This window comes from Dermacoccus sp. GAS27A, from assembly GCF_044909235.1.
In the GTDB taxonomy this organism is placed as follows: Bacteria; Actinomycetota; Actinomycetes; order Actinomycetales; family Dermatophilaceae; genus Dermacoccus; species Dermacoccus nishinomiyaensis.
In genome coordinates, this window is sequence record NZ_JBIYDW010000003.1 from 1 (window position 1) to 230,686 (window position 230,686).

General features: G+C 69.5%; 196 protein-coding genes, 2 tRNA genes, 1 other RNA gene and 2 pseudogenes (1 of these 201 cut by a window edge). 61 read left to right on the forward strand and 140 right to left on the reverse strand.

Features of this window, described 5'->3' with window-relative positions:
• Positions 1 to 204 precede the first annotated feature (204 nt).
• The 11 genes from ABH936_RS03685 to ABH936_RS03735 form a co-directional block, all read right to left on the reverse strand.
• Positions 205 to 1,128, reverse strand: a complete 924-nt coding sequence (locus ABH936_RS03685) for a GNAT family N-acetyltransferase (RefSeq protein WP_051805995.1) — start codon at positions 1,126 to 1,128, stop codon at positions 205 to 207.
• A gap of 10 nt (positions 1,129 to 1,138) precedes the next feature.
• Positions 1,139 to 2,230: an amidohydrolase family protein gene (locus ABH936_RS03690; protein WP_038568829.1), complete on the reverse strand. Its 1,092-nt coding sequence runs from the start codon at positions 2,228 to 2,230 to the stop codon at positions 1,139 to 1,141.
• Positions 2,231 to 2,344: 114 nt separating this feature from the next.
• Complete coding sequence (gene ffh / locus ABH936_RS03695) at positions 2,345 to 3,961, reverse strand: signal recognition particle protein (protein ID WP_006944856.1); 1,617 nt, start codon at positions 3,959 to 3,961, stop codon at positions 2,345 to 2,347.
• A 295-nt stretch (positions 3,962 to 4,256) separates the two neighbouring features.
• Positions 4,257 to 6,860, reverse strand: coding sequence for a [protein-PII] uridylyltransferase (locus ABH936_RS03700; RefSeq protein WP_207623306.1), 2,604 nt, complete (start codon positions 6,858 to 6,860; stop codon positions 4,257 to 4,259).
• 288 nt (positions 6,861 to 7,148) lie between these two features.
• Positions 7,149 to 7,487, reverse strand: coding sequence for a P-II family nitrogen regulator (locus ABH936_RS03705; RefSeq protein WP_006943278.1), 339 nt, complete (start codon positions 7,485 to 7,487; stop codon positions 7,149 to 7,151).
• The gene (locus ABH936_RS03710) at positions 7,484 to 8,905 is read right to left on the reverse strand and encodes an ammonium transporter (RefSeq protein WP_165584038.1); all 1,422 of its coding nucleotides are present in this window, start codon (positions 8,903 to 8,905) and stop codon (positions 7,484 to 7,486) included. Before ABH936_RS03710 ends, ABH936_RS03705 begins: the two co-directional genes overlap by 4 nt.
• A 203-nt stretch (positions 8,906 to 9,108) precedes the next feature.
• Positions 9,109 to 10,377 (reverse strand): signal recognition particle-docking protein FtsY, encoded by a 1,269-nt coding sequence (gene ftsY, locus ABH936_RS03715; protein ID WP_165584039.1) that lies wholly within the window; start codon positions 10,375 to 10,377, stop codon positions 9,109 to 9,111.
• 68 nt (positions 10,378 to 10,445) lie between these two features.
• On the reverse strand, positions 10,446 to 10,664 hold the full coding sequence (locus ABH936_RS03720) for a hypothetical protein (protein ID WP_074041201.1): 219 nt from the start codon (positions 10,662 to 10,664) through the stop codon (positions 10,446 to 10,448).
• Between the two features lie 156 nt (positions 10,665 to 10,820).
• On the reverse strand, positions 10,821 to 14,492 hold the full coding sequence (gene smc, locus ABH936_RS03725; RefSeq protein ID WP_404602645.1) for a chromosome segregation protein SMC: 3,672 nt from the start codon (positions 14,490 to 14,492) through the stop codon (positions 10,821 to 10,823).
• A gap of 10 nt (positions 14,493 to 14,502) precedes the next feature.
• Positions 14,503 to 15,303 carry a type I methionyl aminopeptidase gene (map, locus tag ABH936_RS03730; RefSeq protein ID WP_259878182.1) on the reverse strand — a complete coding sequence of 267 codons (801 nt, stop codon included), beginning with the start codon at positions 15,301 to 15,303 and terminating at the stop codon, positions 14,503 to 14,505.
• Between the two features lie 462 nt (positions 15,304 to 15,765).
• Positions 15,766 to 16,137: a hypothetical protein gene (locus ABH936_RS03735; protein ID WP_404602646.1), complete on the reverse strand. Its 372-nt coding sequence runs from the start codon at positions 16,135 to 16,137 to the stop codon at positions 15,766 to 15,768.
• Here ABH936_RS03735 and ABH936_RS03740 point away from each other — a divergent pair.
• Entirely contained in the window at positions 16,115 to 16,444 is a 330-nt protein-coding gene (locus tag ABH936_RS03740) for a hypothetical protein (RefSeq protein ID WP_404602647.1), read from the forward strand. The two genes, ABH936_RS03735 and ABH936_RS03740, sit on opposite strands and share 23 nt — an antisense overlap.
• A gap of 265 nt (positions 16,445 to 16,709) precedes the next feature.
• On the opposite strand, the gene ABH936_RS03745 is transcribed toward ABH936_RS03740, so the two are convergent.
• From ABH936_RS03745 to ABH936_RS03780, 8 genes are all read right to left on the reverse strand, one after another.
• Complete coding sequence (locus ABH936_RS03745) at positions 16,710 to 17,756, reverse strand: Fpg/Nei family DNA glycosylase (protein WP_404602648.1); 1,047 nt, start codon at positions 17,754 to 17,756, stop codon at positions 16,710 to 16,712.
• On the reverse strand, positions 17,749 to 18,531 hold the full coding sequence (gene rnc, locus ABH936_RS03750) for a ribonuclease III (protein ID WP_241724738.1): 783 nt from the start codon (positions 18,529 to 18,531) through the stop codon (positions 17,749 to 17,751). The genes ABH936_RS03745 and rnc overlap by 8 nt, the downstream gene beginning before the upstream one ends.
• Before the next feature lie 53 nt (positions 18,532 to 18,584).
• A complete protein-coding gene (gene rpmF, locus ABH936_RS03755) occupies positions 18,585 to 18,779 on the reverse strand; it encodes a 50S ribosomal protein L32 (RefSeq protein WP_006943268.1) in 195 nt (64 codons plus the stop codon).
• A gap of 1 nt (position 18,780) precedes the next feature.
• The gene (locus tag ABH936_RS03760; RefSeq protein WP_006943286.1) at positions 18,781 to 19,362 is read right to left on the reverse strand and encodes a DUF177 domain-containing protein; all 582 of its coding nucleotides are present in this window, start codon (positions 19,360 to 19,362) and stop codon (positions 18,781 to 18,783) included.
• 129 nt (positions 19,363 to 19,491) lie between these two features.
• Complete coding sequence (gene coaD, locus ABH936_RS03765) at positions 19,492 to 19,977, reverse strand: pantetheine-phosphate adenylyltransferase (protein WP_404602649.1); 486 nt, start codon at positions 19,975 to 19,977, stop codon at positions 19,492 to 19,494.
• The gene (gene rsmD / locus ABH936_RS03770; protein ID WP_038568854.1) at positions 19,974 to 20,645 is read right to left on the reverse strand and encodes a 16S rRNA (guanine(966)-N(2))-methyltransferase RsmD; all 672 of its coding nucleotides are present in this window, start codon (positions 20,643 to 20,645) and stop codon (positions 19,974 to 19,976) included. The genes coaD and rsmD overlap by 4 nt, the downstream gene beginning before the upstream one ends.
• Positions 20,645 to 22,834 carry an ATP-dependent DNA helicase RecG gene (locus ABH936_RS03775; RefSeq protein WP_404602650.1) on the reverse strand — a complete coding sequence of 730 codons (2,190 nt, stop codon included), beginning with the start codon at positions 22,832 to 22,834 and terminating at the stop codon, positions 20,645 to 20,647. The genes rsmD and ABH936_RS03775 overlap by 1 nt, the downstream gene beginning before the upstream one ends.
• On the reverse strand, positions 22,827 to 24,293 hold the full coding sequence (locus tag ABH936_RS03780) for a DAK2 domain-containing protein (protein WP_404602651.1): 1,467 nt from the start codon (positions 24,291 to 24,293) through the stop codon (positions 22,827 to 22,829). Before ABH936_RS03780 ends, ABH936_RS03775 begins: the two co-directional genes overlap by 8 nt.
• Positions 24,294 to 24,702: 409 nt before the next feature.
• Between ABH936_RS03780 and rpmB the strand changes: the two genes are divergently transcribed.
• The gene (rpmB, locus tag ABH936_RS03785) at positions 24,703 to 24,897 is read left to right on the forward strand and encodes a 50S ribosomal protein L28 (protein ID WP_006943284.1); all 195 of its coding nucleotides are present in this window, start codon (positions 24,703 to 24,705) and stop codon (positions 24,895 to 24,897) included.
• A gap of 149 nt (positions 24,898 to 25,046) precedes the next feature.
• Here the strand turns inward: rpmB and ABH936_RS03790 are convergent, their stop codons facing one another.
• The 3 genes from ABH936_RS03790 to ABH936_RS03800 form a co-directional block, all read right to left on the reverse strand.
• Positions 25,047 to 25,436, reverse strand: coding sequence for a hypothetical protein (locus ABH936_RS03790; protein ID WP_404602652.1), 390 nt, complete (start codon positions 25,434 to 25,436; stop codon positions 25,047 to 25,049).
• A 12-nt stretch (positions 25,437 to 25,448) separates the two neighbouring features.
• Entirely contained in the window at positions 25,449 to 27,128 is a 1,680-nt protein-coding gene (locus tag ABH936_RS03795) for a sodium:solute symporter family protein (protein WP_404602653.1), read from the reverse strand.
• A gap of 252 nt (positions 27,129 to 27,380) precedes the next feature.
• The gene (locus tag ABH936_RS03800; protein WP_404602654.1) at positions 27,381 to 28,631 is read right to left on the reverse strand and encodes a thiamine-monophosphate kinase; all 1,251 of its coding nucleotides are present in this window, start codon (positions 28,629 to 28,631) and stop codon (positions 27,381 to 27,383) included.
• A 364-nt stretch (positions 28,632 to 28,995) separates the two neighbouring features.
• Between ABH936_RS03800 and ABH936_RS03805 the strand changes: the two genes are divergently transcribed.
• A complete protein-coding gene (locus ABH936_RS03805; protein ID WP_051806003.1) occupies positions 28,996 to 29,454 on the forward strand; it encodes a DUF3515 family protein in 459 nt (152 codons plus the stop codon).
• 115 nt (positions 29,455 to 29,569) lie between these two features.
• Here ABH936_RS03805 and ABH936_RS03810 read toward each other — a convergent pair whose 3' ends face one another.
• Positions 29,570 to 30,691 (reverse strand): D-alanine--D-alanine ligase family protein, encoded by a 1,122-nt coding sequence (locus ABH936_RS03810; RefSeq protein ID WP_062257671.1) that lies wholly within the window; start codon positions 30,689 to 30,691, stop codon positions 29,570 to 29,572.
• 81 nt (positions 30,692 to 30,772) lie between these two features.
• Here ABH936_RS03810 and ABH936_RS03815 point away from each other — a divergent pair, with 81 nt between their 5' ends.
• A complete protein-coding gene (locus tag ABH936_RS03815) occupies positions 30,773 to 31,885 on the forward strand; it encodes a trans-sulfuration enzyme family protein (RefSeq protein WP_404602655.1) in 1,113 nt (370 codons plus the stop codon).
• 71 nt (positions 31,886 to 31,956) lie between these two features.
• On the opposite strand, the gene ABH936_RS03820 is transcribed toward ABH936_RS03815, so the two are convergent.
• Together ABH936_RS03820 and ABH936_RS03825 are read right to left on the reverse strand one after the other, a co-directional pair.
• Positions 31,957 to 32,958, reverse strand: a complete 1,002-nt coding sequence (locus ABH936_RS03820) for an NAD(P)H-dependent glycerol-3-phosphate dehydrogenase (RefSeq protein WP_006947509.1) — start codon at positions 32,956 to 32,958, stop codon at positions 31,957 to 31,959.
• A 91-nt stretch (positions 32,959 to 33,049) separates the two neighbouring features.
• Complete coding sequence (locus ABH936_RS03825; protein ID WP_404602656.1) at positions 33,050 to 33,820, reverse strand: lysophospholipid acyltransferase family protein; 771 nt, start codon at positions 33,818 to 33,820, stop codon at positions 33,050 to 33,052.
• A gap of 171 nt (positions 33,821 to 33,991) precedes the next feature.
• On the opposite strand from ABH936_RS03825, the gene ABH936_RS03830 reads away from it, so the two are divergent.
• On the forward strand, positions 33,992 to 34,216 hold the full coding sequence (locus ABH936_RS03830; RefSeq protein WP_006947507.1) for a hypothetical protein: 225 nt from the start codon (positions 33,992 to 33,994) through the stop codon (positions 34,214 to 34,216).
• Positions 34,217 to 34,237: 21 nt separating this feature from the next.
• Here ABH936_RS03830 and ABH936_RS03835 read toward each other — a convergent pair whose 3' ends face one another.
• From ABH936_RS03835 to leuC, 3 genes are all read right to left on the reverse strand, one after another.
• On the reverse strand, positions 34,238 to 34,564 hold the full coding sequence (locus tag ABH936_RS03835; protein ID WP_038568864.1) for an HU family DNA-binding protein: 327 nt from the start codon (positions 34,562 to 34,564) through the stop codon (positions 34,238 to 34,240).
• Between the two features lie 293 nt (positions 34,565 to 34,857).
• Entirely contained in the window at positions 34,858 to 35,451 is a 594-nt protein-coding gene (leuD, locus tag ABH936_RS03840) for a 3-isopropylmalate dehydratase small subunit (RefSeq protein WP_038568866.1), read from the reverse strand.
• A 25-nt stretch (positions 35,452 to 35,476) separates the two neighbouring features.
• Positions 35,477 to 36,868 carry a 3-isopropylmalate dehydratase large subunit gene (gene leuC, locus ABH936_RS03845; protein ID WP_006947513.1) on the reverse strand — a complete coding sequence of 464 codons (1,392 nt, stop codon included), beginning with the start codon at positions 36,866 to 36,868 and terminating at the stop codon, positions 35,477 to 35,479.
• 119 nt (positions 36,869 to 36,987) lie between these two features.
• Here leuC and ABH936_RS03850 point away from each other — a divergent pair, with 119 nt between their 5' ends.
• Positions 36,988 to 37,740, forward strand: a complete 753-nt coding sequence (locus tag ABH936_RS03850; protein WP_038568870.1) for an IclR family transcriptional regulator — start codon at positions 36,988 to 36,990, stop codon at positions 37,738 to 37,740.
• Positions 37,741 to 37,973: 233 nt separating this feature from the next.
• On the opposite strand, the gene ABH936_RS03855 is transcribed toward ABH936_RS03850, so the two are convergent.
• The 5 genes from ABH936_RS03855 to clpS all read right to left on the reverse strand — a co-directional run bounded on the left by ABH936_RS03855 (position 37,974) and on the right by clpS (position 40,972).
• Positions 37,974 to 38,046, reverse strand: a tRNA-Glu gene (locus tag ABH936_RS03855).
• A 126-nt stretch (positions 38,047 to 38,172) separates the two neighbouring features.
• Positions 38,173 to 38,244, reverse strand: a tRNA-Gln gene (locus tag ABH936_RS03860).
• Between the two features lie 168 nt (positions 38,245 to 38,412).
• Positions 38,413 to 39,975 (reverse strand): glutamate--tRNA ligase, encoded by a 1,563-nt coding sequence (gene gltX, locus ABH936_RS03865; RefSeq protein ID WP_062257662.1) that lies wholly within the window; start codon positions 39,973 to 39,975, stop codon positions 38,413 to 38,415.
• Positions 39,976 to 40,010: 35 nt separating this feature from the next.
• Positions 40,011 to 40,652, reverse strand: coding sequence for a DUF2017 domain-containing protein (locus ABH936_RS03870; RefSeq protein WP_074041187.1), 642 nt, complete (start codon positions 40,650 to 40,652; stop codon positions 40,011 to 40,013).
• Complete coding sequence (gene clpS, locus ABH936_RS03875) at positions 40,652 to 40,972, reverse strand: ATP-dependent Clp protease adapter ClpS (protein ID WP_006947542.1); 321 nt, start codon at positions 40,970 to 40,972, stop codon at positions 40,652 to 40,654. Before clpS ends, ABH936_RS03870 begins: the two co-directional genes overlap by 1 nt.
• 15 nt (positions 40,973 to 40,987) lie before the next feature.
• Between clpS and ABH936_RS03880 the strand changes: the two genes are divergently transcribed.
• The gene (locus tag ABH936_RS03880) at positions 40,988 to 42,319 is read left to right on the forward strand and encodes a nicotinate phosphoribosyltransferase (RefSeq protein WP_313489987.1); all 1,332 of its coding nucleotides are present in this window, start codon (positions 40,988 to 40,990) and stop codon (positions 42,317 to 42,319) included.
• Positions 42,316 to 42,921 (forward strand): isochorismatase family protein, encoded by a 606-nt coding sequence (locus ABH936_RS03885; RefSeq protein WP_281712522.1) that lies wholly within the window; start codon positions 42,316 to 42,318, stop codon positions 42,919 to 42,921. Before ABH936_RS03880 ends, ABH936_RS03885 begins: the two co-directional genes overlap by 4 nt.
• A gap of 94 nt (positions 42,922 to 43,015) precedes the next feature.
• On the opposite strand, the gene ABH936_RS03890 is transcribed toward ABH936_RS03885, so the two are convergent.
• Positions 43,016 to 43,858, reverse strand: coding sequence for an RDD family protein (locus ABH936_RS03890; RefSeq protein ID WP_239303596.1), 843 nt, complete (start codon positions 43,856 to 43,858; stop codon positions 43,016 to 43,018).
• Positions 43,859 to 43,984: 126 nt separating this feature from the next.
• A complete protein-coding gene (locus ABH936_RS03895; RefSeq protein ID WP_404602657.1) occupies positions 43,985 to 45,757 on the reverse strand; it encodes a DEAD/DEAH box helicase in 1,773 nt (590 codons plus the stop codon).
• Between the two features lie 218 nt (positions 45,758 to 45,975).
• Between ABH936_RS03895 and ABH936_RS03900 the strand changes: the two genes are divergently transcribed.
• A complete protein-coding gene (locus tag ABH936_RS03900; RefSeq protein WP_404602658.1) occupies positions 45,976 to 46,203 on the forward strand; it encodes a hypothetical protein in 228 nt (75 codons plus the stop codon).
• A 16-nt stretch (positions 46,204 to 46,219) separates the two neighbouring features.
• Here the strand turns inward: ABH936_RS03900 and ABH936_RS03905 are convergent, their stop codons facing one another.
• Entirely contained in the window at positions 46,220 to 46,744 is a 525-nt protein-coding gene (locus ABH936_RS03905) for a hypothetical protein (protein ID WP_404602659.1), read from the reverse strand.
• 350 nt (positions 46,745 to 47,094) lie between these two features.
• Here ABH936_RS03905 and ABH936_RS03910 point away from each other — a divergent pair, with 350 nt between their 5' ends.
• A complete protein-coding gene (locus tag ABH936_RS03910) occupies positions 47,095 to 47,460 on the forward strand; it encodes a hypothetical protein (RefSeq protein WP_136788081.1) in 366 nt (121 codons plus the stop codon).
• Positions 47,461 to 47,472: 12 nt separating this feature from the next.
• Here ABH936_RS03910 and ABH936_RS03915 read toward each other — a convergent pair whose 3' ends face one another.
• From ABH936_RS03915 to ABH936_RS03930, 4 genes are all read right to left on the reverse strand, one after another.
• A complete protein-coding gene (locus ABH936_RS03915) occupies positions 47,473 to 47,808 on the reverse strand; it encodes a DUF3039 domain-containing protein (protein WP_050786634.1) in 336 nt (111 codons plus the stop codon).
• Positions 47,809 to 47,876: 68 nt separating this feature from the next.
• On the reverse strand, positions 47,877 to 48,440 hold the full coding sequence (locus ABH936_RS03920; RefSeq protein WP_404602660.1) for a YqgE/AlgH family protein: 564 nt from the start codon (positions 48,438 to 48,440) through the stop codon (positions 47,877 to 47,879).
• 101 nt (positions 48,441 to 48,541) lie between these two features.
• Positions 48,542 to 51,433 carry a DEAD/DEAH box helicase gene (locus tag ABH936_RS03925; protein WP_241724749.1) on the reverse strand — a complete coding sequence of 964 codons (2,892 nt, stop codon included), beginning with the start codon at positions 51,431 to 51,433 and terminating at the stop codon, positions 48,542 to 48,544.
• A gap of 264 nt (positions 51,434 to 51,697) precedes the next feature.
• Positions 51,698 to 52,051, reverse strand: coding sequence for a hypothetical protein (locus ABH936_RS03930; protein WP_074041183.1), 354 nt, complete (start codon positions 52,049 to 52,051; stop codon positions 51,698 to 51,700).
• 110 nt (positions 52,052 to 52,161) lie between these two features.
• On the opposite strand from ABH936_RS03930, the gene ABH936_RS03935 reads away from it, so the two are divergent.
• Complete coding sequence (locus tag ABH936_RS03935) at positions 52,162 to 52,812, forward strand: hypothetical protein (protein ID WP_404602661.1); 651 nt, start codon at positions 52,162 to 52,164, stop codon at positions 52,810 to 52,812.
• A gap of 60 nt (positions 52,813 to 52,872) precedes the next feature.
• On the opposite strand, the gene ABH936_RS03940 is transcribed toward ABH936_RS03935, so the two are convergent.
• Both ABH936_RS03940 and ABH936_RS03945 read right to left on the reverse strand, forming a co-directional pair.
• Complete coding sequence (locus tag ABH936_RS03940; protein WP_404602662.1) at positions 52,873 to 53,001, reverse strand: DUF6011 domain-containing protein; 129 nt, start codon at positions 52,999 to 53,001, stop codon at positions 52,873 to 52,875.
• A gap of 89 nt (positions 53,002 to 53,090) precedes the next feature.
• A pseudogene (locus ABH936_RS03945) lies at positions 53,091 to 53,381 on the reverse strand (HipA domain-containing protein); the annotation flags it as partial.
• A gap of 568 nt (positions 53,382 to 53,949) precedes the next feature.
• Between ABH936_RS03945 and ABH936_RS03950 the strand changes: the two are divergent.
• Positions 53,950 to 54,114 (forward strand): hypothetical protein, encoded by a 165-nt coding sequence (locus tag ABH936_RS03950; RefSeq protein ID WP_241724751.1) that lies wholly within the window; start codon positions 53,950 to 53,952, stop codon positions 54,112 to 54,114.
• A gap of 99 nt (positions 54,115 to 54,213) precedes the next feature.
• Here the strand turns inward: ABH936_RS03950 and ssrA are convergent.
• Positions 54,214 to 54,580, reverse strand: a transfer-messenger RNA (tmRNA) gene (ssrA, locus tag ABH936_RS03955).
• 404 nt (positions 54,581 to 54,984) lie between these two features.
• On the opposite strand from ssrA, the gene ABH936_RS03960 reads away from it, so the two are divergent.
• Complete coding sequence (locus tag ABH936_RS03960; protein ID WP_136788088.1) at positions 54,985 to 56,565, forward strand: MFS transporter; 1,581 nt, start codon at positions 54,985 to 54,987, stop codon at positions 56,563 to 56,565.
• Positions 56,566 to 56,793: 228 nt separating this feature from the next.
• Positions 56,794 to 60,174: a pyruvate carboxylase gene (locus ABH936_RS03965; protein ID WP_136788089.1), complete on the forward strand. Its 3,381-nt coding sequence runs from the start codon at positions 56,794 to 56,796 to the stop codon at positions 60,172 to 60,174.
• 129 nt (positions 60,175 to 60,303) lie between these two features.
• Here ABH936_RS03965 and ABH936_RS03970 read toward each other — a convergent pair whose 3' ends face one another.
• The 13 genes from ABH936_RS03970 to ABH936_RS04030 all read right to left on the reverse strand — a co-directional run bounded on the left by ABH936_RS03970 (position 60,304) and on the right by ABH936_RS04030 (position 71,787).
• Positions 60,304 to 62,178 (reverse strand): DUF2207 domain-containing protein, encoded by a 1,875-nt coding sequence (locus ABH936_RS03970; protein WP_241724752.1) that lies wholly within the window; start codon positions 62,176 to 62,178, stop codon positions 60,304 to 60,306.
• Between the two features lie 68 nt (positions 62,179 to 62,246).
• A complete protein-coding gene (gene smpB / locus ABH936_RS03975) occupies positions 62,247 to 62,723 on the reverse strand; it encodes an SsrA-binding protein SmpB (protein ID WP_404602663.1) in 477 nt (158 codons plus the stop codon).
• A 94-nt stretch (positions 62,724 to 62,817) separates the two neighbouring features.
• Positions 62,818 to 64,050: a M23 family metallopeptidase gene (locus tag ABH936_RS03980; RefSeq protein ID WP_404602664.1), complete on the reverse strand. Its 1,233-nt coding sequence runs from the start codon at positions 64,048 to 64,050 to the stop codon at positions 62,818 to 62,820.
• Positions 64,051 to 64,052: 2 nt separating this feature from the next.
• The gene (gene ftsX, locus ABH936_RS03985) at positions 64,053 to 64,964 is read right to left on the reverse strand and encodes a permease-like cell division protein FtsX (RefSeq protein ID WP_404602665.1); all 912 of its coding nucleotides are present in this window, start codon (positions 64,962 to 64,964) and stop codon (positions 64,053 to 64,055) included.
• Entirely contained in the window at positions 64,961 to 65,812 is an 852-nt protein-coding gene (gene ftsE, locus ABH936_RS03990) for a cell division ATP-binding protein FtsE (RefSeq protein ID WP_241724755.1), read from the reverse strand. Before ftsE ends, ftsX begins: the two co-directional genes overlap by 4 nt.
• Positions 65,813 to 65,868: 56 nt before the next feature.
• Positions 65,869 to 66,981 carry a peptide chain release factor 2 gene (gene prfB / locus ABH936_RS03995; protein ID WP_006943864.1) on the reverse strand — a complete coding sequence of 371 codons (1,113 nt, stop codon included), beginning with the start codon at positions 66,979 to 66,981 and terminating at the stop codon, positions 65,869 to 65,871.
• Between the two features lie 53 nt (positions 66,982 to 67,034).
• Complete coding sequence (locus tag ABH936_RS04000; RefSeq protein WP_156445003.1) at positions 67,035 to 67,478, reverse strand: hypothetical protein; 444 nt, start codon at positions 67,476 to 67,478, stop codon at positions 67,035 to 67,037.
• 95 nt (positions 67,479 to 67,573) lie between these two features.
• On the reverse strand, positions 67,574 to 68,116 hold the full coding sequence (locus ABH936_RS04005) for a pilus assembly protein (RefSeq protein WP_241724756.1): 543 nt from the start codon (positions 68,114 to 68,116) through the stop codon (positions 67,574 to 67,576).
• Positions 68,113 to 68,505 carry a TadE/TadG family type IV pilus assembly protein gene (locus ABH936_RS04010; RefSeq protein WP_038568899.1) on the reverse strand — a complete coding sequence of 131 codons (393 nt, stop codon included), beginning with the start codon at positions 68,503 to 68,505 and terminating at the stop codon, positions 68,113 to 68,115. The genes ABH936_RS04005 and ABH936_RS04010 overlap by 4 nt, the downstream gene beginning before the upstream one ends.
• 17 nt (positions 68,506 to 68,522) lie before the next feature.
• Entirely contained in the window at positions 68,523 to 68,744 is a 222-nt protein-coding gene (locus tag ABH936_RS04015) for a hypothetical protein (protein WP_006943854.1), read from the reverse strand.
• Positions 68,745 to 68,804: 60 nt separating this feature from the next.
• On the reverse strand, positions 68,805 to 69,692 hold the full coding sequence (locus ABH936_RS04020; protein ID WP_006943844.1) for a type II secretion system F family protein: 888 nt from the start codon (positions 69,690 to 69,692) through the stop codon (positions 68,805 to 68,807).
• Positions 69,689 to 70,561, reverse strand: coding sequence for a type II secretion system F family protein (locus ABH936_RS04025; RefSeq protein WP_006943852.1), 873 nt, complete (start codon positions 70,559 to 70,561; stop codon positions 69,689 to 69,691). Before ABH936_RS04025 ends, ABH936_RS04020 begins: the two co-directional genes overlap by 4 nt.
• Positions 70,558 to 71,787: a CpaF family protein gene (locus ABH936_RS04030; protein ID WP_038568903.1), complete on the reverse strand. Its 1,230-nt coding sequence runs from the start codon at positions 71,785 to 71,787 to the stop codon at positions 70,558 to 70,560. The genes ABH936_RS04025 and ABH936_RS04030 overlap by 4 nt, the downstream gene beginning before the upstream one ends.
• 183 nt (positions 71,788 to 71,970) lie before the next feature.
• On the opposite strand from ABH936_RS04030, the gene ABH936_RS04035 reads away from it, so the two are divergent.
• Together ABH936_RS04035 and ABH936_RS04040 are read left to right on the forward strand one after the other, a co-directional pair.
• Entirely contained in the window at positions 71,971 to 75,498 is a 3,528-nt protein-coding gene (locus ABH936_RS04035; RefSeq protein ID WP_404602666.1) for an FtsK/SpoIIIE domain-containing protein, read from the forward strand.
• Positions 75,499 to 75,510: 12 nt separating this feature from the next.
• Positions 75,511 to 76,368 carry a hypothetical protein gene (locus ABH936_RS04040; protein ID WP_241724773.1) on the forward strand — a complete coding sequence of 286 codons (858 nt, stop codon included), beginning with the start codon at positions 75,511 to 75,513 and terminating at the stop codon, positions 76,366 to 76,368.
• On the opposite strand, the gene ABH936_RS04045 is transcribed toward ABH936_RS04040, so the two are convergent.
• The gene (locus tag ABH936_RS04045; protein WP_241724774.1) at positions 76,332 to 76,763 is read right to left on the reverse strand and encodes a hypothetical protein; all 432 of its coding nucleotides are present in this window, start codon (positions 76,761 to 76,763) and stop codon (positions 76,332 to 76,334) included. The two genes, ABH936_RS04040 and ABH936_RS04045, sit on opposite strands and share 37 nt — an antisense overlap.
• Positions 76,764 to 76,988: 225 nt before the next feature.
• Between ABH936_RS04045 and ABH936_RS04050 the strand changes: the two genes are divergently transcribed.
• Positions 76,989 to 77,237 carry a WhiB family transcriptional regulator gene (locus ABH936_RS04050; protein WP_006943843.1) on the forward strand — a complete coding sequence of 83 codons (249 nt, stop codon included), beginning with the start codon at positions 76,989 to 76,991 and terminating at the stop codon, positions 77,235 to 77,237.
• 265 nt (positions 77,238 to 77,502) lie between these two features.
• On the opposite strand, the gene ABH936_RS04055 is transcribed toward ABH936_RS04050, so the two are convergent.
• Both ABH936_RS04055 and ABH936_RS04060 read right to left on the reverse strand, forming a co-directional pair.
• Entirely contained in the window at positions 77,503 to 79,182 is a 1,680-nt protein-coding gene (locus tag ABH936_RS04055) for a sensor histidine kinase (RefSeq protein ID WP_281711353.1), read from the reverse strand.
• 5 nt (positions 79,183 to 79,187) lie between these two features.
• The gene (locus ABH936_RS04060; protein WP_404602667.1) at positions 79,188 to 84,098 is read right to left on the reverse strand and encodes an NAD-glutamate dehydrogenase; all 4,911 of its coding nucleotides are present in this window, start codon (positions 84,096 to 84,098) and stop codon (positions 79,188 to 79,190) included.
• 190 nt (positions 84,099 to 84,288) lie between these two features.
• On the opposite strand from ABH936_RS04060, the gene ABH936_RS04065 reads away from it, so the two are divergent.
• Positions 84,289 to 84,870: a hypothetical protein gene (locus tag ABH936_RS04065; protein ID WP_144694592.1), complete on the forward strand. Its 582-nt coding sequence runs from the start codon at positions 84,289 to 84,291 to the stop codon at positions 84,868 to 84,870.
• Positions 84,871 to 84,897: 27 nt separating this feature from the next.
• On the opposite strand, the gene ABH936_RS04070 is transcribed toward ABH936_RS04065, so the two are convergent.
• From ABH936_RS04070 to ABH936_RS04080, 3 genes are read right to left on the reverse strand one after another with little or no spacing between them, the layout of a single operon-like run.
• A complete protein-coding gene (locus ABH936_RS04070) occupies positions 84,898 to 85,305 on the reverse strand; it encodes a DUF6912 family protein (protein WP_006945782.1) in 408 nt (135 codons plus the stop codon).
• A 37-nt stretch (positions 85,306 to 85,342) separates the two neighbouring features.
• Positions 85,343 to 86,629: a ParA family protein gene (locus tag ABH936_RS04075; RefSeq protein WP_062258536.1), complete on the reverse strand. Its 1,287-nt coding sequence runs from the start codon at positions 86,627 to 86,629 to the stop codon at positions 85,343 to 85,345.
• On the reverse strand, positions 86,626 to 87,306 hold the full coding sequence (locus ABH936_RS04080) for an SAF domain-containing protein (RefSeq protein WP_313489976.1): 681 nt from the start codon (positions 87,304 to 87,306) through the stop codon (positions 86,626 to 86,628). Before ABH936_RS04080 ends, ABH936_RS04075 begins: the two co-directional genes overlap by 4 nt.
• Before the next feature lie 118 nt (positions 87,307 to 87,424).
• On the opposite strand from ABH936_RS04080, the gene ABH936_RS04085 reads away from it, so the two are divergent.
• Positions 87,425 to 87,640 (forward strand): helix-turn-helix domain-containing protein, encoded by a 216-nt coding sequence (locus ABH936_RS04085; protein WP_006945776.1) that lies wholly within the window; start codon positions 87,425 to 87,427, stop codon positions 87,638 to 87,640.
• Between the two features lie 81 nt (positions 87,641 to 87,721).
• Here ABH936_RS04085 and ABH936_RS04090 read toward each other — a convergent pair whose 3' ends face one another.
• Positions 87,722 to 88,285, reverse strand: coding sequence for a hypothetical protein (locus ABH936_RS04090; RefSeq protein WP_144694594.1), 564 nt, complete (start codon positions 88,283 to 88,285; stop codon positions 87,722 to 87,724).
• Positions 88,286 to 88,485: 200 nt separating this feature from the next.
• Between ABH936_RS04090 and ABH936_RS04095 the strand changes: the two genes are divergently transcribed.
• Positions 88,486 to 89,583: a LysM peptidoglycan-binding domain-containing protein gene (locus tag ABH936_RS04095; protein WP_404602668.1), complete on the forward strand. Its 1,098-nt coding sequence runs from the start codon at positions 88,486 to 88,488 to the stop codon at positions 89,581 to 89,583.
• Entirely contained in the window at positions 89,580 to 90,131 is a 552-nt protein-coding gene (locus ABH936_RS04100; protein WP_038568921.1) for an Rv3235 family protein, read from the forward strand. Before ABH936_RS04095 ends, ABH936_RS04100 begins: the two co-directional genes overlap by 4 nt.
• Positions 90,132 to 90,144: 13 nt before the next feature.
• Here the strand turns inward: ABH936_RS04100 and secA are convergent, their stop codons facing one another.
• From secA to ABH936_RS04150, 10 genes are all read right to left on the reverse strand, one after another.
• A complete protein-coding gene (secA, locus tag ABH936_RS04105) occupies positions 90,145 to 92,868 on the reverse strand; it encodes a preprotein translocase subunit SecA (RefSeq protein WP_038568923.1) in 2,724 nt (907 codons plus the stop codon).
• Positions 92,869 to 92,965: 97 nt separating this feature from the next.
• Positions 92,966 to 93,580, reverse strand: coding sequence for a response regulator transcription factor (locus tag ABH936_RS04110; protein ID WP_074040677.1), 615 nt, complete (start codon positions 93,578 to 93,580; stop codon positions 92,966 to 92,968).
• 127 nt (positions 93,581 to 93,707) lie between these two features.
• A complete protein-coding gene (gene hpf / locus ABH936_RS04115; RefSeq protein WP_038568925.1) occupies positions 93,708 to 94,349 on the reverse strand; it encodes a ribosome hibernation-promoting factor, HPF/YfiA family in 642 nt (213 codons plus the stop codon).
• A gap of 223 nt (positions 94,350 to 94,572) precedes the next feature.
• Positions 94,573 to 95,358 (reverse strand): ComF family protein, encoded by a 786-nt coding sequence (locus ABH936_RS04120; protein WP_051806019.1) that lies wholly within the window; start codon positions 95,356 to 95,358, stop codon positions 94,573 to 94,575.
• A gap of 219 nt (positions 95,359 to 95,577) precedes the next feature.
• Positions 95,578 to 97,404 (reverse strand): LpqB family beta-propeller domain-containing protein, encoded by a 1,827-nt coding sequence (locus ABH936_RS04125; RefSeq protein WP_404602669.1) that lies wholly within the window; start codon positions 97,402 to 97,404, stop codon positions 95,578 to 95,580.
• A complete protein-coding gene (mtrB, locus tag ABH936_RS04130; protein WP_115297233.1) occupies positions 97,401 to 99,182 on the reverse strand; it encodes an MtrAB system histidine kinase MtrB in 1,782 nt (593 codons plus the stop codon). Before mtrB ends, ABH936_RS04125 begins: the two co-directional genes overlap by 4 nt.
• Entirely contained in the window at positions 99,160 to 99,846 is a 687-nt protein-coding gene (gene mtrA, locus ABH936_RS04135) for an MtrAB system response regulator MtrA (protein ID WP_115297234.1), read from the reverse strand. The genes mtrB and mtrA overlap by 23 nt, the downstream gene beginning before the upstream one ends.
• A 726-nt stretch (positions 99,847 to 100,572) precedes the next feature.
• The gene (ahcY, locus tag ABH936_RS04140) at positions 100,573 to 102,033 is read right to left on the reverse strand and encodes an adenosylhomocysteinase (RefSeq protein ID WP_404602670.1); all 1,461 of its coding nucleotides are present in this window, start codon (positions 102,031 to 102,033) and stop codon (positions 100,573 to 100,575) included.
• Between the two features lie 158 nt (positions 102,034 to 102,191).
• Complete coding sequence (locus ABH936_RS04145; protein ID WP_404602671.1) at positions 102,192 to 103,160, reverse strand: DUF808 domain-containing protein; 969 nt, start codon at positions 103,158 to 103,160, stop codon at positions 102,192 to 102,194.
• A 137-nt stretch (positions 103,161 to 103,297) separates the two neighbouring features.
• Positions 103,298 to 104,377, reverse strand: coding sequence for a cation diffusion facilitator family transporter (locus ABH936_RS04150; protein ID WP_404602672.1), 1,080 nt, complete (start codon positions 104,375 to 104,377; stop codon positions 103,298 to 103,300).
• Between ABH936_RS04150 and ABH936_RS04155 the strand changes: the two genes are divergently transcribed.
• Positions 104,376 to 105,620: a hypothetical protein gene (locus ABH936_RS04155; protein WP_404602673.1), complete on the forward strand. Its 1,245-nt coding sequence runs from the start codon at positions 104,376 to 104,378 to the stop codon at positions 105,618 to 105,620. The two genes, ABH936_RS04150 and ABH936_RS04155, sit on opposite strands and share 2 nt — an antisense overlap.
• Before the next feature lie 111 nt (positions 105,621 to 105,731).
• On the opposite strand, the gene mtr is transcribed toward ABH936_RS04155, so the two are convergent.
• A complete protein-coding gene (mtr, locus tag ABH936_RS04160; protein WP_006944436.1) occupies positions 105,732 to 107,105 on the reverse strand; it encodes a mycothione reductase in 1,374 nt (457 codons plus the stop codon).
• A gap of 111 nt (positions 107,106 to 107,216) precedes the next feature.
• Positions 107,217 to 107,858, reverse strand: a complete 642-nt coding sequence (locus ABH936_RS04165) for a response regulator transcription factor (protein WP_040014450.1) — start codon at positions 107,856 to 107,858, stop codon at positions 107,217 to 107,219.
• 57 nt (positions 107,859 to 107,915) lie between these two features.
• On the opposite strand from ABH936_RS04165, the gene ABH936_RS04170 reads away from it, so the two are divergent.
• From ABH936_RS04170 to ABH936_RS04180, 3 genes are read left to right on the forward strand one after another with little or no spacing between them, the layout of a single operon-like run.
• Positions 107,916 to 108,227 carry a hypothetical protein gene (locus tag ABH936_RS04170; RefSeq protein ID WP_131941318.1) on the forward strand — a complete coding sequence of 104 codons (312 nt, stop codon included), beginning with the start codon at positions 107,916 to 107,918 and terminating at the stop codon, positions 108,225 to 108,227.
• 20 nt (positions 108,228 to 108,247) lie between these two features.
• On the forward strand, positions 108,248 to 108,652 hold the full coding sequence (locus ABH936_RS04175) for a hypothetical protein (RefSeq protein ID WP_038568943.1): 405 nt from the start codon (positions 108,248 to 108,250) through the stop codon (positions 108,650 to 108,652).
• A complete protein-coding gene (locus ABH936_RS04180; RefSeq protein WP_006944434.1) occupies positions 108,636 to 110,177 on the forward strand; it encodes a GAF domain-containing sensor histidine kinase in 1,542 nt (513 codons plus the stop codon). The genes ABH936_RS04175 and ABH936_RS04180 overlap by 17 nt, the downstream gene beginning before the upstream one ends.
• Positions 110,178 to 110,281: 104 nt before the next feature.
• Here ABH936_RS04180 and deoC read toward each other — a convergent pair whose 3' ends face one another.
• The 5 genes and pseudogenes from deoC to ABH936_RS04205 all read right to left on the reverse strand — a co-directional run.
• The gene (gene deoC / locus ABH936_RS04185) at positions 110,282 to 111,004 is read right to left on the reverse strand and encodes a deoxyribose-phosphate aldolase (RefSeq protein ID WP_006944421.1); all 723 of its coding nucleotides are present in this window, start codon (positions 111,002 to 111,004) and stop codon (positions 110,282 to 110,284) included.
• A 116-nt stretch (positions 111,005 to 111,120) separates the two neighbouring features.
• Entirely contained in the window at positions 111,121 to 112,374 is a 1,254-nt protein-coding gene (locus ABH936_RS04190) for an SIS domain-containing protein (RefSeq protein ID WP_404602674.1), read from the reverse strand.
• Between the two features lie 116 nt (positions 112,375 to 112,490).
• Positions 112,491 to 112,718 carry a Trm112 family protein gene (locus ABH936_RS04195; protein ID WP_006944432.1) on the reverse strand — a complete coding sequence of 76 codons (228 nt, stop codon included), beginning with the start codon at positions 112,716 to 112,718 and terminating at the stop codon, positions 112,491 to 112,493.
• Positions 112,715 to 114,166: a phosphomannomutase/phosphoglucomutase gene (locus ABH936_RS04200; protein WP_404602675.1), complete on the reverse strand. Its 1,452-nt coding sequence runs from the start codon at positions 114,164 to 114,166 to the stop codon at positions 112,715 to 112,717. The genes ABH936_RS04195 and ABH936_RS04200 overlap by 4 nt, the downstream gene beginning before the upstream one ends.
• Before the next feature lie 121 nt (positions 114,167 to 114,287).
• A pseudogene (locus ABH936_RS04205) lies at positions 114,288 to 114,668 on the reverse strand (DUF3499 domain-containing protein); the annotation flags it as partial.
• A gap of 46 nt (positions 114,669 to 114,714) precedes the next feature.
• Here ABH936_RS04205 and ABH936_RS04210 point away from each other — a divergent pair.
• Together ABH936_RS04210 and ABH936_RS04215 are read left to right on the forward strand one after the other, a co-directional pair.
• Positions 114,715 to 115,146 (forward strand): metallopeptidase family protein, encoded by a 432-nt coding sequence (locus ABH936_RS04210; RefSeq protein WP_006944419.1) that lies wholly within the window; start codon positions 114,715 to 114,717, stop codon positions 115,144 to 115,146.
• Positions 115,143 to 116,000, forward strand: a complete 858-nt coding sequence (locus ABH936_RS04215) for an SDR family oxidoreductase (protein ID WP_404602676.1) — start codon at positions 115,143 to 115,145, stop codon at positions 115,998 to 116,000. Before ABH936_RS04210 ends, ABH936_RS04215 begins: the two co-directional genes overlap by 4 nt.
• 95 nt (positions 116,001 to 116,095) lie before the next feature.
• Here ABH936_RS04215 and ABH936_RS04220 read toward each other — a convergent pair whose 3' ends face one another.
• Genes ABH936_RS04220 through ABH936_RS04230 form a run of 3 tightly spaced genes read right to left on the reverse strand, consistent with a single transcriptional unit; the run spans position 116,096 to position 121,040 of the window.
• Entirely contained in the window at positions 116,096 to 117,520 is a 1,425-nt protein-coding gene (locus ABH936_RS04220; RefSeq protein WP_404602677.1) for a DUF5719 family protein, read from the reverse strand.
• Positions 117,517 to 120,774 (reverse strand): glycosyltransferase, encoded by a 3,258-nt coding sequence (locus ABH936_RS04225; RefSeq protein ID WP_404602678.1) that lies wholly within the window; start codon positions 120,772 to 120,774, stop codon positions 117,517 to 117,519. The genes ABH936_RS04220 and ABH936_RS04225 overlap by 4 nt, the downstream gene beginning before the upstream one ends.
• Positions 120,775 to 120,779: 5 nt before the next feature.
• A complete protein-coding gene (locus tag ABH936_RS04230; protein WP_167539850.1) occupies positions 120,780 to 121,040 on the reverse strand; it encodes a WhiB family transcriptional regulator in 261 nt (86 codons plus the stop codon).
• A gap of 487 nt (positions 121,041 to 121,527) precedes the next feature.
• Between ABH936_RS04230 and ABH936_RS04235 the strand changes: the two genes are divergently transcribed.
• Complete coding sequence (locus ABH936_RS04235; RefSeq protein WP_050786421.1) at positions 121,528 to 122,391, forward strand: 2-phospho-L-lactate transferase CofD family protein; 864 nt, start codon at positions 121,528 to 121,530, stop codon at positions 122,389 to 122,391.
• Between the two features lie 25 nt (positions 122,392 to 122,416).
• Here ABH936_RS04235 and ABH936_RS04240 read toward each other — a convergent pair whose 3' ends face one another.
• From ABH936_RS04240 to ABH936_RS04270, 7 genes are all read right to left on the reverse strand, one after another.
• Complete coding sequence (locus ABH936_RS04240) at positions 122,417 to 123,586, reverse strand: DNA-3-methyladenine glycosylase (protein ID WP_051806028.1); 1,170 nt, start codon at positions 123,584 to 123,586, stop codon at positions 122,417 to 122,419.
• Positions 123,573 to 124,676 carry a hypothetical protein gene (locus ABH936_RS04245; RefSeq protein WP_131941325.1) on the reverse strand — a complete coding sequence of 368 codons (1,104 nt, stop codon included), beginning with the start codon at positions 124,674 to 124,676 and terminating at the stop codon, positions 123,573 to 123,575. Before ABH936_RS04245 ends, ABH936_RS04240 begins: the two co-directional genes overlap by 14 nt.
• Positions 124,676 to 125,596 (reverse strand): glycosyltransferase family 2 protein, encoded by a 921-nt coding sequence (locus ABH936_RS04250; protein ID WP_240742464.1) that lies wholly within the window; start codon positions 125,594 to 125,596, stop codon positions 124,676 to 124,678. The genes ABH936_RS04245 and ABH936_RS04250 overlap by 1 nt, the downstream gene beginning before the upstream one ends.
• Positions 125,597 to 125,657: 61 nt before the next feature.
• A complete protein-coding gene (locus ABH936_RS04255) occupies positions 125,658 to 126,113 on the reverse strand; it encodes a hypothetical protein (protein ID WP_131941329.1) in 456 nt (151 codons plus the stop codon).
• 50 nt (positions 126,114 to 126,163) lie between these two features.
• Positions 126,164 to 126,922 (reverse strand): SDR family NAD(P)-dependent oxidoreductase, encoded by a 759-nt coding sequence (locus tag ABH936_RS04260; protein WP_006943602.1) that lies wholly within the window; start codon positions 126,920 to 126,922, stop codon positions 126,164 to 126,166.
• Complete coding sequence (locus ABH936_RS04265; protein WP_131941331.1) at positions 126,915 to 128,201, reverse strand: AMP-binding protein; 1,287 nt, start codon at positions 128,199 to 128,201, stop codon at positions 126,915 to 126,917. The genes ABH936_RS04260 and ABH936_RS04265 overlap by 8 nt, the downstream gene beginning before the upstream one ends.
• Positions 128,198 to 128,452 (reverse strand): phosphopantetheine-binding protein, encoded by a 255-nt coding sequence (locus tag ABH936_RS04270; RefSeq protein ID WP_062258256.1) that lies wholly within the window; start codon positions 128,450 to 128,452, stop codon positions 128,198 to 128,200. Before ABH936_RS04270 ends, ABH936_RS04265 begins: the two co-directional genes overlap by 4 nt.
• A 173-nt stretch (positions 128,453 to 128,625) precedes the next feature.
• On the opposite strand from ABH936_RS04270, the gene ABH936_RS04275 reads away from it, so the two are divergent.
• The 5 genes from ABH936_RS04275 to ABH936_RS04295 all read left to right on the forward strand — a co-directional run bounded on the left by ABH936_RS04275 (position 128,626) and on the right by ABH936_RS04295 (position 134,818).
• On the forward strand, positions 128,626 to 129,144 hold the full coding sequence (locus tag ABH936_RS04275; protein WP_131941334.1) for a GNAT family N-acetyltransferase: 519 nt from the start codon (positions 128,626 to 128,628) through the stop codon (positions 129,142 to 129,144).
• Positions 129,141 to 130,205 (forward strand): pseudaminic acid synthase, encoded by a 1,065-nt coding sequence (pseI, locus tag ABH936_RS04280; RefSeq protein ID WP_131941336.1) that lies wholly within the window; start codon positions 129,141 to 129,143, stop codon positions 130,203 to 130,205. The genes ABH936_RS04275 and pseI overlap by 4 nt, the downstream gene beginning before the upstream one ends.
• Positions 130,206 to 130,234: 29 nt before the next feature.
• Positions 130,235 to 132,541, forward strand: coding sequence for a glycosyltransferase (locus tag ABH936_RS04285; protein WP_160126221.1), 2,307 nt, complete (start codon positions 130,235 to 130,237; stop codon positions 132,539 to 132,541).
• Positions 132,541 to 133,293, forward strand: coding sequence for a hypothetical protein (locus tag ABH936_RS04290; RefSeq protein ID WP_131941340.1), 753 nt, complete (start codon positions 132,541 to 132,543; stop codon positions 133,291 to 133,293). The genes ABH936_RS04285 and ABH936_RS04290 overlap by 1 nt, the downstream gene beginning before the upstream one ends.
• Positions 133,294 to 133,414: 121 nt before the next feature.
• The gene (locus ABH936_RS04295; RefSeq protein WP_404602679.1) at positions 133,415 to 134,818 is read left to right on the forward strand and encodes a hypothetical protein; all 1,404 of its coding nucleotides are present in this window, start codon (positions 133,415 to 133,417) and stop codon (positions 134,816 to 134,818) included.
• 79 nt (positions 134,819 to 134,897) lie between these two features.
• Here ABH936_RS04295 and ABH936_RS04300 read toward each other — a convergent pair whose 3' ends face one another.
• Both ABH936_RS04300 and ABH936_RS04305 read right to left on the reverse strand, forming a co-directional pair.
• The gene (locus tag ABH936_RS04300; RefSeq protein WP_160126222.1) at positions 134,898 to 136,553 is read right to left on the reverse strand and encodes a hypothetical protein; all 1,656 of its coding nucleotides are present in this window, start codon (positions 136,551 to 136,553) and stop codon (positions 134,898 to 134,900) included.
• Positions 136,550 to 137,395: a hypothetical protein gene (locus tag ABH936_RS04305; protein ID WP_038568978.1), complete on the reverse strand. Its 846-nt coding sequence runs from the start codon at positions 137,393 to 137,395 to the stop codon at positions 136,550 to 136,552. Before ABH936_RS04305 ends, ABH936_RS04300 begins: the two co-directional genes overlap by 4 nt.
• Positions 137,396 to 137,599: 204 nt before the next feature.
• Here ABH936_RS04305 and ABH936_RS04310 point away from each other — a divergent pair, with 204 nt between their 5' ends.
• Positions 137,600 to 139,579 carry a glycosyltransferase gene (locus ABH936_RS04310; RefSeq protein ID WP_038568980.1) on the forward strand — a complete coding sequence of 660 codons (1,980 nt, stop codon included), beginning with the start codon at positions 137,600 to 137,602 and terminating at the stop codon, positions 139,577 to 139,579.
• 123 nt (positions 139,580 to 139,702) lie between these two features.
• Here ABH936_RS04310 and ABH936_RS04315 read toward each other — a convergent pair whose 3' ends face one another.
• Together ABH936_RS04315 and pseB are read right to left on the reverse strand one after the other, a co-directional pair.
• Complete coding sequence (locus ABH936_RS04315; RefSeq protein ID WP_131941344.1) at positions 139,703 to 140,833, reverse strand: DegT/DnrJ/EryC1/StrS aminotransferase family protein; 1,131 nt, start codon at positions 140,831 to 140,833, stop codon at positions 139,703 to 139,705.
• A 10-nt stretch (positions 140,834 to 140,843) separates the two neighbouring features.
• Positions 140,844 to 141,833 (reverse strand): UDP-N-acetylglucosamine 4,6-dehydratase (inverting), encoded by a 990-nt coding sequence (gene pseB, locus ABH936_RS04320; RefSeq protein WP_062258232.1) that lies wholly within the window; start codon positions 141,831 to 141,833, stop codon positions 140,844 to 140,846.
• A 150-nt stretch (positions 141,834 to 141,983) separates the two neighbouring features.
• On the opposite strand from pseB, the gene ABH936_RS04325 reads away from it, so the two are divergent.
• The 3 genes from ABH936_RS04325 to ABH936_RS04335 all read left to right on the forward strand — a co-directional run bounded on the left by ABH936_RS04325 (position 141,984) and on the right by ABH936_RS04335 (position 145,456).
• Entirely contained in the window at positions 141,984 to 143,105 is a 1,122-nt protein-coding gene (locus ABH936_RS04325) for a PseG/SpsG family protein (protein ID WP_143181489.1), read from the forward strand.
• Positions 143,106 to 143,177: 72 nt separating this feature from the next.
• Positions 143,178 to 144,710, forward strand: coding sequence for an aldo/keto reductase (locus tag ABH936_RS04330; protein ID WP_404602680.1), 1,533 nt, complete (start codon positions 143,178 to 143,180; stop codon positions 144,708 to 144,710).
• The gene (locus tag ABH936_RS04335; protein WP_404602681.1) at positions 144,710 to 145,456 is read left to right on the forward strand and encodes a TIGR03089 family protein; all 747 of its coding nucleotides are present in this window, start codon (positions 144,710 to 144,712) and stop codon (positions 145,454 to 145,456) included. Before ABH936_RS04330 ends, ABH936_RS04335 begins: the two co-directional genes overlap by 1 nt.
• 124 nt (positions 145,457 to 145,580) lie before the next feature.
• Here the strand turns inward: ABH936_RS04335 and ABH936_RS04340 are convergent, their stop codons facing one another.
• The 3 genes from ABH936_RS04340 to ABH936_RS04350 all read right to left on the reverse strand — a co-directional run bounded on the left by ABH936_RS04340 (position 145,581) and on the right by ABH936_RS04350 (position 148,373).
• A complete protein-coding gene (locus tag ABH936_RS04340; RefSeq protein WP_404602682.1) occupies positions 145,581 to 146,357 on the reverse strand; it encodes an ABC transporter ATP-binding protein in 777 nt (258 codons plus the stop codon).
• 1 nt (position 146,358) lies between these two features.
• Positions 146,359 to 147,222: an ABC transporter permease gene (locus tag ABH936_RS04345; protein WP_404602683.1), complete on the reverse strand. Its 864-nt coding sequence runs from the start codon at positions 147,220 to 147,222 to the stop codon at positions 146,359 to 146,361.
• Positions 147,223 to 147,332: 110 nt separating this feature from the next.
• Complete coding sequence (locus ABH936_RS04350) at positions 147,333 to 148,373, reverse strand: glycosyltransferase family 2 protein (protein ID WP_404602684.1); 1,041 nt, start codon at positions 148,371 to 148,373, stop codon at positions 147,333 to 147,335.
• Positions 148,374 to 148,932: 559 nt separating this feature from the next.
• Between ABH936_RS04350 and ABH936_RS04355 the strand changes: the two genes are divergently transcribed.
• Both ABH936_RS04355 and ABH936_RS04360 read left to right on the forward strand, forming a co-directional pair.
• Positions 148,933 to 150,630: an LCP family protein gene (locus ABH936_RS04355; RefSeq protein ID WP_404602685.1), complete on the forward strand. Its 1,698-nt coding sequence runs from the start codon at positions 148,933 to 148,935 to the stop codon at positions 150,628 to 150,630.
• 162 nt (positions 150,631 to 150,792) lie between these two features.
• Positions 150,793 to 151,386 (forward strand): NAD(P)-dependent oxidoreductase, encoded by a 594-nt coding sequence (locus ABH936_RS04360; RefSeq protein ID WP_404602686.1) that lies wholly within the window; start codon positions 150,793 to 150,795, stop codon positions 151,384 to 151,386.
• A 149-nt stretch (positions 151,387 to 151,535) separates the two neighbouring features.
• On the opposite strand, the gene ABH936_RS04365 is transcribed toward ABH936_RS04360, so the two are convergent.
• The 6 genes from ABH936_RS04365 to ABH936_RS04390 all read right to left on the reverse strand — a co-directional run bounded on the left by ABH936_RS04365 (position 151,536) and on the right by ABH936_RS04390 (position 157,685).
• Positions 151,536 to 152,705 carry an acyl-CoA dehydrogenase family protein gene (locus ABH936_RS04365; RefSeq protein WP_038568989.1) on the reverse strand — a complete coding sequence of 390 codons (1,170 nt, stop codon included), beginning with the start codon at positions 152,703 to 152,705 and terminating at the stop codon, positions 151,536 to 151,538.
• A gap of 105 nt (positions 152,706 to 152,810) precedes the next feature.
• A complete protein-coding gene (purE, locus tag ABH936_RS04370) occupies positions 152,811 to 153,428 on the reverse strand; it encodes a 5-(carboxyamino)imidazole ribonucleotide mutase (protein ID WP_376745305.1) in 618 nt (205 codons plus the stop codon).
• A complete protein-coding gene (locus ABH936_RS04375; protein ID WP_404602687.1) occupies positions 153,425 to 154,660 on the reverse strand; it encodes a 5-(carboxyamino)imidazole ribonucleotide synthase in 1,236 nt (411 codons plus the stop codon). Before ABH936_RS04375 ends, purE begins: the two co-directional genes overlap by 4 nt.
• Before the next feature lie 45 nt (positions 154,661 to 154,705).
• Positions 154,706 to 155,533, reverse strand: a complete 828-nt coding sequence (locus ABH936_RS04380) for a winged helix-turn-helix domain-containing protein (protein ID WP_144694623.1) — start codon at positions 155,531 to 155,533, stop codon at positions 154,706 to 154,708.
• A 202-nt stretch (positions 155,534 to 155,735) separates the two neighbouring features.
• A complete protein-coding gene (locus ABH936_RS04385) occupies positions 155,736 to 156,737 on the reverse strand; it encodes an adenylate/guanylate cyclase domain-containing protein (protein WP_241724813.1) in 1,002 nt (333 codons plus the stop codon).
• Positions 156,738 to 156,764: 27 nt separating this feature from the next.
• On the reverse strand, positions 156,765 to 157,685 hold the full coding sequence (locus ABH936_RS04390) for a biotin--[acetyl-CoA-carboxylase] ligase (RefSeq protein ID WP_404602688.1): 921 nt from the start codon (positions 157,683 to 157,685) through the stop codon (positions 156,765 to 156,767).
• 23 nt (positions 157,686 to 157,708) lie between these two features.
• Between ABH936_RS04390 and ABH936_RS04395 the strand changes: the two genes are divergently transcribed.
• Positions 157,709 to 159,352 carry an acyl-CoA carboxylase subunit beta gene (locus tag ABH936_RS04395; RefSeq protein ID WP_241724815.1) on the forward strand — a complete coding sequence of 548 codons (1,644 nt, stop codon included), beginning with the start codon at positions 157,709 to 157,711 and terminating at the stop codon, positions 159,350 to 159,352.
• Positions 159,349 to 159,567 (forward strand): acyl-CoA carboxylase epsilon subunit, encoded by a 219-nt coding sequence (locus ABH936_RS04400; RefSeq protein WP_241724816.1) that lies wholly within the window; start codon positions 159,349 to 159,351, stop codon positions 159,565 to 159,567. The genes ABH936_RS04395 and ABH936_RS04400 overlap by 4 nt, the downstream gene beginning before the upstream one ends.
• A 69-nt stretch (positions 159,568 to 159,636) precedes the next feature.
• On the opposite strand, the gene ABH936_RS04405 is transcribed toward ABH936_RS04400, so the two are convergent.
• Positions 159,637 to 160,536 carry an MOSC domain-containing protein gene (locus ABH936_RS04405; protein ID WP_404602689.1) on the reverse strand — a complete coding sequence of 300 codons (900 nt, stop codon included), beginning with the start codon at positions 160,534 to 160,536 and terminating at the stop codon, positions 159,637 to 159,639.
• A gap of 65 nt (positions 160,537 to 160,601) precedes the next feature.
• Here ABH936_RS04405 and ABH936_RS04410 point away from each other — a divergent pair, with 65 nt between their 5' ends.
• The 6 genes from ABH936_RS04410 (at position 160,602) to ABH936_RS04435 (ending at position 170,984) form a co-directional block, all read left to right on the forward strand.
• A complete protein-coding gene (locus ABH936_RS04410) occupies positions 160,602 to 162,290 on the forward strand; it encodes a DUF885 domain-containing protein (RefSeq protein ID WP_241724818.1) in 1,689 nt (562 codons plus the stop codon).
• Between the two features lie 213 nt (positions 162,291 to 162,503).
• Positions 162,504 to 164,915 (forward strand): GNAT family N-acetyltransferase, encoded by a 2,412-nt coding sequence (locus tag ABH936_RS04415; protein WP_404602690.1) that lies wholly within the window; start codon positions 162,504 to 162,506, stop codon positions 164,913 to 164,915.
• 228 nt (positions 164,916 to 165,143) lie between these two features.
• Positions 165,144 to 166,808 carry an L-lactate permease gene (locus ABH936_RS04420; RefSeq protein WP_404602691.1) on the forward strand — a complete coding sequence of 555 codons (1,665 nt, stop codon included), beginning with the start codon at positions 165,144 to 165,146 and terminating at the stop codon, positions 166,806 to 166,808.
• A 77-nt stretch (positions 166,809 to 166,885) separates the two neighbouring features.
• The gene (locus ABH936_RS04425; protein ID WP_404602692.1) at positions 166,886 to 168,766 is read left to right on the forward strand and encodes a Na+/H+ antiporter; all 1,881 of its coding nucleotides are present in this window, start codon (positions 166,886 to 166,888) and stop codon (positions 168,764 to 168,766) included.
• Positions 168,767 to 168,808: 42 nt separating this feature from the next.
• Positions 168,809 to 169,492, forward strand: a complete 684-nt coding sequence (locus ABH936_RS04430) for a nucleoside triphosphate pyrophosphatase (RefSeq protein WP_038569007.1) — start codon at positions 168,809 to 168,811, stop codon at positions 169,490 to 169,492.
• Between the two features lie 196 nt (positions 169,493 to 169,688).
• Positions 169,689 to 170,984: a hypothetical protein gene (locus tag ABH936_RS04435; RefSeq protein ID WP_404602693.1), complete on the forward strand. Its 1,296-nt coding sequence runs from the start codon at positions 169,689 to 169,691 to the stop codon at positions 170,982 to 170,984.
• 69 nt (positions 170,985 to 171,053) lie between these two features.
• On the opposite strand, the gene ABH936_RS04440 is transcribed toward ABH936_RS04435, so the two are convergent.
• Positions 171,054 to 172,229: a serine/threonine-protein kinase gene (locus tag ABH936_RS04440; RefSeq protein WP_404602694.1), complete on the reverse strand. Its 1,176-nt coding sequence runs from the start codon at positions 172,227 to 172,229 to the stop codon at positions 171,054 to 171,056.
• A gap of 191 nt (positions 172,230 to 172,420) precedes the next feature.
• Positions 172,421 to 173,278 carry an aldo/keto reductase gene (locus ABH936_RS04445; protein WP_404602695.1) on the reverse strand — a complete coding sequence of 286 codons (858 nt, stop codon included), beginning with the start codon at positions 173,276 to 173,278 and terminating at the stop codon, positions 172,421 to 172,423.
• A gap of 131 nt (positions 173,279 to 173,409) precedes the next feature.
• On the opposite strand from ABH936_RS04445, the gene ABH936_RS04450 reads away from it, so the two are divergent.
• Complete coding sequence (locus ABH936_RS04450) at positions 173,410 to 175,200, forward strand: acetyl/propionyl/methylcrotonyl-CoA carboxylase subunit alpha (protein WP_404602696.1); 1,791 nt, start codon at positions 173,410 to 173,412, stop codon at positions 175,198 to 175,200.
• A 131-nt stretch (positions 175,201 to 175,331) separates the two neighbouring features.
• Here ABH936_RS04450 and ABH936_RS04455 read toward each other — a convergent pair whose 3' ends face one another.
• Complete coding sequence (locus ABH936_RS04455; protein ID WP_239303682.1) at positions 175,332 to 175,973, reverse strand: TetR/AcrR family transcriptional regulator; 642 nt, start codon at positions 175,971 to 175,973, stop codon at positions 175,332 to 175,334.
• Positions 175,974 to 175,989: 16 nt separating this feature from the next.
• Positions 175,990 to 177,396 (reverse strand): NAD(P)H-quinone dehydrogenase, encoded by a 1,407-nt coding sequence (locus ABH936_RS04460; RefSeq protein ID WP_006947339.1) that lies wholly within the window; start codon positions 177,394 to 177,396, stop codon positions 175,990 to 175,992.
• 175 nt (positions 177,397 to 177,571) lie between these two features.
• Here ABH936_RS04460 and ABH936_RS04465 point away from each other — a divergent pair, with 175 nt between their 5' ends.
• From ABH936_RS04465 to ABH936_RS04475, 3 genes are all read left to right on the forward strand, one after another.
• Positions 177,572 to 178,408 (forward strand): purine-nucleoside phosphorylase, encoded by an 837-nt coding sequence (locus ABH936_RS04465; protein ID WP_006947398.1) that lies wholly within the window; start codon positions 177,572 to 177,574, stop codon positions 178,406 to 178,408.
• 46 nt (positions 178,409 to 178,454) lie between these two features.
• Positions 178,455 to 180,188: a phospho-sugar mutase gene (locus tag ABH936_RS04470; protein WP_074045505.1), complete on the forward strand. Its 1,734-nt coding sequence runs from the start codon at positions 178,455 to 178,457 to the stop codon at positions 180,186 to 180,188.
• 107 nt (positions 180,189 to 180,295) lie between these two features.
• On the forward strand, positions 180,296 to 180,916 hold the full coding sequence (locus ABH936_RS04475; protein WP_404602697.1) for a uridine kinase: 621 nt from the start codon (positions 180,296 to 180,298) through the stop codon (positions 180,914 to 180,916).
• An 82-nt stretch (positions 180,917 to 180,998) separates the two neighbouring features.
• On the opposite strand, the gene ABH936_RS04480 is transcribed toward ABH936_RS04475, so the two are convergent.
• From ABH936_RS04480 to ABH936_RS04535, 12 genes are all read right to left on the reverse strand, one after another.
• Positions 180,999 to 182,192 (reverse strand): adenosine deaminase, encoded by a 1,194-nt coding sequence (locus tag ABH936_RS04480; protein WP_404602698.1) that lies wholly within the window; start codon positions 182,190 to 182,192, stop codon positions 180,999 to 181,001.
• Between the two features lie 261 nt (positions 182,193 to 182,453).
• Entirely contained in the window at positions 182,454 to 183,773 is a 1,320-nt protein-coding gene (locus ABH936_RS04485) for a thymidine phosphorylase (protein WP_404602699.1), read from the reverse strand.
• Positions 183,770 to 184,360: a cytidine deaminase gene (locus ABH936_RS04490; RefSeq protein WP_404602764.1), complete on the reverse strand. Its 591-nt coding sequence runs from the start codon at positions 184,358 to 184,360 to the stop codon at positions 183,770 to 183,772. The genes ABH936_RS04485 and ABH936_RS04490 overlap by 4 nt, the downstream gene beginning before the upstream one ends.
• A 14-nt stretch (positions 184,361 to 184,374) precedes the next feature.
• Positions 184,375 to 185,619 (reverse strand): ABC transporter permease, encoded by a 1,245-nt coding sequence (locus tag ABH936_RS04495; RefSeq protein ID WP_404602700.1) that lies wholly within the window; start codon positions 185,617 to 185,619, stop codon positions 184,375 to 184,377.
• On the reverse strand, positions 185,616 to 186,710 hold the full coding sequence (locus ABH936_RS04500) for an ABC transporter permease (protein ID WP_038569022.1): 1,095 nt from the start codon (positions 186,708 to 186,710) through the stop codon (positions 185,616 to 185,618). Before ABH936_RS04500 ends, ABH936_RS04495 begins: the two co-directional genes overlap by 4 nt.
• Positions 186,707 to 188,377 carry an ABC transporter ATP-binding protein gene (locus ABH936_RS04505; protein WP_051806040.1) on the reverse strand — a complete coding sequence of 557 codons (1,671 nt, stop codon included), beginning with the start codon at positions 188,375 to 188,377 and terminating at the stop codon, positions 186,707 to 186,709. The genes ABH936_RS04500 and ABH936_RS04505 overlap by 4 nt, the downstream gene beginning before the upstream one ends.
• Before the next feature lie 67 nt (positions 188,378 to 188,444).
• Entirely contained in the window at positions 188,445 to 189,488 is a 1,044-nt protein-coding gene (locus ABH936_RS04510; RefSeq protein WP_038569024.1) for a BMP family protein, read from the reverse strand.
• Positions 189,489 to 189,773: 285 nt separating this feature from the next.
• Entirely contained in the window at positions 189,774 to 190,190 is a 417-nt protein-coding gene (locus ABH936_RS04515; protein WP_241724831.1) for a barstar family protein, read from the reverse strand.
• Positions 190,187 to 190,738 (reverse strand): ribonuclease domain-containing protein, encoded by a 552-nt coding sequence (locus tag ABH936_RS04520; protein WP_404602701.1) that lies wholly within the window; start codon positions 190,736 to 190,738, stop codon positions 190,187 to 190,189. Before ABH936_RS04520 ends, ABH936_RS04515 begins: the two co-directional genes overlap by 4 nt.
• A 123-nt stretch (positions 190,739 to 190,861) precedes the next feature.
• Positions 190,862 to 192,460 (reverse strand): methylmalonyl-CoA mutase, encoded by a 1,599-nt coding sequence (locus ABH936_RS04525; RefSeq protein ID WP_404602702.1) that lies wholly within the window; start codon positions 192,458 to 192,460, stop codon positions 190,862 to 190,864.
• Positions 192,461 to 192,543: 83 nt separating this feature from the next.
• Complete coding sequence (locus ABH936_RS04530; protein WP_404602703.1) at positions 192,544 to 193,656, reverse strand: quinone-dependent dihydroorotate dehydrogenase; 1,113 nt, start codon at positions 193,654 to 193,656, stop codon at positions 192,544 to 192,546.
• Between the two features lie 100 nt (positions 193,657 to 193,756).
• Positions 193,757 to 194,863, reverse strand: coding sequence for a mannose-1-phosphate guanylyltransferase (locus ABH936_RS04535; RefSeq protein ID WP_404602704.1), 1,107 nt, complete (start codon positions 194,861 to 194,863; stop codon positions 193,757 to 193,759).
• A 141-nt stretch (positions 194,864 to 195,004) separates the two neighbouring features.
• On the opposite strand from ABH936_RS04535, the gene ABH936_RS04540 reads away from it, so the two are divergent.
• Positions 195,005 to 196,147 (forward strand): glycosyltransferase family 4 protein, encoded by a 1,143-nt coding sequence (locus tag ABH936_RS04540; RefSeq protein WP_404602705.1) that lies wholly within the window; start codon positions 195,005 to 195,007, stop codon positions 196,145 to 196,147.
• Positions 196,148 to 196,281: 134 nt separating this feature from the next.
• Positions 196,282 to 197,277 (forward strand): glycosyltransferase family 1 protein, encoded by a 996-nt coding sequence (locus ABH936_RS04545; RefSeq protein WP_136788724.1) that lies wholly within the window; start codon positions 196,282 to 196,284, stop codon positions 197,275 to 197,277.
• Positions 197,278 to 197,298: 21 nt separating this feature from the next.
• On the opposite strand, the gene ABH936_RS04550 is transcribed toward ABH936_RS04545, so the two are convergent.
• The 7 genes from ABH936_RS04550 to trpS all read right to left on the reverse strand — a co-directional run bounded on the left by ABH936_RS04550 (position 197,299) and on the right by trpS (position 204,480).
• Positions 197,299 to 198,093, reverse strand: coding sequence for a hypothetical protein (locus tag ABH936_RS04550; protein ID WP_404602706.1), 795 nt, complete (start codon positions 198,091 to 198,093; stop codon positions 197,299 to 197,301).
• 77 nt (positions 198,094 to 198,170) lie between these two features.
• Positions 198,171 to 199,049 (reverse strand): FkbM family methyltransferase, encoded by an 879-nt coding sequence (locus ABH936_RS04555; RefSeq protein ID WP_404602707.1) that lies wholly within the window; start codon positions 199,047 to 199,049, stop codon positions 198,171 to 198,173.
• Positions 199,050 to 199,230: 181 nt separating this feature from the next.
• A complete protein-coding gene (locus ABH936_RS04560) occupies positions 199,231 to 199,971 on the reverse strand; it encodes a succinate dehydrogenase/fumarate reductase iron-sulfur subunit (RefSeq protein WP_038569034.1) in 741 nt (246 codons plus the stop codon).
• Positions 199,968 to 201,902: a fumarate reductase/succinate dehydrogenase flavoprotein subunit gene (locus ABH936_RS04565; protein WP_231729529.1), complete on the reverse strand. Its 1,935-nt coding sequence runs from the start codon at positions 201,900 to 201,902 to the stop codon at positions 199,968 to 199,970. The genes ABH936_RS04560 and ABH936_RS04565 overlap by 4 nt, the downstream gene beginning before the upstream one ends.
• A 169-nt stretch (positions 201,903 to 202,071) precedes the next feature.
• On the reverse strand, positions 202,072 to 202,785 hold the full coding sequence (locus ABH936_RS04570; protein ID WP_404602708.1) for a succinate dehydrogenase cytochrome b subunit: 714 nt from the start codon (positions 202,783 to 202,785) through the stop codon (positions 202,072 to 202,074).
• A gap of 125 nt (positions 202,786 to 202,910) precedes the next feature.
• The gene (locus ABH936_RS04575) at positions 202,911 to 203,423 is read right to left on the reverse strand and encodes a 2'-5' RNA ligase family protein (protein ID WP_404602765.1); all 513 of its coding nucleotides are present in this window, start codon (positions 203,421 to 203,423) and stop codon (positions 202,911 to 202,913) included.
• 13 nt (positions 203,424 to 203,436) lie between these two features.
• Positions 203,437 to 204,480: a tryptophan--tRNA ligase gene (gene trpS, locus ABH936_RS04580; RefSeq protein WP_404602709.1), complete on the reverse strand. Its 1,044-nt coding sequence runs from the start codon at positions 204,478 to 204,480 to the stop codon at positions 203,437 to 203,439.
• A gap of 243 nt (positions 204,481 to 204,723) precedes the next feature.
• Between trpS and ABH936_RS04585 the strand changes: the two genes are divergently transcribed.
• Positions 204,724 to 205,527 (forward strand): DeoR/GlpR family DNA-binding transcription regulator, encoded by an 804-nt coding sequence (locus tag ABH936_RS04585; protein WP_136788730.1) that lies wholly within the window; start codon positions 204,724 to 204,726, stop codon positions 205,525 to 205,527.
• Positions 205,528 to 205,673: 146 nt separating this feature from the next.
• Positions 205,674 to 207,350 (forward strand): polysaccharide biosynthesis tyrosine autokinase, encoded by a 1,677-nt coding sequence (locus ABH936_RS04590; protein ID WP_404602710.1) that lies wholly within the window; start codon positions 205,674 to 205,676, stop codon positions 207,348 to 207,350.
• A gap of 6 nt (positions 207,351 to 207,356) precedes the next feature.
• Here the strand turns inward: ABH936_RS04590 and ABH936_RS04595 are convergent, their stop codons facing one another.
• Entirely contained in the window at positions 207,357 to 208,544 is a 1,188-nt protein-coding gene (locus tag ABH936_RS04595; RefSeq protein ID WP_404602711.1) for a glycosyltransferase, read from the reverse strand.
• A gap of 2 nt (positions 208,545 to 208,546) precedes the next feature.
• Positions 208,547 to 209,587 carry a prephenate dehydrogenase gene (locus ABH936_RS04600; protein WP_115297277.1) on the reverse strand — a complete coding sequence of 347 codons (1,041 nt, stop codon included), beginning with the start codon at positions 209,585 to 209,587 and terminating at the stop codon, positions 208,547 to 208,549.
• Positions 209,588 to 209,706: 119 nt separating this feature from the next.
• Between ABH936_RS04600 and ABH936_RS04605 the strand changes: the two genes are divergently transcribed.
• Positions 209,707 to 210,732 carry a hypothetical protein gene (locus ABH936_RS04605; RefSeq protein ID WP_147286946.1) on the forward strand — a complete coding sequence of 342 codons (1,026 nt, stop codon included), beginning with the start codon at positions 209,707 to 209,709 and terminating at the stop codon, positions 210,730 to 210,732.
• Positions 210,733 to 210,745: 13 nt separating this feature from the next.
• Here the strand turns inward: ABH936_RS04605 and ABH936_RS04610 are convergent, their stop codons facing one another.
• Positions 210,746 to 211,690, reverse strand: a complete 945-nt coding sequence (locus ABH936_RS04610; RefSeq protein WP_074046107.1) for a glycosyltransferase family 2 protein — start codon at positions 211,688 to 211,690, stop codon at positions 210,746 to 210,748.
• 82 nt (positions 211,691 to 211,772) lie between these two features.
• Here ABH936_RS04610 and ABH936_RS04615 point away from each other — a divergent pair, with 82 nt between their 5' ends.
• From ABH936_RS04615 to ABH936_RS04635, 5 genes are all read left to right on the forward strand, one after another.
• A complete protein-coding gene (locus tag ABH936_RS04615) occupies positions 211,773 to 212,465 on the forward strand; it encodes a cytidylyltransferase domain-containing protein (protein ID WP_404602712.1) in 693 nt (230 codons plus the stop codon).
• A 190-nt stretch (positions 212,466 to 212,655) separates the two neighbouring features.
• Positions 212,656 to 214,941 carry an N-acetylneuraminate synthase family protein gene (locus ABH936_RS04620; protein WP_404602713.1) on the forward strand — a complete coding sequence of 762 codons (2,286 nt, stop codon included), beginning with the start codon at positions 212,656 to 212,658 and terminating at the stop codon, positions 214,939 to 214,941.
• Positions 214,938 to 216,965 carry a glycosyltransferase gene (locus ABH936_RS04625; protein ID WP_404602714.1) on the forward strand — a complete coding sequence of 676 codons (2,028 nt, stop codon included), beginning with the start codon at positions 214,938 to 214,940 and terminating at the stop codon, positions 216,963 to 216,965. Before ABH936_RS04620 ends, ABH936_RS04625 begins: the two co-directional genes overlap by 4 nt.
• Positions 216,966 to 217,215: 250 nt before the next feature.
• A complete protein-coding gene (locus tag ABH936_RS04630) occupies positions 217,216 to 218,145 on the forward strand; it encodes a glycosyltransferase family 2 protein (protein ID WP_404602715.1) in 930 nt (309 codons plus the stop codon).
• Entirely contained in the window at positions 218,138 to 219,406 is a 1,269-nt protein-coding gene (locus ABH936_RS04635) for a glycosyltransferase (protein ID WP_404602716.1), read from the forward strand. Before ABH936_RS04630 ends, ABH936_RS04635 begins: the two co-directional genes overlap by 8 nt.
• 83 nt (positions 219,407 to 219,489) lie before the next feature.
• On the opposite strand, the gene ABH936_RS04640 is transcribed toward ABH936_RS04635, so the two are convergent.
• The 10 genes from ABH936_RS04640 to ABH936_RS04685 form a co-directional block, all read right to left on the reverse strand.
• Positions 219,490 to 221,676, reverse strand: a complete 2,187-nt coding sequence (locus tag ABH936_RS04640; protein WP_051806055.1) for a glycosyltransferase — start codon at positions 221,674 to 221,676, stop codon at positions 219,490 to 219,492.
• A gap of 5 nt (positions 221,677 to 221,681) precedes the next feature.
• Positions 221,682 to 223,541, reverse strand: a complete 1,860-nt coding sequence (locus ABH936_RS04645; protein ID WP_404602717.1) for an ABC transporter ATP-binding protein — start codon at positions 223,539 to 223,541, stop codon at positions 221,682 to 221,684.
• On the reverse strand, positions 223,538 to 224,728 hold the full coding sequence (locus ABH936_RS04650; protein ID WP_404602718.1) for a glycosyltransferase: 1,191 nt from the start codon (positions 224,726 to 224,728) through the stop codon (positions 223,538 to 223,540). The genes ABH936_RS04645 and ABH936_RS04650 overlap by 4 nt, the downstream gene beginning before the upstream one ends.
• A complete protein-coding gene (locus tag ABH936_RS04655) occupies positions 224,725 to 225,741 on the reverse strand; it encodes a glycosyltransferase (RefSeq protein WP_404602719.1) in 1,017 nt (338 codons plus the stop codon). Before ABH936_RS04655 ends, ABH936_RS04650 begins: the two co-directional genes overlap by 4 nt.
• Positions 225,738 to 226,286 (reverse strand): DapH/DapD/GlmU-related protein, encoded by a 549-nt coding sequence (locus tag ABH936_RS04660; protein ID WP_186316829.1) that lies wholly within the window; start codon positions 226,284 to 226,286, stop codon positions 225,738 to 225,740. Before ABH936_RS04660 ends, ABH936_RS04655 begins: the two co-directional genes overlap by 4 nt.
• Positions 226,283 to 227,626: an O-antigen ligase family protein gene (locus ABH936_RS04665; protein ID WP_404602720.1), complete on the reverse strand. Its 1,344-nt coding sequence runs from the start codon at positions 227,624 to 227,626 to the stop codon at positions 226,283 to 226,285. The genes ABH936_RS04660 and ABH936_RS04665 overlap by 4 nt, the downstream gene beginning before the upstream one ends.
• Entirely contained in the window at positions 227,613 to 227,924 is a 312-nt protein-coding gene (locus ABH936_RS04670; protein ID WP_038569058.1) for a PqqD family protein, read from the reverse strand. Before ABH936_RS04670 ends, ABH936_RS04665 begins: the two co-directional genes overlap by 14 nt.
• Entirely contained in the window at positions 227,921 to 228,808 is an 888-nt protein-coding gene (locus ABH936_RS04675; RefSeq protein ID WP_051806060.1) for a nucleotidyltransferase family protein, read from the reverse strand. Before ABH936_RS04675 ends, ABH936_RS04670 begins: the two co-directional genes overlap by 4 nt.
• Before the next feature lie 78 nt (positions 228,809 to 228,886).
• A complete protein-coding gene (locus tag ABH936_RS04680; RefSeq protein WP_038569060.1) occupies positions 228,887 to 229,942 on the reverse strand; it encodes an NAD(P)-dependent oxidoreductase in 1,056 nt (351 codons plus the stop codon).
• Between the two features lie 131 nt (positions 229,943 to 230,073).
• On the reverse strand, positions 230,074 to 230,686 hold the 3' portion of the coding sequence (locus ABH936_RS04685) for an NADP-dependent isocitrate dehydrogenase (RefSeq protein ID WP_165584408.1). The gene runs 608 nt beyond the window's last position; only the last 613 of its 1,221 coding nucleotides appear in the window; its start codon lies beyond the right edge, outside the window; the stop codon is at positions 230,074 to 230,076.

Sequence of the window (230,686 nt, forward strand, 5' to 3'; positions counted from 1 at the left end):
CACCAACTCCATCTTGTCCCTCCAGACGGGCTCGCTTTTCGGTGCGGCCGGGGTCACCCACCCCCTCACGCGCGGCGCTCCCCGCCCCGGGGGCCGGCCCCCCCCCCCCGGGGGGGGGCGGCCCCGGCAGCATGCTCGGTGTGGCGCGACCTCAGCGTGGCTCGACGTCCGGTGTGGTTCGGCGGGGAACGCTGGAAGCGGTGGTCAGCTGAGACGCGGACGCAAGTTCAGCGCCTGCTGGACGAAGGCTCGCGCATCGTGGGGACTGTCGTTGAGTTTCCGCAGTTGCGCGGCAGTGACGTCATCGGGCCGCGCGGCGCGCACGCCGCGAGCCGTCAGATCGACGAGGGCGCGCTCAGCTGAGGAACCCGCGCACCACACGATCGGCGCACCGGCGTACGCAGCGACGTCGAGGGCCGCCGCGTAAGGCAGTCCGAACAGGGCCACCGCCGTCAGCTCACGCGCCAGCGCAACGGCGACCAGTTCACTGATCGCGTGGTCGAGGACGATGACGCCGGCCGGAGAGTCATGCTCGGCGTAGGCGCGTGCCGGCCATTCTTCGCGGGTGATCGCGTAGGAGTCGTGATCGCGCCAGGCGTTGGCGCCCGACGGGCCGTCGGCGAGCCACAACATGCGGCGGACGGTGCGTTCGCGTCTGAAACCGAGCGACCGCAGGACGCCCGCCGACGTCGCGTTGGCCGTGCGCACGTTCGCCTCGACGCGGTGCAGGCCCATGCCCGACGGGGTGGGGCGCAGAGCGATGTCGACGACGAGCGCGAGACCTTCGCGGAACAGCCCCTGCCCGACGTACGGGTCGAATGCGTTGTACCCCATCGTCGCGCTCATGAACCGCCCCTGCACGACGTTCGACACGTTGACGCAGCCGACGAGACCGGCCGTGTCGTGCGGGGCGCGCACGTCGTCATGGGCGCGGATGAGGAAGGTGCGGTGCTTCTCGGATTGCGCCGCGAGGTGGTGGACGAGATCGCCCGGATTGACGGGGTTCCACGAGCCGATGCGTGCCGCGGAGCGCGTCATCGCGCGTCGGTAGGGCTCGATGTCGGCTCGCCGGGCAACGCTGACGCTGACACGTTCGCCGTTGGCGTGGAGGAATTCGGCGCTGCTCATGCGTTCGGCCTCATTCGACGATGCGTCCGCGCAGGACGACGTGGCGCGGCGCGGCGAGGACGCGCACGTCGTCGCGCGGGTCAGCGTCGAGCATCACGATGTCGGCCGGCGCACCCTCCGTCAGGCGTTCGTGGCCGAGCCATTCGCGCGCGCCCCACGTCGCCGTCGCGAGTGCTTCGCTGTTGCTCATCCCGGCGTTCGTCATCTCGGCGACCTCGCTCGCGATGAGGCCGTGCGGCAGTTGACCGCCCGCGTCGGTGCCGGCGTAGATGCGGATGCCAGCGTCGCGGGCCGCGCCGATCGTGGTGTACCGGCGGGCGTGCAGGTCGCGCATGTGCGCAGCGTAGGCGGGAAACTTGGCCTCGCCGGCAGCGGCGAACGTCGGGAAGTTGTCGAGGTTGACGAGGGTCGGGACGATCGCGATGTCGCGCTCGGCGAACAGTGCGATGGATTCCTCGGTGAGGCCGCTCGCGTGCTCGATGCAGTCGACGCCGGCGTCCGCGAAGTCGAACAATGACTGCTCGCCGAAGCAGTGCGCGGTGACGCGCGCGCCCTCGGCGTGGGCGGCGTCGATGGCGGGTTTCAGTGCCTCTGCGGGCCAGCACGGGGTGAGGTCGCCGGCGTCGCGATCGATCCAGTCGCCGACGAGCTTGACCCAGCCGTCACCGCGGCGCGCCTCCTGGCGCACGTACGCGACGAGATCTTCGGGCTCGATCTCGTGGGCGTAGTTGCGGATGTAGCGCTTGGTGCGGGCGATGTGGCGGCCGGCGCGGACGATGCGGGGCAGGTCGTCACGTTCGTCGATCCAGTGCGTGTCGACGGGTGAGCCGCAGTCGCGCAGCAGGAGCGCGCCGGCCGCGCGGTCGGCGAGGGCATGCTCTTCGGCGCGTTCGGGCGGCACTCCCCCATGCGACTCGAGCCCGACGTGGCAGTGCGCGTCGACGAGCCCCGGCAGGAACCAGCCGTCGAGCTCGACGGCGTCGTCGAGGTTCGTCTCGGGACGCGCGTAGGTGATGCGTCCGTCGACGACCCAGGCCTCCCCTACCTCATCGTCAGGCCCGGCCAGGATGCAGCCGGTGAGGTGGAGCACATCGCCATTCATGAACCGACACTATCGCGCGACGTCGGCGCTGATCGCCCGAGAGGTCGTGCATGTTCGCGATACCGGTCGCACGAACCTGCACAACTCCTCCGGGCCGAAGGACGACCGACGCGGTTAGTCCTTGTCCGCCCCCGGGCCGAGGAACTTCTCGAAGCCCTTCGGCAGCTTCATGTTCGAGTAGTCGGGCTCGTCGTTCATCTGGCCGAAGGCGTTCTCCATCGCGGCCGCACGCGCCGCTTCGGCCTTGGCCGCTGCGGCCGCCTCTTCCTGCGCACGCTTGGCGGGGTTGCCGCTCTTGCCCTTCTTCTTCGGCTGGCTCTTCGCCTTCTTGCCACCGCCGCCACCAGGCATCGCACCCATGCCCGGCATGCCCGGCATGCCGCCGCCACGCTTCAGCTGACGCATCATCTTCTGCGCCTCGCCGAAACGCTGCAGCAGCTGGTTGACCTCGGAGACCGAGACGCCCGAACCTCGCGCGATGCGCGCGCGTCGCGAACCGTTGATCTGCTTCGGGTGCGTGCGTTCGAACGGCGTCATCGAGCGGACGATGGCCTCGACACGGTCGAACTCGCGCTCGTCGAGCGAGTTGAGCTGGTCACGCATCTGACCCATGCCCGGCATCATGCCGAGCAGGCCCTTGATGTTGCCCATCTTCTTGATGGCCGACATCTGCTGGAGGAAGTCGTCGAACGTGAAATCCTCCTCGTCCATGAACTTGCGCGCCATCTCGGCGGCCTGGCGCTTGTCGAACGCGCGCTCCGCCTGCTCGATGAGCGTCAGCACGTCACCCATGTCGAGGATGCGGCTCGCCATGCGATCGGGGTGGAAGACCTCGATGTCCTTCACGCCCTCGCCCGTCGAGGCGAACATGATCGGGCGACCCGTCACCGAGGCCACCGAGAGGGCGGCACCACCGCGGGCGTCACCGTCGAGCTTCGACAGGACGACACCCGTGAAGTCGACGCCGTCCTGGAACGCGATCGCCGTCTCGATGGCGGCCTGACCGATCATCGCGTCGATGACGAAGAGCACCTCGTTCGGCTGGATCGCCTCACGGATGTCGGCGGCCTGCTGCATGAGGTTCTCGTCGACAGCGAGACGACCCGCGGTGTCGACGATGACGACGTCGTACTGGCGTACCTTCGCCTGTGCGACACCGGCCTGGGCAACCCAGACGGGGTCGCCGTGGCTGCGTGTGCCCTCGCCCGTCTCCGAGACCGCGTCGTGGCCACCCTCGTTGCCACGCTCGGGCGCAAACACCGGCACGCCCGCACGCTCACCGACGACCTCGAGCTGACGCACGGCGTTCGGACGCTGCAGGTCGGCGGCGACGAGCACCGGGAAGTGACCCTCGTCGCGCAGCCGACGCGCGAGCTTGCCCGCGAACGTCGTCTTACCGGAACCCTGCAGACCGGCGAGCATGATGACGGTCGGGCCCGTCTTCGCGTACTGGATCGACCGCGTCTGGCCGCCGAGGATCGCGACGAGCTCCTCGTTGACGATCTTGACGACCTGCTGGCCGGGGTTCAGCGCCTGGCTGACCTCCGCACCGAGCGCACGCTCACGCACCCCCCGCGTGAACTGCTTGACGACGGGCAGCGCGACGTCGGCATCGAGCAACGCCATCCGGATGTCACGGATGGTCGCGTTGATGTCTGACTCAGTGAGACGCCCCTTGCCCTTGAGGTTGGCGAAGGTCGCTGTCAGGCGGTCTGAGAGGCTATTGAACACCGGCCCAGATTACCCGCTCCCATGCGGCCCCGTCAGATCGACCGTGCAGTGGAGCCGATGCCGAGCCCGTCGCGTCGGCGTTCGTCGATGTCGACGCTCGGTCTCGGCGGGAATGCCCTCGAGGAACGACGCATCGTGGCGACTGTCCCCATCTGCGATGCTCGTCCACATGGGCGTAGATGCAGATGTGGACGAAAATCGCAGAGGGGGACGGGATTCGCGGATGGGGATGCGGATCGTCGATGGGGACGGGTGCCGGAGTTCCTCGAGGTAGCGGTTCGAGCGAAGAGATGCGTCAGCCGGCGGTGCCGACGGCGTCGAGCACGGCGCCGATGACGCGCGCCGCGTGCGGTGGCGCCAGCGGCGAGCCCTGCTCGTCCGTGACGTAGAAGGTGTCGGCGCTGCGTCCCGCATATGTCGCGATGTGCGCGGAGCGCACGGAGACCCGCTCGACGGCGAATGCCGACCCCACGTCGAACAACAATCCGAGACGGTCGGCGGCGCGCACTTCGATGACGGTCGCGTGCTGCGATGCACCCGGGACGACGAACGCGGACGCCCGCGGCATCGTCGCGCGTGACGGCCCCGCGGCGGCGCGACGGCGCGCGTCCGCCTCGAGGGCACGCAGCGGCAGGCGCTCGCCCTCGCGCAACGTTCGCAGCGACCGCGCCAGGTCGCTCGTGCGCGGCACGTCGCCGTGCGGCACCTCGACGACCCACGTGTCGACGGCGAGGCCGTCGATCGTCCGCAGGTTCGCCGACCGCACGGACGTGCGTCGCAGCCCGAGCACGCCCGCCATGTCGGCGAAGAGGCCGAGCCGGTCGACGTCGATGATGCGGACGGTCACGACGCCGCTCACGCCCTCCAGCGGCTCGATCTCGACGACCACCTCCCCCGCCGCGACGCGTCCCCGCTCGTCCGCGCTCACGATGCCCGACGGGCTGCCAGCGTCGACCTGCGCCTGCACCCCGTCGCCTTCCGCGACCGAATCGGTCTCGCCCAGGGCCTGGGCTGACGCCGCGGGGGCGCGACTTGAGGGTCGAGAGACCGCAGGAAGAGAAACGGCGCGTCCGGTCGCCACGTCCTCGGACGGCCGCTGCTCGGCCGTCGCCCCGGGCGATGACCTGCCGGGGGACGAGGCACCCTCGAAGGTCGCGGCAGGTGCGGGCACGCCTGCGACCGTCTCCCCCGACGCGAACCGCCTGCGTGCTCGCGCGGCGAGGTCGCGCACGAGGCCGGCGCGCCACGTCGTCCATGCCTGTGGTCCGGCTGCTCGCGCGTCAGCCTCCGTCAGCGCGTCGAGCAGGTCGAGGCCTTCGGCGCTGCCGGCCGCCTCGCAGAGCATCCTGACGGTCGCAGGGTCGTCGGGGTCGCGTTTCGTCGCCAGATCGACGAGCGTGAGGTGTTCGCGCACGAGACGTTCGACGAGGTCGCAGTCGGCGCGATCGAAGCCCATGCGCTGGCAGATGGCGCGCGCGACGGGTGCGCCCTCCGCGCTGTGGTCACGCGCGCCTGCGACCTTGCCGATGTCGTGCAGCAGCGCGGCGACGAGGAGCAGGTCGGGCCGTGCCACGTGCTCGCGCAGGCCCGCCGCGATGACGACGGCCTCGATGCTGTGTCGGTCGACGGTGAACTGGTGGATCGCGTTTCGTTGCGGGCGCGAACGCACCGTCGACCACTCGGGCAGCCAGACGTCGACGATGCCGCTCAGATCGAGGCCCTCCCACACGTCGACGATGCCGGGCCCGCTCGCGAGGAACCCCACGAAACCCTCCCGGATCTCTCGCGGCCACGGGGCGGGCAGCGGCCCGCAGCTCGCGACGAGGTTCGCGAGGGTCGTCGGCCCGATGAGCGCACCCCGCGAGGCCGCCGCAGCGGCGGCGCGCAGCAACGTCAGGTGCCCGCCGTCGCGGCGCCCCGCGCCGAGGACGACCTCGCCGTCGTGCAGGTGCAACCCGTGCCCGAGCGGCGTCAGCGACGGTCGGCGCGGCCCGACGCGCAACGCCCGGGCTCGCTGCGACTGGCCGGCCGCGCGCACGGCCGCGTCCGTCACGTACGTGATCGTGCGCGCCGCGTCGACGACGCGCGTCAGCAACTCGTCGCTGTCGGAGCACCCGAGCAGCGCCGCGACGGCGTCCTGATCCTGCAGGCTGAGCCGCTCCCGACCCCGCCCGGTGACGACGTGCAACGCGTCGCGCACGTCGAGCAATTGCGCTCGGGCGCGTTCTGCGCTGGCGCGGTGAGGGTCGGCGAGCCACGCCGTCGTCAGCGCGCCGACGAGGCTGAGGTCGCGCAGGCCTCCCCCGGATTCCTTGAGGTCCGGATCAAGCGTCGTCGCGATGTCACCGAAACGCGCGTGCCGCGCCCGCAACGACTCGACGACCTCCGGCAGCCGCTTGCGCGCGGCACCGCGCCAGTCGGCGGCGATCGCCTGGCGTACCCCGGCGACGAGGACGTCGTCACCGGCCACGGATGCGATGTCGAGCATGCCGACCGCAGCGGCGAGGTCTGACGACGCGGCCTGGCGGCACTGCGCCAGCGTGCGCACGGAGTGGTCGAAGCGCACCCCTGCATCCCACAACGGGTACCACAGGGCGTCCGCGAGCTCGGTGATGCGTTTCGAGCCGACGCTGCGCCCGTCGTGCAGGAGGACGAGGTCGTAATCGCTCAACGGCCCCGCATCGCCCCGGGCCTGCGAGCCGACGACGGCGAGCGCCACACCGCTCTGACGCTCGGGCAGCCCCGTCGCCGCGCACGCATCGTGCCAGGCCTGCGCCATGAAGGCATGGGCCGACGCCGCGAGCCGCTCCCGACGTGCGGGGCCCGCGCCGGGTTGCTCGAACTCGCGCGTGCGCGCGAGGTCGAGACGTGCGGCGTAGTGGGCGGACACGGCGCTCATGGCTGCATCGTCCTCTCTCGGAGGGCTGGGCGGGGGTTCTGCGCCGTCGATGGCTGGGGTTTGTGCGTCTACGGCGACTACGACGGCGTGGCGCGCGGCGCGGTGCGCCTCACGAAGCGGGACGGACGCCGACGAACGCCGGGCCGGCGATCCTCGCGCGGCGACGGCGTTCGTCAGGGTCTCGACCCAACCGGGGCGGTCGACCGTCACCGTCGGCACTCGGGCCACGAGGACTCGTGCGCCACGTCGGCCTGGCTCACGTCGGCGAGGCTCACGTCCCGGGGGCGCTCAGACCGCGGCAGCGCCGGTCTCGCCGGTGCGCACGCGCACGATGTCGTCGACGGGAACGGTCCACACCTTGCCGTCGCCGATGCGTCCCGTCTGCGCGGCACGCACGACGGCGTCGACGACGGCGGGCGCGTCGGCGTCGTCGATGACGACCTCGATGCGCAGCTTCGGCACGAAGTCGACGCTGTACTCGGCGCCGCGGTAAACCTCGCTGTGGCCGCGCTGGCGGCCGTAGCCGCTGACCTCGCTCACCGTCATCCCGGCGATGCCAAAGGCCTCGAGGGCTTCCTTGACGTCGTCGAGCTTGAACGGCTTGATGATGGCGGTGACGAGTTTCATGCCTGCACTCCTCGCGGGTCGTTGTGTTCTGCGCCGGTGGTGCTGCCACCGAGGGGGCCGTGGCCGGACGGCAGCAGGCCGTGGCCGACGCGGGTACCGGAGGCGAACCCACCGAAATCGTAGGCGGATTCGGCGTGCTCGGCGGAGTCGATGCCCGCGAGCTCGTCGTCGTGGTCGATGCGCCAGCCCATCGTCGCCTTGAGGGCGAGACCGATGACGGCGGTGAGCACGCCCGTGAACGCGAGGCAACCGAGCGCGATGACGATCTGCACGACCGTCTGCTCGTAGCCCTTGCCGTAGAGCAGGCCGTTCGTCGTCGACAGCAGGCCGGCGCCGATCGTGCCCCACAGGCCGGAGACGAGGTGGACGCCGACGACGTCGAGCGAGTCGTCCAGGTTGAACTTGAACTTCAGGCTGACGGCCAGGGCGCTGAGGATGCCGGCGACCGCGCCGAGGATGAGCGAGCCGACGGGGCTGAGCGCACCACAGGCGGGGGTGATCGCGACGAGACCGGCGACGACGCCGGAGGCGGCACCGATGGACGTCGCCTCGCCGTCCTTGATCTTCTCGACGGCGAGCCAACCGATCATCGCCGCACACGTCGCGGCGGCCGTGTTGACCCACACGAGGGCCGCCGAACCGTCTGCGGCGAGCTCGGAACCCGCGTTGAACCCGAACCAGCCGAACCAGAGCAGACCGGCGCCGAGCATGGTCAGCGGCACGTTGTGGGGGCGCATGGGCACGCGGCCGAAACCGGCGCGGCGCCCGACGATGAGAGCGAGGACGAGGCCCGCCATGCCCGCGTTGATGTGCACGACGGTGCCGCCCGCGAAGTCGATCGGTGCGAACGTGGCCTTGCCGTCGGTCGAACCGAACATCGTCGCGGCGACGCCCTGGTCGGTGCCGCCGAGGAACCCGCCGCCCCACACCATGTGCGCGATCGGGAAGTACACGATCGTCGCCCAGATCGCGGAGAAGACGAGCCACGTCGAGAACTTCACACGGTCGGCGATGGCGCCGGAGATGAGCGCGACCGTCAGGCCCGCGAAGGTGAGCTGGAAGCCCACGAACGCGAGCTCGGGGATGTTTCCGTAGCCCTCGTACCCGAACGAGTTGAACACGTCGGCGACGTTGTGCAGACCGAACTTGTCACCCGGGTTCGCGATCAGCCCGGCGATGTCGTGGGTGCCGAACGACATCGAGTAGCCGTAGAGCACATAGATGATGCCGACGACGCCGAGGGCGCCGAACGACATCATCATCATGTTGAGCACTGACTTGGAGCGCGTCATCCCGCCGTAGAACAACGCCAGCGCGGGCGTCATCATGAGCACGAGCGATGCGCACACGAGGACGAATGCGGTGGCCGCATAGTCGAGTTGCGGGGCGGCCTCTGCCGCCAGAAGGTGTGCGTTCATGCTCAGTGATCCTGCCCTCGCCACGTTTCAGCATGCGGCTCGCGATGTTTCGCCCATGTTTCGGATGCGGCGCTGACGTGAAATCGCGGTCACATCCTGAGGGTATGCACGCCAGGTGAGACGTTTCGTGTCGAAGCGTGGACGTACGAGCGCCCACCGGCCGTGACGGCGGGTGGGCGCTGCGGGGCTCGAGACCGGCCTGCTCAGTCGAGCACGGCGTTGACGTAGGCCTCCGGGTCGAACGGCGCGAGGTCGTCGGGGCCCTCGCCGAGCCCGACGAGCTTGACGGGCACGCCGAGCTCACGCTGGACGTTGACGACGATGCCGCCCTTGGCGGTGCCGTCGAGCTTCGTCAGTACGACACCCGTGACGTCGACCGCCTGGCCGAACACCTCGGCCTGACGCATGCCGTTCTGGCCGGTCGTCGCATCGAGGACGAGCAGCACCTCGTCGATTGGGCTGCGCTTCTCGATGACGCGCTTCATCTTGGCGAGCTCGTCCATGAGACCGACCTTGTTGTGCAGGCGCCCCGCGGTGTCGAGCAGCACGACGTCGCACTCGTTCTCCTGACCGGCCTTGACAGCGTCGAACGCGACGGCGGCCGGGTCGGCGCCCTCCTTCTCGGAGCGAACGGTGGGCACGCCGACGCGGGCGCCCCACGTCTCGAGCTGGTCGGCTGCGGCGGCACGGAACGTGTCGGCCGCGCCGAGGATGACGTCCTTGTCCTCGGCGACGAGAACGCGCGCGAGCTTGCCGACGGTCGTCGTCTTGCCCGTGCCGTTGACGCCGACGACGAGGACGACGGCGGGCCGATCGCCCACGCGGCTCGCCGCGATGCGGCGATCCATGTCGGGCCCGACCTGCGCGAGCAGCTCCTCGTGCAACCAGCCGGAGACGGTTTCCTCGTCCGTGGCACCGTGCACGGCGATGCGGCGTTTGAGGTTGTCGACGATCTGCGTCGTCGCCTCGACACCCAGATCGGCCTGCAGCAACGTGTCCTCGACGTCCTCCCACGCCTCGTCGTCGAGGCTGCCGCCGGACAGCATGGCGAGCAGGCCCTTGCCGAGCGCAGTGTTCGAGCGCGACAGTCGCTCACGCAGGCGAACCATGCGCCCACGGGCCGACTCGGGGCGCTCGAGCGCAGCCGGTTCGGGCGCGGGCGTCTCGTCGACGACGCCAGCGGGCTCGACGACCTCGGGGGCGGGCGCTTCATCGCGCGGTGCGTCGACGACGTCGGTCTGCGCGGGCTTCGCCGGGGCGGGCGCCGCCGACTTCGACGTGTCGATGCGCACACCCGAACTCGGCGTGTACTGCGTCTTCTTCGGTGGCGTGCGTGGAATCTCGACGGATTCCTCGCGCGCCGGAACCTTCGGAGCCTTGCGCGAACGGCCGCGGACGAAGGCCACGAGGCCCATGACGGCGGCGACGAGCGCTACGGCGACGACACCAAGAATTTCCCAGAGCTGATCCACGCCGCCATCATTGCAAACGGCACCGACAACCGCCCAACGAGGCGGCGACGGCACGCGTCAGCTGGGGATCAGGAGCGGCGGATCCGACCTCCGCGCTCGGGCGCGCGCTCGCCGTCCTTGGCCGTCGCGGCGCGCGGGGCGGCTGGCGCGTGACCGACACGGAAGAGCTTCTCGCCACGCGTGGTGAGCACCGGACGGCCCGCCCGTCGCGCCGGCAGCGCGACGATGCCGACGACGAACGCCGCCAGAACGACGGTCAGCGTCATACCGAGCACGATCCAGAACACGAATCCTCCGAGGGGTGGGTGTGACGCGCGGATGGCACGTCGGGTGGGAGCGAGCGCATGAGGCCTGCTCCGCCACGATTGTCGCCGAACCGTCCTGACGGCGCCAGTCGACGCGCCTCAGGCGGCCCTCGCGTCGCACAACGACTAGCGGCGCCGTCAGGACGCCTCGGCCGGCTCGGGTGCGACCCGCACGTCGGCGAGACGCTGTGAGACCACCGTCGTCACGCCGTCACCGCGCATCGTCACGCCGTAGAGGGCGTCGGCGACCTCCATCGTCCGCTTCTGGTGCGTGATGACGATGAGCTGGCTCGAGTCACGAAGCTCCTCGAACAGCGTGATGAGGCGACCGAGGTTCGCGTCGTCGAGGGCCGCCTCGACCTCGTCCATGATGTAGAACGGGCTCGGGCGCGCCTTGAAGATCGACACGAGCAGCGCAACGGCGACAAGGGAACGCTCGCCGCCGGACAGCAGCGACAACCGCTTGATGCGTTTGCCCGGCGGGCGCGCTTCGACGTCGAGGCCCGTCGTCAGCATGTTCTCGGGGTCGGTCAGCACGAGCCGCCCTTCACCGCCGGGGAACAGGCGGGAGAAGACACCTTCGAACTCGCGCGCCACGTCGTGGAACGCCTCGGTGAAGACCTGCTCGACGCGCGCGTCGACCTCGCTGACGATGGACAGCAGGTCCTTCTTCGAGCCGCGCAGGTCGGCGAGCTGCTCGCTGAGGAACGTGTGCCGTTCCTCCAGGGCCGCGTACTCCTCGAGGGCCAGCGGATTGACCTTGCCGAGCTGCTTGAGGTCGCGTTCGGCCGTGCGCAGCCGCTTCTCCTCCAGGGCCCGCTCGAACGGGCGGCTCGCGACGGGCTCAGTACCGCTCGGGGGGCCGCCGTCTGCGTCGTCGCCCTCGCTCCCCTGCCCTGACGGAGCGCGTCCCGACGATGCCTGGGTGTCGGCTTTCTCGCCGGCCGTCATACCGGCGCCGGCCTCGAACAGCGGCACCGGCAGATGCGGCCCGAATTCTTCGACGAGGACGTCAGGGTCGATGCCGAGTTCCTCGACCGCCCTCGTCTCCAGCGCCTCGATGCGCAGCCGCTGCTGAGCGCGCGCCATCTCGTCGCGGTGGACGGAGTCGGTGACCTCGCGCAGTTGGTCGCTGCATTCCTGCAGGCGGACGCGGGCGGTGCGCAACGCCTCGTCCCGAGTCGCCTTGCTTGCCTGCTCGGCGTCACGCGCCCGGGTCACCTCATCGCGCGCGCGACGCACCTGCTCGCGTGCCAGTTCGGCGGCCCGTTCGACGGCCTGCGCCAGGGCTGCGGCCTCCCGACGTCGGACGCGGCGCGCCTGCGCCCGTTCGCGCGCGGCGACCTCCGAGCGTGCGGCGGCCTCGAGGGATTCAGCGCGCCCAGCGATCGCGCGGACTCTTTCCTGAAGCGTGCGAAGCGTCAGACGTTGCTCGGTCTCCTGCTCGCGCGCCGTCGCGGCGAGCGTCGCCAGACGGTCTCGTTCGGCGACGGACGGTTCGCTCTCACCCGGTTCGGCCTGCGCCTCGTCGAGACGCATCTCGAGTTCCATGAGCTCTTCACGGTTCGCATCGAGCGCGACGCTCGCCTGCTCGATCGAGTCGTTGATGCGGTCACGCTCGTGGGAGGCCGCGGCGATCGCCTGATGGTGACGCGCGAGCGCCGCCATGAGTTCCTCGATGCGCGCGTCGTTCTCGGCGAGCGCCGCCGCAGCATCGTCCGCCGCGTCCTGCGCGGCCGCGAGTGGCTGCGTCAGGGCTTCCAGGGCGTTTTCCGCGTTCTGCTCGGCGTCGGCTGCGATCTCCGCGTCCCGGACGGCCTGCTCGTGCGCCGCGCGCACCTCGAGGCGGGAGCGCCCAGGGCGGCCCCCACCACGCACCGCGGTGGGTTCGTAGACGTCCCCGTCGAGGGTGACGGCCCGCGCGCCGGCGTGGACGAGCGTGAGCGCGCTGCCGGCGTCGGGAACGATCGCGAGTCGGTCGACGAGGACGTCGAACGCGCTCTGCATCGTCGCCGGTACGCTCGCGACGTCGCGCACCCAGACGGCACCCTCGGGAAGGGGCGGCCAGTCGTGGGTCGTGACGTCGTGCGGCGCGTCTCTCGCGACGAGGAGAGCGACGCGGCCGCCGTCCTGCGCTCGCAGGGCGGCCAACAGAGCTGCGGCGTCGGTGTGGGAGTCGACGAGCAGGGCCTCGGCAGCCCACCCCAGAGCGAGCGAGACGCCGGCTTCGTGACCTGGCTCCACCTCGAGGCGGCTGACGACGTCGCCGAGCACGCCCGGCGCTTCGGCGGGGAGGTTCTCGAGCCCCGCCGTGTCGGAACCGAGCGTCTCATCGAGCGCCTGCGCGCGTGCGGCTGAGGCGCTGCGGCGTTGGGCTGAAGTATTGCGTTCGTCGCGCAGCACGCGACGACGTTCGAGCAGGGCAGCGTGATCAGCCCTCAGCTTCTCCGCAGCATCATTGAGCGCCGCTTCGGCGGCTTCCGCGTCGCGCAGCGCCTCCTCGAGAGGCGCCAGCTCCTCCTGGGCCTGGGCCACTCGCGTCGCGGACTCCCCGATGCTGGCGCGCAACCGCGCGAGTTCGGCCTCGCCTGCTTCCACGCGTGAACGCCGAACCTCGACTTGACCGTGAAGCTTGGCCAGACCCTCGCGTCGATCTGCGGCTGCCCGCGCGATCCGCACGAGTCGCTGCTGTTCGACCTGATGTTCACGTTCAGCCTTCTCGCGCACCTCGACGGCGGCGTCGAGCGCCTCCTGGGCTCGCTCGACCTCGGCCTGCAGCTCCAGCTCTTCCCCCCGGACCCGTTCGGCCTGACGCCGCAGCTGCTCGGGATCCCGGCCCGAACCGGGCGTCTCGTCCTGCGCCGCCGTCAACGAGGTGGCTCGTTCCGCGGCGAGTCGGCGCGTCGAATCGAGTTTCTCCTCCAGTGACAACAGCGCATACCACTGCGACTGCAGCCGTTCGAGCACCGGAGCGCGGGCTGCGATCTCGGCCTCGATCTCCTCGACGCCGGCCTTCGCGGCGCGCACCGCGTCGTCGAGTTCGGCGCGACGCCGCACCATCGCCTGTTCGTCCGCGACGTCGGCCTCGAGCCGCGCGCGCTGCTGGACGAGGTCGTCGGCGAGCAGCCGCAGCCGTGCGTCACGCACCGTCATCTGGATGGCTTGCGCCCGACGCGCCGTCTCGGCCTGGCGTCCCAGCGGCCCGAGTTGGCGGCGAACCTCGGCCGTCAGGTCGGCGACGCGCGTGAGGTTGGCCTCCATGCCGTCGAGCTTGCGCAGCGCCTTCTCCTTGCGACGGCGGTGCTTGAGCACGCCGGCCGCTTCTTCGATGAACCCGCGACGTTCCTCGGGCGTCGCGCGCAGCACCGCGTCGAGCTGGCCCTGGCCGACGATGACGTGCATCTCCTTGCCGATGCCCGAGTCGCTCAGCAGCTCCTGGATGTCGAGCAGTCGGCACGGCGTGCGGTTGATCGCGTATTCGGAGCCGCCGCCGCGGAACATGGTGCGGCTGATCGTCACCTCGGTGTAGTCGATCGGCAGTGCGCCGTCGGAGTTGTCGATCGTCATCGTCACCTCGGCGCGCCCGAGCGGCTGGCGCCCGGAGGTGCCGGCGAAGATGACGTCGTCCATCTTGCCGCCGCGCAGGCTGCGAGCACTGCCCTCGCCCATGACCCAGGCGAGCGCGTCGACGACGTTGCTCTTGCCGGAACCGTTCGGACCGACGATGCAGGTGATGCCCGGTTCGAGGACGAGGTTCGTCGCCGACGCGAACGACTTGAACCCCTTGAGGGTCAGCGACTTGACGTACACGGCGCGCGGTTCAGGCGGTCGGCTGCGGCGCGCCGGCGGCGGCCGTGTCGCGCGCCGTGAGGACGAGCGGGCCCTCGGCGGTGATCGCGACGGTGTGCTCGGAGTGCGCGCCACGGGAACCGTCGACGCTGCGCAGCGTCCACCCGTCCCGGTCCTGGATGATCTGGTCGGTGCCCGCCATGAGCCAGGGCTCGATCGCGATGACGAGGCCAGGCTTGAGCTTGAGGCCGCGGCCTGCACGACCGTCGTTGGGCACGTGCGGTTCGCCGTGCATCGTGCGGCCGACGCCGTGGCCGCCGAACTGCGTGTTGACGCGGTATCCGGCGCCTGCGCAGACGTCGGCGATGGCGGCCGAGATATCGCCGAGCTTGTTGCCGGGCTGCGCGGCCGCAATCCCTGCGGCGAGGGCTCGCTCGGTCGTGTCGATGAGGCGCAGGTCAGCCTCGCGCGGCGTGCCGACGACGAAGGAGATCGCCGAGTCGCTCACCCAGCCGTCGAGTGATGCGGCGAAGTCGACGCTGAGCAGGTCACCGTCCTTCAGGGCGTAGTCGTGCGGCAGGCCGTGCAGGACGGCGTCGTTGACGCTCGTGCACAGCACCTTGCCGAACGCGCTCGCGCCGAAGCTCGGGTGGTAGTCGATGTAGCACGACTCCGCACCGGCGTCGGTGATCATGCGGTGCGCCAGGGCGTCGAGTTCGAGCAGGTTGACGCCGACGTCGGCGGCCTCGCGCAGGGCTGTCAGGACGGATGCGACGAACGCCCCGGCGGGCTTCATCTCGTCGATCTCTCGGGGCGTACGCAGTTCGATCACCCGACTACGGTAGTGCAGCCCGCGCCCGGACGCCGTCGAGCCTCGCGAAGCGTCAGCGGTCGACCGTGTCGCGACGGCCTGTCGCGACGACCAAGATGACGACTGCATTCGTCACGGTTGCCGCCTTGTCGGTCGAGGTGGCCGGATGAACGTGGGGATCGGCCATTCGGGATCGATTCCTCGCGCGGCACGAACCGCCTTGGCCCAGTCGTCCGGGTCGCACATCTGTCATGCCACTTCGTTCGTCGCGATCTTGGCAAGCAGGCGGCGAACGACCGATCTCATGGATCTCGACAGGGCGACCTCCTGCCGATCGAGGCAGACGAACAACGTCACTGCGTCCTGCAGATGACGCTCGCGGCTCGCTCCGGGAAGGAAGTAAGCCCAGCTCTCGAGTGCCAGAGCGGCGGGAAGATCCGGCAGACGAACCCGCGTGCCGGTGGGGAGGGTGTGATCAGTGGTTCACTTCATGGCCGAAGCTGAAACCGGAACGTCCACCACTCGCCTCCCCCGGTAGACCGGTGGGCGACTCTCACGGTCGGCAACCATGAGGTCGATCACCGCACCGTCAGCGCGAACGAACCGATGGACAGGTGCGCGAACGTTCAGGGACTCCTGGAGATCGAAGCCGATGCTCTGAACGGCCGGCGCGGCTGCGCCGTACCAAGAAACCCTGATCTCCACCACGAGGTCCGCGTCGTGCGTGGGCCGGGCGTGTGCAACCCCGGCCTCTCTGGCATGGCAGTGCACCGTGGGACCGCCGATCAGCACCCACCGCTCCCGGGGCATCGCTGCAGCCACGGCTTCGAGCGTGTCGAAGGAGTCACCGAGCACGAGCACGCTCCTCGATCGCCTGGTCGGCGGCGGCGCTCACGCGAGCGTCCCCGAGCAAATACGTGTCGATGAGTGTGCGTGCGATGCGATCATCGCGCACGGGTCGTTCGACCACCCCGACATTCCCGTTCGCGTCCACGCACACATCTGCGACGTACTCGACTTCATCGAGATCGACGACGCGACCGAAGCGCAGCCAGCTCCCCTTTCCGACGATACCGAGCTGATGCAGGTCAGCACGAGTCGGGCCGAGCCTTCAATCGTGACCTCTCGGATCCGCCGAGCTCAGCGGTCGCGCCCGACGTGAGAAGGTCGAGCGCCGCATTTCGACCCGCCTCGTTCCACATGCGTCCCTATGCGGCGACGTCGTCCTGCGCGATCCCGTCGCGTGGGACGACGACATCATCGCCGGCTTCCGCAACGACCCCGCAGTCAAACGATGGTTGATCGTGACCGACGAAAGCCCGCAGGACTGCGACGCCGCTGGATGGGGGTCGCGGCGAGCGAGTCGGACTTCTCGCGCATCGCAGAGGTCGCCGGCATCGGAGCGCGTGCGGTGATCGACCCGTTGTTCAGGAACCGTCCATCGTCCGGGGCGGCTTCTGGCACGTCGGGCAGAAGTGCGACGAGCGGTTCATGAACTGCTCCCTGACGATCAGCGTGCCGCAGCGGCGGCACGGCTTGCCCTGCTGGCCGTAGGCGTCGAGAGAGCGATCGAAGTAGCCGCTCGCACCGTTGACGTTGACGTAGAGCGCGTCGAAGCTGGTGCCGCCATGATCGAGCGCAGAACGCATGACGTCCTGCGCCGCCGTGAGCACGCCGATGAGCTGCGTCTTCGTCAGCATGCGTCCCGGGCGTCGACCGTGCACCTTCGCGCGCCACAGCGCCTCGTCGGCGTAGATGTTGCCGATACCGCTGACGATGCCCTGATCGAGCAGCATCCGCTTGATCGCGACATCCTTGCTGCGCATGAGCCGCGCGACGGCGCCCGCGTCGAACGCCTCCTCGAGCGGGTCAGGCGCGATGTGCGCGATCGACGCGGGCACCTCGCGCCCGTGCGCCACCGTCAGGTCGTCGAGGAACAACCCGCCGAACGTCCGTTGGTCGACGAAGCGCATCTGCTGGGCCGATGGTTCCGAGCCCGGCCTCTCCGATGCGTCAGTCACCCCCGGCGCATCCACCACATCCCCCGATCCGGCACGCTCACCCGACCGCTCGGGCGACGCGAGCTTCACAGGCGCCGACAGGTCGAACACCGCATGCGCATGCTTTTCCAGCGGCGAGTCGGCGCTCTCGACGAGCACCTGTCCACTCATGCCGAGGTGGATGACGAGGGCGTCGTCGGCCACCGCACCCTCGCGCCGGCCCAGCGGCACCGTCGCGTCCGCCGAGCCATCAGAACCAGGCGCGGCGTCTTCGAACGTCACCCACAGGTACTTGCCGCGCCGTTGGGCCGACGCGACCCGTCGTCCGAGCAATGCGTCGGCCAGATGCTGCGGCCCCGGCAGGTGACGGCGTGCGACGCGCGAGCCCGTCACCCGGGACGTGACGAAGGCCCGGCCGACCACGTGGTCGTCCAGGCCTCGTCGTACGACTTCCACCTCGGGAAGCTCAGGCATGCGCACCGTCCGTGACGGCGACCGCGTCCGCCTCGTCGCGTACGACGTCACCGCCGGCCGAACCGGCGTTCTTCGCCGCTTCGTCGCGCAGGCTCACCCACGCGTTCTCGGCGGCGATCATCTCGGCCGACTTCTTGTTGCGCCCCGTACCGACACCGAGGGTGCGCCCGTCGACGACGACGGTCGCGGTGAAGACCTTGTCGTGATCCGGCCCTTCACCCTCGACGACGTACGTCGGCGCACCGAGGCCGGCCGCAGCGGTGGCCTCCTGCAGCGACGTCTTCCAGTCGAGCGCCGCACCCATCGTCGACGATCGGTTCATCAACGGATCGATGAGGTGGTGGACGATGCGACGCCCCGCCTCGATGCCGCCCGAGAGGAACACCGTGCCGATGACGGCCTCCGTCGTGTCGGCGAGGATCGAATCCTTGTCGCGCCCACCCGTGGCGAGCTCGCCACGCCCGAGCAGCAGGTACTCCCCCAGCTCGAGACCGCGCGCGACCTCAGCGAGGGCCCGCGAGTTGACGACCGCCGCCCGCTGCTTCGCGAGGTGCCCCTCCGGCGCGTCGGGCTGATCCGTGTACAGCGTCTCGGTGACGACGAGGCCCAGCACGGCGTCGCCGAGGAACTCCTGGCGCTCGTTGTGCGGAATACCGCCGTTCTCGTACGCGAACGAACGGTGGGTCAGGGCACGACGAAGCAGCGACTCGTCGACGTCCACACCCGAAACCTCAGAGAGGATCCGGACGAGGTCGCCGACGGGCCGCTGCGACACGTCTGCAGCTGACCGCTTCGAAGACTTCTTGCCCACGGTCTGCGATCGGCCGATCAGGCCTGGTGCTCGGTGCGCTCCGCTGCACCGTAGTGGCGGCCGTTGTACGTACCGCACGCCGGGCACGCCATGTGCGACTGCTTGTTGGCACCACACGCGGGGCACGCCTGCACGGCGACGGGCGTCGCCTTCCAGTTGGCTCGGCGCGAGCGGGTGTTGGCGCGGGACATCTTCCGCTTCGGGACAGCCACGTCAGTTCCTCTTCTCGTCTTCTGCCGATCCAGCCTCGGTCAGGTTGACCAGGGCCGACCAGCGGGGGTCGATAGCTTCGTGATGGTGATCGGGGTCGTCGTCGAGTCGTGCACCGCATTCGGAGCACAACCCGAGGCAGTCCTCGTGACACACAGGTTGGAACGGCAGGGTGGGCACCACAGCGTCCCGCAGCACGGGCTCGAGGTCGGCGTCGTCGCCGTCGAGCTCATGCAGTTCGTCCTCATCATCGCCGCCTGCCACCTCGCGGTGGTGCGCAGCACGATCGGCGTAGACGAACAGCTCCTGAAAGTGGACGTCGACCGGGTAGGTCACGTCCTCCAGGCACCGCACGCACGCGCCGGTTGCCGTCGCCTCGACCTCACCGGTGATGAGGACTCCTTCCATCACCGATTCGAGACGCAGGTCGAGCCCGACGGGCTGACCCTCCTCGATGCCGATGACGTCGGTACCGAAATCTGCCGGAGCCTCGACGTCGCGGTGGAGGCGCAGCGAGTTTCCGGGTCGACGACCGAGCTCCCTGGTGTCGAGCACCAGCGGGCGGCGGGAATCAGCCTGGGTCATTACCTTGCACTCTTCGTCGGTCGAGAACTTCGAACATCTTTCGGCCACAGCGATGGCGTAGGCCGACGTGCAAGTCTACGCCGCGGGCGCGCACTCTCCCAAATCCCAGAATGTGCGGGCCTGCGCACGTCAACGCGACGCGCCGACACGTTCGAGCAGCGGGCCGAGGACGGGCTCCGGAACCATGCCCGTGACGTCGCCGCCGAGGCCCGCGACCTGCTTGATGAGCGAGCTCGACAGGTGATCCAGGCCCGGGTTTCCGGGGATGAACACCGTCTCTAGACCCGATAGCGCGCGGTTCATCGTCGCCATCGGCGTCTCGTAGCTGAAGTCGGTCTCCCCGCGGAGCCCCTTGACGACGAGCGGCGCGCCCAGCTCACGGCACACGTCGACGAGCAGCGTGTTGGCGTAGGCCGCGGCACGGACGTTGTTGAGATGCGCGACCGAGCGCTCGATGAGGTCGACGCGCTCGTCGGCGCTGAATGTCCCCTGCTTGTCGGGGTTGTGCAGCACCGTGACGACGACGTCGTCGAACAGCGCCGCGCACCGCTCGATGACGTCGAGGTGCCCCAGCGTCAGCGGGTCGAACGAGCCGGGGCAGACGCACGTCGTCATGATGTGACCTTTGCGATGTCCTCGGGCGTACCGGTGACGACGATCTCGGGCACGACCTGATCGAGCGTCGCGACAACGGCCTGGACGTCGTCGGGCTCGGGCGCGTCGTCCTGGGCGAGCTCGGCGAACCACATCGTCGTCTCCCCGTAGACGCGCGGCTCCCAGGCCTCCAGGCGCGGGTGCCACGTCGGCTGCGGCGAACGCGACGAGCGTTCGACGACGACGAGAGCGCGCTCGGCGAGCCACTCCCGCTCGACGAGCAGGTCGATGGCCTGCCGCAGCTGCTCCTCGCTCACGCTGTACGGCGGGTCCATGAGCACGAGCGCGGCCTTGACGCTCGGCGGGCCCTCGAGGAACTTCTCGACGGCCTGCGTCACGACACGCACCGGCGAGAACCCGAGGTTGCGCACGTTCGTGCGGATGACGGTCGCGACGCGGCGGTCGACCTCGACGAACGTCGCGGACGCGGCGCCGCGGCTGAACGCCTCCAGCCCGAGCGCGCCGGAGCCCGCGTACAGGTCGAGCACGTCCGCGCCGAGCATCGCACCGAGATGCTCCAGCCGGGAGAACAGCGCCTCACGGACGCGGTCGGACGTCGGGCGGGTGCCCGCTCCGGGGGGCGTGTCGAGCCTGCGGCCACCGGCGGAGCCGGCAATGATGCGCGTCATCAGCTTCTTTCCAGAAATTCGGCCTGCGACGCGTCCACGCGGGCATGCGCGGCCTGCGCCAGCAGGGGATGCTCGGTCAGAGACGGATCCGCTTCGACGATGGCGGCGGCCTCGGTGCGCGCGGCCTCGATGACGGCGAGATCGGACGCCTTCGTCAGCTCCAACCAGTCGAGAGACGATCGCCGTCCGCTCTGCGCGGCGCCGAGCACGTCTCCTTCCCGTCTCAAGTCTAGATCCAGATCGGCGATGGCGAATCCGTCGTTGGTCTCCGCGACGCGCCGCAGACGCTCGAGCGTGTCGGGGTTCTCGTTGCGTGTCACGAGCAGGCACAGCCCGCCGTGCTCACCTCGCCCGACGCGTCCGCGCAGCTGGTGCAGCTGCGACAGGCCGAACCGGTCCGCGTCGACGATGACGATCATCGACGCGTTCGGCACGTCGACGCCCACCTCGATGACGGTCGTCGCGACGAGAACGTCGACCTCGCCGGCGCCGAAGCGGCGCATGACGTCGTCCTTCTCCTCGGCGGGCAGCCGGCCGTGCATGAGATCGATCCGCAGCCCAGCGAGCGCAGGCAGGCGGCGCATCTCGTCGATGAGGTCGACGACGCCGATGGGGCGCGCCGCGGCATCGCCCTCCCCGGCGCCATGAGCGTCGGGCCCGTCGACGAGGCCCGGCGCGACGGGCTCGCTGCCGTCACCGATGCGTCCGGCGACGACGTAGACCTGACGCCCGGCGGCGCACTCCTCCGCGATGCGCTCCCACACCCGGTTCATCCACGACGCGACGTGCGTCGGCACGACGTGCGAGACGATCGGCGCACGCCCACGCGGCAGCTGACGCAGCGTCGAGACGTCGAGGTCGCCGAACGCCGTCATCGCGACGGTGCGCGGGATCGGCGTGGCCGTCATGACGAGCACGTGCGGCGGGCGGTGCGCCTTCGAGCTGAGCGCCGCGCGCTGCTCGACGCCGAAGCGGTGCTGCTCGTCGACGACGACGAGACCGAGGTCGGCGAACTCGACGTGCTTCTGCAGCAGCGCGTGCGTGCCGATGACGATGCCCGCCTCGCCCGAGACGATGTCGAGCAGCGCCTGCGTGCGCGCCGAGGCCGACATCGAGCCGGTGAGCAGCGTGACGCGGGTGCCGTCGTCCGCGCCGCCGAGGCGTCCGCGTTCGGCGAGCGGGCCGAGCATCGCGCGCATCGAGGCGGCGTGCTGGGCAGCGAGCACCTCCGTCGGCGCGAGCAGTGCGGCCTGCGCGCCCGAGTCGACGACGGCGAGCATGGCGCGCAACGCGACGAGCGTCTTGCCCGAACCGACCTCACCCTGCAGCAGGCGGTGCATCGCGACAGGCTCGGCGAGATCGCGCGCGATCTGCTCCCCCACCTCGCGCTGGCCCTCGGTGAGCTCGAACGGCAACGTCGCATCGAAGCGTTCGAGCAGACCGCCGGGCTTCGCAACGCGCGGTGTCGACGGCTCGGAGCGCGCCTCGTGGCGCCGCTGGGCCAGCACGATCTGGGTGGTGAACGCCTCGTCGAACCGCAGCCGCTCACGCCCCGCCTGGACGTCGGCCATGCTCGCCGGCAGGTGCAGACCGCGGTAGGCGCGGGTCGTCGTGACGAGACCGTGACGCGCGCGCAGCGGCTCGTCGAGGGGGTCGGGGATCTCGCCGAGCGCGTCAAGGACGGTGCTGATCGACAGGGTGAGGTTGAGGTTGGTGATCTTCTCGACCTGCTTGTAGACCGGCACGAGGCTGCCCGGATACACGCTCATGTCGGCGTCGTCCATCAGCGTGTACTGCGGGTGCGACAGCTGAAGCTGCTTGTTGAACAGGCCGAGCTGGCCGCTGAAAAGCGCGCGTTTGCCCGGGCGCAGGACGTTGTAGTGAGGCTGCGCACTGAAGAACGTGACGGCGGCGCGGCGGCCCTCGTCGTCGACGATGACGGCGTTCGCCATCGAACCCTTGCGCGTCTGCATGCGTCGTTGCGTCATCGTCTCGACGCGGGCGGTGAGCACGACGTGCTCGCCGAGTTCGAACTCGCCGAACGTGCTGCCGGCGTGCGCGTCGATGTAGCGGCGCGGGAAGTAGTCGAGCAGGTCGCGCACCGTCACGAGGTCACGCGCCTTCGCGAGCTTCTTCGCGCCGGATCCGAGGACGGCGAGCAGTGGCGACTCGAGCGTCACCTCACCCATGGGTCACCTCCATGAGGACGAGCGAACCGGCATCGAGACGCATGACGTCGATGCTGCCGCCGTCACCGACGCGCGTGCGAGCGAGCGACAGGAACTTCTGCGCGGCACTTTCGTCGGCGCCGGGCGCGAGGCACACGAGCACCGACTCGGCGCCGGGGAGATGCAGACGGGCCAGGTCGCGCGCGGCCCGCCACGAGTCGGCCCGCAGGAATTCGACGTCGTCACCGGGGTCGTCGTCCTCCCAGACGGCCGGTTGCTCGCCCTCCCAGTCACCGAACGGCGAGGCTGCATCGTCGAGTCGTTCGAGCAGCGCGAGGAGGTTGCTCGAGCGCGCGCCGTCACCGGCGTCGACGTCGGCGAGAACGTCACCGGCTGCGTGGCCCCACGGCGTTCCCGGCTCCCGCGAATCGCGCGTCTGCGCACCGAGGGCGAGCGCGTAGGCGCGCACCGCCTCGTCGCGCGCGGCGACGAGCAGGGGTTTACACCCCGGCAGCGGGCCGTCGAAATGCGTCATCGTGACGGCGCTGATCGTCGCGCGCTCACGCATGACGGAAACGGCCGTCAGGGGCTCGTCCGTGTGCAGGTGGACGCGATGCAGCCGTTCCTCGCCCGCGACGACAACCGAGTCGCCCCACCGCGCAAGCACGTCACGCAGCGCCGAGGCGCCCTCGTCGTCGAGGCCCTCGGCGACGCACACGACCTCGAAGGCCGGGCCACCCGCGGCGACGTGGCAGCCCGCGTCTTCCTCCAACGACGTCGTCCGACGCGCGTCGAGCCACGAGCGGGTGTTCGTCCGGGGCAGGCCCCCCGAACCCGAGGCGACGCGGTCGAGGGCATCGAGGACAAGCAGCAGACCCGCACCCCCGGCGTCGACGACGCGCGAACGCACGAGCGCCTCCAACTGTGCGGGCGTCGCGTCCAACGCCTCCTGCGCAGCCTGGTGTGCCGCCCGCGCCACCTCGGCGGCATCGGCCTCGCGTCCTGCGCCCGCGGCCTCGTCGACGCATCGACGGGCGGCGAGGGCCGCGGCCTGCGCGACCGACAGGATCGTGCCCTCCACCGGTTCGCCCACCGCGCCGCGGGCGCAGGCCGAGGCGGACCCGAGCGCCTCCGCGAGGCCCGAACCGTCGAGGCCGACCTCGAGGACGGCGGGATCGGCCAGCAGCACGCGGACGAAACCGCGCACGTATTCGGAGAGGATGACGCCGGAGTTGCCCTGCGCCGCCCGCGTCATGCCGGTGACGAACGCCTTGGTGCGCCCACGCGGCGCGTCGTCCGAACCGGTCTGTGAGAGTGCGACGAAGCCCGCTTCGAGGCTGGCGCGCATGTTGGTGCCGGTGTCGCCGTCGGGCACGGGAAAGACGTTGAGCGCGTTGAGCGTCGACTCCGCCGACGACAGTTCGACGCGTGCGGAGACGAGGGCGCGGGCAAGGTCACGCGCACTCAGGCGTTGCATCATGTACCCTCCTGCCTCTCGCTCCGGCGACAGCCGCGGGCGTCTCCCGCGAGACGTGAATCGTCATCGCGGCATGTCACGAGTACCTTGGCACATGGGTCTGACAACCTCGGCAGGACGGGGTGAGAAGCCGTCCGCGCCACTCCGGGCGGACGCCCCACGCACGGCGAACCGGCGACGCTCGGGCGGCTCCGCATGCGGCGCGCCGCCCTCGACAGGCCGGCCTCCATGCACCCGACCGCGGCGCCGTTTTGATCCCACCCGCTGCCTCCGGCTATGCTGTCCAGGTTGCCCCCATGACATCACGCGCATCATCTCGACGCTGCGGATCGATGGGGGCGAGCGAGACCGTCAGGTCTTGCGCGAAGCAACCGAGGGCATCCGCCCGAACACATCGACTTCAGGAGAAACCGTGGCTGCCACCTGCGACGTCTGCGGCAAGGGACCGGGCTTCGGTCACAACATCTCGCACTCCAACCGCCGCACGAAGCGTCGTTGGAACCCGAACATCCAGCGCGTTCGCGCCCTGGTCGGCGAGGCTGGCGTGACCCCGAAGCGTCTCAACGTCTGCACCTCCTGCCTCAAGGCAGGTAAGGTCAAGCGCTGATCTCGGCACTTGTTCGAAAAACCCGGCTTCGGCCGGGTTTTTTGTTGCCTGCTCGGCGCCCGCGAACCGACGAATCCCCGGCCTCCTCGAAGGAGACCGGGGATTCGTCGAACCAGGACACGCGGAAGCGCTCAGACCCCCGCGCGCGTTCAGTGTGCGGCGGGCTTGCCCTGACGCTCGGCGGCGGCCTTGTCGGCCTCCAGCTCGCGCTCGTCGACGACGATGGGGCGCGTCACGGCCCACGCGATGAGCGCAGCGCCGATGACGATGAGGCCGATGCCCGTCCACAGGTTGAGGTTGACGCCGTCGGCCTTCGCCTTGTCGGCGGTGCTCGTCGTGAAGCTCATGACGAGCAGGATGAGGCCGTAGAGCGCCATCAGCAGCCCAATGATGTTGCGGATGTCGAAAAGGCCGGCGCCGTGACGGGCCGAGTTGCCGGCCTTGGTCGTCGTCACCTCGTCCGCGCCGTCACGCCCGGTGTGCACGGCCTCGTCACGCCCGCGCGGGGCGTCGTGCGCGTCGTTGATCGGTGTACTCATGATCGATGCCCCTTAGTGGAAGACGACGTTGAGAAGGATGACGAGCACCAGCGACAGGCCCGCGAGCTTCGTCGGCGACTTGAAGAACGACGTGTTCGTGTCTTCCTCGAAGTCCTCCTTCGGCGTCTCGCTGTAGACGAGACCGCGCAGGCTCTCCGTCGGTTTCGGCTGCGTCATGAGACTGACGATGACGCTCACGACGATGTCGACGACGAACGCCGTACCGGCCGCGACGAACGACGCGCCCTGACCACCGATGTGGATGACGTCCTGCGACAGATCGCCGAGCGCGTTCTCCGACAGGACGGCGACGACGAGCGCGCCGACCGTACCGGAGACGAGGCCCGCCCAACCGGCCGTCGGCGTCATGCGCTTCCAGAACATGCCGAGAATGAACGTCGCGAACAGCGGCGCGTTGAAGAAGCCGAACAGCGTCTGCAGGTAGTCCATCGCGTTCGAGTAGCTTCGCGCCAGCAGGGACGTGCCGATCGCGATGATCGTCGCGACGACTGTCATGATGCGGCCGATCTTGATGTAGTACGCGTCGTCACGATCCTTGACGACGTACTCCTGCCAGATGTCGTAGCTGAACACCGTGTTGAACGCCGAGATGTTCGCGGCCATGCCGGCCATGAACGCGGCGAGCATGCCCGCGATGGCCACACCGAGAAGACCGTTCGGCAGCAAGTCGCTCATGAGGTACAGCAGGGAGTTGTTGTAGTCCGGGTTGCCGCCGCTGGCCTTCGCCTTCGCGATCTCCGGCACGAGCGCGCCGGCGATGATGCCCGGGATGATGATGATGAACGGGATGAACATCTTCGGGAACGTGCCGATGATCGGCGCGCGACGCGCGGAGTTCATGTCCTTCGAGGCCATGACGCGCTGCACCTCGACGAAGTTCGTCGTCCAGTAACCGAACGACAGCACGAAGCCGAGACCGAAGACGATGCCGATGACGGACCACACCGAATCGGTGAAGCCGGTCAGCGAGTTGCCCGGCCATGACGACAGCTCGCCGTCCGTACCCGCGGCCTTCATCTTGGCCTGCAGCCCGTCCCAACCGCCGACCTTGTGCAGGGCGGCGAGCGTCAACGGCAGCAGCGCCGCCACGATGACGAAGAACTGCAGCACCTCGTTGTAGATCGCGGCCGAGAGGCCACCGAGGGTGATGTAGCTGAGGACGATGACAGCGGCGACGATCGTCGAGACCGTCATGTCCCAGCCAAGCAGCATGTTGACGATCTTGGCGAGCAGGAACAGGTTGACGCCGGCGATGAGCACCTGCGCGAGCGCGAACGAGATCGCGTTGACGAGGTGGGCGCCCGTGCCGAAGCGACGCTTCATGAACTCAGGCACCGAGCGCACGCCCGAGCCGTAGTAGAACGGCATCATGACGATGGCGAGGAACAACATCGCCGGGATCGCGCCGATCCAGTAGTAGTGGAACGTCGGCATGCCCATCTTGGCGCCCGACGCGGACATGCCCATGATCTCCACCGCACCGAGGTTCGCGGAGATGAAGGCGAGGCCGGTGACCCAGGCGGGCAGGGATCGGCCGGACATGAAGAAGTCGATGCTGGAGCTCACCTGTCGGCGGGCCAACAGGCCGATGCCGAGCACGAACACGAAGTACAACGCGATGAGCACGTAGTCGACCGGCCCTGCGTCGAGGCGCAGAGCTGAGGAATCCATAGGCAGCAAGGCTGGCTCCCGGACAGTCGTGGAGGAAAGTGACCCCCGACGCTAACGCCAGACTCGCACCGCGCGCCATGGTGAAGGGGCTCACAGTCGGAATCGAGACCTGTTTGCAATGTTCGGCGCTTCACCCGTGTGGCGTCTCGCGGCTACGGCACCCGCGCTGCGCCGGCGCTGAGGTGCTGGAGCGGCATGGGGCCCTCGACCCAGACGGCCGGCGCACGGCGCCCGCGTGACGAGCGAACGCCGTCAGTCGGACGACGAGGGGCGCGCCCGTTCGTAGTGCGACCAGCCGCGTTCGACGACGTCGACGCCGTCGAGCGTCACCGCGGCCCGCCGGCCGGACGTGCTTGCTGCGGGTGCGACGACGCGACCGATGACGTGCCAGCCCGGCGGCACCGCGTCGGCGTCGCAGGTGCCGAGCAGCGCGTGCTCCTCGCCGCTCGCGAGGACGCAGTCGAGCGCCCGATCCCCCAGCAACGGCCGCAGCGGCGCCGCCATGCGTTCCAGCGCGGCGCGATCGAGTTCGATGCCGACGCCGGACGCCGCGGCCAGACGCGCCGCGTCCCGCCCCAGCCCGTCGGAGACATCCATCGCGACGCCCATCCCCGCGCTCACGGCCTCGCCGCCTGCATAGCGCGGCCGGGGTGCGCGATGGAACGTCACACACTCACGTGCGACGGCTTCGGCCGCCCCGTTCGCGGCTGCGGTGGGCCCAGCACCCGCGGCTGCGCGGGACGCGGCCTCGCCGTCTGTGGGGGGCGCCTTGCGATCGTCTGAGCCTGTGCGGAGCGCTTGGTTCGTGTCTGCATCTGCGTGCGGAGGTTCGTCAGCGACGGACGGGCCGGGATCACGACGGGCCGTCGCCCCCGCATCTCGTGGCGACCAGGCCACCTCGCCGCTGAGAACGAGCAGACCGGCTTGCGAGCGTCCCAGCCGGTCGGAGACGACGACCACCTGGCCGGGCCGGGCGGCGGAGCGCGTCAGCGCCGGCGCGCCGGGGGCGAGTTCGCCGAGCGCGGTGACGGTGATGACGACGGTGCCTGCGGGCGCGCCCGACAGGTCGCCGCCGAGGGATCCGCAACCCGCGCGACGCAGTTCGTCAGCCATGCCGTCGGTGAGCTCGACGAGCCAGTCGACGCGCGTGCGCTCCTCCGTGGCGAGCGCCACGACGACGCCGGTGGGCCGCGCGCCCATCGCGACGACGTCGGCGAGGTTCTGGGCGATCACCTTGACCCCGACGTCGTGGGCGCTCGACCAGTCGTCGCGCCAGTCGAGATCGAGCACCATCGAGTCGGTCGTGACGACGGCACGGCCCGTCGCGAGGGGCAGGACGGCTGCGTCGTCACCGGGCCCGATCTCGGCGTCGGCCGCCGCGAGGTGGGGGGTGATCGCCGCAAGGACGCCGGCCTCCCCGACGTCGGCGACGGTCGCCGCGTCGCCGCCGACCCGCGGTGTCCAGGTCTGTCTGAGCCACGGGGGGGTCGCGAGGTCGGTCACCACGCCATTCAATCAGCCGCTGCATCCTGACGACGGCGCGAGCGCCCGCGCAGCACATGGAGATCTTCGGAGCTGAAACCCCCATCAGGCAGGATCGCAGCTCGCAAGCACGCTCCCGGGAGCTGAAACACCGCCATGCGGAATCGTGGCCCCTCCGCGAGATCCCGATCGTCAGAGCCGAAACACCGCCACGCAGAATCGCAGCTCTCGAGGACGTTCCCGGGAGCTGAAACTCTGTTAGGCGGGATCGCAGCTCCCAAGCATCTCGGGTCCCCCGATCAGCCCCGGGCGCCGGTGCGGGTTGGATGGTTGCGGGCCGGGCAGGCGCGGGGTGGGCAGACGAGGGTTGGATAGCCTATGGGTCATGTCAGCACGCGTCGCTCTCACTCTCGCCGGTGCCGCAACGCTGGCGCTCACCGCATGTGGTGACTCGCCCGTCGCTGCGAAGCCTGCTGCGCAGGCGTCGTCGTCCGAGTGCGCGGCTGTCGCGAAGTCGTGGCCCAAGACCGTCGCCGGGCTCGATTCTTACCCGAACTCAGCCGACTCTACGACCGTCCACGCCTGGGGCAAGAACGCTGACGACGCCCTCATCGCGCGCTGCGGCGTCACCTCACCCGGCCCGACGAGCGACGCCTGCTTCTCCGCGAACGACGTCGACTGGGTGCAGATCCCGGTCTCGGGCGGCACGCGGTACGTCACCTACGGTCGTGAGCCGGCGATCGAGGTGCTCGTCCCGTCGTCGGCGAACCTCGACGGCACGCTGCTCGCCGCGTTCGCCCCCGCGGCGAAGAAGATCGCTCAGGGTCCACACCGCTGTTCCTGACGGGCGGCGCCGATTCGGTTCGGCTCCGGTTCCCCCCGACCCGGCCATCGTCGCCGCGTCACGACCCAAAAGACCCCCGGACTCCCCCACGGGACCCGCGGACGCGGAGCTGCCGTCAGCGCAGACCGGTCTTGCGCTCGCGCGCCAATTCGATGAGATCGGTGATGAGGTCGGTGTAGTCGAGGCCGCTCTCGCGCCACACGGCCGGGAACATCGACACGGGCGTGAAGCCGGGCAGGGTGTTGATCTCGTTGAGGAAGAGCGTGCCGTCGGCGGTGTAGAACCAGTCGACGCGCGCGAGGCCCTCGCAGCCGGCGGCGTCGAACGCCTTGATCGACAGCTCCTTGATGCGCGCGGTGTCCTCGGCGCTGACATCGGCGGGGCACGCGAGGCGCAGCCCGTCGTCGTTGAGATACTTGGCCTCGAAGTCGTAGAAGGCGTGCTCGCCGATCTCCTCGATCTCACCGAGTTCGGACGCGCGCGGCAGGTCGCTGCCGTGGCCTTCGAGCACACCGCATTCGACCTCGCGGCCCACGATGCCGGCCTCGATGACAACCTTCGGGTCGCTCTCGCGCGCCAGTTCGATGGCGGCCTCGAGCTGGTCGCGCGAATCGACCTTCGAGATGCCGACCGACGAACCCGCGCGTGCCGGTTTGACGAAGACGGGGTAGCGCAGCGGTGCGACGCTCGCCATCGCGGCTTCCTTGTCGCGGCGCCACTGCTTGTCGGTGATGACGACGTAGGGCCCGACGGGCAGCCCGGCGGCCTCGAACACGATCTTCATCATGTGCTTGTCCATCATGACGGCCGACGCCGTGACGCCCGAGCCGACGTAGCGCAGGTCGGCGAGTTCGAGCAGGCCCTGCAGGGTGCCGTCCTCACCGAACGGCCCGTGCAGCAGCGGCAGGACGACGTCGACGGACGTCAGTGCCTGCGGGGTCTGCCCCGCATCGAGCACGAGGATGTCGTGCTGGTCGGGCGACGGCGCGATGACGACCTCGCGGCCGGCGTCGTTCGTCACCTCCGGCAGCTTCTTGCCCTGGATCGCGAGCGCCGACGGGTCGTCGGGCATGAGCACCCACTGGCCGGCCTTGCTGATGCCGATCGGCACGACGTCGTAGCGCTCACGGTCGATCGCGGCGAGAACGCCGGCGGCGGTGGCGCACGAGATGGCGTGCTCGGAGGAGCGCCCACCGAAGACGACGGCGACGCGGGTGCGGGGCTGCGAAGTGCTCATCGCGGCCAACAATAGCGCCCGCGCGCGGTCAGTCGCCGGACGCCACGGCGCGCGGTGGCGCCGCCGTGCCAGGGTGTTCGCATGGTTGCGCACGCCGATCGCCCCGCCCGCCCGCTCGCTGCCGCGACACGCCTCGTCGGCGGTGGACGCCCTGCCCGCGCGCCGGGCGCGAGCGTCAGCCCGGAGCTCACGCTCACCTCGACCTACGTGGCCGGCGCGGACCTCAACTACGCGCGGGTCGGCAACCCGACGTGGAGCGCGTTCGAGACGACCCTCGCCTCCCTCGAAGGTGACGCCTCGACGACCGCGCTCGCCTTCGCCAGCGGCATGGGCGCCATCTCGGCCGCGCTGTCCCTCCTGCCGCACGGCGGCCGTGTCATCGCGCCGCGACACTTCTACAACGGCACCTCCGCCCTCCTCGACACCTGGCACGAGGCCGGCCGCGCGCACCTCACGCGCGTCGACCTCGCCGACGACGGCGCCCTCGACGCCGCCCTAGCTGCCGGGTGCGATCTCGTCTGGGTCGAGTCACCGAGCAACCCGATGCTCGAGACGTGCGACGTCGCCGCCGTGACGCGCCGCGCCCACGCGGCGGGCGCGCTCGTCGTCGAGGACAACACGTTCAACACGCCGCTCGGGCGCCGTCCCCTCGATGACGGCGTCGACGTCGTCGTGCATTCGGTGACGAAGTACCTCGCGGGCCACAGCGACGTCCTGCTCGGCGCGGCGGTGACGAACGACGCCGACCTCGCCGCGCGGCTGCTCACAGCACGCACGCTGGGCGGCGCTATCCCCGGCCCGCAAGAGACGTGGCTCGCGCTGCGAGGCATGCGGACGCTGCACCTGCGCTGGGAGCGCGCCTGCGCGAACGCGGCGACGCTCGCTGCGAGATTGCGCGAGCACGACGACGTCGCGCGCGTGCGCCACCCGGGAACGGGCGCGATGATCGCGCTCGAACTGCGCGGTGGCGCAGACGCCGCACGCGCCGTCGAACAGCTCGTCGAGGTGTGGTTGCCCGCCACGAGCCTCGGTGGCGTCGAGTCGATGCTGGAGCGCCGCCGTCGACATGCGCTCGAACCGGCCAGCGTTCCGGAGAACCTGCTGCGCCTGTCGGTCGGGGTCGAGGACGTCGAGGATCTGTGGGCGGACCTCGACGACGCCCTGCGCCGGGGGCACGCCGCGTCAGCCGACTGACCCGGTCACGCGACTGCCCCGCCAGACTGCCCCGGCCGACGCCCGAAACAACGGGCGCGCCCGGCCGGTCGTCAGACGCGTTCGCTCTTGCGCGAACGCGACATGAGGGCGCGCACCATCTCCTGCGGGCCCCACCCTTCGTAGAGGATGGCGTGCACGCCGTCGCAGATCGGCATGTCGACGTCGACGCTGCGTGCGAGTTCGACGATGGAGCGGCACGACTTGACGCCCTCGGCCGTCTGGCTGGCCTGTGCGGTCACCTCTTCGAGCGTCTGCCCCTCGCCGAGGGCCAGCCCGAAGGCATGGTTGCGCGACAGGCGCGAACTGCACGTCGCGGCCATGTCGCCCACACCGGCGAGACCGAGGAACGTCTGCGGGTCGGCGCCGAGCGCCGCACCGAGGCGGGCCGTCTCCGCGAGACCGCGCGTCAGGAGCGTCGCCGTCGTGTTCTCACCGAGGCCCAGGCCGTGGGCCATGCCGACGGCGAGCGCGATGACGTTCTTCACCGCGCCCGCGATCTCCGTGCCGACGACGTCCGCGTTCGTGTAGGGGCGGAAGTACGGGGCGGCGCAGGCCTCTGCCACCTTGGCGCGCAGCCCGTGATGCGGCGCTGCGACGACGGCGGCGGCCGGCTGCTTCTGCGCGATCTCCTTCGCGAGGTTCGGCCCGGAGACGACGGCGACCTGCGCGAGCGGCACGCCCGCGACCTCCGCGATGACCTCGCTCATCCGCAGGTGCGTGCCGAGTTCGATGCCCTTCATGAGCGACACGAGCGGCGCGCCCTGCGGCAGCACGTCGCGCCACTGCTCGAGGTTGCCGCGCAGCGACTGCGAAGGGACTGCGAGGACGACGAGGTCGGCGCCCTCGAGCGCCTGCGCCGCGTCCGCCGTCGCGCTGATGCGCTCGTCGAGCTGCAGCTCGGGCAGGTAGGCGACGTTGCGGCGCTCGGTGTTGATCGCGTCAGCAGCCTCCGCACGGCGCGCCCACAGCGTGACGTCGGTGCCTGCGTCGGCCATGACGGCGGCGAACGCCGTGCCCCAGCTTCCCGCCCCCATGATTGCGGCGCGTGTCATCGTCTCGTCCTTTCGTGGAGTTCGGTGCGGCCGGACAGTTCGGCGCTGTGAGGCAGGTCGGCGCGGGGGCCAATGGGACAGGTCGACGCGTTCATCGCGTGCCTCGCGCGTCGGTCGGGCGCGAGCCGCTGCGCGGGTTGTCGAGCGGCGGCGCGCCGGGTCGCTCGCCGCGGATCTCGCACAGCAGCTCGAGGATGGCGGCCATCAGGCGCCTGGTGGCCTCCGTCAGCACCTCGGTGTCGAGGTCGCGCCCGCGCAGATCGTCGAGGTCGACCGGCTCGCCCGCGACGACGGTGACGTCATGACGGCGCGTCAGCAGGTGCGGCACGACGTGGCGGGCGCGACTGGTCGGCGGGATGATTCGTTCGGGCCCCCACATCGCGACGGGGACGAGCGGGACGCCCGTCGTCAGCGCGATGCGCGCGGCGCCGGACTTGCCCGTCATCGGCCAGAACGCGCGATCCCGCGTCAGTGTGCCCTCCGGCAGCAGGCAGACGAGGCGGCCGGCCGCGACGGCGCCGACGGCTTCGACGAAGCTGTCCTTGGCCCGTGCGGTGCCGCGGTGGACGGGGATCTGCCCGGCGCGGCGCAGCAGCGGCCCGAGGACGGGGACGGCGAAGACCTCGGCCTTCCCGAGGAAGTGCGGCAGGCGACCCGCGCCGTAGAGGAGGAAGCGGCCGATGACGAACGGGTCGGAGTAGCTTAGGTGGTTCGCGGCGATGACGGCGCCGCCGGTGGCGGGAACGTGCTCGGCGCCTCGCCACGTCTCACGCAGCCACGGCGCCACCGCCGGGCCGACGGCGTTCGTGATGACGGAGACGACGGCGTTGCGCTCTCCCGCATCGAGCGAGATCTTCGCCATGGGCACCTCCTGTTCGTCTCGCACTCTAGTGGCACGACACGTCCAGGGCATTCGTCGCAGCGTTGCGATCCATCAGGCCGGGGCATCTGGCAGCATGGGAGGGATCGCTGTGAGAGGGTACGAGAACCGCGCACCTCGCCGTCACCGGTCCGAGCCGCCGAAGGAGCCGCCATGACCCATCACACGCAGGCCAGCGTCCACCGCTTCGACGAGGCGACGTTCACGGGTGAGCTCATCACCGACGCCGGCCGGGTGCTGCCGTTCGACGCCGACGCCTTCGCGCGCAGCGGCCTGCGCACGCTGCGCGTGGGGCAGCGTCTCAACGTCGATCACGGGCCAGACGGAATCCGCCGGTTGTGGATCGAGGGCATCGGGACGGGCCAGCAGATCCGCTGACGCCGCCCGACGCGGTGCGTCTCAGCGCTCGACGCGCGCGCGACCACCGGCGTTGCCGGAGCGGGGCAGCTTCGACGGGTCGGCCGTGACGGCCTTGAAGTTCGTACCAGGGGTGAACTTGGGCACGGAGGTCGCACCGATGCGCACCGCTTCGCCCGTGCGCGGGTTGCGGCCCGTGCGGGCGGCGCGGTCGACGCGCTCGAACGTGCCGAATCCGGTGATCCCTACCTTGTTGCCGGCAGCGACCTCTCGGATGATCACGTCGACGACGGCCTCCACGGCCTCCAGTGCGGCCTTCTTGCTGCCGAGGCGCACCTCGAGGCGATCGACCAGGTCTGCCTTGTTCATCTTTCGTCCTACCCCTTCTCGTCCGTCCGTCACGGCTCGATCCCGTCCTGCGTCTCGACGTGGGCCAACGGTACCGAGTGGTTGCATCCCCGTCCATTGGGTGAAGTCTTCGTCGTCCGCCGTGCGGCGCCCACGCATCGAACACGCGTAGGCCGATCGTCATAGATCAACATGGCGGTCGCCCGACCATGTTGCGGCCGTAAGCGATTCGCAGACACCTCCCCGGGCGTCGAACCTCACACACGCGCGCCACGAGCGCGAGGCCTCCCGCGCGGCGGTCAGCGCGATATCACCTATCGGACGAGCGTCGACGGCTTCCAACTCGGACGAGCGTCTTCGAACGCTTCGATGTCGTCCTCGTGACGCAGCGTCAGCGAGATGTCGTCGAGGCCCTCCATGAGGCGCCAGCGGATGTAGTCGTCGACAGCGAACGGCACGACGAGCTCCCCCGCGTGGATCGTGCGCGAGCCCAGGTCGACCGTGATCTGCGCGCCCGGTTCGTTGTCGAGGTACTTCCACAGCAGTTCGACGTCGCCCTGCTCGACCTGCGCGGTGAGCAGGCCGGCCTTGCCCGAGTTGCCGCGGAAGATGTCGGCGAAGCGCGAGCTGATGACGACGCGGAAGCCGTAGTCCATGAGCGCCCAGACGGCATGCTCGCGTGAGGAGCCCGTCCCGAAGTCGGGGCCTGCGACCAGGACCGAACCGTCGCGGTAGGCCTCGGTGTTGAGCACGAACGACGGGTCCTTGCGCCATGCGGAGAACAGCCCGTCCTCGAAGCCCGTGCGGGTGACGCGCTTGAGGTAGACGGCTGGAATGATCTGGTCGGTGTCGACGTTGCTGCGGCGCAGCGGCACCCCGACGCCGGTGTGGGTGGTGAACTTGTCCATCGATGTCTCCTGACGGCTCAGCGGGTCACAGATCGGCGGGCGAGGCAAGCGTGCCGGTGACGGCGGTCGCGGCGGCGACCTGTGGGCTGACGAGGTGCGTGCGTCCGCCCTTGCCCTGGCGCCCTTCGAAGTTGCGGTTCGAGGTCGACGCGCTGCGCTCCCCCGGCTCGAGCTGATCGGGGTTCATGCCGAGGCACATCGAGCAGCCGGGCAGGCGCCACTCGGCGCCGGCGTCGGTGAAGACGGCGTCGAGCCCCTCCGCCTCGGCGTCGAGACGCACCTTCGCCGAACCGGGCACGACGAGCATGCGCACGCTGTCGGCGACCTTGCGCCCGCGCAGCACGTCCGCCGCGGCGCGCAGATCCTCGAGCCGCCCATTGGTGCAGGAACCGAGGAAGACGGTGTCGATCGCGATCTCCTTGAGCGGCTGACCGACGCTCAGCCCCATGTACTCGATGGCGCTCGCGGCGGCGTCCTTCTCCGAGTCGTCGCCCATCTGCTCGGGGTCGGGCACGGCCGCCGTCAGCGGCAGGCCCTGGCCCGGGTTGGTGCCCCAGGTGACGAACGGCGCGAGCTTCGTCGCGTCGATGACGACCTCGGCGTCGAACACCGCGTCGTCGTCGGTGCGCAGCTGCTTCCACGCCTCGACCGCGTCATCCCACTCGGCGCCCTGCGGCGCATGGGGCCGGCCTTCCAGGTAGTCGAACGTCGTCTGGTCGGGCGCCACCATGCCGGCGCGGGCGCCCGCCTCGATCGACATGTTGCAGATCGTCATGCGCGCTTCCATCGACAGCGCTTCGATCGCCTTGCCGCGGTACTCGAGGACGTAGCCCTGGCCGCCGCCGGTGCCGATCTCGGCGATGACGGCGAGGATGATGTCCTTAGCGCTGACGCCGTCGGGCAGGTCGCCCTCCAGGGTGATCGCCATCGTCTTGAACGGCTTGAGCGGCAGCGTCTGCGTCGCGAGGACGTGCTCGACCTCGCTCGTGCCGATGCCAAACGCGAGCGCGCCGAACGCACCGTGCGTCGAGGTGTGGCTGTCGCCGCAGACGATCGTCGCGCCGGGCTGGGTGAGGCCCAGCTGCGGGCCGATGATGTGGACGATGCCCTGCTCGGCGTCGCCCATCGGGAACAGGCGGATGCCGAACTCCTCGCAGTTGCGGCGCAGCGTCTCGACCTGGGTGCGGCTGACGAGGTCGGTGATCGGGCCCGGCGTCGTCGGGACGTTGTGGTCCTCGGTGGCGAGCGTGAGGTCGGTGCGACGCACGGTGCGCCCCGCGAGCCGCAGCCCGTCGAACGCCTGCGGGCTCGTGACCTCGTGGAGCAGGTGAAGGTCGATGTAGAGCAGGTCGGGCTCGCCCTCCGCGCTTCGCACGACGTGCTGCTGCCACACCTTCTCGGCCAACGTGGAACCCACGTCATCCTCCTTCGATCGACGGGTCGTCCGACCCACGAGACACCGTTCTGCGACAAGCGTTACCCTTTTAACGGCAGACCGGACTTGCGTCTCGGTTCATGAGACTGCAATATCAGTACATGGACAATTCAAGTGGCGTCGGAGTCCTCGACAAGGCTGCAGTCGTGCTCTCCGCCCTCGAGGCAGGGCCCTCCACCCTCGCCCAGCTCGTCGCAGCCACCGGCCTCGCTCGCCCGACCGCCCACCGCCTCGCGGTCGCGCTGGAGCATCACCGCCTCGTGGCCCGTGACATGCAGGGACGCTTCGTCCTCGGCCCCCGACTCGTCGAACTCGCCTCCGCCGCCGGTGAGGACCGCCTGCTCGCCGCCGCCGGGCCCGTCCTCGGCGCGCTGCGCGACCACACGAACGAGAGCGCCCAGCTCTTCCGCCGCCAGGGCGACCAGCGCATCTGCGTGGCGGCCGCCGATCGCCCGATGGGTCTGCGCGATTCCATCCCCGTCGGCGCGACGCTGTCGATGCAGGCCGGCTCCGCGGCCCAGGTGCTGCTCGCCTGGGAGGAACCCGACCGTCTGCACCGTGGCCTGCAGGGCTCCAAGTTCACCGCGACGATGCTCTCCGGCGTGCGCCGCCGCGGATGGGCTCAGTCGGTGAGCGAGCGCGAGCAGGGCGTCGCGTCCGTCTCCGCGCCGGTGCGCTCGCCCAGCGGCCGCGTCATCGCCGCCGTGTCGATCTCCGGCCCCGTCGAGCGCGTCTCCCGTCAGCCCGGGCGGCTGCACGCCGCAACGGTCGTCGCCGGCGCCAACAAGCTGACGGAGGTGCTCGCGCGCGCCGCCGCACAGCAGAAGAGCGTCGCACCACCCACGACGCGCTGATCCACCTGTGACGACGATGCCCTGGCGCCCCTGACGGGGCGGCAGGGCATCGTCGCGCTTGGGCAGGTGCACGTGACCTGCGGCCGTCCGGTGGCGATTCCTGGATCGCGCATTCGAGCGCACGAATGGTCAGGACCCGAAAAAGGTCGGTCTGAGCCGAGACGGCGACAAAAAGAGAAGGCAAACAAGAAATCCCCACCGCATTTCTGCGGTGAGGATTTCTTGTCTCGATGTAGCCCCGACGGGATTCGAACCCGCGCTACCGCCTTGAGAGGGCGGCGTGCTAGGCCACTACACAACGGGGCCATGGCCTGCTTCGTCAACCTTTCGGCCGTTCGGCAGCGAGGAAAACTCTAACTCATGTCATCGTTTTCCCGAAATCACTCTGCGAGCGCGTGACGCGGGCGTCACCTTCTGCACAAGCGATCTGCGCTGGGGTACCAGGACTCGAACCTAGAACAAATGAACCAGAATCATCCGTGTTGCCAATTACACCATACCCCAATGGGGGTTGCAGTGATCGAACAGCGCGCCTCGTGAGGCCTTCCATTCGTTCCCCGAACCGAGTGAAAACTCTACCGGAGGTTTTCCGGGACGACAAATCGACCGGCGCCCTGCCGCGGCGGCCCTGACGCATCCGTCAGGGCCGACAGGCAGGCGTGCCCCGGTCGATCACAGGCTCGCGCGCAGGTTCTTCAAGCGTTCCATCGTCGAGTGCTTGCCGAGGATCTCCATCGACTCGAACAGCGGCGGTGAGATGCGCTGACCGGACACGGCGGTGCGCAGCGGGCCGAAGGCGAACTTCGGCTTGATGCCCAGGCCGTCGACGACGGCCTCGCGCAACGCGGCCTCGATGCGCTCGTGCACCCACTCGATGCCCGTGCCGTCAGGCTTGCCGAGCGAACCCGAGATGGGCTCCAGGGCCGCGATGGCGGCGTCTAGCACCTGCGGGGCCGTCTCCTTGAGCTGCGCACGGGCGTCGTCCGCGATGGGCAGCTCGGCGTCGTCGGTGAAGAACGGTGCGACGAGCGGCGTCGCCTCCGACAGCAGGTTGATGCGAGTCTGGATCAGCTCGGCGACGAGGTTGAGGCGACCCAGCTGCGGCAGCGACGGCTGCTCCGGCAGCACGCCGTCCGCGACGAGGAACGGCAGGATACGCGCGGCGAAGTCGCGAGGCTCGAGCTCGCGGATGTAGTGACCGTTGAGCCAGTTCAGCTTGTCGAGGTTGAAGATCGGGCCGACGGTGTTGACCTTGCTCCACTCGAAGTTCTCGCTGAACTCCTCGAAGGTGAACACCTCGCGCTCGGTGCCGTCCGCCTCGATGATCGGCGGGTAGCCGAGCAGCGCGAGGAAGTTGAGCAGCGCCTCCGGCAGGTAACCCTGCTCCTTGAACCACGTGAGGCGCGCCCACGGGCTCTTGCGCTTGGAGATCTTCGCCTTCTTCTCATCGCGCAGCAGCGGCATGTGCGCGAACTTCGGCGGCTCGAGGCCGAGGCCCTGGTAGAGCAGGATGTGCTTCGGCGTCGAGCTGATCCACTCCTCACCGCGCACGACGTGCGTGATGCCCATCTCGTGGTCGTCGACGACGACGGCGAGGTGGTACGTCGGGAAACCGTCGGCCTTCATGATGACCTGATCGTCCGGGCGGGGCGCCTTGACCTCGCCTCGGATGAGGTCGTCGAACACGAGCGGCGCGTCGTCGGGGATGAACATGCGCACGACGGGGTTCTCGCTGAAGCCGGGCTCGGCGGCGCGCTCCTCACGCGACTTGCCGTAGCACATGCGGTCGTAGCCGGTCGGCAGCTTCTGCTTCTGCTGGAGCTCGCGCATCTCGGCGAGCCGCTCGCTCGTGCAGTAGCAGTAGTAGGCCTTGCCCTCATCGATGAGCTTGTCGACGTACGGCTTGTACGTGTCGAGCCGCTCACTCTGACGGTACGGCGCGTACGGGCCACCGACGTCGGGGCCCTCGTCCCAGTTCAGGTCGAGCCAGTGCAGCGTGTCGAAGATCTGCTGCTCGGAATCGGCCTGGAAGCGCGCCCGGTCGGTGTCCTCGATGCGCAGGACGAACTTTCCGCCCTGCTGACGCGCGAACGCAAGGTCGAACATCGCCATGTAGGCGGTGCCGACGTGCGGGTCACCCGTCGGCGACGGCGCGACGCGCAGACGGACGGCGCCGGGGCTCGTCTCGCCGGGCGTCGAGGGGGTGGGGGCTGAGGTGGCAGTCGAGTCGCTCATGATGTCTCCATCGTAGACGGCCGTTGCGCTGCGCCTCAGGCCTCGCGCATCACCGCGAGCGTCACCGATTCGGCGAGCCAGGTGAGGAAGTCGTAGTAGGCGGCCATGAGCTGTTCCTCGTCGCTCGGCACCTGCCCACGCTCGACCTGTTCGACGAGTGCGTCGGCATCCGCATCGGTGCGCACGCCGAGGCGCTCGGCGAGCACGAGCCGCACGTCCGTCAGCGCCATCATCGTCGCGCGCGCCTCGGCCTCGTCGAGGACGACGTCGCGGGGTTCGCCGGCGCTCATCGTCTGCGCGAGGTCGACGTTCGCACCCGCGCGCTCGAACGCCGTCATCGCCGTAGCGAGGTTACGCAGCTTGCGATCGCGCAAGGAGGCCTCGGTGAGGCGGCGGAACTCGGCGGCCGCGCCGTCATCGTCCTTGACACCGTCGGGCAGCAGCCGACGAAGCGCCGGGTCGCGTGGAGCCTCCCGGGCGCTCATAGAGCGTCCGAGCGCCGCGAACAGCTCGTCCTCATCGGTGCCGCGCGGCGCGTCGGGTGCGTCGTCACTACCGTCGGAGAGCAGGACGCTCGTCTGGTGCATGAGATCGACGACGACGGCGCGTTCGACGTCGTCGAGACGTCCGACGATGCGCCGCTCGTCGGACGGGTCACGCCGGAATGCCTCGGCCATCAGCCCTCCTGCTCGTAGGTCGCCCACAAGCTGTAGCCATGCATGGCGATCGTGTCGGCCTCGGCCTTCTCGCGGCTGCCCTTGCTGACGACGGCGCGGCCCTCGGTGTGCACCTGCATCATGAGCCGCTCGGCCTCCTCGCGGGAGTAGCCGAAGTAGTCCTGGAACACGAAGCTGACGTAGCTCATGAGGTTGACGGGGTCGTTCCACACGAGCGTCACCCACGCCCGCTCCCCCACGTCCTGGGGGTCGGGGTCGGCGAGCTGCTTGGCCAGTTGCTCGAAATCGATGTCTGGAGGCGCGATCGACACGTCAACCACCTTAGAGTTCGATACGTGACTTCCACCATCTCGGCCTCGACGGCCCTGCTCACCGACCACTACGAGCTCACGATGCTCCAGGCGGCGCTGCGCTCCGGTGCGGCCCACCGCAAGAGCGTCTTCGAGGTCTTCGCCCGCCGCCTGCCCGACGGCCGCCGCTTCGGCGTCGTCGCGGGCACGGGTCGTTTTCTCGAGGCGTTGAAAGAGTTCCGGTTCACCGAGGCCGAGATCGACGACCTGCGTCGACGCGCCGTCGTCGATGAGCCGACGCTCGAGTGGCTCGCCAACTACCACTTCTCCGGTGACATCCACGGCTACGCCGAGGGTGAGTGCTACTTCCCGGGCTCGCCGCTCGTCGTCGTCGAGTCGACGTTCGCCGAGGGCGTCATCCTCGAGACGTTGATCCTGTCGATCCTCAACCACGACTCAGCCGTCGCCGCCGCTGCGTCGCGCATGGTGCTCGCCGCAGACGGCCGTCCGTGCATCGAGATGGGCTCGCGTCGCACGCACGAGGAGGCAGCGGTCGCAGCCGCGCGCGCCGCGTACATCACGGGGTTCGCGGCCTCCTCCAACCTCGAGGCGGGACGTCGCTACGACGTGCCGACGACGGGCACGTCGGCGCACGCGTTCACGCTGCTGCACGACGACGAGCGCGCCGCGTTCACCGCGCAGGTCGACTCGCTCGGCAAGGACACGACGCTGCTCGTCGACACCTACGACGTGAAGAACGCCGTCAAGATCGCCGTCGAGGTCGCGGGCACCGAACTCGGTGGGGTGCGTCTGGATTCCGGCGACCTGCTCGTGCAGGCCCGCGAGGTGCGCGAGCAGCTCGACTCACTCGGTGCCACAAGCACGAAGATCGTCGTGACGAGCGACCTCGACGAGTACGCCATCGCCGCCCTCGCAGCCGGGCCGGTCGACGCGTACGGCGTCGGCACCTCCCTCGTCACCGGCTCCGGCGCGCCGACGGCCGGCATGGTCTACAAGCTCGTCCAGCACGCGAGCGACGACGGCCAGATGATCGACGTCGCGAAGAAGAGCAAGGACAAGATCTCCGTCGGCGGACGCAAGTGGGCGCTGCGTCGCCGAAACGCACAGGGAGTGGCCGAGGCCGAGATCATCGGCATCGGCGAGCAGCCGGTCGACGACGGCGACGACCGTGCGCTGCTCGTCCCGCTCGTCAGGAACGGCGAGGTCGTCGCGCCGACGGACGCCGCGAGCGCCCGCGCGGTGTACGAGCGTTCCCGCGCGGAATTGCCCGCGAAGGCGCGTCAGATGTCGCGCGGTGAGCCCGTCATCCCGACCCGGTACGAGGGTCCCGGTTTGGGCGGGGTGACGCAGCGATGAGCGCGCCGAACGTTGATGCCGGCACGCGCCGGGCACTCGTCGTCGTCGACGTGCAGAACGACTTCTGCGAGGGCGGTTCGCTCGCCGTGGCCGGGGGCGCCCAGGTCGCCGCGGCGATCGCCGACTACGTCGCGCTCGCCGATTACGACGTCGTCGTCGCGACGCAGGACTGGCACGTCGACCCCGGCGAGCACTGGAGCGAGACCCCCGACTACCGCGACTCGTGGCCCGTGCACTGCCGCGCCGAGTCCGACGGCGCGGCGTTCCACGACGGATTCGCGCCCGTCGTCGATCGGCTCGACGCGATCTTCCGCAAGGGCAGGTACGCCGCGGCCTACTCAGGATTCGAGGGGTCTTTCGCCGGTGGCGATGAGTCGCTCGCCTCCTGGTTGCGTGACGCGGGCGTCGGCAGCGTCGACGTCGTCGGCATCGCGACCGACCACTGCGTCCGCGCGACCGCGCTCGACGCCGTCAGCGAAGGCTTCGCCACGCGCGTGCTGCTCGGCATGACGGCCGGCGTCGCAGCCGACAGCACCGACGCGGCGCTCACGACCATGCGCGACGCGGGCGTCGAGCTCGTCGGTCAACCCGTCGTCGGCTGAGAACGCGGCCCGCGTGCCGGGCACGAAGATGGACGAGAATCGCCGATGTGGACGGGATTCGCGAAGGTGGACGAAAAACGCAGGTGGGGCGGGGTCAGCGGGTGCGGCGCACGACGCTGCGCGCCGCGAGGTCGTCGAGGCCCTGACGGAGGCGGTTGCTCAGCGCCCACAGCAGGATCGCGATCTGCAGCAGGCCCGCGATGCCGGCAAGCACGGCGACGAGCGACATCAGATCCGGCACGTACTTGATGAGAGCGCGCACGGCGCTGCGTGCCATCGGCAACTTCTGCGGCGAGCGGGGGTCGCCCTCCTCGATGGGCGCCACGCGGATGCCGAGCGCCGACTTGCCGAGCGTCGCACCACGCAGTGACGTCATCAGGGTGTCGTAGACGAATCCCGCCACGAACAGCGCGAGCGCCAACGCGAGCGGCGGCGACGTCAGGTCGTCGGGGAAGGCCGGCATCTGCCCACCGTTGCTCGCGGCGGTGCTCGCCTCGTCGATGAAGTCGCGGAACTCGTCAATCCACGAGTGCAGGAACGGCAGCATCGCGAGGGTGACGGGCACCCCGAAGATGATGCGGTCGAGGAAGTAGGCGAAGAAGCGGCGCCACACCCCCGACGGCTCCCCCGCGCTCGTTCCGAACGCCGTCGGGCGCTGATCATGAGCCCGCGGCTGCGGGGCACCGAAGCGATGCTGCTGCTCCCCGCTGCCCTCGGGGCCCCAGTGAGCCGGATAGGTGCGCGGCTCGCCGTCACGGCGCGGCGGTGCGTCGACGTGCTGGACCGGGCGAGCCTCCCCGACGTGGTCGAGGCCCGGGCGCAGCTTCGGCATGGTGCGCTCGGTCCACAGGATGCCGTCCCAGTACCTCAGCTGGGTGGCGTCGCGGGGGTCGTCGTACCAGCCCGACGAAACGGGCGCGTGCGGCTGCTCAGTCATGCGTCTACCCTATCCGCCCCCGCATGACGCGCCGGGGGCGATGAGCCATGCGGATGAGCCAGGCAGGCAGTGCCTCGTACCGCACTGCATCCCACATGACACCCGCAGGCTGAGGGCCTCGCAGGCTCAGCGCCGACCGACGAACCAGCGACGGATCAACTCGATGCGTTCGCCGACCTGCTCGGAGGAGGCCTTGTCGAGCGTCGGCCCCCCGCACTGCTGACGCAGATCGTTGTGGATGACGGCATGCGGCTGGCCGCTCTTGCGCGCGTACTGCGCGACGAGGCCGTTGAGCTCCTTGCGCTGCTTGGCGAGGGCACGGTGCGCGGCGACGGGTTCGTCGTCGTCGGTGCGTCGCGTGCGCCCGGCCTTGGCCTGCTTGGCCTGGCGTTCACGTAGCAGGCTCGCCATCTGATCGGGCTCGAGCAGACCGGGCAAGCCCAGGTATTCCTGCTCGTCCTCGCTGCCGACGTCACCGCCCATGCCCCACTGCTGCGCGTCGAACAGGACATGGTCGAACTCGGCCTGCGACTCGAGCGCCTCGAAGGTGCCGTCGTCGGCGAGCATCCCGGAGGCCTTCTCCTCACGATTGGCCTCGGCGAGCAGCCCCTCTTCCTCGGACCACATGTTGTCCTCGGGGTTCTCCCCCGCGCGCTGCGGACGGTCGAGGGCGTGGTCGCGCTGCTCCTCGAGACGCGAGGCGTGCTCGAGGATGATCGGCACCGTCGGCAGGAACACCGACGCCGTCTCGCCGCGCTTGCGGGCGCGCACGAAGCGTCCGACGGCCTGGGCGAAGAACAACGGCGTCGACGTCGACGTCGCGTAGACGCCGACGCACAGACGCGGCACGTCGACACCCTCGGAGACCATGCGGACGGCGACCATCCACCGCTCGCTGCTCTTGGCGAAGTCCTCGATCCGGGAGCTCGCGCCCGCGTCGTCGGAGAGCACGACGGTCGGTTTGGTGCCAGTGATCGCCTCGAGCGTGCGCGCGTAGGCGCGCGCGGCCGTCTGGTTCGAGGCGATGACGAGGCCGCCCGCGTCGGGCACGTGACGTCGCACCTCCGACAGGCGCTTGTCGGCGGCCTGAAGCACGGACGGGATCCACGCGCCGTTCGGGTCGAGCGCGGTGCGCCAGGCGCCTGCAATGGCGTCCTTCGTCATCGGTGTGCCGAGACGCGCCGCGATCTCGTCGCCGGCCCGGGTGCGCCATCGCATGTTGCCGCCGTAGGCCATGAACAGCACGGGCCGGACGACGCCGTCGGCGAGCGCCTCGGCGTAGCCGTACGCGTAGTCGCTCGCCGAGCGACGGATGCCGGCGTCGTCGACCTCGTAGCGCACGAACGGGATGGGGCTCGTGTCGCTGCGGAACGGGGTACCGGTGAGGCAGACGCGTCGCGCGGCGCCGTCGAATGCAGTGCGCAGCGCCTCGCCCCAGCTCTTGTTGTCGCCGCCGTGGTGCACCTCGTCGAGGATGACGAGCGTCGGCGTGCGCTCGGTGCGGATGCGGTGCACGTCTGGGTTGCTCGCGACGCCCTGGTAGGTGAGGGCGACCCCGTCGTAGTCGGACGCCTCATCGACCTGGCGGTTCGTGAACCTCGGGTCGATCTGGATGCCGACGCGCGCGGCCGCGTCGGCCCACTGCGTCTTGAGGTGCTCGGTCGGCGCGACGATCGTCACCTTCTTGACGATGCCGCGCCCCAGCAGCTCCGTCGCGAGGCGCAGCGCGAACGTCGTCTTGCCGGCGCCGGGGGTTGCGACAGCGAGGAAATCGCGCGGATCGGTGCTCAGGTACCGCTCCAGCGCACCGGCCTGCCAGGCGCGCAGCTTGCCCGCGGTACCCCACGCGGCCCGCTCCGGGAAGGCGGGTGAGAGGTGCTCTGCAGCCGAGGTACTCATAGGCCAAGCAGTCTACCGGCGCCGAACGAACTCCCCGACGTGGCCGCCGCCACCGACCGTTCAGGCCGGCCGGAACGCGCGCGACAGCCCCCACGAGGCCGAGGACCAGCACCATCGGGACGGCGAATCCGTAGCGCAGGGACGTGTCGCCGAGCGCGCCCGTCAGCTCGGCTCCGAGCAGGCCGCCGACGTAGTTGACCTGGTGGCTGAAGCGCGCGATGACCGGGTCGCTGCCGGCTTGGACGGACGCCGCGTCCGCCTCCGGGTGTGCGTCGCAGGCGAGGCGGGCGACCACCGAGTACGACAGCGGCGCGACGAGCGCCGCGGAGCCGAGCCGCGCCGTCAGCCAGTCGCCGCAGCTGCGGCTGAGCAGCGAGCACACGAGGTACGGCAGGGTGGCGACGGCGACGAGCGAGGCCGGTGAGGCGAAGGTGTGGTGCAGGTAGGTGGGCGCCCACGTCGTCACGGCCGTGTCGACGATGTAGAACACGACGAGCGCGAGGGCGAGGGTGAGGATGCGCGCCAGGGCAGGCTGCGCGCGGCGGGGGCGTCGGCCCCGGATGTGATGGGCGCCGGTTCCGGCCGCGCGTGCGGGACGTACGGCGCGAGCGTCGCGGCGGCGGGCAGGATCATGAGCACCGCGGCGGCGAGCGCGAAGCCCCAGCGATGCGTCGCCAGCGCGATGAGCGTGCTGAGGACGCCGCCGCGCGTCCACGCCGCGTGGAACGTCGACATGAGCGGGCGCCCGTAGCTGTGCTCGATGGCGACGGCCAGCATGTTGCACCCGGCGTCGACCGGGCCGAGGCCCAGGCCATACGCAGCCATCGCCGACTCCAGTGCGCCGACGCCGTGCGCGAGGCCGATGTGCGGCAGCGCGACGACGATGGCGGCGAAGCCGATGTGCGGCAGCGCGACAGCAATGGCGGCGAAGCCGACGCGCAGGCTGCGCGTCGTGCCGCCGCGCGCGGCGAGGAACTCCCGCGCCACGAACCGAGCCTCCGCCTACAGCACGAGCGCGATGGGGGCAGGCTGCCACCGCCGGAGCCCACTCGTCGCCGCTTCGTCGCTTCACCCAGCAGGCTCCCAGCTGACGAGACGGGCTGGGTCGCGACCGCGCGTCGAAGGGTGTCGGCGCCGCGCCGGGCGACGGCGGAGGGTGGGGTGAGCATCACACCCTGGAGTTGAGTAGCGCTCAACCCACCATGCGGGGCGTCCGCGCGCCTAGGGTGGAGTCAGTCATGGACATCGAGCACTCGATGGCCCCAGCGGCGCGTCGCCCCTCGGTCCATCGAGGCCGCTCACCCCTGGCCGGGGCTCGCAGGGAAAGGACGAGAGTCATGGTTCGCACGAGAGCCCAACTCACCGATGCTCAACGCGAGAAGCTCAGCGCCGTCACTGCGGCGCGCGAAGCGCGTCTCGCCGCCGAAGCGGAGTACCGGCGGGCGGTCGCCGCCGCCGATCAGGCGAAGGTGACGAAGAGCGCCATCGCCGAGGCGGCCGGCGTCAGCGTCGAGGCCGTCCGCACGGTGCTCATCCGCATGGCCGAATCGCACGCGCCCGCAGTCGAGGTTCGTGAGCACCTGACGGGGGTCGACGGCGGCTCGGCGACGGCGTCCACCGCCGCGGGAGTGGTCGTCACCGGCGCCGTCGGTGCGGCCCCGGTCACGGGCGACGTCAGGCAGCCTGTCGCGAAGGCGAGCTGACGCCCGTCGGCGTCACTCCCCGCCGTCCTGCGGCGGACGCAGGCCCTGGTAGATCTCCTTGCACGTCGGGCACACCGGAAACTTCTCCGGGTCGCGGCCCGGTACCCACACCTTGCCGCACAGCGCGGTGACGGGCTCGCCCGACAGCGCCGACTCCATGATCTTCTCCTTGCGCACGTAGTGCGCGAAGCGCTCGTGATCGCCGGGCTCGGAGAGCTGGTGGTCGACCTGCTCTCGCTCCAGCACCGCCGTCGACGTGCCCGGCCCTCCGAGGCCGCCCGGGCCGTCGGGCGCGCCGAGGGGCGATGACGGGTCGTCGATCGAAGAGTTCCACACAACCGGGTTCATGGGCGCCAGTGTAGGCGCGCCGCCCGCGGCGGGCCAGGGGGCAGCGAGCCGAGGCGTCAGGCGGCGGGTCAGTTGAGCGTCGGGTCGTCGGGGAACGACGCCAGGAGGCACGTCGGGATGGGTTGGCGTGCGAGGACGCGCGCCCACAACGTCTCGGGGTCGGCGTCGAACAGGTCGGCGATCTCGGGTTCGGCGCGCACCCACCACCCGTCAGCGAGTTCGACGTCGAGTTGGCCCGGCTCCCAGCCGCAGTTGCCGGCGAACACGCGTAGCCCCGACAGCTGCGGGGCGACGATCTCCGGCGGCGCGTCGAGGTCGACGACGGCGAGCGAACCGAACAGTCGCGTGGCGCCCACGACGTCACCGCGCCCCGGCACGCCCGCGAGCGCGACCGCCGTGTCGAGGCCGACGGGCCCGCCCTGGAAGAGACGATCGGGCGCCGAGCACGCGGACTGCCACCCCGGAAGGACCGAGTCGACACCGGCCTCGAGCGGTTCGGTGAGCAAGACGCCCTGGGCGCCGTCGTCACCGTGGTGGAGGACGAACACGACGCTACGGGTGAAGATGTCACCCTCGTCGCGGTCGTGGGCACGAGGCACCGCGACGAGCAGTCGGCCGGTCAACGAGGTCACCCGTCCATTGTGGAACACGCCCGCCCCGAACGCGATGTTGCCCGGTGATCGGGGCACGGGGCCCGGATCACCGGGCAACATCAGCGCAGATTCAGTCGGCGTCAGTCGCGGTTGCCACGGTAGCCACCACGGTCGCCGCCGTACCCACCACGACCCCCCTGGCCGCCGCGACCACCGAAGCTCTGACGACGGTTCTCGCGCTCGAAACCACCGTCGATGTCGTCGCGGTAACCGCGCCCTCCACCGAAGCCGCGGTCGTCGCCGCGTCCGCGGCCCTGGCCACGGTCGTCGCGGTCGTTGAAACGTCCACGACCACCGCGGTCGAAGCCGCCGCCACGGCCGTAACCGCCGCGCCCGCCGTCACGACCACCGCGGTCGTAACCACCCCGGCCACCGCGCTCGTAGCCACGGCCGCCGCGACCACCACGGTCGTTGCGCGGCGCGAGGGTGCGACGCAGGTCGTCCTCGGAGATCGAACGGCCCTCGGGCGTCGAACCGCCCGCGGCGACGATCGCCTCGTCACCGGGGCGCGTGCGCACGAGGCTCACGTCGACGCCGGCGGAGTCGAGTAGACGCTGCATCGAGCGGCGCTGGTGCGGCAGCGCCAGGGTGATGACGGTGCCCTTCTCCCCTGCGCGGGCCGTACGGCCGGCGCGGTGCAGGTAGTCCTTGTGGTCGGCCGGCGGGTCGACCTGGAGCACGACGCCGACCTCGTCGACGTGGATGCCGCGCGCCGCGACGTCCGTCGCGACGAGCACGGGCACACGCCCGTCCTTGAACGCCGACAGGACACGGTTGCGCTGACCCTGGTTGAGGCCACCGTGCAGCGCGGCAGCCATGACGCCCTGCTCGCGCAGCTCTGCGGCGACACGGTCGGCGCCCATCTTGGTGCGGACGAACACCACGGTGCGTCCCTCACGGTTCGCGACCTCGGCCGTCACGACCTTCTTGTCGCGCGGCTCGATGAGCAGCGCGTGGTGCTCCATCGTCGTGACGGTGGCGGTGCCGTCGTCCGTCGAGTGCGTCACCGGGTCGACGAGGTACTTGTCGACGACGGTGTCGATGCCACGGTCGAGCGTCGCGGAGAACAGCAGGCGCTGGCCGCCTTCGGGCACGAGGTCGAGAATCTCGGTGATGGCCTCGAGGAAGCCCATCTCGGCCATGTGGTCGGCCTCGTCGAGCACGGCGATCTCGACGCGGCTCAGGTCGGCCGCGCCACGCTCGATAAGGTCGGACAGGCGACCCGGCGTGGCGATGAGGACGTCGACGCCGCGCTCCAGCGCGGACAGCTGCGGCTCGTACGGCATGCCACCGGCGACGAGCTTGTGCTTGAGACCGACGACGTGGACGAGCGGCTGCAGCGCATCGCTCACCTGCATCGCAAGTTCACGCGTCGGCACGAGGACGATGGCGCGCGGCTGGTGCGCGCGAGCCTTGCCGCCCTCGGCGAGACGCGCCAGCATCGGCAGACCGAAGCCGAGCGTCTTGCCCGAACCCGTGCGACCGCGGCCGAGGACGTCCTTGCCGGCCATCGCGTCGGGAATGGTCGCCGCCTGGATCGGGAACGGCTTCGTGATGCCGTCACGCGCCATGCGCTCGACGAGCGCCTCGGGCAGCCCGAGCTCGGTGAACGTCATGATGACGCTCTCGTCGATCTCGTCCGACTCGCTCTCGTCGAAGCCCGCGTGCTCGCCGTCGGCCGTGCCCGCGGTGGCGTTCGTGGCGTCGGCGGGGTCGGTGTTCTCCGCGTCGGTGTTGTCGGCGTCAGAGTTGGTCGTGTCGGAGTCGGCGGCGTCAACACCGTCGCGCTCGGCGTCCGTGGCGTCGGCGGTGGGAGCGTCGTCGACGCGGACGTCACCCTCGACGTCGCCGTCGACGTGGACGCGCTCGTCGGGGTTCTGTTCGCCGACGACGTCGACGTTCTCGCGCTGGATGTTCTCGCTCGTGGCCGCGTCGGCCTCGACGGTGGTCGCCGCGACGTCGGCGTTCGCCGCCGTCACGTTCTCGACCTGCGCGTCCTCGACGCGGGACTCGTCACGCACGGGGGCGTCGTCGAACGAGCGGTCGGGGCGCCCGAAGCGCTTCTCGCGGTCGAAACCGCCCTCACGGCGGTCGTCGCGGCGCTGGAAGCCGCCGTCACGGCGGTCGCCACGGTTGAAACCGCCGCGGTCGTCGCGACGCTGGAAGCCGCCCTCGCGACGGTCGTTGTCACGGTTGAACCCACCGCGCCGGTCGTCACGGCCCTGGTAGCCACCACGACGGTCATCACGGTTGAAGCCACCGCGACGGTCGTCACCGCCACGGAAACCGCCCTCGCGACGATCGTTGTCGCGGTTGAAACCACCACGACGGTCATCGCCACCACGGTTGAAACCACCGCGGTCATCGCGACGCTGGAAGCCACCCTCGCGACGGTCGTCGCGGCCCCCGAAACCACCACGACGGTCGTCGCCACCGCGGTTGAAACCGCCACGGCGGTCGTCGCCGCGGAAGCCGCCGTCACGTCGGTCGTTGTCGCGGTTGAAACCACCACGACGGTCATCACCGCCGCGGAAGCCGCCCTCACGGCGGTCGTTGTCACGGCTGAAACCACCACGGCGATCATCACGGCCCTGGAAGCCGCCACGGCGCTCGTCGCTGCCGCGGTTTAAACCACCACGACGGTCGTCGCCGCCGCGGAACCCGCCCTCACGGCGGTCGTTGTCACGGCTGAAGCCACCGCGTCGCTCATCGCGGCCGCGGAAACCACCGTCACGGCGGTCGTCACGGGCCTGGAAGCCGCCACGACGCTCGTCACCGCCGCGGAACCCGCCCTCACGGCGGTCGTTGTCACGGCTGAAACCGCCGCGTCGCTCGTCGCGTCCGCCCGCGGCGCCGTCGCGGCGTCCTCCGAAGTCGCGGCCGCCGGAGCGGTCCTGGCCGCGCTTGGCGCCGGCCTTGTCGGCGTGCGACCAGCGCGGCTTCTTGCCGTTGTTGTTGTTCGTCGAAGACATGGGTGTGAACCTCTCGGTCGAGAGCACCGAAGGCGAGCACGCCAGAGAGCCCGTGGAGCACGTGGGCTGGAAGGATTGCGTACTGGGTGGATCGGCGCTGTTGCGTGGGATCTCGGCGCTCACATGACGGCGTCACATCGTGGGTGACGCTCAGAGAACGGGCCTACTCTCACCACCACGTGCCGCCACAGGGAGTAGCTGCGGGCACGCTCAAACCGAAAGCAAACCTACTGAACGCAAGATCAATGGTCCCCCAAGTCTACGTCACGCCCGGCGGCGCAGCTGACGCGTCAACCCCCACGCCAGGATGATTCCTGTCACATCGGCGAGTGCGTCGCGCCAGTCCGCGTCGCGCTCCACGACGTCCGTGCCCTGGATCAGTTCGGAGATCGGCGCATAGAACGCGAGCATGAGCGCCACCCATCGCCACCGTCCGAGCAGTGCCAGGAGGGCGGGTCCGCCGAACATGCAGGCGTGGACCACCTTGTCGGCGTGGGGGAACAGCTCACCTTCTGCCCCGCTCGAATGGAACACGTACAGGAGGTACGTCTGCAGTGCGAGGGCGAGCACGAGCAGCGCGCGGCAGGCGCGGACGAGGCGGGAGTCGGAAGGGGGCATCCCGTGCAGTATCGCACCGCGCACGTCCGGCGCCCTCTCGGCGGGTTCTCAGGCTGTCGGCCTAGCTTCGAGCGGCTGCGACGAGGCAGCCCCGCGCCCAAGGAGCTCTCATGACGGTGCACTTCGATCACGCCGCCCACGTCGCGACGATGTGGCTGCCGCAGCTGTCCCCCACCCACGCGACGGTCGTCTCGACGCTCGCCGCGCTCGCGTTCTGCGCCGTGCTGATCGGCGCGATCGCGTGGATGTTCGCGTCGATGTGCCTGGAGCAGGCCCACCCGTGGCGCTTCGGCGTGATCGCGGCGCTCGCCGTCGTCGCGTTCGTGGCGGCGGTGCCGTCGATGCGTCATCGCGTGGCGGGCCCGGCGCCCATCGCGTCGGCCACGGCGACGATCGAGCGCGCCGACGCGTTGAGCGCAGCGCGTGCCGCCGCCGTCCCTGAGAAGGACTGGCGCCCGGAGGCGAAGGCCGTCGCCGCGCCGGCCTCGAGTGACGTGACGTGGTCGCCCGATGACCTGCACGCCCTCAGCGTCGCCGCGCAGAAGAAGAACGGGCTGACAGAGACGTACGCGCGAAGCCGCATCGAGGTCGACTCGACCGGCCAGGACACCGCGACGATCGCCGCGCACGGCACGACCTACCTGACGAAGGACGACAAGCGCGTCCGCTGCGTCGCACGCGTCAAGAACGTCGTGAAGAACAACGTCGGCCAGCCGCTGGCCGCCGACCTCGACCAGGTGGTCTGCGCCCCGGCGGCCTGAGGACACTGCGTTCTGCTGCCTCACACGGCCCGCGCCCCTTTCACGGCTCGACCCCGACGCTCACACCTTCTTGGAGCATTCGGGGCCGGAGCCACGTGCAATGGACTCCGGTGAGCGAAGCGGGCGCCCACAGACACGGCATCGCCCCACCGATCTAGCGGAGGCGTCACGTGGGGCGAGATCCAACACGACGGGGCCGGGCCCAACACCTCGCGGGTTCGCTGCCTCATCGCACCGTCGAACCCGTCGCGCACGGCTCGATCGTGGTGCGGTTGGAAGCCGTGGTTACGCAGGTGGTTGTCCGTGTTTCCCACGAGCAGGTTCAGCACTGTGCGCTTCCACAGCTCCGCGAGATCCACACGGCCGGAGGCGGCCATGTGCGGTTCGAACGCTTCGGCCACCGCCACCAACGGTGATCCCAGCGTGTGCGGCGATGTCCAGGCAGACCTTCTCCCACGCGACGACGTCGGTGTCGTCCTTGGTCGAGGTGAACTTCGCCAACATGAGGTGCCCGTTCTCGTCCACGACGACGGCCTTGGGGCGCGCACCACCCATCGACGAACCCGCATCGAACGGTTCCTTGATGTCCGCGTCGCTGTCCGTGTGACTCTCCGCTCGCCGCGCCACCGCCTCGAGGTGAGCCAGGTCGAGCATCTTGGGCACGCGTGCGCTCTCGCTCATCTCGACTCCGTCGCGCGCGAAGCGAAGTGCGCCCATCCGTAGCCGGTCGCGCACGGCGAGAAGGACGTCGACTGCGCCAGGCACACCCCTGCCGTCGGCCTGCCACGTCCGTTCGATGATCTGCCGGCCCCACCGAGCAGGTGCGCTGTCCGAGAAGACCTGCGGCAGGGCCCCTTCTCGGCATATGTCACCTGAGGCGCACTGCCTGCCAGCACGGGCAGCGCCGGTGACAGCGAGTAGCCGTACTCAGCGCTCGCCCACGACTTCTCATAGCGGAAAGTGCCACCGCTTCGTGGATGCGGATGCCACGTACCGACCGTCATGTCCTCACCGTCGACCGACGTCGAGACGCTGATGGCGGCGCCGCTCATCTCTCAATCCTTCAGCGGCGCAGAGCTGGCCAGAGCCCTCCCGCGTGCGTACTGGTAGGGATCGGTGGACGCCACGAGCTCGTCCATGGGCGATCTATTGATCGAGAAATCGGGCGGGACGGCCATCAACCCGGCCGGGTTTGTCGCGATCTATGACGCCGATCGTGCAGCGGTGGCTCGGCATCGGCGAGTGGTGAAAGCCGGACCGCACGACGTGCAAGAGCCCGCCGTCACCCCTCGAGAGGGATGACGGCGGGCTCCGTGCCACACGCGTCACGCAGCAGCCTGATTCACGCTGCGTGACGAGTTCTGCGAACAGCCGCTCGGCCTCGCGACCGATGCATGGAGGTGGTGGAGATGGGGGGAATTGAACCCCCGTCCATCGACGGCGATCCAGGGCTTCTCCGGGCGCAGTCATCCTGCGGATTTTCTCGGCCCCGCGGCAAGGAATGACACATTCCGCGACAGGCCCAGTCGAGTGAGAGTCCCACAACGCCCCTCGACAAGACGTTGCAGCAAGTTCTCTAGCTGATGCCAGACACTGAGTCGAGAACTAGCTCAGGCTGACAGACTTCGGGCTCGCTCAGGCGGCGAGGGCGAAGTCGGTGCGCTTGGAATCGGCACCTATAAGTTTGCAGAGAGCGTTAACGAGATAACTCTGCATCCTCGGCCCGCTTCCCCTGGGACGGCGACCGATGTCGAAACCGATCATCCCCATGGAAACTGTTCGCTCTGTGGAGTTGTGCTTGCTGACGAATCAGCGTCCGTCAGTCTAGCGGTTCAACAGCGAAGGACGCGAGCGCATTCCCACCCGCTGCGCCTCTGCCGTGTAATGCGCCACACGAGGATCGCTTGGCGCCTCACCCCGAGAGGTCTATCGTTGTTCCTCGGTCGTTGCATCTTCAATCACCTCGCCGCACGGACACGTTGCGTCGAGCCACGGCCGATCCCATCCCGACGAACGGCGGCCAACGCGCGGCTGCCCCCCCAGGGCAGCGCCCGATCGCCCTGCTGCCCGCGTTCGATCCCGCGCGCATCACACTCCGTCGGTTCCTCGCCGGCCTCTCCCCCACGCCTGCCCCGGCCCCTCAAGGGCGCCAACTCGAGAAAGGAGGGGCTGATGTCGACTGCTGCTGTCAGCACTCACGGCCCCGACGCACCCGTGGAGTCATCCACCGACAACCCCGCGAAGCCCAACCTCAGCCTTGCGCTCTTCGTGATCGCCTGCGCCCAGCTCATGATCGTGCTCGATGGGACGGTCGTGAACATCGCACTACCCCACATCCAGACCGATCTGCACTTCAGCCAGTCCGGCCTTCAGTGGGTCGTCACCTCCTACGCGCTGGCTCTCGGTTCGCTCCTGCTGCTGGGCGGGCGCCTCGGCGATATCTTCGGACGCCGCCGCATGTTCACCGTCGGCATCGCCGTGTTCGCTCTCGCCTCGCTGCTCGGCGGCATCGCGCCCAACCCCACCCTCCTGCTCGCCGCGCGCGTGCTCCAGGGTGCCGGTGCGGCGCTGGCTCAGCCGGCGGCACTGGCCCTCGTCAACACGACGTTCCCGCCCGGCAAGGAGCGCAACCGCGCCATGGGTGTCTATGCCGCGATGTCCGGCGCCGGTGCAGCGATCGGCCTCATCCTCGGCGGCGTGCTGACCGAGATCGACTGGCGCTGGACGATGCTCATCAACGTGCCCATCGGCATCGCCGTCGCCGTGCTCGCACCCCGCGTGCTCGTCGAATCCGACGGTCACGAGGGCACCCTCGACATCATCGGCGCCGTCACGGCGACCGCGGGTCTGTTCGGCATCGTCTACGGCCTGTCCAACGCCGCGTCCCACTCGTGGGGCGACACCTGGACCCTCGTGCCGCTGATCGTGGGCACGCTGCTCGTCATCGCGTTCGCTGCCATCGAGAGCCGCACCGAGCACGCCCTGCTGCCGACGCGCATCCTCGCCGACCGCACGCGAGGCACCGCCATCCTCGCGATGCTCATCATGGGTGCCGCGATGTTCGCGATGTTCTTCTTCCTCGGCCTGTACATCCAGCAGGTGCTCGGTTATTCGCCGGTCAAGTCCGGTTTCGCGTTCCTGCCGTTCAGCCTCGGCATCGTCATCGCCGCGGGCCTGTCGCAGAACCTCGTCACGCGCATCAAGCCGCGCTACCTCTCGGGCTTCGGCGGCCTGCTCGCAGCAGCGGGCATGTGGTCGTTCACCCAGCTCGACACGCACTCGAGCTACGCGACGCACCTGCTGCCCGGCATCTTCGTCATGGCCCTCGGCATGGGCTTCGTCTTCATCCCGATGACGCTCGCCGCCTCCCACGGCGTCGAAGCGAAGGACTCGGGGGCCGCCGCCTCCGCGCTCAACACCGCGCAGCAGATCGGTGGTTCGATCGGTCTCGCCGCTCTCACCACGGTGTATTCGCACTATGCGACGCAGCGTGCCGACGAGCTCAAGGCCGCCGCCGCTGCCGCGATGGCGAAGGTGCCGACGTCGGTGCAGGAAACGGCTGAGTTCAAGTCGAAGATGCAGGCCCAGCAGGCAGCCGGAGCGCTCGACGTGCAGACCTTCGCCTCGACGCACGGGTTCTGGGTGGCCTCCGGCATGCTTCTCGTCGGAGCCCTGCTCATCCTGATCTTCATCACGATTCGCAGCGACGAACTGCAGACCGACGGGGCAGCGCCCACCGCGCACGTGGGCTGACGCGGTCGCTTCAGCTTGCACACCCTCGCCTCTGGGCGGGCTCGACCCGGCGTCGGGCCCGCCCAGAGGCTTTTTCCACGTCCGGTGTGGTGCGAGACACGCGTGTGTTGCCAACTGTTCGCTATTGGTCGGTTTTGCCGCGAAACTCTGCGGTTTTCAGCCCTGAGCGACCGGTAGTGTCAGCACCAACTGCGCCGCCGCGGCGCCCCACCCCGAACGGAGATGTGCATGTTCCGCAAGGTCCTGGTCGCCAACCGAGGCGAGATCGCCGTGCGCGCGTTCCGCGCTGCCACCGAGCTGGGCGCCACCACCGTCGCCGTCTTTCCCCACGAGGACCGCGGCAGCGAGCATCGTCTCAAGGCCGACGAGGCCTACCAGATCGGCGAGGTCGGCCACCCCGTGCGCGCCTACCTCGACGTCGACGAGATCATCCGCGTCGCCCGCGAATCGGGCGCCGACGCGATCTACCCCGGCTACGGCTTCCTGTCCGAGAACCCGCTGCTCGCCGAGGCGTGCGCCGACGCCGGCATCACCTTCATCGGCCCCAAGCCCGACGTGCTGCACATGACGGGCAACAAGGCGACGGCCATCGCCGCGGCCAAGCGCGCCGGCCTGCCGACGCTGCGCAGCGTGCCGCCGTCGTCCGACATCGACGAACTCGTCAAGGGCGCCGACGACATCGGCTACCCCGTCTTCGTCAAGGCCGTCGCCGGCGGCGGCGGGCGCGGCATGCGTCGCGTCGAGAAGCCCGAGGCGCTGCGCGAGAACCTCGAGGCCGCGATGCGCGAAGCCGAATCCGCCTTCGGTGACGCGACCTGCTTCATCGAGGAAGCCGTCGTCGACCCGCGCCACATCGAGGTGCAGATCCTCGCCGACGGTGAGGGCGACGTCGTCCACCTCTTCGAACGCGACTGCTCCGTGCAGCGACGCCACCAGAAGGTCGTCGAGATCGCGCCGGCACCGAACCTCTCCCCCGAACTGCGCGAACGCATGTGCGCCGACGCCGTCGCGTTCGCGAAGGAGATCGGCTACTCGTGCGCCGGCACCGTCGAGTTCCTGCTCGACACCCGCGGCCGCTACGTGTTCATCGAGATGAACCCGCGCATCCAGGTCGAGCACACCGTCACCGAGGAGGTCACCGACGTCGACCTCGTCGCCGCGCAGATGCGCATCGCCTCCGGCGACACCCTCGACGACCTCGGCCTCGCTCAGGAGAACATCCACCTGCGCGGCGCGGCGCTGCAGTGCCGCATCACGACCGAGGACCCGGCCAACGGCTTCCGCCCCGACACCGGCACGATCACCGCCTACCGTTCCGCGGGCGGCTCGGGCGTTCGCCTCGACGGGGGCACGATCCACATGGGCGCCGAGGTCAGCGCCCACTTCGACTCGATGCTCGTCAAGCTCACCTGCCGCGGCCGCGACTTCGCGACGGCCGTGCGCCGCGCCCGCCGCGCCCTCGCCGAGTTCCGCGTGCGCGGTGTCAGCACGAACATCCCCTTCCTGCAGGCCCTGCTCGAGGACCCGGCATTCATCTCCGGCAACGTGACGACGTCGTTCATCGAGACCCACCCGCACCTGCTCGACGCGCGCACCCCCGGCGATCGCGGCACGAAGCTGCTCACCTACCTCGCCGAGACGACCGTCAACAAGCCGTACGGCGACCACTCAGCACTCGCCATCACGGCGCGCGAGAAGCTGCCCGCATTCGACATCAGCGGCCCCGTCCCGCCCGGCGCGCGCGACCGGCTGATCACCGAAGGGCCCGAGGCGTTCGCCCGCGCTCTGCGCGAGCAGCAGGCCGTCGCCGTCACCGAGACGACGATGCGCGACGCCCACCAGTCCCTGCTCGCGACGCGCATCCGCACCCGCGACCTGCTGCACGTCGCGCCGTACGTCGCACGCATGACGCCGCAGCTGCTGTCGATGGAGGCCTGGGGCGGCGCGACGTACGACGTCGCGCTGCGCTTCCTGTCCGAAGACCCGTGGGACCGCCTCGCGAAGCTGCGCGAGGCGATGCCGAACATCCCGATCCAGATGCTGCTGCGCGGGCGCAACACCGTTGGCTACACGCCGTACCCGACCAAGGTGACCGACGCGTTCGTCACCGAGGCCGCGCGCACGGGTGTCGACATCTTCCGCATCTTCGACGCCCTCAACGACGTCGAGCAGATGCGTCCCGCCATCGAAGCGGTGCGCGAGACGGGCACCGCCGTCGCCGAGGTGGCCCTGTGCTACACCGGCAACCTCGCCTCCCCCGACGAGAAGCTCTACACGCTCGACTACTACCTCGCGCTCGCCGAGAAGATCGTCGACGCCGGCGCCCACGTCCTCGCGATCAAGGACATGGCGGGTCTGCTGCGCGCCCCGGCGGCGCGTACCCTCGTCACCGCGTTGCGGGAGCGCTTCGACCTGCCCGTGCACCTGCACACCCACGACACGGCCGGTGGCCAGCTCGCGACGCTGCTCGCCGCCATCGACGCGGGCGTCGACGCGGTCGACGTCGCGAGCGCCGCGATGTCGGGCACGACGAGCCAGCCGTCGATGTCGGCGCTCGTCGCGGCGACGGACGGCACGGACCGTGCGACGGGGCTCGACCTCGCGAACGTGTGCGACCTCGAGCCGTACTGGGAGGCCGTGCGCACCCTCTACAAGCCGTTCGAGTCGGGCCTCGCCGCGCCGACGGGTCGCGTGTACCGTCACGAGATCCCGGGTGGGCAGCTGTCGAACCTGCGCCAGCAGGCGATCGCGCTCGGCCTCGGCGACCGCTTTGAGGCGATCGAGGACATGTACGCCGCGGCCAACGACATCCTCGGCAACGTCGTCAAGGTGACGCCGAGCTCGAAGGTCGTCGGCGACCTCGCGCTCGCGCTCGTCAGCGCGAACGCCGACCCGAAGGACTTCGAGGCCAACCCGCAGAACTACGACATCCCGGACTCCGTCATCGGCTTCCTCGGCGGCGAGCTCGGCGACCCGCCCGGTGGCTGGCCCGAGCCGTTCCGCACGAAGGCCCTCGCCGGACGCACGGTGCGCCCGCGCGTCGAGGAGCTGAGCGCCGATGACGAGGCCGACCTCGCACGCGACCCGCGCGGCACGCTCAACCGCCTGCTGTTCCCCGGCCCGACGCAGGACTACGCGCGTGCCCGCGAGCTCTACAGCGACCTGTCGGTGCTGTCGACGAAGGAGTTCCTCCACGGCCTCGCGCCCGGGCAGGAGCACGAGGTCGACCTCGAGCCGGGCAAGAAGATCCTGATGTCTGTCGCGTCCGTCTCCGAGCCCGACGAGCGCGGCATGCGCACCGTGCTCGCGACGCTCAACGGCCAGCTGCGCCCCGTCCAGGTGCGCGACCACGCCGTCAAGGTCGACGTCGCCGCCGTCGAGAAGGCCGACCCGAAGAACGTCGGCCACGTCGCCGCGCCGTTCGCGGGCATGGTGTCCGTCAGCGTCGCCGAGGGTGACGAGGTCGCGGCAGGCGACACGGTCGCGACGATCGAAGCGATGAAGATGGAGGCCTCCATCACGACGCCCGTCGCGGGCACCGTCAAGCGCGTGGCTCTGACGCACGAGACGCAGGTCGAGGGCGGCGACCTCGTCATCGTCATCGAGTGATGTCCGCCGCCGTGACCTGACGGCTCGCGGCCTCCGCTCGGGCCCGTCAGGTCGTGCGGCGCATGCGAAAGGGGCGCCCGTCTCGAGTCGAGACGGGCGCCCCTTTCGGCGTCGTTCAGGCGGGCCGGCTCACCAGCCGCCGCCACCACCACCGCTGATGCCGCCGCCGGAGAAGCCTCCCCCGCCGGAGAAGCCGCTACCGCCGCTCGAACCGGGCGTGGACGACAACGCGGACGACGCCGCGTCGCTGAAGGCCTCCATCGAGGCGCCGAAGTTGTCGAAGCCCCCGAAACCGCCGCCGAAACCGCCGTACGGCACGTACCAGTAGGGCATGACCATCGGGTAGCCCTGCGCCTGCGCGGCAGCGGCGACCTGGCCGAAGACCTTCGCCCAGCGGTCGGCGAGACCGAGCACGACCGCGTACGGCATGTAGCGGCTAAAGATCTGCTCGGCTTCCTCGAACTTGATCTGCTTCGCCTCAGCCGTCTTGAGATACAGCTCGAACCCGCGCGTCTGGTCGTACACCGCCGAGCCGACGGGCGTGCGCGCGGCAGCGTTCTTCGAACGCACGAGCGCGAGGACGGCGACGATCGCGAAACCCGCACCGAACAGGAAGCCGTTGAGGTGGAAGTGGTTCGCGACGAAGAACGAGACGACGGCGAGCACCGCGAACAGGCTCGCGAGGCCCTTGGCCCCGGCCTCACTCGCGCTCGGGCGCTGCTTGAACCAGCCGCGCGCGACGGCCTCGTCCTCGATGCCCTCCTTCGCGTTCGCCAGGTGGCCCGCGAAGTGGTTCTTCAGATCGGACAGGTACACCTGCGAGCCGTCGGAGAACAGCGCGTTGAGTAGGTCTGCCTCGTAGGCCAGCAGCTGCCCCGCCGGGGGCTGCGGGTTCGAGATGAGCAGCCAGTCGCTCTTGTCGACCTGTTCCATGCGCAGGTACCCGCGCACCGCGAGGTCGACGATGGTGCCCGCGACGTCACGGTTGTCGGCGCGACGGTCGATGACGAGGCCCGCAAGGCCCGCGGTGGCGTCGTTGGGCGGCTCGAACCGGACGGCGACCTCGGGCTCGCGCGTCCGCTCGACCGGCACCTCCTGGCCGGGCGCGGGGAGCTGACCGGGTGCGATTCCGCTGTAGCGCTCGTCGGCGTTGCGCCGACGGTCGCGGACGAACCACAGCCCGCCGAGCCCGGCGAGTGCCGCCGCCAGAGCCCCGCCGCCGATGTTGACGGCCTGGCGCTGCGAAGACGTCAGCGGCCCGTTGACGCCGAACGCGTCCTCGGCCGAGCCGTCCTTGAGGATGGGGGCGGTGTTCGTGAACACCGACGTCGGCAGGTCGGCGTCGATCGTCATGCCGCGCCCGTTGCCGACGTTGTTCGCCGAGAACGACGCCTCCGTCCCCGGCGTCGCCCTGCACTCCTGCTTCGAGTTCTTCTCGCCGTACCAGCACTTGGCCCGAGAGACGGCGCCCGGGCCCTTGACGGTGACACGCGCGGTGTCGATCGGGATCTTCCAGTCGTTGCCCGTCGCGTTGATGAAGAACTCGGTCGACGAGTTCGACTGCTTGTTGACAACACCGGCGAGGTGGTACTTGAGCGTGTAGTGCTGCGTGCCGTACACGGTGCGGTTCGGGCTGCCGATGCGCAACCGCTCAGCGCCGCCGTCACGGGAGCGCTGGAGCTGCGTCGGCGCTCCCGTGGAGGACGACACGGACACGTTCGTCATCGGGTACTCACGGTGCTGGGTGTCGCTCACGCCCTGGCCGGTGATGACGATGCGATCGAGCCCGTGATGACTGCTGTCGCTGAAGCGGACGTCGAGATTCTCCGTGACGTCGACGCCACCGTCGGCGCCCACGTCGTAGCGGATGTCGTAGTTCGTGATGCGGATGTTGTCGTTGCTCGCGGCCTGAGCGGGCGCTGCGCTCATGGCGACGAGCGCGACGGCGGCGGCGCCGAGTGCGGTGCGGGCCGACGGTGTAGGTGCTCCCCTGAGACGACTCATGCCCCTACCTTGCCACGTGGGCGAGGCGGGGGCATGCCGACGGGTCAACCGGCGCGCTCGCTCGGTTCTCAGCCGCCGCGCTTGAGGCGTACCTGCATCTCGCGCTGCGCCTCGAGGTTGTCCTGACGCTCGCGCAGCGTCTGGCGCTTGTCGTGCAGTTGCTTGCCTCGCGCGAGGGCGATCTCGACCTTGGCGCGACCGTCCTTGAAGTACAGCGACAGCGGCACGATGGTGTACCCCTTCGACTGCGCCTTGTTCGCGAGCTTGAGGATCTCGGCCCTGTGCAGCAGCAGCTTGCGTCGCCGACGCGCGGAGTGGTTCGTCCACGTGCCCTGGAGGTACTCGGGGATGTGGACGTTCTCGAGCCACATCTCACCGTCGCGCTCGAGCACGTAACCGTCGACGAGGGACGCGCGCCCCATGCGCAGGCTCTTCACCTCGGTGCCCATGAGGGACAGCCCGGCCTCGAGCGTTTCCTCGATGTGGTAGTCGTGGCGCGCCTTCTTGTTGTTGGCGATCACCTTCGTGCCGTGTTCCTTCGGCATGGGCTCGCCCCCTTCTGCTTCGATGCGGTCGCGTTCGGCGTGGTCGACGTCGGTGAGGACAACATCGCAGGCATGCCGGGCATTTCCGAAGCTGTCACTTTATCCACTTCAGCGGGTTGACGGCCACACCATTCTCTCGGGTCTCGAAGTGCAGGTGGCAGCCGGTGACGCGCCCCGTCATCCCGGAGACCCCGATCTGCTGGCCCTTCTTGACCTTCTGCCCGACGCTGACCGACAGGGACGTGAAGTGCATGTAGGCGCTCGTCAGCTGCGCACCGTTGACGGTTCCGTGGCTGATGTAGACGTGATTGCCGGAGACGTCGTTGTAGTTCGCCTCGATGACGGTGCCGTCACCCGCGGCATAGACGGGCGTGCCGCACGCGAACGGGAAGTCGTCGCCCTCGTGCAGCTTGTTGATCTTGAGGACGGGGTGGAAGCGGTAGCCGTAGCCCGACACGATGCTCGAGATCGGGCCCGGGGAGGCGAGGAAACCGGTGCCCTGCGGCACGTCGTGGACGCTGGTGTCGACATCCTTGCTCGTCGTCGTGACGTTCTTCAGGCGCGTGCTCTCAGCCTGCAACGCCGCGAGCTTCGCCTCCTCCTTCTTCTTCTCGGCCTCGAGCTTCTTCTTGTCGTCCTTCTGCGTCTTCTGCAACGCCACGAGACTCGCCTCGGCGGTGTCGGCGTCAGTCTTCGCCGTGCTCGCGGCGGTGACGGCGGCGTCCTGCTTCGTCTTCGCCAGGCTCGCACGACGCCGGATCTCCGCGAGACGTGTCGCCTCGCTCTGCCCGGCTGCGGCCGAGCTCTTGAGATTCGTGATGACGCCCTGCTGGCGGCGCATGACGATGTCGGCGAGCGCCATCGACCCGGAGACACCCGAGTTCGAGGTGAGCACCTCGATGGTGAACGTGAGGTCGCCGAGCCCGCCCGTCTCGAACGCGTTGCGCGCGAGGCCACCGACCTCGGTGCGTGCCTTCGCCTGGTCGGCGCGGTTCGTCGCGAGGGCGGTGCGCGAGGCGTCCTCGTCGGCCTTGGCGACGTCGTAGTCGGACGCGGCGTCACGCTGGTTCTGCTGGGCCTTCGTCAGGGCGCTCTTCGCGTCCTTCGCCTTCTTGTCGGCGGCCGCGACGGCCTTGTTCGTCTCCGTCAGCGTCGCGTCGGCGTCGGCGAGCGACTTCGAGATGTCGTCGATCTCGGACTTGCTGTTCTTGATCTTGTCGTCGACGTCGTCACCGACGGCGTGGCTCGACCCGGACGCGACACCGAGCGCGCAGGTCCCGGCGAGGGCTGCGGCGCAGAGTCGGCGACGGGATTTGGTGGGCGCCACCGTCACACCTTGAGGTAGCGACGCAGCGTGAGCCACGACGTGACGACGGCGAGCAGGAGCGCGCCGAGGTACAGCCACGGCACGACGGCGAGGACGTCGCCGTCCCCGACGAGATTGACGAAGCCGCCCCCGGAGCCGGCGAGGCTGCTCACGCCGAAGTGGACCATCGCCCACAGCATGGCCGAGGCAAGGGTCGCGCCGACGAGCGAGGCGAGCAGCACCTCGGCCACGAACGGCAGGTAGATCGTCGCGCTCGAGGCACCGACGAGGCGCATGATGCCGACCTGCCGGCGCCGCGTGAACGCCACCTGCCGGATCGTCGTCACCATGAGCAGCACGCAGCACACGACCATGAGCGTCGCGATGATTGCCGAGCCGACGCCGAGCATCGTGAGGAACGAGAAGAACGGCGCGAGCACCTCGTGCAGGTTGCTCACGTGCGCGACGCCCGGCATGCCGGTGAATCCGCTCGCTATCTCGTCGAAACGCCGTGGGTCGTCGAGGCGCACCTCGAAGAATGCGGGCATCGACGAGGCGTCGACGCTGCTGACGTACGGCGAGTCGTGGTACTGCTCGCGGAACATCGCGACGGCCTGCTCGCTCGTCCTGTAGTCGACCTTCGTGACGAGCGGCGCGAGGTTCGTCAGGTTGCTGCGCACCGTCTCGGTCTGCGCTGCGCTCGCCTTGCCGCCGGCGCACGAGGCGACGCCCGTGTCGGAGTCGGTGCACAGGAACACGAACGCGTGGACCTTGTCATACCAGTCGCCCTTGGCGGCGTCGACCTGACGCTGCGCGAGCAGCCCAGCACCGACGAAGATCATCGACACCATCGACACGAGTACGACCGAGGCGATCATCGAGGTGTTGCGACGCACCCCCTGACCGACCTCGGAGGCGAGGAAACGCAGGTTCACGACACAGCTCCCGTGATGTCGCGCCCCCGGCGCGTGGCGCGGGCGCCCGGGGTTGCGGTGGTCGTGCCGTCGAGAGCTGACGGATCGTCGTTGGCGTCGTGACTGTCGTGGCCGCCCTGTTCTGCGACGGCGTCGAGGCGATGCGCGCCGGAGCGTCGTGAGGTGGCCTCGGAGCGGTAGCCGCCGGTCGAGTCGCGCACGAGACGGCCGTCGCTCATCTCGATGACGCGCCGCTGCAGGCGGTCGACGAGCGAGTTGTCGTGCGTTGCCATGACGAGCGTCGTGCTCGTGCGGTTGACGCGGTCGAGCACGCCGACGACCTCCTCCGAGTTCTCGGGGTCGAGGTTGCCGGTCGGTTCGTCTGCGAGCAGGATGGCGGGCTGCTTGACGACGGCGCGCGCGATGGCGACGCGCTGCTGCTCACCGCCGGAGAGTTCGTGCGGGAAGCGGCGCGACTTCTCGGCGAGGCCGACGAGTTCGAGCGCCTCGGGCACGGCTGTGCGCACCGCGCCCCGACGCCAGCCGAGGATCTCGAGGACGAACGCGACGTTCTCGGCGACCGTCTTGTTCTCGAGCAGCCGGAAATCCTGGAAGACGACGCCGATGTCGCGGCGCAGCGACGGCACCTTGCGGCGCGGCATCGTCATGAGGTCTCGCCCGGCGATGTGGATCTGGCCGGACGTCGCCGTCACCTCGTGCGTCATGAGACGCATGAGCGAGCTCTTGCCCGAGCCGGACTGGCCGACGAGGAAGACGAACTCTCCGCGCTCGATGTCGAAGCTGACGTCGTCGAGCGCAGGCGCCAGCTTTCTGCCGTACGTCAGACTCACATGGTCGAAACGAATCATGGCTTCCCCGCCGTGCTCGATGCGTGCTCGCTACCTACCCCGCGTGTGAGTCGGTGTCACTCGGCGTCGCGGGCGGCGGCGCGCTTCCAGCGGATGCCGGCTTCGATGAACCCGTCGATGTCCCCGTCGAACACGCCGGAGGTGTTGCCGACCTCGTACTCGGTGCGCAGATCCTTGACCATCTGGTAGGGGTGCAGGACGTAGGAGCGCATCTGGTCGCCCCAACTCGCCTTGATGTCGCCGGCGAGTTCCTTCTTCTGCGCGTCCTCCTCCTGCTTCTTGAGCAGCAGCAGGCGGGACTGCATGACGCGCAGCGCGGCGGCGCGGTTCTGGATCTGGCTCTTCTCGTTCTGCATCGACACGACGGTGCCGGTCGGGATGTGGGTCATGCGAACAGCCGAGTCGGTCGTGTTGACGCTCTGGCCACCGGGGCCCGAGGAGCGGAACACGTCGATCTTCAGCTCGTTCTCGGGGATCTCGATCGTGTCGGTCGTCTCGATGAGCGGCACGACCTCGACGGCGGCGAACGACGTCTGACGTCGGCCCTGGTTGTCGAACGGCGAGATGCGCACGAGACGGTGCGTGCCGGCCTCGACCGACAGGTTGCCGAACGCGTAGGGCACGTTGACCTCGAACGTGACGGACTTGAGGCCCGCCTCTTCGGCGTAGGAGGTGTCCATGACCTTCGTCGGGTAGCCGTGACGCTCGGCCCAGCGCAGGTACATGCGCATGAGCATCTCGGCGAAGTCGGCGGCGTCGACGCCACCGGCGCCGGCGCGGATCGTGACGACGGCCTCGCGCTCGTCGAACTCGCCGTTGAGCAGGGTGCGCACCTCGAGTTCGCCGACGGCCTTCTGCAGCTTCTTCAGTTCGCGCTCGGCCTCGGCGAGGGTGTCGGCGTCGTTCTCCTCGGTGCCCATCTCGACGAGCACCTCGAGGTCGTCGATCGCCGCGTCCATGTTCTCGACGCGGTCGTTCTCGGCGTTCGCGCGCGACAGCGCGGAGGTGATCTTCTGCGCCGCATCCGGGTCGTCCCACAGATCGGGGGCCGCGGACTGCTCCTCGAGGTCGACGATCTGCTTCTTCAGCTTCTCGAGGTCGAGCACCTCGCGCACCGACGCCATCGTCGTGCGCAGGTTCTTGATTTCGTTGGGAAAGTCGACAGCCACGCCTTCCAGAGTATCGCCTGTGACGGGCCGCGCCCCAACCGGCGAGCGAACACTCATCGTTCGAAGTGCGCTTCGGCCCGCGTGGTGACGTGGACGGTGATCGGTGCACCGAGCGCAGACAGCGCTCCCCCGACCGCCGGCGGGTCGACGACGGCCGCGACGGCGAGCACGAGATCCTTGCCGTCGACGCTCGCCGACGTCAGGCTCCACGACGTGACGTGCGCCGGGCGCTCGGTGGCGGACAGCGCCGCCTGCGCCTCGGCGCGCACCGATGCCGCGTCGAGCTGCGGCGCCTCGACGCCGTGAGCGTAGGCATGCGCGACCGAGATGCGGTCGGCGGCTGCGGCGCCCGCATGGTCGGCGGCGTCGAGGACGTCGACGCGCGCCACCTGCGCGGTGTGCACGCAGATACCGCCGAGCAGCAGCATGACGACGCACGTACACAGCCCGATGCCGAGCAGGGCGATCCCGCCGTCGTCGGCGCGCGTTCGGTTCACGAGGGACGAGGCGAGCTGCCTGAGCCTCGCTGGCATGTGGCGCAGGGGTCCGCTGAGGGCGTCACGCCTCGTGGCGCACGCGTCAGGTGCGGGAGTCACCGTTGCCCTCCGTACTGTTCGACCTTCTCGACGTGCCGAGAGCTCAGGTGGATCTCGAGCCCCGCGGGGCCGCTGAGCCATCGCGGCACGAACGGCAGGCCGACGCTCGTGCGCGCCGTCGCACTGACCTGAGCGCCGGGCGTCAGGCACGGGCTCGCCGTGCAGGTGATCGTCGCCGTGCCGACGGGGCTGCGCTGATCCTCGAACGCGAGACGCGCCGCGACATTCGCGCGCACGCTGCCCGCGCCCGAAGAGGGCGCCGTCACGTATGTGCGCGCCGCCTCACGGGCCGCCGAGCGCACCGCGAACGACGCCGCCTCGACACGGATGAGAGACGTCGCGACCCACAGCAGCGGCAACAACAACACCGCGATGACGACGCTCGCCTCGACGAGCGCCGACCCTTCGTCCGCATCGAGGCCATGACCTCTCGTGTCCGCTACGCCGCCTTCTGCGCCAGGCTTGTCAGGACCACCGCGGCTTCGTCCCAGGCGGCCCGTACCGCGGGCCGCGGCGGCCACGTCTCGACGGGCCCTCATGGGCCGCGGTCCTCGATGACGGCTCGCCCGCTGGTGTGCAGGTCGAGTCCGACGCCGAACGGGCCGAGCACGGGCACCTGGGCGGTGATGTCGACGCGCATGACCGCGACGCCCGCCTCGCTCGTCGACCCGGCGCTCACGCCTGCGTGCCGGCCGCCACCCTCGGCGAGCAGGTCGCGTGCCTTCGCCTGAGCGGCGTCGACGCCTCCATCGACGCGAGCGCCCGCGCGGGCCGCTTCGGCCGCCGCCATCGTCAGCGACGACCGCACGTGCGCGGCGTAGGCGAACTGGCACACGAGCAGGAAGACGGCGACGATGACGACGCTCGTCATCGCGTTCTCGGCGACCGCGGATCCGCGCTCGTCCCGCCACGCGACCCGGAAGCGCATCGCGGCCGTGATGCGGTTCAGCCGCCGGAGACCTTGCTCATGGCGCTCGTGAACATCGTCTGCAGCAGCGGCCCGGCCGTCTGCCACAACAGCGTGACGAGGCCCGCCGTCATGAGCGTGACGAGCACCCAGCCCGGCACGTCGCCGCGCTCGCCGTCGCTGTCCGTCCCGTTCACCGGTCGGAGGGTGAGCGCGACGCGTCGTCGCAGAGCAGAGCGGGCACTGAGGATGCGGTTCATGGGAGGTGACCTTTCGTCGGGGTGTGGCCCGCGAGCGTTCGCGGGAGTCGTGGGGAGGCATCACAGCGTCAGATCGAGAGCTGCGAGCCCGGGGTACACGGCGAACAGCACCGTGACGGGCAGGACGAGGAAGACGACGGGCGCCATCATGACGACCTCCTTGCGGCCGGCTTTCTCGACGAGTTCGGTGCGCACGCTCTCGCGCGCGTCCTGGGCCTGCGCGCGCAGGACGTCGGCGAGTGGCGTGCCACGCTCGAGGGCGACGATGACGCCCTCGACGAAGCGCGCCACGCTGACGACGCTCGTACGCCGCGCGACGCCGGCCAGCGCGTCGGACAACGGAGTACCGGCGCGCGCCTGCTCGAGGGCGGTGCGCAGTTCCTCGGCGAGGGGGCCGCGGCACAGAGTCGTGACGTGTTCGAGCGCGCCAAGCGGGCCCTGGCCGGCGGCGACGGCGAGGGCGAGCATGTCGGCGATCGCGGGGAACTCGACGATCATGCGGGCCTCGCGCCTCTCGGCGAGCCGGGTGAGCTGCTGATCGCGCAGCACGACACCGAACCCGGCAGCGAGCAGCACGAGCGCCGAGGCAGACAGCGGTCCGCGCGTCGAGTTGCCCGTGACGAGGACGATGCACGCCGCGCCGGCGAAGCCCGTCATCGCCCACAGGGCCTGGCTCGTGCGGAACGTGTCGACGTCCGGGACGAGGCCCGCGCGCTCCATCCGGGAGCGCACGTGATCGGCGCCGCCCAGGACCCGCCCGAGCAGGCGCGCCAGGGCCGCCGCGACGGCGTCGAGACCGCGACGCGGCGCGGCGGCGGGTGAGTCTACGGCGAGCATTGCCTCGAGACGCTGCTCGAGCACGCTGACGCGCGGGCGCGCCACCCAGATGCCGACCAGTGCGAGCCCCAGCCCGATGGCGGCGGCCGACAGCGCGGCTGGCGTCGTCATCGCATGACCCGTTCCTCGTGAGGCAGACGCCCGATGGCCTTCATCGCGACGTACGCGATCCACGACACGAGCGCCCCGGCGACGAGCACGAGCACCCCCTGCGGTGTGCGGTAGGCCGCCAGCCCCTCACCGCGGAAACCGACGACGCACAACGCGAGCCAGGGTGCGGCGAGCGCCAACCGTGCCGCGCTCACCGTCCAGCTCTGCTTGGCGGCGAGTTCGGCGCGCGTCGAGGCGTCCTCACGCAGGAAGGAGCTGAGGGTGCGAAGCAGGCGACCGACGTCGCTGCCGCCGACGTTGCGGGCGAGGCGCAGCGACTCGATGAGCCGATCGGCGGCCGGGTCGGCAAGGCGGGCCTTGAGGACGTCGAGTGAGTCGTCGAACCGGCCGTGCGCCGCGTCGTGACGGGCGAAGGCGGCGAAGTCCTCACGCAGCACCTCCGGGCCGTGCAACGACAGTTGGCGCAGCGCTTCGGGGATCGACAGGCCGGCGCGGACGGCGGAGGCGACATGGTCGACGGCATCGGGCCAGGCCTCACGCCGGCGGCGGCGCAGGCTCGTCGCCCGGCCCCGGACGAATGCTGCAGGTGCCCAACCACCGACGCACGCGAGGACCACGGCGAGGGCTGGCACGCCGGTGATGACGAAGCCGAGGCAGAAGGCCACGGTCGCCGCGCCCAGGCACGCGGCGACGAGAGTGCGCACGCGCCAGGTGACGAGCCCGGACTGGTCGAGCAGTTCACGCACCGCGGCGTACCGGCGGCTGCGGCGCAGACCATGAAGGGGGCGCGGCGGAGCCGGGGACGTCATCGCCCGCCACATGAGCAGTAGGGCGGTGCCGACGGCGGCGGCGCTGAGCAGGCGCGTCACGCGGCGTTCACCTCGGCGGCGAGAGCGGCGACGTCGATGCCGGCGCGAGCGAAGCGAACCTCTCCGTCGAGCGCGGGCAGCAGGCGCGGGAAACCGACCTGGCCCTCGGTGAACAGCGGGATCGTCTCGACGGTGTCGCCCTCGACTCGTCCGGTGACGCGCACGACCTCGCGCACGGAGCGTCGCCCGTGCCGATCGAGGCCGAGGTGGACGACGACGTCGATCGCCGACGCGACCGTCGGGACGACGAACGAGGGCGAGATGTTGGGGCCCGCGAGCAGCGGTAACGTGCAGAGTTTCGTGAGCGCCTCGCGGGCCGAGTTGGCGTGCAGCGTCGCGAGACCCGGCAGACCCGAGTTGAGTGCGAGCAACAGGTCGAGCGACTCGGCCTGACGAACCTCCCCCACGACGAGTCGCGACGGCCGCATGCGCAGCGCCTCTTTGACGAGCATGCGCAGCGTCACCTCGCCCGAACCCTCGAGGTTGGGCTGACGGCACTGGAGCGCGACCCAGTCACGCGCCGCGAGCTGCACCTCGAAGACCTCCTCGCACGTGATGACGCGCTCGGTCTGCGGAATGGCACTCGCGAGGCAGTTCAACATCGTCGTTTTCCCGGCCTGCGTCTGACCGGAGACGAGGACGTTGAGCCCTGCCTTGACGCACGCCGCGAGGATGGCCGCCAACCCCGGCGACAGTGACCCGCGGTTGACGAGCTCGTCCATCGAATGACTCGCCGCGACGAATTTTCGAATGTTGATCGCCCAGTACTCGCGGGTAACGTCCGGAATCGCGACGTGAAGGCGCGAGCCGTCCGGGAGCGAGGCATCGACGAAGGGCGAGCTGAGGTCGAGACGCCGCCCCGACGTGCGCAGCATTCGTTCGACGAGAACGCGGATCTGGTCATGCGTCAGGATCGTCGGCGTCAGTTCGGAGACCCCGGAGCGCGCGACGAAGACCCGCGCGGGTTCGTTCAACCAAATTTCCTCGACGCTGGGGTCGTCGAGGTACTCCTGCAGCGGCCCGTAGCCCGCGACGGCGTCGAACACGGCCTTCGCCTCGCTCGTCGAACGCGACGACGCCGGCAGACCCGCCCGGGCGCGAGCGACCTCCGTCGCGGCGACGACGTCGGCGATGACGCCACGCACCGCCTCGGGGTCGGCTCCTGGGTCGATGGCCTTGGCGCGCAACTGCTCGCGCACCTCGTCCTCGATGAGCGTGATCGTCATCGTCTCTCCTCTTCGATGCCTGCTCTCAGGAGCCATCAAAGAGGCCGCGCGGGGCCGAAGGGGGTTTCGGAGAAACTCTTACCAAAGTCTTACCAAAGCACCCGATCTGGCTCCGGCACGAGCGTTGTCCACAGGTGCAGATCCGTTCCGACGACGCGATGTCGCAGGCCGCAGGCTGGACAGGTGAGCACCAGCATCCGCCTGGCCGTCGTCACCGCTGACGGCTCCCCCAGCGACCCGATCGTCGTCGATGCCCCCGACGGCACACCCTTCGCCGCGATCCGCCCCGCACTCGACCTTCCCTACGCGCCGACGCACGCCGGTCGAGCGATCCGTGACGACGACGTCCTCGGCCGAGCACCGCTCGTCGACGGCGCGCTGCTCGAACCACCCCGCCGCCCGGACGAGGAAGCGCACGCGGCCGTCCTGACGCTCGTCAGCGCGAGCGGCCCGCATCAGGGCAGCGCGCTTCCCCTCGCCGCCGGCCACGTCACCCTCGGACGCCACCATCACCTGCTCGGCGACGATCCCCTCGCTTCACGTCGACACGCCCTCGTCAGCGTCGCGCGCGGGCAGGTGACGATCACCGACCTCGGCAGCAGCAACGGCGTGACGAGCCGCGGGGCGTGCCTCCAACCGCACGTGGGCCACCCCTGGCGTGTGGGCGAATCAGTGCGTCTCGGCGCCAGCGTGCTGCGTCTCGACCTGGCGAGTGCTGAGCCAGCACCTCCTGACCTTGCGGGGTCCGATCTCTCCGGCATCAAACCTGCGGAAACCGACCCCATGAGTGCCGCCCCTGCAAACGCCGGCTCAGCCCTGCGCGCCGGGACGTCGAACTGTCTGCCCGAACCGCGGACGTTCGAGTGGCCCGCGGCCCCGACACCCCCACGTCGGGTGCCGCTGCGCTGGATCGCGGTGCTCGCCCCGGTGCCCGTCGCACTGGTTCTCGCGATCGTCATGCACGCGGCGTACATGTTGTGCTTCATGCTCGTTGGCCCGCTCGTCATGGTGGCCACGCACCTCGACGACCGCCGTCGCGGACGTCGAGGTGGGCGCAGCGCAGCCCGCGACCATGCGCGCGAAGTGCAGGACGTCGGCCGCCGCGTCGCTGATGCGCTCGACGCGGAAGTCGTCACTCTCGCGCGCCTGGCGCCGAGCCCCGACCAATTGCTCGCCGTCGCCGCCGGCTCCCGCGACGGGCTCGGCCTGCGACGCGGGCCGAGCGCACGTCTGCTGCGTCTCGGGTACGGTGACGCGCCATCCGCGCACCGTCTCGCCCGCAACGGCTCGGCACACCCGCTCCGACTCAGTGAGGCACCCGTCACCCTCGTCGTGGCGCCGGGCGGGCTCGTCCATCTCGACGCCGATGCGGCCACGACGCCGCAAGTCCTCGAACTCGTCGTCGCGCAACTCGCCGTCCTGCACGATCCGACGGACGCACCACCCGTCGTCGTCACCCGGCAAGCGGCGTCGCGACGCTGGGCCTGGGCGCTCGATTCGGCGCGTGTTCACGTCCACACGAGCGTGCCGGAGACCCTCCTCGCACGACTCGACGACGGGGTGCGTCGCCCCGGCAGTGACGACCTCCCCCTCGTCGTGCTCGAAGCCGGCAGCGCCGACGCCACGCGCCTCGCGCGACACCTCGTCATCGCCGGCGCGGCCGTCGTCTGGGTGGGGGCTGCGCAGCCACCCAGCATCGAGACAGGCGTGACGACGGCGGCCGCGACGGTCCGCGTCACGTGCGCCGCGGGACACCGCGCCGCGCGCCTGCCGGGCGGGCACACGTTCACCCTCGACAGCCCGGGTGAGACGTGGTTTCCCGCTGTCATGCGGCTGCACCGCCGCTGGGCTGCGGGCGCCACCGGTGGCAATGGCGCGCCGCTGCGCGCCTCGACGAGCGCTGCCCTGCTGCCGTCCGACGTGGCCGGCGCGTGGCGCACCCCGAGCACGAACGTGCCGATCGGCCACGATCACGACGGCATCATGACCCTCGACCTCGCCCGCACCGGGCCACACGCCCTCGTCGCGGGCACGACGGGATCGGGCAAGTCCGAGTTTCTGCTCACGTACCTGCGCGGGCTGTTCACGCTCAACTCCCCCGAGCACGTCAATGCGCTGCTCATCGACTACAAGGGAGGTGCGACGTTCGGCCCGCTCGCGCGCGCGCCGCACGTCGTCGGCGTCGTCACCGACCTCGACCACGGTCTCGCGACCCGTGCCCTGACGGCGTTGCGCGCCGAGATCGGGCGCCGCGAGCATCTGCTCGGGCGTCACGGGCTGACCTCCTACCGTGACTATCTCGCCGCCGCGCCTGCCCACCTAGCATTGCCGCGGTTCTTCGTCGTCGTCGACGAATTCCGCGTGCTGGCAGACGAACTGCCCGATTTCGTCGGCGGTTTGGTGCGTCTGGCGGCTGTGGGACGGTCGCTCGGCATGCACGTCATCCTCGCGACGCAACGCCCCGGCGGCGCCGTCAGCGCCGACATGCGCGCCAACCTCGACGTCCGCGTCGCGCTGCGGGTGCGTGAACGCTCCGACAGCATCGACGTCATCGACTCGCCCCTGGCCTCCCGCATCTCCGCGCGCACCCCCGGGCGCGGGTACCTCGCGACGGCCGGTGAGGCTCCCGTCGAGTTCCAGAGCGCCTACAGCGGTGCGCCGCGCGAGCTCGGCACCACCGCGGCAGTGCACGTCCACCCCACGGTCGTGACTGCCTCGGGGCTGGACGAACTGCGCGACGGATGTGATGCCTGCCGCCCCGGACGGACGAGCGCCCGCAGCGACCTCGGGATGTTCGTCGACGAGGCCCTCGCCGCCGCACACCAGCTCCCACCGATCCACCGACCCGTGCTGCCGCCGCTGCCCGAGAATGTCGACGAACTTCTCGCCGAGACGAAGATCGTCGTCGGTCTCGTCGCACTGACGGGTGAGCGACCGACGCCGGCGCCTCACTCGAACACGGCGGTGTGCGACAGGAGCGAATCCTTTTTCGGCGCATCGTCTTCGAGCGACGGGCATGATCGCGCGGAAGCAGCCGACGCGTTTGCGACGGACGACGGCCGGGCGCACGTCGTCGGCATCGCCGACCTGCCTGGTGCGCAGAGCCAACCCGCCGTCACCGTGCCGGCCGGGGTGCACGTCGGCCTGGCGGGAGCCCCCCGCAGCGGACGGACGAACGCCGCCGCGGCGCTCGCCCGGGCTGCGGTGTGCGGCTCGGCCGCGGGCGCGACGACTCGCACAGCATCGACGTGGTGGGTCGGCCCCACCGACCCGATCGCGGCCGACGTCCACGTCGCATCCGACGACGCGGACGCCGTCATCCGCCTGCTCACGCACCTCGCCGAGGCGCGCCCCGCGGGGCCGGCGAGCGTCGTCGTCATCGACGGATGGGAGGACCTGCACGCGACGCTGCTGCGTATCAACCACGGCCTGGCCGCCGAAGACCTGCTGAAACGCATCGGCGAAGGCCACCGTCACGGACACACGTTCATCGTCACGGGTGGTCGGCCGGTGCTCGCCTCGAAGCTCAGCGCGCTGCTCGACGTCAGGCTGGTGCTGCGCCAGAACGACGCGACGGAGTACTCACTTGCAGGACTGCGTCCCGCTCAGATCCCGGCGTCGATGCCGCCCGGGCGCGCGCTCGTCCTGCCCCACGGCCACCAGGTTCACCTGCGGCACGAACCACAGCCGAACGGGCGGGCCACGATGTGACAGGCTTGAGGCATGTCAACCCGCGCCAAGATCGCCGTCGCCGGCCTCGTCGTCGCCGCCCTGCCCGTCGTCGTCGCGACGACCGGTTCGGCCGAGACGTCGCCGGCCTCCTCCCCCACCGCGGCGACGAGCACGTCCGCTGCGACGCCGTCGTCCGCGACCACGGGCGCGTCGCCCAGCGCCTCGTCGGGATCTGCCTCCTCGTCGGCCGCCGCTGGGTCGACGCACGTCGACAAACCGCTGCAGCTACGCCTCGACGGCAAGACGGTCGACCCGTCCTCCGTGCCCGACGCGACGTCACTGTTCACCCGCGGCGAGCTCGCGCCGATCATCCCGCACCTCGACGGGGTGAGCGGCAGCGACGACACGCTCGAGTTGAACATCGCCGGTGAACCCTCCGACGACCGCAGCCACTTCGTCATCGCGCTGCCGCACACCGGTGAGTGGAAGGACGTCGAGGCCGCCTGGAAGCGTGACAAGGCCCTGCACGAGAAGCGCGCCCAGGCCAACCGCGGTCTCTACACGTTCTACGGCGAGGGCGCGCACGGCGTCAGTGATTCCTTCACCGACGGGACGACGACCTATGCGCTCGTGCGCACCGGGGATGCTGCGGCGGTCGTCCGTTTCTCCGGCATCGGTTTCTCGACGCTGGCCGCCTCGCACGCCGATTCGCGCCGCACGTACACGACGAAGACCGTGCCCGCGCTCCTCGACCTGCTCGGCGCGAAGCTGCGAACCGGTGAGTCGACGAAGGATGCGGGTGCGTCGTCGAGCGCGACGAGTTCTGCGACGTCCGGCGGCTCGGCGAGTCCCTCGACGTCACCCGCCGGCTCTCAGAGCGCCGCGCCGTCCTCGACGTCCGCGTCGTAACGCGGTAGCGGCAGCGCGACGACGAACGTCACCACAGCAACGATGACGGTCGCGATGCCGAGTGCGGCGGCACCGCCGTCCATGAGGCTGAAGCCGATCGGCACGAGCATGGCGTTCCACAGCAGCGTCGGGGTCTTGGCCAGTGACTTGGCACGCACCAGGCCGACGACGAGGGCCAGCACCGCTCCCCCGAGGACGACGAGCATGGCCGCCTCCGTGAGGGCGCGCGTCGTCGTGCTGGCCGATCCGGTGACGGCACTCACGACCGACATGACGGCCATGACGAGGATGGCGGCCGCCGAGATCGCCGTGCCCGTAGCGGCGGCGAGCCAATGGGCGCGCGAGCCCTTCCAGGTGGGAGCGGGGATCGATGACGTCGAGCGGGTGGTGTCCACGTTTCCACTTTACGCCGCGACATTTACGAACATCGTGTGAGCAAAAGCTCACATAAGCACACAAAAAGTTCGGGCGAACCCCTTGTGCTCGCCCGCGCCAGGTGTGAACCTATAATAGAACACCTCCGCAGCGCGTCCCAGCGTCGCACTGTGGACACGCCGGCACCCCGGCAGCGTTCGAACCGACCCCGCCGGTTTCAGCGGAGACATCAAGGAGCAAGCCACATGGATTGGCGCAATCGCGCTGCGTGCCTGGACGAGGACCCGGAGCTTTTCTTCCCGATCGGCAACACCGGCCCTGCCCTGCAGCAGATCGAAGACGCCAAGGCTGTGTGCCGACGCTGCGAAGTGATCGACACCTGCCTGAAGTGGGCTCTCGAATCCGGTCAGGATGCAGGCGTCTGGGGCGGCCTCTCGGAAGACGAGCGTCGCGCTCTCAAGCGCCGCAACGCCCGCGCCCGCCGCGCCAGCTGACCTGAGCCCCGCGTCGACGACTGGCGGCACACCCTGGGTGTGACCGCCAGTTCTGTCATGTCCGGGCCCGGCTGCTGGTGCTGGGATCTGCGCGCCGGCGGGGTGAACACGGCGATCAGCGAATGTGACCGAAGATCGCATGTGGGGACGAACATCGCTAATGGGGACGGGATTCGCGAAGGTGGACGAAAATCGTCGATGGGGACGGGATTCGCGCGGCGGGTGATGGTTGCGAACCGAGGACTTGGGGCGCGGCTGACGCAGGTCAGTTCGACGCAGGGACTGGACGCAGACGGGCGCTGAAGTGCGCGTCGGTGCCGCCGCCCTCGAGGCGATGCCAGGCGATCTCGCCGTGCAGATCCTCGACGAACGTCGTGACGATCTGCGTTCCGAGCCCGCTGCGCACGCGTGCTGACGCACCTGTCGGCGCGTCCGGGCCGGTACCGCCACGCTCGCCGCCGGGCGCACCTCCGCGCTCGTAGCCGCGGCCGTCGTCGATCACGTGGACGTCGAGCCGGTCGCCGTCGCGACGCGCCCGTACGGTGACGTTGCCGCCGGCGTCCCCGAGGCCGTGCTCGACGGCGTTCTGCACGAGCTCGCCGAGGACCATCGCGAGGGACGTCGCGTCCTCGCTCGAGAGCACACCGAAGGAGCCGTCGAGGTGGGAGGCCACCGAGGCGTCCGAGCGGCGGGCCACGTCGATGCTCGAGGCGAGGCCGCGGGCAGCGACGTCGTCGAAGTCGACCGTGCCACCGAAGCCCTCGCTGAGCGACTCGTGAACCGCGGCGATGACGCCGACACGACGCCCCGCGTCGGCGAGGGCCTGACGGGCCTCCTCGTCGGGCAGCCGGCGCGCCTGCAGGCGCAGCACCGCGGCCACCGTCTGCAGGTTGTTCTTGACGCGGTGATGGATCTCGCGGATCGTCGCGTCCTTCGTCAGCAGTTCGCGGTCGCGACGGCGCAGCTCGGTGATGTCGCGCAGCAGCAGCGCCGCGCCGAGGCGGCGTCCGCCGGCCACGAGCGGCACGGCACGGACCATGACGGCGGCCGAGCCGCGCCGGAACTCCGCCTGCCAGGGGGCGCGGCCCGCGAGCACGACGGTGGCCTCCTCCGGCCCGTCGCTCGCCTTGACGCCGCGTTCGTCGAGCGCGGTGGCGAGGCGCAGGCCGGGGATGTTGCTCTCCACCCCGAGCCTGCGGAGCGCCGAGACCGCGTTGGGGCTCGCGTAGGTGACGCGACCGCTCGCGTCGAGCTCGACGACACCGTCGCCGACGCGCGGCGCACCTCCGCGACCGCCCATGACGCCGCCGCCGTCGGGAAAGGTGCCCTCGGCGATCATGCGGAACAGCGCCTCCGCGAGCGCCACGTAGCGCGTCTCCAGGCGGCCGCGGCGACGCACGTTGCCCAGGCGCATGTGGCACCCGAGAACCGCGATGACGCGTCCGCCGCGCCGCACGGGCACGAGGCGCCGTGAGACCGGCTCGCCTTCGACCACGATGTCCACGCGCGTCTCCGCACCCTCGAGGCGAGCGCGATCGAGGCCCACCTGCAGATCGTTCGAACGGGCGGCGTCCTCAACACCGCCACTCACGTCGGAGGCGTCCGCGCGGGCTTCACCCTCACGCAGCCCCCGCTCGACAGAGGTGCCTGCGCGAGCAGCAACCTCAGCGACACCACCACGATCGGCATCGTCCTGTGCCTGCGACGAGTCGAGTTCCTGCGGCCTGGCGCCGACGAGGTCGTCGGCGAACAGGCTGACTCCCGTCGTCGGGCGTACGTGCGCCGCGACCTGCCACCCGGCGTCGCCGCGCACCCACATCATGAGGTCGCCGAAGGCGAGGTCAGCGAGCAGCTGCCAGTCGCCGACGAGCAGGTGCAGCCACTCGTGGTCGGCCTCGTCGAGTGACGAGGCCGACCCGAGGACGTCCTGCATCGTCGCGTTCACCGCGCTCAGCCGCGCTCCCCTGCCGCAGCGCGGGTCAGTGAGCGCATCGTGCGCAGCGCCACCGACATCGGGGCCAGGCGGGGCGCCGAGTTCTGCACGCCCGTGACGGCGGCGCGGGCACGCTCGACGGCGAGCGAGTGGCGCTGCGCCCACTGCTGCCAGCGCTCCTGCGTCGTCTGCGACGCCTCCGACTCGGCGAGCACGTCCCGCGTGAGGTCGGCGAGCACCGCGTACGCGTCGTCGCGCACGGCGCCGCGCGCCAGCGCGTCCCAGCGGTCGTCACGCGGCAGCTCGGCGATGGCGTCGAGCATGCGGCCGAGGCCGATCTGGGCGCCGCCGTAGTAGTACGCCGCGGCGACGTCCTCGACGTCCTCACCGAGGTCACGCGCGAGCTCGACGATGTCGAGCAGGACGAAGTCGTCGAGCAGGGCCGCCGCACGTCGCGCGAGCGCCGTCGGGACGCCCTCGCCGACGAGCTGGTCGACCTCGGCTTCGAACTTCTCGCGCCCGACGCCGACGACGAGGTCGGGCACCTTCGGCGACAGCTGCTGCACGGGCTCGCGGTAGCGCTCGACGAGCGTCTCGATCGGCGTGTGCTCCACCTCGTGGTGGACGAACCAGCGCGTCGCCCGGTCGAGCAGGCGGCGCAGACGCAGCAGCAGCCTTGACTGCACCTGCGTGCTGATGACGTGGTCGAGCGCCTCGACGTCGTCGATGAAGCTCTGCGCGTCGAACACCTCACGCGCGACCACGAAGGCCTTGACGATCTCCTCGGCCCGGGCGCCCGTCTCCTCGACCGCGCGGTGGACGAAGGTGATGCCGCCGCGGTTGACGAGGCCGTTGACGAGCGAGTTCGTGATGATCTCGCGCCGCAGCGGGTGGTTCTCCATCGTCGTGGCGTACGGCTCACGCAGCGCCTCGGGGAAGTAGCCGAGCAGCTCACGCACGAGCCACGGGTCGTCGACGAGCTCGCTCGCGCCGACCTCGTTCTTCAGCCGTAGCTTCGAGTACGCGAGCAGCACGCTGAACTCCGGCGACGTCAGCCCCTCGCCGGCCTCGAGGCGCCGATCGATCTCGGCCTCGTCGGGCAGGAACTCGAGCTCGCGGTCGAGGAAGCCGTCCGACTCGAGGTCGGCGATGAGCCGGCGGTGCACGTGCAGCATCTGCGGGCCCTGCACGCGAGCGTTGCCGAGCAGCGTGTTCTGGTCCGTGTTGTGACGCAGCACCTTCGCGCCGACCTCGTCCGTCATCGAGGCGAGCAGCTCGTTGCGCTCCTCGAGCGCGAGCGCACCGTCGCGCACGGCGTCGGCGAGCAGGATCTTGATGTTGACCTCGTGGTCGCTCGTGTCGACGCCGGCCGAGTTGTCGATGGCGTCGGTGTTGACGCTGACGCCGTGCTGTGCGGCCTCGATGCGCCCGCGCTGGCTGACGCCCAGGTTGCCGCCCTCACCGATGACGCGCACGCGCAGGTCGCGACCGTCGACGCGCACGGCGTCGTTGGCACGGTCGCCGATCTCGGCGTTCGTCTCGTCGGAGGCTTTGATGTACGTACCGATGCCACCGTTCCAGAACAGGTCGACGGGGGCGAGCAGCACCGCGCGCATCAGTTCGTTCGGCGTCATCGTCTCGACGCCGTCGTCGATGCCGAGCGCCTCGCGGATCTGCGGCGTCAACTTGATCTGCTTGGCCGAGCGGGAGAAGACGCCGCCGCCCTCGGAGATGAGGTCGCGCGAGTAGTCCGACCACGACGAGCGCGGCAGCTCGAACAGGCGGCGCCGCTCGGCATACGACGCGGCAGCGTCCGGGTTCGGGTCGATGAAGATGTCACGGTGGTCGAAGGCGGCCACGAGTCGGATGTGCTCCGACAGCAGCATGCCGTTGCCGAACACGTCACCACTCATGTCGCCGACGCCGACGACGGTGAAGTCGTCGCTCTGCGTGTCGTGGCCGAGCTCGCGGAAGTGGCGCTTGACCGACTCCCACGCGCCGCGGGCGGTGATGCCCATCGCCTTGTGGTCGTAGCCGTTCGAACCGCCCGAGGCGAAGGCATCGTCGAGCCAGAAGCCCTCGCGACGAGCTACGGCGTTGGCCTTGTCGGAGAACGTCGCGGTGCCCTTGTCGGCGGCGACGACGAGGTAGGGGTCGTCGTCGTCGTGGCGCACGACGTCCTGCGGCGCGATGATCGTGTCGCCGTCACGGTTGTCGGTGACGCTGAGCAGACCGCCGATGAAGGCCTCGTAGGCCTCGACGCCCGCGGCGAGCCATGCCTCGCGATCCGCCGGGTCGGGTAGCTGCTTCGCGACGAAACCGCCCTTCGACCCGGTCGGCACGATGACGGCGTTCTTGACCATCTGCGCCTTGACGAGGCCGAGGATCTCGGTGCGGAAGTCCTCGAAACGGTCGCTCCAGCGCAGCCCGCCGCGCGCGACGAGCCCGAAGCGCAGGTGCACACCCTCGACCTTCGGGCCGTAGACCCAGATCTCGAACATCGGCACGGGCGCGGGGATGCCGGGAACGTCGGCGCAGCGGATCTTGAACACGAGCTCCGCACACTCACCGGAGAGCAACTTCGGCGTGTACGCGTTCGTGCGCACGATCGCCATGATGACGCCCTCGAGTGTGCGCAGGATGCGGTCGTGGTCGAGGCTCGCGACATCCGCGAGACCGTCGGCGAAGCGCTGGCGGACGGCCTGCGTCTGCGCCTCGCGCTCGTCGGCGTCGAGGGAGGGGTCGAAGCGCGCCTCGAACAGGCGCACGAGCAGCGACGTCAGATCCGTGTTCGCGAGCAGCGCCGCGACGACGTACTCGTAGCTGAGCGAGAACCCGATCTGACGCATGTAGCGCGCGAGCGCCCGCAGATGGTTGATCTGACGCCACGACAAACCGGCCGCGAGGACGAGCTGGTTGAGCGCGTCGTTCTCGGCCTGCCCGCGCCAGGCGGCGAGCACCGTCTCCATGACGTTCGTGCGCCGACGGGCGCTCTCCTGCGGCGTGTTGCCCCACATCGCCGTGCGGTCGGCGACGAGGCCGAAGTCGTAGACGTGGCAGGTGGAGCCGTCGGCGCGCGTGAGGGTGTACGGACGCTCGTCCGAGACCTGTACGCCGAGGTTCGTGAAGATCGGGAATACCTCGGTGAGCATGAGCGGCTCGTTGCGGAAGATCTTGAGGCGTCGCTCGCGCGAGTCGACCTTGTCGGTGCCGTACAGCGTGAGCGCCGCGTCGTCGTCACCGAGGCGTTCGAGCCGGCGCATGTCGGCGACGGCCTGACGCGGAGTGAAGTCGTCGGAGTAACCGGCCGGGAACCCGTCTGCGAAGGTCGAGACGAGCTGGCGGGCATCGACGTCCGCGAGCCCCTCCTCCGCGTGCGCGGCCTGCGTGACGCGCTCGCTCCACGTGCGCGTCACCTCGAGGACGGCGGCGCGGATGTCGTCCGCACTGACGTCCGGGATCGCCGTCCCACGCGGCAGGCGGACCGTGTAGTAGATGCGTGCGAGTGCCTCGGAGGTGACGCGGGCGGTGTAGTCGACCGTCTCCGCGCCGTATGCCTGGGCGAGGTGCTGTGCAATGGCCTCGCGCACGCGGGTGTTGTAGCGATCACGCGGCAGGTAGACGAGGACGGCGACGAAGCGGCCGTAGTCGTCATTGCGCAGGAAGACGCCGACGTGACGGCGCGCCTGCAGGCGCACGACCTCCGTGGCGATCTCGTAGAGGCGCTCCGAGGAGGTCTGGAACAGCTCGTCGCGCGGGTAGCTCTCGAGCACGTGGAGCAGGTCGCGGCCCGAGTGCGAGTCGGGCGAGTAGCCCGCCCGGCGGATCACCTTGGCGACGCGCTCGGCGACGATCGGGATGCTCGACGGCGACGCCGCGTAGGTGCGGGCGGTGTGCAGGCCGAGGAAGCGACGCTCGCCGGTGACGTTGCCCGCCTCGTCGAACGTCTTCACGCCGACGTAGTCGAGGTAGGCGTCACGATGCACGCGCGAACGCGAGTTGGCCTTCGTCAGCGTGAGCAGCTGCGGCGAACGCGCCGCGGCGCGACTCTGCGGCGTCATCCGCTCGAACCCGCGCGGCGCGTCGGAGGCCGAGCGCAGGATGCCGAGGGCGCTGCCGTCGACGGGACGCAGCACGTCCTCGCCGTCGACGACGTCGAGGGCGTACTCGCGGTAGCCGAGGAAGGTGAAGTTGCCTTCGGAGAGCCAGGTGAGGAAGCGGCGCACGTCGGCCGTCGCGAACTCCGGCACCGACACGGGCGGGTTGTCTCCGAGGTCGTCGACGATGGCGAGCGCCTGGTCGCGCATGCGCTGCCAGTCGTTCGAGGCGGCGCGCACGTCGTCGATGACGTCGCTGATCGTGCGCTCGATCTCGTCGGCGCCCGTGAAGTCGCCCAGAGGCGAGATGTGCAGGTAGACCCACGACTCCTCGCTCTCGCGCTGGCCCTCCGGCACCGTGTCGGTCTGGCCGGGCAGGCGCACCGCGCCGGGACGCTTACCGCTGCGGCGCGCAAAGCACAGCTGCCCCGAGGCGTCGCGCCGCACCGCCATCTGCGGGTGCAGCAGGTCGCCGATGCCGGCGCCACGCGAGGTGACGGCGGCAACGATCGAATCGACGACGAACGGCATGTCGTCCGTGACGACGCGGATGACGGCGCCCGCAGTGAGGCGGTTGACGCCCCCGTGCTCGACGGCGTCGTCGATGAGGGAGGCGGGCAGATCCCCCTCGACCTCGACGATCGAGTGCGCACCGGTGCGGCGCTGCGCGGCCTGCACCTGGCCCTCGACCACCCAGGCCAGGTGATCGAGCGACTTGCCGGCCAGCTCGGCCGGAGGGATGTCGCCCAACACCCCCTGGACGATCTCGAGCGCGACCCCGGTGCGGGCCTCGACGTCGGACAGAGCAGGCGTTGGAGCCTCGGCAGACATGACCTCTCCTGGCAGAGCGACGGGCGGTACGACGCTGTACCGCTGCCGTCGACTCTAACGCGCCCCGGCGACGTCGACGGCCCTCGGTGTCGCAGACTTCACCGACGCGCCAGGACGCCTCGCGTCGCCGTCCACAGGCTGGGGGCTCGGGCCCGGCACGTTGTCGGTGCCGGCGCCTACGGTGGGGTTCATGGAATCACTCACCGCCGCACCCACGGACGTCGCCCCACAGCTCACCCGGGCTGCGCTGCGACTGCTCGACGTCACGTTCGAGCCTGCGGCGGTGTGCAGCGGTGAACGCTTCGATCTCGTCGTCGAGGCGTTGAGCGATCAGTTGAGCGACACCACGACGGCGCTGCTGGCCACCGCTCCCCCGCCACCCTTCCGCGCGCCCGAGCTGCCTCAGATCGCCGGGGCGACGACGCGTCGCGCGGGCGTGACGTTGCGGCGCGCCGTCGAGGAGGGCACGCTGCCCGGCAGCGGCCGCTCCTTGACCACGTGCCGTGACGATCTGCTCGACGTCGAACGCTCGATCCGCGACCTCGTGAGCACGCACCCACAGCTCGCGTCCACGGCAGCGCTGCCCTGCGCGGACGCGGTGGGGCGCCTCGCGCGCGTCGTCTCCACCTACGCCCACGGCTACGCGCGGGTGGCTGCCGCGCTCGCACGGCCCGGCTGCTCTCGTGAGGCGGCCGCCGACGCGGCGGCCCGCACCGAACGAGCGCTCGTGCGCTGCCTCGATCGCTGCGGTGACACGCGGGCCCTGCGCTGAGCGCGGGCACGCTCCGCCGGGGGCCGCTCAGAGCAGTGCGCGTACCGCGTCGATCTCGCTCGCGTCGTACCAACTGAGTTCGAGGTCGGCGTCGTCGCTCACCTGCTCACCCTCGTCGCCGACGAGGAAGCACGCGACATCGCGCAGCGTCACGTCGCCGTCCACGACGACGCGGCCGGGGAGTGCGCCGCCACCGGTGGAGGCCGCGGGCCTCACTCGAGCGTCCGGCACGTCGACGACCACGACGACGACGCGGCGCCCGGCACAGCCTGCGGCTGCGAGTTGCGTCGCGATGTGCTCGTGCAGTTCCTCGTCGCCGTGCGGGGCGAGCGCGCGCACGTCGTCGGTGACGGCGAACGCCGCCTCCACCGTCAGAGCCGAGGTGGCGAGCGCCGCGACACCGTCAGCGGTCACGGGGCAGTACAGGCGAGTCATCGGAAAGCCTTTCGAGCGGTGGGGCGACGCCTCGAGCCTAGCGGCGCCGCCATGCGCGACGACGACGCGTCGCATGCGGTGCGACGTCGGCGCCCAGCTCGCTCGCGAGATCGCGCACGGCGGCGAGGTACGGTGCGCCATCAGCGCCCTCGAGCAGGGTTCCGCGCAGCACCGCGGCGTCCAGCGCATCGCGCACGTCGGGCAGCACCGCCACGGGTCGCACACCGAGGAAGCGTTCCAACGCGTCCGCGACGACCGACGAGGCGCTCCCGCCGACCGCTCGTTCGCGGGCCTTCGACACGACGACGCGGACGTCGTCGTGCAGGTCGATGATCGCCGGCGCGTGTTGCACGAACCGTTGCAGCGAGACAGGGTCGCAGCCGGCGAGCGCGACGACGTGGTCGGCGCGCGCGAACGCCTCACTCGAGACCCCGACCCGGGAGGGAGCGACGGTGTCGAACAGCAGGCTCTCGTCGGCCTCGACCTCGGCCGCCACGTCGATGACGACCCAGCGGTAGTGCTGGGCGGCGAGATCGAGGACGCGGCCGAGGTGAAATCGGGTCAGCTCGTGCCAGCGCCCGGAATGCCCTATGCCGGTGAGCACGTCGAAGCCGGGCGTGACGTGCGCGGCGATGGAACGTAACTGGTGCAGGTTGAGGGTGCCCGCATCGACGAGACGCGCGGCCGCGAGCACGCCGGGTGCCTCGTCGAGCAGCCCGAGATGCGCCGAGCAGGACGGCGCGACTGTGTCGGCGTCGACGAGCAGCGTCGGCCCGCTCTCGCTCAGGGCCTGCGCGAGATGGGTGGCGCACGTCGTGCGCCCCGGAGCGCCGGGCGGGCCCCACACGACGACGGTGGTGCTCGTCGGCGATGACGCGGCCGCTGCGCCGTCATCGGGCCCGTCGGTGGCCAGGCTCGTCTCGGCCTGTTCTGCGGCGGCCGAGAGCTCGTGCTCGGCGGGGCCGGTGTGCGCGAGGGTCTCGAAGGCCTGCTCCAGCTCGCCCGATCCGACGACGTGGGTCCGTCGCAGGGACCACGCCTCGCACTGGCGAGCGTCCAGAGCGGATGTGGCTGAGACGACACCGAGCACCGACGCACCCCGCACGGTCAGTTCCGCGACGACGCTGCCGTTCATGCCCGGGAAATCAGGGCTGATCGCGGCGACGGTGACGGCGCCCGACTCGGCGGCGCTGAGTAGTTCGGTGACATCGGCGCAGCGCCGCACGAGGGTCGCGTCCTCGACGGAGGCGAGCTCCTCGGCGAACCGCGCCTCGAGACGCGCCGAGATCGCGGTCGCGACGGTGCACACCGTCATCGTCGTCACGAGCGGGCCGCCGAGTCGAGCGGCACCAGCGTGATGCGCGCGCCCGAGTTGACGGCATCGATCATTGCCGGCAACGACTCGCGCGGGACGAGGATCTCGACGGGCGAGCCGTCGGCGACGGCGACGACACCGCCGCTGCGCGAACCGACGTGCGACACCAGGGCCCGCTCGACGCTCTGGTGCGGCTTGTCGAAGCCGGTCGAGCCGGCGCCCTCCTTCTTGTCCGAAACCCAGACCTCGACGTCCCCGCCGGCGCGGATGACGTCGGCCTGCCCGCGCTCGACGTTGACCGACAGGGCGCGAACCGTCACGCCGGAGGCGTCCCCTACGGCGTTCTTCGGCACGAGCTCCCCGGCCCCGACGGCGCGCTGGACGACGCCGCCCGGCTGGGTCGCGCTCGACAGGTACTGCCCGCCGCGATCGTCGAGACGAACCCTCGTCGGCACGAGGTCGGACGAGGTGAGGCGCTGGCCGGGCACGAGGGCGCTCTTCGCACTCCACACCTGCACCGAATCGTCGAACGAGCCGATGACACGCAACGTGCCGAGCACGCCGAGGGCGAGCAGCATGATGCCTACGACCCAGCGCACGTCCTTCATGCCGGTCCGCACGAACCGCCGCGCCGCCTGCGCCCCCGGCGAGACGTCCTTCAACCTGCGTACCCCACGCTCACCCACGATGTTCCTCCTCGTTCGTCCACAGCCGAGAACCATCGTCACGCGGGCGAGCGGGCCCGACGCCTAGAATGATCGTCAGGTTTTGGTAAGAATCTCCGCACCCGTCGAAAGGCACCCCATGGCGCAGCGCTTCGTCCAGATCGCCGACGTGGCGGAGACTCTCAACGTCTCGGCGCGGCAGGTCTACGGACTCGTCAAGTCGGGTGAGCTGCCGGCGATCAAGATCAACAACCAGTGGCGCGTCGAGGCAGCCGAGGTGGAGCGCTACATCGAACGCGCCTACGCCGCAACGCGATCCGCCGTCGCCGCCGGCGGAATGGGCGAGGACTTCTGAGGGCTCGACGTTCGTCCACGCGCGCCTGACTACCTGCTCGGGGGGCCGGCGAGAGGTGTGAACTCAGTCAGCGGCAGCGGCTCAGCGTCCGCTGGCGTTGACGTCGATCCACGCGAGATGCGCGAGCGGGAGCACGAGACTCGCCGCGCCGCGCGCCGGGGTGAGGACGACGTGATCGGCGCTCACCGCGTCGATCGTCCCGACGATCGTCTGCCCGGCGAGGCGATGCCACGCGAGAGGGGCACGTGAACGCGCCACGGCACGCAGCACGCTGCTCCATCCGCGTCCGATCGACGAACCGTCGGCCGCGACGTGGGGGCGCCCCAACCCGCTGACGCAGGCGATGGCATTGACGGGCACGAGACGGAGCCCGGCACGCACGAGGTCGTCGACACCGTGCACCGCATGCACGCCGTCACGATCGAGAGCGAGCCAACCCTCCCCCACGTCGACGAGGTGCCCGCGCAGGGTCTCGTCGCCGACGCTCAGGGCGACGACACTGCCGATCCCGGCGCGCAGCCGGTCGACCAGCGTGACGCCGGCGTGCTCGACGCGCACGCTCTCAGCGACCTCTGCCCGCGCCTCGGCACGTTCCTGTGCCTCCTGGGCAGCCTCGAGGTCGGCCAGCAATCGCTCCATTCGCATGGCTCGACGCTAGAGCAGCGAGGAGCTCGGACGGGCGAAAAAAGTTTTTCATCTTCCACGTCCCCACTCGACACAATGTGCCGTTACATTGCATTCATCGACATCACACGTCACTGAACGTCATCGTTCGTCATGGATGTTGATCGGCTGCGACATGAGTCGCGCCGAGGCGCATGACGCGACGACGAAGGCGGAACGCGATGATCACGACGACCAGGGCGAGCACGTCGAACCCCTCGAGCACACCCGTCACGCCGCAGCAGCTGAGGAGCGCCGGCATCCTGGCGGGCCTCACCGCACCGCTGCTCGCGGCAGCAGCCGTGGCCGTCGCCGTCACGACCCGACGGGCGGTGCCCGGGCCCGGCGCGACGAGCGAGGACGTCATCGGCGTCGCCGCGGGCGCCGTCCTCACGCTCGCGCTGGCCCGCCTGGCGTGGCTCAGTCTTCGCTCTGCCCTCGACCTGCGGTGCGAGGCGCGGCTGCTCGTGGCGGACGACCTCGAGTGTGGCCGATCGGCGCTCGACCGAGTTCAGGTCTGCGATTCGCGCTCTGTCGTGGCGCGCTCTGCACGGGTAACGGCGGACTCGACGGGGTCGAGAACCCGCACGGCGAGTCTGTTCCTCGCTGTCGCGGCACTCATCACCGTCGGCGCGCAGTCGGCCGGGGCCGCCGAACCCGCGCCGCGCCCGTCGTTCTCCGTCTCGGCCGAGGTGATGCCGCCCGCCTCGGCCTCTGTCACCGACGCAGCGGCCGCTTCCGGGACGGTCTCGCCAGCGGCCGCCACTCCCTCGGGCGCGGCACCTGCGTCTGGCACAACCAGCTCGCACGGGCCCGAGCGCGCGGCCCCCGACGTCGACGCCCCGGACTTCGAAAACCCCGACCTCGACTCCCCCGCGTTCGGTTTCCCAGCGTCCGAGTCGGCCCCGTCCGAGGCACGCACATCCGACTCGGCCACGTCCGACACGCCCCAGCCAGCGGTGCCGCGTCCCGGCTGGACACCGGATCCGTTCAGTATTTCGAACGAGCTGTCCGCCATCGTGCTGGGCACGCCGCGCGGTTCAGGCACGGCCGCGGAACACAGGACGCACGTCGTCGTGCGCGGCGACACGCTGTGGAGCATCGCGGCGTCCTACCTCGCCCCGGGCGCACCGGCGGAAGACGTCGCGGCGTCCCTGCCGGGCTGGCTCGAGGCCAACCCGCTGCTGCGGCTCGATCCGGACACGATCGAGGTCGGCCAGCAGCTCACCCTTCCTGCGTCCTTCGTCTCGACCACCTCAGCGTTCGGAGCCCACCGATGACCACCCTCACCCTCGAACGAGCGAGCGTCGCACCCCCGCGCGCGGCCCACGAAATGCCGCGTGAACTCGATCTGCACGAGATCGGCGGGTTGCTCGACGGCTCGCTGCGCGTCGCCGACGTGCCGGCCATCAGCGCGCGCCTCGCGGTCGACGTCAGCCGCGAGCGCCTGCCGCACCGCGGCGAGCACGACGAGATCTTCGGCCCGCAGCACACGGCGACGTCCGCGTTGCCGGACGCACGGGTGTGGACGCAGCGCTTCGCCCTGGCGCTCGTCGAGGCTCTGGCGGGGCGTCGCTCACCGACGCAGCTCACGCCGCACACGAGCCCGGACGTGCTGGCCCGCATCCAGCGACGCCACCGCACGACACTGCGTCGCGGTGCCGCGCCCGGACCGACGGGCGTGCGGCGCGTTCAGGTGTGCCAGCCGTGCGACGGCGTCGTCGAAGCGGCCGTCGTCGCCCGCGTCAACGGCCGTGCGACGCCGATCGCCCTGCGCCTCAACGGGGTCGACGGGCGCTGGCAGGTCACCGTCCTCGAGCTGATCTGAGCGTGTCCGCGCCTCAGCGCTTGCGCTTCTTGCCGCCCTTGCTCTTGCGGCTGCGCGCTGCGGAGCGACGCTGTTCGCGCGACATCTGCTCTTCGTCGTCCATGACGTGCCCGTCCTTGGCGACGACGTGCTCCTCAGCGAGGCCCTCCTCGTTGGGCGCCGTGAAGTGCAGCTGCTCCTGCTTGGGTGCGGGCGTGGATGCCTCGACCTCGGCGGGGTCGACGTCGACGTGGAAGAACAGCTGCGTGGACTCCTCCTTGATCGACTCCGTCATCGCCTCGAACATCTGGAAGCCCTCGCGCTGGTACTCGACGAGCGGGTCGCGCTGAGCCATCTGCCGCAGGTGGATGCCCTCCTTGAGGTAGTCCATCTCGTACAGGTGCTCGCGCCACTGGCGGTCGAGGACGGTGAGCACCACGCGTCGTTCGACCTCGCGCGCAACGCTCGAACCGAGGAAGGCGACGCGGTCGTCGAACGCGTGCTGCGCATCGGAGCGCAGTTCCTCGCCGAGGATCTCCGGCGTGATGCCGGCGCGCCCGCCGAGCTCCGCCTCGAGCTCCTCGAGACCGATCGTGATCGGGTAGAGCTCCTCGAGGGCGCCCCAGAGTCGCTCGAGATCCCAGTGCTCGGAGAAACCGTCCGCGGTCGCCGTCGCGACGTACGTGTCGATCGTGTCGTTGATGAAGTGGCGCATCTGGCCGTCGATGTCACCCTCGAGCACACGCTTGCGTTCGGCGTAGATCGTCTCACGCTGACGGTTGAGCACGTCGTCGTACTTGAGGACGTTCTTGCGGATCTCGAAGTTCTGGCCCTCGACCTGGCCCTGGGCGGACTGGATCGAGCGCGAGACGATCTTGTTCTCGATCGGCTGGTCGTCGTCCATGCCGGAGCCCGACATGAACCGGTCGACGAGCGCCGCGTTGAACAGGCGCATGAGGTCGTCCTGCAGCGACAGGTAGAAACGCGACTCACCGGGGTCGCCCTGGCGACCGGAGCGTCCGCGCAGCTGGTTGTCGATGCGGCGCGACTCGTGACGCTCGGTGCCGAGGACGTACAGGCCGCCGAGCTCCTTCACCTCATCGTGCTCGGCCTTGACCGCGGCCTCCGCCTTCGCGAGGGCCTCGTCCCAGCTCGCCTCGTACTCCTCGGGCGTCTCCTCCGGGTCGAGGCCCCGCTGCTTGAGCGCGGCGACGGCCATGAACTCGGGGTTGCCACCGAGCATGATGTCGGTGCCTCGACCGGCCATGTTGGTCGCCACGGTGACGCCGCCCTTGCGCCCGGCCTGCGCGACGATGGCGGCCTCACGCTCGTGGTGCTTCGCATTGAGCACCTCGTGCGCTACGCCCTTCTTGCGCAGCAGCTCCGACAGGCGCTCCGACTTCTCGACGCTCGTCGTACCGACGAGGACTGGCTGGCCCTTGCGGTGACGCTCGGCGATGTCGTCGGTGACGGCACGGAACTTCGCGTCCTCGGTGCGGTAGATGCGGTCGGGCTGGTCGACGCGCTGCGGCGGGTTGTTCGTCGGGATCGTGACGACGCCCAACTTGTAGATCTGGTACAGCTCGGCGGCCTCGGTCTGGGCCGTACCCGTCATGCCCGACAGCTTGTCGTACATGCGGAAGTAGTTCTGCAGCGTCACCGTCGCGAGCGTCTGGTTCTCGTTCTGGATCTCGACGCCTTCCTTGGCCTCGATCGCCTGGTGCACACCCTCGTTGTAGCGACGTCCGGCGAGCATGCGGCCGGTGTGCTCGTCGACGATGAGGATCTCGCCGTTCATCGCGACGTAGTCCTTGTCGCGCTTGAACAGTTCCTTCGCCTTGATGGCGTTGTTGAGGTAGCCGATGAGCGGCGAGTTCTGCGCCTCGTAGAGGTTTTCGATGCCGAGCAGATCCTCGACCTTCTCGATGCCCGGCTCGAGCAGGCCGACGGTCTTCTTCTTCTCGTCGATCTCGTAGTCGCCCGGCTTCGTGATCTTGCCGTCCTTGCCTTTCTCCGCGCGCGTCAGGTGCTCGACGATCGAGGCGAACTCGACGTACCACTTCGTCGCCGCGTCGGCAGGGCCGGAGATGATGAGCGGCGTGCGGGCCTCGTCGATGAGGATCGAGTCGACCTCGTCGACGATGGCGAAGTTGTGGCCGCGCTGCACGAGCTCGTCCGTCGACCAGGCCATGTTGTCGCGCAGGTAGTCGAAGCCGAACTCGTTGTTCGTGCCGTACGTGATGTCCTTGTTGTACTCGTCTCGGCGCTGCGCCGGCGTCATCGACGACAGGATGCAGCCCGTCTCGAGCCCGAGCGCGCGGTGCACGCGGCCCATGAGCTCGGACTGGTACTCGGCGAGGTAGTCGTTGACGGTGACGACGTGGACGCCCTTGCCTTCGATCGCGTTGAGGTAGCTCGGCAGTGTCGCGACGAGCGTCTTGCCCTCACCGGTGCGCATCTCGGCGACGTTGCCCATGTGCAGCGCGGCACCACCCATGATCTGCACGTCGAAGTGACGCTTGCCGATCGTGCGCTTGCTCGCCTCGCGCACGGCGGCGAACGCCTCGGGCAGGATCTGATCAAGGCTCTGCCCGTCCGCGAGTCGCTTGCGGAACCGGTCGGTCTCCTCCCGCAGTTCGGCGTCGGTGAGCTTTTCGAAATCCTCTTCGACGATGTTCACCTGAGCGGCGATCGCCTCGAGCTTCTTGAGCGTTCGTCCTTCGCCGGCGCGCAGAACACGTTCGACAATTTTGGGCACGCGAGACTCCGTAAATCGTTGATCGATCACCTCGGGCGACGGGCCGTTCTCACGGGCCCTCACGCGAGGTGGCGCCCGACGCGCGGGCACAGTTCCCCTAAGAGTAATGGGTGAGCGGCGGCGCCGCCCCGTCAGAGTCCGCTGGGTCGGGTGCGTCTGCGGTTGCCTGTTCCCCCGGCGCCTGACGCAGCAGCGCGCGCGCCTCGGCGCGCGAGGACACCCCGAGCGTGCGATAGATCCGGGCAAGGTGGTTGCGCACGGTGTTCTCCGACAGGAAGAGCGTCGCGGCGATGCTGCGGTTCGAGCGGCCACGAGCCACAAGGTCGAGCACCTCGCGTTCGCGCGCGGACAGGGCATACGTCGGGTGGGGCGCCCGGGCGAGGGCGCATGCCACCGCCCACACCTGAGCCGCTCGCTCGGGTGCCACGTACGGCTCGTCGGCACGCAACATCCGGGCGAGCGCCGCTTCGTCGAGTGGCGTGGGCACCTCGGCGAGCACACCGTGAACACCGCAGCGGATGGCGGTGGCGAGGATGTCGTCGTCCTCGGTGACGACGAGCAGGTGCTCGGGGGTAGCGTGTTCGAGCTGCGCGAGCAGCTCCGCGGCGCTGCGCGGCGCACACCACCGCCACGGCACCTGGCCGCCGGTGATGACGCCGGCATCAGGTCGGCGACCCCTGAGAAGGTCGCGCGGCGCGCCGGCGACGTTCATCGTTCGAGCCTGTTGGACGAGAGCGCTCGCGTGCACGAACCCGACCCCATGGAGGCGTCAGGGCGCGTTCGCCGGGCGGCGGGCGGTCCGTGACGCACCCGCAGCCCGGCGTCATCGGGCGCGCTGCTCAGGCTGTCTCCTCCAGCGTGTCCGGTGCTTCGTCGACGACGTCGAGGTGGATCACTCCATAGCTCCACCCACGGCGGCGGTAGACGAGGCTCGGACGACCGCTGCTCTTGTCCTGGTAGAGGTAGAAGTCGTGGCCGACGAGTTCCATCTCGCGCAGGGCCTCGTCGACGTCCATGGGCGCGCTCGCGTGCACCTTCTCGCGCAGCTGCACCGGGCAGTCCGGATCCTCACCGAGCTGGGCGGCCTCCGGCGCGTCGTCGCGCGTGTCGGGCATGATCTCGAGCACCGGCAGATCCGCCGTCGCCTCCGCGACGGACATCGTGCGGTGCTGGCCGCGCTGGATACGACGACGGTCGTGCTGGCGGCGCAATCGCTCACCGAGCTTTCCCATGACGAGGTCGAGGGCCGCGTACTCCTCGTCCGCCGACGCCTCCGCGCGCACGACGGACCGCTTCGAGCGGCACGTCACCTCGACGCGGTAGGCCTCCTTGGCGCGGCGCGGGTTCGGCTCGTGCGTGATGACGACGTCGCAGCGCATGACGCGCGGGTCGAGCTGCGGAACCTTGGCCAGCTTGTCCTCGACGTGTCGCGCGAGGCGGGCAGGAACCTCGACGTGTCGGCCGGTCACGGTGATCTCCATGGAAATCGACTCCTCGGATCGAGAGAAACTTCGGTGAGAAATCGGCCCCGTCAGCCCGGCTGCAGGCGTCGGGAGCCGCTTCGTGCGCGCCACCACCTCCTGCGGGGATGCTTGTTCGATGTCCTCCAACCTAACCCCCCATCGACGCCCGGGGAAGGGTTCGGGAACGGTCGATTCCGGCCGCCCCCGCTGCGGGCGCCGGCGGGGTGTGATCGTCCCGCGGTCAGCCTGCCGAGCGGGCGTTCGGCTCGTGCGGCGTCGCCGCGAGCGCCGCGACGGCGACGACCCGCACGCCCGCTCGTTCCAGCGTCGCGTGCGCCGCGGCGAGCGTCGCACCGCTCGTCACGACGTCGTCGAACAGGACGACGCGCGCGCCGGCGCGAACGAGACGCTCCGCCGTCCGCGGCTCGATCCTGAAGGCCCCTTCGACGTTGCGGCGTCGCTCGGCGAGAGTCAGCCGCGCCTGATCCGCGACGCCCCGATCGCGGTGCCGCAGCAGGCTCCGTCCGCTGACGAGGCTGGTGCCCCGACACACGGCGTCGCACAGTTCGCCCAACGGAAAGCGTCCCCGCTCACGGTAGGCCGCGGCCCGGGACGGAATGGGCACGAGGACGAGTGGCCCGGCGCCGGCCGATGGCCGCGCGCCCAGCGCGGCATCTTCGAGTGTGGCGTCGGTGAGTGCGCGAGCGAGCGAGCGGCGCGCGAGGCGCACGAGGACGTCGAGGCCGTCGCTGCGTCCACGATCCTTGAACGCCGTGATGGCCTCGCGCAACGGCCCGTCGAACGCCGCAGCGACGGCGACGTCGAGTTCGGGGGCGTGATGGGCTCGCACCGTGAACGCTTCACGGCACAGACCGGCGTCGCACGTCGCGCACCAGCTCGGGCCCCATGCGCCGCAGCCGAGACAGTTCGACGGCCACGCCAGATCGACGACGTCACGCAGCGCGCCCCTCACCCACGCGACCGGCGGCGTGAGCCGGGCGCCGACGTCGCGAGACTGGCGGGGCACACCCGCGATGATGCCGCCCGCGCGACGACGTCACCACCGACACGCGCTCGCCCCTGTGGACGAGGGTGCGCCGCAGCGCTCCCCCGGGCCACAGCCGTCACCGGTTGTGGACGACGGAGTCTCGGCCCACGCTGTCCGGCGCGCTTTCGACCACCTCATCCAGAGCGACGAGCACGTTCGGCGCGCGCCGAACGACGGCGTCCCAAGCGGAGACGGGTGTCAGGATCGCGGGGCGATGAGGTCGCCCCGGGTGAGGAAACTGCTCCACGAGGAGCCCTGGCGCGTGAAGACGGTGTTCGCGTCGGTTCGCACGAACAGGCCGCTTCGCCCGTCGAGAGTAGACACGAGGCTGCTCGCGCCCGTGACGCCGCCGAGGGGCACCGGGGCGTCGTCGAGCGGCACGAGGGTCGGTTGCAGGAGACCGTCGCTCGTGCCGAGGACGGCGAGGGACGTGCCGTCCGCCCACACGACGTCCTTGACGTCGTGCACGCCCGGCGCGATGTCGTGCGCCGGGCCGAGGGAGACAGGTCGACCGCGCTCGTCGCGTTCGACGGCTGCGACGACGGCGCGCGCGTCGTCGCCGTCACGGATGGTGAGAGCGACGCGGGAGCCCTCGGGCGACACGCTGAGCGATGTGACGGAGGACGCGCCGAGCCACGGGACGTCGAGGGCTGTGGGTGTTCGCGTCGGCGAGGTCGACGTCGTGTCGAGCGCCCACAGCGCGGCGCTCGAGGTGTCGCCTGTCCTCTTCGACCTGGACGCCTGCGACGACGGTGTTGATGCCGACGACGTGCGGCCTGCCACCCACAACCATCCGGAGCTGTCGAACGCGGGACGCACGAGCTGGTTTCCGAGATCGGGGACGGTGACGTCGGTGCCGTTGAGCCAGCGTCGTACCGACGTGCGGTCCTTCGAGATCGCCGCGATCTGCCGCCCGCCCTGGCCGGCGGCGAGCAACGACCAGTCGGCCGGCACCGCGGGCAGCACGGGGCGTCCCTGCGCCGCGCGGGCGTCGGTGCCCGAGACGGAGTCGTTCGCCCGGGCGTGCGTCCAGGCGAGGTAGGCGCCACTGCGGGAGATGACCTCGTCGAGGCTGTCGGCGGTGATTGAGTAGCCGACCTGGCTCGGGTCGCTCACCTGCGCAGGCAGGTTGTCGGTCTCCAGGCGCGCCCCGCCGACGCGCACCGAGACCGAGCGCACCTCCGGCGCCTGCATGACGGTCGCCGTCACCGACGCCCACAGCGCGGCGCGCGCGGGGTTGTCGGCAGCACTCGCGCGGCTGGAGAGCGCGACGTCCGCCTCGCCGTCGCGCACGGGCACGGCGTCGACGGCGAGCGCCGTCCCCGTCGGCAGGCTCGTCGCGATGGCGGGGCGCAGCCACTGCGGTGGGGCGGAGAGCGCCGCGCGCGCGAGCGCCGTCGCGAGACCCTGGCGCGGCAGCAGGCGCGGGTCGGGTACGAGCGAGCGTCCGTAGGCGGCCGGGTAGTACACGTTGACGCGGCTGAACAGGCGCGCGACGTCCGTGCTGCTGATCCACACGCCCAGCCCGTCGGGCACCTGGCTGAGGCGCCATCCCCCGGCCGTGGAACTCACCGTGAAGCGCAGGTCGCGGCGGGTCGTCGACGGTTGGCGCACGAGGTGGCCATCGGCGTCGATCGTCGCGACGACGGGGACGCTGAGACGCACCGTCGTCGTGTCGGGGCGGGTGGCCGTGATGTCGCTGTCGCCCGCGAAGACGGTGACGGCGGTGCCCGGTTTCCAGCGACGGCTCGCGTCGCCGGTGAGGAAGGTGCGGGCAGCCTGGTAGTCGTCGTGCGCGGACATCTGGGCGCGCAGGAAACCAGTCGCGATCTGGCGCGGATCGTCGTAGGCCGACGCCGTCAGCGGCTCGACGGCGAGCGGTTCGCTGTCGTCCTTCGCGTCGACGGCCTTGCCCGGCGCGACGCTCGACGTCGAGGGCAACCCGACGCACCCGGCGGTCGCGAACACGCTCGCCGCGGCAGCCACGGCCACCAGGGCGCGCGGCGGCCTGCGTCGCGGGCTCATCGTGGGTCCTCGGCGTCGACGGCGCCCTCACCGTCGATGACCTGGGGCAGCGCGTTCGAGCGCTTCTTCGCATCGATCGCGACCGGGTAGCCCGACGCGAGGCGTGCCCCGCCGTCGGAGGTGCGCATCGTGCCGCTCGAGATCTGTTTCGTCCTCGCGGTGAGGCCGGGCTGCAGCGGGCCCGGACTCGCGGCGATGGCGACGCCCTGCACGCGCGGCAGCGTCAACCGGAAGCAGGAGCCCTCGCCGGGTGCGCCCCACGCCTCGAGAAAACCGTCGTGCAGGCGGGCGTCCTCGAGAGAGATCGACAATCCGAGGCCCGTGCCGCCCGTCGTGCGGGCGCGGGCGGGGTCGGCGCGCCAGAACCGGTCGAAGACCTTGTCCGCCTCGCCCTCCTTGAGTCCGATGCCGTAGTCGCGGACGCTGACGCTGACGGCAGTCGAGTTGGCGCGCAACGTCACGACGACGGGCTGGCCCTGGCCGTGCTCGATGGCGTTGGCGACGAGGTTGCGCAGGATGCGCTCGACGCGGCGGCGGTCGACGTCGATCGTGACGTCGTTCGGCGCGTCGAGCACGAGGCGGCAGCCGAGCTTGTCGGCGAGCTGCGCGTGCATGTCGTTCACCTCGGCGCACAGCTGGCGCATCGACGTCGGTGTGCGGCTCAGCACGGCGCCGCCGGCGTCGAATCGGCTGATCTCGAGCAGGTCCGCGAGCAGCGACTCGAAGCGGTCGAGCTCCTTCGACAGCAGTTCGGAAGAACGCGCGACGTGCGCCGCGAAGTCGCCGCGTGAGTCGTGGATCATGTCGGCGGCCATGCGGATCGTCGTCAGCGGTGTGCGCAGTTCGTGCGAGACGTCGGAGGTGAAGCGTTGCTGCAGGTGCGACAGGTCCTCGAGCTGGCCGATCTGACGTTGCAGGCTCGAGGCCATGGCGTTGAAGCTCGTCGCGAGGCGCGCGATGTCGTCCTCTCCGCGCACCGGCATGCGTTCGTCGAGGTTGCCGGCGGCGAGGCGCTCGGAGACGTGCGCGGCGGAGCGGACGGGGGTCACGACGAGGCGCGTCGCGAGGTAGGCGCAGGCGCCGAGGAGCAGGATGAGCGCGAGGCCGCCGGCGGCGAACGAGGTGCGCACGATGCTGAGCGAGTCGGCTTCCTTGTCCATCGGGAAGATGAGATACAGGTCGTACGCGCCGGCGTTGGGGATGCTGACGCGTGAGCCGACCATGACGGCGGGGATGTGGCGGCCGGTCGCGTCGAGGGAGATGATCTTCGTCTGCTGATGCGCGGGGTCGCGGGCGAGGGCGCCGCGCACGTCGGCGGGTGGGGTGAAGCCGCGCGCACGGGCCGTCGCGACGAGGGGGATGCCGGGGCGCGTGTTGTCGCTGGCGCGCATGAGGATGACGAGGCGCGCGGAGTCGTCGAGCGGGCTCGCGATGCGTTGCACGGAGTCACGCGAGAGGTTGTAGAGCGTCGTCATGTCGGTCTTGTCGGTCGCGTCGAACGCGCTCTGGACGTCAGCGGTCTCGCTCAGCGCGATCTGTTGCGCGGACGCGGTCTTGCTGCGCACGAGCCCGTCGGCGATGCCCTGGTACATGAGGGATCCGACGGCGATGACGACGGTGAGGCCCATGAGCATCGTCAGGCTGATGACGCGCACGTGCAGGCTGCGTCGCCAGCTGCGCACGCAGAACGCGACGAGGCGCCTGATTGCGCGGCGGGACGCGTCGTAGGCGCGTCGTAGGACGCTGCGGGGTGCCTCAGGTGGCGGGTGTGCTGGCACCGGCCTTGTATCCCACACCTCGCACGGTCACGACGATCTCGGGCCTCTCCGGGTCCTTCTCGACCTTGGCGCGCAGGCGCTGGACGTGCACGTTGACGAGGCGCGTGTCGGCGGCGTGGCGGTAACCCCAGACCTGTTCCAGCAACACTTCGCGACTGAACACCTGCCATGGCTTGCGGGCGAGGGCGAGCAGGAGGTCGAACTCGAGGGGAGTGAGGGAGATCGGGGTGCCGTCGCGGGTGACGGAGTGGGCGGCGAGGTCGATCGTCAGGTCGCCGATGGTGACGGTTTCGGGTTCGGCGTCGCCGCGGCGCAGGCGGGCGCGGACGCGGGCGACGAGTTCGGCGGGTTTGAAGGGCTTGTTGACGTAGTCGTCGGCGCCGGCTTCGAGGCCGGCGACGACGTCGAGGGTGTCGGTGCGGGCGGTCAGCATGACGATGGGGACGTCGGATTCGGCGCGGATGGCGCGGCACACTTCGACGCCGTTCTTGCCGGGCAGCATGACGTCGAGCAGGACGAGGTCGGGTTTCGCGTCGCGGAACGTGGCGAGTGCTGACGTGCCGTCGCCGCAGTGGGTGACGTGGTAGCCCTCGCCGCGCAGAACGATGCCGAGCATCTCGGCGAGTGCCGGGTCGTCGTCGACTATCAGCACACGGTTCATCACGTGGGGGCCCCTTCCTTCGTGCGGCGCGTGCGCCCGGTGGGGCGCCGTCCTCGGCTCATTGTCACACATGCCTGCGGGCCCTCCCCGGACCTCTTCAGGCGTCCTGCCGTCCCCGGGACGTTCGTCCCCACTCTGCCTGCGCGTGCGTTCTGTCTGGCCGAATGTGGACGTGATTCGCACAGGTGGACGAGAACCTCGAAGGTGGACAGGAATTGCGAATGTGACCGCAAATCGCAGTTGTGCACGCCTCACGGGTGAAACGGCGACAGCCACGCGGGCATCACCGCGTCGCAACGTGGACGGCCTGCGTGTCGCACCGAGCGAGGCCCCCGGGCCGAGCCGGAAGACGCGCCGAACAAGATCGGAGCCGGAACGCGCCGAGACTGGACCGGCGAGCTTGCGAGCCGGCCAGCATCGGCACGTTCCGGATCGTGCGGGCCGTACCACGTCGCAACGTGGACGGCCCGCGTGTCGCACCGAGCGAGGCCCCCCGGGCCGAGCCGGAAGACGCGCCGAACAGGATCGGAGCCGGAACGCGCCGAGACTGGACCGGCGAGCTTGCGAGCCGGCCAGCATCGGCACGTTCCGGATCGTGCGGGCAGCACCGCGTCGCAACGTGGACGGCCCGCGTGTCACAGTGAGACGGGCCCGCCAGGGCCCGGCCACAAGACGCGCCAGAGAGAATCAATCCGGAACGCGCCGAGACTGGCGCGCGCTTGCGCGCGGTCAGTAGCGGTAGTGCTCCGGCTTGTACGGGCCGGCAACGTCCACGCCGATGTATTCGGCTTGATCCTTGCGCAGTTCGGTGAGTTCGACGCCGAGGGCGTTGAGGTGGGCGCGGGCGACCTTTTCGTCGAGGTGCTTGGGGAGCGTCTTGACGAGGGGTTTGCCGTTGTCGGTATAGGCGTTGCCGTTGGTCCACAGTTCGATCTGGGCGATCGTCTGGTTGGCGAACGAGTTGGACATGACGAAGCTGGGGTGGCCGGTGGCGTTGCCGAGGTTCATGAGGCGGCCTTCGGACAGCACGATGATGGAGCGTTCGTCGTCGGCGCCCTTGTCGAACGTCCATTCGTGGACCTGCGGCTTGATCTCGACCTTTTCGATGCCGGGGATCTTGGCGAGGCCGGCCATGTCGATCTCGTTGTCGAAGTGGCCGATGTTGGACACGATGGCCTTGTTCTTCATGCGTGCCATGTGGTCGGCGGTGATGATGTCGAAGTTGCCGGTCGTCGTGACGAAGATGTCGCCGTACTCGCAGGCCTTGTCCATCGTCGTCACCTGGAAGCCTTCCATCGCGGCCTGGAGCGCGCAGATGGGGTCGATCTCGGTGATGACGACGCGGGCGCCCTGTCCGGCAAGGGCGGCGGCGACGCCCTTGCCCACGTCCCCGTATCCGGCGACGACGGCAACCTTGCCGCCGATGAGGACGTCGGTGGCGCGGTTGAGGCCGTCGATGACGGAGTGGCGGGTGCCGTACTTGTTGTCGAACTTCGACTTCGTCACGGAGTCGTTGACGTTGATCGCCGGGAACAGCAGTTCTCCCGCGCGGGCGAGTTCGTAGAGGCGGTGCACGCCGGTGGTCGTCTCCTCGGTGACGCCCTTGATGCGCTCGCCGACCTTCGTCCACTTCTGCGAGTCGTCGGCCATCGTGGAGCGCACGAGGGCCTTGAAGACGCTGAACTCCTCGGAGTCGGCTTCGGTGGTGGGCGGCACCTGGCCGGCCTTCTCCCACTCGGTGCCCTTGTGCACGAGCATCGTGGCGTCGCCGCCGTCGTCGAGGATCATGTTGGGGGCGTCGTCACCGGACCAGGTGAGGATCTCGTTCGTGCAGGCCCAGTACTCCTCGAGGCTCTCGCCCTTCCAGGCGAACACGGGGACGCCCTTCGGGTCCTCGGGCGTGCCGTCGGGGCCGACGACGACGGCGGCGGCCGCGGCGTCGTCCGTCGAGTAGATGTTGCAGCTCGCCCAGCGGACCTCGGCGCCGAGCGCCGTCAGGGTCTCGATCAGGACGGCCGTCTGGACGGTCATGTGCAGCGAGCCGGCGATCTTGGCGCCGGCGAGCGGCTGCGACTCGGCGTATTCCTCGCGCAGGCTCATGAGGCCGGGCATCTCGTGCTCGGCGAGGCGCAGCTGGTGGCGGCCGGCCTCGGCGAGGCTGATGTCGCGGATCTTGTAGTCGAAGGACATGGGGATGTCGTTCCCTTCGGTTGTCGAATGACGTTCTCGATCAGGCGTCGCCGGCGCGCCCCTCTGGGCTGCTTCGCGCATGGGTCATCACCCACGCCGAACGCGTGCTCGTCAGTCTATCCGCCATCACTGACAGGCCGCCGGGGGCGCCGCATCGCTCAGTGCGCGGCGGCCACCTCGCCGCTGCGGCGGGCGAGCACGGGCGTCACGAGGGCGACGAGGACGAGACCGACGAGGACGCCGACGATGGCGCTGATGAGGGTGTTCGTCAGCCAGGCGAGCACTCCCCCGAGCGCTCCGGTGGCGTCGGCCACGGCGTGCTCGACGTGGTGGACGGCGTCGTACGGCGCGCGCCAGCCCAGTTCGGCGGAGTTCGCCAACAGGATGTGCCCACCGACCCACAGCATCGCCACGACGCCCAGCGTCGACAGGAACGACATCACCTTGGGCATCGCCGCCACGAGTCCACGGCCGAGCTTCTCGTTCTTGCCCGACTCGACGAGGTGCAGGCCCACGTCGTCCATCTTGACGATCAGTGCGACGACGCCATAGACGAGCGCGGTGATGAGGAACGCGACGACGATGAGGACGATGGTGCGGGTGAGGAAGGGTTCGTGATCGACGGTCTGCAGCGAGATGACCATGATCTCGGTCGACAGGATGAGGTCGGTGCGGACGGCCTCGGCGATGACCTTGTTCTCGTCGACGGACTCGGTGGCGACGTCCTCGGCCAGGTGCTCGGCCGGGGTCTCCTCGCGGTGGGCGCGGCGGTTCGCGAGGGCGTGATGGATCTTCTCCGCGCCCTCGTAGGAAAGGTAGAGGCCGCCGAGGATGAGCAGGATCGTCACCGCAATGGGCAAGAACTGTGACAGCACGAGGATGACGGGCAGGATGATGAGCAGCTTGTTGCGGATCGAGCCCTTCGCGATCTTCGCGATGATCGGCAGCTCGCGTTCCGCGGCGAGACCCTGCACGTAGCGCGGCGTCACGGCCGTGTCGTCGACGACGACGCCCACGGCCTGCGTGCTCGCCTTGCCGGCAGCGGCGGCGACGTCGTCGACGGACGCCGCAGCCATGCGCGCGAGCGCGGCAACGTCGTCGAGCAGTGCGAACAGTCCGCCCGCCATCAGCGCACCTGCGCGCTTCGGTGCGACGGCGGCATGGCGTCAGGCCTCGGGTGCGGAGCGGCGGGCATCATGCGCACAGCCTAGAGAAACCTGGGAGGCTCACGAAATACGCTGAGGGAAGCTATCCACTTCGAGCTTCAGCCTTCGATGCGCGTCGCACCGTGCTGGGTCGAGCCGCCGTCGTTGACCCGCTCGTCGGGCAGGTCGGTGTGCACCGCGGACGAGCGGTGCCCGATACGGCTGCCGACGCGCCCGAGGTCGATGTCGGGTTCGAGGTACATGAGCAACTGCATGTCGGGCTTCGCGGCACGTGCCGCCTGTTCAGCCATGTCGATGGCGTGGGCGATCTCCTCACCCGTGTCGCTCTTGTCGACGGCGAACTTGACGGCGACGAGCAACTCCTCGGGGCCGAGGTGGCTCGTCTTCATGTGGATGACGCGGTTCACGCCGTCCGCCGACTCGATGGCACGTCGGATGTCGCGCACCGTCTCGGGGGTCGCGGCCTCGCCGAGGAGCATGGACTTCGTCTCACGGAACAGGAAGATCGCGACCAGGATGAGCAGGATGCCGATGAGGCCGGCGCCCACGGCGTCCCAGATGCCGTTCTGCGTGACGAGGGCGAGCGAGACGCCGACGAGGGCGAAGACGAGACCGGTGACGGCCGCCGAGTCCTCGCACAGGAGCACGGGCAACTCGGGGCTCTTCGCCGACTTGAGGAACTGCCCCCAGCTCTGTTCGCCCTTCTGCTCGCGTGCCTCCTTGGCCGCCGTCATGAGGGAACGGCCTTCCATGAGGATCGCCAGCACGAGCACGACGATCGGCACCCACCACCAGGCCTCGTCCGTCGACGGCTGCTTCGCGCCGGGCTCGCGCATCTGATGGAACTTCTCGTACGCCTCGAACAGCGAGAACAGGCCACCGAGGGAGAACACGATGATGCTGACGACGAAGCCCGCAAGGTAACGCTCACGCCCGTAACCGAACGGGTGATCCTCGTCCGCGTCCTTCTGGGCCTTCTTGCCGCCGATGAGCAGGAGGATCTGGTTGCCCGAATCGGCGGCGGAGTGGATGCCCTCGGCGAGCATCGAACTCATGCCGGTGAGCAACCACGCGATGATCTTCGTGACGGCGATGCCCAGATTGGCGGCCAGCGCGGCGAAGATCGCCGTGTTGTTGCCGCTGTGCCCGCCCGATCCGGCTTCCTTCTCGTCACTCATGCCCCCGAGAATAGGTGGCGACTCTCGCGCCGCCAACCGCGACGGCGCCGTCACACCCCCTCGATCCAGCGAAGAACCCGCCGCGCCGACTCTGCTCTACCTCAGCGAATCCGACGTCCGGGCAGCGTTCACGGCAGACGTCGCGCACGCCTCGCAGCACGCGGCGTTCATCGCGCTCGGACGCGGAGAGGCGCTGCTGCCCGCACGTCTGCTGCTGCCGGGGCGCGGCGACGACGTCGCGTTCTGCTACGCCGCGCGGGCCGAGGCGAGCGCACCGGCCGTCAGCAAGTTCGGTTCGGTACACGCCGGCAACGTCGACGCGGGGCTGCCCGCGGTGCACGCGCTCGTCACGGTGCTCGACCCGACGACAGGTGTGCCGACGTGCGTCATGGCAGGCACGACGCTGACGACACGCCGCACGGCGGCAGCGAGCGCCGTCGCGATGGAGGCGTTGTGGTCCCCTGACTCGAGCGGGCGCGACGACGTCCGTGTGGCCGACGGCGCAGGTGTCGGTGCCCGGGACGGCACCGGTGTTCATGTCGCGATCGTCGGGAGCGGCGTGCAGGCCGAGGCGCACGCGCACGCGTTGTGCGCCGTCGGCGGTGAGCACACGGTGGGTCGCATCCGGCTCGCGGCGCGCGACCGCGCGAGTGCCGACGAGTTGGTCGCGCGCTGGCATACGACGAGGCCCGAGGGCGCACCCGACATGGAACTCGTCGACACGGTCGAGCAGGCGTGCGCGGACGCCGACGTCATCGCGGTGTGCACGACGTCGACGACGCCCGTGCTCGAGGCGACCTGGGTGCGTGACGGCGCCCTCGTCATCTCCGTGGGCTCGTTCAGCGCCGAGCGATCCGAGGTGCCGAGCGACCTCGTCGCTCAGGCACGCGTCGTCGTCGACGACCGCGAGACGGCACTGGCCGACAACGGGTGCGTCGTCGCGGCCCTCATGGCCGGGGTGCTCGAGACCGGCAGCGTCGAGACGCTCGGCGAGGTGCTCGTGCGCGACGCCGCACATGCCGATGACGATGACGCAGAACGTCACGTCTGGAACGACGACTCCTCGAACAACGGCGTCACCAACCACGGCGCCGCCGACAGCGACGCAGGCGCCCACGGTGAGCGTCGCCCGCGCGTGACGCTCTACGCCTCGGTCGGGATCGGGTTGCAGGACGCTGCCGCGGCCGTCGCGGTACAGGAGGCCGCCCAGCGCGCCGGGGTCGGGGCGCCGCTGCCGCTCTGACATCGCTGCCAGGGCTCACTCGCCGTCGCACCCCGGGGTTCATTCGGGGCGCATCCTGGGGCTCAGTCTCGCCGTCGCACCCCGGGGTTCATTCGGGGCGCATCCTGGGGCTCAGTCGAATTCGAGCCCCAGCAGCGCGTTCTCGAGCACCTCGGTGAGCGCCGGGTGAATCCAGTACTGCCCGCGTGCCATCTCGTCGGCGGTGAGCCCGAACGACATCGCCTGGACTGCAGGCTGGATGACGATCGAGGCCTCCGGGCCGACGAGGTGCACGCCGAGCAGCTTCTTCGTCGCCTTGTCGGCGATGACCTTGCAGATGCTCGTCGTGTCCTCGAGGGCCCAGCCGTAGGCGATGTCGCCGTACTTCTGCACCTTCGTCGTGATGGCGTGCCCGCCCTCGCGCGCCTCGTCCTCCGTCAGCCCGACGGTGGCGACCTGCGGGTGCGTGAAGACCGCCGCCGGCACGACGTCGTGCGGGAACGCGCGCAGGTCGTCGGGGTGGACGAGGTTGTGCGCGACGCAGCGCTCCTCGGCGTTGGCGACGTGCTTGAGCTGGTAGCGCGAGGAGCAGTCGCCGAGTGACCAGACGCCGTCAGCGCCCGTGCGTCCGTACTCGTCGACGACGATGCGCCCGTCGTCGCGCACCTCGACGCGGGTGTTCTCGAGGCCGAGGTCGTCGGTGTTGGGGATGCGGCCCGTGGCGACGAGGAGCATCTCGCCCTCGACGACGCGCCCACCTCTCAGCGTCACGCGGATCGTCCCGTCGCGCTGTTCGATCGACTCCATGACCGCATCACGTTCGAGAGCCCACTGGTCGGTGGCGGCGTGGGTGAGGACGCGGCTGACGTCGTCGTCGGCGTGGCGCAGCACGCGCTTTCCGCGTGCGAGCATCGTCACCTCGACGCCGAGGGACGAGAACACGTGGGCGAACTCGAGGGCGATGTACCCGGCGCCGGCGATGACGAGCGAACGCGGCAACTTCTCGATGCGCATGATCGTGTCGCTCGTCTCGTAGGGCACGCCGCTGTCGGTGACGACGGGCGGGATGTTGGGACGCGCGCCGGTCGCGATGACGATCTGGTCGCCGCTGATCTCCTCGTCATAGCCCTCGACGCGCAGCGTACGGTCGCCGGTGAAGCGCGCGTGGCCGCTGAACACGGTCGTGTTGCCGTCGTCGCTGCCGCGCTCGCGGTACGCGCGTCCGCCCGCGGAGATCGCGTCGATGCGCTCGAAGACGCGGTCGCGGATGTCGTCCCAGCGCACCTGATCGACGTGCGCGTCGACGCCGAGGCGCGACGCCTCCCGCGCGCTGCGCGCCACCTCGGCGGCCTGGACGAACATCTTCGTCGGGATGCAGCCGACGTTGAGGCAGGTGCCGCCGAAGACACCCTTCTCGATGACGGCGACGCGCTTGTCGGCGAAGTCGGGCGTCACGAGCGAGTTGCCCGAGCCGGTGCCGATGATGACGAGGTCGAAATGAGCCATGCCCCAACCTTAGGCGCAGGCGGGGACAACCCCGGAACGCCGGGCATTTCTTCTCACGGACCTCTCTGCGCGAGCGAGCCTCCCGAGCCTCGAGGCGTCGAACGATGGGCGTCAGTGCGGGTGGCGCAGGCGCTCCATGAGGACGGCCGCCTGCGTGCGCGATTCGAGGCCGAGTTTCGCGAGCAGGCTGGTGACGTAGTTCTTCACCGTCTTCTCCGCGAGGTGCAGGCGCCCCGCGATCTGACGGTTCGTGTACCCCTGCGTGATGAGGTCGAGCACGCGCTTCTCCTGCTCGGTGAGCGCGGCGAGTTCGGGGCTCTCGAGGGCACCGTCACCGCGCAGGCGCGCGCGGATGACGTCGGCGTCGGCGGTGTCGAGCAGCGACTCCCCCGCCGCGACGCGTTCGATCGTCTCGATGAGGTCGGCGCCGCGCACCTGCTTGAGGACGTACCCACTCGCGCCCGCGAGGATCGCGGCGAGCAGGGCCTCGTCATCGTCGTAGGAGGTGAGGATGAGGCAGCGGATGTTCTCGTCGACGCTGCGCACGGCGCGGCACACCTCCATGCCCGTGCCGTCTGGCAGCCGGCCGTCGAGGATGGCGACGTCGGGGCGCGCCGCCGGGATGCGCCGCGTCGCCTCCTCTGCGCTGCCGCTCTCGCCGACGACCTCGCAGCGCCCCGATGACGCCAGCAACTCGGCCAGGCCGCGACGGACGATCTCGTGGTCGTCGAGCAGATACACGCGCACAGTCATGACCCCATTGTGGCCGCTGCGTTGAGTTCGCGCCGCGCGCTCCCCCAGGATGGGCGCATGACGGACTTGACCCTGGTCTCGTTCCAGCCCGTCAGCCGCGTCGGCGTCACACGCCACCCACGCGATCTCGTCACGATCGCGGAAGATGAAGCCCTCGACCGGCCCGGGCAGCGGCCACCGCACCGGATACCCCGACACCGGCTGCTGCTCGCACAGCAGCCGCACGAGCGCGTCCCGATCACCGTCGTCACGCAGCCGAATGTCGACGCCCATGCACAAAACACGGCGCTGACGCCGCGTCAGCTCAGGAGGTTCCTGCCACATCACCGGCGCGCAGGTGAGGACGAAGGTCCCCGGGCGCTGCGGTGAGGCGCGGGTGAGGATGAAGCATGCCCTCACCGAGCGAACCGACACCGGAGCAGATGCTCGATGCCATGGGACGGACCGGTCGGGCGCACGTCAGCGTCTCGCGGGGTGCTCTTCCGTTCGTCATGCCCTGTGGCGTGCGTGTTACGGGTGGCGACGTCGTCGTCGAGACGGCCCACCCGAGCGTCACACGCGGCGCGCAGCGACGCGACATCGCGGCCGTGCAGGTCGAGGCGCTCATCGACGGAACGTGCTGGTCGATCAGCGTCACCGGCCCGCTCGCCATTCGCTCGACGTCGGATGCACCGCAGCGCGGCGATGTCGTCCTGCCGACGCGGGAGGCTCTGTTCAGCGCCGAGTGCCTATCATCGGCGCATGGTCACCGCGTCGATCCGCTCCTTCGATCCGGTCTTGCCGAACGAGCCTGACGAGGCTCTGCTGGCCGCCGTCATCGAACTGAGCAAGGATCTCGAGCTCAAACCACTGCTGCGCCGATTCGTCGAGACCGCAGCGGAACTCACCGGCGCCCAGTACGGGGCGCTCGGCGTGCTCAACGCCGAGGGGCGCTTCGACGACGTCGTCATCCACGGCATCGACGCCGAGACGGCCGCACTCATCGGCGACGGCCCCCACGGCGAGGGCGTCCTCGGCGCGATCATCGCCCACCCGCACACGCTGCGCGTGCCCGACATCGCCGCGCACGAGGCGAGCGTCGGCTTTCCCGAGCACCACCCGCCGATGTCGTCGTTCCTCGGCTGCCCCGTCGTCATCCGCGGGCAGGTCTACGGCAACATCTACCTGACGAACAAGCGCGACGCCGAGGAGTTCTCCGCCCGCGACGAACGGGTGCTCGAGGCGCTCGCGTCGGCCGCGGCGTCCGCCATCGCGCACGCTCGGACGCTCGCCGAGGCGGGGGCCCGCGAGCGCTGGCACCGCGCGGCGGCCGAGGCCGCGCAGCTCCTCTCGCAACTGCCGCCGGCGCAAGCGTGGCCGCAGGTCGTCGCGCGGTTCGACTCGATCCTCACCGCCAACCACGTCGAACACGTGCCGGGTCACCGCAGCGCAGCGCGCCTCGGCGACCTCGCCGAAGAACTGCTCCTCGCGCCGCGCGCACGATTCTTCACGCACGACGTCGCGGCGCGCCTCGTCGACGAGCGCATGCGCTGCGCGATGGTCGTGCCGCTCGCCAGTGACGGCGAGAACCCGGAGCTGCTGCTGTTCGCCTGGGACCGCCCGACGCTTTCGCTCGACCCCGAACCCATGGAGGCCATCGGGCAGACGATCGCGGACCGACTCTCGGTCGCGACGTTGCTCGCCTACCGGCACGCCGAGGCCGAACGCGTCGCCATCCTCGAAGATCGCGACCGCATCGCGCAGGACCTGCACGACCACGTCATCCAACGCATCTTCGCCGCCGGCATGCGCGTGCAGAGTGCGCTGCCGCGCATCGACGACGAGGTCGCCGTCGAGAAGCTCGACGCCGTCATCACCGACCTCGACGAGACCGTCACCGACGTGCGCCGCGCGATCTTCGACCTGCACACCGGTGGCGCCGCGTTGGCGCTCGCGCACACCGTCGACCAGCTCGCCGCGCAGGCGCAGGACGCCCTCGGATTCGCGCCGAGCGTCAGCGTCAGTGGTGCCTACTGGACGCTCGACGACGCCCTCGTCACCGACCTGCTCGCCGTGATGCGTGAGGCACTGAGCAACGCGGCGCGGCACGCGCACGCGAGCGCCGTGCGGGTCGTGCTCGACGTCGGCGACGAGGTGCTCGTCAAGGTCACCGACGACGGACGCGGCCTGCCCGAGCACCTCGAACGACGCTCGGGGATCGCCCACCTCGTCGCGCGGGCCGAGCGACTCGGCGGCACCTGCGTCATCCGCGCGAGGCGCAGTGGCGGCACGGCCGTCGTGTGGCGCGTGCCGAACCGTCGCGCGGCTGTGACGCCCTGACGGGCTGGGCTCAACCGCAGCGAGACGTCACCCTTCGCGCGAGCGCGGTCGGAGTTCGGGCGCTTCAGGCATGGCGTGACGCCTGACGTACTGGCCGCGGCGGGTCAGTAACCGGCCGCGGCCTGTGGGGCGTCCGCGCCGGTGGCGTCGCCGTCGAGCCCGTCGAGAACCACCCGAGTACCCGAGAGGCCGAGACGGCTGGCACCGGCCGCGATCATCGCGTGGGCGGCGGCAGCGTCGCGGATTCCGCCGCTGGCCTTGACGCCGATGTCGGGGCCGACGGTCTGGCGCATGAGGCGGACGGCGTGCTCGCTCGCACCGCCGGCGGGGTGGAAGCCGGTGGACGTCTTGACGAAGTCCGCGCCCGCCGCGACGGCAGCACGGCAGACGGCGACGATCTCGTCATCGCTCAGTGCTGCGGATTCGATGATGACCTTGAGCACGCGGCCCTCGGTGGCCTCGCGCACGGCCCGCACGTCGGCCTCGACGTCGTCGAAACGCCCGTCCTTCGCGGCGCCCACGTCGATGACCATGTCGACCTCGTCAGCCCCCCGCGCCACGGATTCTGCGGCCTCTGCGGCCTTGACGGCGCTCGTGTGCTTGCCGCTGGGGAACCCGCAGACCGTCGCAACCTTGACGCTCGTCTCCACGGGGAGCATCGACGGCGACACGCAGATCGAGTACGCGCCGAGCGCCTCGGCCTCACGGGCGAGGGCGTCGACGTCCGCGCGCGTCGCCTCCGGCTTGAGCAGGGTGTGGTCGACGATCGACGCGACGTGCGCGCGGTCGAACGGGGAGCCTGACGAGGACGAAGCAGCGGTGTTCATGCCACTCAGCCTACCCAGTGACGGGACGGGAGGACGCGCCCGTCGCAGGCCGCGCTCCGCGTCGTCGGTCGCGCCTCGGGCACATGGGTCTGACGGCGAACACGCGCGCTCGGACGTCAGCGGCCGAGCCGGTCGCGCAGTTCGGTGACGTGACGCGAGACTGCGGGGTCGAGGCCCTGCCCGAGCGCGAGGTACGTCGCAGTGAAGTCGACGCGGTGCATGAGCTGCGCGGCCCGCGCGATGGCCGGGCCGGCGTCGGGATGCATCTCGACGACGACAGCTCCCGCCGCGCGAGCGCTCTCCTGGATGCCGCTCGCGACCCCGGCCAGTGCTCCCACGCCACCGGTGCCGTTGCCGCCCAGCCCACTCGCTCCGCCGGGCGCATCGCTGACGAAGAAGCCATCGGCTCCGTCACGCCCCGCGCCGGACCCGCCCGTCGCGTCCGAGTGCAGCGTGAGGAACCCGAGGCTCGGTTGGCGCGGGGCGTCGAGGAACGGGTCGGCGAAGATGTCGTCCGGCGCGGAGACGGCGCCTTCCCCCGCGCCGGCAGTGAACGGGCCGTCGAGCGTCGCGACGAGGTCGGCCGCGTCGTCGGGCAGCTCACCCCACGTCATCGGCACGCGCGCCGTGCGGGCGAACATCGACGAGGCCCGACGCGCCGCGAGCGCCGCGACAGGGCCGTCGGCGAGGGCGACGGGCACCGTCCCGGCGAGCTGGAGCGCGGCGAGCTTGGCCGGGTTGACGAAGTGCTCCGACGACGGTCGCAGCGTCTCCGATTCGGCATCCAGCATCGCGGCGGCGACGAGCAGGTCGTCGTCGCTGACGTCGACCAGCCCCAACCGACGGGCGCCCATGAGCACGGGGGTGAGCAGCGACCACAGCGAGGTCCGGCTCGAGACCCGCCCGCGGCCGACACCGATGTGCACGCCGCGAGCGCGGGCACAGACGTCGGCGAGCGGCGAGTCGTCGGCACCGACCGTCAGTAGCGACGCGCCCCGCCGTGCCGCCTCCGCAGCGAGTGCGAGCGGCCCCTCAGCGCGCCCGGACAAGGAGACCGCGATGACGAGGTCGAGCGGCCCGACCCAACCGGGCAGCGGCACGTCGCGCCGCGTCACGACGGGCACCGGCGAACTCGGCTGCGCGAGAGTCTGCAACACATCGCCGACGCGCTCGGACCCGCCGAGCGCCCCTACGAGAACCGAACGCGGTCGTTCGTACCCGGCGACGTCGTCGATGCCCGCTTCGCGCGCGAGCGTCAGGGCCTCACGCACCTGCGCGCCCGCCGTGGCGAGCGCACGCAGCGATCCGCGTGAGTCGCAACGTTCGAGGTGGCCGGCGTCGTCGAGCCAGCTCTCGTCGAGATGGGCCATGACTTCTCCTCGGCTCGGGGGTTCGTCTCAGACATTCGGGGCGCGGCGACGCCGCCGTCGTTGCTCACGTCGAGCGTGTTCGCGGGCCGCGCGGTCGATGACCGCGCGCGCGAGCGTCAGGCGGGCAGCACGCTCGCGTCGTCGGCGAGCAGGACGGGGATGCCGTCGCGTATCGGGTACTGCAGGCGCCCGCCGCGTTCTGCGTCGACCCCGGTGCTGACGAGGACGGGCGCGCCCGAGGCGTCACTCGCGTCCTCCAGCTCGGTGCCGGTGACGGGGCAGCGCAGGATCTCGCGCAGCCACGGGTCGATCGTCAGGGGCCGGCGGCTCTTGTCGTCGTTCACTGAGCTTCTCCTTCGCGGACGGCGGCGAGCGCGGCGTCGCGCACGCGCTCCATGGTGGCGGTGTCGGCGGCCTCGACGTTGAGGCGCAGCAGCGGCTCGGTGTTGGACGCGCGCAGGTTGAGCCACCACATCGGATCGCTCTCCCCCGCGCCCTGGTGGACGAACGTCACGCCGTCGAGCGCGTCCTCGGTGAACTCGCCCTGCGACGCGACCCACGTGCGCACGCGGCCCGTGGCCGCGGCGGCGTCGCTCACCGTCGAGTTGATCTCCCCCGACGCCTCGTAGCGCGCATACGCGGCGACGAGCTGCGACAACGGTGCGTCCCGCTCCCCCAGCGCCGCGAGCACGTGCATCGCGGCGAGCATGCCGGTGTCGGCGAACCAGAAGTCGCGGAAGTAGTAGTGCGCGCTGTGCTCGCCACCGAAGACGGCGTCGTGCTCGGCCATCTGCGCCTTGATGAACGAGTGCCCGACGCGCGTGCGCACCGGCTGTGCGCCGTTCTCGGCGATGACCTCGCCGACGGCGCGGCTCGAGATGAGGTTCGCGACGACCTTGACGTCGGCCGCTGCGGCCCCCCGCGCGACCTCCTTCGCGATCTCGCGCTCCGCGACGAGCGCCGTCACCGCGGACGGCGTGACGGGCTGGCCGCGTTCGTCGATGACGAAGCAGCGGTCGGCATCGCCGTCGAAGGCGAGGCCGATGTCGGCACCGTGCTCGACGACGGCCTGCTGCAGGTCGACGAGGTTGGCCGGCTCGAGCGGGTTGGCCTCGTGGTTGGGGAACGTGCCGTCGAGCTCGAAGTACAGCGGGACGATGTCGAGCGGCAGCTGCGCCAGGCCCGCGTCGGTGCCGAGCACGGCCGGGACGGTGTGGCCGCCCATGCCGTTGCCCGCGTCGACGACGACCTTGAGCGGGCGTCCGCCCGACAGGTCGACGAGACCGCGCAGGAACTCGGCGTACTCGCGCAGCATCTCGCGCTCGGTGACGCTGCCCGCCGGGCCGTCGAACGGCACACCCTGACCTCGATCGAGCGCCCATTGCGCGAGGTCGCGGATCTCGGCGAGACCGGTCTCGAGGGAGACGGGGCGAGCGCCCGCGCGGCACAGCTTGATGCCGTTGTACTGCGCCGGGTTGTGGCTCGCGGTGAACATCGCGCCCGGCAGATCGAGCGCACCGGAGGCGAAGTAGAGCCCGTCAGTCGAGCACAGCCCGATGAGGGTGACGTCGACGCCGTACGCGGCGGCGCCGTCGGCGAACGCGCGCGACAGCTCCGGAGAACTCGGGCGCATGTCGTGCCCGACGACGATGGCGTTCGCGCCCTCGGGGCGCACGACAACCTGCGCGAACGCGGCGCCGAGCTCGCGGGCAACGCGCGGGGAGAGCTGGTCGGGCACGAGGCCACGCACGTCGTAGGCCTTGATGAAGTCGTTGAGCGCGGGTGCAGTCACGACGTTCACTCTACCGGCGCGAGGGCCCTTCCCGACCGTCGAAGGGCCTGTCGAACCGGCCCCCGTCGGCGTCGTCGTCATCGGAAGCGTCAGAGAGCGCGTCCGCGGGCGTCTGACCGGGCAGCACCCGAAGGTGACGGCGGCGCTCCGTCGCCGACAGCAGCGTCGGGTCACTCGCGGCGACGCTGCGCGTCGAACGGCGCGTCGGCTCGGGCTCCCCCGGCGCCGGGCGTACCGCCGCCTGACGCACGGCCTCGGCGAGCGCGACGAGATCGTCGGGCGTCGGCTCGGGCGGCGTCATGTCGACGGCGAGGCGGACGATGTCCCACCCGCGCGGCGCGGTGAGGCGCGTCGCGTGGTCGGCGCACAGGTCGTAGGTGTGCGGCTCCGCGTATGTCGCGAGCGGGCCGAGCACGACCGTCGAATCGGCGTAGACGTACGTCAGCGTGGCCACGGCGGGCTGGGAGCAGGCCGATCGGGAACACTGTCGCATCAACGTCACGAGGCACAAGGGTACGCCACGGCGGACACCACGTTAGGCTCGCCGGGTGACTCCTCGCCCGACCCCACGCGCGCCGCGCGGGGACGCCCCGACGCGGCGCGATCGTCACGGGCGCCGCCATCGTGGGCCGCTCGCGTGGCCGCCCACGCCGTCGATGCTGTCGCGGGCGCGCTCGTTCGACGAGGCGGTGCTGCGCAGCGTCGAACGGCTCGAGGCGCGTTGGGGCGAGAGCCTGGAGCACATCGAGATCGGCGTCGAGGAGGTGCCGCCGTCCGATCCGAGCGCGTGGGAGGACGCCGTGCCGCTCGGGCGCGCCTTCCCAGCCGAGGGCAAGCACCGCGCGCGCATGGTGATCTATCGCCTGCCGATCCAGACGCGCTCCGCCGACCTGTACGAACGCGACCTGCTCGTCGAGCACGTCGTCACCACCCAAATCGCGGCCCTGCTCGGGCGCGAACTCGACGAGGACGACCAATGAGACTGACGCCCACCGCCGCCCCGCTGCTGCTCGCCGACATCCTCGTCGCCGGGCGCGCACCCGTGCTCGTGACGGGCGCGTCGGGGGTGCTCGGGCGCTGCGTCGTCGAGGAGCTGCTCACCTCCTCCATCCCCGTGCGCGCGCTGACGCACCGACGCGACGTCGACCTGCCCGACGCGGCGGCCGGCATCCCGGCGCGCCTCGAGCACGTCACCGGCGACCTCGGCACCGGCGCCGGGCTCGACGCGGCGCTCGACGGCGTCGAGGCCGTCATCCACTGCGCAGGCAACCCGAAGGACGCGCGCCGCGTCGACGTCGAGGGCACGCGACGCCTCGTCGACGCGCTCGACGCGTGGGCACCGAGCGCGCACCTCGTCCACGTCTCGATCGTCGGCTGCTTCGAGAACCCCTACCCCTACTACCGGGCGAAGGCCGACGCCGAGAACGTCGTCGAGGCCTGGCACGGTCGCGCGAGCATCGTGCGCGCCACCCAGTTCCATCCGTTCGTCGCGCAGCTCGTGCGCGGCGCGGGCGCTCGCGCCCTGGGCGCCGTCGAGGACATCGAGGTGAGCCCCGTCGACCCGCGCTGGGTGGCGACGAAACTCGTCGACGTGGCGTCGCTGCTCACGAGCCTGCCCACGCCGATGGAGCTCGCCGGGCCGGAGACGTTCACCCTCGCCGACATCGCGACGCTCACCGCACACCTCGATCGCCGACGCGCGCCGCGCACGGCCCCGCTGCCGACGATCGGTGCGACGATGCGCGCCTTCACCCGCGGCGCGCATCTGCCGAGCGAGCAGACACAGATCGGTGGACGCACCTACGCGCAGTGGCTCTCGGCCGAAGAACACTGACCTACCGGTAGGACGCCGCGCCGGGTTCAGGCGGCGGCGTGGTTCGGTGTCGGGGAAGCTCGGGAGTGAGTTGCTGCGGCTCGGCGGTTCGCGCCTCAGCGCTGGGTGACTTCGACCGGCGCGCGCAGCCACGGCGTCGGCACGAGCGGCACGCTCGTCACCGGCTGATCGGCGCCCGCATCGCGGACGAGCACCGCGGCGTGGACGGGCGCGGCGTCCGTTGATCCGTCATCTCGCAGCAGCCACACCGTGGCGTTCTTCGGCACGTCCACACTCGCCCATCCGTTCGCCGGGACGTCGAGACGTCGGCGCGTCGCTTTCCCGGACGGATCGCTGACGACGAGCGTCACCGACGTCGCCCGCCCCTCGCCCATGACGACGAGTCGGCCGGCGTGGCGCGCCCCGTCGAGACTGACACCGGCTGCGGCATCGAGCGCCGGGGCGGCGGGCACCCAGGTGAAGTCGCGCGACTTCTTGGACGCCGAGGACGCAAAGGCGGAGGCGATGATGTTCTCCTGCGAGCTCGCGCGCACCGCGGCGACGTCGTCGTCGATGCCGTCGAGCGTGACGTCGAGGCTGCGCCCGACGGGCACCGTCACGACGCGTTCACTCACGTCACCGGCGTCCTTCCCGGACGCCTGGAGGCGCACGACGGCCGCGCGGGAGCCTGGCGCCGCGAGACGCACACGTACGGAACGATCGACGACCGGCACGCCGGGCATCACCTGCACCGGCGCGGGCGGTGCGTACTGGGCGACGACGTCGTCGCCCTTGCGCTCGGTTTCGCCGACGCGGTCGCGGACACTCGCGACGACCGCACCGTCCTCACTACGGACGTGAACGACGGCCGCAGCGTGCGCGAGAGCGTCCGCGGGGATGTTGACGCTGACGCGTCCATGCGCGGGCACGGCCTTGTCGGCGATCGCGGCGGAGTCGAGCGCGCCGTCAGCCGCGCGGACGTCGACGTCGACGGACACCGCGCGTGCGCCCGGGTTGACGAGGGTGACGGTGAGCAGCCTGCCGGGTTGCTTGTCCCCCACCGGAATCCACGCCTCGGCCGTCGCCTGGGTGCAGGCCTGCGCGCTCACGGCGCCGTTCGCCTCGTGGAACTGCGTTGCCGTGATGCCGGGCGCCGAGGCGCCTCGCGCGACGACGTCGAGGGGCCCGTTCTTCGAGGTGCGGTTCATGCTGTGGCCGCGCTCGAGCGTCGCGGCTGAGCTGTGACCCGCCTCGTTCACCTGCAGCTGCCCCCCGCCGCCGAGCATCGACGACAGCTGCATCGGCGCCGACGCGAGCGCCAGCGTCGCCGCGTCCTTGCCCTCGCCGCCCGGGCACACGAGCGACGCCGCGTCGACGGGCATCGCGGCGGCGCGGGCCGTCGGCGCCGCTGCCTTCGGCGGGTGGACGGGCGCGGCCTGCGCTGCCAGGACGACGGCGCCCGTCCCGGCGGCAAGGACGCCGGCGCGGATCCACCCCTGAGCGCCCCACGTGCGTGGCCGACTCGTGCGCGAACGGCTCATGCGCGCTCCTTCTTCCGCGTTCCGAACGGCAGCGCGAGGAACGCGACGACACCGAACAGGCCGAGCTGCGCCCAGCGCCAGCCGCGCCACGCCGTCCCGGGATCGATCTCCAGACGACCGCCCGCAGCGCCCAGTTCGTAGGTCGGCAGGTCGCCTGCGACGTGCCGCAGGGGGTGGCCGTCGAGCGTCACGCTCGCGTGCTCGGCGAAGCCCGGCCCAGCCGCGACGGCGACGCGTCGCGCGGCAGCGCCCGCGGGCAGCGTCGTCGAGACGCGCGCATGGTCGCCGCTCACGGGCACGATCGTGCGATTCTCGCCGTCCGTGACGACGACGCGGGCGGCACGCTCGGTGCCCTCTCCGTCGACGTGGTAGAGCGAGGTGCCGGCGGTGCTCGCCATGGGCGTGAGGCCGTCCACGCCGTCGAGTTCGAACGAGCGCGCCCCGGGCTCCTGGGTTGCGCTCACGTACGCGACGCCGGCTTCGCGCAGCGCGCGCGCCGCGTCGGATCGGTCGGCCGCGGCGTCCGTCAGCGACCCGATCGCCCGCGTGACGGCGGCGGGGGTCCGCATCGTCGGGACGCCGGCGTCGGCAGCCGGCAGCCCGGCCTCGCGGCTGCGGACGGTGAAGTCGGCGGCGTCCGCACGCGCGTGAAGTTCGAGCACGAGAGCCGCGCGGGCGCTGTGTGCCTCGTGGGCGGCGATGGCCGGCAACGGGTCCTCGACGCACATCAACCGCGTGGTCGTCGGCGACGTCCAGGCCGCGCAGGCCGCCGTCCCGACGGTGACGAGGACGGTGCCCACGGTGGCCCAGCGCAGCGGGGTGCCGCGCGCTGCGCGGCGGGTACGCGGAACGGTGGTCTCGCCGGCCGCGACGAGCGCGAGGGCGAGCAGGCAGGCGACGAAGGCCAGCAGCGGCAGGCCGGCCCACACGTGCCAACCGGGGTTCGCGCCGAAGGAGTGGCGGGGCACGATCATGGCCACCCCCAGCGACGCGAGGGCACCGCCGACGAGCACCCACCGCGCGGCGGCGAACGAGCGTCCGCGCACGGCGCCGAACAGCCCCGCGAGCAGCACGGGGATGCCGAGGACGAGCGGTGTCGACCCGGGCCCGCCGGGGTGGGCGAACAGCATCGCGACGGGGTCGGTGGCCACCTCCTGCGTGAGCGTGCCGGGGCCGGCGACGAGCCGGGCGGGGTGACGCCACACCTCGAGGCTCCAGTGCCCCAGCAGCAGCGGCACGAGGACGGCGACGGCGAGCGCCCGCCATTTCGCCGCGCGGCGACCGAATATGACGATGACGAGCAGGACGACGGCGAGCGCCGGCAGGAAGGGCGGGGCGAACGCGACGAGGATCGTCGCGGCGAGAGCGCATGCGGCCACCGCACCGGTGTCGCCCGAGCGACGCGCGATCGCGGCCAACCCGGCCAGCGTCAACGGCACCATGATCGCGGCGACGAGGGCGCCCAGACGCCCGTCCGCCATGGCCCCCGTCAGCGGCGCGGCGCTGCCCCACAGCAACGCGACGACGGCACGCGGCCAGGGACGCCGCGTCACGACGCGGCCGGCCCAATAGGCGGCGAGGCCGGCCAGGACGGGCGCGGCGAGGAACAACCACGTGAGCGCGGCCTGGGCGCTCGCGGCGTCATCCGTCCACGGGAACACCGAGACGAGCCACGCGCCCGCCGCGAGGAACGGCAGATACGGCGCCGAAGAGGCGGGATGCCCGTACCCGTCGCCCTGCCAGGCGTCGCGCCACGCGTGCCACCCGGCGCTCGCGGAGGTGAAGCTCGGCTCGAGAGCGCCGCCCGCCAGGCCCGCTCCGCCACTCAGCAGGTCGGTGTCGAACGTGCGACGCGCGAGCACGGCGCTCAGTGCGACGAGAGCCAGGAACAACCACAGGCCGGGGTGTCGCAGGCCGCGCGCGACGATGCCGCGCGGAGTCGTCAGGTGTTCGGCGTCCTGGGACGTGGGCCCGGTCTCCGACGACGCCGGGCTCGCACCGGCCGTCCGCGAACCGCTGGGCGTGACGGCCTCGACGAACGCCTCCCACGCGCGGGCGCGGCCGACGGAGGCGGGCACGAACAACGACCGCAACTGCGCAGTGCTGACGACGGCGCGACCGCGGAAGCGCCGGCGCGCGCCGAAGATGCGGGCCAGGCCGAAGGATGCGCTCGCCTGCCCCAACTCGGCCGCGGCACGCCGCGGCCGCTTGACGAGCAGCAGCGCGAGCGCGAGCAGCAGCGACGTCAGCGTCGTCCAGACCATCGCGAACGGCAGGCGCCACGCATGTGTGCGCGCGAGGGCCACCTGACGGTGACGACGCAGCGTCGCGCCCGAGTGCGGCGCAGGACGATCGGGGTCACCCGCACGGCGCGACAGCGCACGTCGCTCGCGGCGGGTAGGGCGCGAGCCACCCCCGTCGATGGAGCGCAGCAGGTGCGCCGCGTCGAGATCCTGATGGGCGACGGCGTCGGGGATGACGGCCACCGCGTGCCCGGCGAGGTGGGCGCGCCAACACAGGTCGAGCCCGTCGCCGTCACCGTCGAAGGCGGGGTCGAATCCGCCGAGTTCGAGATAGACGTCCTGGCGCACGAGCATGCCGGAGCTCGCGACGGCGAGCACGTCGCGGCGAAGATCGTGCTGGCCCTGGTCGAGTTCGCCGTCATGCGTGCGCGCGACGTGCCGGCCGCTCGTCGTGACGTCGATGCCCACGTTGACGAGCCGGTCTGGGCGGTCGAGTTCGTGGATCTTGCAGCCGAGGATGCCGAGTCGTTCGCTGCGTCCGGCCGCCCTCAGCTGGGCGGCGAGGGCCGTCGGCAGCGGCGCCGAATCCTCGTGGAGCAACCAGAGCCAGTTGTACCGGTCGTTCGGGTGGCTCTCGCGGCGACGTGCACGGCGTCGGGTGCGTAGCGCGACGACGTGGTCGCTGGAGCGTGCGGGCAGCGCCTGGACGGCGCGGTCGACGAGCGCGGCGAACGCCTCGTCGTGCGAGGCGGTGACGACGGTGACGTCGAGCGCCCGCAGGTCGGCGCGCTCGCGGGCCATCGCGTCGAGGGTGTCGCGCACGCGTCCGGCGGCGCTACCGTCGACGACGACGAGGCGGTCGGGGCGGCGCGTCTGCGCGCAGACGGCGGTGACGGTGGCGTCGAGCCAGGGCTGATGGGCGTCCCGCGCGATGAGGACGGCGGTGACGAAGGGGTGTGCTTGGGAGCCGTCGTGCAACTCGTCGACGCCGTTGACCTGGGTCGCCGACACTTCGCTCAGACCGCGCGCTTCTTCAGCTTGCGGCGTTCGCGCTCGGACAGCCCGCCCCAGATGCCGAATCGCTCGTCGTTCTCGAGGGCGTACTCGAGGCATTCGGAGCGCACCTCGCACCCGACGCAGACGCGCTTCGCCTCACGGGTCGAGCCGCCCTTCTCGGGGAAGAAGGCCTCGGGGTCGGTCTGCGCGCACAGGGCGCGCTCCTGCCACGACAGCTCTTCCGTGTCGTCCAGGGCGTCGTGCAGGCTGATCAACTGCATGAATTCCTGCATGTCCGTCCTTTCGTGGTCGGCGGTCGCGGCGGGTGGGCCGGGTTCTGCGGTACGTCCCGGTCATCGGCACGTCGGTCGTGTGGCTATCGTGATCCGTCGCTCGCAGCGGCCATATCACCGAGCGGTGACAACCCCCTGGTGACGCGACGATCCAGCCGATGATCCGCCAATGGCGAGCCGTCGACAAGGTCGACGGTGACGCCCGGACGAAGGGCGTCGTGCGCAGCGAGCAGGTGGCAGCGAGAGCGAAGCGGTGGCTAGAACCAACGGTGTTATTACATCGGTGTCATTCGAGTGAGTCAAGCCGAACGGGTGACCCCGATCAGCCCTCGGCGGGGGTGGTCGAGGCCCTGCTGCGCCCCCGTGTCACACTGACACAATGCATGTGAGCGTCCTATCTAGTGGTCCCCTCTCCCGCCCGGCACTAGATGCGCTGTTCGGGCGAGAGTCCATCACCAACACGCGTTTGCTCGATGTGATCTACGTCACCAACACGTCGCATGACATCAGTCTCGCAGGTCTCAGGTTCTGCCCCAACCTCGACGCGGTGTGCCGAATTGCGGACGATGCGGTGCCGGGGACGCGCACAGCGGTCGTCTCTCTGCGGGACGCCGGTCTCATTCCGACCGGCGCGTGGGGCTGGCTCGACGATGAGGCCCTCGCCCAGGCCGTGGCCCGCACCTATCGCCACGCGCGGGGCACCGGCGCCGTCGCCGCAGCTCAGCAGCAGTGGACGCAGTGCCGCGGCGCGCAGAGCGAGACGGCTGCCGTCCTGCCGCTCACCGAAGAACCCATCGAACTGCATGTGCTCGAACCCGACGGCGACGGTGGGCAGGTCAGCCGTCACGCGCTGCGCTGGATCGAGGACACCGACCGCCGCGAGCCCGAGGGGTTCGTCGTCGCCGGCGTCGATCACGCCGACGCCGCGCCCGGCGTGCTCGACGCCGTGCGCAGCGCCGACGTCGTCGTCCTGCCGCCGATGTCGCCGATCCTCGACATGGCCGGATTCCTCGCGGTGCGCGGGATCCGCGACGCTCTGCGCGGCACGTCGGCGCGCGTCGTCGCGCTCAGCCCCATCGGCCTCGACGGGCACCGCCCCGCCGGGGTCGACGCCGCGAGCTGGCGACTCACCGGGGCGACTGCGTCATCGGCAACCCTCGCCCACCTGTACGCCGACTTCGTCGACGCCCTCGTCATCGACGACGCCGAGGCGCCGACGCGCTACCCGTCGTCACTCACCGTGACGCGAGCGCCCATGCGGGCCGCCCTCGCGGGGGACGTCGACGCCGCCGCCCGGCTGCGCGCCGTCGTCCTGGGTGACGCTGCCCTGTTGTCGTAGTCAGCTCCCCCGCGGCGTATGCGTTTCACCAGGTGCGCGTCGGCAGGTGCGACGGCAGCGTCATGCGTGCGCCGTGGCGTGGGCGCGGCGGGCCGCCGGCGAGGATGAGGCGCTCGGCGCGAAACCGGTGCCCCCGGTATGGCTCCAGCAGGCGCGCCATGCCGGCGTCATCGGTGTCCTGGCCGATCAGCGCGTGCCCGATCTGCTTCGCGACGTGGTAATCCCTGAACGTCGGCGCATCGGCGTCACCCCAGGCCGTCTGCGCGACCTTGGCACTCGTCCACACTCCGAGCCCGGGCACGGACCGCAGGCGAGCGTGGGCCTCGGCGTGCGGCAGGTCGGCCGTCCGCTCGAGCGCGTCGGCGTGGTCGAGCGCTCGCATGATCGTGCGCGACTGCGGTGGCTCGACGCCGGCCTGCAACCACGCCCAGGACGGGATGCGTCGCCACCCCCGTGCGTCCGGCGCGGCGTGCATGCGGGCGACGGCATGCGCCTGCGGGCCGGCTGCGCGCACGACCTCCGCGGGCGTCGGGATGGGCGTGCCGTAGCGGCGTACGAGCACCCGAAACCCGCCGAACGCCTGCTTGCCGGTGACCTTCTGCTCGAGGATGCTCGGCACGAGCGAGGTGATGACGAGTCCCGTGCGCGGGGCGCGCCAGTGACGATGGTGCGGCTGGCGCAGTGCCGCCGTCACCCGGTCGTGACGGGCCACGAACCCGGACGGGTCGTCGTCACCGCCCAGGATGCGAGGCACCCGACCCTGGAACCACGCCGCACCCGGGCCGTAGGCCCGCAGCTCGACGCGGTCGGGACGCTCGGCGCGCGCGCTGCCATCGGGCATGGCGGCGGTTCGCGGCTCACAGCCCGCCATCCCACCGAGGCCCGGCCTATCCGCTCGTGCGGCTCCGGGCGTCGCTACGGGTGCACCGCCACGCACGGGCATCGAGCGCCACCACGTCAACGCCGGCCCGAGGGGCGTCGTCACCGCCCACCACAACTGCCGTTCGCCGATGACCATGCTCGGGTCGCCCACGCCGCGGCGCAGGGCGCCGAGGATCTGCGCTAGCGGCACCGGCCGGCCGGGTTCCCACACCTCGAACAGGTCGGCCGACATGGCGCCGGGCGCGCCCGCCCCGTCGGCCCCGTGGACTGTGTCGCCCCCGCCGGCCCCCTCGGCCGCGTCAGCGACGTCCATCAGACCCACGCTCCTCGAGGCCGCGGGAGACCACAGCACTCACCTCGCGCTCCACCTCGTCGAGTGGAACCCGCTCACCGAGGAACGCCTCGAAGATCCCGGCTTGCTCGGGCGAGACGTCGGTGTCGAGGTGCGCCACGCTCGGCTCACTCACCCACACGACGGGCATGCCGACCATGGCCGACAGGTTGATGAGGGCCGTGCTCGGCCCGCCGAGCGCCAGGCTCGCACGCACGACGTCCGGGTCGAGCTCGGCGGTGCCCCGCGAGAGCATGATGTCGAACTCCGCGTACCGGGCGCGATCTTCGGCGGGGTGCGGACGCACGAGCGGTCGCAGCCCGGCCGCGGCCGCGGCGTCCGCGAGGCGTCGCACGTACGCGAGGTAGGCCTCCGGCGAGCACCAGCCGAGGTCGACGACCGGCTGGGTGAGGATGACGGCGCTCGCGTCGCTGCCGGGGCGCGCGTCGCCCAGCTCGCGTCCGAACTCGGCGGCGACGGCCGGCAACACCTCCCACGATGATCCGACCGAACGGAACGTCGGCCACCGCAGCGTCGTGCAGGCGCGCGCGATGGCCGCGGTGACGAGCGTGCGCGCTGCGGCCTTCGCCGCCGGGGTGCCGTGACGCTCCAGCGCCGCCCGCCGCGAGTCACGCGAAGCGTAGGAGCCGATGCCCTCGTCCGTGACGACGACCTCGATGCGCCGCGTCGGGTTGGCTCGTCGCAGCCGGGCGACGGCCTTGAGCCCCGGCGCGCCCACGGCGACGTAGAGGCAGCGGGCCGCGTCGTCGAATCGCCATCCGGGCATCCCGTCTTCGACGGTGACGCTCCCGCCCTGAGGCAGCAGCTCGCGCGCGTCGTCGACGGTGACGGCGGCGGAGGCGAGGAACGCGGGCGCGGCGACGAACGAGACGCGGATCGGCGTGACCCCGTCGACGAGGGTGCGCACGTAGGAGGCGATGTAGACGAGGTGACTGCGGTTCTTCACCCCGGTGATGGCGACGTGGATGCCCCGCGTGCCCTGCGCGTCGAGCGACGCTGGGCGGCCGCTCGAACGAGTGAGTCTGCGACGCAGCGAGGTTGCGGCCCCCATCACAGCACCGGGGGCCGGCCGAGACGCGTCAGCCGGGCGACGGTCGACCACGACATGACGCGCCGCTCCCCCGCGTCGGTCCGCACGCCCTCGACGAAACCGTCGAACCAGGTCTTGAGTGCGTCCTTGTCCTTGACGCGCAGCACGGTGATGGCGGCCCAGTTGCCGAGGTAGAGGGGCACGAGCGGCGCCGGCAGGTTGCGCTTGGCGACCCACACCCGGTTGCGCGCGTTCATCCGGTAGTACACGGCGTGACGCGCGGGGCTCGTCGCGGGGTGCTGGACGGTGATGCTCGGCACGTACTGGATGACCCAGCCGGCGTCGATGAGCCGCCAGGCGAGGTCGATGCCCTCGTGGCCGTAGAAGAACGCCCCGGGCCAGCCGCCGACTTCCTCGAACGCGGTACGCCGGGACAGGTGGATGCCTTCGAGGAACCACGTCGCGGGCCCGGGCTTGCCGCCGCCTTCGACACGCAGGCGCGGAATCCATCGCCGCGGCGTCGGCTTGCCCGTCGGATCCTGCCCCAGCGGGCCGATGACGGCGTTCTTCGGGTCGCGTTCCATCTCTCGCACCATGTCGGCGAGGACGTGGTCGTTCGGCAGGGTCGCGTCGTCGTCGTAGAAGAAGAGGTAGTCACCGCGCGCCTTGGCTGCCCCGATGTTGCGCCCGCCCGGGATGCCGAGGTTCTCCGGCGAGTACAGGGCGCGCACGAGGTCGGGGAACGGCCACGGGTTCTCGGCCGGATCCCACCCGTTGCCGAGCAGCACGACGTCGAGTTCGACGTCGCGCTGGGCGATGAGCGAGTCGAGCGCCGCCCGCAGATCGTCGGGGCGGTTGCCCATCGTCATGAGGACGACGCCGACCCTCGGCAGCGCCCTGCCCTCGGACGAGCCCGGTTCCGCACCCGGTTGTGTCATCATCATGTCTTTCCTCCGTCATGGGAAACCGTGGCGCTCACCGCACCTCGACTCAGCTGCCAGGCTAGAGTGCGCCGCCGACAACCCCGGAATCTCGGGGTTTTGCGCCGCTCAACGCCGCCGCGCGCGTCATGACGACGTCACCTCGAACCTCCGTGCGCCACGCCACCCGACCCACCGCGGCATCCTCCAGCACGTCGGCCGGCACGGCGAGCCCATGGCGCGAGAGCCACGTGATGATCGGGACGTCGGCGAGCTTGGCCAACGCTTCGGCGCGCGTCCAGGCCCCGGCGAACTCGACCGGGTCGTCCACCCCGAACCGCCGTACCAAGGACGCCCGCACCGGCGCGACGATCTCGGCGTCGATGACGAAACGCGCGCTCTCCCTCACCCGTTCGGGCACACACCAGCCGAGGCCGGTCCCGTCGGCGAGGTAGCTACGCGCGGCGTCGGGAAACGTCGTCGCGTTGACGTCGGCGGCGCGCACGACGTCGCCGTCACGCACGGCGGCCTCGAGCACCACACATGCGGGTGAGGTGTTCGAGGCCGGTGGCCGCGTCGTGGGGTCGTTCAGATCGAGCCGCCGCCGTCGATCGTCAGCACCATGCCGTTGATGTTCGTGTCTTCGAACAGCAGCATGCGCAGCGTCGGCGTGATGTTCTCCGGCTCGACGAGACGGTTCGTCGGCGTCCGGCGGGTGATCGTCGACAGCTGCTCGGTGCCGAGCACGGAGCTCATCTCCGAGGCGAAGAAGCCGGGCGCGATCGAGTTGACGAGGAATCGCCCGTGCATCTCCCGCGCGAGCGAGCGCGTCGCGGCGTCGAGGCCACCCTTCGTCGCCGAGTACGCGACGAGGCCGGCGTAACCGCGCTGCGCGCAGACGCTCGTCACGTTGACGATGCGGCCCTTGCCGACCTTCGCCATCGCGTGACGCATGAACGCGCGCGTGACGAGCAGCGTCGCCGTCAGGTTGGTCGAGATGATGTCCTCGATGCGCTCCGGCGTCGTGTGCAGGTGCAGCGAGTCCTGACCGATCGCCGCGTTGTTGACGAGTGCGTCGATCGGGCCGAGCACCTTCGCGGCGTCCTTGATGAACGACGTGACGGCCTTCGAATCCGTGATGTCGACCGAGCCGACGTACACGCGCTCCGGGTTGGCGTCCATGAGCTGCTGCAGTTCGGGCGTGACGGTGCGGGCGAACGCCGCGACCTTCGCGCCGTTCGCGAGCACCTCCTCGACGAACGCGAGGCCGAGGCCGCGCGAGCCTCCGGAGATGAGGACGCAGGAGGCTGCGGGGATGACGTTCGGCTCGTTCGTGGTCTCAGACATCGCTCTTCAGGCTCTCCTTGATCGGGATCTCACTCAGGTACTTGACGCGGCGTGGCACCGCGTATTCGGGCAGTCGCTCGGCGCACCACGCCTGCAGCGCAGCCTGGTCGGGGGCATCGGGGTCACCCTTGGCGAGGCCGTCGCGCAGGACGACGTCCGCTGCGACGACGTTGCCGACGAGCGGCGCCTTGCGCCCGCGCACGGCGGCCCAGGCGACGTCGGGGTGCTCGAGCAGCACTGCCCGCACGGCGCCCGCGGACGCCTTCGACCCGCCGACGTTGATCTCGTCGCTCGCGATGCGGCCGGTGATGACGACGCGTCCTTCGGCGATCTCGACGTGGTCGCCGGTGTGGATGACGGCGTCCATGCCCTCGGCGGCCTTCGGCGAAGCGATGAGCAGCTCACCGTCCTCGACGCTCAGGCGCGGGCGCCCGGCGACCTCGCGCTCCAGCCAGGTTTCGGGGAATCCGGCGAGCCCGTCGTGGACGGCGATCGCCGCACCGGCCTCGGAGCTCGCGTAGATCCATGAGATACGTGCGTCGGGGAAGACCTCACGCAGTCGGTCGAGGATGCCCTGGTCGACGGGTTCGCCGCCGAGCGTGATCTGTTCGAGCTTCAGCTGGGCGAGCACGTCACCGTTGCGCCACAGCGCTTGACGCCAGAACGTCGGCGTGCCGGATGCCGCCGTCACGCCCGCCGCGAGCGCCTGCTGCGGCCACTCGTCGAGCTGCGAGGGTTCGACGAAGACGACGTCCTGCCCGGGCATCGTGAGCGAGAGGGTGACGACCTGCCACCAGGCGTAGGCGCCCGGGGTGTAGGGGCACAACCAGGTGCGCGCAGGCTGCTGCCCCCCGACGGTCGTCAACGACTCCAGGGTGTGTGCCACCTGCTTCGGACGCCCGGTCGAACCGGACGTCAGCAACCAGATGCGGCCCGCCTCGGGCTCGCGCGGCGCCGTAGCGGCCTCGAGCGTGACGCCGCCGGCGCTGTCGCGCACGAGCGTCAGCCCCCCGTCACGCAGCTGCGCCGCCTGCTCGTCCCCGATGCGCGACGCGGTCGCGATGAGCGTCTCGCGGCCCGGGTCGAGCGCTGCGTTCCAGGCGGCCTGAGCCGCCGCTCGGTGCCCCGAGACCAGGCAGGCCGCGGCGGGCGGCAGCGTCGGTGTGTCGGACGATGCGCCGTACGGCGCCTGCGCCAACTCAGCCCACGTGCCGTCGAACTCGCCGACGACGACGCGGTTGCCCGCGCCCGCAGGACGCGAGTCGAGCACCCCCGTCATTCGGCCTTCTGAAGCTCGTCGATGAAGTCGAGGACGTCTCCGACGGTCTCGATGGAGCGCAGGCCGGGCGCGTCGAAGTTGAGTTCGGTGTCGAGCTCGTCCTCGACCTGCAGGGCCAGTTCGGAGAAGTCGAGCGAGCGGAAGCCGATGGTGTCGAGGCGCGCGGCGTCGTCGGCGGGCAGTTCCTTGCCCTGGGCGGCGAGGACCTCGCCCATCATCGTGCGGACCTGATCGCGGCTGAGCGTGCTCATGACTTCACCTTTGCTCGATGCTGTGACGGCCCGGCGCTCACTCTGCGCGCCGCTGGGGGCGCAGCATGCCTGCCGTGGCCTGTTTCCTTACGGGGTAGTCTAGACATTCCGGCTGTCTGCGCCATTTCGTGCGTTTCGGCACCCGGCCCAGCCGTATTCGAGGGAGATCGACGATGCTTCGTCCCGCCACCGACGCCGACCAGGAGAACGTGCGCACCTGGCGCAACCATGACGAGGTGCGAGCCGTGTCGCTGACGCAGCACGTCATCAGCGCTGACGAGCATGCCGCGTGGTGGGCGAACACGAAGGACAACCCGTCGCGTCACGTGCTCATCTACGAACGCGGTGGCGTGCCGTCGGGCGTCGTCACCTTCTTCGACCTCGACGTCGACGCGAAGACGTCGTGGTGGGGTTACTACCTCGACAACGACGGCCTCACCGCGCGCGGTGAGCTGCTGCCGGCGTGGATCCAGATCCAGCGCGAGGCCGTCAAGTACGCCGACGCCGAACTCGGTCTGGACTCTCTCGACGCCGAGGTGCTCGAGATCAACGAAGGCGTGCGCCGGTTCAACAAGCGCAACGGCTTCACCGAGCTGGAGACGCAGACCCGCGAGATCGGCGGCGAGAACGTCGCCGTCATCCACGTGCGCCGCGAGCGCCCCCGCACCGACCGCCAGGAGCCGACATCATGACGCAGAACCCGAACCAGAACATCCGCATCGGTGACGTCGAGGTCGGCCCAGGCGCCGAGCCGTACATCATCGCGGAGATGTCGGGCAACCACAACGGCAGCCTCGAGACCGCGCTCGACATCGTCCGCATGGCCGCAGCACAGGGCGCGCACGCCATCAAGCTGCAGACGTACACGGCCGACACGATCACGATCGACGTGCGCACCGACGAGTTCAAGATCTCCGGCGGGCACGAGCTGTGGGGCGATCGCTACCTCTACGACCTCTACACGGAGGCGCACACCCCGTGGGAGTGGCACGAGCCGATCTTCGCGCTCGCGAAGGAGCTCGGCATCCACGCCTTCTCCTCCCCCTTCGACCCCACGGCCGTCGACTACCTCGAGAAGCTCGACGTGCCCGCGTACAAGATCGCGAGCAGCGAGATCGTCGACCTGCCTCTCATCCGCTACGCGGCAAGCAAGGGCAAGCCGATCATCATCTCGACGGGGATGGCCTCGCTGGGTGAGATCAACGCGGCCGTCGAGGCGGCGCGCAGCACGGGCAATGAGCAGATCATCGTGCTCGCCTGCACGGCCAACTACCCGGCCGACCCGAGCGAGTCGAACCTGCGCGGCATCCCCGTGATGCGCGACGCCCTCGGCACGCTCATCGGCTACTCCGACCACACGATGGGCATCGGCGCGGCTGTCGCCTCCGTCGCGCTCGGCGCGGTTCTCGTCGAGAAGCACGTGACGCTGAACCGCGAGGACGGCGGCGTGGACTCGGCGTTCTCGTCCGAGCCGGAGGAGCTGAACCAGCTCGTCACGCAGACGAAGATCGCGTGGCAGTGCCTCGGCGAGCCGCGCATCGGCGCCCGCGCGCAGGAGAAGGAGGGCCTGCGCTTCCGCCGCAGCCTTTACGTCGTCGAGGACGTCAAGGCCGGCGACGTCGTGACGGCGCAGAACGTGCGCTCCATCCGCCCCGCGAACGGCCTGCCCACCGACACCTTCGACACGCTCGCGGGTCGCACCTTCACTCAGGACGCTCCCAAGGGCACCCCCATGTCCTGGGACCTGGTCTGATACGCGCCTAACGAAGGAAACGCATCGCCGTGAGTGATACGCCCCTGCTGTCGGTTGTCGTCCCGTTCTACGGGGTCGAGGACTACCTGCTCGAATGCCTTCAGTCGTTGCAGGCCCAGACGCTGCGAGACATCCAGGTCGTGCTCGTCGACGACGGCTCCCCCGACGACAGCATCGAGATCGCCGAGGCCGTCGCGGCCTCCGACGAGCGTTTTCAGGTCGTGCGCCAGGCGAATGCAGGCCTCGGCCCGGCCCGCAACACAGGCCAGGCCCACGCGGTCGGCGAGTTTCTCACGTTCGTCGACTCCGACGACATCGTGCCGCACCGCGCGTACGAGCAGATGGTCGCGTCGCTGCGCTCGTCCGGTTCGAGCTTCGCGGTGGGCAACGCGCGCCGCTTCTCGCGCACGTCGGGCGTCCGCCAGTCGTGGGCCCACGCACGACCGTGCGCGAAGGACGCCATCGCGACCCACATCCTGGAGCGGCCTACCCTCGCGTACGACCGCATGGTGTGGAACAAGATATACCGGCGCGACTTCTACGAGGAGTACAGGTACGCCTTCCCGCCGATCAAGTACGAGGACTGGCCGGTGACGATGCGGGCCCACCTCGATGCGCTCACGGTCGACGTGCTCAAGACGCCTACGTACTACTGGCGTGAGCGCGAGTCCGGCGACTCGATCACGCAGCAGGTGTTCAAGTACGAGAACCTGCTTGACCGCGTCATCAGCGCCGAGCAGGTCTTCGACGTCCTGGATCGCCAGGCCTCCCCCGTGGTGCGTTCGATGGCGCACCGACACCTGTTGGAGATCGACATGGTGGCTATCGCGCAGGCGTTCGCCGTCGCCGAGGCGTCCGATGTTCCCCGTCTGCTGGAGCTCTCGTTGCGCTTCGTCGAGCGCCTCGAACCGCCGCACTCGGGTGAATCGCGGTACAATACCCTGCAGTATCACGCGCTGAAGGCCGGTGACGCCGATCTCTTGCGCGAACTCGCTATCTTCCGTGACGCCGGCGGGCTGGCCGGCGGCACGAGTGTGAGTCGATCCCGTCTCAAGCCCTGGCGGTGGAACCTCAACTACCCCGGCCGCACCCATCGGGCGACGCCGAACAACCTGTACGAACTGCCCTTCACCGCCTTGAAGTTGCAGACCTTGGTCACGTCCGCGCGAGCGACGAGCGAGCGCCTCGACATCGAGGCGACTGCTCAGATCGGCCATCTCCAGGCGGGCGACGACGACGCCGTCGCGGTGAACCTCGTCAACGGCATCACCCGCATCCCGCTGGAGGTCGAGACCTTCGACACGATCGACGCCTTCCGCGGCCGCAGCCGCGTCGGCCTTCGCTTCGGCGTCGATCTCGAGTCGTTGCGTGGCCGCCACGACCTCGTCTGGCCCCTCCGCTTCGAGGTGACCCGCACGAGCGCTGGCGTCACCCGCACGAGCCCGCTGACGGGCGCGGGCGCAGGGTCCGCCCAGTACCCGCAGGGAGCCTTCTTCGGCCCAAGCCAGTTCCTCCAGCCGGGCCTCACCTCGGGCAACGTGTACTGCATCCATCGGGTTGCCTTCCCCACGGTCGTCGAGGTGCTGGAGGCCTCGGACGGCGCGTTCGTCGTGCGTGGCACCATCGCCGAACCGGCCCGCAACGCGGCCGTCGTCGTCGTCCGCCCCGACGGTGCTCTGACCTTTCCCGCCACGCTGGAATCCGGCCTCGACGGCATCCAGCACTTCACGGCCCGCCTTGACCCCGCCGTCGTGCTCGACGGCGATTCGAGCGACGACCCGTTCCTGCATACGGCAACGCGACGCGTCGCAATGCGTACGGAGTTCGGCGACGTCGACCTCACCTGGCCCGGCTACGACGCAGACGTCGAGATCACCCAGGACGGTCGCCGCGTCGCACTCACGCGCAGCCGCTTCGGGAACGCCACCCTGACCTTCGGCCCCCTCGTGCCACACGTGGACTCCGCCCGTCAGGTCGGCGACGACCTGCTGCTCGAAGGTACCCACCTGGGTCTGCCGGTCCAGGAAGGTCTCATGTGGCGCCTGTATCTGCCGGATTCGGACGAACATCTCGACATCCCCGTGGCCGTGGACGTCGACGGTTCCCGCTGGTCGTCGCGCACCACCCTGAGCTCCCTGCTGCCCGACGTCGATCGCCCGACCCAGCCGGGCGCTCCCGCAGCGGACTACAGCCTCTTCTTCCAGACGCAGGGGTATGACACCCCGGCGCCGATCGTGCCCTCGGCCCTCGGTGCCTTGCCGATCGAACGCCTCGTGGCCGGGCGCAACGTGCTCGTCACCTCCATCGCCGGTAGTACTCGAGTGCAGGTGCGCTGATGTTCCCGACCAACCAATCCTTCGGAAATTCCGTCGTCCTGGCTGCGGCAGCACGTCTGCCTCAGCCGCTGTTCCCGCCGACGATCCCCGGCTACGTCCAGCCATGGCTCGGTCAGGAGTCCAGCACTTCCGATCATCCTCGTGGCGTTCCTGCATTCGTGTGGGGCCCAGCCGCAAGGGAACGGCGCCACCGTGCCGGCTATCGCAATCACACTCCCATCGGCGCACCATGGCTGTACCTGTTGGCGCTCGAGGCGAATTCGGCCATCCCGGTGCCTCCGGTTCGCAAGGCACTGCTGCCGCCCGAACCAGAGCCGAACCGGTTGCTCTATTTCCCGCACCACGGGCTGCAGGGCGAGCTTGCCGCCCGAAGAACAGCCATAGCACTGGGGTCGCAGGCCCCTGAGACAACAATCGCACTGACCCACGAACAGGCTGCGTCCGAGGCGACGCGCCGGGCTTACGAGGATGTCGGTGCGCGCGTCGTGGATCTCGGGCCGGCGCGCCAGGAGGTGGGCAGCGTCGCCCCTTTCTTCCTGCAGCGAATTCTCCAACTCATACGAGTTCATCGTTCCGTGCGCACCGATGTCGTGGGCACGTATGCGCTCTTCGCCCACAGCGCCGGCGCCATCGTCGAGGCGCATGTACCACGTGAGCGCCTCGATGCCCTGGTCGAGCGCGAACTCGGCCCGTCATGCGTCATGCCCGCCCAAGAACTTCGTGCGATCTTCGATTGGAGCACTCATGTCTGAGGCCCTGTTCACCCTCCTCGCTGACGCTGTGCCCAGCGGCGTAGATGTCGTCGTGCTGGGATTCGAAGACGACGCTCGCGCGGCCATGCGGGCCCACAGCGCCCCGGGCACGGTGTTATTCGTGGACCGGATCGCCGACCTACCTGCGGACACCGAGACGCTTCTCGCCGGGCCCGGTTGGGAGGCCGCATTCTCGGAGACGGATGAGCGCACCTTCGTCGAACGGCTGGCCCGCCTCGCCGGCCAGGTGCGGTCCGGCGCCACGATGGTCGTGGCGCTCGACAATCCCCATTCGACAGCTCGTCTGCTCACGGCCACGCCGCGTGCACTGACGTCGCACGACGTGGACGCCAGCGCCCAGGATGAAACTCGGCCCGCGTCGCCGCGAGCGTTCACCGAGGCGCTGCGCCAGGTCGGGTTCGCTGCGGCGAGCATCCACAGCCTCTTCGGTACGAACGAGCGCTGGTGCGTCCTAGACGAGTACGCTCTCGAGGCCGCACGGACGGCCGATTCGCTCTCCGGTCTCGTAGCCTCGGCCTGCTCGGCCGTGGATCGGGCCCCGGTGCTGCCGGCCGAGCAGTTCACGGAGGCTCTGGCGGCAGCGAACGCTCTGTTCACTGCAGCCGACGCGTTCGTCGCTGTCGTCGGCGGCCGCGGCCGCAGCATCTACCTCGGGGGCGCCGGTCAAGACGTGCAATGGCTCGATGGCTCTGCGGCGGATCGTCGGTGGGTTGTCGGCGGTTCGAGTGACGACCCGGATCGTCCCAGCACCGTGGCACTCGCGCCAACCGCGCACCGTCTCTTGCTCACGGCTGCGGCTGCGAGCGACACCGGTGCCTTCCGTGACCTTGCCACACGCCTCGCACAGTGGGTGGCCACCTCGTCCTCGCTCGACTCGCGCCGTGATCTCACTTGGCGCGACGTAGTCGTCGAGGGCGACACGGTCAGTCTCACGCTGGGGGCGCCGAGTGGTGGCCACGCGGTTGACCCGCTCCCCCGCGACGAGTTGCTCTGTCGCTGCTGGTCCCATTTCGTCGCTGCCGCTCGCATCGATCAACCCGAACTGCCCTGGCCTGACGCGCTGACGGACGACGAACTCGTGCACCTGTGGCTGTCCATGAGCGGCGTCGGCGAGGAGCGCGTGCGTGAGTTGGTCGAGGGGCGCGCGCGCGCCACGACGGACGACGACGGACTGTGGGCTGCTCGGCATGCTGCAGCGGCAGCGACGCGACGCATCGCCGCACTGGAGGACGAAATTGCGGCGCTCCAAGCCACCTTGCGCCTACGCGACACCGAGATGGCCGTGCGCGCCCGGGCGATTCGCTCACTTCGCGGCCAGGTGTTGAGTGCGTCGAAGAACCGCGACCTCATGGCCAAGGCCAACGCCGACATCAAGGGCTCGGCCGCGTTCAAACTCGCGTCTCAGTTCCGCAAGGCTGCGCTGATCACCCGTCCCAAGCTCCTCGTGCGCGAACTCGGCAAGGCTGCTGACACGCGAGTTCGTGCCCTGCGACGCGCGGGCTGAGTGGGGCCGACAGACCGGATACGTGCAAGAGCGCACGGCCGCTCCTCTGAGGGGTGAGCGGTGCGCTCTCGCGCGTATCTCAGTCGAGAAAGCGTCTCTTGGCCTGCTTGAGCGGACCCATGGCGACGTTGCCGAGGCGATACGTCATCGAACGTCGCAGGTCCTCGGCGGACTTGCGCAAGGCCTCCTGCTGCTGGCGGGCGAGGGCCAGCTCGGCCGACTGTCGCTGCGCCCGGCTTCGCAGCTCACGCTCACGCAGGTTGAGGCGGCTCTCGAACCAGTTCGCGCGCGAGGCGAGGGCTTTGTTCTTCTCTTCCAGGCGCTCGATGACGGCGAGCAAGCCGGAGACGTCGTGCGCGGGTAGGTCGAGCATGCTGGCGCGTTGGGCGAGCAATGCGTCCAGGTCATCCGGGGCTGCGAGGCCCGCCATCGCGCCGATCGTCGCGGCCATCGTCCGATCATCGGTGGCTGCCGGCCACAGGTGGAGCGAGCCACGTGCTCGGATGACAGCGACGAAGTCGACGACCGCCGCCCACAGTGCGTCATCCAGCCGGCTCGAGGCCGGCGCCGGGGCAACGGTGGTGAACGCGTGGTCGTCATCGCGAGCCAAGGCAACGAGCAGGTTGTCGAAGCGCAGGTCGCCGACCTCCGCATCGAGACGGCCCTCACGCGCTTGCCCACGGGCCCACCCCACCCATCGTGCCAGGAGGGTGCGAAGTCGAGAGGCGTCGCCGCTCGCGCAGGCGTCGAGCGCCTCTTCTGCGAACGGGCGTGCCTGCGCCGCGATGGCGATCTGCCGATCACCCTGGCGGATCGTCCCGGCCGCGCACTCGAAGCGGATGACGCCACCATCGAGGGTCGAGGCGAGCACCTCGAGTTCCCCGCTCGCCGCGACCGGGCGACCTGCCACGACGAACCAGCCCGACGGCATCTGCGCGAGGCGTCCGCCCAGCACGGCGGCGCGTGTGACCCGGGTCGGGTCCGCGCCGATGCGCCGCAGCGCTGGGGACGCGAGAGTGAGGGCATCGAGCAGGGTTCGACCCTCATCATCGATCGACATGGTGTTCCAGGCGAGCAGGGTGTGCTCGTCCCAGGTGGGCAGCAAGTCGGCGACGCTCACCTCGCGTAGCTCCGTGGTGGCGAGTGCCGCGTCGAGGGCATCTCGATGACGCGGGCGCGAGGCATCGAACGTCGCGAGGACATCCCACGCAGCATCATCGTTCTGGGTGTAGCGCGAGCGCAGGCTCGTGATGCGATGCAGGCCGAGCTCGTTCTCCACCGCGAGCGCGAGGCGGCCACCGGGTGCGACGCACGCGACGACCGCTTCGAACACCGCGGTCCACGTGGGTGTCACGTCCTCGAGCGAGGGCACCCTGGCCAGGTCGTCGAGAACGAGAACGACGTCGTACTCACCGAGCTTCTGCTCGACGTTCAGGATGTCGCCGCACACGACCTGTGCGGTGGGGCGGTCGACGAGCGCTTCGGCGTATGTCGCGCCGTCGGGGATCGATCGGGTGAGCACGGTCAACGCGCCGGCGAGGTCGGCCAACTCGGTCACGAGGTCGAGGGCCGTCGGGCCGACGACGAGGACACGGTCTCCGGCGTCGACGAGGTTGGCGACGACCTCACGCACCGCGGCGGAGGCAGGTGCCCCCATCCGTGCCACGTCCGACCAGTTCTGCATCGCGCCGCGCTCGAGGCGCATGAGGCCGGTGTTCTCCAGGTCGATCGTCATCGCAGCAGTTCCATCTCTTCGCCCCAGCCCAGAACGAGGCCGAGTTCTTCGGGTGTCATGAGGAAGTCACGGCCAAGTTCCTCGTCCGCGACCTGACGAGCGAGGTCGAGGTCGAGGTGCTCTCCGTGCAGTTCTGGAAAGGTCTTCTCCAGTAGGTGCGTGCCGTCGAAGCCCTGCTTGATGCCCGGGATGTCCATGGGATCGCCGTACACAGCCGGGTCGAGACCGGCGGCAATGCCGTAGAAGATCGCGGTCGACAAGCGGTTCGAGGCGACGCGCTCGTGCCGTCGCAGCTCGACGAGCTGTCGTTCGAGAAAGTTCGAGGTACCGCCCTGATAGAACGTGCCGCGCTTGCCGAGCGTGATGACGCGGAAACCCGCGTCCTCGTAACGCCGGCGAACCTCCTCCTGTTCGTACTCGACGTAGTACAGGCACATCGTCACAGGACCGTCACCCTCGACGTCCTTGATCTGTGCAATGAGGCGATCATGGTCTCCGTCGACGGCCTCGTAATCCACAGTTCCGTGGAACGGAAACCAGATGGTGCCTTCGCGCGCGCCCATATCGGTTCCGGTCTGCGGGCGCATGCGGTCGAGATAAAGGAAAGGCGCGCCGATCGTCACGTAGTCACGCCAGCCGATGGCCTGGCCCCGTCGGCGGTTGACGTCACCCCACACGTACTTGGCGAAGCCGTGCGGGGGGCGGTGGCCGTAGCCGAATCCGTGAACGAACGTCCAGCCGTGCTGGATCACGCCGTTGATCCGTGGGGGGTGCTCGCGGTCGAGCCCGCAGTACTCGGCGAGCAGGTGGGCGTGCCCGTACCAGTGGTTGCTGGAGTCCACGGTGGCGGCTCCTCCGGATTCGTCTCGTGGCGGCTTGCCGCGCGTCGCCACCGGGCAGTCCCGAGGCTAGACGGCGACACACCATGGTGCCACAGCGGGGCAGGCAACATCGAACGCAGATCGCCGCCCACGTGCGTGGGCACCGGCCGCTCCCCCGCTCGCTGACTAGACTCGCCCCGTCCGCCCACGCCATCAGGAGGCCCCGTGCCCAAGCTCAGCGTCGTCATCCCCTTCTACGGAGTTGAGGACTACCTCGAGGCGTGCCTCGTCTCCGTGCGCGACCAGCTCCTGCACGACGTCGAGGTCATCCTCGTCGACGACGGCTCGCGGGACGGTTCTCGCGCCATCGCCCAAGGCTTCGTCGACGAGGACGCGCGCTTCCTGCTCGTCACGCAGGAGAACGCCGGCCTCGGGCCCGCACGCAACGCCGGGGCCGCACACGCGACAGGTGAGTACCTGACCTTCCTCGACAGCGACGACCTCCTGACCGCACGCGGGTACTGGACGCTCGTGACCACGCTCGAAGCCACCGGTTCCGACTTCGCCGCCGGCAATGCGCTGCGGTTCACCGACGCGGCCGGCACCTACCAGTCGTGGACGCACGCCCTGCCGTTCGCGACACCGGCCCGCCGCACCACTCTCGCCGAACGCCCCGACCTGATCCGCGACCGGATGGTGTGGAACAAGGTGTACCGGCGTTCGTTCTGGGAGCGCGGTGACTTCGCCTTTCCACCGATCCGGTACGAGGACTACCCCGTCACCCTGCGCGCCTACCTCGAAGCACGCAGTGTCGACATCGTCGACGAGCACGTCTACCTGTGGCGCGATCGCGAGTCGGGCACGTCGATCACCCAGCAGACGGGTGATGCGCGCAACGCCGCCGAACGCTTCGAGTCAGCCCGCCTGGTGATGGATGTCCTGCACGCCCACGATGCCCCGGCCGAGGTGACGCGTCGCGTCGCGAGCTACTTCGCCCGTGTCGACCTCGTCTCTCTCGCCGGCACGATGGTGAGCGCACCCGAGGCCGATCGCCCGGGGTTGGAGCGCATGGCGTGCGAGCTCGCGGCGATGATCGACCCACGCGAAGCAAGCGATCAGACGCAGGTCTCGAAGTTGATCCACACCGCCCTGCGCCGTTGCGACCTGCCGTTCGCCCGCGCGCTGGCGCGCTGGCGCAATGGCGGCTCGAAAAAGACGCTCGTGCGGGACGTCGCCCGGTTGCGCGACCCGCGCGCCGCAAGCGAAGTCGCGGTCGCGCTCATCGCCTCGCGCACACCCCAGCACCCACTCAAGGAGCGCCGACTGCGCTCCAGCCTGCACGCCGTCTCGACGAACGCTGCGCGGATCGACGTCGTCATCGACACGCGCCTCAATCCGGCGCTCGCGCGCCATGCCACCGTCAGTGCACAGCTCATCCCTTCGACGTCAGTGCGTGACGAGCGGTCGTCACATGTCGAAGGGCCCTCGCACGGCCAGGCGGCCTCCCCCGGCATGACACACTCGCCGAGCGATGTGGGCGCCGTGGCGCTGCAGGTGACGACCCGTGAGTCGATGCCGTGGGGTGTTCGACTGCACCTGAGCGCCGCGCTGGGCACGCGCGTCGATCTGGGCCACTACGCCCTCGACCTGCGCTTGAGCCTGCCCGGCGGTCTGCAGCGCTGGCGCGGCCAGGTGGAAGGCTCCCCCGATGTGCTCGCCGGCCCCACGAGGACCGCGACCGCCCCACCTCGCGCCACGCGCGCATCGATTCCACGAGCAGGCTGGGTGCAGCCCGTCACGCAGCCGCGAGCAGGCCTGGCGGTCCTCGCGGGCGACGAGGTCGTGCTCGCCGGCGCTCGGCTCGTCAGCGACGCCTTCGTCCTCGCCCTTCCGGCCGGCGTCTCGGCCCTTCAGGTGCATCGTCGCGCACCGATCGATCCGCTCGATGTGGTGGTGACGGCGGGCGCCGTCCGCCTCGACCCTGCTGAGATGTTCGCCGGGGACGCGCCCATCAACCCCGTCGACGGTATCCACGAGGCCGCACTGCTGGGAATCGAGGACGGGGAGCGCCGCCCGTTGCTCATCTCCGGTTCGGCGGGCCCGCTCGAGGTGTCTTTGCCCGACGGCGCCCGGGTGCAGCTCGCGCGCGACGGCCGCGGGCGCGCGCTGCTGCGCAAGCTCCCGGCGGCGTTCGGCGACGTCTGACCAGGCCCGGCCAGCACAGCTGGAGCCCCGCCTGCGACGACGCGAGCGAAGGGCGACGCCCACGAAGAAGGCGCTCACCCCGATGCCGGGGCGAACGCCTTCTTCACGAATCGACGATGTGAGTCACGCCCCGCAGAACGTCCGAATGATCTCGATGACCCGATCGACGTCCGAGTCGGCGAGGTCGGGAAACATCGGCAGACTGATCTCCTGCTCGTAGTAGGCCTCGGCCTTCGGGCACATGCCGCGCTTGTAGCCGAGATCGGCGAAGTACGGCTGCCAGTAGACCGGGATGTAGTTGACCTGCACACCGATGCCCTGCGCACGCAGATGGTCGAACAGCTCGCGGCGTCGGCCGTCGGTGATGCGCAGCGGATAGAGGTGCCAGACCGGTTCCGCGCCCGCGCGGTGGCCGGGCAACGTCAGCTGCTCGATGCCCGCGAGGCCCTCGTTGTAGCGGTCCGTCAGCTCCTGACGGCGCGTCTTGAACTGCTCCAGTCGCGTCAGCTGGCTCGAGCCGAGCGCGGCCTGCAGGTCGTTGAGCCGGTAGTTGAGGCCCAGTTCGGGCATCTCGTACCACCACGCGCCCTCGTCGGGATGACGCAGCTGGTCGGCCTCGCGCACCATGCCGATGCCCTTGAACCGGCGCGCGCGCTCGAGGACGTCGGCGTCCTTCGCGACGACGGCGCCGCCCTCACCCGTCGTGAGGTTCTTCGTCGGGAAGAAGGAGAACGTCGTGATGTCCGCGAGGGAACCGACCGGCACACCGTTCAGGGAGCCGCCGACGGAGTGCGCCGCGTCCTCGAGCAGGTACGCGCCCGCATCCTTCGCGACCTTCGACAGCGCGGGGGCGTCGACGGGGTGGCCGCCGTAGTCGACGCCCGCGATCACCTTCGTCGAGGCGGTGACCTCGGCGGCGGCGGCCTCGGGGTCGAGGTTGCCCGTGTCCTCGCTGATGTCGGCGAAGACGATCTTAGCGCCCAGCAGCGCCGCCGCGGTCGCCGTTGCGAGGAACGTCAGCGGGGTCGTGATGACCTCGTCGCCCGGGCCGACCTCGGCCGCGGCGTACGCGACGTGCAGCGCAGCCGTGCCGGAGGTGACGGAGACCGCCGGCTCGGCGACGCCGGCCAGTTCGCCGATCTGCTTCTCGAACGTCTCGACGTACGGGCCGGTGGTCAGCCAGTCACCCGACAGCACCTCCTGCACGGCGGCGATGTCGGCGTCGTTGATGGACTGACGGCCGTAGGGCAGCATCCGCGCGACCTCAGATGCCCGAGGCGAGCATCTGCTGCAGCTGCTCGATCGTGTACCACTGGTCGTTGTCGCCCGAGGAGTAGTGGAAGCCGTCCTCGACGGGCTTGCCGTCCTTCGGCGGCTCGTAGCCCCACGTCGCGAAGTCGGGCTGCAGGACGAAGTACTTGCCGTCCTTGACGATCACCGCGCGGCGGCCCTCCTCCGGGGAGATCATCTCCTCGTGCAGCTTCTCGCCGGGGCGCAGGCCGACGTCGTGCATCTGCGCGCCGGGCGCGATGGCCTGCGCGAGGTCGGTGACCTTCATCGACGGGATGCGCGGCACGAGCAACTCGCCGCCCTGCATGAGGTCGAAGGTGTCGAGCACCATCTGCACGGCGTCGTCGAGGGTGATGAAGAAGCGGGTGCAGCGCAGATCGGTGATCGGCAGCGACTCGCCGGCCTCGTGCATCGCCTTGAACTTCGGGATGATCGAGCCGCGCGAGCCCATGACGTTGCCGTAGCGCACGACGGCGAAGCGCGTCGGGTAGGCGGCGGCGTAGTGGTTGCCGAGGATGAACAGCTTGTCGGCCGTCAGCTTCGTCGCGCCGTAGAGGTTGATCGGGCTAGAGGCCTTGTCGGTCGACAGTGCGACGACCTTCTTGACGCCCGCGTCGATGCACGCCTCGATGACGTTCTGCGAACCGATGACGTTCGTCTTGACGAACTCGTACGGGTTGTACTCGGCCGTGTCGACCTGCTTGAGCGCCGCGGCGTGCACGACGTAGTCGACGCCGTGCATGGCGCGCTTGAGACGGTCGAGGTCACGGATGTCACCGATGAACCAGCGCAGGCGCGGGTCGTCCTTGAACAGCGCGCGGCACTCCCACTGCTTCAGTTCGTCGCGCGAGTAGATGACGACGCGCTTGGGGTTGTGCTCGGCGAGCAGCTTCGTGATGAAGGCCTTGCCGAAGGAACCGGTACCACCGGTGACCAGGATGGACGAACCGTCAAGAATGCTCACGCGGGCTCCCAAATCATGTCGTACGTCGGTGACGCCGGAGCAAACGCCACGCGACGTGGCGCCTCACCGTTCTGCTCGATATCAGGTCAAGGCTAGCACCCGGCCCGTAGGCGCCCCCCGCCCGTGCAGGCGGGGTGAGAGCATCGACGCATGGACGCTTCTCGTTCCCCGTCTCCCGCTGCGTGGCCCGGGGAGCCCGCCGCGACGACGCCTTCCTCCCCCACCCGTCGCGTCGTGCTGCGCGCCGATGCCACACCGACCATCGGCGTCGGGCACGCGATGCGATTGCTTGCGCTCGCCCAGGAGTTGCGCGGACGAGGCATCGAGGTGCACCTCGCGGGCGATCTCGATGTGGCATGGGTGGCGTCGGCCTACGCCGAGGCCGGCGTTCTCGTGCACCCCTGCCCCACCGACCCCGACGACCTCGTCACGCTCGTGCTCGATCTCGACGCGCGGTGGTGCGTACTGGATCGCTACGACCTGGGTCCGCGCTGGGGCGTGTGGCTGCGGCGAGCCGGCGTCGTCGTCATGGCGATGGTGGACGGGCCGTTCTCGGCTGATCAAGACGCCGACCTCTACGTCGACCAGAATCCCGGTGCGACGCCTCGTGCCGTCGGCGCGGGACAGCTCGCCCTCGCAGGGGCGGACTACACCCTCTTTCGTGACGACGTGCTCGCGCTGCGCCGCCCCGTCGGTGACGTCGCCGTCGATGACGTCGCCGACGAGGAGCAGCGCCCTCTGCGCGTGCTCGAGGTGTTCGGCGGCACCGACCCGTGCGGCGCGGCGCCCGTCGTCACACCTCTCGTACTGCAGGCATGCAGCGGCCTGGCCGCCGACATCACCGTCGTCACGCCTGACCGGACGTGGGTCGCCCCCCTCGCCGCGGATGCACCCCCCGGTGTCGAACTGCGAGCGAGCGGACCGGTGAGCGACCTCGCCGCGCGCGCCGCGGCCTGCGACCTCGTCGTGACCGCGAGCGGGTCATCCGTGTGGGAACTCATGTGCCTCGGTGTCCCGCTCGGCGTCGTCTGCGTCATCGACAACCAGCGCCCGGGTTACGACATGGTGGCCGATGCAGATCTGGCGCTCGGGCTCGGCGACCTCGAGATGCTGCGACGCGACGATGACGCGCGCGCCGCGGCCGTGAGCGCGCTGCGCGAGGCGTTCACCGACCGCGACGTGCGCGTCGAGCGGGCCGCACGGGCTCAGGAGTTGCTCGACGGCCGGGGTCGCGCCCGCGTGGCGGAGGCTCTTGTCAGCCTGGCTCGCTAGGCTGGCGAACGCACCCTCGTCGAATCGGCACTGTTTCGAACAGCACCGTCCCAGCAGCTCCGGAGGCTCACCGTGACCCGCACCCGCGTCGTCATCCAATCCCGCCTGAACTCGAGCCGGCTGCCCGGCAAGGCGCTCATGACGATCGGCGGGATGCCGCTGATCGAGCTCGTCGCGCGCCGGGCCTCGCGTGATGGCCACGAGGTCGTCGTCGCCACGAGTGAGGAGCAGTACGACACCCGCATCTTCGACCACCTCGCCCGCGTCGACATCCCGGCGATGCGTGGCTCACTCGACGACGTGCTCGGCCGCTTCGTCGAGGCGACGAAGGACATGGACGACGACGACCGCGTCGTCCGCCTGACCGGCGACAACCCCGTCGGCGACTCGAGCCTCATCGACGAACTCGTCGAGGCCATGGATGCGGGCGGTTACGAATACGGCCGCAACGACGTCTCACACATGCCCGAGGGGCTCGGATGCGAGGTCTTCCGCGTACGCGATCTGCGGCGCGCCGCCGCATCGACGAGCGACCCGTACGACCGCGAGCACGTGACCCCGTGGTTGCGCCGTAACGTCAAGACGCTCGACTTCGTCCCGGCCGCGAACCCCGGCGATCCCGAACGGTTCCGCTGCACGGTCGATGTGCTCTCCGACTACGACCGTGTCTGCCGTCTGTTCGCCGACAAGGCCGACCCCGTCGCCGTCCCATGGACGGACCTCATCGCAGAGATCGGCGGGCCCGCCTTCACCGCCGGCCCCAGCGTGCCGCGCCGCGACGACAGCGAACTCGATCAGTCCGTCATGATCCTCGGCGGCCAGGCGTTCGCCGGCCCCAACGCGCCGTCGGCCGCGGAGATCCGCGCGATGCTCGCGACGGCCGTAAACCGCGGCGTCAACCACGTCGAGGTCGGTCGAGGCGACCACAACGCCGAGGAGATCCTCCACAAGTGCGGCGAGCCGCAGCTGACACAGCGGCTGCACTTCATCTCCCGCCTGCGCGAGATGCGCACCAACGACCCGCGACTCGCGGCCGCCGTCATCGAGGCCCAGCTCGAACGTTCCTTCGCCGAACTCGGCCGGCGTCGGGCGTCCGCCGTGCTCATGGCGAACGTCGACGAGGCGCACAACGCCGACGGCGCCGGCTGGCACCGCCTGCGCGACTATCAGGACAGCGGCGAGGTCGGCCGCATCGGCGTCAACGTCGAATCGCTCGAAGAACTCGAACGCGCCCTCGACCTCACCGGGCTCGGCTACGTGCAGTTCCCGCTCGGTGTCGCCGACCGGCAACTGCGCGCGGCGGGAGAGCTGCTCGGAGGGCGCGACGTCGTCGTCACGACGCACGCGACGTTCGCCGGCGGCACCGTGTTCGACCCGAGCGAACTCAACCGTCAGCTCGTGCTTCTTGCACACGAACTGGGACGCGCCAACGTCGCCGACCTGTGCGTCGCCTACAGCTTGTCGCACCAGTTCGTCGACTCCCTCGCGATCGGCACCCGCAGCAACCAGCAGATGATCGACGACCTCGCCTACTGCCTCAACGCCCCGCTGACGGCCGACGAGCGCGACGCCGTCGAGGAACGCCTCGACGCGGTGGTGTCCTGATGACGACCCGCACCCCGTGGCAGGTGCTAGAACACCTCGTCGCGACGGATCAGACGGCACCACGCGTGACGTTCTACGAACGTACACCCGGCCCCACGCAGGGTGAACGCATCGAGTTGTCCGCCAAGGTGCTGACGAACTGGGTGAGCAAGGCCGCCAACCTCTTGAACGAGGAGCTCGACGTCGACGCGTCCTCGAGCGTCATCGTGCACCTGCCCGCTGCTCACTGGCGCACGGCCTACTGCTGCCTCGCCGTGTGGTCGCTCGGAGCGCAGGCCGTCTTCGTCGATGCCGACGACGACGATGGCGCCCTGCCGTCTGCCCCCATCGTGCGGGAGGCCGACGTGCTCGTCACCTCGAACCCTGCGGACGAGGTCGACAGCGACATCGTCGTCGTCACGCTCGCGATGCTGGCGCGTCGATCGTCCGCTCCCCTGCCAACCGATGCGATCGATGAGGCGCAGGAGCTCAGCACCTTCGGCGACGTGTTCACCCCGTTCGACGTCCCGGCGTCGACGGCCGCCGCGCTGACCGTGGTGACGGGCGCCGGCGACGAGCGTCAGACGTCGTACGCCGACCTCACGACGCCACTCACCGACGCCGGCCGGCACTTCCTGGCCTCGCCGTCGCCGGAGCTTCTCGCCGGCGTCCTGGCGGGCGGCGGCAGCGTCGTGCTCGTGCGAGGCGACATGGAGGCCGCTGACCTGGCGCGCCTGCTGGAGCAGGAGTCTGCGCAGCCTCGATGAGGCGTCGTCGCCAGGCGTGCACAAAGGTGGACGAACTTCGCCGAGGTGCACGGAAATCGCGAAGGTGGACGCGATTCGCGAATGTGGACGAAGATCGCCGATGGGGACGGGAATCGCAGGTAGGTCAGCTGACGCCGGCGTCGAGATCCTTGTTGTAACGGTCGATGATCTCCTTCATCGGCCCGTCGCCGACGAGGGTGCCGCCCTGCAGGTAGATGCCGCGCGTGCAGAAGCGCGTGAGGTCACCTTCGGAGTGGCTGACGAGGAACAGCGTGCGTCCCTCGGCGAGAAGCCCTTCCATCCGCTCGTAGCACTGCTCGCGGAAGGCACGGTCGCCGACAGCGAGCACCTCGTCGACGAGGAGGATGGGCTCGTCGAGCTGCGTGATGACGGAGAAGCCTAGCCGCACCTGCATGCCGGAGCTGAAGTGGCGGAACGGCAGGTCGAGCCCCCGCTGCACCTGCGGCCCGGCGAACTTGACGATGTCGTCGAATCGCTCGTCGACCGTCTCCTTCTTCATGCCGTGCAGGCCGGCCATGAGGTAGATGTTCTCGCGAGCCGACAACTCGCCGATGAAGCCACCGGTGAGTTCGATCATCGGGGCGACGCCCTCGTGGATGCGCGCTGAGCCCTCGTCGGGAAGCAAGGTGCCGGCGATCATCTTGAGCAGCGTCGACTTGCCGCCACCGTTGGCCCCGACGAGACCGACGGCCTCCCCGCGGCCGACGTCGAACGAGACGTTGCGCAGCGCCCAGAACGTCTCCTTGTCGTAGGAGGTCTTGCGCTTGTAGATGATCTCCCGCAACGACAGGTTGCGCTTGCGCCCTTTGAGGAACTCGACGCCCAGGTCGTCGACCTCGATGACCGGCTTGCCCTCGGGGGTCTTCCATTCGACGGCCATGTCAGATCTCCTTGAGGATCGCGGGCTCGAGCTTGCGGAACACCCACGAGCCGAAGGCGAGCCACAGCAGTGAGATGACGAAGGCGAAGATCCAGCTGTGCCAGTCGGGGCCGTGCTGGTTGACGAAACCGGCGCGATACATGTCGATGATGCCGGTGAGCGGGTTCATCTGCATGAGGGTCATCGCCCAGGACGCATGGTGCTGCGCCGCCTTCTCGGCGAGCAGGTGGATCGAGTAGATGATCGGCGTGAGGTAGAACAGCACGCGCAGGATGATGCGCACGATCCGGATGAAGTCGTCGACGAGCGCCGCGACCGGAGCGATGACGAGGCCCATCCCCATGAGCAGGATGAACTCGATGAGCAGCGCCGGGAGCCAGTACACCAGCTCCCAACTGACCTGCACCTCCCCCTTGGCCCAGTAGAAGAGCATGAAGCCGATGAGGATCGGCAGCGACAGCAGGTGCTCGATGCCCTTGGAGATGACGACGCGCGCCACCCACAACTCGCGCGGAAGGTTCGTCGAGCGGACGAGCAACCGCTCCGCGTAGAGCGCTCGCGCGCTCTCGTTGATGACGTTGTTGAACCAGTTCCAGGCGAGCATGCCAGCGACGATGAAGAGCACGATCGGCACACCGTCGGTGTTCTTGAACCGCTGAGCCATCGGCTCACCCGGTGAGGGGTTGCTCGCCCAGATGACGCCGAAGACGAACGAGTAGACCAGCGCCATGGCGAGGGGGTCGATCAGGGTCCAGAGGTAACCCAACGCCGAGCGCGAATAACGCACGCGAAGGTCACGTCGGACGAGGGTGTCGAGCGTCGCTCGATGGTCCCAGATCCGCGCCAAGCGGTTCGATGAGTTCATGTCTTCCTTCATGCTGACCAGCTGGTTCGCCCACCGGCTCGAGGGCAGCGGCACCTGGCGGTGCCACGACGCAGGCATCTCAGCCTACCGAGCACGCGCTGGGAGTTCGCTCAGGCTCGCGGGGCCTGCCCCGGTTCGGCGGGTTCGAGCTCGACGCGGGAGGTGAGGAAGCCCAGGCCCCAGGCCAGGTGCATCGTCGCGAGCACGGCCGGCATGCGGACGACGACGGCCGCGTCGCGCCCGCGCGCCGCGTGCACGCCTCCGGCGGTGACGAGGGCCGCGTACCCGAGCGGCGCTGCGAGCGCCGGGCGCCAGAACGCGCCGAGCGCAGCACCCCCGACGACACCGACGACCGCGACGGGCGGCGCGAGATAGCGCAGGTTGATCGACCCCTTGTGCTGACGCGCGACGACGCGACGCCACATGCCGTACTCGAAGTACTGCTTGGCGAGCGCCTTGAAGCTCGCCCGCGGACGATAGGTGACGCGCAGTTCGGGGGTGAACCAGACGGTGCCGCCCGCGCGGCGGATGCGGTAGTTCATCTCCCAGTCCTGTGCCCGCGTGTAGCGCGGGTCATACATCCCGACGCGCTCGATCCACTCGCGCGCGAAGTTGCCGAGGTAGACGGTCTCGACCGCGCCGGCGTCACCGCCTTGCTTGAACTTCACGCCCCCGACGCCGATCTTCGACTTCATCGCGCATTCGACGGCCTGCTCGAAGTCGGTCGTTCCCTCGGCGTCCATGATGCCGCCGACGTTCGCGGCGCCCGTCTCGGCGAGCAGCCGCTCGACCGTGCGCAGGTAGCCCGGCGAGAGGATGCCGTGGCCGTCGACGCGTACGAGGATGTCGTGGCGCGTCGCAGCGAGCGCGGCGTTGAGGCCGTCCGGCGTGCGGCCCGCGGGGTTCTCGACGAGGGTGATGCGATCGTCGGCGTCTGCGAGCTCGCGCGCGACGTCCCACGTTCGGTCGTGGCACGGCCCGATGGCGAGGACGACCTCGAGTGGGCCGTCGTATTCCTGCGCGAGGATGGCGCGCACCGACTCGGTGAGGTGCTTCTCCTCGTCGAGGATCGGCATGAAGACGGAGATGCCGCGACGTTCCCCGTCGTCGGCTCCGGCCGGTTGTGCGGCGTGCGAATGCTCATCTGACACGGAACGACGTCTCCTGATCGAGCTCGGTGCGCCGTCGGCGGCCCCGTCCTGGGCCCGCGGCGGCGCGGATGCGTTCGTCAGCCTACCGGGGGCCCGGGCACGGGCGGCGGGGCCCCGACCTGCTCGCCCCGCGTGGCGCTGCCCCGAAAAACACAGCGCCGTTGTCTAACCTCGAGGGGTGCCGCAGCCGAATGATCCCCGTGAACCTCGTCAGCCCCGCCCCCGCCCCGACGGGCATGGCGGCCCTCACGAGCACGACGCGTTCGTCGTCGACACGCGCCGTTCGAAGGGCAATCGACGCGCGATGCCGCAGCGCGCCGACACACCACGCGCGGGTGACGCACCGCGCGACGACGAAGGTCCCCGCCGCGGGGCCGAACAACCTCAGCGGCGGCCCGACGCACCCCGTCGCGCGCCCGATGTCGACCGTGGGCCAGCCGCACCCCGTGACGCCGGCGCCCGACGTCCCCACCCACAGGAGCAGCGTCCGCCGCAGGGACGCCCGACGCCCGGCGGCACGCCCCGAAACCAGGACGTCGCAGGAGCCCAGGCGATCCCCGTGCGCGGCGCGCGGCGCGACAACGCGGGCCCCGCAGGCCGTGGGAGCGATCCCCGCGCCTCGAACGCCCGCCCTACCGAGGCTCGCATCGGCGAGCGCCGTGACGGCGACGCCCGCACCGGTGACGGCCGCCCGGCGGGGCGTCTTCCGAGGCGTCCCGGTGGCGCTGCCGCGGCGGGCGCAGGTGCTGCAGGCGCAGGTGCTGCAGGCGCTGCCGCGGCGGGCGCAGGTGCTGCAGCCGCAGGTTCGGCGGGCGCAGGTGCTGCAGCCGCAGGTTCGGCGGCCTCCGCCGACGAGCGCCGCCGCACCTCACCCGACGCCCCGGACCGTGACTCGACCCGTGCCATGCCGCAGGAAGATGCCCCGGGCCGCGACTCCACGCGCGCCATGCCGCAGGAGGATGCCCCCCGCCAGGGCGGGCGACGTCGAGTCGTCGGAGGTGCTGCGGCGGCCGGGGCCGCGGGCGCCGCCGCGTCCGCGCACGCTCGCGCCGCCGGCGTGGGGCCCGATGTCCGTGACGTCGACGCCCAGCGCGGCCCCCACCGCGACCTCCGTCCTGGCGGCCCTCACGAACCCGCCGGAGCCAGCGGCCCCGTCGGACAGGGCGGCCCCGGCGGACAGGGCGGCCCCGTCGGACAGGGCGGCCCCGTCGGACACGGCGGCCCCGTCGGACAGGGTGGCCCCGGCGGGCCGGGCGACTCGGGCGAGGAACCGCCTCGTCGACGCCGCCGGTTCGGGCGCGGCAAGAAGATCGTCGCAGGAGTGCTCGTCCTGCTCCTGCTGTGGGTCGGCGGCCTCGTCTGGGCCGGCATGTCCGCGTGGGGCAAGGTGCAGAAGGTCGACGCGATCCCGTCCGAGCACCTCGCCGATTCGGGCGCTGGCCACAACACGCTCATCGTCGGATCAGACGGGCGCAGCGGCCTCACGACCGAGCAGAAGAAGAAGCTCGGCACGGGTGACGCGGAGGGCCAGCGCACCGACTCGATCATGATCCTGCACACGGGCGGCGGCAAGCCGACCCTCATGTCGATCCCGCGCGACAGCTACGTCTCCATTCCGGGGCACGCGAAGAACAAGATCAACGCGTCGTTCTCGATCGGCGGCCCGCAGCTGCTCGTCAAGACGATCGAGACGAACACCGGCATCCACATCGACAACTACATGGAGATCGGTTTCGGCGGGTTCGCGTCCGTCGTCGACGCCGTCGGTGGTGTCAACATCTGTGTCGCCCGCGACATGAACGACCCCAAGGCCCACATCAACCTCAAGAAGGGGTGCCAGCAGATGGACGGGCCGACGGCCCTGGGGTACGTGCGAGCCCGTTATTCCGACCCGGAGGGCGACCTCGGGCGCGCCAAGCGTCAGCGTCAGTTCCTCGCGGCGCTCATGAAGGAGATCAGCTCGCCCTCCAACCTGCTCGTGCCGTGGAGGCTCAAGGGCCTCGGCGAATCGGGCGCGCAGGGGCTCTCGGTCGACAAGGGCATGTCGATGATGCAGGGCCTGCAGACGATGTGGAACCTCAAGAAGTTCTCCGGAGACGGCGGCAACTCCGTCGTCGTGCCCACCGGCAACGCGGCGCTGCCCACCCCCGCCGGCGAGGCCGTCGAATGGGACGCGACGCGTTCGGCCGAGCTGTTCAAGGCCATCAAGGAGAACGGCGACACCTCCTCCTTCGTCAAGAAGACGACGGCGAACTGAACCTCGTGACGGTGGCCTCACCCCGCTCGGGGTGGGGCCACCGTCTTCGGTTGGTGTCGCCCTGAGAGCGGGGGGACGACGAGGCGCGTCGTCGGCCGGCGGGGAACAATCAACCCCGAATGGTGGTTGGTGCTGTCATTCATCCCCACGAAGGAGATCACCATGAAGATCGCAGTGTTCGGCGCCACGGGCATGCTCGGCTCGGCCATCGTCAGCGAGGGTCGCTCGCGCGGCCACGAGATCGTCAGCGTGTCGACGCGGCCCGGTGCGGGTGACGTTGTCGCTTCGATCGAGGACACGGACGCCGTCGTCCGCCTCGCGAAGGACGTCGACGCAGTCGTCGTCTCGGTGCCGCCCGCACGCTCGACGAGCGCCGAGGCGTGGCTCGCGGCGCACGAGCGTCTTGCGGCGACCCCGCTCGAGGCCCGCCTGTTCATGGTCGGCGGCGCCGGTAGCTCGCTCGACGCGAACGACCGTCCGTTGCTGGAGGGCGAGGATTTCCCCGCCGACTTCCGTCCCGAGGCGGAGGCCGCGAGCACGGCCCTCGCGATGTTCCGGAACGGTTCGCCCGAACCGACCTGGACGATTGTCTCCCCCGCTCCCGTCCTCGCCCCCGGCGAGCGCACGGGCCACTATGAGACGTCCGACGACCACATGATCGGCGTGAGCGTCTCGAGCCAGGACCTGGCCGTCGCGATCATCGACGAGCTCGAGAACCCCCGGCATTCGAACAAGCGGTTCGTCGTCTCCAACTGACGCCACTCGTCTCCGTGACGCGGCCGGCAGGACGCCGGGTCGCCCCGTCCGCACGGATACCGGTGCGTCGCCGCAGCGCGAGGAACGGAGGACGAGTGCGGGCCGCAGCTGAGATCAGCTGCGGCCCGCACTCGTCGTCAGGGCTGGGTTCAGTAGCCCTTGAGGACCGCACGGCCCATGACGAGACGCTGGATCTGGTTGGTGCCTTCGTAGATCTGCGTGATCTTCGCGTCGCGCATCATGCGCTCGACGGGGAAGTCCTTGACGTAGCCGGCGCCGCCGAGCAGCTGGACGGCGTCGGTCGTCACCTCCATCGCCACGTCGGAGGCGAAGCACTTCGCGGCGGCGCCGAAGAACGACAGGTCGGCGTCCTGACGCTCCGACTTCGCGGCCGCGACGTAGACCATCTGACGGGCCGTCTCGACCTTCATCGCCATGTCGGCGAGCATGAACTGGATGGCCTGGAACTCGGCGATGGCCTTGCCGAACTGCTGACGCTCCTTGACGTAGCCGACGGCGTAGTCGAGCGCGCCCTGCGCGATGCCGACGGCCTGCGCACCGATCGTCACACGCGTGTGGTCGAGGGTGCGCAGCGCGATCTTGAGGCCCTCGCCCTCGGCGCCGACGATGCGGTCGGCGGGGATGCGGCAGTTGTCGAAGTGCAGCTCACGCGTCGGCGAACCCTTGATGCCGAGCTTGCGCTCGGGCTCGCCGAAGCTGAAGCCCTCGTCGCTCTTCTCGACGACGAACGCGGAGATGTTGCGCCCGCGCTCACCGTCGGGATCGGTGACGGCGAGCACGGTGTAGAACTCGGATTCGCCGGCGTTCGTGATCCACGACTTCTGGCCGTTGAGGACGTAGTGGTCGCCGTCGCGCTTGGCCTTCGTCTTCATCGACGCGGTGTCGGAACCGGCCTCGCGCTCGGACAGACCGTAGGAGAACATTGCCTCACCGGAGGCAAGCTTCGGTAGGTACTTCGCCTTGATCTCCTCGCCGCCGCCGAGGATGACGGGCATGGAGCCGAGCTTGTTGACGGCCGGGATGAGCGAGGAGCTCGCGCAGACGCGGGCCACCTCCTCGATGACGATGCACGTGCCGAGCGCGTCGATGCCCATGCCGCCGTACTGCTCGTCGACGTGCGGCGCCTGCATGCCGGCCTCTATCAGGGCGTCGAGGGCCTCCTGAGGGAAGCGCGACTTGTCGTCGACGTCGGCCGCGTGCGGCGCGATCTTGTTCTCGCAGACGGGGCGGATGGCCTCGCGGAGCGCCTCGTGCTCCTCGGAGATCTTGTAGAGGTCGAAGTCAGGGTTAGCAGCCATACCGGCATGCTACCCGCCAGTACGTCGCAGCGGCAGCCCCTCTCCGTCGATGTTGCCCGGGTTTCGGGGCGCCGGCGCCGCCAGGCCCGGGCAACATCGGGGCACTCAGGCCTGACGTTCGGCGACCTCGCGCCGCAGCGCCTCGCCCTTGGCGTGGGCCTCGTCGCGCAGGCTCGCCTGGAACTGCATCATCTGGGCGGCGATGCGACACGCCTCGTCCGAGTCACCGACGCCGAGGATGCGCGCCGCGAGCAGGCCCGCGTTGCGCGCACCACCGATCGAGACCGTCGCGACGGGCACGCCGGCGGGCATCTGGACGATCGACAGCAGCGAGTCCATGCCGTCGAGGTGTTTCAGCGGCACGGGCACCCCGATGACGGGCAGCGTCGTGACCGACGCGAGCATGCCCGGCAGGTGCGCCGCTCCCCCGGCGCCGGCGATGATGACGCGCAGGCCGCGCTCCGCGGCGCGGGTGCCGTACTCGACCATCTCGTGCGCCATGCGGTGCGCCGAGACGACGTCGGCCTCGTAGCCGATGCCGAACTCGTCGAGGACATCGGCGGCCGCGGACATCGTCGGCCAGTCCGAGTTGCTGCCCATGACGAGCCCGACGACGGGCGCCTTCGCCGGCTGCGTCGCGCTCGTGGGGGTCGTCGAGCTCGTGGCCGGGGTCGCCGAACCCGCAGCGTTCGTCGTCACGTCGGGGGTGGTCGCGTCGCTCATTCGGTCACCGTTCCTTGGAGGTAGTCACAGGCGTGGCGGGCTCGTGCGCGCAGGCCGACGAGGTCGTCGCCGAAGACGTTGACGTGCCCGATCTTGCGGCCGGGGCGCACACCCTTGCCGTAGAGGTGAATCTTGAGGCCGGGATCACGTGCCATGAGGTGCTTGTAGGTGGGGTACAACTCCTCGTACTCGCCGCCGAGCACGTTGCCCATGATCGTCCACGGTGCCCGCGCGCGCGTGTCGCCGAGGGGCAGGTCGAGGACGGCACGTAGGTGCTGCTCGAACTGACCGGTGACGGAGCCGTCCATCGACCAGTGTCCCGAGTTGTGCGGGCGCATCGCGAGCTCGTTGACGACGAACTCGCCGCCGCCGAGGTCGAACAGCTCGACGGCCATGACGCCCGTGACGTCGAGTTCGCGCGCGATCGTGATGGCGGCGGAGGTGATGCGTTCGGCGGCGTCGTCGTTCAGGTCGGGGGCGGGGGCGAGGACCTCGGTGCAGACGCCGTCGACCTGAACGGTCTCGACGACGGGCCACACGGCGACCTGGCCGCTCGGGCTGCGCGCGATCATGACGGCGATCTCCCGCTCGAACGCGACGGCCTCCTCCGCGAGCAGCGGCGCGCCGTCAGCCTGCGCGAACCAGGCGTCCGCGTCGTCGGGGGTGCGCACGAGCATGACGCCCTTGCCGTCGTACCCGCCCGTCGGGGTCTTGAGCACCAGCGGCCAGCCGTGCTGTTCGCCGAACGCGCTCAACTCGTCGCTCGTGGAAACGGGAGCCCAGGCGGGGCACGGCACGTCGAGGTCGCTGAGGCGCTGACGCATCGCGAGCTTGTCCTGGGCGAAGCGCAGCGCACTCGGGCGCGGGTGCAGCGCGACGCCGTCGGCCTCGAGGGCGGCGAGGACGCCGGCGGGCACGTGCTCGTGATCGAACGTCACGACATCGCATCCGCGTGCCCACTCGCGCACCTGCTCGGCGTCGCGGTAGTCACCGACAGGCGCATGCGGGACGACGAGTGCCGCTGCGGCGTCGTCGGATTCGGCGAAGACGGACAACGTCAGCGCGAGCTCGGCCGCGGGGGCGGCACACATGCGGGCGAGCTGGCCGCCGCCGATGATGCCGACGACGGGAAATCCGCCCGGCGCGCGGCGCGCCTCGTGGGCGGGCTGGGTGTCGGGCGTCGCAGCGTCCGGCTCGGCGGCGTTGCGCGCATGGGGCTGGGGTTGGTTCACGCGCCAAGATTATCCGGCGGATTCATCACGCGCGTGGCGCGGTCGTCAGGCGGGCGTCGCCGGGTGGGCAAGGCCCACCCCCACCGACACGAGGGCCTCGCCCTCGCGCCGCGTCAGGACGAAGCCCGCGCCGCGCACCGTCTCGATCTGCCACTGCCCGCCCGTCGCGACCCGCAGCTTGGGGCGCAGCTTGGCGATGTGCATGTCGACCGCCTTGGGTGTGCCACGCCACTGGCCCGTCCACAGCGCCGCCTCGAACTCTGCGCGACTGACGACGTCATGCCGCCCGACGAGCACCCCCATGATGATGGCTTCCTTCGCGGTCATCACCGCCCGCCCGCTGGCGCCGACGAGCTCGCGCCGCGCCGCGTCCACGTGGGGTGGGCTCCCCTCGACGGCGTTCGCCACCAGCCGCGGTCCGCCATGCGCCCGGTTGACCCGGCGCACCGCGGCGCTGACCCGCGCTTCGAGCTCCGCCGGCGTGATCGCGCACGAGATGACGTCGTCGGCCCCCGCGTCGAGCAGCGCGACGGTCGCGGCCGCGCGTTCGACGTCCCCGACGAGCGCCGCGTCGTCGAGCACGGCGACGAACGCCACACCCGGATGGCGGCGGGACGAGGTGCGCACGGCGGCGGCGCTCTCGCGCACCCCGTCGGGCGCGGCCGTGGCGCAGCCGCCCAGGTCGGCGTCGCCGTCGACGCGGCGGCAGTTCGCCGCGAAGACGATGCACGCGGTCGCCGTTCCGACGGATTCGGGCGTCACGGTCTCGAGCGTGCCCTCCACGGTGCGGACCGAGAGGTGTGCTGCGTGGCTCATGCGCATGAGAGCCGTGTCGTCGCCGAAACCCCCGCGGGCGACCAGGACGTCGTTCATGAGCACGACTATAGGCAGCCCGGCATACCCTGCGGTGTTTTGCGGACCGACGAATTGTCAGTTGCCCATCCAGCCGACTTGACAGAAATGTATACAGCATGGCTTTGTCGCCGAATCGTCACCAGGCGTTCACCCGCAGGGTCCGACGCCCGATCCGTCCAGCAGGATGCGTCCCGAGCAGGGTGCTTTCAGAACAGGTCCGTCAGAGCAGGATCCAGGCCGCGCTGAGGCCGATACCCGCGAGTTCCAACGGTTCGTGCGCGCGAAGCGTCGACTCCGGGTCGTGACGCAGCGCGTCGGCCGTCGCCTCGTCGACGAGGATCTGACTCGCCGCGGCGGCGTTCGTCAGGCGTGCGGCGCGGTTGACCGTCGTGCCGTAGATGTCGCCGAGACGCGCGAGCACGCGACCCGTCGACAAGCCCACGCGCATCTGTGGCAGCAGGTCGTCGACCTCCGACATCTCCTTGAGCGCACGCGCGATGCGCGAGGCGCCCTCCGGGTCCTGGTGCGAGAAGAGGATCTCGTCACCGACCGTCTTGACGACGGCGCCCCCGTGCTCGCTGACGATGTCCGAGGCGACCGCCTCGAACCGCGTGACGAGCGCCGCGAGATCACTCTCGCTGAGCTGACGCGCGAGGCGCGTGAAGGAGACGAGGTCGGCGAAACCGACGGTGCGCACGACACCGAGGTGCGTCTCGGGCTGCGCATCGGCCAGCAGGCGCGCGAGTGCGACGCCGACGTTGCGGCGCCACACGTAGAGGAGCAACGGCTCGAGGTCGTCGACGAGGCTCGCCATCTCCTCCGCCGCGGCGCGGGCGAGGGGCTTGCCGCCGCGCGGGCCTCCGTCACGCTGCGCGAGCATGTCGACGACGAGTTGCACCTGCCACATCGCGAGTCGGCCGGTCGTGCGCCCCAGCGCACGCGCCAACCCGAGGAGGGTGTCGACGTCGAGATCGTGCGCGGCCGTCATCGCGGACACCGCGCGCAGGGCGTCGAGGTCGGTGTCGGTGAACGCGACGTCCGCCTCACGCGAGTTGGCGAAACCGAGAGCGCGCCACACGCGACGGGTGTCGTCGGCGTCGACCCCGGCGTGCGTCGACAGGTCACGGCGCTTGTAGCGGCGCGGCGCGCCCATGAGGCGTCGCTCGACCGCGTCGATGAACATCGAATCGTCGGAATCGAGGTGGGACACCGGGTCAGCCATCACGTCTCGCCTTCTGCCTCGTACCGATCACTCGTCGGCGTTCCGCCCGCGTCGCTCGCCGGCCTCCGCGCGGCTGCCCAAGCGGGCATGCACGACGTCCGCCACCGAGTACGCCATCGTAGGCGCTGAGCCTGGACGCGCACCGGGAACGGTCGTCACGAGCCGCCCGCCGTCGTCGATGCCGGCGCCTCGCCGCCGCGCCACCTTGCCGTCGGGGGTGTGCACGTCGACGAGGCTGCCGATCGTGCGACAGTGTCGACGCACGCTCTCGCGGGCGGCCGCGAGCGCCACGGGTTCGCACCAGGCACGCGCGGCACGGGCGACGTGCGCAGCGACGGCCGCGAGCACCTCGTCACGCGCGGCGTCCAACCCGACGAGTGACGTCGACGTCGCCGTGTCGACGGGCAACTCGCCGCGCTGCTGAGCCACGTTCACCCCGACGCCCGCGACGACGAGGTTGCCCGGCGCCACCTGACACAGGACGCCGGCGACCTTGCGCCAGTCGCCGCTCGCCCCGCCGGTGCCCGGGCCGGCGTCGACGCCGCTCTCGTCGCCGTCGTCATCCCACACCAGGACGTCGTTGGGCCACTTCGTGACGAACTCGACGTCCGCCCCGCGCTCGTCGGCCAGCTGCGCGAGGGCGGCGCGCACGGCGTCACCGACGAACAACGGCACCCAACCCCACGTCGCCGCGTCCCGTGGCAGCGGCAGCGTCATCGAGACGGTGACGGCGGCGCCCGCGGGCGTCACCCAGGCCCGATCGAGGCGTCCGCGCCCGGCGCGCTGGCGATGGGCGGCCACGAGGTGCCAGCGCTCGGCGGTGTCGAGGGCGACCACATTCGTCGAATCGACCTCGTCGAACAGGTCGACGCGAGCCCACCCGTCGGCACGCAGATCCCGCGGCATCCCTGGCGAAAAGGCTACTGACGAGTTCGTGTTCGAGGTCACGTGACAAGGTTAGGCTGTCGCCCATGACGCTCGACGACGTGCCCCCGGACACCTGCCTCGATCTGCACACCACGGCCGGAAGGTTGAAGGATCTGGCGAACCGCACGGCGGAGGCGGTGCACGCCGGTTCGGCCCGCGCGGTGGAGAAGCAGCACGCCAAGGGCAAGCTGACGGCTCGTGAGCGCGTCGAACGGCTGCTCGACGAGGGCTCGTTCGTCGAACTCGACGCCCTGGCGCGTCACCGCTCGACGCAGTTCGGGCAGGACAAGAACCGCCCCTACGGTGACGGCGTCGTCACCGGCTACGGCACGGTCGACGGGCGCACGGTCTGCGTGTTCAGTCAGGACTTCACGGTCTTCGGCGGCTCCCTCGGCGAGGTCTTCGGCGAGAAGATCTGCAAGGTCATGGATCTCGCGATGAAGCTCGGCGCACCCGTCATCGGCATCAACGACTCGGGCGGCGCGCGCATCCAGGAGGGCGTCGTCGCGCTCGGTCTCTACGCCGAGATCTTCCGTCGCAACGTGCACGCGAGCGGTGTCATCCCGCAGATCTCGCTCGTCATGGGCCCCTGCGCCGGTGGCGCCGTCTACTCCCCCGCGATCACCGACTTCACCGTCATGGTCGATCAGACGTCGCACATGTTCATCACCGGCCCTGACGTCATCAAGACGGTGACGGGTGAAGACGTCGGCTTCGAGGAGCTCGGCGGCGCGCACACGCACAACTCGCGCTCCGGCGTCTCGCACTACATGGCGAGCGACGAGGACGACGCGATCGAGTACGTCAAGGCGATGCTCGGCTACCTGCCGAGCAACAACATGGACCCGGGGCCCTCGTTCGAGGTCGCCGCCGACCTCGAGATCACCGACGCCGACCGCGCGCTCGACACGCTCGTGCCCGATTCGGCGAACCTCGCCTACGACATGAACGACGTCATCGCCGCCGTCGTCGACCCCGCGGATCCTGACGATGCGGGCTCCGGCCCCGACTTCCTCGAGGTGCAGCCGCTGTTCGCACCCAACATCATCTGCGGGCTCGCGCGCGTCGAGGGGCATAGCGTCGGCATCGTCGCGAACCAGCCGGCTCAGCTCGCCGGCACGCTCGACATCAACGCGAGCGAGAAGGCGGCGCGTTTCATCCGCTTCTGCGACTCGTTCAACATCCCGATCCTCACGCTCGTCGACGTGCCCGGCTTCCTGCCCGGTACCGACCAGGAGTGGGGCGGCATCATCCGCCGTGGCGCGAAGCTGCTCTACGCCTACGCGGAGGCGACGGTACCGCTCGTCACCGTCATCACGCGCAAGGCGTACGGCGGTGCGTACGACGTCATGGGGTCCAAGCACCTCGGCGCCGACATCAACCTCGCGTGGCCGACGGCGCAGATCGCCGTCATGGGTGCGCAGGGCGCGGCCAACATCGTGTACCGCAAGGAGCTGACGGCGGTCGCCGAGAACGGCAGCGCCGAGGACGTCGAGAAGCGTCGCGCGCAGCTCATCGCCGAGTACGAGGACACGCTCGCCAACCCGTACATCTCAGCCGACCGCGGCTACGTCGACGCGGTCATCCCGCCGCACGAGACGCGCGTCCAGGTCGTCAAGGCGCTGCGGGCGCTGCGTCACAAGCGCGAGGACCTGCCGCCGAAGAAGCACGGAAACATCCCGCTGTGAGCGAGGCAACCGAGAGCCCGCGCCCGACGATCCGGTTCGTCAGCGGCGCGCCGACCGACGAGGAGATCGCCGCCGTCACTGCTGTCGTCCTGGCGCGAGCGGCTGCGGCGTCGGTCACTGAATCACCCGCCCCGGTGCGTTCCATGTGGGGACGCCCCGCGCACGTCCGCCACGCCCGTCCGCGCAGTTGGGCCGAATCGCGCCTGCCGCGCTGAGGCTGGCCTTCGGCGGATGATCGTCGCCCGGAATCGCGTCAGAGGTGACGCGATTGCGGGCAATGATGCTCAGCGCAGCTTGGCTTCGAGCTTGGCCTGGTAGCGCGGCGCCAGCACGCCGGCCGCGACGACGCGTTCGATGATCGCGCGGGCACCGCCGGTGTAGGCGCGGAACACGTCGACGACGGTGACGCCGTGCTCGGGCACGTCGACGACGTCGACCATGTCGCCCGCCGTGATCGTCCCGGGCTCGACGACGCGGGTGTACGCGCCGGGCCGTCCGTGGTCGGTGAAGCGCTTGACCCAGCGCGGCTCGTCGATCGCCCAGGCGAAGGTTCGGCAGGGAACGCGGGGGCCGGTCACCTCGAGCAGCGCCGTGCCCATGCGCCAGCGGGTGCCGATGACGGCGTCGTCGACGCGGACGCCCCGCGTCGTGACGTTCTCGCCGAAGGCCCCGTCGGGAATCGAACGCCCCAGCTCGGCGCCCCAGTGGTCGAGCTCTTCACGCGCGACCACGTACACCGCCTGCTCGCTGCCCCCGTGATGCTCGAGATCACCGACGTGGTCACCGCTGACGCCGCTGCGCCCACCCGCCTCGCGCGGGCCGGGGTCGACGACGCCGATGCTCGCGACGGGTCGCTTGCGCATCCCCGTGAGGTGCTTCTTCGCATCCCACACCTCTGGTCGGCCGATCTGGACACCGACGACGACGAGCTCTCCACCTGCGGTGGGTGACGTGGCGTCGGCCCGCGCCGCTGAGGTGGAAGCCAAGTCCGTGGACGCCGCGGTGGAGCTCACGGACTCCGCCGAGCCGGATGTCGGTGACGCGGCCGTCGTCGCGGTGGATTTCGCCTGCTCCTCCGAGCCCGATGCCGAGGCCTCGGCCGACGCCCTCTGCCCCGCTGCCGCCGCCTTCACCACACCCGCCGCAGCGGGCCGGGCGTCAGGATCGGCGTGAGATGGACTCATCGGCGGCGTCGTCATGGGCGTCAATGTACTTGCGCGCTTTGACGTGCGTCGCGTTGGATCGGTACATGAGCACCTCGAGCGAGCCCCGCGCCACGACCCGTCTCGACGAGATCGCGGACGGCTACCTCGACGCGTCCGTCGCGCTGTCGCCGATCGAGGCAACGGCGCTCGGCATCCCGGGCCAGGATCATCTGCTCGACGACTTCTCCCCCGACGGCTACGCGGCCGCGTCCGATCTGCGTCGCTCGACGTTGTCGGCGCTGCGCACCGCGTCGGCGCAGGACGACGTGGACGCCGTGACGCTCGCCGCGCTGCAGGAGCGCCTCGAGCTCGCCGAGGAGATCCACGACGCCGGCTACGACCTCGCCGACCTCAACGTCATCGCGTCGCCGCTGCAGATGATGCGCGACACCTTCGACCTCATGCCGACCGACAGCGACGAGGACTGGGAGACGATCGCGGACCGGCTGCGCGCCGTCCCCGAGGCGCTCGACGGCTGGTTCGCGTCGCTCGATCACGCCGCGTCGCAGGGCATCGTCGCGGCGCAGCGCCAGATCGAACGCTGCAGCGAGCAATGCGCCGAGCACGGCGGACGCGACGGGTACTTCCTCTCGCTCGCCGAGCGCGCCGCCGTCGAGGGTGGTGGCGATGCCAGCGCGGTGCAGGACGAGGTGCGCGAGGCTGCCGCGCTCGCCGCGCGGGCCTACGCCGACGCAGGGGCGCGGCTGCGCGACGAACTGCTGCCGCGCGCGCCCGAGCACGACGGGGTGGGGCGTGAGCGGTATGCGCTGCACAGCCGCGAGTTCCTCGGCGCACGGGTCGACCTCGAGGAGACCTACCGCTGGGGTCAGGACGAACTCGCGCGCATCACCGACGAGATGTCGCGCCTCGCCGAACGCATCGCGCCCGGCGCCGGCGTCAAGGGCGCGATGGCCGCCCTCGACGCCGACGACGCGTACGCCCTGCACGGCACCGACGCGCTGCGCGCCTGGATGCAGGCGAGCGCTGACACCGCCGTCAGCGCTCTGGCGGACACGCACTTCGACATCCCCGACCCGGTGCGTCGCATCGAGTGCATGATCGCGCCCACGTCCTCGGGCGGCATCTACTACACCGGCCCGAGCGAGGATTTCTCCCGCCCCGGACGCATGTGGTGGGCGGTGCCGAAGGGCGTCGAACGGTTCGGCACGTGGCGCGAACTGACGACCGTCTACCACGAGGGCGTCCCCGGCCATCACCTGCAGATCGGGCAGACGATGTACCGCTCGGGCCTGCTCAACCGGTGGCGCCGCATGGGGTCGTGGGCGTCCGGGCACGCGGAGGGCTGGGCCCTGTACGCCGAGCGCCTCATGGACGAGCTCGGCTTCCACACGGACGACGCCACCCGCCTCGGCATGCTCGACGGGCAGTCGCTGCGCGCCGCGCGCGTCATCGTCGACATCGGCGTGCACTGCGGTTTCGAGGCTCCCGCCGAGGTTGGTGGGGGCGCCTGGACGTACGACAAGGCGTGGGCATTCCTGTCGGCGCACGCCGACATGGCCGAGGGCTTCCTGCGCTTCGAGCTCGACCGCTACCTCGGCTGGCCGGGGCAGGCGCCGTCGTACTCGATCGGCGAGCGCCTGTGGCTGTCGCTGCGCGAGGAGACGCGTCGTCGCGAGGGCGCAGCCTTCGACCTCAAGGCCTTCCACCGTCGCGCCCTCGACATCGGCGGCGTCGGCCTCGACGTCCTGCGCGACGCCATCCTCGCCCCCTGACCCACCTGCGATTCCTCACCACCTTCGCGATTCGCGTCCCCATCGGCGAACCGCGTCCACCTTCGCGCCTCTGACCGAATGTGGACGAAAAACGCAGATGAGGACGGGAATCGCAGATGCGGCGGGCCCCATGCGTGCCTGACGGGGTGGGAGCGGGGGCGCCGGTAGGCTGGCGCAAGCCGATGTCCCCAACCTTCGGAGCGCTACGCCACCATGTCGCCCACCCAGTCGAGCCTCGCCACGACCTCGCCCTACTCGATCGTCGCCGTCGACGCTGACGAGTTCGTCCGGACGATCCACGACGCGGGCGCGCGCGTGCCCGTCGAGCAGTCGCCCGAGTGGGCGCGCTACGACGATTCGCTGCCGGGCCGCCGTCACTGGCGCTACCTGCTCGTCCACGACGCCGCGGGCGCCCACGTCGCCGCACTGAGCCTGACGGAGTTCGCCGGCCGCGCGCTCGTGCAGCTGTGGGGCAAGTTCGCCCCGATCTGGCTGACGCACGCGGCGCCCAGCGCCGCTGACGAGCGCGCCCTGCGCGACGCCCTGGCCGCGTACGTCAAGGCCGAGCACCCCAGGGCGGCACTCGTCCGCCTGCACGCCACGCACGCGGCGCCCGACCTCATCGAGCCGCTCACCGAGGTCTTCTACGACCGTACGCTCGTGCTCGACCTCTCGCTCAGCGAGGACGAGCTGATGGCGTCGATGTCGAAGAACGGCCGCCGTGACCTGCGGTACGGGCTCAAGAACGACGCCCTGGTCTTCACCGACGAGACGGGCATCAGCGAACAGGACTTCGCCGAGCAGGTCTTCCCCGTCTTCACCGAGACCGCCGAACGCGGCCACTTCGACCTGCGTCCCGCGCAGTTCTACTTCAACATGCTCTCCCAGCTCGGCCCCGACATCTGCCGCCTCTACACGGTGCGAGACACCTCTGCGGGCGGCGCCGTCGTCGCGTGGGCGCTCGTCACCATCTATGACGGCGAGGCGCGCTACTTCTACGCCGCGACGAGCGCGGCCGCCCGCAAGAGCTTCGCTGCCAACCGCATGGTCTGGGAGTGCATGCTCGCGGCGAAGAGCCGCGGCGCGTCGACGTTCGACTTCATGGGGCTGGGCAGCGACCGCGCGCCCGCGCTCAGCTCGCTCGACGGTTTCAAGCTCAAGTTCGGCAAGGACGGCGCGCGTGACGTCCCGGGCCCGTGGGATCTCGTCGTGCGCCCGCAGGTGCTCTCCGCGTACCGTGCGTCGACGAAGGCCAAGGCCCTCGTGCGTGACGCCCGCAGCAAGGGTCCGAGCACCGTTCGCAGCCTGCCGTCGCAGACGATGCGCACCGCCTCGTCCGCCGCCACCGCCCTCGCCGCGAAGGTCGCCGGCCCCGCACGCGGTGCGACGCCGGGTCAGGGCGGCACTCCCGCGGTGCTGCCGGTCGTGCTCGACTTCACCCTCTCCGGCTACGCCCTGGCGCGCGCGTTCCACGAGCGTTACGGCCTGACGAGCGTCCTCGTCGTCCCGTTCACGACGGGCGCGACGGCCGACTCAACGCTGTTCCACGACACGCGAGAACTCGGGTTCGCCGCGATCAACGACCACGACCTCGTCCTCACCGAGATCCGCCGTATCGCGGCTGAGAACCCCGACCTGACGATCATTCCGCTGACGAACAACGACGGCTACGTGCAGTCGTTGTCGGCGAAGCGCGACACGCTCGGCACCAACGTCGTCGTGCCACACGAGAGCCCCGCGATGCTCGAGCGCATCTCCGACAAGAACCACTTCAACGCCGTCTGCGCCGAGGCGGGCGTCGCGACGCCGGGCACCGTCGTCCTCGACTTCGCCATCGGGCGCCCGAGCGCCGACGACGTCACCTTCCCCTACCCGATCATCGTCAAGCCCGCCGATTCGGCACTGCACAACGCCTTGTCGATGCCGGGCAAGAAGAAGCTGTACGAGGTCGACTCGCGCGACGAGCTCGACGCGCTCATCACCCGCCTCGTCGACGCGGGCTTCACCGGCGAGATGCTCGCGCAGGATCTCATCCCCGGCGACGAGATCCTGTCGGTCACGATGTACCGCGCGAAGAACGGCGAGATGACGCTGGCGCGCACGTCGCGGGTGCTCCTGCAGGATCCGCGCCCGGCCTACCTCGGCATCCCCGACGTCCAGGTCGTGCAGGACATGCCCGACGTCGTCGAAGCCTCGCGCCGCATCCTCGAGACGGCCGACTATCACGGCTTCGCCAACCTCGACGCCATCCGCGACCCGCGTGACGGTTCCGTCAAGTTCTTCGAGGTCAACCCGCGCTACGGACGCAACTGCTACTACGCCACCGGTTCGGGGGCGAACGTCGCCGAGCAGCTCGTCAGCGACCTCGTCGAGAACTCCCCCGTCACCGCGCCGGCGCCGTCCGACGACCTCGTCTACACCGTCCTGCCGCCGCAGACCATCGCGCGTCTGCTGCCGAAGGGCGCAGAGCGCGACGCCGCCGCGGCGCTCGTCAAGCGCGGACGCTGGGCCGACCCGCTCAAGTACGACGGGGAGCGCAACCCGAAGCACAAGGCGTACGCGCAGATCGCGGCGTGGAACCACGTGCGCGCCTACCGCGGCGCGCCGCGCATCATCGGGGGCTGACGGCTCACGCTGCCCGACCCTCACCCACTCATCGAATGGAGCCCGGCATCGGTCCTCACCGATGCCGGGCTTCGTCATGCTCCCACCGGCCGCGCCACAACCCTCCCCGTCCGAGACGCAACGAGAGCTGCATCACGTCGATGTGACCTGCATCATGTACAGTTTGGTCTGACCAATAATGGTCCGACCAAAGCTGAGCCAGCCTCCCCACCCCCGCAAGGAGTCCGCGTGATCACCTACACCGCGACCCCCGACGCCGTCGGCGACAGCCTGGCACTGTCCGCTCTCGTGGGCTCGTTGCCCCTCCTCACGTTCTTCGCGATGCTGTTGATCGCCAAGGCCAGCGCCTACGTCGCGGGCCTCGCGAGCCTCGTCGTCTCGCTCGTCATCGCCGTCGTCGCGTTCGGCATGCCGACACACCTCGCCCTGCTGTCGGCGACACAGGGCGCCGTCTACGGTCTCGTGCCGATCGTGTGGATCGTCGTCATGGCGCTGTGGTTCTACCGGGTCACCGTCATCTCGGGCCGCTTCAACGACCTGCGCTCGATCTTCGACGCGATCGGCGGCGGCGACATTCGCATCCAGGCCATGCTCATCGCGTTCTGCTTCGGCGGCCTTCTCGAGGCCCTGGCCGGGTTCGGCGCGCCGGTCGCCATCACGGCGACGATGGTGCTCGCCCTCGGGCTCAAGCCGCTCAAGACGGCCGTCGTGTGCCTCATCGCGAACACGGCGCCGGTGGCGTTCGGCGCCGTCGCCATCCCGATCACGACCGCCGGCAACCTGACGGGCCTCGACCCCGCGCACATCGGTGCCGTCGTCGGCCACCAGGCACCGTTCTTCGCGATAGCCGTTCCCTTCTTCCTCATGATGATCATCGACGGCAAGCGCGGGCTCGTCCAGGCGTGGCCCGCTGCGCTCGTCACCGGTGGCGCGTTCGCGATCGCGCAGTGGTGGTGTTCGACGTACTTCTCGTACGAGTTGACGGACGTCGTCGCCTCGCTCGTCGGGCTCGCGGCCGCCATCGTCCTGCTGCGCTTCTGGAAGCCCAAGGGCGCCGACGACGTGCGTCGCAGCCTCGACATCGAAGCGCCCGTTCCCGCCGAGGCGCTCAGCGCCTCCCGCATCTGGATGGCCGTGCTGCCCTATCTGCTCGTCGTCGTCGTGTTCGGCATCGCGAAGCTGTGGAAGCTGGGCGTCGACATCCCTGCGAAGCTCAGCGCCACCGACGTCAAGATTCCCTGGCCGGGCCTCAACGGTGAGCTCGTCAACGCCAAGGGCAAGTCGATCTCCTCGACCGTCTACACGCTGCAGTGGCTGTCGAGCCCGGGCACGCTGCTGTTCCTCACCGGGCTCATCGTCGCGATCGTCTACTCCCTGCGAGACGGCGGCGGCCGCTTCCCGCTCAGGCTGGGTGAGGCGTTCAAGGAGATCGGGCGTTGCTTCTACACGATGCGCTTCTCGGCACTGACGATCGCGTCGGTGCTCGCGCTCGCCTACGTCATGAACTTCTCCGGCCAGACCATCGCGATCGGCGCGTTCGTCGCCGGGCTGGGCGCGTGGTTCGCGTTCCTGTCGCCCGTGCTCGGCTGGGTCGGCACCGCCGTCACCGGCTCGGACACCTCGGCGAACGCCCTGTTCTCGACGCTGCAGCAGACGGCCGCGGAGAAGGCCGGGCTCGACCCGCACCTCATGACGGCGGCCAACACCTCCGGTGGGGTCGTCGGCAAGATGATCTCGCCGCAGTCGCTGGCCATCGCGGCGACAGCCGTCGGCCTGCAGGGCAAGGAGTCGAAGATCTTCCGCGCCGTCGTGCTGTGGTCGCTCGGCATGCTGCTCGTGCTGTGCACGCTCGTCTACCTGCAGGCGCACGCCCTGTCGTGGATGCTGCCCTGAGTCAGCTCACCCTCTGACGCCCCGCATGACGGGCGGACGCATTCGGCGGTCCGCTCGTCATCCGCGACAATGTCGACGTGCACATCGCTCTCCCCATCTTTCTGCTCGTCGCGACGACGATCAGTGTCTCCGTCCTCGCGCGCCGCGTCGGCCTGTCCGCGCCGCTGCTGCTCGTCGCCATCGGCGCGGTGGCGTCGTACCTGCCGCAGGTCCCCGAGGTCCACGTCGACTCCGAAGTGATCCTGCTCGGGTTCCTGCCGCCACTGCTGTACGCGACGGCGATCCGCACCTCGATCATCGATCTCAAGCGCGACGTGTTCCAGATCGTCCAGCTGTCGATCCTGCTCGTCCTCGTGACGGCGTTCGCCGTCGGGCTCGTCTCGTGGTGGCTCATGCCCGTCGGGTTCGCCGCCGCGATGGCGCTCGGCGGTGTCGTCGCTCCCCCGGACGCCGTCGCCGCGACCGCCGTCGCCCGCCGTATCGGGTTGCCGCGACGTCTCGTCGCCATCCTCGAGGGCGAGTCGCTCTTCAACGACGCGACGGCCCTCGTCACCGTCGGCACCGCCGTGAGCGCGCTGACGGGGTCGTTCTCGGCGAGCAGGGCCGGCCTCGCCTTCGTCATCGCGGCGCTCGGCGGCATCGTCATCGGTGTCATCGCGTTCTACGTCGTGGAGTTCGTGCAGAAGCACATCCGCGACGCCGTGACGAGCGTCGCGATCAGCATCATCACGCCGTGGGTCGCCTACCTCCCGGCGGAGGCGATCAAGGCATCTGGTGTCATCGCCGTCGTCGTCACCGGCGTGCTGCTCGGCTTCAAGGCGCCGTACTACAACACGGCGCAGGCGCGGGTCGCATCGCGGATGAACTGGAACTCGATCCAGTTCCTGCTCGAGAACATGGTGTTCCTGCTCATCGGCCTGCAGGTGTCGATGATCATCGACCAGGTCCAAACATCGGACCTCGGCCTCCAACGCACCAGCCTGTACGCGGTCGCCGTCCTCGTCACCGTCATGCTCGTGCGGCCGATGTTCATCATCGCGGCGGCTTGGCTCGGCAAGGTCTCGCGCTGGGATTCGCGCCCCCTCAGCCTGCGCGAGGGCGCCGTCGCAGGCTGGGCGGGCATGCGCGGAGTGGTGACGCTCGCCGCCGCGTTCCTGCTGCCGCCCGAGACGCCGCACCGCGAGTCGCTCGTCTTCATCGCGCTCGTCGTGACGATCGGCACGCTCGTCATCCAGGGCTTCACCCTCGGCCGCGTCGCCAACCTCATGAAGCTACGCGCGCCCGACCCGCGTGAGGACGCCCTCGCGCGCGCCCAGGTCATGCAGGCCTCCGTCGATGCCGGTGAGGCGGCGATGCGCAAGGCCCTCGCCGACGACCCGGAACTGGCGGACACCCCCGAGGCAATCATCAAGTCGCTGCAGAAGCAGGACATGCGCCGCGCGAACCTGCAGTGGGAACTGCTCGGCAACAACGACACGATGGGCCCGACGCAGCAGTACCGCATCCTGCGTCAGAAGATGATCAACGCCGAACGCGACAAGGCACTCGAGATGCGTAACGAGGGCCGCGTCGACCACGAGGTCATCGACAGCATCATGATGCAGCTCGACATCGAGGAGTCGATGATCGTCACCGCCGAGGAGCGCAACGCCGGGCTGCGCGATGCAGGCCCGCTGCTCACGCCGGAGGTTCGTCAGGGCGGCTGCGAACACCTGGAGAAGGCCGCGCACGACTACGCCTCACCCCAGTCGCACGACGGCTGCCAGGGCTGCCTGGAAGAGGGTCGGACGTGGCTGCGCCTGCGCATGTGCACCGAGTGCGGGTACGTCGGCTGCTGCGACTCCTCCGCCGGTCAACACGCGACGAAGCACTTCCGCGCGACCGGTCACCCCGTCATGCGCTCGTTCGAGGCGGGTGAGGAATGGCGCTGGTGCTTCGTCGACAACCTGCCGGGCTGACGGGCGTCCGGCCCGCCTCGGCGCGCCGATATTCTTGAGCCCATGACCGTCCTCGTGCTCGCCTCGAAGTCCCCCGCCCGCCTCGCGACCCTGCGCAGCGCCGGCATCGAACCGTTCGTCCTCGTCTCCGACGTCGACGAGGACGCTGCCGTGGTCGCCGCCCGCGCGCAGCACGACGGGCCGGACGAACTCGCCGCCGAGGACGTGGCGCTGCTGCTCGCGAACGCGAAGTGCGAGGCCGTCGCGTCGGTGCTCGCGCAGGACGAGGTTCCGGCCGAGACGCCCGACGCGTTCATCGAGGACGGCGGCATCATCCTGGGGTGCGACTCGGTGCTCGAGTTCGACGGTGCGATCCTCGGCAAGCCCGCGGACGCCGCCGACGCCCGCGCGCGCTGGCACGCGATGCGGGGGCGCAGCGGCACCCTGCACACCGGTCACTGGATCGTCGACGACCGCGTCGAGGGCACCGGCGCGACGTTCGGCGCCGTCTCGTCAACGATCGTCCACTTCGCCGACCTCGACGACGCGGAGATCGACGCCTACGTCGCCACCGGCGAACCGCTGTGGGTGGCGGGCGCGTTCACGATCGACGGCCTCGCGGGCGCCTACGTCGAACGCATCGAGGGCGACCCGCACACCGTCGTCGGCCTCGGTCTGCCGCTGCTGCGCGAGATGCTCGCCGAGATCGGCGTCGCCTGGCACGAGCTGTGGAACATGGCAGCCTGACCTGGCTCGGTCAGCAGGGACCACCGCACGGGCGCGTGAGGAAACCCTGATCCGTCGCCCTGTCGTCAACCCCTGACGGCGAGAGCTGGCCGCACCGCGTCCGGCACAGGGCGACGCATCGAAAGGCCACTTACGGCCCCCGTGCGCCTGATCACCTGAGACACTGTCAGCGCACGAACTCATGGGGAGGAACACGATGGGCAACTCGCGCGTCGCGGCATCGCTGACGGCACTGACGTGCGCGGCCGCCTTCGCGGCAGCACCGGCGTACGGCGAGGACGCCACGACGAACACATTCGTTCCCGGCGGCCACGCGGTCGAGTTGTCCCTCGCCTCCGGCCAGGGCACGCCGCTGGCGCCGGGGCTGTACTCCTCGACGCTGCCCGTCGACGCGACGTCACGGTACGTCGAGGTCAAGCGCGGCGAGGGCGAGCGCCTCAGCGTCAGCATCAACGGCTCGGCGAGCTGGAAGGGCAACGCGTGGTCCGTCGACTCCGGCTCGCAGGGCCTGCAGCTCACGCTGACGACGGCGGACGGCGCCACGACATGCGGTTCCGACTCGGATTCGTTGACGAGCAGCGGCACGCCCGGGTTGCTCGCGACGCACGTCGACGTCGACGAGACCAAGACGGCGCGCACGTCGTCATCGCTCGGTTCGGGCGCTGACGCCTGCCTGGCCGCGACGTCGTATCGGCTCGAGATCAAGCGCACCATCGACGGCGACAACGCCACGCCCATGCCCGTGCAGATCGCCGTGAAGCGCACGCCCCGCGTCAACGGCACCGTCAAGGTGCCTGCGGGCGAGGTGCCCGACATGACGACGCAGGCGCTCGAGGCGTCCACGACGGCGACGGCCGGTGACGGCTTCGCCAACGCCACGATCCTGCGTCCCGGCGGGTACACGGTGAAGACGCCCATCGGCCGGCGCATGTTCTTCCGCGTGCATCTGTCGTGGGGTCAGCGCATGTCGTTCGGCTGGCAGGCGCCAAAGAACGGCACGACGTACAACCCGTCGCAGGATCTCAACCTGTCGATGCAGATGTTCAACCCCTCCCTCGTCTCCGCGACGCTGTCGGGCGCCGGGACGTCGTCGGGTTACCTGTTCGAGTCGTCGTCGGATTCGGGCTCGAAGGATCTCGGCGTCTACACCGCTCCGATCGACTACGGCAACGCGAACGTCGACTCGAGCGGCTCGGACGCACTGCAGTGGCACAGCGACCCGGGCTGGTACTACGTGGTGCTCGACGTGACGCCGTCGTCGTCGACGCCGAAGCTGCAGGATTCCTCGGAGTTCGACAGTGTCCTGTCCGTGCGCGTCACGGGGACGCCGAACGCGGGCCCGTCGATGGCGGTGCAGCAGCCCGAGCCGGGCAACGTCAGCGGCGTCGGCAAGTCGTCGGCCAACCCGCTGCTGTGGGGCGGCGCACTCGTCCTCGGCATCGGCGCGGTCGTCGGGCTCGGGTACGTGCTGCGACGCCGCGAGAATCACTGACATTCGCCAGGCGCCGTCAGACACGCTCGCTCTGGCCGCGTGAGGCTGCAGGTCAGCGCCTCGCCGGCGTCAGCCCTGCCAGGAGTACGAGCCGTCCTTCTCGGTGCAGGTGAGGGTCTTGCCGCTCGTCGTCTGGGCGGTCGTGCCGGCGTCGGCGTAGGCGCAGACGCCGCCGGTGTTGGCGAGCTGCGGGTCGTACGCGCCGTCGCCCGCGCCCCACGGCTGCCAGAGCGCGAACGCTGCCGCGATGGCCGCCGCCAGAGCGGCCGGAGCCGCGATCCACGCCTTGACGGTGGGGCGACGGCGCACCGCTGCGCCGTCGATGACCGTGGCGGGCGCCGCGGAGGAGTCCGTGAACCCGTCGAGGGCGCGGGCGGCCGCACCTGCCTCGAGGCGGACGAACTCCCCTGACGTCGTCATCTCGGGCAGGCGGTCGGGGATCGGGCGGGCCGCCCATTCCTGCCAGGCGTTCTCCGGGAGCATGAGCCAGCTGAGGGCGTCGCGCGCGTTGGCGGGCCGCCGGTCGGCGACGGGATCGGCGAGGGCGACGAGCAGGTTCCACAGCGAGTCGGGGATACCCTCGGGGCGCGGGGGCACGTCGTCCTTGCGGACACGGATGCTCGCTCCGGGTTTGATGCCGGTCAGCATGTGCAGGCCCATCATTCCGGCGGAGTACAGATCCTGACGGGGGTCGGGATCGTCGCCCTTGGCCTGCTCAGGCGACATGTAGCCCGGTGTGCCGAGAACCATCTCGTTGCTCGTGAGGCGGGGCGCGTCGACGCTGACGGCGATGCCGAAGTCGGTGATCCACGCGGAGGGGCGGCCCAGGCCGGTCGCTTCGAGCAGGATGTTGGCGGGTTTGATGTCGCGGTGCACGATGCCGGCGCTGTGGCAGGCGTCGAGTCCGTCGAGGATCTGGCGCATGAGTTCGGCGACCAGCGGGTAGGGCAGGGCGCCGTTCTCCTTGACGAGTTCGCTGAGCGAGCCACCGTCGATGAGGGGCATCGTGAAGATGACGCGGCCGTCCTCGCCGGCCCAGCCGAGGGGGGTGACGACGTGGTTGTGCTCGATGCGCATGCCTTGTTCGCGCATGAAGCGCAGCAGCGATCCGGCGTCGGACTGGCGCAACAGTTTCGCTGCGACGAGGCGGCGCGACTTGTGGTCGTTGACGCGCCACACGGACCCCATGCCGCCCTCACCGATCTGGTCGATGAGTTCGTAGCGTCCAGCGAACATCTCACCCATGGGTTCGTCTGCCTCCCCGCAGCCTGCTCGAATGTGGTCTCAGCTTACGTGACCACAACCAGGAACGAACCCGTGTCGCACCGAGACAGGCCCCCAGGGCCTGGCCGGAAGATGCGGCAGAAAACATTTGATCGATGATGTGACGAAGCCCCACGCGAGCTTGCTCGCGCGGGGCTTCGTCACATCATCGATCAATTCAGGTCGTTCGGGTGCGAGCCGATGCGGCCGTCCTTGTCGTCGAGGTCGCTGATGGCGTGGAGGTCGTCTTCGGTGAGTTCGAAGTCGAGGACGTCGAAGTTCTCGGCGATGCGGGCGGGCGTCACGGACTTGGGGATGACGACGTTGCCGATCTGCAGGTGCCAGCGGATGATGACCTGCGCGACGGTCTTGCCGACGCGTTCGGCGATTCCTTCGAGCACGGGGTTGGTGAGGATGTCGCCGCCCTGGCCGAGGGGGCTCCAGGCTTCGACGACGATGCCGTTGTCGGCGCAGAAGTCACGGACGGCCTTCTGCTGGAACTTGGGGTGCAGTTCGACCTGGTTGATGGCGGGGAACTCGCCGGTCTCGTCCTTGAGGCGCTGCAGATGCTCGGGTTCGAAGTTGCAGACGCCGACGGCGCGGATCTTGCCGGCGTCGCGCAGTTCGAGCATCGCCTTGAAGGTGTCGACGTAGGTGTCCTTCTCGGGCGTGGGCCAGTGGATGAGGTAGAGGTCGAGCGGCAGGATCGATTGGCCGCCGAGGCGTTCGATGGAGGCGTCGAAGGCCTTCTTCGTCGAGTCGGCCCCCTGGTCGTCGTTCCAGACCTTCGTCGTGAGGAAGATGTCGCTGCGCGGCACGTCGGAGGCGGCGATGCCCTGCCCGACGCCTTCTTCGTTGTCGTAGATGCGGGCGGTGTCGATGCTGCGGTAGCCGACCTTCAGGGCTTCCTGCACGGCGGCGGATGCGCCGTCGTTCTCGACCTGCCAGACACCGAAGCCCAACTGCGGCATCTCGATGCTCGCCGAGCCGGCCTGGAGGGTCACGGTGGGGACGTTCGTGTTCTCAGCCATGTCAGCGGTAACCACGCCGCGCGCTCTCGTATTCCGGCGTTGAGCGCTCGGATGACGTCGGTCCCGGCGCCTGAGGAACCTACCGCCGGGTATTCTCGCCGGTCACCCCCCGCGGCGATAAGGTCACGGACATGAGTTGTGTCACCAAGGTCCTGATCGCCAACCGTGGCGAGATCGCAGTCCGTATTGCGCGAGCGGCGAAGGACGACGGCATCGCCTCCGTGGCCGTCTACGCTGAACCCGACCGTGACGCTCTGCACGTGCGCGTCGCCGATGAGGCCTACTCCCTCGGCGGCTCGACGCCCGGCGATTCCTATCTCGTCGTCGACAAGATCCTCGACGTCGCGAAGCGTTCCGGCGCTGACGCCGTCCACCCCGGGTACGGTTTCCTCGCGGAGAACGCCGAGTTCGCGCAGTCCGTCCTCGATGCGGGCCTGACGTGGATCGGGCCGTCGCCCGCCGCCATCGACTCGCTCGGCGACAAGGTCAAGGCGCGTCACATCGCGACGAAGGCCGGCGCTCCCCTCGTGCCCGGTACGAAGGATCCGGTCGACGACGCGGACGAGGTCGTCGCGTTCGCGAAGGAGCACGGCCTGCCCGTTGCCATCAAGGCCGCCTACGGCGGTGGCGGACGCGGCCTCAAGGTCGCGCGAACGATCGAGGAGATCCCGTCGCTGTACGAGTCGGCGGTGCGCGAGGCCGTCACGGCGTTCGGGCGCGGCGAGTGCTTCGTCGAGCGCTTCCTCGACAGCCCGCGCCACGTCGAGACGCAGTGCCTCGCCGACAACCACGGCAACGTCGTCGTCGTCTCGACGCGTGACTGCTCGCTGCAGCGCCGCAACCAGAAGCTCGTGGAGGAGGCGCCGGCGCCGTTCGTCAGTGACGAGCAGCACGCCGAGCTGCTGCGGGCGTCGAAGGCGATCCTGCGCGAGGCGGGTTACTCGGGTGCGGGCACCTGCGAGTACCTCATCGGCACCGACGGCGTCATCAGCTTCCTCGAGGTCAACACGCGCCTGCAGGTCGAGCACCCCGTCTCCGAGGAGGTGACGGGTATCGACCTCGTGCGCGAGCAGTTCCGCATCGCCCGCGGCGAGGAGCTCGGCTATGACGACCCGACGCCGCACGCACACTCGATCGAGTTCCGCCTCAACGGCGAGGACGCAGGCCGGAACTTCCTGCCGGCGCCGGGCACCGTCGAGAAGTTCGAGGCGCCGAGCGGGCCGGGTGTGCGCGTCGATTCGGGGGTCGTCTCCGGCGACGTCATCGGTGGCGCGTTCGACTCGATGCTCGCGAAGATCATCGTGACGGGCCGCACCCGCAAGGAAGCGCTCGAGCGCTCGCGCCGCGCGCTGGACGAGACCGTCATCGAGGGCATGCCGACGGTGCTGCCGTTCCACCGCGTCGTCGTCGAGGATCCGGCGTTCGCGCCCGAGTTCACCGACACCCCCGACGCGCCGTTCAGCGTGCACACGCGCTGGATCGAGACGGAGTTCGACAACCAGATCTCGCCGTACGACGGCACGCCCGAGACCGCGGCCGAGCAGGCCGCCCGTCAGAGCGTCGTCGTCGAGGTCGGCGGCAAGCGCCTCGAGGTGTCGCTGCCGGGCGACCTCGCCGTGAGTTCCGGAGCGGGCAAGGGCCCCTCGGCCGGCCCGCGTCGCGCCGCACGCAAGGGCGGTGGCGGCGCCGCGGCGAGCGGTGACTCGCTCACCGCGCCGATGCAGGGCACCGTCGTCAAGGTGGCCATAGAGAACGGCACCACGGTCGAAGCCGGCGACACGATCGTCGTCATCGAGGCGATGAAGATGGAGCAGCCGATCACCGCGCACAAGGCGGGCGTCGTCAGCGGCCTCGCCGCGACCGTCGGCGAGACGGTGACGGCCGGCACGGTCCTCGCGCAGATCAAGGACGTCGACGCCTGACGGGCTCCGACGTTCGAACGCCCCGGCACGCCGAGCGTGCCGGGGCGCCTGCGTCTCACGGGTTCCTACGTCTCACGATGGACGCGAAACGCTGGTTGGCTCGATGCCCCGTAGCTCAGTGCGCCCGTAGCTCAGTGCGTGGGGCGCGCGTCCTCTGGCGACGCGGTGCCGAGCAGCACCATGCGCAGCGTCTTGTCGATGTACGGGCCGCGACGCTCCGCAGGCTGCGAGAGCGCCGACAGGACGATGCCCTCGATGCTCGCGACGGCCGTCTCGGCGCGCAGACGCGAATCGGAGCGCGCGCCGGTCTCCGAGGTGCGGCACACGATCGTCTCGACGATGCTGACGAGCTCGCTGCGCCACTCCCCCACGGCCGGCGCGAGCTCGGGCGTGCGCAGCGACTCGAGGGACAGTTCGAGGATCGCGACCATCAACGCGCCGTCGTCCTGCGTCACCCAGCGTTCGAGCAGGGCCGTCGCGAACGGTGCGGTGGCGAGCGGGTCGTCGGTGCCGGACGGGATCTGCTCGCCCAGCGCGCGGACCTGCACGGCCACGCGGGAGCCGACATGCGTCGTCAGGCCGGCGAGCAGCGCGGCGCGCGTGCGGAAGCTGACCGAACACGTGCCCTCGGGAAAACCCGCCTGACGATCGACCGCCCGATGCGTCAGCCCACGCAGCCCACTCGTCGCGAGGACGCTCGTCGCTGCGTCGAGCAGCGCCGTCCGGCGAGGGTTCTCGCAGGCGGCATCGCTGGGCGCGCTCGTCCTCGTCATCGCGTGCGGCGAGGGATCAGAAGACGTCGCTGCTGTGCAGACGACGTGCGGCCTCGGCGATCGAACCCGTCATCGACGGGTACACCGAGAACGTGTTGGCGACCTGGTCGACCGTCAGGCGGTTCGCGACGGCCATGCCGATCGGGTAGATCAGCTCCGAGGCCTGCGGCGCGACGACGACGCCGCCGATGATCGTGTTCGACCCCGGGCGGGCGAACAGCTTGACGAAGCCGTCGGTGATGTTGCGCATCTTGGCGCGCGGGTTCGTCGAAAGCGGCAGCGTGACGACGCGCGCCTCGATCTTGCCCTCCTCGACGTCGGCCTGGCTGTAGCCGACCGTCGCGATCTCGGGGTCGGTGAAGATGTTGGCCGTGACGCCGCGCAGGTTGAGCGGCTGCACCGCGTCGCCGAGGGCATGGTGCATGGCGACGCGCCCCTGCATCGCTGCGACGGACGCGAGCGGGTATACGCCCGTGCAGTCGCCGGCGGCATAGATGCCCTGCGCGCTCGTGCGCGAGACGCGGTCGGTGACGATGTGGCCCGAGTCGGTGAGGTCGACGCCCGCGGCCTCGAGGCCGATGCCCTTCGTCTGCGGGATCGAACCCACGGCGAGGATCGCGTGCGTGCCTTCGACCTTGCGTCCGTCCTCGAGCGTCACGACGACGGTGTCGCCTTCACGCGTTGCGGCCATGGCGCGGCTGCGGTTGAGGACCGTCATGCCGCGGCGGCGGAAGACGTTCTCGATGACCGTGGCCGCGTCGGCGTCCTGGCCGGGCAGCACGCGGTCACGCGAGCTGACGAGCGTGACGTCGGCGCCGAGGCCGAGGTAGGCGTGCGCGAGTTCGGCACCGGTGACACCAGAACCGACGACGATGAGCTTCTCGGGGACCTCGGTGAGGTTGTAGATGTCCTTCCACGTCAGGATGCGCTCGCCGTCGGGCTTCGCGGTGTCCATGACGCGCGGGGTCGTGCCCATCGCGAGGAGGATGACGTCGGCGCGGATGTCCTCGGTCTCGCCGTTCGTGAGCTCGGCCTCGACCCACCCGTGGCCCTTGACGCGGCCGGTGCCGCGCCGGATGCGCACGCCGACACTCTCGAGCTGAGCCTGGATGTCGACGGACTGCGCCTTCGCCAGGCGCAGGATGCGCTCGTTGACCTGGCCCAGGTTGGCGTGCGCGTGCTGGTTCTCCTCGTTGCCCTCGAAGCCGACGCCGAGGCGGCCGGCCGCCTCGAAGCGCGAGAGGAAGTCGGAGGTGGCGATCAGGGTCTTGGAGGGGACGCAGTCGGTGAGCACCGCGGCACCACCGAGGCCGTCACGGTCGATGACCGTGACCTGCGCACCGAGCTGGGCGGCGACGAGCGCGGATTCATAACCGCCCGGGCCACCACCGATGACGACGACAGACTTCTTCCGTGAGCTCACCCCCCTATCCAATCACTTGACGTCAAGAGACTTCGAATCGCGGGCACGTCGATGCATGTGGCGCGAGCAGGGCACGGCGGTAGGTGCGCCTGCAGGTGCGTCGGCGGGCGCATCGGCAACAGGGACGTTCGCGCGGTCGGCACCGGTTGTCGGCCTCGCCACGTACCCTGAAGGGGTGACTCAGCAGACCACTTCGCCCCTGTCCGATCCGAGCGTCGATCCCTTCGAGATCGCGCGTGACGCCGCGCGCGTCATCGCCGAACGCACGGGCGTCGAGAAGCACGACGTGGCGCTCGTCCTCGGCTCCGGCTGGGGCCAGACCGCCGACCTCATCGGCGAGGTCAAGGCGACGATCGACAACACCGACGTGCCCGGGTTCGGCGCGGCGGCCGTCGCTGGTCACAGCGGGCAGATGCGCTCGATCGAGATCGAGGGCAGTGGCAAGCGCGCCCTCGTCTACGGCACGCGCACGCACTTCTACGAGGGCAAGGGGGTGCGCGCCGTCGTCCACGGCGTGCGTACCGCCGCGGCGGCCGGGTGCGACACCGTGGTGCTGACGAACGGGTGCGGCGGCCTGCGCCCGGAGTGGGGCCCGGGCACGCCCGTGCTCATGAGCGATCACATCAACCTGACGGCCACCTCGCCGCTCGAGGGCGCGACGTTCGTCGACCTCACCGACCTGTACTCACCGCGCCTGCGCGACGTGGCGCGTTCGATCGACTCCTCGCTCGACGAGGGCGTCTACGCGCAGTTCACCGGGCCGCACTACGAGACGCCCGCCGAGGTGCGCATGGCGAAGACGCTCGGCGCCGACCTCGTCGGCATGTCGACGGCCCTCGAGGCCATCGCGGCGCGTCACGCGGGCCTCGAGGTGCTCGGCATCTCCCTCGTCACGAACCCGGCGGCGGGTATCAGCCCCACTCCGCTCGACCACGCCGAGGTCATCGAAGCCGGGCGGGCAGCGGCCGAGCGGTGTGGGCAGTTGCTGTCGGGCATCGTCCGGGCGCTGTGACGGCGCCGACCACCGAATCGATCACCGACGCGAGCGAGGAACGACGATGACGACCGACACGGCCCACCTGCTCGACCAGGCACGTGCCTGGATCGCCGACGACCCCGACGAGGTGACACGCGCAGAACTCGAATCCGTCGTGGCGGCAGCCGAATCCGGCGACGCTGCGGCGCTCGATGATCTGGCCGATCGATTCCGCGGACTGCTCGCCTTCGGTACCGCGGGCCTGCGCGGCGCGCTCGGAGCAGGGCCCAACCGCATGAACCGCGTCGTCGTCCTTCGTGCTGCGGCGGGGCTCACGCGCTACCTGCAGACCTCGCTCGGCAAGCGGGACGTCACGGTCGTCATCGGGTACGACGCGCGCACGAACAGTGACGTGTTCGCCGCCGACACCGCGGCCGTCGTCACCGCTGCGGGTGGGCGGGCGCTCGTCCTGCCGCGTCCGCTGGCGACGCCGGTGCTCGCGTTCGCGATCCGGTACGTCGGGGCTGATGCGGGCGTCATGGTGACGGCGAGCCACAACCCGCCGCAGGACAACGGCTACAAGGTCTACCTCGGCGACGGCAGCCAGGTCGTCCCGCCCGCCGACGCCGAAATAGCCGCGGCGATCGACACGTTCCCGTCCGCGGCGTCGATCGAGCGCGCCGAGGACGGCTGGGAGACCCTCGGCGACGACCTCGAGGCCGATTACCGCGACGCCTGTGTCGCCTCGATCACCCCGGGCGGACCGCGCGAGGTCGCCGTCGTCCACACGGCGCTGCATGGCGTCGGGTCGACGACGCTGCTCGCGGCGTTCGAGCAGGCCGGTTTCGCGCGCCCGACGCCCGTCGCGTCGCAGGAACAGCCCGACCCGCGCTTCCCCACCGTCAGCTTCCCGAATCCAGAAGAGCCCGGCGCGATCGACGCGGCGCTCGACCTCGCGCGCGAGGTGCGGCCCGACATCGTCATCGCCTCCGACCCGGACGCCGACCGCTGCGCCGTCGCCGCGCCCGACCCGAGGTGCGCGTCGGCTGAGGACCCCCAGGGGTGGCGCATGCTGCGCGGTGACGAGGTGGGGGTGCTGCTCGGGCAGCGTGCACTCGACCTCGCTGCGACCGGCGCGCTGCACGGCGTCGACGGGGGCGCGCCCGTGCTCGCCAACAGCATCGTCAGCTCGCGCCAGCTCGGCGCGATGGCGGCCGATGCGGGCGTCGCGCACGTCGAGACGCTGACCGGGTTCAAGTGGATCGCCCGGGTGCCCGACATTGCCTACGGCTACGAGGAGGCGCTCGGGTACTGCACCGCGCCGTCCGTCGCGCGCGACAAGGACGGCATCTCCGCGGGCCTCGCCGTCGCGGAACTGGCGGCCGGGTTGAAGGCCGAGGGCCGCACCCTCGTCGACCTGCTCGACGACCTCGCCCGCCGCCACGGCGTGTACGCGAGCGACTCGTTCAGCATCCGCGTCGCCGAGCTGGCGCAGATCCCCGCCATCATGGCGGCCCTGCGCGAACGACCTGCGACGCAGATCGGAGACGTCGTCGTCGCGCAGTTCCACGACCTCGCCCTCGGTGACGGCGGCCTGCCGCCGACCGACGGCCTGCGCTACCTGCTCGCCGACGGCACCCGCGTCATCGTGCGCCCGAGCGGAACCGAGCCGAAGGTCAAGGTCTACCTCGAGGCGATCGTGCCCGTGGACGACCTGGCGCCCGGCGTGGACGACGCCCTGGCCGCGGCGCGTGCGGAGGCGGCCCGCCGTCTCGCCGCGACGCGGCGTGCGATGGAGGAGCTCACCGCACTGTGACGTCTCACGAGAGCGCCGCCGAAGGGGCCCTTCCGACGAGCGACGTTGCCCCCGAGAAGGTTTCGACGACTCACCCGCCGGCTCCGGCTGACGCAGACGGGCCTGTCGTGGGCGCGCGGGGAGCGCTCGCCCGCGTCATCGTCGTGTCGGGGCCGTCGGGCAGCGGCAAGTCGCGGCTGGCTCGCCAGTTGTGCGCGAGCCACGGGTGGCCGTTCGTCAATCTCGACGACTTCTACCGCGATCACGACGCGCCCGATCTGCCGCGGTTCGCCTCGGGCGAGATCGACTGGGACAACGCCGGCACGTGGAACGTCGAGGCCGCTGCGCAGTCGCTGGAACGGTTGTGCCGCACCGGTGCCACCGACGTGCCGCAGTACTCGATCTCGCAGAGTCGTGCGACGGGCACGCACTCCGTCACGCTCGACGGAGCCCGGTTCGTCGTCGCCGAGGGCATCTTTGCGCCCGACGTCATCGCCCCGCTCGCCGAGCGCGGTGTGCTCGGCGAGGCGTGGTGCCTGCGTCGCAACCGGACGGTGACTGCGGCCCGGCGGTTCATCCGCGACGTGGCCGAGCGCCGCAAGCCCCCGCTCGTCCTCGTGCGGCGTGGGGCGCGGCTGTGGCGCGACGAACCTGAACTCGTCAGAGCGCACCTGGCGCGCGGCGCCCAACCCGTCACGTTCTCCGAGGCCGTGCGCCGCGCTGCGACGCTGCAGTCGTCAGCGCTCTGACGGGCGCACCTGGGCGGCGCTCAGGGTGCGCGTGCCCGGCCGCCGAACGCAGCAGCGTGGGTCACCGACCAGGTCAGGCGCGTCAGGCGCGGGCCGCGGCGAACCCGGGTTTGATGACGTCCATGATGATCGCGAGGCGCTCGTCGAACGGGATGAACGCCGACTTCATCGCGTTGACGGTGACCTTCTCGAGGTCGTCGAGACCCCAGCCTGCCTCGCTGACGAGCCCGGTCATCTCCTTCGTCATCGACGTGTCGCTCATGAGACGGTTGTCGGTGCTGAGCGCGACACGGAAACCGAGTGCCAGCAGGAACGAGATGGGGTGGCTGCGCAGCGACAACGCCGCACCCGTCTGCAGGTTCGAGAGCGGGCACACCTCGAGCGCGATGCGCCGATCGCGGACGAAGGCGGCGAGGCGTCCGAGGCGGACGTCGGCCTCCCCCGCACGAACACGCTCAGGCAGCGCGGCGCGAGCCTGCTCGTCGAGTTCGGGGTAGGCGACGCCGTCGATCGTGATGTCGTCGGTGATGCGCACGCCGTGCCCGAGCCGTTCGGCGCCGCAGTACTGGATGGCCTCCCAGATGCTCGGCAGCCCGAATGCCTCACCGGCGTGGATCGTGAAGTGCGCGTTCTCGCGGCGCAGGTACTCGAACGCGTCGAGGTGGCGTGTGGGAGGGAAACCGGCCTCGGCGCCGGCGATGTCGAAACCGGCGACGCCCTGGTCGCGGTAGGCGACAGCGAGTTCGGCGATCTCGACGCTCTTCGCCGCGTGGCGCATCGCCGTCAACAGGGCGCGCATGACGATGGGCCTGCCCTGCTCGGCGGCGCGTTCGGCACCGCGTCGGAAGCCTTCGAGAACGGCGTCGACGACCTCGGTGAGGGCGAGACCCTTCTCGATGTGCAGCTCCGGCGCGAAGCGGACCTCGGCGTAGACGACGCCGTCCGCCGCGTGATCCTCGGCGCACTCGGCGGCGACGCGGACGATGGCGTCGCGGGTCTGCATGACGCCGACGGTGTGCTCGAACGTCTCGAGGTAACGCACGAGCGAACCCGAGTCGGCGCTGTCACGGAACCAGCGCGCGAGTGTCTCGGCGTCGTCGGCCGGCAGCGCGTCGTAGCCGGTCTTGCGCGCGAGTTCGAGGACGGTCGCCGGACGAACCCCACCGTCGAGGTGATCGTGCAGCACGACCTTCGGCAGCGCCGCGACGACGTCCTGTGTGAGTGCCCGCGCCGCCGTTTCGTCCAAGCTGTGTGTCGTCGCAGAGGTGTCAGTCATGGCCCAAGTGTAGGGCTCACCTGCCCCGTCCCCATCTGCGATTCTTGTCCACATTCGCGATTTTCGTCCACCTCTGCGAACGGCGTCCACCTTCGCGATTTCCGTCCCATTCGCACATCCCGTCCCCATCTTCGATTTTCAGTCACTCTCGCAAGAGTGACTGAAAACCGCAGATGGGGACGAGAGTCGCAAGGGTGGGCAGGAATCGCCGAAGGGGACGGGAAATGGCGAATGTGGACGAAAATCGCAGGTGGGGCAGGGTCAGGCGATGCGGTCGATGACGATGTCGCGCGGCGTGGATGAGCCTGCGTCGGCGTCGGCGCTGATGTCGTAGCTGCGGTCGAGGGCGGCCACGGCGCGCTCGAAACGCTCCGGCGTGTCGGTGTGCAGCGTCATGAGCGGCGTGCCGGCGCTGACGGTCTCGCCGGGCTTGGCGTGCAGTTCGATGCCCGCGCCGGCCTGCACCGGGTCCTCCTTGCGCGCACGGCCCGCGCCGAGTCGCCACGCCGAGACGCCGACGGCGAGTGCGTCGAGGCGCGTCAGCACGCCGTCGCTCGGCGCGGTGATGACGTGCGACTCCTTCGCCACGGGCAGTTCGGCGTCGGGGTCGCCGCCCTGCGCGGCGACCATGCGGCGCCACGCGTCCATCGCACGCCCGTCGCTCAGCGCTGCGCGTACGGCCGCTTCGTCCTGGGGCCGACCGGCGCCGGCGAGCATCTCGACGGCGAGTGCCACCGTGAGGTCGACGACGTCCTTCGGGCCGCCCCCGGCGAGCACCTCGACCGATTCGCGCACCTCGAGAGCGTTGCCGGCCGTCAGCCCGAGCGGCGTCGACATGTCGGTCAGCAGCGCGACCGTGTCGACGCCGGCGTCGTTGCCGAGGTCGACCATCGTGCGCGCCAGTTCGCGGGCGTCGTCCTGCGTCTTCATGAACGCACCCGAGCCGACCTTGACGTCGAGCACGAGCGCGCCCGTGCCCTCGGCGATCTTCTTGCTCATGATCGAGCTGGCGATGAGCGGGATGGCCTCGACGGTGCCCGTCACGTCACGCAGCGCGTACAGCTTCTTGTCGGCGGGTGCCAGCCCGTCACCGGCGGCGCAGATGACGGCGCCGACCTCGTCGAGCTGACGCATCATCTCGGCGTTCGTCAGCCCTGCACGCCACCCGGCGATGGCCTCCATCTTGTCGAGCGTGCCGCCGGTGTGACCGAGCCCGCGGCCCGACAGCTGCGGCACGGCGACGTCGAACACCGCGACGAGCGGCGCGAGCGGCAGCGTGATCTTGTCGCCCACTCCCCCGGTCGAGTGCTTGTCGGCCGTGGGCACGCGCAGGGACGAGAAGTCCATCCGCTCACCGCTCGCGATCATCGCTGCGGTCCAGCGTGCGATCTCGTCCCGCGTCATGCCGTTGAGCAGGATCGCCATCGCCATCGCCGACATCTGCTCGTCCGCGACGGCGCCGCGTGTGTAGGCGTCGATGATCCAGTCGATCTCGTCGCGGCTCAACGTGCCGCGGTCGCGCTTCGTGCGGATGAGGTCAACGGCGTCGAACGCCTCGTGGGTGGAGGCAGCGGAGGTCATGATTCGCCTTTCAGCTGGGCGGCGGAGGTGGCGACGGCGTCGAGGTTGGTGACGCCGAACGCGTGCGGAAGGAGCTCGACGAACGGCAGCGGGTCGCGCCCGTCCATGTCGATGAGCAGGCCAGGTGAATCGACGGACGGCGCCACGGCGTGCTCGGCCAGCAACTGACGGCAGCGTCCACACGGCGTGATCGGGGTGCCGTTGCCGTCGACGCACGACAGCGCGACGAGCCGCTCGCGCGCCGCAGTCGCATCGACGACCGGGCCCGCCCCGCCGTCATACAGGCCGGCGTCGGAACAGTCTGCGCCGGCCATCACGTTGTCAGCCACACCAGCGTTCACACCCCCGCCGAGACCGTCTCGGTCAGACGTGTTCAACAGTGACGACACAAGCCCGCACTCGGCGCACAGCGCGACGCCATAGGCGGCGTTCTCGACGTTGCAGCCGGTGAGCACGCGACCCGAGGTCGTGAGCGCGGCGACGCCGACCGGGAACCGGCTGTAGGGCACGTAGGCGCGCCGCGACGCGGCGATGGCCTCGGAGCGCAGGTGCGCCCAGTCGGGTGTCTGCGCAGCCGAGGCCGTCACGCGTGAGTGCTCGCTCACCCGGCTTCACCCTTGCGGTAGACGTCACCGTCGGCCGCCGGCATGCGAAGGTGCTGGCTGGCGAACGCCATGACGAGCAGGGTCACGACGTATGGCGCCGTGCTCGTGAGGTTCGGGTCGATCGTGTTCGAACCGAAGTACCAGCTCAGCACGAGCACCGCCGTCACCGCCAGGATCACCGCCGGCAGCCAGCGACGACGCACCGCCATCCAGATCGCGCCGACGATGACGCCCGCGCCGACGAGCAGCAGCAGCGCATGCACCTGGTCGCCGCCGCGCAGCTGCAGCGCCTGCGTGTAGCCGAACAGCAGCGCGCCGAGGGCGGTGCCGAGCGGCATCCAGTTGCCGAAGATCATCGCGGCGAGACCGATGTACCCGCGCCCGCCGGTCTGGCCCTGCTGGAAGCCGTCGGAGGCGACCATCGCGAGGAAGCCGCCGCCGAGGCCGGCGAGGGCGCCGGAGACGAGCACCGCGATCGTCTTGTACAGGTAGACGTTGACGCCGAGCGTCTCGGCGGCCTGCGGCGCCTCACCGCAGCTGCGCAGACGCAGACCGAACGGCGTGCGCCACAGCACGTACGCTGTCGCCGCGATGAGCAGGACGGTGATGAGCGTCAGCCACGACACGTTCGTCAACAGGCCGCCGAGGATGCCGGCGAGGTCGGAGACGAGGAACCAGTGCTTGCCCTCGAGATCCGACAGCGCTGACGAACCGGGCACGGTGAACGTGCCGATGTCCGGCAGGCTGGGGCTCTGCGTCGCACCGCCGCCGGGCAGGCTCGAGAAGAAGCGTTCGGCGAGGAACTTCGTCAGGCCCGCGCCGAGCAGGTTGATCGCGACACCGGAGACGATCTGGTCGACGCCGAAGAACACCGTCGCGATGGCGTGCAGCACGCCGAACAGCATGCCGCCGGCGATCGCTGCGATGACGCCCGCCCACGCGCCCCAGTGGTAGGCCGCGTATGCCGCCGACCAGGAGCCCATGATCATCATGCCCTCGAGCCCGATGTTGACGACGCCCGCGCGCTCGGACCACAGACCACCGAGGCCCGCCAGCGCGAGCGGGACGGCGGCGACGACGGCCGCGGAGATCGCGTTGGCCGAGTCGATGTCGTTGACGCCCGTCGCGACACGCAGCACGGACAGCGCGACGAGGATGCCGAGCAGGCCGAGCGGCAGCAGGGCCTTGCGACCGAGACGGTGGGTGATCCCTGCCGCGGGTCGGGTTGCGACGGTGCTCATGCGCTCGCTCCTGCGGTGTTTCCGGCGGCCAGTTCCGCGGCGACGTGGCGCTGTTCGATGCTCTTGTCCCAGCGGCGCACGAGTTCGTACGCGATGACGACGGCGAGCACCATGACGCCCTGGATGATGTTGACGAGGGAGGCGTTGACGCCGGCGTTGATCTGCAACGCGTCGGACTGGCCGTTGAGGTAGGCCCACAGCAGCGCACCGAACGCGATGCCGATCGGGTTGTTGCGTCCGATGAGTGCGACGGCGATGCCCGCGAAGCCGAGACCGCTCTGGCTGTTGGAGCCGTAGTTGTAGTCCTGGCCGAACAGCTGCGGCATGCCGACGAGACCGGCGACGGCGCCGGACATCAGCATCGCGGAGATCGTCATGCGCTTGACGTTGACACCGCTCGCGACGGCCGCGGATTCCGACGTGCCCGTCGCGCGCAGGTCGAAGCCGAAGCGCGTGCGGTTGATGACGAACCAGTAGACCAGGCCGACGATGACGGCGAGGATGCCGAGGCCGTAGATCGGCCCACCGGACAGGTTCGCGAGCGCCGGCACGTGCGAGCTGTCGGGGATGCTCTTCGTCACCGTGGCGTTCGATCCGGGCGTGCGATCGGCGACCTTGTTGAGCAGCCACGCGACAACACCCGTCGCGATCGAGTTGAGCATGATCGAGCTGATGACCTCGGACACGCCGCGCGTCACCTTGAGCACGGCGATGATCCCGGCCCAGACCGCGCCGACGAGCATCGCGAGCAGCAGCGCGAAGATGACGTTGAGGAAGCCCGGGAGCCAGCCCTGCGCCGCGAAGAGCGCGGCGGCGAACGCGGCGACGCGGTACTGGCCGTCGACGCCGATGTTGAACAGGTTCATCCGGAAGCCGATGGCGACGGCGACGCCCGACAGGTACAGCACGGCGGTGTCGTTGATGATCGCCTCGGTGACGCCCGGCATCGGCGAGGACAGGAACACCTGCCACACCGGCCCGACGGAGTTTCCGAGCGCGAGCAGGACGATCGACGTCAGCACCACGGCGATGGCGATGGCGAGCAGCGGCGCGGCGAGCGCGACGCCGACGCGGCGGAGGGTGGAGTTCATCGGACGGTGTCCTCGCTCGTGCCGGCGGCGGTGGCGCCGGTCGTGTTCTCGGTCTTCGAGGTCGTGGGAATGGGTGCGCTCGAGTCGCTCGCGTCCGAACCGGCACCCGTCATCGCGGCGCCGAGCTGTTCGGCGGTCACGTGATGGGGGTCGAACTCGCCCGACAGCCGCCCTCGCAGGATGACTCGGATCGTGTCGGACAGGCCGATCAGTTCGTCGAGGTCGGCGGAGATGAGCAGCACGGCAAGACCTTCGCGGCGTGCGTCCTTGATGTGATCCCAGATCGCGGCCTGCGCGCCGACGTCGACACCGCGCGTCGGGTGCGCGGCGACGAGGACGCGCGGTGCGTGCGACATCTCGCGCCCGAAGATGAGCTTCTGCTGGTTGCCGCCCGACAGCGACCCGGCGGTCACGTCGATGCTCGGCGTGCGCACGTCGTACTCGCTGACGATGCGCTGCGTGTCCTCCTTCGCCGCGCCGGGCGTGAGGCGCCAGCCCTTGCTCGCGGGGGCCTGTCGCTGGTGGCCGAGCATGCGGTTCTCCCACAGCGGCGAACCGAGAAGCAGCGCGTGACGGTGACGGTCCTCGGGGATGTAGCCGACCCCGCTGTCGCGGATCTGCTTCGTCGGCCAGGTCGTGACGTCGTCGTCGCCGATGACGACGTGGCCGCTGTCGGCGCGGCGCATGCCGAGGATCGTCTCGACGAGTTCGGCCTGGCCGTTGCCCTCGACACCGGCGATGCCGACGACCTCGCCGGCGCGGATGACGAGGTCGATGTTCGACAGCAGCGCCGGGCCGCCGGCGCGGTCGGCGAGCGTCAGCCCGTCGAGGCGCATGACGACGCGGTCGGTGACGGTCGATTCCTGCGTCTCGGGGGTGGGCAGCTGCGAGCCGACCATGAGTTCGGCGAGCTGCTTGCTCGTCACCGACGCGCTCTTGACGCGGTCGATCGTCGTGCCGCGGCGGATGACGGTGATGTCGTCGGCGACGCCGCGCACCTCGTCGAGCTTGTGCGAGATGAACAGCACCGTGAGGCCTTCGGCCTTCATCTCGGCGAGGTTCGCGAACAGTTCGTCGACCTCCTGCGGCACGAGCACGGCCGTCGGCTCGTCGAGGATGAGGATCTTCGCCCCGCGGTAGAGCACCTTGAGGATCTCGACGCGCTGGCGGGCGCCGACGCCGAGGTCGGCGACGAGCACGTCGGGGTGGACGCCGAGCCCGTAGGCCTGCGAGATGCGCGTGATCTCCGCGCGCGCCTTCGCCCCGATGCCGTGCAGCTTCTCGGCGCCGAGGACGACGTTCTCGAGGACGGTGAGGTTGTCCGCGAGCATGAAGTGCTGGAACACCATGCCGACGCCGGCCTTGATCGCGTCCTTCGGCGACGAGAACGAGACCTCGTCACCGTTGATGCGGATCGTGCCCTCGTCGGGCTTCTGCACGCCGTAGAGAATCTTCATGAGCGTCGACTTGCCGGCACCGTTCTCCCCCACGATGGCGTGGATCGTGCCGCGCTCGACCTGCAGGTACAGGTCGGAGTTCGCGACGACGCCGGGGAATCGCTTCGTGATGCCTTGCAGGTCGACGGCGAGGGGCCCCTGCGGGGGCGCGCTGACGTCGGGCGCCGCGGCCGACGTCGTCGTGGGATCGGTGGTGTCGATGACGCACACTCCTGCTCGAACCGTGAAGGCCCGGCAAGCAGAACACCCGCTTGCCGGACCTTCACCGGGTGGCGACTCAGTTGGACGGAGTCGTGGGAACCGTGATCTTGCCGTCGACGACCTGCTTCTTCAGGTCATCGACGGTCTTGAGCGTGTCGGCGGACAGGTGGTTGCCCGTCGTGGAGAGCGAGACGCCGTCCTCCTTGAGGCCGTAGACCTTGTTGCCGCCCTTGAACGAGTCGTCCTTGACCGAGTTGACGAAGTCCTCGACCGTGCCCGCGCAGCGCTTCGTCGCGGACGTCAGGACGGAGCCGGCGACGGACTTGTCAGCCGTCAGGGCCTGGTCGGAGTCGACGCCGATGGCCCACTTGCCCTTGGAGTGCGCCGAGGAGATGACGCCGTCGCCCGACTTGCCGGCCGCGGCGAAGACGATGTCGGCGCCGGACTGGAACATGGCGTCGGCAGCGGCCTTGCCGCCGGGGGTGTCGTTGAAGCCCTTGCCGTCGGAGGCGAGGTACTTCGAGTCGACCTTGATGTTCGGGTTGACCTTCTTCGCGCCCGCGATGTAGCCGGCCTCGAACTTCTGGATGAGCGGCACCTTGAGCGCGCCGACGAAGCCGATGTGGCCCGTCTTGCTCGTCTTGGCGGCCGCGGCACCGGCGAGGTAGGAGGACTCGTTCTCCTTGAAGGTGATCTGCTCGACGTTAGAGCCGGCCGACGCGGGCGTCGCGTCGTCGATGATCGCGAACTTGACATTCGGGAACTTCTTGGCGACCTGGCCGACGGCGTTCGCGTAGACGAAGCCGACGGCGACGATCGCCTTGTTGCCCGACGAGGCGAGCTGCGTGAGGCGGTTGACACGCGCCTGGTCGTTGTCCGACTCGGAGGCCTCGGCCGTCGTGATCGACAAGTTCGAGATCTTCTTCTTCGCGTCCTCGAGGCCCTGGTAGGAGGCGTCGTTGAAGGAGTGGTCACCACGGCCACCCACGTCGAAGGCGATGGCGGCCTTGAACTGGTCGGTGCCCCCGGAGGACGAACCGGAGGACTTGTCGTTCGAACCACAGGCGGCGAGACCGGCCGTCATGGCGACGGCGGCAGCGATGGAAACAACCCGCTTCACGGGGACTCCTTGGGTCTATCGGAACGAAGGCCGCATCGTGCGTCAGCACCCGGGGCGGGCGAGCGACGTCCAGGCACGCGATGCGTGCTCACGACAGGCTTCGTCTTGGCAGAGGTGGCGCACGTCACGCCACCGGACCGGTTCAGCCTACCGGGGCCGCGCGCCGGGTTGAAGCGACAACGATCCGAGGTGACCGAACCGTTATTGGGCGCCGCCGCGACTCGATGAGATACAGCACACGCTCCGCCCCCGGCGGTGGGTTCTCACCGGGGCCCGCCGCGCCGCTCAGCGCGGCAACGGCGGGTCGGCGACGACGACGATCGGGCTCGTGCGGCCCGCGCCGTCATGATCTTCGACGAGGTCGTCGACGATGTCGACGAGCGGGTCGCTCAGGCCCGCAGGTAGCGCGCCGAGGCCCTTGAGCCGCAGGACCATGCCGTCCTCGCGCGCGACGACGTCGCCGAGGCATTCCTCGAGGGCGTCCCAGTTGCCGCCGAAGTAAGCGGGCAGCTCGAGCTGGCGCGCGAGAGTGCGCATGAGGTCGGGCTTGTCCGCCACCCCGGAGAGGCGCACCTCGACGAAGCACCACCCCGCGTCCTTGCACAGCGAGCGCAACTCGTCGGACGTCGGGCCTGTCAGCCCCCGCGGCACCCAGCCGCCCTGGCCCGCCTCGATCAGCCCACGCACCGTCGCAGCCGTCATCTCTGCACCCTCCGGAAGCTCTCGTAGTGGTCGCCCGTGTAATAGATGGTGCCGTCCTTGCCTTGGATCAACCTGCGAGCGCCGCGGTCGGATTCCCCCGGCGTCTCGACGGTGTACTCGTGGTACCAGCCGCGCGGATGCTTGGGCAGGCGGCCCTCACGGTTGGCGAAGACGATGCCATCGCGCGAGTACGGGAACGGTCCCCCTGCGTCGATGAGCTTCAGCGTCGCCCGCGCCTGCGCGGGCAGCTGCGCGACGGGCACCACGTCGGCGGCATCGCCGTCACCCGAAGTGCCCGAGGCGGTGGCACCCGAGGACGCGCGACCTGAACCGCCCGCGCTCGGACCAGACGATGAGCCTGACGGGCCGTCCGAGTAGGTCGCGGGCGAGAACTTCGACGACGGAGAGCTGCTCGCGCCGCCTCCTCCCCCGCGCCCGGTGAGGACAGCGAGTAGCGCGATGACGGCGAGGACGGCGAGCGCGATCGTCGCGATCTTCTGGCCGAGGCCCATTCCGGCCAGGGGTGACTTGCGGGAGCTCAGGGCCACCACGTCCTTCTCGTTCGGGGCCCGAGCCCGGGCCGGAGGTATCGACGATTTCTCGAGCGTGCTCATTGTCGCGCGGCCGCGCACCGCCGCCGCTCGTTCACCTCGGCCGGCCCGAGCGATGCCTCAGAACGCGTCGCGCGGCGTGTACTTGCCCCACACCGCGCGCAGGGCGTCGCTCACCTCGCCGCCGGTGGCGCCGACGGCGTGGGCCTCACGCATCGGCCACAGGACGTTGTCGGCGCCGGAGGCCGCGGTCTGCAGCTTCTCCAGAGCCGCGTCGACGGCACCCTGATCGCGGTTCGCCCGCAGCGTGGCGAGACGCTCGCACTGCTCGGCCTCGATCGCCGGGTCGACGCGCAGCGGCTCGTACGGCTCCTCCTCGTCGAGGGTGTACTTGTTGACGCCGACGACGACCCGCTCCCCCGAGTCGATCTGCAGCGCGACGTCGTAGGCGCTCTTCTCGATCTCGTTCTTCTGGAAGCCCTCTTCGATGGCGCGCACCGCCCCGCCCTTGTCCTCGACGGCCTGGATGAGCGTCATCGCCTCCTCTTCGAGGTCATCCGTCATCGACTCGACGACGTAGGAACCCGCGAACGGGTCGACGGTCTTCGTCACGTCCGTCTCGAACGCGAAGATCTGCTGGGTGCGCAGCGCGAGGCGGGCGGCCTTGGCCGTCGGCAGCGCGATGGCCTCGTCGTAGCTGTTCGTGTGCAGGCTCTGCGTGCCACCGAGGACGGCGCCGAGGCCCTGAAGCGCGACGCGCACGAGGTTGACCTCGGGCTGCTGGGCCGTCAGCTGTACGCCGGCGGTCTGGGTGTGGAAGCGCAGCATCTGCGACTTCGGGTTCTTCGCGCCGAACTCGTCCCGCATGATGCGCGCCCAAAGACGGCGAGCGGCACGGAACTTCGCCACCTCCTCGAGCAGCGTCGTGCGCGCGACGAAGAAGAACGACAGTCGCGGCGCGAAGTCGTCGACGTCGAGGCCCGCGGCGAGCGCCGCCCGCACGTACTCCTTGGCGTTGGCGAGGGTGAACGCGATCTCCTGCGCGGGCGTCGCGCCTGCCTCGGCCATGTGGTACCCGGAGATCGAGATCGTGTTCCAGCGCGGGATCTCGGTGTGGCAGTACTCGAAGATGTTCGAGATGAGCCGCAGCGACTCGGCAGGCGGATAGATGTACGTGCCGCGCGCGATGTACTCCTTGAGCACGTCGTTCTGGATCGTGCCCGTGAGCTTCGTGCCCGGGATGCCCTGCCGCTCGGCAGCGAGCTGATACATGAGCAGCAGGCTCGAGGCGGGCGCGTTGATCGTCATCGACGTCGAGACCTCGTCGAGCGGCAACCCGTCGAACAGGACGAGCATGTCGTCGAGCGAGTCGATGGCGACGCCCACCTTGCCGACCTCGCCGTGCGCGAGCGGTGCGTCCGAGTCGTAGCCCATCTGCGTCGGCAGGTCGAACGCGACGGACAACCCGCCCGTGCCGTTGGCGACGAGCTCGTGGTAGCGCTGGTTGCTCTCACGCGCCGTGCCGAACCCGGCGTACTGGCGCATCGTCCACGGGCGCCCCGTGTACATCGACGGGTACACGCCGCGTGTGAACGGGTACGAACCGGGCTCCCCCAGCCTCGTCGCGGGATCGAAGCCCGCCAGGTCGTTGGCCGAGTACACCGGCTTGAGCCCGAGGCCCGACTCGGTCGTCTGCTTGCGGTCGTCTGCGCCACTCATGAGGGCACTGTAACCCGCGTCACGTCCGAAAGGGCGGGCGGGTCACCCAGGTCACGTGCCCCGTCCGCCGGCGCAGGACGCTCTCAGGCGTGACGCGCTCGCAGCGCCGCGTTGAGATCGCGCACGAGCGCCGGGCCGCGGTAGATGAAACCGGAGTACACCTGGACGAGGTCGGCACCCGCATCGACGAGTGCGAGGCCGTCGTCGGCGGTCATGACGCCGCCGACGCCGATGATCGGCAGCTGGGTGCGCGCCGACAGGAACGCGACGACGGCGCGCGCCCGGCGGGTCAACGGGGCACCCGAGAGCCCGCCTGCCTCGGCGGCCAGCGGCTGATCCGCGCGCGCGATGCCGTCGCGCGTCAGCGTGGTGTTCGTCGCGATGAGACCGGCCACCCCGGCACCGTGGGCGACGTCGAGGACGTCCTCGAGCGCGTCCTCGGTGAGATCGGGCGCGATCTTGACGAACACCGGCGTCGGGCGCGCGCCGCGCTGTTGCGTCAGGCGCGCCTCGCGCGTCGTGATGGCCTGCAGCAGTTCGAGCAGCGGGGCCTTGTCCTGCAGCGAACGCAGCCCGGGCGTGTTGGGGCTGGAGACGTTGACGGCGAAGTAGTCGGCGAGACCGGAGAGGCGTCCGAGCGACGTGAGGTAGTCGCCGACTGCCTCCTCGACGGCCGTCGTCTTCGTCTTGCCGAGGCTGACGCCGACGGGGATCTTGAGCGTGCCGGTCGCGCGCGCGGCGCTCAGGGTGTCGGCGAGCGCCTCGGAACCGGCGTTGTTGAACCCCATCCGGTTGATGATGCCCTCGCTCGCCTTGAGGCGGAACAGCCGCGGCGTCGGGTTGCCTGGCTGGGGGTGCGCGGTGACGGTGCCGACCTCGACGTGCCCGAAGCCGAGCGCCTGCCAGGACGTGACGGCGACGCCGTCCTTGTCGACGCCCGCGGCGAGGCCGACGCGGCCGGGAAACCGTATTCCCGCCAGCGTCACCGGGCTCGACGGTCCGCCCAGGGCCGCGCCGAGGGCGTCGACGGCGAGGCCGTTGCCGGGCAGGGCGCCGAGCTGCGCCATCGCCGTGATCGTCGCGTGGTGCGCCGCTTCGGCGTCTCCCCCGCCGATGCGGAAGAGAGCGGGCCTCAGCGCCTTCTCGTACCCGTGGGTGAGCGCGGCGCGGCGGAGGGCGTCGAGATCGAAGTTCATGCGGTCATTGTCGCCGATGCGAGCCCGCCCACCACGCGGGGGTTCGGATGCGCGAACCCAACCGAGGCGCACGCACGCGACAGCCTTCTGTCCGAGATCCTCAGGTGAGGTCTTCGCGGCCGCTCAGTTTGAGCTGCTCGACGATCTTCTTGACGTCCTGGGCACGCTCACGCGTCGTGACGAGCACCGCGTCGACGGTGTCGACGACGACGACGTCCTCGATACCCATGGCGACGACGGTGCGCCCCGAGCGCGGCGCGACGACGCCCGTCGCGTCCTGCATGACGACGAGTTCGCTCTCCCCGAGCACCTTGACGCCCGGCGCGTCGGCCGATTCGACGAGCAGCGACGCGAGCGAGGCGAAGTCACCGACGTCGTCCCAGGTGAACGAGCCGGGCACCGTCGCGACGCGGCCGTCGACCGCCGCCGGTTCGGCGATGGCGTTGTCGATGGCGATCTTCGTCAGGCGCGGCCACAGCTCCGAGAGGCGGAACGGGTTGTCGGCGATGATGCGCAGGTACTCGGCCAGGCGCGGCTGGTAGTGCTCGATCATCTCCATGAGCGTCGCGGCGCGCACGACGAACATGCCGGCGTTCCAGGCGTATTCGCCGGTCGCGACGTAGGCCTGCGCCGTCGGGCCGTCGGGCTTCTCGACGAAGGCCTTGACGATCGTCGCGTCCGGCGCACCGTCGATGCCGAGGTTGTTGCCGGCGCGGATGTAGCCGAAGCCGGTTGATGGGTACGTCGGGCGGATGGCGACGGTGACGAGGTAGCCCTCGCGCGCGACTTCGACGGCCTGACGCACGGTGTCCTCGAACACCGACGTGTCGCCGACGACCTGGTCGGCTGCGAACGAGCCGAGGACTGCCTCGGGATCCCGCTTCTCGAGGATTGCGGCGGCGAGGCCGATGGCGGGCATCGACTCGCGCGGGCTGGGTTCGACGAGCAGGTCGTTCGGGCCGAGCTCGGGCAGCTGCTCACGCACGGCCTCGGCGTGCGAGGCGCCCGTGACGATGAGCAGGTTGGAGCCGCACAGCGGCTGCAGCCGGTCGACCGTCCCCTGCAGCAGCGAGCGCCCCGACCCGGTGAGGTCGTGCAGGAACTTCGGCGAGCTCGCGCGCGACAGCGGCCACAACCGTGTTCCCGATCCACCCGCGGGAATCACACCCCAGAAGCCCTCGATCGGGCTCGACTCCACGTCTGACATGACCCTTACCGTAGTTCACCCGGGCGGGCGTGGCGGGTCGAGGCGTGCATTCGCGTGGGGCCACGTGCTGTTCACCTGACGCTCAGCGTGGCGCCATCGCGCGGGTGCGCACGCGTCACCGTCGCGGGGTGTGCTGAGCACGTGCGAATTGCGATCGTCACCGAATCGTTCCTGCCGACGCTCAACGGCGTCACCACGAGCGTGTGCCGGGTGCTCGACTGTCTCGCGGCTGCCGGAGGGCACGACGTTCTCGTCATCTGCCCCTCCCCCGCCCCGACGCAGTACCTCGGCTTCCGTGTGACGACGGTGCCGACCGTCACTCTTCGCGCGTTCCGTGTCGGGCTGCCGACCCGGAGACTCGAACAGATCCTGCGCGATTTCGCTCCGGACGTCGTTCACGCCGCTTCACCCTTCGGCCTCGGTGCGCGGGGCTTGGCTGCGGCGCGCAACCTCGGCATACCGACGGTTGCCGTCTACCAGACAGACATGCCCAGCTATGTTGCCCAGCACGGGGGCCCGATCGGCCCGTGGGCGCATCGCGCGTCCTGGGCGTGGGTGCGTCACCTGCATTCGCTCGCCGATCTGACGCTTGCGCCCAGCAGCGCGGCGATCGAGGAGTTGACCGCTCATGGCGTGCCCCGCCTCGCTCTCTGGGGGCGGGGGGTCGACACGTCGACGTACTCGCCACAGCTCAAGCAGACACCGGAGTCTGCTCACTTGCGTTCGCGCCTCGCCCCGGACGGGGAGGTGATCGTCGGGTATGTCGGGCGGCTCGCGCCGGAGAAGGAGTTGCACCGCCTCGCGGAGATCGCAGACCTTCCTGGTGTCAGCCTCGCACTGGTCGGGGACGGGCCGTCACGCACAGACCTCGAACGGCTCCTGCCGCGAGCGCACTTCCTCGGGCGTCAAGAAGGGGCCCTCCTTGCCCTCAGCTATGCGAGTTTCGACTGCTTCTGCCACACGGGGACGAAGGAGACCTTCGGGCAGACGCTGCAGGAGGCGATGGCCTCGGGGGTGCCCGTCGTCGCGCCGGCAGCCGGCGGTCCGCTCGACATCGTCAAGCCAGGCGTCACGGGTCTCCTCTTCGACCCCGGCACCCTTGGAGAACTACGTCGCAGCGTCGGCACACTCGTGGCCGACGAGGGTATGCGCCGACGCATGAGCGAATCGGCGGCGCGCAGCGTGGCCGACCGCTCCTGGGCAGGTCTCGTAGGATCGCTCACCCAGCACTACCGGAGCGTGATCATTGCGCGTCGTTCCCCGGTGCACAGCCGAGCTGCCTGAAGTCCGCCCGCCAGACCGCCGCGCGACGCCCATGTCTGGATCCTGGTCACAGGTACGCGAGGAGCCAGCTTCCTCCGTCCCGTAATGTGCATGGTGACTTCCACGGGCCTGGCAAGACTGGAGCGGAATCTGCTATGCACGACATCGCCTACGACGCACGTTGGCACGGGGCTTTTGGCATTGGTAGGTACTCACACGAGCTACGCTCGCGCCTCACCGGCAACGTGTACGACATCGTGGCGCCAGGGGACCCCGTAGGAGCCAGAGGTCTGTTCGAGTGGGAACGCACCACCAGGCGCGCTCATCGGCAGAAGCGCATACTCCTCTCGCCGAGCTTCACACCGTCGCGCCTCTGGCCAGGACCACAAGCAATCACCGTGCATGACCTCATCCACCTCGACGTCTTCTCTGAGTCGTCCAGACCCAAGAAGCTCTACTACGAGCGTCACGTCAAACCTGCGATACGTCGAAATGATGTGACGTTCACCGTTTCAGAGTTCTCCAAGAACAGGCTGGTGGAGTGGACTGGCGTCGAGTCCGACCGAATCGTCGTCACGGGTAACGCTGCAGATACACGCTTCTCACCCGAAGGACCACGCCACGAACCCAACTACCCCTATATATTCAGCGTGCGAAGTTCCAAGCCGCACAAGAACACGCCCCGCCTCATCTCAGCGTTCGCCGAGCTACCGCGCGATGACGTTCACCTCGTCCTCTCCGGCCATCCTGACGCCGATTCGCTCGCGGCGGCCAGCCGGGGCGGGGTTTCCGACCGCGTTGTCTTCGAGGGCCTGATTCCCGACGCAGTCCTGCCGAACTACTACCGCGGGGCGTCCGTCGTAGCATTCACATCCCTCTACGAGGGATTCGGCATCCCTGCCATCGAGGCCATGGCGTGCGGAACCCCCCTGGTCGCCTCGAGCACGACCAGCCTTCCCGAGGTAACTGGCGGGGCTGCTCTACTCGTCGACCCAAGCGACGTGATGGAGATTGCCCGTGCGCTATCACGCGCCCTCACGGATGACCGCCTGCGAAAAGGCCTGCGCGAAGCCGCGCTGGGCCGCGCCGCGCAATTCTCCTGGGAAGACATTGCAAGCACAGTGATGCAGACGCTCTCACAGATACGGTAGCGAAGCTGGAGCCATTGGGGCCTATCGGCCTCGATACACGTCGAGGACAGGCTTGACGTACGGCTTCAAGAATCCGACCGCATTCCACCTGAAAAATCTGGCCTTATATTCGATCTCCCCCATGGGGTCACGGCGCCTGACACTATATTTGTCGAGCAGATCGGACGGCACGAGTTCCTGACCCACGCCGAAGCGACGGCCGAAGAGCGCCACGCTCAGCTTCTTGTCGTAGTGCCCACAGAAATGACACAAGAAAGCATCACTCAAACCATTCGCATAGTAATGCCATCGTGAGTTCAAGTCTCGATGGTCGACGACGAGAGCATCCTCAGCCAATCCTAGATGGTGCAACGCCCACAACTGAATATCCTGGTCGCCACCCGATTGCATGCCGTGAACGTCTTCATCCCACCAATCCCGCGTGGCCTGCAGATTCCCCTCCACGATCTCATCAAGGAAGCGAAACGTTCTCTGGTCGTTCTTGAGCATGAAAACGCCCGCGTTTATGCGAGACCAGCTACCATTCGGCTCACGCGGGTTCTCTGCATAGACCATGAATGATCCAGCAGCTTCAGCCCGGTCCACGAGCTCTCGCACACCATCGCGACCGAAATCGGTGAAGTAGACATCATCGTCCACCCAGAGTATCCAGTCGTACAACGGAGCGATTCGACGAACGATCGCCGTCTTGTAGAAGAAGACATCAGAGACTCCCGGTGCGACCGCAATCTCGAGACGATAATCCAGATCCCACTCGCGAGCATAGATAGCCTGGTTCACATAAGCTCGCGATCGTATCTCGTCACCTCCCGACACGATGCAAATACTCATTTTCGAAGCAGGTGAAGCGACTGGCTGCATACATTCCTCAACTCTCGACAGTCCGCCTGGGATCACTGCGGCCCTGAATTCACTTTCGTACCTGACGCCTTGGGGCTTTCCAGCAAGCCATAGGCCTCGGGGGTGAGCGCCCAAACATCCAAGTATGGTACTGTAACGTGCCCCTGGCGCTGCTGATGCAGCCAGTTGCTGAGTGTGGCCAGGCCGTTGGCGCATCCGGGAGCCAGATCGACCATCAAACGTCCGAGATTGTCGTAGACGAGGCAATGACGCTCAGACGCGATCAGAGCCTCGATCAGGGCATCAACGTCATTCGAATCCCCCAAGGTCCCCGGGGTATCGAATTCGAACCAGATGACATCGGCGCGCTCATCGATGTCAGTCCAGTGGTTCGCCAGCACATGTATGTCAAAGCCGTCCACGTCCGATTTCCAGACGACGAGATCGTTGTGATCCGTCATGTCTAGTAACTCAGCGGAACGCACCCACCTGGTGACGGCTTGCGCGTCGTCGCCACCCGCCCTGAATCCCCCCGTGCTGCCATGCATGGAGAACTCGACGTTCGAGCCGACCGGACCCACGAAGCCTTCGACGACTGTGGCCCTCGCGCCCATTCCACGCAAGTTTCGCTTGAGATACTGCACGAATCGCGGAGCGCCTTCCACGCAAATCACCCGGGTGTCTTCGTCAGAACTCAAGATCGCCGCAGCCGTGTCACCAACATTGGCTCCCACGTCGATGACGGTCACCCTGCGCGAGCCCGTGGCCAGGGCCGACAACAATCCGATGGCGTACGTGTCATACGTCGGATCTCTGCGTTGATAAAAAGGTAGATTGTGTTCGGGAGGCAAGATGATCGTCATATCACCTATGACGTGGGCCTGCTCCCGGCCGCGCCACACTCGGTATTTCACGTGCAGCGGGTTCGTCACGTACCCAGCCATACGCGTGATTGTTTCCCGCTGTCTCACGGTCAAACCCATGACGAGATCACCTCCGTTTAGTATCCGATCAACAATCTTTCGTGACGGCACAAGAGTCATGGCCATCGATGAAGACACCCCATAGAATTGCAGGCAATTCTATGGGGTGTCGAGTCGAGACAAGCGATCGTCAGTGACGTGACCTGGCTGTCCGGAAGTCGGCGTTCAGCTGGCTGATGACGTCGAGCGGGATCTCCTTCGGGCAGGCCGCGGCGCATTCACCGATGTTGGTGCAACCGCCGAAACCTTCGTGGTCATGCGTGTTGACCATGGACACGACGCGGGCGTCGCGCTCCGGCTGGCCCTGCGGCAGCTCACCGAGGTGCGTGATCTTCGCGCCCAGGAAGAGCATGCCGGAGGCGTTCGGGCACGCGGCCACGCACGCGCCGCAGCCGATGCACTTCGCCGTCTCGAACGCGCGGTCTGCCTGAGGCTTCGGCACGAGCTGGCTGTGAGCCTCCGGTGCAGCACCCGTGTTGACGGAGATGTAACCGCCGGACTGGATGATGCGGTCGAACGCGCTGCGGTCGACGACGAGGTCACGCACGACCGGGAACGCGTCGGCGCGCCACGGCTCGACGGTGATCTCGTCCCCGTCCGTGAACGAGCGCATGTGCAACTGGCACGTCGTCGTGACCTCGGGGCCATGTGCCATGCCCGAGATCATGAGCCCGCACATGCCACAGATGCCCTCGCGGCAGTCGGAGTCGAACGCGATCGGCTCGATACCGTCAGCCTGGAGCTGCTCGTTGAGCACGTCGAGCATCTCGAGGAACGACATGTCCTCACTGATGTCCTTGACCGGGTAGGTCTCGAAACGCCCAGCGGCGGCCGCGTTGTCCTGACGCCAGATCTTGAGTGTGAGATTCACTTGTAACTCCGCTGCTTCAGTTCGATGAACTTGTAGACGAGGTCCTCCTTGTGCAGGACCGGCGTGTTGGCGGCATCCTCGGACGCGAGCCCGTCCTCGCCGTACTCCCAGGCAGCGACGTACGCGAACTCGTCGTCGTGACGCAGCGCCTCACCGTCCTCGGTCTGGCTCTCCGCGCGGAAGTGACCACCACAGGATTCGCGGCGGTGCAGCGCGTCGATGCACATGAGCTCGCCCAGCTCGATGAAGTCGGCCACACGACCGGCCTTCTCGAGCGACTGGTTGAGAGTGTCGGCCGCGCCGAGCACCCGGACGTTGCTCCAGAACTCCTTCTTGAGCTCGCGGATGAGACCGATCGCCTTCGTGAGGCCGGCCTCCGAACGCTCCATGCCGCAGTACTCCCACATGATGCGTCCCAGCTCCTTGTGGAAGCTGTCGACGGTGCGAGTTCCGTTGATGGACAAGAACTTCTCGATGCGCTCCTCGACCGAGCGGCGCGCCTCGACGACGGCCGGGTCGTTCTCGTCGACCTTCTCGAACGGCCCCTCGGCGAGGTAGTTGCGAATCGTGTTCGGCAGGACGAAATAGCCGTCCGCGAGGCACTGCATCAGCGAGCTGGCGCCGAGACGGTTGGCACCGTGGTCGGAGAAGTTCGCCTCACCCGTGCAGTACAGGCCCGTGATCGAGGTCTCCAGGTCGTAGTCGACCCAGAGGCCACCCATCGTGTAGTGCACGGCCGGATAGATGCGCATCGGCGTCTTGTACGGGTCCTCACCGGTGATGCGGGCGTACATGTCGAAGAGGTTGCCGTACTTCTCCTTGACGGCCGCCTCACCCATGCGCTCCATCGCAGCGGTGAAGTCGAGGTAGACACCGCGGCGCATCTGGCGCTTCTCGCCGTTCTCGTCGACCTCGTCGACGAGCGGACCGACGCCACGGCCCTCGTCGCACATGTTCTTCGCCTGACGTGACGCGATGTCACGCGGCACGAGGTTTCCGAACGCCGGGTAGATGCGCTCGAGGTAGTAGTCGCGCGCCTCCTCCGGGATGTCGCGCGGGTCCTTGTCGCAGTCGGCTGCGTTCTTCGGCACCCAGATGCGGCCGTCGTTGCGCAGCGACTCCGACATCAGCGTCAGCTTCGACTGGTGATCACCGGAGACGGGGATGCAGGTCGGGTGGATCTGCGTGTAGCACGGGTTGCCGAAGTAGGCACCCTTCTTGTGCGCACGCCACGTCGCGGTGACGTTGCAGCCCATCGCGTTCGTCGACAGGAAGAACACGTTGCCGTAGCCACCCGTCGCGAGGACGACGACGTCGGCGAGGTGAGTGTCGATCGCGCCGGTGACCATGTCACGCGTGATGATGCCGCGCGCACGACCGTCCTTGATGATCACCTCGAGCATCTCGTGGCGCTTGTACTCCTTGACGGTGCCCTTCGCGACCTGACGTTCCATCGCCTGGTAGGCGCCGATGAGCAGCTGCTGGCCCGTCTGACCCGCGGCGTAGAACGTACGCGCGACCTGCACACCACCGAACGAACGGTTGTCGAGGTAGCCGCCGTACTCACGCGCGAACGGAACACCCTGGGCGACGCACTGGTCGATGATGTTCGTGCTGACCTCGGCGAGGCGGTAGACGTTGGTCTCGCGGCTGCGGTAGTCGCCGCCCTTGACCGTGTCGTAGAAGAGGCGGTACGTGGAGTCACCGTCGTCGTTGTAGTTCTTCGCGGCGTTGATACCGCCCTGCGCGGCGATCGAGTGCGCGCGACGGGCCGAGTCCTGGTAGAAGAACGTCTTGACGTTGTACCCGGCCTCACCCATCGTCGCGGCGGCTGAGGCGCCGGCGAGGCCGGTACCGACGATGATGACCTCGAGCTTGCGACGGTTCGAGGGGTTGACGAGCTTGTCGTCGAACTTGTGCTGCGTCCACATCTGCGCGATGTCGACGTCGGGAGCCTTGGTGTCCTTGATCGGCGCGCCCTCGGTGAAGAAGGCGTGGGCGTCGTTGCGCCCGCCCTTCTCCTGGGTCGCGGTCGGCGTGTCGCCGGAGCCGCCCTGCGCCGTTTCACCCATGGGAGTACTCATGGTGTCTTGTCTCCTGTCAGATGAGGTGGAAGAGGACGGCGAGCGGCGGGATGAGGAAGCCGACGACGACGACGACGGCCGTCAGGTGCGCCACGAGCTTGGCCTTCTTGCGTGCCGCCGGCGAACCGGTCCACCCGAGGGTCTGCGCCGCGCTCCAGATGCCGTGCATGAGGTGCATGCCGAGGGCGATCATCGCCGCGATGTAGATGAGGGCGACCCACCACAGGCGGAAGCTGTCGTGGACGAGCCAGTACGGGTTGTTCGTGTCGTCACCGTTGAAGTTCACCTTGGGCAGGGTGAACTGGATGAGGTGGAAGATGACGAACAGGAGCAGGAACAGCCCGCCCCAACGCATCGCCTTGTTGGCGTGCCCACCGAAGCCGAGCTGCGTCTTCTTCACGGCATAGCGCTGCGTGCGCGCCGTGCCGGCGCGCTGCCAGAGCTTGACCGCCGAGTAGACGTGCGCGATCAGCGCGAGGACGAGGAGAACCTCGATGATGTCGAGAAGCCCACGATGCGGGAGCATGGGCTCGCCGATCGTGCGCAGGTGATGGGCGTACGTGTTGAACGTCTCTTCGCCCCACAGGAGCTTGAGGTTTCCGTACATATGCCCAAGAACGAAGAGCACAAAGAAGAGTCCTGAGCCCGCCATCAGCGTCTTCAGGAAGAGGGTGCTCCCAGCCTTGCCAGTCCGCTTCGCGGGGAGAGTATTCGTTGCCACGCAGGGCACTTTACGCCGTCCGGGCGACGCCTCGGAGGCCGGGTGTTCCCAATGTGCGCAAATCGTGACATAACACACACGCCATAGGGCTACCTAAGTGGACGCTGGGAGGGTAGTGGGTGGTGGCAGGCGTCTCAGCCCTGGAGCGGGAACGCCTCGACGGGAGACCACACGCCGTCCGGCTCCTGGTGGTACAGGTGGAACTCCGTCACGGTGAAGGCTGCTTCGTACCGCTTGTCGGCCTCGAAAGCGCGTTCCAGTGCGGCGTCGTCGACGTGGTGGGCGATGGTCACGTGAGGGTGGTAGCGAAACTCGAGTTCGCGGCCCACGGGGCCGGCTCGCACGGCCGACTCCAGCTGCTCGCACGAGTCGACGCCCTGCGCCAGTTGGACGAACACGACGGGTGAGGTCGGCCGGAACGTCCCGGTTCCTCGCAGGATCATCTCGAAGGGCGCGAAGCCGCGCGCGACATCACGCAGATGCTCCGCGAACGCCGTGAGTGACACATCCTCCACCTCGGTCGGCGGCATGAGCGTCACGTGTGGCGGGACGGCATCCGCCAGTGGATCGCCGGCGGCGCGTCGCATCTCGCGCAGTTGCGAGAAGTACGGCTCCGGGATGGCGATGGAGACGCCCACGGTCCGCATCATCGCGACGGCCTCAGCGCACCGCCGGCACCAGGCCGACGGCGTCGTAGGCGCGGGCGAGCGTCGGGGCCGCGACCTCGCGGGCTCGTGCGGCACCGTCGGCGAGGATCCGATCCAGCTCCCCGCGGTCGCCCATGAACTCCAGGTACCGCTCGCGGAAGGGGCCCTGCACCGAGGCGACGACCTCGGCGACCTCGACCTTCAACGCTCCGTACTTGTTCTCGCCGGCGAAGCGTTCGACGAGCGCTTCGATGGGCTCACCAGAGACCGCCGCGTGGATGCGGAGCAGGTTCGCGATGCCGGGCTTGTTCTCGACGTCGAAGGCGACGAGGTTGTCGAGGTCGGTGACGGCCGACTTGATCTTCTTCGTGTTCTTCTTCGTCTCGTCGAGCATGTTGATCGAGGCGTTCGCGTTCTCGTCCGACTTGCTCATCTTCTTCGTCGGATCCTGCAGCGACATCACCCTCGCCGTGCCCTCCGGGATGTACGGCTCGGGCACGACGAACGTCTCGCCGAAACGGGAGTTGAAGCGCTGCGCGAGGTTGCGGGTCAGCTCGAGGTGCTGACGCTGGTCCTCCCCCACCGGCACGTACTGCGCGTCGTAGAGCAGGATGTCCGCGGCCATGAGGATCGGGTAGGTGAACAGCCCGACGCTCGTGTTGTCGTTGCCGCGCTTGCCGGCCTTGTCCTTGAACTGCGTCATGCGCCCGGCCTCGCCGAAACCGGTGATGCAGTTGAGCACCCACGCCAGTTCGGCGTGCTCACGCACGTGGCTCTGGACGAAGACGGCCGAGCGTTCCGGGTCGACGCCGCCCGCGAGGTATTGCGCAGCCGTCGCGTAGGAGCGTTCACGCAGGAGCGCCGGGTCGGGGCTGACGGTGAGCGCGTGCAGGTCGACGACGCAGAAGTACGGCGTGAACCCCTCCTGCATCCTCACCCAGTTGATCTGCGCACCGAGGTAGTTGCCGAGATGCAGCGAGTCGGACGTCGGCTGCATGCCGGACAGGATGTGCGGGCGGGTCTGGCCCGCGATGAGGGGTGAGGTGTTGTCGGACATGTGCCCCATTCTGACACCGCCGACGCGTCCGCGCGCGTTCGGATCGTCGACGTGCCCTACGCCGCGGCGGCTCGAGGGGTGACGCCGGCCGGCTGCGGCGCGAGCTCGCGCCCGCCTGAGGGGCGTGCATCGACACACAGGTTCGCACTTGCGTCTATGTTGGTTTCTGTTGAATCGACCGAACGCTCCGAGCCGCGGTCGAGCACGAGCGGGGCGCTACGCCCCGGACCATCGGGAGGGTGGATGCTCGCACGTCAGCGTCAGGAAGCGATCCTGCGCGGCATCGAGGACGACGGTGGGGTGCGCGTCAGCGACCTCGTCGAACGGCTCGGTGTCTCCGACATGACGATCCGTCGTGACATCGAGTTCCTCGCCGGCAAGGGGCTCGTGCTCAAGGTGCACGGTGGGGCGACGGCCGTCGGGGATCACCCCATCGACGAGCCTGGCTTCTGGGTGAAGTCGGCGATGAACCCCGTGCAGAAGTCGGAGATCGCCCGTACTGCCGCGAGCCTCATCGGCAACGGCCAGACGATCGCGGTCAGCGCGGGGACGACGGCCTACGCCGTCGCCGTCGAACTGCGTCCCGTCAAGCGGTTGACGGTCGTGACGAACTCCCCCCGTGTCGCGGAGCTGCTCTACGACCCGGTGCGCGAGGATCAGAACATCGTGCTCACCGGCGGCGTGCGCACCCCGTCCGACGCCCTCGCCGGCCCCGTCGCGAACCGGATGCTCGCCGACATCCACGTCGACACGCTCATTCTCGGCATCCACGGCATCGACCTCGACGCGGGGCTGACGACGCCCAACCTGCTCGAGGCGGAGACGAACCGGCTGCTCATCGCGGCGGCGCGCAAGGTCATCGTCGTCGCCGACCACACGAAGTGGGGCGTCGTCGGGCTGTCGACCATCGCTCCCCTCGAACGCGTCGACGTGCTCGTCACCGACGCTCAGCTCGACGTCGAGGCACGACGCCTCGTGAGCGACAAGGTCGGCCAGCTCATCGTGGCCAAGCGTGATGACACCCCAGGCGATCAGGCCGACGGGTGACCCCCACCCCCTCGAGCGCAAACGTGAGACACGCAACCGGGCCTTGAAGCACCCGCATTCAGACGGCCGTCCTAGACTGACCCCGACCCTTCTCACCAGTGATACGTCGCCACGGGGGCACAACGTGGGCGACGACAGGAGCACCCGTGACCATTCTGGACCTGGTTCGTATCATTCGGACGAACCTCAAACTGCTGCTGCTCAGCATGTTGCTCGGCATCGTCGTAGCCGCTGGTTACACCCTGACCAGGCCTGTCGAGTATCAGGCCACCTCGACGGCCCAGATCATGGCCGGCGCCTCCAATGATGCGAGTGCCGCCATGGTCAACCAGCAACTGGCCAACCAGCGTTCCGGTGCGTACGCCCAGCTGGCCTCAGGATCGGGTGTCGCCGACCGCGTCGTCGCCCTGTCCAAGGGGGCCCTCTCGCCTGGTGACTTCGTGCTCGCAGGCGCTGGATCTGAGGGCACCTCGAATCTGTCGCTGACCGCATCCTCGAGTTCAGCCGCCAAGGCGCAGCAAGCAGCCAACCTGGCACCCGCGGCTCTCTCGCAGGAGATCAAGCACATCGAGACCCTCAATGGCGCCAAGTCGACGGTGTACGACGCTTATCCCCTCTCACGAGCGGGCCTGCCGGCGTCGCAGACGTCACCCAAGTGGCCCGTCAACCTTCTCATCGGCGCCTTTCTGGGCCTGGTCGCGGGGACGGTCCTGGTCGTGCTGCGCAAGCAGCTCGACTCGCGCATTCGTCACACCAGCGACCTGGAGAAGGTCACCGGCGTGGGCACCCTGGGAGTCATTCCGAAGGCCAAGAACCTGCAGACCAAGAGTCGGGGAGGCCTGGGGGCGCTCGGCAGCACGTCTGAGGCCTTCCGAATGCTGCGGACGAATCTGCGGTATGTCTCGGCTGAGCAGCCACCCCGATCCCTCGTGATCACCTCGGCCGTCCAGAGCGAGGGAAAGTCCACGGTCGCGTCCAACCTGGCGCGCGTGCTGGCTGCCGCCGGCCAGCACGTCGTCCTCGTGGACACCGACCTCCGCCGCCCCGTGATCCACGAGACATTCGACGTGGACAACGCCGTGGGTCTCACGGAGGTGTTGACGGGCCAGGCCTCGCTACGTCAGGCGATCCAGCCCGGCGACCACAAGAACTTGTCGATCATCACGTCCGGACGCATCCCGCCGAACCCCTCAGAACTTCTGGGCTCGCGCCGGATGAGTGCCGTCATTGATGCCCTGGAGGAGGAGTACTTCGTGGTGCTCGACGCGCCACCACTGCTCCCGGTCACGGACGCCGGTCTGCTGTCGGTGGCGGCCAGCGGTGCGGCCGTCGTCTACCACCACGGCACCACGCACAAGGAGCAGATCGCTCTGTGCACCAAGATCCTGGATCAGGTGGGAGCCCACTACTTCGGCTCGATCCTGAACATGACCCCGCCGCGATCCATGGGTTCCACGGTCTACGGCTACGGCGCCGGCAACTACGCCACAGCCGGTTATGGATACGGCTACGGGTACGGATACGGACACACGGACGAGTCGGACGAGGCGTCCGCACTGACCCCGGCGCACGAGCTCGCCGACATCACTCTTCACGCACCCGAATCGACGCCCGCAGCGGGCCCCCAGGTGGACCGAGGCAACGCCGGGGTCCCTCTCGACACGACGAGGCACGACCCGATGCGGGGAGAGTCGTCGCAGGCGCCGAGCGCCTCTGCGAACGTTGAGCGCGCCCCCCGCCAGGCCACACCTGCGACGTCAGACTCCGACGGTGCGCCTCCGAGCCGCCGTGCTCGTCGGTTCAGCGCGAACGACGACGCCTGAGCCGGCTCAGCGCTCTTCGACCAGCTCCGTCAACCTCCGGATGAAGTTGTGCTCGCCGAACGCTTCGGCATGGGCACGAATGGCGTCCGGGTCCCACGGCTGGGAGCGCACGGCGTCCATTCCTCGGTTGATGTCGGCGGGAGCGGGCCGTTCGATGAACACGCCGTTGACTCCCTCTACGACGGTGTCGAGGTACCCCCCGGCGCGCAACGCGACGACGGGTTTGCCGAAGGCATTGCCCTCGAGAGGTGTGAGGCCGAAGTCCTCGTAGGACGCCGCGACGAGGGCTGCAGCATGGGCGTAGGCCCAGCGCAGCTCGTCGTCGCTGATGTCGGAGACGATCTCGACGTTGTCGGGGCGGCTCGCCCGCAGAGGCTCAGCCATCGGCCCTGCGCCTACCACGAGCAAGCGCTCGGAGCGCCCACGCATCGCTTCGATGACGGCGTCGACGTTCTTGTAGGGCATGAGGCGTGAGACGACGAGGAAGTAGGGGGCCCCACCCCAGTGCGCGACAGCGGCGATGGGCGTGCGTTCCCCCGCCTCGTCGACCCCGAACGGCGGCGGCATGACGGCGACGTCGTAGCCGTACGCGCGCTTGATGCGCGCGGCGATGACGTTGGCGTTGGCGACGTAGACGTCCGCGGTCGCAGCGGCCTTCGCGTCCCAGGCGAGCAGCGGGCGCTTGAGCACCTCGAGCACGGCGCCCTTGAGACTGCGGCGGCCGTCCGCGCCGAGATAGTCGTCGCTCGCGTAGAGCCAGCGGGCGGGCGAGTGGCAGTAGACGAACTTCTTGCCCGACGTCGGGAAGCCGTGCGCCCATCCGCTGGAGCTCGCGATGACGACGTCGGCATCGATCGTCATGCGGTTCGAGGCCCACGCGAGCAGCGGCAGCGCCAGCCGGTGGTGACGGCGCAGTACCCCGATACGGTTGAGCGGGGAGACGACGATGTTCTTGTCCGCGAACTCGGGGAACGTCGTCGAGGGGTTGTAGAGCGTCGTGTGAATCGTCGCCTCCGGAAAGGCGCGCGACATCGCGAGGACGACGCGTTCGGCGCCTCCGCGCTGCGTGATGTAGTCGTGCGCGATGGCGACGCGGGGCCTGCTCACCCCGACAGATGCCGGATGCGAGCGGGCCGGGACCGGACCGGTCGTGGCCTCCTGGGGTGAAACGCCGTTCGAGCGCGCGTCGGTCATCGTCAGGCTCCTTCGACGGCGCGGGCGAGGGCGGCGGCGGGTTCTTCGTCGGGCATGGGCCAGGGCGGGGTCGGTTCGCTCCCCCACTCCGCGAGGCGGTAGCGGCGCCAGAAGTCGCGCACCCACGCAGGCGGATCGGTGGCCGTCACCCAGGCGGGCAGCCCACGCATCGCGGCTTCGAGCGTGCCCGTCGAGAAGATGGAGACGACGGGGCGTCCCAGCTCCGCAAGAGGGCTCGACGTCGAGTCGAACGTGATGCCTCCACGTCGCATGACGGTGTGCAGCGCGCGTGAGACGGCGTCGTTCTCGTTGGGGTGGGGGCGGTAATCCATGCCGCCGCCCCCCTGGCCGCGACACGCCGACCAATACGTGCGCAGGGCCTGCGCCCGCGTCAGTTCGGTGCCGTGAAGCTGCCCCAGCATGACCGGCCGCTCGTTCGTCACCTCGGCACGGGGCATCCGGCTGACCTCCCACAGCATCTGCGACCCGACGACGTCGACGCTGACGTCCAGGCGCCCGGCCCACCAGTACTCGGCGTCGTCGTCCGACCACGCGAGGACGTGCGCGCCCCGCGACGCGGGGGGCGAGGCGGGCGTCAGCAGGCCGTGCTGGACGAGGTGGAACGGCACGTCGCGACGCGCGGCCCACGCCTCGACGGGCGCGGACAGGCCGAGGTAGGCCCCGAGCGACAGCACCGAGGTGATCGAGGGCGCGAGCTGCTGCGTGCCGGTGTGGGCCGTCGGGGTGAGCCCGGGCATGACGTCGTCGACGTCGTGGCCGGCGGGCGTGAGCACGGCCGTCGTGCGGGGCGACAGGTGACGCAGGGGCGCGACGATCGCCTGGCGGCAGCTCGGCGTGAACTTCTCGATGATGACGAGCGTGCGCGGTTCGTCCGCGGGCAGGTGCAGCACAGCCTGCTCAGGCGCGGCGGGCCGTGCGCGGTGCTTGAGGCCCCGAGCCGTGTTCATGACACGGCGTCGACCCCGTTCCCACTGCTGCCACTGCTCGAGGTCGGGCAGAAGGCCGGCGCCCCGTACACTCATCGTCGGTTCCGTTCCGTCGTCGTGAGCGCGGCCCGTTCTCCCCCGGGTCGGCGCGATGGGCGCGCTCTGCTGCGGCCGACGTGCGCACGGCTGACCCTCCGTGCGCGATGATGGTCGTCATGACGAGCCTCGCCCAGAAGCCAACGCTATCGGAGCTGCTGTCCTCCCGCGAGATCCTGCTGCTGTCACCGCACATGGATGATGCGATGCTCAGCGCCTCGTCGGTGGCGCTCGATCACCCGTGCGAGGTGTGGACGGTCTTCACGGGTGCGCCGCGACCGCCTCAGACGACGTCCTGGGACCTCGGCTGCGGGTTCGCGGATTCGGACGCGACGATCGCCGCTCGCAAGGACGAGGACGCACGCGCCTTCGCCGGGACGCCGGCCCGGACCCGTCACCTCGACGCTCTCGAAGGCGCCTATGCGACGCGTGAGCAGCACCGCGCCGCACTGCCCGGCATCGAGGCCGAGATCGACGCGTGGATGACGGCGCATCCCGACGGCGTCGTCATCACCCCCGCCTGTGCGGGGCTGCACATGCCGCCGCCCGTGTGGCAGCCCGCCCTCGACGCGGCGAAGCGCGTCAAGAACGCCGTCGCGGCGCGGCGCGGCGCGGCCTTGTCGGCGACGCCGTCGAACGACGAACCGCTCCGCGAGCGCGAGGCGCCCGCGGGCGAGCCGGCTGAAGCCCCCTCTGCCGTACCCGGCTCTGCCGGCCTCCTGGCGAGCGTCAAGGGCGGTGTGCGGTCTGCGGCGCAGCGGCTCCTGCACGAGGAGCATCTGCGTCGGCGGCGCCGCACGATGGGTGAGGACGGTCTCGCAGCGAACCCTGATCACCTGGCGCTGCGCGATCTGACGTTGCGTGTCGCGGCCCGCCACCCGGGTGTGCAGCTCGTGCTGTTCGAGGATCTGCCCTACCTGTGGCACGCGCGCGGCGACGACGAGGTGGCGCGGCTCGAGCGTTCGAGTGGCGTGGGCGCGACCCGCGTCACCGTGCCCGTCGACGTCGAGCGCAAGCACGCCCACCTGCGTCACTACGCCTCGCAGCTGCCGGTTCTCGATCAGCGCGGGCGTCTGCTCGAGGCGGCGAACCTGCCGGATCACGAGGTGTTCTGGCTGGTGTCGACCCTCCCGGACGCGAACTGATGAAGGCAGGCGGTCAGGTCAGCCCGATGCCCGTGCGGCGCTCGATGGGTTCGCGGCGCACCTTGTAGCGCACGAATCCCCGCGCCTGGCCGGCTCGGAGTCCGGCGCGTGCCGCGAGTCCGATCAGGTCGCGTTGCTCGGCGGGACGCAGCGCCATGCGGGCGGCCGCGCCGGGGAGCTTCGCCATGTCCACGTACCAGCGCGGCGCATGCAGATGCGGCGAGGTCGCCCACAGGTCGTGCGCGGAGCAGAGTTTCATGTGCATGAGACCGGCGTCGTAGGCCCGCCGGAACGCGGCGCTGGTCGTGGCACGTCGCCGCTCGGCCAGGGTCATCCCCCAGCTCTTGCCGAGGGTGTAGCCGGCCGCGACGAGACGTAGCGCGAAGTCGTTGTCCTCCACACCCGGGAAAAAGGCTTGATCCCAGCCGTCGAGGGCCCGCACGGCGTCCTTGCTGAAGGCGCAGGCCCCGCCCATCATGATCGGGTAGCCGGGGTTGAGGTCCACCGCGGAGAAGTCGAGTGCCCCGTATGGATCGGCGCCCGGTCCGAGCACCTCCCAGACATGATCGAGGCCCTCGGTGAACTCGGCCGCGTCGATCATCGTCACGGCGCCCGTGACGAAGTCGGCCTGCGTCAGCCCCTCGTACGCCGCGCGCACGAACGTCGGACCGGCGGCGTCGTCGGCGTCGCACAGGACGGCCAGTTCGGCGGCGGCCTCGCGCACCCCGACGTTCCTGGCCACCGAGATGCCCTGGGCCTCCGTCGCCCGCACGACGCGCAGATTCGCGATGCGGTCGGTGAACTGCTCGACGACCTCGTCCGGTGGCGTCGACGAACGGTTGTCGACGACGAGTACCTCGAAGATCGGCGGATCGAGCTGACGCGACAGCGCCTCGAGCTGCAGCCCGAGCGTGGCGTTAGCGTCGTAGCACGGAATGATCACACTGATGTCGATCATGGAACTCCCCCGTCCTCCCCCGTCGACCTGCGGCCGCGGCACCCCTTTGGGCGATCATATCGACTCACCTAGGCTGGACGTCATGTCGAACGCGACGCCCGCCATCATCCCCGCACGCGGCGGGTCGAAGGGCATCCCCCGCAAAAACCTCAAGCTGCTCGAGGGCAAGCCCCTCATCGTCTGGACGATCGAGCAGGTCCTCGCGACGCGCGGGCTGACCCCCTACGTCTCGACCGAGGACGCCGAGATCGCCGACGTCGCCCGCGGCGCCGGCGCGCAGGTCATCGAACGCCCCGAGGAGCTGGCGGGCGACGCGACGGCGTCGGAACCGGTCATCGAGCATGCCATCGGGGTGATCACCGCCGAGGCGGGTCGACCGGATCAGGTGATGTTCCTGCAGGCCACCTCACCCCTGCGCCTGCCGGGCACGCTGTCTCGCTGTCTCGACGAGTTCGCCGTGACGGGTGCCGACTCGATGGTCGGGGTCGTGCCCGCCGAGATCTTCATGTGGCGGCGTGTGCCGCACGTCGAGGCGTTGTATCCCGTCGACGCGCGACCACGCCGCCAGGACCTGAGGCCAGAGCAGCTGCGCTATCGCGAGACAGGATCGCTCTACCTGACGCGCACGGAGATCTACGAGCGGCACCACAATCGTCTCGGCGGCTCGATCGAGTTGTTCGTCATGGATCCGCTCGAAGGCATCGACATCGACGCGGAGCACGACTTCATGCTGGCCGAGAGCCTCTGGCGACGGATGAGCTCGCGCGACGCGTGACAGCGCAGAACGTGTGAGGGCGCGAACGGCGACGATCACCCCCGCGACGCCCGGCGGGCGAAGGCGGCACGGTTATGATGGGAGACATCGAGCTGGCCGCCACGGCCCGCCCAGATCCGCGCGGGGTCCGCGGATCTTCGTGTCACGGCCCGCCACAGCGGCCGCGGTGCCGAACGAGCACAGGAGCTTCATGACGACGACCATCGCCCGGGAGATCGCTCCCTACGTGGTGTTCAGCGACGACACGATCCTCGCAGCGCTCAACAAGATCAGTGACAACAAGGCCGGCATCGTCTTCTGCGTCGACGCACACGGCATCCTGCAGGGCGCGTTGTCCGACGGCGATTTCCGCCGGTGGGTGACGGCCCACCCGAGCGCCGACCTGAACGCCACCGTCATGGCTGCGGCTCACACGTCGCCGGTGAAACTCGCGCACGGCACCGAGACGCAGACGATCTCGCAGGCGTTCCGCGACGGCGTGCGCGTCATCCCACTCGTCGACGAGCACGGCCACGTGCGTGCGGTTGCGCGCAACGCGCTCGGCAGCGAGATCCGCATTGGGCGCCACGCGATCGGTGAGGGCAACCGCTGCCTCGTCATCGCCGAGATCGGCAACAACCACCAGGGGGACATGGAGCTCGCGAAGCAGCTCGTCGACCTCGCCAAGAAGTCCGGTGCGGACGCCGTCAAGTTCCAGCTGCGCGATCTGACGGGCCTGTACCGTCAGGGCGACTTCGCCTCCAGCGCCGGCGAGGATCTCGGCGCGCAGTACACGATGAACCTGCTCGCCAAGTACTCCTTCACGAACGAGCAGATGATCGAGATCCTCGACTACTGCAAGAGCGTCGACATCGACGCGTTCTGCACGCCGTGGGACGAAGCGTCGCTCAGGGTCCTCGCCGACTACGGGGTGCCCGCGCTCAAGATCGCGAGCGCCGACATGACGAACCACGACCTCCTGCGCGCCTGCGCGGCCGAGCACCTGCCGATGCTCGTCTCGACGGGCATGTCGACGGAGGACGAGATCGTCGCGAGCGTCGACGTCATGCGTCAGGCGGGCGGTGAGTTCGTCCTGCTGCAGGTGCAGTCGACGTACCCGGCGCCGTTCAAGGACATCAACCTCAAGTACATGGATCGACTCGCCGAGCTCGGCGAGTGCCCGGTCGGCTACTCGGGCCACGAGCGTGGCTATCACGTGCCGATCGCCGCGGTGGCGCGCGGCGCGCACGTCGTCGAGAAGCACTTCACCATCGACAAGACGCTCGAGGGCAACGACCATCAGGTGTCGTTGCTGCCCGAGGAGTTCGCGGAGATGGTGACGAAGATCCGCGAGGTCGAGCTGGCGCTCGGCAACGGCGAGACGCGCGCGGTGTCGACGGGTGAGTTGATGAACCGCGCCAACCTGGCGAAGTCCCTCGTCGCGACGCGTGACATCGCCGCCGGCGCGAAGCTGACGCGCGCCGACGTGACGATCAAGTCGCCCGGCCGCGGGTTGCAGCCGAACCGGCTCGAGGCGCTCGTCGGGCGCACGATGCGTCGTCCGATCGAGTCGGGTGATTTCTTCTACGCAACCGACCTGACGGACGCCGTCGCGCACGGGCGCGCGTACGAGTTCAACCGCCCGTGGGGTCTGCCGGTGCGCTACCACGACGCGCGCAAGCTGCTCGGCGCCGGCGAGACGCTGACCAACCCCGACTTCCTCGAGTTCCACCTGTCCTACAAGGACGTGGAGATGTCGATGGAGCAGATCGACGCAGCGTTCGGCAGCAAGAAGTTCGACGGCATGTTCCACACCGTCCACTGCCCCGACCTGTACGCCGGTGACTTCATCATCAACCTCGCGAGCGACGACGAGGCGACGTGGGAGCGTTCGATCCACGAGGTGCAGAAGGTCGTCGAGATCACGCGCGATCTCGGTCGCTGGTTCGACGGCAACGGCGAACCCCCGATCGTCATCTGCACGATGGGCGGCTTCACGATGGACGCCTTCGACACGCCCGCACAGCGCACCGTCAAGTACGAGCGCATCGCAAAGGCTCTCGAACGCGTCGACGACACCGACGTGCGCCTGACCGCGCAGACCCTGCCGCCGTACCCGTGGCTCATGGGCGGCCAGCAGCACCACAACCTGTTCATGGACGTCGACGACACGGTGTGGTTCTGCGAGCAGTTCGGCCGCCGCCTGACGTTCGACCTGTCGCACTCGAAGCTCGCGGCGAACTTCACGAAGAAGCCGTTCAGCGAGTACGTCGAGAAGCTCGCGCCGCTCAGCGATCACCTGCACGTCGTCGACGCCGAGGGTGTCGACGGCGAGGGCCCGCAGATCGGCGACGGCGAGATCGACTGGCCCGCCACGGCAGCGCAGTTGGACCGTCTCGCCCCCGGCGTCCCGTTCATCCCGGAGATCTGGCAGGGCCACGTCAACAATGGCGAGGGCTTCTGGACCGCCCTGGATCGGTTGGAGGCCTGGCTGTGAACACCCCTGCCCCCGTCGCCCTGTGGGTCTCCCCCGTCTCCAATCTTGCAGGCGTGGCGCGACACATCCTGGATGTCGCGCGCCACGGTCTGCCCGGATGGCGACTCGTCGTCGCGGCACCCGAAGGCCCCCTGCTGGATGAGCTCCGTGGCCTCGACATCCCCGTTCACACCCTCGATGTCGACCAACCCGTCCACAGGGCTGTGGCGGATCTGCGCGGAATCATCAAGCGGTTGGACCCGCACATCGTGCACTCGCACCTCGCGAAAGCGGACTTCCTCGCCACGATGGCGGCTGTCGGTCTTCCTGTCACCCTCGTCTCCACCGAACATCACATCCCCGAGGACCCGAGAGTCTTCCACTCGAGCAAGGCGAAGGCGTGGTCGCGGCAGTCCGCGCACCACGCCCGGACGCGTCGCGTCGCGCGGCTCATCGCCGTCAGTGAGTCCACGAAGCGCGACATGGAGAGGTACTGGCGTCCGGGCGCGCCGATCACCGTCATCAAGAACGGTGTGGATCGGACGACGGCGCCTCCTCGCTCCCCCGGGTTGCGGTTGCTCTCCCTGGCCCGACTCGATGCTGAGAAGAACATCGATGCAACGCTGCGCATCTTCCGTCAGGTGCGCGCCCAGCAGCCAGGGGCCACGCTGACGATCGCGGGCACGGGCCCTGAGGCCGATCGGCTACGTGCCGTGGCGCGTGAGCTCGGAGTCGACGACGCCGCCAATTTCGCTGGGTTCGTCGATGCTCGCGAAGCGCTCGCGTCGCACGACGTTCTCGTCCAGCCGTCGAGGGCCGACAATCTCTCGTACACCCTGCTTGACGCGGTGAACTCCGGTCTCGGTGTGGTGGCCAGCGACATCGGGGGCAACCCAGAGATCCTGCCACCTCGATGCCTCGCACCCGTGAGCGACGAGTCGGCCATGGCGGATGCTGTGATCGAGCAGGGTCTCGACGTGTCGAAGCGCCCGCACCTACCCGATGACATCCCGACCGTGAGCGAGATGGTCGACGCCGTCCTCGACGTGTATGCAGAACTAGGACTCGCCCCCGCTGATCTCGGCCGTGAGCTGGCCACGCCGGTGCGCGCTGCCAAGCCGGCGGTGAGCGTCGTCACCGCGTACTACAAGAATCACGCCACGCTCGGCGAGCAGCTCGACGCCCTCGTCGCGCAGGTGGACGCGCCGCCCTTCGAGGTCGTCGTCGCCGACAACGAAGGCTCTGCGAGGCTGGCGCGGATCGTGGAACGCTACCGCGGCGCGCTCGACATCCGCGTGGTGTCGGCCAATGACGTTCAGGGCCAGTGCCACGCTCGCAACGTGGGGGTGAAGGCCGCGCGCGGTGACGTCATCGCGATGTCCGATGCGGACGACGTCGTGGGCGAGCGGTGGGTGGCGACGCTGCATCGGGTGGTGTCTCAGACCGACGTCCTCGCCACCGGCATGATGCGTCTCGACGTCATCAATTCGGAGTTCGTGTGCCGTGCCAAGGCGGTCGCTGATGGGCTCGACCAGGTGCCGCATCCGTACGAGCAGGGCCCGTTCTCCTATCTGGGCTACGAGGTGTTCGTCTTCGGCTCCAACATCGGGATCCGCCGGAGCACCTACCTCGAGCTCGGCGGCATGAACGAAGCCATGCTGGGCGGCAGCGAAGACGTCGACTTCTCCTGGCGGTTGTTGGAATCGGGCCGCACGATCGTCGTGGACCCCGACGCCACGGTTCACTACCGACTTCGCGCCGGCACCTATGACGCGATGACGCAGGGGTATCGCTACAGCCGCGCCCAACTGGGTCTGTGGCGCCGCAGTCAGCTGCTGGGCCGCCCGGTGCGCGGCATGTCGTTCCGGTGGGCGGTCACGGAGACGGCGAAGCTGCCGCTGGCCTGGGCCAAGGCGCCTGGGCTCAACGCGGAAGAGCGTTTCGCCCTTGCGGGCCGCACAGGGTGGATCACCGGCAATCTGGCCGGGCAGATCGCTGTTCGCGGTCCGTGGTACCGGCCGCCGGAGGAACCGTGCCCCATCTGAACCTCTGTTCCAACCAAGGATCAGTCGGCGGTGCGGAGGTCACGCTTTTCGCGATCGCCCAGGCGGCCCACAGCCGCGACGCCTTGCCGCCCCACGAGAACTTCACGTGGGAATGCTGCGCGTTCAAACCCTCTTCAAGTCGATCTATGGCCGAGCCCGAGATGCTTCGCATTCAACCTTCACGTGGGTCAGGCAAGAAATGTGCGTACCGGCCGCTCACGTCGTCCAGCGCAGGAGGAATGTCCGTACGATGAAAGCATCCGTCATCGTTCCCTCCCGCGGAGGAGCCGAGCGCCTGCCTCGGCTCCTCGACGCACTGAGCCGGCAGACTTACGAGTCGTGGGAGGCCGTCATCGTGCTCGATGGTGACGTCGACGGCTCAGCAGCGGTGGTCGAGCGCTACTCGCATCTCCCGGTGCAGGTCCTCGTCTTTCCAGAGAACAGGGGCCGTGTAGCAGCGCTCAACGCGGGTTTTGCCGCCGCTGAAGGCGACGTCCTGATCCGGGCGGATGACGATTTCGAGCCCTCCCCAACTCATATCGCGGCCCATGTCGAACCTCATCGGCGGGGTGTGTGCGGGGCGATCGGCTTACCACTGAACATCGCACCGAACAATGCCTACATGCGCGCCTACGGCACTGTCGCTGACGAGCAGGGCCGACAGGATGCGTACAGGACCCCACCAGAGGATCGTTGGCGACTCTGGGGAGGAAATACATCCGTCCGGCGGGAGATCTTCGAAGAAGTGGGCGGATTCGATCCACGCTATGTGGGGTACGGCTGGGAGGATCTCGACCTCGGATATCGCCTCCACCGCCACGGGATACCGCTGCTCCTCGTACCCGGAGCGGAGGTGCGACACCACATGGCTGCCGTGACGACGACGGCACGGGCACGCCGAGCTTTTCGTTCGGGGCAGGGCCGCCGACGATTCGAACACATCCACGGTCGAGGCTCCTCATCCTCGCTCCCCTCGTCCCCCGCGACCGTGTGGAACACGGCCGTGTCGGGCCTAGGACGCGTGCTCACGTACGACCGCACCGAACATCTGGCCTCGACCATCGATCGAATTCTCCCCTTGCTGCCGCCACCGGTCGCTCGCAAGGTGATCGCGCTCATCGTCGAGAGTGCTGCCCGGGCCGGGTTCGTGTCCGAGGAGGAGACCAGCCACCATGTCTGAGCCGGTCTCACACATCCGTTTCGTCGTCCCACGATTTCCCGACACCAGTGGCGGAGCCACTGTCGTAGAAAACCTCACGACTGCATTTCGACAGCGCGGGATCACGGTCGACGTCGTATCGATCTACCCGGGTTCCAAGAACCAGGAGGGCACATCACCGAGGGGTGAAGACGACGTCATCACCGTTCTGGAGCGTGAGGATCTGCATCAACACCCCGTCTCCACTTCACGCGGCCCCTTGCGTGCTGCCCCCCTTGCCCTGTTCAAGCGATGGGACCGGTGGCGCCAGCTCTCTGCTCTGCGACGCACCATGGCCACGTTGCCCGCCAACAGCGTTGTCATCTTCACCCACGTCCTCGGCAAGATGATGGTCGATGAGTCCGGTTTTCAGCGGTCCCCGACCGGCCCACTGTTCGTCGGGCAGCACCATTCGTCGTTCGCGAGTCTTGAGGACGAACCGTGGCTCCGGGAGGCTCTTCCGAAACACTTCGCTGACTGTGATGCCTTCGTCGCGCTCTCCGATGAGGACGCGGCCTTCTTCGGCTCGCTGCTCGACGTGCCGTGCGTCGCAATCCCCAACCCGGCACCAGAGGGCCGCACTCTCTCCACGCAATCGACGAAGAGAGCGGTGGCATTGGCACGCTTGTCGCACGAAAAGCAGATCCCTCTCATGGTGCGTCTCTTCGCCGCGGCGATCACCGTGCCCGAGGCGGATGGGTGGTCGTTGGCCATCTACGGCGACGGGGTCGAGCGCCCCCAGGTTGCCGACGAGATCGAGCACTCTGGCATGCATACGCGGATCCAGTTGGCCGGTGTCGTCGACGATTCAGCCACCGCGCTGTCAGACGCGTCGTTGAATCTCCTGACGTCAAGCCTCGAAGGCTTCGGCATGACGATCTTGGAGGCGGCGTGCTCAGGGATCCCTTCGATCGCGTTCGATTGCTCTGAGGGTGTGCGGTCGCAGCTGGAGGACGGGGCTGGGTACCTCGTTCCTGCCAGCGACGAAACTGCGTACGTCGAGGCGCTCAGAGCCGCCATGACCAACGATGAAGAACGGGCTCGCCGGGCTGACCGCGCGCTGACTCGCTCCCGGTCGTACGATGCGTCGACCATCGCAGCACGCTGGCTCGCACTATTCGACACCCTATTTCCCATGGACCCACCAGCCCCCTCTGAAGAGTCCTCCACGGCGCAGGCCCGTCCCGAATCAACGCACCCGTGCGCGTCCCCCGGTGTTCCCTCGCCCCGCCGCGAAGCCTGAGCGGGGCGGTGTCACAGTTTCCGGTCCTTGATGGGCGTCAGCCTCACAGCGTCGTCGACAAGCAAATTTCCCACCCCGGGAGGTCATTCATCGATCGCTGCCATGATCCGACGAGCAACAGCCGCGCGTGTGAATTCACTCGCCCTATGCCTGGCCGCACCACTCCGCTCACGAGCCGATTCGGGGTCTGCTGCTGTCTTCATCGCGGCCACCAGCGCCGCATGGTCGTCACGGTCAACCGTGATGCCCGTGTCTCCCAGAAGCCATCCGGGCCCTCCCACGGCAGGGCCGATGCTGGGAACCCCTGCCTGCATGGCTTCGACGAAGATGATGCCTGCTGGTTCACAGTCAGCCAGTGCGATACAACAGGTGGCGCGGCGCCACAAGTCCTCCATGTCGGCGCGGTCGCCTGGATCCCGAAGGTCCTTCCAGCCGTGGCAGATCACCCCCGGAAACTCGACCTGCGGATGCTGACCTACCAGGTGCAACTCTGCCTCGGGAAACTCTCGACGGACGTCCGAGAAAGCCTTCGCCACCTGAGGACCTCCCTTTCCGATCCACTCCCTGGCCGGAAAGAGGAATCTCGGGGGAGACCATTGTTTGTGGTGCGACGGCTCGACCTCGAAATTGGCGCTGATACCCACCGCGCGAGCCTTCTCGGAAGGGCAATGACAGTCGTTCACTGCAGAATCGGCCGCCCACCCCGTCGAGAACAGTGCGGCATGATTCGCCGCGTACGATTCAACCTGATGACGGCTGCGCGCGACTGTCGTGCGCTGGGGAACGGTCCCCCAGAAACGGGACGGCCACTGGAGCGCCTGTGGAATGGTCATGTCTTCGTAGGAGGCCGTGCGGGGGTGTCGGACGCTGTAACCGGTGCCCATCTGCAGGACGCCGTCGACTGGGCCTACGGTCCGTAGACGCCGCGCCGCCGTCCAGCTGACGAGCCGCAGATGCGTCATCGACTGCGTGGATCCGGCCAGGGCACGCCGCATGGCTGTTCGCCTCCCCCGCTTCGCGAGTCCAGGAACCCCCCAGGCCAGCTGTACCGCCCGTCTGACGAAGCGCCAGCCGACCGGGGAGCAGTCCACGGTGATCACATCGACGCCGGCCTCTTCAAGCCCCTGCACGAGGTTGCTGGGCGTGCCCGACCACAATCCTGGGTCACGAGGATCTCCGATCGCCAGCACAGCCACCCGTCGCACGCCGTGAGCGGCCGCGACACGGCGCTGCATAGCGGGTGCATGACCTCGTGAGATCACGGCAGAGAGCGGGGTCTGGACGAGTCGCCGGCACCTGTCTCGGGTCTCACGGACCAAACAGGCCAAGGCGCGAACCGCCCCTGGCTCACGCGTTACTCCTACGCGGGCGAGAGCGAGACGAACGCCTAGGCCAAGCGCAGGACGCTCTTGCGTGGCAGCGCGCAGCGCCTCGACAACCAGGTCACGGTATTCCCCTGTTCGCCACAGCCGGATGGCCAGGGGCGGCATGGCGGTCCGAATATAGGCATCCCCCTCATCCGAGACCCCCACCTGTTTGAGCAGTATCCCGACGCGAGCGGCGAGAAACCCCGCGTCATCGTCTCGGAAACGAGTGGTCCCGAGCGACGTCGATACCTCACGGAAATCCACGAGCGGTTCATCGACACAGATGATGCGCCCATGAGCCGCAAGACGTAGCCACAGGTCATAGTCCTCGAAGAACCATCGCTCGTCGTATCCCCCTACGGTCCGAACGGCCTCGGTCGCTACCAGGACCGAGGCTGCGGGTAACCAGCACTGATGCAGCAGACGCGTGTGGATGTTGCCTTCGAGTGCCCCTGGGCCCGAGGGCCACTCGTGCAGCGTGCGGTAGTCCGGCTGCAGCACCTGGCCTTCCTCGTCGATCCGCCGGGCGTTCGAATAGACAGCAACGGCACGGTGCCCATCCCCCACCCAGCGATCTATGAGCGACTCCAACCGTTCAGGAATCATCCGATCATCTGCCGAGACGTACGTGTAGAACGGTGTGGTGATCGTCTCCAGCGCTTCATTCAGACCACGGCACAACCCGATGTTCTGAGGGTGCACGACAAGCTCATATCCGGCCTCTGGATGGCGGGAGAGCCAGGATACAATCCGCGCCACAGAACTGTCGCCGGATGCATCGTCGATGATGAGCACGCGCTCCGGCGCACGCGTCTGGACGAGGATCGAATCGAGCAATTCTTCTACGAACCGCTCGTGATTATAGCACACGACGACGACCGTGACTCCGAGGTTGTCAGCCATTCGCTTCATCCCTCCTCGAGTCGACCGAGACGCACCAAGCGTGCGAACGCGGGGCTCTGGGTTTGTAGTTTCGCAAAGGTGCCGGACCCGACTACGCGGCCATCCTCCAGGTAGATCACACAATCGGCATGCTTGACGGTCGAAAGCCGGTGGGCCACGAGAATCACCGTGATGCTTCCGTGTAGGCCACGAATGACTGCGCTGATCTTGTCCTCTGTCTCGTTGTCCAGAGCTGACGTGGCCTCGTCGAGAACGAGGACCTGCGGGCGACGATACAGTGCCCGCGCGATACCGACGCGCTGCTTCTGCCCACCCGACAATTGGGTTCCTTGGAACCCGACGATGGCGTCCATACCCCCGGGCAGGGAATCAAGAAGCTCGCCGAGTTGCGCCAGGCGAAGGGCCGCTTCAACAGCGGTTCGGTCGACAGACTGCTCATCGGCCCCGAACGCGACGTTCTCCCACAAGGTGGCGGCTAACAGGTAGACGTCCTGCGGAACGTAAGCGACCCTGTCGAGCCACTGCGCGTGATCGGCGACGATGTCGAGCCCATCGAACGACACACGCCCAGTATTAGGTTCTATCAGCCCGAGGACGATGTCGATGAGGGTTGTCTTTCCCGAGCCGGACAGTCCGCACACGGCAAGTGACGATCCCTCCGGAACCACGAATGACACGCCCTGCAACACGTCGTCGACCCCATCCGGGTAACGGAACCGCACGTCGTCGACGACGAGGTCGCCGGATCCCATCGCAGTCGCCGCGTGGCCCAGGTGCGGGTCCTTCTGGGCTCGTCCAGCCCGGGCGGCCCCCTTGCGGGGGGCTTCGCTCAGTCCCCGCAAAGCTGTCGTCGTGACATAGAGGCCCTCGATGCCGAATCGGATGTTCCCCAGCGTGGCGGTGAGCGCTGTCAGCGACGGCAACAACTTCACTGCGGCCGCGACGAACAGGGTGATGGTGGGCATCGCGTTGTCCGCCCCACCGCTCAATGCGCTCGAGGACAGCAGAACCGCGATCCCGAGAATCGTGACGAATTCGAGGACATACTTGGGAGTCTGGGCATAGAAGTTGGCATCCCGAGACGCGGCGGCATTACGTGCGGATGCATCACTGTACGTCACGAGAAAGTGCTGCTCAGCCTTGTGCATTCGCACTTCGCGGGCCCCATAGATCGCTTCGAGCAACGCATGGCTCATCTGCCTCGCGGTCTCTTGCGCAGCGGCACCTGCCTTTCGATTCCTCGGCGCCAGGAATCGCTGGACCAGCGCGACCGCCACGAGGGAGTACACGATGACGCCCAGGGTGGTTCCAGGGGCCACGGCGAAGAGGAAACCGGCAATGAGACTGATTGACAGGAGCTGCCCGAACACCCCGAGCACGCCTCCCAGAACGTTGGCGTGGGCGGCCTGCACCGCGGCACCCACCGTACGGACGACCGCGCCGACATCCCGTCGTCGTTGCACGAGATAGCTGTCGCTCAAGTAGCTGTGCAGCAGCCTGGTCGCTGTCAGGACTTGGAGACGGGCCACGAAGTCGAAGGACCAGCGCGCGACCGCGAGGGCAAAGATGCTCTTTGTCAAGAAAGCCAGCACCATGGCGACGCAAAGCATCACGGCGAAAGGGCCACGCTCAGGCGTGCCCGCAAGGCGATGGATGACCCCGAGGTAACCGGCCTCGAGGCTCGCCCCGGAAAGCACCTGCATGACGGGCAGGACGACTGCCAAGCCGGCGAGATCGAGCAATGAGACCACGAACTGCAGTGCAGCGTACAAGCCGAGCTGTGCGCGGGTGCCGCGTGGAAAGCTGGAGACTAGGTAGCGCAACTCGCGCACCCAGGAGGTCTCCGGTTCAACAGAAGTAGTCATGAACGAGGACTCCCGGTTTCGACGAGGGTCAGGAGGCGTGTCGCGAACGCTGTCTCGGAGAATTCTGCTGCTCGCCGCTGCGCGGCTCGACGCAAGCTGGCCATGTCTGTCGGATCGGCGCGGGCAATATTGCGTGTAGCCAGCCGCAACTCCTCCAAGCTCGTCCATCGCACGGTTCCTGGCACGTCTGCGACGACTTCTGCCGGGCCCGCGGTGTCGTACACCATGGCGATAGCTCCCGCGGACATGGCTTCCACGGTCGTGATGCCGAAGTGCTCCTGTGACTGCGGTGCCATGAGGTGTGACTCTCCGAAACCCTGTGCGTGCCAGTACACCGACGACTCGCGATAAAGCGTGTGCAGTTCTTCAAGAGAGGCATTGGGATGAAACGCGACGGGCAGGCCAACGGACATCTCACGCAGCCTGGCCAGCTCTGCCTCTGAACCAACACTCCCAGCCAGATGCAATTGCCAGCCTTCTGCGTGCAGGTCCGCCATTGCGCGGAAGGCCACGATGAGGGCTTCCTGGTTCTTGTACGGGTGACCCGGCTGCCGGTCCTGAAATCTTCCGACTGCGAGGATCGAAGGCTGCCGCCAAACCCGTCCTGCCCCGACGCCGCAACAGGGCGGGTAGAGGACGTAGGGGTCGACACCCCAACGCTGTCGCGCGTGAGAGGCGGTGAACCGTGAGTTGGCAAGGAATGACGTGTAGGTGGCTCGAAAGTCGCTCCCCCGATTCTGCAGGCGGCGCGCGTACTGCGTCCAGGAGACGTAACGTGCACGAAGACCCGTGAGCCCGGGCGTCGTCAACTGGTGCGGGAAGTGGATGTAATACAGACTGCGCTCGGCGAGTCCCGGCAGAGTCGCGCCGTACATGCACGTGAGAAAGACGTCCGGCTGCATCGAGCGCACGATGCGGGCCCAGACTAACTCTTCGATCACCGTTCGCAGCGCCTCGAAGCGTCCCATCCTCCCGACGCTGGGAAGTTCCTCGTACGCAACGCCGTCGAGGTCGATCCCGAAGTAATCGGCGTAAGCCCCGAGGTCATCAACCTGGCCGGGAGCCACGATCACCGTGTCGTAACCGGCTGCCTTGAGCGTTTCAGCTGCGACGAGCGCTACGCGCTCGGCGCCGCCGCGCGCGGCAAGCATCGGGGCGAGGACGACCGCTCGGCCCCTGTCACTCACGACCACGCCTCCAATAGAGCGTCCGCGCGGTGCGTGAAGGTGTGTTGGGCGAGAGTACGTCGACGTGCCCTCTCGCGCAGCATCATGAAGTCCTGCGGACGCGCCACCGCGTGTCGGCACAGGTCCACGAGCTCCTCGTGGCCGTCGTACACGAGGATCTCTTCGCCTGGATCGTAGAAATCCGCCACGTCGGCACGATCAATGATCTGCACCGCACCCACCCCGGCGGCCTCGAACGTTCTCATCGTGAAGCCGTCCTGATCCCCGTGGATGTTCAAGGTGGCCCTGCCGTTCCGCATGATGGCGTGCGCGGACGGGCCGGCCACGTCGCGTCTGGCCGGGATGCCGAGTGAGCGCACACGCCACGTGCGCGCGCGGTCGAACACGTGATCCGACCAGCCCCGCCCCCAGGCCTGAACGGGGACACCTGCAGAGACAAGCGCCGCGAGCGCATGCTCTCTCTTGGGCAAGGGCGCACCGACGAAACTCACGAGCCCGGCGCCCGCAGTTGTGTTGTCGATGACGCTCGATGCATCGAAACCCAAAGGCACCTGCGCGATACGATGACCAGCCGCCCGGAGCGTTGCAGCGTCCTGGGCGCTGTACGTCGCCAACTGGGCATACCGCCCGACGAGGTCCGCGTCAAAATTGGTACGGCGGATCTCGTCATACATCCACACTCCGACGAGCCGGTCGTTCTCGGCGGCGAGGGCCCAGAACTCTTCTGTCAGAACATCCCCGCGAATGACGAGGACGAAGTCTGGAGACACTTCGCGAACCCGGGCCATGGCGCGGCGCGAGACCGTGGCGCCGGACAGATGCCCTCCGTCACCTCGAAGTTTGCCGGCTAGTTCGTATGCGGTCTTGTTCCAGAGCTTCTCAGCGGGCGACGCGGCGACGTCGTAGCAATGGGTGAGCACCTCGTACCCCAACTCACCGAACGCCCGCCCGATGGCTGCGTAATAGCCGTGGAATGAAGGAGAGATGATGAGCAGTGACCGCGAGCGCGTCACGCTTCACCTCCCATCACGCGCGCAGGAACGCCGCCCACGACGGCGCCCGGCGCCACATCCTTGACGACGACGGCGCCGGCTGCAACAGTCGCCCCTCTGCCGATGGCTACTCCTCCGAGCACCACGGCGTTCTGGCCGATGAAGACGTCGTCCTCGATGAGGACGGGCCCGGTGCCGCGGACCTCATGCCGTGAGCCTCCTCGGGCATGGTCGGTCGACGTCACCATGACGTTGTCCGCGAAGACACAACCGCGACCGATGCTCACCGGGTCGATCGAGTGCAGGTGTACGCGATGGCCGATGTAGGTGTCCGCACCGATGGCAAGGTGCCCCGCGGGGCCTTCCGCCGCCAGCCAAGCGCCGTCTCGAATGATGACCCGATCCGCGACGCTGATCCTGTCGGTCCCCTGGATCATGAGAGGCGAAACCAGCACGCTGCCCGACCCGAAGTGCGCGAAGGCCCGTCGATACAAAGGGATCAGGAGTTGGGCCCGCCGATAGCGAACACCTGGGGTCTTCTCGATCAATGTTCGTGTCATCTTCACGCCTGGACCTCCGATCGCGAGGCGCCGACTGGAGCGCCGCGATGCAGCGGCGCCGCGTTGGATGCGCGTGGCGGGGCGATCTCTGCGGCCCGCCACGCAAGATTCGACGCGGCGGCGGGTTTGCCGAGACGGTAAGCGATGCAGATTCCGAGCACGATGAAGGCACCCACCGTCATGAACACCTCTCCCAGTTTCCACGCGCAGACGAGCACGACGATGACCGTCGCCTCTGCTGTGAGCATCTCCCATGAGACATGCAGTCGTCGATCGAGCAATCCCAGGCCGAGGAGGACGAAGGCCAGAACGGTTGACCAGAGAAAAACATGACCGCCCTCGACGAAAGCCTGCAGATACGAATCATGGAACCATTGCCGTCGATCACCGATCACCACGAACCCCTGATTGAGACCGAGGCCCGTCCACGGCGTCAGGGATGCTTTGATTTCCATCGCCTGATCGATCTGCGCCCTGTACCAATCGGTGCCTGTTCGGTCACCGAACGCGGAACTGGAGGCATAGTTGTTGATCGAGAAGACGAGAACCGCATACCCGATCGCCGCGAGGGCGATTCGATAGGCCACACCGATCCGGTTGCGGAGCAGGACCCACAGGGCGGCCAGCACGATACCTCCGAGCGCGGTTCGCGATCCGGTGAGAAAGACGAACCACGTCGAGAGGAGGAACCACGGTATGCGCCAACGCGGGGACAGAACCGCAAGCCCGAGGATCCCCCATATCGCGTAGTACATCCCTGCAACGTTCTTGTCCCCATAGAAACCGGTCAGATATGGCGGGTAATTATTCTCCGTCAGCCCGGCATAGAACAGAAGGACGTTGGCACATGCGCTCATGCATGCTCCGATGATGAACGACCGAATGTCGATCCGCCCGGTTGCGATGACAACGCACACGGCGAAGAGAATGAAGAACTTCAGGAGGCGCTGCTGCCACGGCATGCCGTGGAAGACGGAAACCAGGACGAGGAAGGCCATGAGTGCCAGGAAGGCGATGACCAGGAGACCACCGCCCGGTACGGTCAGCTTCGCTCGCCGGCAGGCACTGACGGCCACCATCACGACACCCGTTGCAAGACCGCCCACAAGACCCCCAGGCAGGGCGGTGGTGACGAACATCAGCGAGAAACCCATGACGAGGTCCAGGAGAACCACCGGCCCCCAGAAGCCGGCGACGGCCTGCCCGACCTTTTCCACGCGCGTCGAGGCGTGCGGTCCTTCCGTTGCGGCCTTGACGTTACGGGATTCAGGCACAGACGCACTTCGGCGGGTCTCAGCGCCGAGCAGGTGCTGCCACTCGGGAGCCATCCCCTCAGTTCGATTCATGGCCCGACCTCTCCTCCAGCAGGCCGTGATCGACCAAGGACATCACGAAGTTCTGCACGGGCTGCGCGATCTCGTCGGACGGCCATCCGTGCTCAGCAGCCAAGAGCGCCACGAGCCCCTCCGTGTCGGAGACCCGCGGGGACGCCCGCCAGACCAGCAACCCTACCTGCGGCAACCGCACGATGACTCCTCGAGACGCCCTGAGCACCCACACCGCAGATCGATCATCGGGGTCCGTCTCCACAGCGATGTCCTCAGGGATGGCCCATCGGCCCTGGGTTTCTTCACGGCGAGTCATCGCTCGGCCCTCGTACGCAGCCGCGTTTCAAGCCGGTGAAGCACATCACCGAGGGCCGTGACGAATCGCTGCCGGAAAGCGTGCACATATTCACGGCGCGTGGGAGGGTGGCCCAGCTCGTCGCTCAAGAGGCCCTTGTTGACCATGAAGAATGCACGGAAGACCCGCCCCTTCGCCAGTGGCCCGCGTGCCGCCCGGAAACGCCCGCCCCACTCGTCCAGACGTGATCCTTGCCCGCTGGAGAAGTACTTCCACAACGCGTAGGCAGGCAGCCCACGGAATTCCTCGAGACCACCGACGGCGGCAGCCAGCGCCAGCCGAGCCTCCATCTCGTCGGCGCGCCGTACCACTGCGGCGCGGCTCCCCTCCTCAGCCCCGCCCCAGGCAGCCTCGAGGTCCTCGATCCGGTGGCCGCCGCTACGCGCGAAGTGAAGAAGCAGCACCAGTCGCTGATCGTTCAGCGACGGCACATCACAGGCCACCCCGGCGAGGGTCCGGGTTGTGCGCTGTCCCCACATGGCTTCGAAGGCCGTCGCGGGCTCGACATCGAACCCGGGCCACCAGCGATGTACATCCAGAAGGCCGAGCTCGTGGCGGAGGTTCATCGCGTGACCGAAAGCGGAGCCTTCGTCGAAACCTGTGATCTCGCGCCAACCTCGCGCCCGGAGCGCCTCGACAAAGGCAAGCACGTGCTGGGGGCGAACGAGGACGTCCACGTCAACGCTGTGCCGCGCCGCCCGCTGCAGGCGGAGATCCACTGCTGGGCCTTTGACGTGGAGAAGGTCGCAACCGACCTCGTCAGCGATGAGCTGTACATAAGCATGCAGCAGCCGGACACGGACTGTCTGAGGGACCTCGACGCAGTTTGCCGTCATCGTGTCCATTCGTCATCCCCTATCCTGGCCTTGCACGTTCCAACACACAGGCGCGTAGCGCCAACTTGCCTTGCCCTCGCGGCGAACTCAGCTCGTCAGACCTCTCTGCCGTAATTCGCGCAGGGCGACGTCCCATGCCTCCGAATCGGCGCCGGGCAAGCCCCACGATCGACCAATGAAGTCGGCCACGGCCTGCTCACTGCTCATCAGGGGCAATGGCGCGCCTGCGGAACGGAGACCCTCCAGAGAGGCAACGGCGTGCTCGATGTCCCCGGCCCGGCCGACATCCACATACTCCACCGGCGCACTCGCGACCGGGGCCGCAGCAGCAGCAAACCGCGCCAGGTCGGTCAACGACGTACGCTCACCGGTGCCACAGTTGAGAACCCGCAGGCTCCCGAGTCGACCCGGGTGATCGATGCACCAGGTGATCAGACGCGCAACATCGTCGACGTGCACGAAATCCCTCGTCGCAGAGCCATCGCCATAGACCGACAACGGTCGACCCTCGCGGAGGCGCGCGAGAAAAGCTGCCAGAACCCCCGTATAGGGATTGTGGAGTGCCTGTCCGAAGCCCACCACGTTCTGCGGCCGTAGAACAGTGACCGGGATCGCGGCAGCGTACTCCGCGAGGATGGCCTCCGCCTCGGACTTGGTTTCTCCGTAGACGGAAACAGGGCGGTGCGGGTCCTCCTCCCGGGACGGCGCGGCCTCTGCCTGGGGACAGCAACGCGCCCCGAACCGAGTGCCGTGGCGCCGGCACTCGTACCGTCCCTCGCCGTAGACGGCTCGGGACGACAGTGCGACGAGGGCGGCACCCCAAGAAGCGGCCGCAGCAGCCGCGAGCCGCGTCCCCTCCACGTTGACAGCCCTATAGCGCCCGGCCTCGTACATGGATTGTGCCGTACCGGTTTCAGCAGCCAGATGAACGACGACATCGAACCCCGGCAATGCGTCCCACGTGCTTGCCTGACTGACGTCTGCGATGACGACTTGCCCCGGAAAGCGCTGCACGGCAGCTTCTGCATGCTGGTGCACCTGGGCATTCAAACTGTCGACGGCGACCAGTTCATGCTCCGAGGCCAGCATGACGGCGACATGTTGACCGATGAATCCGGCCCCGCCGGTGATGAGAATGCGCATGGCGCCCTTCGTCGTGACCCGTTGCTCCGTGCCACTCTAACGCCCCGGCATGACGGGCGTCAGAACATGACGCCCCCCGTCACGTGTCCTTGAACACGCGACGGAGGGCGTCACCGGCGAGACCGCTGTGATCAGGCAGCCATGGCCTTGCTGAGGTTCTCGTCGATGGCGGCGAGGAAGTCCTGCGTGTTGAGGTACGGCTGGTCCTTGCTGATGAGCAGCGCGAGGTCCTTCGTCATCTTGCCCTCCTCGACCGTCTGCACGCAGACGCGCTCGAGGGTCTCGGCGAACTTCGTCACCTCGGGTGTGCCGTCGAGCTCGCCACGCTTGGCGATGCCGCGCGTCCAGGCGAAGATCGACGCGATCGGGTTCGTCGACGTCTCCTTGCCCTGCTGGTGCTGACGGTAGTGACGCGTGACGGTGCCGTGCGCGGCCTCCGCCTCGACCGTCTTGCCGTCGGGCGTCATGAGCACGGACGTCATGAGGCCGAGCGAGCCGAAGCCCTGCGCGACGATGTCGGACTGCACATCACCGTCGTAGTTCTTGCACGCCCAGACGTAGCCGCCCTCCCACTTGAGCGCAGAGGCGACCATGTCGTCGATGAGGCGGTGCTCGTACGTGAGGCCGCGCTTGTCGAACTCGGCCTTGAACTCGCGGTCGAAGACGTCCTGGAAGATGTCCTTGAACGCGCCGTCGTACGCCTTGAGGATGGTGTTCTTCGTGGACAGGTAGACGGGCATGTTG

Excerpts from the sequence above, each read along its gene's own strand:
- ABH936_RS03685 (WP_051805995.1), bottom strand. The coding sequence starts at position 1,128 with ATGAGCAGCGCCGAATTCCTCCACGCCAACGGCGAACGTGTCAGCGTC.
- ABH936_RS03690 (WP_038568829.1), bottom strand. The coding sequence starts at position 2,230 with ATGAATGGCGATGTGCTCCACCTCACCGGCTGCATCCTGGCCGGGCCT.
- ABH936_RS03700 (WP_207623306.1), bottom strand. The coding sequence starts at position 6,860 with ATGAGCGCCGTGTCCGCCCACTACGCCGCACGTCTCGACCTCGCGCGC.
- ABH936_RS03705 (WP_006943278.1), bottom strand. The coding sequence starts at position 7,487 with ATGAAACTCGTCACCGCCATCATCAAGCCGTTCAAGCTCGACGACGTC.
- ABH936_RS03710 (WP_165584038.1), bottom strand. The coding sequence starts at position 8,905 with ATGAACGCACACCTTCTGGCGGCAGAGGCCGCCCCGCAACTCGACTAT.
- ABH936_RS03745 (WP_404602648.1), bottom strand. The coding sequence starts at position 17,756 with ATGCCTGAGCTTCCCGAGGTGGAAGTCGTACGACGAGGCCTGGACGAC.
- ABH936_RS03760 (WP_006943286.1), bottom strand. The coding sequence starts at position 19,362 with ATGACCCAGGCTGATTCCCGCCGCCCGCTGGTGCTCGACACCAGGGAG.
- coaD (WP_404602649.1), bottom strand. The coding sequence starts at position 19,977 with ATGACGACGTGCGTCTGCCCCGGCTCGTTCGACCCGCTGACGCTGGGG.
- rsmD (WP_038568854.1), bottom strand. The coding sequence starts at position 20,645 with ATGACGCGCATCATTGCCGGCTCCGCCGGTGGCCGCAGGCTCGACACG.
- ABH936_RS03775 (WP_404602650.1), bottom strand. The coding sequence starts at position 22,834 with ATGGGTGAGGTGACGCTCGAGTCGCCACTGCTCGCCGTCCTCGGATCC.
- ABH936_RS03780 (WP_404602651.1), bottom strand. The coding sequence starts at position 24,293 with ATGATGCAACGCCTGAGTGCGCGTGACCTTGCCCGCGCCCTCGTCTCC.
- ABH936_RS03790 (WP_404602652.1), bottom strand. The coding sequence starts at position 25,436 with ATGAGTACACCGATCAACGACGCGCACGACGCCCCGCGCGGGCGTGAC.
- ABH936_RS03795 (WP_404602653.1), bottom strand. The coding sequence starts at position 27,128 with ATGGATTCCTCAGCTCTGCGCCTCGACGCAGGGCCGGTCGACTACGTG.
- ABH936_RS03805 (WP_051806003.1), top strand. The coding sequence starts at position 28,996 with ATGTCAGCACGCGTCGCTCTCACTCTCGCCGGTGCCGCAACGCTGGCG.
- ABH936_RS03810 (WP_062257671.1), bottom strand. The coding sequence starts at position 30,691 with ATGAGCACTTCGCAGCCCCGCACCCGCGTCGCCGTCGTCTTCGGTGGG.
- ABH936_RS03815 (WP_404602655.1), top strand. The coding sequence starts at position 30,773 with ATGGTTGCGCACGCCGATCGCCCCGCCCGCCCGCTCGCTGCCGCGACA.
- ABH936_RS03820 (WP_006947509.1), bottom strand. The coding sequence starts at position 32,958 with ATGACACGCGCCGCAATCATGGGGGCGGGAAGCTGGGGCACGGCGTTC.
- ABH936_RS03825 (WP_404602656.1), bottom strand. The coding sequence starts at position 33,820 with ATGGCGAAGATCTCGCTCGATGCGGGAGAGCGCAACGCCGTCGTCTCC.
- ABH936_RS03830 (WP_006947507.1), top strand. The coding sequence starts at position 33,992 with ATGACCCATCACACGCAGGCCAGCGTCCACCGCTTCGACGAGGCGACG.
- ABH936_RS03835 (WP_038568864.1), bottom strand. The coding sequence starts at position 34,564 with ATGAACAAGGCAGACCTGGTCGATCGCCTCGAGGTGCGCCTCGGCAGC.
- leuD (WP_038568866.1), bottom strand. The coding sequence starts at position 35,451 with ATGGACAAGTTCACCACCCACACCGGCGTCGGGGTGCCGCTGCGCCGC.
- ABH936_RS03850 (WP_038568870.1), top strand. The coding sequence starts at position 36,988 with ATGGACAATTCAAGTGGCGTCGGAGTCCTCGACAAGGCTGCAGTCGTG.
- gltX (WP_062257662.1), bottom strand. The coding sequence starts at position 39,975 with ATGAGCGACTCGACTGCCACCTCAGCCCCCACCCCCTCGACGCCCGGC.
- ABH936_RS03870 (WP_074041187.1), bottom strand. The coding sequence starts at position 40,652 with ATGGCCGAGGCATTCCGGCGTGACCCGTCCGACGAGCGGCGCATCGTC.
- ABH936_RS03885 (WP_281712522.1), top strand. The coding sequence starts at position 42,316 with ATGAGCGCGCCGAACGTTGATGCCGGCACGCGCCGGGCACTCGTCGTC.
- ABH936_RS03890 (WP_239303596.1), bottom strand. The coding sequence starts at position 43,858 with ATGACTGAGCAGCCGCACGCGCCCGTTTCGTCGGGCTGGTACGACGAC.
- ABH936_RS03895 (WP_404602657.1), bottom strand. The coding sequence starts at position 45,757 with ATGAGTACCTCGGCTGCAGAGCACCTCTCACCCGCCTTCCCGGAGCGG.
- ABH936_RS03900 (WP_404602658.1), top strand. The coding sequence starts at position 45,976 with ATGACCGGGTCGCTGCCGGCTTGGACGGACGCCGCGTCCGCCTCCGGG.
- ABH936_RS03910 (WP_136788081.1), top strand. The coding sequence starts at position 47,095 with ATGGTTCGCACGAGAGCCCAACTCACCGATGCTCAACGCGAGAAGCTC.
- ABH936_RS03915 (WP_050786634.1), bottom strand. The coding sequence starts at position 47,808 with ATGAACCCGGTTGTGTGGAACTCTTCGATCGACGACCCGTCATCGCCC.
- ABH936_RS03925 (WP_241724749.1), bottom strand. The coding sequence starts at position 51,433 with ATGTCTTCGACGAACAACAACAACGGCAAGAAGCCGCGCTGGTCGCAC.
- ABH936_RS03930 (WP_074041183.1), bottom strand. The coding sequence starts at position 52,051 with ATGCCCCCTTCCGACTCCCGCCTCGTCCGCGCCTGCCGCGCGCTGCTC.
- ABH936_RS03935 (WP_404602661.1), top strand. The coding sequence starts at position 52,162 with ATGACGGTGCACTTCGATCACGCCGCCCACGTCGCGACGATGTGGCTG.
- ABH936_RS03950 (WP_241724751.1), top strand. The coding sequence starts at position 53,950 with ATGGGCGATCTATTGATCGAGAAATCGGGCGGGACGGCCATCAACCCG.
- ABH936_RS03960 (WP_136788088.1), top strand. The coding sequence starts at position 54,985 with ATGTCGACTGCTGCTGTCAGCACTCACGGCCCCGACGCACCCGTGGAG.
- ABH936_RS03965 (WP_136788089.1), top strand. The coding sequence starts at position 56,794 with ATGTTCCGCAAGGTCCTGGTCGCCAACCGAGGCGAGATCGCCGTGCGC.
- ABH936_RS03970 (WP_241724752.1), bottom strand. The coding sequence starts at position 62,178 with ATGAGTCGTCTCAGGGGAGCACCTACACCGTCGGCCCGCACCGCACTC.
- smpB (WP_404602663.1), bottom strand. The coding sequence starts at position 62,723 with ATGCCGAAGGAACACGGCACGAAGGTGATCGCCAACAACAAGAAGGCG.
- ftsE (WP_241724755.1), bottom strand. The coding sequence starts at position 65,812 with ATGATTCGTTTCGACCATGTGAGTCTGACGTACGGCAGAAAGCTGGCG.
- ABH936_RS04005 (WP_241724756.1), bottom strand. The coding sequence starts at position 68,116 with ATGAGGGCCCGTCGAGACGTGGCCGCCGCGGCCCGCGGTACGGGCCGC.
- ABH936_RS04010 (WP_038568899.1), bottom strand. The coding sequence starts at position 68,505 with ATGCGCTTCCGGGTCGCGTGGCGGGACGAGCGCGGATCCGCGGTCGCC.
- ABH936_RS04015 (WP_006943854.1), bottom strand. The coding sequence starts at position 68,744 with ATGAACCGCATCCTCAGTGCCCGCTCTGCTCTGCGACGACGCGTCGCG.
- ABH936_RS04020 (WP_006943844.1), bottom strand. The coding sequence starts at position 69,692 with ATGACGACGCCAGCCGCGCTGTCGGCCGCCGCCATCGGGCTGGGGCTC.
- ABH936_RS04030 (WP_038568903.1), bottom strand. The coding sequence starts at position 71,787 with ATGACGATCACGCTCATCGAGGACGAGGTGCGCGAGCAGTTGCGCGCC.
- ABH936_RS04040 (WP_241724773.1), top strand. The coding sequence starts at position 75,511 with ATGTCAACCCGCGCCAAGATCGCCGTCGCCGGCCTCGTCGTCGCCGCC.
- ABH936_RS04050 (WP_006943843.1), top strand. The coding sequence starts at position 76,989 with ATGGATTGGCGCAATCGCGCTGCGTGCCTGGACGAGGACCCGGAGCTT.
- ABH936_RS04060 (WP_404602667.1), bottom strand. The coding sequence starts at position 84,098 with ATGTCTGCCGAGGCTCCAACGCCTGCTCTGTCCGACGTCGAGGCCCGC.
- ABH936_RS04065 (WP_144694592.1), top strand. The coding sequence starts at position 84,289 with ATGGAATCACTCACCGCCGCACCCACGGACGTCGCCCCACAGCTCACC.
- ABH936_RS04070 (WP_006945782.1), bottom strand. The coding sequence starts at position 85,305 with ATGACTCGCCTGTACTGCCCCGTGACCGCTGACGGTGTCGCGGCGCTC.
- ABH936_RS04085 (WP_006945776.1), top strand. The coding sequence starts at position 87,425 with ATGGCGCAGCGCTTCGTCCAGATCGCCGACGTGGCGGAGACTCTCAAC.
- ABH936_RS04090 (WP_144694594.1), bottom strand. The coding sequence starts at position 88,285 with ATGCGAATGGAGCGATTGCTGGCCGACCTCGAGGCTGCCCAGGAGGCA.
- ABH936_RS04095 (WP_404602668.1), top strand. The coding sequence starts at position 88,486 with ATGATCACGACGACCAGGGCGAGCACGTCGAACCCCTCGAGCACACCC.
- ABH936_RS04100 (WP_038568921.1), top strand. The coding sequence starts at position 89,580 with ATGACCACCCTCACCCTCGAACGAGCGAGCGTCGCACCCCCGCGCGCG.
- ABH936_RS04110 (WP_074040677.1), bottom strand. The coding sequence starts at position 93,580 with ATGAACGTCGCCGGCGCGCCGCGCGACCTTCTCAGGGGTCGCCGACCT.
- hpf (WP_038568925.1), bottom strand. The coding sequence starts at position 94,349 with ATGGAGATCACCGTGACCGGCCGACACGTCGAGGTTCCTGCCCGCCTC.
- ABH936_RS04125 (WP_404602669.1), bottom strand. The coding sequence starts at position 97,404 with ATGAGCCCGCGACGCAGGCCGCCGCGCGCCCTGGTGGCCGTGGCTGCC.
- ahcY (WP_404602670.1), bottom strand. The coding sequence starts at position 102,033 with ATGTCCTTCGACTACAAGATCCGCGACATCAGCCTCGCCGAGGCCGGC.
- ABH936_RS04145 (WP_404602671.1), bottom strand. The coding sequence starts at position 103,160 with ATGGCGGGCGGACTGTTCGCACTGCTCGACGACGTTGCCGCGCTCGCG.
- ABH936_RS04155 (WP_404602673.1), top strand. The coding sequence starts at position 104,376 with ATGCCCCCGAGAATAGGTGGCGACTCTCGCGCCGCCAACCGCGACGGC.
- ABH936_RS04150 (WP_404602672.1), bottom strand. The coding sequence starts at position 104,377 with ATGAGTGACGAGAAGGAAGCCGGATCGGGCGGGCACAGCGGCAACAAC.
- mtr (WP_006944436.1), bottom strand. The coding sequence starts at position 107,105 with ATGGCTCATTTCGACCTCGTCATCATCGGCACCGGCTCGGGCAACTCG.
- ABH936_RS04165 (WP_040014450.1), bottom strand. The coding sequence starts at position 107,858 with ATGACTGTGCGCGTGTATCTGCTCGACGACCACGAGATCGTCCGTCGC.
- ABH936_RS04170 (WP_131941318.1), top strand. The coding sequence starts at position 107,916 with ATGACGGACTTGACCCTGGTCTCGTTCCAGCCCGTCAGCCGCGTCGGC.
- ABH936_RS04175 (WP_038568943.1), top strand. The coding sequence starts at position 108,248 with ATGCCCTCACCGAGCGAACCGACACCGGAGCAGATGCTCGATGCCATG.
- deoC (WP_006944421.1), bottom strand. The coding sequence starts at position 111,004 with ATGAACACCGCTGCTTCGTCCTCGTCAGGCTCCCCGTTCGACCGCGCG.
- ABH936_RS04190 (WP_404602674.1), bottom strand. The coding sequence starts at position 112,374 with ATGGCCCATCTCGACGAGAGCTGGCTCGACGACGCCGGCCACCTCGAA.
- ABH936_RS04215 (WP_404602676.1), top strand. The coding sequence starts at position 115,143 with ATGAGACTGACGCCCACCGCCGCCCCGCTGCTGCTCGCCGACATCCTC.
- ABH936_RS04220 (WP_404602677.1), bottom strand. The coding sequence starts at position 117,520 with ATGAGCCGTTCGCGCACGAGTCGGCCACGCACGTGGGGCGCTCAGGGG.
- ABH936_RS04230 (WP_167539850.1), bottom strand. The coding sequence starts at position 121,040 with ATGCAGTTGATCAGCCTGCACGACGCCCTGGACGACACGGAAGAGCTG.
- ABH936_RS04240 (WP_051806028.1), bottom strand. The coding sequence starts at position 123,586 with ATGGACGTCGCTGACGCGGCCGAGGGGGCCGGCGGGGGCGACACAGTC.
- ABH936_RS04245 (WP_131941325.1), bottom strand. The coding sequence starts at position 124,676 with ATGGGGGCCGCAACCTCGCTGCGTCGCAGACTCACTCGTTCGAGCGGC.
- ABH936_RS04250 (WP_240742464.1), bottom strand. The coding sequence starts at position 125,596 with ATGATGACACAACCGGGTGCGGAACCGGGCTCGTCCGAGGGCAGGGCG.
- ABH936_RS04260 (WP_006943602.1), bottom strand. The coding sequence starts at position 126,922 with ATGTCTGAGACCACGAACGAGCCGAACGTCATCCCCGCAGCCTCCTGC.
- ABH936_RS04265 (WP_131941331.1), bottom strand. The coding sequence starts at position 128,201 with ATGACGGGGGTGCTCGACTCGCGTCCTGCGGGCGCGGGCAACCGCGTC.
- ABH936_RS04270 (WP_062258256.1), bottom strand. The coding sequence starts at position 128,452 with ATGAGCACGCTCAGCCGCGATCAGGTCCGCACGATGATGGGCGAGGTC.
- ABH936_RS04275 (WP_131941334.1), top strand. The coding sequence starts at position 128,626 with ATGCTTCGTCCCGCCACCGACGCCGACCAGGAGAACGTGCGCACCTGG.
- pseI (WP_131941336.1), top strand. The coding sequence starts at position 129,141 with ATGACGCAGAACCCGAACCAGAACATCCGCATCGGTGACGTCGAGGTC.
- ABH936_RS04290 (WP_131941340.1), top strand. The coding sequence starts at position 132,541 with ATGTTCCCGACCAACCAATCCTTCGGAAATTCCGTCGTCCTGGCTGCG.
- ABH936_RS04300 (WP_160126222.1), bottom strand. The coding sequence starts at position 136,553 with ATGACGATCGACCTGGAGAACACCGGCCTCATGCGCCTCGAGCGCGGC.
- ABH936_RS04315 (WP_131941344.1), bottom strand. The coding sequence starts at position 140,833 with ATGCTGCCCTACGGCCGTCAGTCCATCAACGACGCCGACATCGCCGCC.
- ABH936_RS04325 (WP_143181489.1), top strand. The coding sequence starts at position 141,984 with ATGGACGCTTCTCGTTCCCCGTCTCCCGCTGCGTGGCCCGGGGAGCCC.
- ABH936_RS04335 (WP_404602681.1), top strand. The coding sequence starts at position 144,710 with ATGACGACCCGCACCCCGTGGCAGGTGCTAGAACACCTCGTCGCGACG.
- ABH936_RS04340 (WP_404602682.1), bottom strand. The coding sequence starts at position 146,357 with ATGGCCGTCGAATGGAAGACCCCCGAGGGCAAGCCGGTCATCGAGGTC.
- ABH936_RS04345 (WP_404602683.1), bottom strand. The coding sequence starts at position 147,222 with ATGAACTCATCGAACCGCTTGGCGCGGATCTGGGACCATCGAGCGACG.
- ABH936_RS04360 (WP_404602686.1), top strand. The coding sequence starts at position 150,793 with ATGAAGATCGCAGTGTTCGGCGCCACGGGCATGCTCGGCTCGGCCATC.
- ABH936_RS04365 (WP_038568989.1), bottom strand. The coding sequence starts at position 152,705 with ATGGCTGCTAACCCTGACTTCGACCTCTACAAGATCTCCGAGGAGCAC.
- purE (WP_376745305.1), bottom strand. The coding sequence starts at position 153,428 with ATGAGCGACGCGACCACCCCCGACGTGACGACGAACGCTGCGGGTTCG.
- ABH936_RS04380 (WP_144694623.1), bottom strand. The coding sequence starts at position 155,533 with ATGAACGACGTCCTGGTCGCCCGCGGGGGTTTCGGCGACGACACGGCT.
- ABH936_RS04385 (WP_241724813.1), bottom strand. The coding sequence starts at position 156,737 with ATGGCTGACCCGGTGTCCCACCTCGATTCCGACGATTCGATGTTCATC.
- ABH936_RS04395 (WP_241724815.1), top strand. The coding sequence starts at position 157,709 with ATGACGCTCGACGACGTGCCCCCGGACACCTGCCTCGATCTGCACACC.
- ABH936_RS04405 (WP_404602689.1), bottom strand. The coding sequence starts at position 160,536 with ATGAGTCCATCTCACGCCGATCCTGACGCCCGGCCCGCTGCGGCGGGT.
- ABH936_RS04410 (WP_241724818.1), top strand. The coding sequence starts at position 160,602 with ATGAGCACCTCGAGCGAGCCCCGCGCCACGACCCGTCTCGACGAGATC.
- ABH936_RS04415 (WP_404602690.1), top strand. The coding sequence starts at position 162,504 with ATGTCGCCCACCCAGTCGAGCCTCGCCACGACCTCGCCCTACTCGATC.
- ABH936_RS04430 (WP_038569007.1), top strand. The coding sequence starts at position 168,809 with ATGACCGTCCTCGTGCTCGCCTCGAAGTCCCCCGCCCGCCTCGCGACC.
- ABH936_RS04435 (WP_404602693.1), top strand. The coding sequence starts at position 169,689 with ATGGGCAACTCGCGCGTCGCGGCATCGCTGACGGCACTGACGTGCGCG.
- ABH936_RS04440 (WP_404602694.1), bottom strand. The coding sequence starts at position 172,229 with ATGGGTGAGATGTTCGCTGGACGCTACGAACTCATCGACCAGATCGGT.
- ABH936_RS04445 (WP_404602695.1), bottom strand. The coding sequence starts at position 173,278 with ATGGCTGAGAACACGAACGTCCCCACCGTGACCCTCCAGGCCGGCTCG.
- ABH936_RS04450 (WP_404602696.1), top strand. The coding sequence starts at position 173,410 with ATGAGTTGTGTCACCAAGGTCCTGATCGCCAACCGTGGCGAGATCGCA.
- ABH936_RS04455 (WP_239303682.1), bottom strand. The coding sequence starts at position 175,973 with ATGACGAGGACGAGCGCGCCCAGCGATGCCGCCTGCGAGAACCCTCGC.
- ABH936_RS04470 (WP_074045505.1), top strand. The coding sequence starts at position 178,455 with ATGACGACCGACACGGCCCACCTGCTCGACCAGGCACGTGCCTGGATC.
- ABH936_RS04480 (WP_404602698.1), bottom strand. The coding sequence starts at position 182,192 with ATGACTGACACCTCTGCGACGACACACAGCTTGGACGAAACGGCGGCG.
- ABH936_RS04485 (WP_404602699.1), bottom strand. The coding sequence starts at position 183,773 with ATGACCTCCGCTGCCTCCACCCACGAGGCGTTCGACGCCGTTGACCTC.
- ABH936_RS04495 (WP_404602700.1), bottom strand. The coding sequence starts at position 185,619 with ATGAGCACCGTCGCAACCCGACCCGCGGCAGGGATCACCCACCGTCTC.
- ABH936_RS04500 (WP_038569022.1), bottom strand. The coding sequence starts at position 186,710 with ATGAACTCCACCCTCCGCCGCGTCGGCGTCGCGCTCGCCGCGCCGCTG.
- ABH936_RS04515 (WP_241724831.1), bottom strand. The coding sequence starts at position 190,190 with ATGACGGCTGCGACGGTGCGTGGGCTGATCGAGGCGGGCCAGGGCGGC.
- ABH936_RS04525 (WP_404602702.1), bottom strand. The coding sequence starts at position 192,460 with ATGAGTGGCGCAGACGACCGCAAGCAGACGACCGAGTCGGGCCTCGGG.
- ABH936_RS04530 (WP_404602703.1), bottom strand. The coding sequence starts at position 193,656 with ATGAACTTCGATCTCGACGCCCTCCGCCGCGCCGCGCTCACCCACGGG.
- ABH936_RS04535 (WP_404602704.1), bottom strand. The coding sequence starts at position 194,863 with ATGTCAGACGTGGAGTCGAGCCCGATCGAGGGCTTCTGGGGTGTGATT.
- ABH936_RS04545 (WP_136788724.1), top strand. The coding sequence starts at position 196,282 with ATGCACGACATCGCCTACGACGCACGTTGGCACGGGGCTTTTGGCATT.
- ABH936_RS04565 (WP_231729529.1), bottom strand. The coding sequence starts at position 201,902 with ATGTGGACGCAGCACAAGTTCGACGACAAGCTCGTCAACCCCTCGAAC.
- ABH936_RS04575 (WP_404602765.1), bottom strand. The coding sequence starts at position 203,423 with ATGCGGACCGTGGGCGTCTCCATCGCCATCCCGGAGCCGTACTTCTCG.
- trpS (WP_404602709.1), bottom strand. The coding sequence starts at position 204,480 with ATGTCCGACAACACCTCACCCCTCATCGCGGGCCAGACCCGCCCGCAC.
- ABH936_RS04585 (WP_136788730.1), top strand. The coding sequence starts at position 204,724 with ATGCTCGCACGTCAGCGTCAGGAAGCGATCCTGCGCGGCATCGAGGAC.
- ABH936_RS04595 (WP_404602711.1), bottom strand. The coding sequence starts at position 208,544 with ATGACCGACGCGCGCTCGAACGGCGTTTCACCCCAGGAGGCCACGACC.
- ABH936_RS04600 (WP_115297277.1), bottom strand. The coding sequence starts at position 209,587 with ATGAGTGTACGGGGCGCCGGCCTTCTGCCCGACCTCGAGCAGTGGCAG.
- ABH936_RS04605 (WP_147286946.1), top strand. The coding sequence starts at position 209,707 with ATGACGAGCCTCGCCCAGAAGCCAACGCTATCGGAGCTGCTGTCCTCC.
- ABH936_RS04610 (WP_074046107.1), bottom strand. The coding sequence starts at position 211,690 with ATGATCGACATCAGTGTGATCATTCCGTGCTACGACGCTAACGCCACG.
- ABH936_RS04615 (WP_404602712.1), top strand. The coding sequence starts at position 211,773 with ATGTCGAACGCGACGCCCGCCATCATCCCCGCACGCGGCGGGTCGAAG.
- ABH936_RS04620 (WP_404602713.1), top strand. The coding sequence starts at position 212,656 with ATGACGACGACCATCGCCCGGGAGATCGCTCCCTACGTGGTGTTCAGC.
- ABH936_RS04630 (WP_404602715.1), top strand. The coding sequence starts at position 217,216 with ATGAAAGCATCCGTCATCGTTCCCTCCCGCGGAGGAGCCGAGCGCCTG.
- ABH936_RS04635 (WP_404602716.1), top strand. The coding sequence starts at position 218,138 with ATGTCTGAGCCGGTCTCACACATCCGTTTCGTCGTCCCACGATTTCCC.
- ABH936_RS04640 (WP_051806055.1), bottom strand. The coding sequence starts at position 221,676 with ATGGCTGACAACCTCGGAGTCACGGTCGTCGTCGTGTGCTATAATCAC.
- ABH936_RS04645 (WP_404602717.1), bottom strand. The coding sequence starts at position 223,541 with ATGACTACTTCTGTTGAACCGGAGACCTCCTGGGTGCGCGAGTTGCGC.
- ABH936_RS04665 (WP_404602720.1), bottom strand. The coding sequence starts at position 227,626 with ATGAATCGAACTGAGGGGATGGCTCCCGAGTGGCAGCACCTGCTCGGC.
- ABH936_RS04670 (WP_038569058.1), bottom strand. The coding sequence starts at position 227,924 with ATGACTCGCCGTGAAGAAACCCAGGGCCGATGGGCCATCCCTGAGGAC.
- ABH936_RS04675 (WP_051806060.1), bottom strand. The coding sequence starts at position 228,808 with ATGGACACGATGACGGCAAACTGCGTCGAGGTCCCTCAGACAGTCCGT.
- ABH936_RS04680 (WP_038569060.1), bottom strand. The coding sequence starts at position 229,942 with ATGCGCATTCTCATCACCGGCGGGGCCGGATTCATCGGTCAACATGTC.